Below are 227514 nucleotides of genomic sequence, written 5' to 3'. Positions count from 1 at the left end.
GTGTCGGACGCCTCGTCAAGGCGCACGGACTCAAGGGTGGGCTCAAGCTCGAGCTGTACACGGACAACCCCGAGGGTCGTTTCACCCCCGGTGCCGGATTCACCTTGCAGGTGCCAGAGGCATCTCCGTGGCACGGCAAGCAGATCACGGTGCGCGAGTACCGCGTGATGAACGGCAATCCCGTCGTCTTCTTCGAAGACGTCGACGACCGTGACGCCGCCGACAGCCTCGTCAGGGCGATCCTGTGGATCGACCAGGACGCCGACGAGGTCGAGGACGACGCATGGTTCGACCATCAGCTCGTCGGACTCGATGTCGTCCGAGACGACACGGTCATCGGGCGGGTCATACGGGTTGAGCACTTCCCGGCACAGGATCTCCTCATCGTCAAGGCCGGCGAAGACGAGGTCATGGTTCCGTTCGTCGCCGCCATCGTCCCGACCGTCGATGTGCAGGAGGGCCGCGTCATCGTGACGCCGCCGCCGGGACTCTTCGAAGAGGTCGCAGAGACCGCGGACGCCGAGCCGCAGGTCGCCCCGGACGCCGACGCGTCCGAGTGACCGCTGATACGGTTCCTCCGTGCGCATCGACGTCCTCTCCATCTTCCCGTCCTACTTCGACGGCCTGACGCTGTCCCTGCTCGGCAAGGCGCAGAGCACGGGTCTCATCGACCTGCGTGTGCGAGACCTGCGCGACTGGACCTCGGATCGTCACCGGACGGTGGACGACACGCCGTACGGCGGCGGCGCCGGCATGGTCATGAAGCCGGAGCCCTGGGGGCTCGCGCTCGACGAGATCGCCGGTTCCTCCGACACCGAGGACGGGCAGCGACCGACCATCATCTTCCCGTCGCCGGCGGGGGAGGTCTTCACCCAGAAGACCGCACGTGAGTTGGCGACCCGTGAGCATCTCGTCTTCGGCTGCGGTCGTTACGAGGGCATCGATGAGCGCGTGTTCGAGTTCGCCGCCGATCTCGGCGAGGTCCGGTTGATCAGCCTCGGCGACTACGTCCTCAATGGGGGCGAGGTCGCGACCATGGCGATGATCGAGGCGATCGGCCGACTCATCCCCGGTGTCGTCGGCAACCCCGAGAGCCTCGTCGAGGAGTCGCACGAGGACGGACTGCTGGAGTATCCGTCCTACACGAAGCCCGCGTCATGGCGTGAGCGTGCCGTGCCGGACGTTCTGCTCAGCGGCAATCATGCCGCGATCGCCGCCTGGCGTCGCGAGCAGCAGTTCGTGCGGACCCGAACCCGTCGACCCGACCTGCTTGCGGAGGGCGAAGCCGCGTCCTCGTGATCGACGGGCAGATCTGAATCCCGTCGGGCCCGGCGTCAACGTCCGCCTCAGAGAATCCGCTCGGACCGGCGTTCGATATCGAAGACCACACCGTGCGGATGCCGCAGACCGAGCGCACTCGATGCGTCCAGTCCTCGCAACTCCGCGCGCAGCATGCGTCCGATCATCTCGTGGCTCACGAGCAGGGGGACGCCCTCGGCCGCCCACCCACAGTTGCTGAGCGCCTTCCGCGCCCGAGACCTGGCCTGCGCGTAGCTCTCCCCGCCCGGGAATGCCCAGCCATAGCGGTTGGCGGCACGTTCCTCTCTGGCGGTCGGGTAGACCTCGTCGATCTCTTCCCATGTCATCCCGGCGAGCTCACCGTGGTCGAGCTCTGCGAGCTCCGGCACCTCGATCAGTTCCGCTCCGATCCGATCGGCGATGATGATCGCCGTCCGCATCGCTCTGCCGAGAGGGCTGGTGCACACGGTGAGCACGTGAGCGCCCACGAGTCTGTCCGCGATCGCGTGGGCGTGGGCGACACCGGCCTCTGTCAGTGGAGAGTCGAGCTGGCCTTGGAGTCGGTGCTCGACGTTCCACACGGTCTGCCCGTGCCGAGCGAGGAGCACACGCTCCGGCACATGACGGTCCTGCGGAATCATGGATTCAGAATGGCATACGCCGCAGTTCCCGGACCCGCGGGGTGTGAGATGAGCCTTGGTAACGTCGAGTCATGCCTGAACATGCGCTCGCAAGGTCGTTCGAGATCATCGGTGACGACTACGACAGATACCGCCCCGGATTCCCGGAGGCAGCGGCGGCCATGATCGTTCCGACAACCGTCGACGTCGGGCTGGACCTGGGTGCCGGGACCGGCAAGTTCACCGAACTGCTCGTCGATCGTGCGCGGCGCACGGTGGCCGTGGAGCCGTCGGAGCGCATGCTGCAGGTGCTGCGAGTCAAACTCCCCGACGTGGAAGCTCAGATCGGAGCAGCGGAGCGGATTCCGCTCGGGGATGCGTCAGTGGACGTCGTCACGGTTGCCCAGGCCTTCCACTGGTTCGATCGTGACGCGGCCTGCGACGAGATCGCTCGCGTGCTGGTCCCCCGAGGGGCGCTCGGGCTGCTCTGGAATCGCTCCGATCCGACGTGCACCTGGGACCGGGCTTGTCACCGCATCGCTCATCCGGCGGTGTCCGAGGCCGACGCGACGACCGACGGTGCGGCTGAGGTGCTTCCCCATTTCGAACTCGTCCGCCGGGAGGAGATCCATTGGGCCGAGCGCATCTCGCGCGACCACTATCTTCGTCGATGGGCGACGGTGAGCAGCCTGCTCGTCGCCGAGGAGTCGACGCGTGCGCGGATGCTGGGGGAGATCGGGGCGGTGCTCGACAGTTCAGCGGGCACGCGTGGAAGAGAGATGCTCGACCTTCCGCAGGTCACGGACGTCTACGTCTACCGCCGCGCCTGAGAGACCGGCCGCACTCGATCAGTCGACGCCGAGGAACGACCGGTCCGTGAGGATGAGGGGTCCGTCCTCGGTGATGGCGATCGTGTGCTCCGAGTGCGCGCCGCGGGAGCCGTCGACGCTGCGCAGAGTCCATCCATCCGGGTCCGTGACCAGTTCGTCGGTCGTCGCAAGGAACCAGGGCTCCAGCGCGAGCACCAGGCCCGCACGCAGGGGGAAGCCCCGTCCGGCGCGGCCGTCGTTCGGGACATGCGGATCCCCGTGCATCGTGCGCCCCACGCCGTGTCCGCCGAAGTCGGTGTTGATCGAGTAGCCGTCTCCGTGGGCGACGGCAGCGACAGCTGAGGAGATGTCGCCGATGCGGTTACCGACCGTCGCGGCGTCGATCGCTGCCACCAAGGCGCGCTCGGTGGTGTCGATGAGTCGGAGATCTTCTTCGCGCGCGGTTCCGACGACGAACGAGACTGCGGAGTCCGCGACCCATCCGTCGACGGAGACGGCGAAGTCGAGGGTGACGAGGTCGCCGTCGCGCAGCGTGTAGTCGTGGGGGAGCCCGTGCAGGACGGCGTCGTTGACCGAGGTGCAGATGACCTTGCCGAACGGGCTCGCACCGAACGAGGGGTGGTAGTCGATGTAGCAGGACTCGGCTCCGGCTTTGCGGATCATGTCGTGTGCGCGTCTATCGATCGAGAGGAGATTGGTCCCGACCTTCGTCTCGTCGCGCAGCGTCGCCAGGGTCTCAGCCACGAAACGCCCTGCGGCGCGCATCTCATCGATCTCGGCGGGGGTGCGCAGTTCGATCATCGGGTGTGTCCTCTCGTCGTCTCCATTCTCCCTGATCCCGCACCGGTGGATCCCCGACCGCTCTCAGCGAACACCGGGACGCGCGGGGACGCAGCGACGTACGATCTGAGCATGTGGTTGCGACAGGCCTTCTTCCGCTGGCTCCTTCCGGCGGCGTTCCTGCTGCCGCTCTGGCTGCTGATCGGGTGGGGAGTCTTCCAAGGCGGCTGGTCGATCCTCTGGGTGCTGCTCATTGCGATGCCGTCCGTCTTCCTGGGCCAGCTCCTGCTGACGCTGCTCACGCGTTCACGGCCGTCCGTCCGCATCGAGCGTGCCGTCTCCTGGTGGGACGTGGCGGGGTTCACCGTGTGGAACGGGCTCACGATCGCCGTCGGATTCTTCATCGACGGGGCGTTCCCCTGGTTGCTCACCGGTGCGATCGTGGCGGGGATCGCCCTGATCTGGTTGCAGCTGTGGCAGCTGTGGAACGAGGCGAAGGGAAGCGGTACCCGACTGCGCGAGACCATCACGTGGTCCACGATCCCGACGGTCGATGAGCCGGCACCACCGACGCGCGCGCACGAGGTCATCGTGGTGCGGGAGACCGATTCCCGCGACTGACGTCGTCGTTTTGGCCGGGCGCCGTATCCGTGGCAGAATGAATGTTTGTGCTGTGACCGGCTCTGCCACAGGGGAGCCCGCGGACGCGTCTGCTCCGTACAGCTCACTCCTTTTCTTGTTCCTTTGAATACATGCATGCGACCTGTGGCGGGTGCAGAGAGAGACGATCATGCAGATCCTCGACGCCGTCGACGCGGCTTCCCTCCGTTCGGACATCCCGGACTTCTTCCCCGGTGACACCGTCAAGGTGCACGTCAACATCACCGAGGGCAGCCGCTCTCGTATCCAGGTCTTCCAGGGCGTCGTCATCGGTCGCCAGGGCGACAGCGTGCGCGAGACCTTCACGGTCCGCAAGATCAGCTTCCAGGTCGGCGTCGAGCGTACCTTCCCGGTGCACTCCCCGGTGATCGACCACATCGAGGTCGTCACCCGCGGTGACGTGCGTCGCGCGAAGCTCTACTACCTCCGCCAGCTGCGCGGCAAGAAGGCGAAGATCAAGGAGAAGCGCGACCGCTGAGTCGCAGCATCTCCACAGCACCCCGGGACACGACGTCCCGGGGTGCTTTGTTCTCCCACCGGTGTGCGAACCTAGATACCGTCGCCGCACGACGGTGCATGATCGTGAAGGAACCTGATGACCGAATCCCCGTCCGCGCCCACGTCCAGACGTCGTCGCGGGTTCCTCGTATTCCTTCGCGACGTCCTGGTGATCGTCGTGATCGCCGCGCTGGTCTCGTTCGTGGTGAAGACCTTTGTCGTGCGTTCGTTCTACATCCCCTCCGCATCGATGGAGCGCACCCTGCTGATCAACGACCGCATCCTGGTCGATGAGCTCACGCCGCGATGGACCGATTACGAGCGGGGCGACGTGGTCGTCTTCAAGGATCCGGGCGGGTGGCTCGACGGTCAGCCGCAGACCCCCGCACAGCCGCCGCTCGTCGAGGCCGTCGACTGGGTGCTGAACTTCGTGGGCATCTCCGCGACGGACTCGCAGGACCACCTGGTCAAGCGCGTGATCGGTCTGCCGGGCGATCATGTGGTGTGCTGCAACGCACTCGGCCAGATCACGATCAACGGCGCGCCCATCGACGAGCTCAGCTACCTCAATCTGCCTCCCGGGGACACGGCCGCGTCCAACGAGCCCTTCGATGTCGTGGTCCCGGAGGATTCCGTCTGGCTGCTCGGAGACAACCGCGATCGTTCTCGTGACGCCCGTGCGCACCAGGATCTCCCCAGTGGCGGATTCGTGCCGATGGAGAACATCGTGGGAAAGGCGTTCCTCACGACGTGGCCGTTGAACAGGCTGGGACCGATCGACGGCCACCACGAGATCTTCAACGGCGTCCCGGATCCGGAATGACCGTCGTCGCACCGAAACTCACTCTCGAGAGGCACCTCCTCGGTGAGTGCGGGGTGATCATCTCACTCGACGAGGTCGGCCGAGGGGCACTCGCGGGTCCTGTCGCCGTGGGCGCAGCCGTGATGAATGCCGCAGGCGCGCGTCGGCGCGTGCCGGAGGGCCTCCGCGACTCCAAGCTCGTGACGGAGAAGCGCAGACCTGAGGTCGCAGCACGCGCAGCCGCATGGGTGCAGGCGTCGGCCGTCGGGTGGGCGAGTGCGGAGGAGGTCGATGAGGTCGGCATCATGCGGGCGCTCGGTCTTGCCGCGTCGCGTGCGGTGCAGGCCGTCGCGGATCAAGGGGTCGCACTCGAGGACGCTCTCGTGCTGCTCGACGGCAACCATGACTATGTGTCGAAGGTGCATCCGGTGCCGCTCCACGTGCGCCCGGTGATCAAAGCCGACCGGGACTGCGCCTCCGTCTCCGCGGCGTCCGTGATCGCGAAGGTCGCGCGGGACCAGCACATGGCGGAGCTCCACGAGACGTATCCCGCGTATCAGTGGAACCGCAACAAGGGGTATGCCAGCCTCGAGCATCGCGACGCGATCCGCGCCATCGGGCTCTCCCGCTACCACCGCGCGTCGTGGGCGATCGCCGACGTTCCCACCCTTTTCTGAGTCGACCGCGGCGAGCGTGGCCGACCGCCGGATGACGCACCCCGGTGTCCGCGACTCTAGGATGGACACATCATGGATGAGGAAGCCTTCGACGACTACGACCGCGAGCTCGAGCTGGCACTGTTCCGGGAGTACCGGGATGTGGTGTCGCAGTTCCAGTACGTCGTGGAGACCGAGCGGCGGTTCTATCTGGCGAACGAGGTCAACGTCGTCCGTCGTGACACCGAGCATGATTTCTATTTCGAGATCTCGATGACCGACGTCTGGGTGTGGGACATCTACCGAGCTGACCGCTTCGTGAAGGCCGTGCGAGTGCTGACGTTCAAGGACGTCAACGTCGAGGAGCTGCAGCGCCGGGAGTTCGAGCTCCCTCAGGAGCTCTCGCTCGACGGCGAGTGACGGCGCCTCTCGACGAAGCATCTCGGGGAGCCCCCTCGGGGCGTTGCGGATCTCGGTGTTCCTGCACCCCGCACTGCAAGTTCGAGTTCTCCCCAACCACCGGGGTTGTGCGCCGGCGCCGGCCGCGTGCGATCCGCGTGCGCGTGAAGCTGGCCGTATGGCAGCGAAGGACGAGCTCGGAAGAGCAGGGGAAGAGCGGGCCGCTCAGCATCTGAGGCGTCGCGGGTACACCGTGCTCGCCAGGAACTGGCGATGTGCGCAGGGAGAGATCGATATCGTCGCCGTGCGCGACCACCACCTCGCGGTGGTCGAGGTCAAGACGAGACGGACCGCTGTCTACGGGCACCCGTTCGAGGCCATCGACGCTCGCAAGCGACGTCGGCTCTGGCAGCTCGCTCAGGCATGGGCGACGGAGAATCCGGAGGAGGCGCGAGGGCGCGTGATCCGGCTCGAAGCGATCGGCATCATCGGGTCCGATCCGGCTTCCGGCTCTCTCGAGCACCTCGTGGACATCGCGTGACGACCTCGCGTACCTGGGCGGTCGCGCTCACCGGCGTCGATGGGCATCTCGTCGAGGTCGAAGCCGACATGTCGAACCAGACACCGGAGTTCCGGATCATCGGGCTCCCGGACAAGTCCCTCGGCGAAGCCGTCCAGCGCGTGCACAACGCCTGCAAGAACGCCGGGCTGGATCTTCCACGGCGACGGCTCACGGTGAATCTGTCGCCGGCGAGCCTCCCCAAGCACGGCGCCGGGTTCGACCTGGGGATTGCCATGGCCTGCCTCGCCGCTGGCGGTGTCATCTCACCGCGGTCGATCTCGGCGACGGTCCACATCGGCGAGCTGGGTCTCGACGGCAGGATCCGGCCGGTGCCCGGGGTTCTACCGGCGGTGTTCGCAGCGGCACGCGCCGGATTCGAATCGGTGATCGTGCCACGGGGAAACGAAGCCGAGGCACGTCTGGTACCGGGTGTCGATGTGCGCGCAGCCGCTTCACTCGCAGAGGTCGCGGTCTGGCACGGTGCCGATGTCGAAGTGCCCGATGTGGAGGCGGTCGTGCTGGCATCAGCCCAGAGCGGACCACGTGACACGCTCGACCTCGCCGATGTCGTCGGTCAGGAGGATGCCGTGGAAGCGTTGATCGTCGCCGCTGCCGGGGGTCATCATCTGCTGTTGAGCGGACCTCCAGGCGCGGGGAAGACGATGCTCGCGCGCAGGCTTCCGGGCATCATGCCGTCCCTCACGGAGCAGGAGGCACTCGAGGTCGCGTCGGTGCGATCACTCAGCGGAGAGCCCGTCGCAGCGCTCGATGTGCTCCCGCCGATCGAGGCGCCGCATCACAGCGCGTCTGTCGCATCGCTGGTCGGAGGGGGCTCGCGCACGGCGCGACCGGGAGCGATCGCACGCGCCCACCGCGGTGTGCTGTTCCTGGACGAGGCCGCCGAGTTTTCCCGGGTCGCACTCGATGCGCTCCGACAACCGCTCGAATCCGGGGCGATCGAGGTGCATCGGGCGGGATTCACCGCCACGTTTCCCGCAAGATTCCAGCTGCTGCTCGCTATGAATCCCTGTCCGTGCGGGAACCACGGTGTCCGCGGCGCGGAGTGCATCTGCCCACCCATGTCGATCAGGCGATACTCCACGCGCTTGTCCGGACCGCTTCGCGACCGTATCGACATCGATCTGCAGGTGAGTCGTGTCGCGGCATCGCGAGCGATGAGCGATCATTCCCCGTCGATGACGACGGCGCAGGCTCGAGAACGCGTCGCTGCGGCCCGAGAGCGAGCTGCCCGTCGGTGGATGAGTATGCGGTGGCGGCGCAATGCAGAAGCGCCGGGGACCAGTCTGCGTCAGGGGGCACTCCGACTGGCTCCTGCGGTGCGCGCTCCACTCGATCGAGCCCTCGAGCGCGGCGCCCTCACGCTCCGTGGGTACGATCGCGTTCTGCGTGTGGCTTGGACGATGGCAGATCTGGCGGAGCTCGATCGCCCCGGGATCGACGAGGTCGGACGGGCGCTGCTTCTCCGAAGGGGGCTCCCGCGATGATGGACGTCCTCCTCGCTGATTCCGAGATCCTCGCCTTCACCCGCACCCTCCATCCCGGTGATGAGCTGGCCGACTGCGTCGCGCGTGTCGCCTGGTCTGTGATCGCCGAGCCCGGCGATGCGGTGGCCGGATCGTTGATCGAATCGCTCGGTGCAGCGGATGCGCTTTCTCTTGCTGTGGGAGATTCGTCGTCGCTCCTCCCTCCGGGCGGTGCCAGCGCCACGGCGACGCGCGCGCTGGTCGACGGTCGCGCCCGCTGGCGTCCACGCGCCGATCCTCGGGCGGTCATGGCCGCGCTGCGCGGAGCTGTCGCCGTGCGAGCGCAGCTCGTGATCCCGGGAGACGCCGCATGGCCCCGCGGTCTCACGGATCTCGGCCCCCACGCCCCGAGCGTGCTGTGGGTGCGCGGCCGCGTGGAGTTGCTCGTCCGCGAGCCCCGAGTCTCGATCGTCGGGGCTCGAGCCTGCAGCGGGTACGGCGAGCACGTGGCGACCGAACTGGCGGGTGACCTCGCGGCCGCCGGCGCCGTGATCGTCTCCGGTGGCGCCTACGGGATCGATGGGGCCGCGCATCGTGCCGCACTCGGCGTTCAGGGCGCCACGATCGCGATCCTCGCCGGCGGCGTGGACCGCGCATATCCTGCCGGCCATCAGAGTCTCCTGCGTCAGATCGCGGAACGAGGGGCTCTCGTGAGTGAGCCGCCGTGTGGGACGGCGCCCACCAAGTGGCGGTTCCTCGCTCGAAACCGTTTGATCGCGGCGCTCGGCCATGCGACGGTCGTCGTCGAGGCGGGGTGGAGAAGTGGATCGCTGAACACCGCGGGCCACGCGGCCTCTCTCGGTCGCCCACTCGGCGCCGTGCCCGGTGCAGTGACGTCTGCCTCGTCGGCGGGGTGTCATCGTCTGCTCCGCGAGTACGACGCACACTGTGTGACCTCCGCGCAGGAGGTGAGGGAGTTGTACGGCGCGATCCACGAAAGCGTCGAGGAGGACGGGTCCGGGCGGGACTCGAGCCACAGCCGCGTGCTCGATGCGTTGGGTACCCGGACGCGTCTGTCCATAGAAGAGGTGGCGCGTCGCTCCGGCCTGTCTCCTGATCGGGTTCGGGCCGTACTCGGGCTCCTTCATCTCGAGGGCGACGTCGCGCATGACGACGGAGGGTGGCATCGTCAGCGCCCCGCGAGAGCATCGGCTTCCCGTGCACGATGAACGGCGAGGCTGCCGCGGACAGGGCATGCGCGGGGCAAGCTGGACTCATGGATCTCGCTGCCGCGACGGAGGCGTTCGCCGAACACCTGGAGAAGGTGCGCCGGCTGTCCGCCGCGACCGTCAAGGCCTATCGCTCAGACCTGCGAGACCTCGACGCCGCGGCGGGTGGTGTTCCCCTCGAGTCCGTCGACCTCGAGGTGCTTCGGGACTGGCTGTGGCGCGCCACTCAGCGTGGCGACGCCAGATCGACCCTCGCGCGCCGCGCCGCCACGGCCCGCTCATTCTTCAATTGGGCTCAGGAGCAGGCGCTCGTCACGCATGATCCGAGCCTGCGCCTGGTCGCCCCGAAGAGGGGAAGGACGTTGCCGACGGTCGCCTCGCGGGACGCGATGTCGGCACTTCTGGATTCTCACCGCGACGCCGCCGAAGAGGGCGACCCGATCGCGTTGAGAGACCACGCCATCCTCGAACTGCTGTACGGCTCCGGTATCCGTGTCTCCGAGCTCTGCGGACTGGACATCGACGATCTCGATCTCGACCGCGGTACGGCGCGAGTGCTCGGCAAAGGCGCGAAGGAACGCATCGTGCCCTACGGCACTCCGGCGCGCGACGCATTGTCGGCGTACCTGAGGCGCGGTAGGCCGGTGCTCGTCGCGCGCGCCCGAACCTTCGCCCCTGCCGTGATCCTGGGCAGCCGCGGTGGCAGGGTAGGGCCGCGGGCCGTATACGAACTCGTCGCACGGGTTCTCGCGCCGATCGTGGGCGCCGAGACGATCGGTCCTCACGCTCTGCGGCACACCGCGGCCACTCATCTGCTCGACGGGGGAGCCGATCTGAGGGCGGTCCAGGAAATCCTCGGACACGCCAGCCTCGGTACGACGCAGATATACACCCACGTCTCCACCGAGCGTCTGACGGCGACCTATCGACTGGCCCATCCGCGCGCATGATCTCTCGCTAAGCCCCCGTCGCTCAGCGTGCTTCGCAGCAGGGGAGCAGGACGGCTCTCGGAACGTCGTCGAAGAGCAGCAGGGGATTGATGTAGTCGCCGTCCAGCCGCACGCCGAGGTGGAGGGAACCCGCGGCGGTGTGCCCGCCGATATCCAAGACTCCGAGCGCCTGCCCGGCCGTGACGACATCACCCGCGACGAGCGTCGACCGAACGGGTTCGAGAGTCGTCACGAGGCCGCCGGTGTGCTCGATGGTGAGGAGCGGCCGATCCACCACGGTGCCGCGGAAGGCGACCACACCGTCCGCGGGGGCGGACACCTCTGCTCCCACCACTGCGGCCAGATCGACGCCGCGATGGCCGGCACCGTACTCGTGCGCGGGCGCGCGAAACGGAGCCGCGACAGCGCGAGGCCCGGCCACCGGCCAGCTCCAGCGAGGCCATTCGGTTGTCGAGGGAGCTTCCGCCGCCGCCACGGGAGCCGGCGCGGTGAGAGCGAGCAGCAGAGCGACGACGAGAAGGGAAAGGGCTCGGGGGACTGTGCGCATGGTGCGAGTCTGGTCGGGTGCACTCCGTCGCGGGCACCGGAATCGTCGGCCGCCGCGGGACACCGGCACAAGACCGGCGTGCGGCGTGAGGTGCAGGGTGAGTGCCCGCGCGATCCTGTATGCTGGGGGAGCACCTCGAAATCGAGGTGACTACGCGTGCCCAAAGCGATTCACTTCGCGGCATCCACTCCCACAGGTCCTTCTCCTCGATAAGGCGGGCGTGAGCCGGGCACCAGGAAGTCCGATCATCCGATCGGCTTGCAACCTCAACGGCGCAGAACCGCGCCAGAACCAGGAGACGACCATGGCTGTGGTCACCATCCGCCAGCTGCTCGACAGCGGCGTGCACTTCGGACACCAGACCCGTCGGTGGAACCCGAAGGTCAAGCGCTTCATCCTCACCGAGCGCAGCGGTATCCACATCATCGACCTGCAGCAGTCGCTGGGTTACATCGACAAGGCCTACGACTTCGTCAAGGAGACCGTCGCCCACGGTGGCACGATCCTCTTCGTCGGCACCAAGAAGCAGGCGCAGGAGATCCTCGCCGAGCAGGCGACCCGTGTGGGTCAGCCCTTCGTCAACCAGCGCTGGCTCGGTGGACTCCTCACCAACTTCCAGACGATCTCCAAGCGTCTCGCTCGTATGAAGGAGCTCGAGGAGCTCGACTACGAGGTCCCCGCGAACAGCGGCTTCACCAAGAAGGAGCTCCTGCTCAAGAAGCGCGAGCTCGACAAGCTGCACAAGTCGCTGGGCGGTATCCGCAACCTCACCAAGACGCCCTCGGCCATCTGGGTCGTCGACGCCAAGCGTGAGCACCTCGCGATCGATGAGGCCAAGAAGCTCGGCATCCCCGTGATCGGCATCCTCGACACGAACGCCGACCCGGATGACTTCCAGTACCCGATCCCCGGCAACGACGACGCGATCCGCTCCGTCTCCCTGCTGACGCGTATCATCGCCGACGCCGCGGCCGAGGGCCTGCAGCAGAAGCACAACCCGGAGACCGGCGACGCCGAGCCGCTGGCCGACTGGGAGAAGGAGCTCCTCGAGACTCCCGCACAGGAGGTTCAGGAGTCCGCTGACGCCGCCGAGGTCGCCACGGCAGATGACGCCGCTGCCGTCGTCGAGACGCCCGCCGCCGACGAGACCGCTGCCGACGAGGCCGGTGCTGAGGCGCACGACGAGGCGATCGCCGCCGCTTCCGGTGAGGAGACCGCTGAGGTCGCCGCCGCCGAGGCTGCTGACGCCAAGTAATCCCTCGTACACACACCTAACGAAGCAAGGAGCCACCACACATGGCCAACTTCACCATCGCTGACCTCAAGGCGCTGCGTGAGCAGCTCGGCACCGGAATGGTCGACACCAAGAAGGCGCTCGAGGAGGCTGACGGAGACGTCGCGAAGGCCACCGAGATCCTGCGTCTCAAGGGTGCGAAGGGCAACGCGAAGCGCGCTGACCGTTCCACGAGCGAGGGACTGATCGTCGCTCGCGAGCAGGACGGCGCCGTGACGCTCATCGAGCTCGCCTGCGAGACCGACTTCGTCGCGAAGAACGAGCGCTTCATCGCGCTGGCCGACAAGGTCGCCGACGCTGCAGCAGCGGTCAAGGCCGACTCGGTCGACGCCGCCCTCGCCGCCTCTGCCGGCGACAAGAGCGTCGAGCAGGTCATCTCCGAAGAGGCCGCGATCATCGGCGAGAAGGTCGAGCTGCGCCGCGTGCGCACGATCGCCGGCGACAAGGTCGAGGTCTACCTGCACCGCACGAGCAAGGACCTGCCGCCGCAGATCGGCGTCGTCGTCGCCTACTCGGGTGACGATGCCGAGACCGCGCGCAGCATCGCTCAGCACATCTCGTTCGCCAACCCGTCCTACCTGTCGCGTGAAGACGTGCCGGCTGACGCGGTCGAGAAGGAGCGCGAGATCGTCACTGAGATCTCCCGCAACGAGGGCAAGCCGGAAGCGGCTCTCCCGAAGATCGTCGAAGGCCGCGTCTCTGCGTTCATCAAGCAGGTCGCTCTGCTCGAGCAGGACTATGCCAAGGACAACAAGCTGTCGGTCGCCCAGGTGGCGAAGGACGCCGGTATCACCGTGACGGACTTCGCGCGCTTCAAGGTCGGCGCGTAGCACCGTCGAAGGGGTTCGGATCGCCAAGATCCGAACCCCTTCTTCATGCCCACGAGGCACTATCTTGAATCGGGACGAGAGGACACCCACCCATGACTGAACGCACCGGACGCCGACGCGTCCTTCTCAAGCTCTCCGGAGAGGCATTCGGAGCGGGACAGCTGGGTGTCAGCCCCGACGTGGTCTCGCAGATCGCCCGTGACATCGCCGCGGCGGTGGACCGTGTCGAGGTCGCGATCGTCGTCGGCGGGGGCAACTTCTTCCGCGGCGCAGAACTGAGCCAGCGAGGCATGGACCGCGGTCGCGCCGACTACATGGGCATGCTCGGCACGGTCATGAACGCGCTCGCCCTGCAGGATTTCCTCGAGCAGGCCGGGGCCGCCACCCGTGTGCAGTCCGCCATCTCGATGACCCAGGTCGCCGAGCCGTACATTCCGCGCCGGGCTGAGCGTCATCTCGAGAAGGGGCGGGTCGTCATCTTCGGTGCCGGGGCCGGCCTCCCGTACTTCTCCACTGACACCGTCGCGGCACAGCGTGCGCTCGAGATCGGCGCGGACGAGGTCCTCGTCGCCAAGAACGGCGTCGACGCCATCTACACCGCCGACCCCAACAAGCATGCCGACGCGGAGCGCATCGAGCGCGTCACCTATCGCGATGCGCTCCAGCGTGGTCTCAAGGTCGTCGACTCGACCGCCTTCAGCCTGTGCATGGACAACAGCATGGACATGCGCGTGTTCGGCATGGAGCCCGCCGGGAACGTGACCCGTGCGCTCCTCGGCGAGCCGATCGGAACCCTCGTCACCGCCTGAGTGTGTGACACGGCGGAGACGACTTCGCCCGATAGAATTTGCAGAACACCCCGACGATAGGAGTCACCGTGATCGCGGACGTCCTCGCTGAAACCACCACTCGCATGAACCGGGCGGTCGAAGCTGCCAAGGAGGACTTCTCCACGGTGCGCACCGGTCGTGCGAACCCGCAGATGTTCCAGAAGGTCCTCGTGGACTACTACGGCACTCCCACGCCGATCGCCCAGCTCGCCTCCCTGGCGAACCAGGAAGCTCGCACGCTCATCATCACGCCGTACGACAAGTCGGCGCTGAAGGCGATCGAACAGGCGATCCGTGACATGCCCAACCTCGGAGCCAACCCGACGAACGACGGCAACCTCGTTCGCGTGACGATGCCGGAGCTCACGGCCGAGCGCCGCAAGGAGTATGTCAAGCTCGTCAAGACCAAGGCTGAGGACGCGAAGGTCCACGTCCGTGGTATCCGTCGCAAGGCGAAGGACGAGCTCGATGCCCTCAAGAGCGAGCTCGGTGAGGACGAGATCGCGCGCGGAGAGAAGGAGCTCGACGTCCTGACACGTCAGCACGTCGAGCTCATCGATGACGCGCTGAAGCGCAAAGAGGCAGAACTCCTCGAGGTGTAGTCGGGATGTCTGACGAAACGCGAGATGCCGACGACGATGGGCCGTTCACGCGTCACGGCGGGAACGGGAAGACCCCATCCGACGGCGTCCCGCTCGTTGACGCCGCGTTCCCGTCTTTCGACGCGGCTGCCGTCCCTCCGCGCCCACCGCTTCCCGCAGCTTCGGAGGGCGCGCCCTCGGGCGGCGTCGGTCCGCTGGACACGGCGGATCACAACGCTATCCGGGAACAGTGGCGCGCGGCACGGGATGAACTCGGCAGCCATGTCTCCCATGCACGCGACCAGCTCGACCAGGCGAACGAACGTATCAAAGAGCGCACGGGTCGCGATCTCGTCCTCGCCATCCTGATCGGTCTCGCCTTCGGCGCCGCGCTCCTGGGATCGCTGCTCTTCCTCAAGGTGCTCTTCGTCCCGTTCGCTCTCGCGGCCGCCTTGCTCGGGGTCTACGAGCTCTCCCGAGCTCTGCGGAGCTCGGGTCGCCGCGTCGACGTGGTCCCTCAGCTGATCGCCGCCGCGTTCCTCGTGCTCTCGGCGTACTTCGCCGAGCCGTGGTTGTGCTGGGTGATGCTCTTCGTGTCCGTCGCGTTCGTCATCGTGTGGCGGCTCATCGCGCAGATGGTGGAGAAGGACGGCCGCACCTACGGGGACGTCCTCGCCGACGCCGTCACGAGCGGGTTCGTGCAGGTCTACGTCCCCTTCCTCGCGGGAATCGCGCTCATCCTCCTCAAGCAGGAGGACGGTCAATGGTGGGTCCTCAGCTTCATCGCGATCGCCGTAGCGGCCGACACGGGCGCGTACGCCGCCGGTCTCGCCTTCGGCCGTCACCCGATGGCTCCGAAGATCAGCCCGAAGAAGACCTGGGAGGGCTTCGGCGGCGCCGTCATCGCCTCGCTCGCTGCGGGGGTGCTGCTCGCGATCTTCCTCCTGGAGCTGCCGTGGTGGTGCGGCGTGATCTTCGGCGCGTCGATCCTGCTCTCCGCGACGCTGGGGGACCTCGGTGAATCGATGCTCAAGCGCGACCTCGGCATCAAGGACATGAGTTCCTGGCTCCCCGGTCACGGAGGGCTGCTCGATCGACTCGACAGCATTCTGCCCTCGACGATCCCTGCGCTCTGTCTCTACTTCCTCTTCTCTCCTTGGGTGGTTCTGTGATGAACGAAGATCAGCTCGACGAACAGGCGGAATCGACGCCGCCGGCATTCGCACTCACCTCCGGTCGGGTGCGTGGCTATCACCGGGCAGCCGTCGACACGTTCCTCGCATCTGCCCGCCGCGCGTTCGAGGCGGGCGGCGATGAACTCAGCGCGGACGATGTGCGGACGGCCTCCTTCCCGCTGGTGAAGAACGGATACGTCGTCGCGGATGTCGACGCGGCGCTCGGCCGCGTCGAAGACGCCTTCGCCGCTCGAGAACGCGAACGCGCGGTGCGATCCGCGGGAGCAGGTGCCTGGGTGGAGCAGGCCAGAGCAGACGCGCAGGTCATCCTGGATCATCTGGCGCGACCACGGCGCCACCGCTTCGCCCGTACCGGAGTGCTCACCTTCGGGTACCGTCTCGATGAGGTCGATCATGTGTCGACGCGTATCGTGCGGTATCTCCGTGACGGCGAAGCGCTGACTGCCGAGCAGTTGCGCTCGGCGGCGTTTCGGATGCAGCGTGGGGGATACCGCGAGGAGCAGGTGGATGCCCTTCTGGATGCCACGATCGACGTGATTCTCGCCGTTCGCTGAGGTTCCTGATGGTCGATCCAGGCACTCTTGCGTAGACTGTCCCTCATCGTGAACTCCCGAAACGACATGAATCTCGAAAGAAACGACCTCTCGCCGGTGCCCGCGGTGAAGGCTCGTTCGGCGCGCACGGGCACACGGCGCTGGTCTCGCAGCCGTGGTGTCGTCGGGGTCTTCAGTTCCCTCGCCGTCGTGGGTTTCGCCGGTGCATTGGTCGCACCGACCGGGGTGGCATTGGCCGCACCCGCCCCTGAGGAGTCGCCGGACTCCGCCTATTCGCTTGCGCTCGCGGACACTCAGAACCTCACCGTCACCGTCGAAGGTGCCGAGATTGCACCCGTCGTGCGCGGAGGGTTCGAGGTCTATGTGAAGCCGAAGCCGGCTCCGGTCCCGACCGTGGCTGCGGCACCCCGTGGGGGATCCTCCGGAAAGCCTTCCGGAGGTAGCCTTCCTCCGTACACGGGAGGCGGTGCTCCTGCAGAGTGGATGGCGGCAGCCGGCATCGCGCAGAGCGACTGGCAGTACGTCGACTACGTCGTGTCCCGCGAGAGCGGTTGGAACCCGAACGCCACGAACAAGTCCTCCGGTGCCTGCGGTCTGGTGCAGGCGCTGCCATGCAGCAAGGTGCCCGGCAACGGCTACAACCCGGTCGACAACCTTCGCTGGGCGACCGGATACGCCACCGGCCGCTACGGCAGCTGGGCCGGTGCGTACAACTTCTGGGTCAACAACCACTGGTGGTGAGCAGGCAGTATGCCCCGCTCTCGCAGACGTCCTTCGGAGCGCCCTGACCCCGAGGACTCCTTCGATCGCCTCCTCGCGGGCTGGAAGCGTACCGAGACCCGCCGCGGCGGTGAGTGGACCGTGCAACCGGTTTCCGGGGCGCAGGCGCAGAAGGACTATCTCTGCCCGGGCTGCGGTCGATCGATCGTCGCCGGAACCGCGCATCTCGTCGCCTGGCGCGCGGACGGCGTGCTCGGCGACGCGGCTGACCTCGCCGCACGGCGACACTGGCACACACACTGTTGGAGGCTTGCATGAGCATCGAGATCCGAGGACCACTGGAGCTTCCGGCGCGACGCGAAGACATCGAGCTGAAGACCGCCGACGGTCTCACGTTGGTCGGAGAGCTCGCCGTGCCGGAGACCACGACTCCTGTCGCGACTCTCGTGACGCTTCATCCCCTGCCTACGGCCGGCGGGTTCATGGATTCGCACATCATCCGCAAAGCGGCTGCACGTCTGCCCGCTCTGGCGGATCTGGCCGTGCTGCGATTCAACACGAGGGGGACCGCATCACCTCGTGGGACCAGTGACGGATCCTTCGATGGCGGGGCGTCCGAACAGTTCGACGTCGCCGCGGCGATGGACTTCGTGCGTGAACGCGCTCTGCCTCGCCCCTGGCTGCTGGGATGGTCCTTCGGCACGGAACTCGCGTTGAAGTACGGTCGGCAGCACGACATCGAGGGGATCATCCTCCTTTCGCCGCCTTTGCACCGCGCGACACCGGAAGAGGTCGCCGCGTGGGCGACGGTCGACCGCCCCGTGGTCGTCCTGGTACCGGAGCTGGATGACTACCTGCGCCCCGCCGAGGCCCGCGAGAGGTTCGCTGCGATCCCGCACGCACAACTGATCGCGGTGGACGGGGGGAAGCACCTCTGGGTGGGCGAGACCCAGACGCGACGCGTGCTCACGGAGATCGTGGCCGCGGTCAATCCTGCGGCGCTGCCTCTCGCCACGCACTGGCCGACCGACGACTGACGCGCAGCGGGTTCAGAGCTCGTTCATCCGCGGGATGAGCACCTGCCGGTAGATGATCAGGATGCTCGCGGCGACCGGGATGGCGATCAGCGCGCCCAGCAGACCGAGAAGGCTTCCTCCGGCGAGTGCCGCGACCACGACGACCGCCCCCGGTACCGAGACCGCACGACTCATGATGCGCGGCGAGATGATGTAGGCCTCGATCTGCATGTAGATCAGGTAGTAGATCGCAGCGGCGATCGCGGTCGCCGGAGAGCCCAGTCCGGGGATGAGACACACCAGCACGATGATCGTGGAGCCGGTCAGGGTGCCGACGAGCGGGATCAGGGAGAAGAAGAACGCGATCACCGCGAGGACGGCGGGGAACGGTGCTTGGATGATCGACAGGAAGATCGCGCTGAGCACGCCGTTGATGACACCCTGCGTCACCTGCCCCATGACGTAATAGCCGACCGAATCCGTGATCTGTTCGGACAGGTCGATGAACCTGTCTCGTTTCGACGCCGGAGCCAACTGGTAGACCGCCCGTTTGAGGGACGGCGTGGAAGCCGTGAGATAGATCGTCAGGATGAGGACGATGAACGCACCGAACAGGCCGCTGAGCACGGCGCCACTCGCCACGAGGAACCCTTGGCCGATGGAACCGCCGATCTCGGTCAGGTTCGTGGTGAGCCAGTCCTCGACGTAGGTGAAGACATCATCGACCCTCAGGTTGGGGAACGCGTCCGTCATCCACTGCTTGAGGTCGTCGATCGCGGTACCGCGTTGCACGATCGCCGTGATCTGGGCGATCAGCTGGGAGATCTGGTCGACCAGCACGGGAAGGACGATGAGCACGATGCCGACGAAGATGCCGAGCACCGCGAGGATCGTGACGATGACAGCGAGCCATCGGGGGAGACGCCGGCGCTCCAGGAACGAGACGAGCGGATCGAGTCCGAGACTGAGGAAGAGAGCCGTGCCGAGATAGAGCAGAACCGTGGAGAGGTTCTGCACGCTGTTGATCAGCAGGATGCCCAATCCCACGCCGAGCGTCGCCACCAGGGCGGTGCGGAAGGGATTGTGGATCTTCATTCGGAGGCTCCTCGAGGACGGATCCAGCAAGGCTATCCAGAGCGTCCGGCTGGGCACCGACGACGTGCCGGTCCGGCCCGCACTGAACCTGCTCGTGGGCAACACACAGCTGATTTCGCTAGTCTGAAATGTCGAGTGTTGCGTCGCTGGCAAGTGCCGGCGATGCGTGAGGAGACTATTCGTGCGTTTCGTATGGGCCGTGGTGGCCTTCGTGCTGGCTGCCGTGCTGATCGGCGCGGGGATTGCTCAGCGCACCATCTTCATGGGGCCGGACACTCAGCAGACCCAGGTCGAGATCGATGAACCGGCACCCTTCGTCCTCATCGACGGCGACGTGCTTCGGGCGAATCCAGGCGCGCAGACGCTGATCGTCCGGGGAGAGGGCGAGATCTTCGGCAGCTATGGTCGCACCGCCGACATGGAGGCCTGGCTCGCCGACTCCGACTACAACCAGGTCACGCAGAAGAAGAACGGCGATCTGGCGGTCGAGCACGTCACGGCGCCCTCCGCTGACGGCGAGACCGATGCTCCGAGCGACGGCGCTGAGGGCGACTCCGCCGACGCGGAGTCCGCGGGGCGTGATCCGCGGGGATCCGATCTCTGGCTCGACTCGTTCGTCAAGGACAACCGTCTCACGGCCGAGAACATGCAGTTGCCCGAGGGCACGAGCATGCTCGTCGCCTACGACGGCACAGCCGATGCGCCGGATGACATCGTGGTCTCCTGGCCGCTGGACAACTCGACGCCGTGGGCGGGACCTCTCATGGTCGCCGGGGGAATCGTGCTGCTGCTCGGCCTCATCCTCTACGTGCTCGCGATCCGCCATCAGCGCCGCGGCCGCGGCCCCCGGCGCAAGGGCCCGGGTCCGCTCCCGGCGACCGAACCGATCGACGTCGCGGTTCTTCCGCCGTCTGAGCGCGCGGCGATCGAGGAGTCCGGCGCTCCGCGCAGCGAACCCTCCGCAGGATCGGCGGCGCCGGCCGACGGAGACGTCGAGGAGGCGGAGATCGTGGACGAGAGCAAGGACCCCGACGCGAAGACCTCCATGCGCTCAGCGACGCGGCCTCGCCGGCGTCGCATGCTCGCGCTTCCGGCTCTCGGGCTCACGGCGCTTCTTGCCGCCGGGTGCTCGTCGGACTCGTGGCCGCAGCTGGGCGACGCCTCGCCGACCCCGTCTCCGAGTCCGACGGTGATCGCGCCGGAGAACCAGAAGCCCCCTGCGGTGACCGAAGCGCAGGCCAAGCGCATATTGAAGACGCTCGCCGGCACGGTGAGCGAAGCCGACGCAGCACTCGACCTCGACCTGCTCGCTACCCGCTTCGAGGGGCCCGCTCTCGCAGCGCGGACCACTGAGTATGCTCTGCGCTCGAAGCTCCCGGACACCGTTCCGCCCGCGGCGATCCCGACCGATCAGGTCGAGGTCGTGCTGCCGGAAGCGACAGATCAGTGGCCGCGCACAGTACTGATGCTGTCGAAGACAGGGGATGACACGGTGCCGCCGGTGGTCCTCACGATGACGCAGGCCGACCCCTGGTCGAACTACAAGGTCTCGAACATCGCCGAGATGTCTGCTGACGCCGTCTTTCCCGAGGTCGCTGCATCCTGGCTCGGGACATCGCTCGTTCCGTCCGATTCCGCGTTCCTGACGATCCCGCCTGCGAACCTCGCCTCGACCTTCGCCGATGTGGTGGACCAGGGGGAGCAGAGCGAGTTCTACGACATGTTCGACGATCTGGCGTTGACCTACGCCAAGTCGATCACCGACAGCCGTCAGGCCGTGATCCAGGCTCTCGCCGACAAGGGCGCCGCCGACACGTCGAAGGCCGCCTTCGACATGGCTCCGACGACGGATGCCCCCATCTCGATGACGACTCTGGACAGCGGCGCGATCGTCGCCGTCACCCTCACCGACACCGAGACGGTGACGCCGACGGGAGACGACGTCTCCATCCGTTTCGGCGACAATGCACAAGCCAAGGCCCTCACCGACGCGACCGAGTCCGCGAAGGGCGTCGAGACGACCTACGAGTTCCAGCTGTTCTTCTCGGTCCCGGCAAAGGGCTCGACGGAGCAGATCCGGCTCCTGGCAGCCCACCAGGACCTCCTGTCCGTGAAGGTGATCAAATGAGTGAGATCTCTCCTGCCGCCCTGCGCGGTGCCGTCGACCTGTCGAGTCTCCGCAACCGGCCCGCATCTCCCGCAGAGGGCGCCCCCGGCCCGGGACTGCCCGATGTCGTCGTGGATGCGACCGACGAGACGTTCGGGCAGATCCTCGAGCTCTCGCGCACCGTTCCCGTCGTCGTCGACCTCTGGGCGGAGTGGTGCGGGCCCTGCAAGCAGCTGAGCCCGATCATCGAGAAGGTCACGCGCGAGCTCGGCGGACGCGTGCTGCTCGCCAAGGTCGATGTGGATGCGAATCCGCAGCTCGCGCAGAGCTTCCGTGCCCAGTCCATCCCGATGGTGGTGGCCCTGATCGCCGGTCAGCCGGTGCCGATGTTCACCGGGGCCGTGCCGGAGCAGCAGGTTCGCGACGTCTTCGCGCAGCTGCTGCAGGTGGCGGCGCAGAACGGTGTCACCGGATCGCTCTCGGTCGGCGAGGAGGGCGCGGACCCGGAACCTCCCGTGGAGCCGGAGCTCCCCCCGCTGCACGCTGAGGCGTTCGCGGCGATCGAGGTCGGCGACTACGCGGCAGCGATCACGGCGTACGAGAAGGCGCTCGCGGAGAACCCGCGGGACGCGGACGCGCTCGCGGGTCTCGGCCAGGTGCGGCTGCTCGACCGCGTTCAGGGCCTCGATCTGCAGGCGGCACGGGCCGCAGCGGCCGACGGCCCGCTCGACGTCCAGGCGCAGTTCGATGTGGCCGACCTCGACCTCGCCGGCGGGCATGTCGATGACGCCTTCGGTCGCCTGCTCGATCTGTTCGCGCAGCTCCCGTCCGACCAGCGCACGCCCGTTCGTGAGCGCCTGGTCGAGCTCTTCGGGCTCATCGGTGCGGAGGATCCGCGGGTCGTGTCGGCGCGCAACCGGCTTTCGTCGCTGCTGTTCTAGGGAGGTACGCGCCGAGTCGCCGGCGCGCTCAGCCGTGGTTGACCGTCGGCACGTGAGGGTCGGACTGGTAGCGCAGCCACAGCGTCGAGAGCGCGGGCAACGTCAGGGTCGCGAGCGGTGCTCCTCCTTCTGAGGGTTTCGCATAGACCAACCCGAGGTTGCCCGATCCTCGACCCCCGTAGTCCGCCGCGTCGGTGTTGAGCACTTCCTGCCACACTCCTTCTCGAGGAAGGGTGAGCTGATACCCGGTGCGTTCCACCCCGGCGAAGTTGCTCACGACGACCAGGCGCCCGCCGTGCGCGTCACGCCTCTCGAACGCGATCACCGTAGATTCCCAACTCGGTGCACCGAGGCGGCTGAACGACGAACCGTCGTTGTCGCGTTCCCAGAGAGGGGACTGCGCCCGGTAAGTACGGTTCATCTCGCCGATGAAGTCCTGCAGTTGGGCGTGCGAGGGCTGCTCGAGGAGCCACCAATCCAGCTCGCGCCCTTCCGACCACTCCGCGAGCTGGCCGAACTCCTGCCCCATGAACAGCAGCTTCTTGCCGGGGTGCCCCCACATGTAGGCGAGGTACGCACGCACGTTCGCCAGCTTGTGCCAATGGTCTCCCGGCATCTTTGCGACCAGGCTGCCCTTGCCGTGGACGACTTCGTCGTGGCTGATGGGAAGCAGATAGTTCTCACCGAAGGCGTAGACGAAGGAGAAGGTCATCTCGCCCTCGTGATGCCCGCGGTACATCGGGTCGCGTGAGATGTACTGCAGGGAGTCGTTCATCCAGCCCATGTTCCACTTGAACCCGAAACCCAGGCCTGCGTGGTCGGTGGGAGCGGTGACGCCGGGGAAGCTGGTGGACTCCTCCGCGATCATCAGGATCCCCGGGTGCAGCCGGTAGGCGGTGGCATTCACCTCCTGCAGGAAACGGATCGCCTCGAGGTTCTCGCGCCCGCCATGGATGTTCGGCTCCCATTCGCCCGGTTGACGGGAGTAGTCGAGGTAGAGCATCGAGGCGACGGCGTCGACACGGAGCCCATCGACATGGAACTCCTGGAGCCAGTACAGGGCGTTGGCGACCAGGAATCCGCGGACCTCCGGGCGGCCGTAATCGAAGATGAGCGTTCCCCAGTCCTGATGCTCTCCGCGTCGTGGGTCCGGGTGCTCGTAGAGAGGCTGACCGTCGAAGCGTGCGAGTGCGAAGGCATCCTTGGGGAAGTGGCCCGGAACCCAGTCCATGATCACGCCGATGCCGGCCTGGTGGAGACGGTCGATGAGGTAGCGCAAGTCGTCGGGCGTGCCGAACCTGCTCGTGGGGGCGTAGTATCCGCTGACCTGATAGCCCCACGATCCACCGAACGGATGCTCCGCCAGCGGCATGAACTCGACGTGGGAGAAGCCCGATTCCGTCACATGCTGGATCAGCGGGTCGGCGATCTCGCGGTATCCGAGGCCCGCCCGCCATGAGCCGACGTGGACCTCGTAGATCGACAACGGCTGTGCCACGGCGTGGGTGGCCGCCCGGCGCGTCATCCACGCGCCATCCGACCAGCTGTGCGTCGATGCCGTCACGATCGATGCCGTGTCGGGCGGAACCTCGGCAGCGAGCGCCATCGGGTCGGCCTTGAGGATCCACGCCCCCTCGCGGGTGCGGATCTGGTACTTGTATCTGGTGCCGATCGGCAGCCCTGGAACGAAGAGCTCCCAGACGCCGCTGACGCCCATCGAGCGCATGGCGTGGGCCTCGCCGTTCCAGTCGTTGTGGTCGCCGACCACCCGCACGGCAGTGGCGTTGGGCGCCCAGACCGCGAACGAGACGCCGATCTCTCCGTCGAACGTGCGCACATGAGCACCCAACGCCTCCCAGAGGCGTTCGTGACGCCCCTCGGCGATCAGGTGCAGGTCGAGGTCGCCGAGCGTCGGCGGATGCCGATACGGGTCTCCCGACACTGTCTCATCGTGATCTGCGTACCTCGTGGCGATGCGGTAAGGGACCGGGGGACCGCTGTGCTGGCCTTCCCAGATGCCGTGGGCGACGTGGGCGAGCTCCTGCCTGCTGCCGTCGTCGAAGACGGCTGCGACTGCTTCTGCGAGCGGGCGTCTGGCACGGATCACGGTGACGGTGCGATCGGCCGCATCCTTGTGGGCATGCGCGCCGAGAACGGAGTGAGGATCGTGGTACGTGGCTGATGAGACCGCCTCCCATTCGGTGGATGCGGCGACGTCTTCCGTGTAGCTCATGATCGCTCCCTCACCTTCAGGATGTGCACCGGCTCGGCGAAGGCGTCGAGCCGCACGTAGTTGTGATCGGTCCAGGTCCAGACGGCTCCCGTGAGGAGGTCCTCCACCTCGAAGGCCTCGCCCCGGGGGATGCCCCACTGGGTCGTGTCGAGGTGCACGGTGGTCTCCCGCACCGAGTGCGGGTCGACGTTGGCGACGACGATGACGGTGTCTCCGCGACCGGTGCCGGTGAACGGCGCCGCCAGATGCTTGCTGTAGACGAGCACCGCGTCGTCGTCGCTCCAGTGCGCGCGGAAGTTGCGGAGCTGCTGCAGCGCGGGATGAGCGCCCCGGATCTCGTTGAGTCGGCGCAGCAGGGGAGCGAGCGATTCGCCGCGGGCCTCGGCGCCGACCCAGTCTCGGAACTTGTACTCGTACTTCTCGTTGTCGATGTTCTCTTCGGACCCGGGACGGGCGACGTTCTCGAAGAGTTCGTAGCCCGCGTAAACGCCCCATACGGGACCTGCCGTCGCGGCGATGCAGGCGCGGATCCTGTAGGCCGCTCTGCCACCGAACTGCAGGTACTCGGTGAGGATGTCGTGGGTGTTCACGAAGAGGTTGGGCCTCATGTAGTCGGAGGTCTCGTGGGATACCGAGCCGAGGAACTCCTCGAGCTCGGCCTTCGTGTTGCGCCAGGTGAAGTAGCTGTAGCTCTGCTGGAAACCGACCGCGGCGAGCGCGCGCATGACGGCCGGTCGGGTGAACGCCTCTGCGAGGAAGATCACGTCGGGGTCGACGGCGTTCACCTCTGCGATGAGCCATTCCCAGAACTGGAGCGGTTTCGTGTGCGGGTTGTCGACGCGGAAGATCTTCACGCCCTGCGCCACCCAGTGCTGCACGACCCGCAGCATCTCGGCGTAGATGCCGTCCGGATCGTTGTCGAAGTTCAGAGGGTAGATGTCCTGGTACTTCTTCGGCGGGTTCTCGGCGTAGGCGATCGTGCCGTCCGGGAGGGTCGTGAACCATTCCGGATGCTCGCGCACCCATGGATGGTCGGGCGAGGCCTGGAGTGCGAGGTCGAGCGCGACCTCGAGCCCTTCCCTCCGTGCCGCGCGCACGAACGCCCGGAAATCCTGCGGGGTGCCCAGTTCGGGATGGATCGCATCGTGCCCGCCTTCCGCGGCGCCGATCGCGTACGGCGAACCCGGGTCTCCGGCCTCGGCGGTGAGGGTGTTGTTGCGTCCCTTGCGATTGGTGGAACCGATCGGATGGATCGGCACCAGATACACCACGTCGAAACCCATCGCCGCGACGTCGGGCAGACGCCGCGTCGCGGTGCGGAACGTGCCGCTCTTGACCGTGCCGTCCTTCAGACGCCGCGCGCCTTCGGAGCGGGGGAAGAACTCGTACCAGGCGCCGACACCTGCCGCGCGCCGGTCGGCATGCAGCGTGTGTGTCGGCGTCGCGGAGCGCAGAGTCGTCACGGGACGGTCGCGGAAGATCTGAACCAATCCCGCATCCGTCGCCAGCGCCATGGTCGTCGCGGCATCGCCGTCCTGCAGGGATACCGCGTCTGCGCCGAGCCGTTTCCGCTGCGGTGCCGGGCGCTCCTTCTCCGCGGCGGCCCGCGCCAGCAGATCAGCCCCCAGCGCTGCCATCACCGGGACGTCGACCCCGGCGGCGACCTTCAGCTCCGCGGCGTGCGCCCAGGTCGCGAAGTCGTCGGAGAAGGCCTCGAACCGGAAGAGCCATTCGCCCTGTTCGTCGAGCGCGATCGGCGTCGACCAGGTGTCGGTGCCGTCGTCGCGGGGAGAGAGGCGATGCAGGGTCTCTTCTCCGGAAGGGGACGTGAGCCGGACGTGCACGCCGATGACGTCGTGGCCCTCGCGGAACGCGACCACGCTGAAGGGCACCACTTCGCCGACGAAGGCCTTCGGCCTGAAGCCACCGGGTACCGATGGCGACGGGTCGAGCAGCGGGATGCGGGTCGTCCGCAGTGCACCGGGAGAATCCGCAACGCCCAGGGCGCGCGTCGGGATCTGAGCGGGGCTCCGAAGAGCCGAGGACCGAGTACCAGCACGTGCAGCCACCTCCCGAATGTACCGCGCGGACGTGGCCACGGGTAGCGCGCCGGAGGGTGCGTCGTCGGCCGGCTTCATTCGATGCGGAACAGCCTCATCGACGTGCCCGAGACCGGCAGCACATCGCCAGGCGCGAAGACCTCTTCGTCATCGGAAGGGCGCTCCTGAGCACTCGACCACAGCGAGACGAAGCGGGTCGCGTCTTCGATCTCGACGGGCAGGCGTACATCGATGGGCGACTCGGTACCGTGCACGATCAGCAGGATGCGGTTGTAGGCCTCGGTGTCGGGAGTGGAGGCGGCGACGTACTGCAGCGTCCGGTTCCCTGGGTCGGCCCATTGGTCCTGCTCCATCGTCTCCCCGTTCTGGTCGTACCAGTCCATCACCGAGGCGTTGGGGATGTGCTCGCCGAGTCGCGCGTAGCGGCTCGGTCGCAAGGCGGGGTTCTCCTGGCGCAGCCGAATGAGCCGGGAGACGTGGGCGCGCAGATCGTCCTGCCAGGGCTCGAACTCCCAACCGAGCCAGGTCAGGACGGAGTCCTGGGCATAGGCGTTGTTGTTGCCTCGCTGGGTGCGACCGACCTCGTCGCCGGCGGTGAGCATGGGAATGCCCGCGGACAGCAGGAGCGTTCCGAGCAGGTTGCGCATGGCTTTGCGCCGCGAGGCGAGGATGGTCGGGTCGTCTGTCGGACCCTCGACTCCGTGGTTGAACGCGCGGTTCATGTCCGCACCGTCGCGATTCTGTTCGCCGTTGGCCTCATTGTGCTTGACGTCGTAGGAGACGAGGTCGTGCAGGGTGAAGCCGTCGTGCGCCGTGACGAAGTTCACGCTGGCGAGCGGACCGCGGTCCTCGCTGAAGGTGTTCGACGATCCGGCGAGACGGGTCGCGAATCCACCGATGCCCACCGGGGCAGATGCTCGCCGGGCGTAGTCGATGTCGCTCAGCCAGAAGTTGCGCACCCGATCGCGATAGCGGTCGTTCCACTCATGCCAGCCGGCCGGGAAGTTGCCCGTCTGCCAGCCGCCGAGACCGACGTCCCATGGCTCGGCGATGAGCTTGGTGTCGGCGAGGATCGGATCGTCCGCGATGGCGGTGAGAAGCGGATGCTCCGGGGTGTAGGTGTGGGCGGCGTCGCGGGCGATGGCCGTGGCGAGGTCGAAGCGGAAGCCGTCGATCTGCATCTCCTGCGCCCAGTAGCGCAGGGAGTCCAGAACGAGTCGGGCACCGGCATCGGTCGCCGTGTTCAGGGTGTTGCCGCACCCGGTGGTGTCGACGTAGACGCCGGACTCATCCTGCCGGTAGTAGTTCGCGTTGTCGATGCCGCGCAGGCTCGAGCGCGGACCGCCGATTCCCTCTTCGGACGTGTGGTTGTACACGACGTCGAGGATGACCTCGAGTCCTGCCTCGTGCAGCAGCCGCACCATGCCCTTGAACTCGGCCAGCACCGCCTCCGGCCCCTCCTTGCGGGCCTCCTCGGTGGCGTAGGCGGTGTGCGGGGTGAAGAAGTTCAGCGTGTTGTAGCCCCAGTAGTTGGTGAGACCGCGCTCGAGGAGGCGAGGTTCCGGCACGAAGGCATGAACCGGGAGCAGCTCGATCGACGTGATCCCCAGGGAGTGGAAGTACGCGATCATCGCGGGGTGGGCGAGCCCGGCGTAGGTGCCGTGCAGTGCGGGAGGAACATCGGGATGACGTTTGGTGAGGCCCTTGAGATGCCCCTCGTAGATGACAGTGCGGTCCAACGGCACCCGAGGCTTCTGCGACTCGCCCCAATCGAAGCCGTCGACGATCACCACGGAGCGCCATTCCTCGTACCCGTCTCCCTGCGCGAGGCCGCGGGCGTAGGGGTCGAGGAGCAGCGTCTCCGGGTTGAACGTGTTCCCGGGGCCGTGCGGACCCCCGACACGGATGGCGTACCGCACACCGGGTTGGAGCAGTTCGGTGGTGACCTCCCAGACACCCCCGGCGAGTCGCTCGAGCGGCACTTCGTCCGTCGCCCAATCGAGGTCGGTGGCGTCGAAGACGACCAACTCGATGGAGGAGGCGTTCTGAGACCAGACACGCAGGGTACCGACGCCGTCGTGCAGACGAACGCCGAGATTGTCGAGGGCAGGTCCGCCGGGCACGGTGAGGTCTCGGGACTCGGGCATGAGTACACACTAGGCGCGATGTGTTGCCGTCTCATGTCAGCGCGCACCCGGTACCTGGAGGCAGCACCCTTCCGCCCTCGTTTCGGGAGAGAATCGAAGGATGCGGCACTATCTGGACCACGCGGCGACCACGCCACTGCGCCCCGAAGCACGGGAGGCCTGGCTCGCCGCTTCCCAGATGGTCGGCAATGCGTCGTCGACGCACGGGGCGGGTCAGGATGCGCGTCGGCTGCTCGAGGAGTCGCGCGAACGGGTCGCCGCGGTGCTGGAGGCCGACCCGATCGAGATCGTGTTCACCTCCGGGGGTACGGAGTCCATCAACCTCGCTCTTCAGGGGTTGTGGCACGGCCGCGCGGGCGGAACGTCGGCGATCGTGATGCCCGACGCCGAGCATCACGCGACGATGGACACGGTCGCCGCGCTCGTGGATGAAGGGGCAGCACTGCGACGAGTGCCCGTCGCGCCCGACGCGCGGATCGATCCCGAGCAGTTCGCCGCCGAGCTTCCCGGTGCCGCTCTGGCGACGGCCCTCGCGGCGAACAACGAGGTCGGAACCATCAACGACACCCGCTCCCTTGCAGCCGCGGCGGCGGGAGCGGGAGTTCCCCTGCACATCGACGCCGTCGCGGCTCTCGGGCACGTGCCCCTGTCGTTCCGCACCCTGCGAGGTGATGCCGACGGTGGGGTCGGCCTGGTCGCCATGAGCTTCGCCGGCCACAAGATCGGCGCGCCGGTCGGCGTGGGAGTCCTCGTCACGGCGCGTACGGCCCGCCTCACTGCGCTGCTGCGTGGCGGAGCGCAGCAGCGCGGGTTGCGCGCGGGCACGCAAGACGTCCCCGGAGCTGCCGCTTTCGCGACGGCGCTGGAGCTCGCAGAGCGCGAACGATCGGACGAGACCGCACGACTCAGCGCGCTGCGTGACCGCCTCGTGTCCGGCATCAGGGCGGCCGTGCCGAGAGCAGAACTGCTGGGGGATCCGACCGTGCGCCTCCCGGGGAACGCGCACGTGCTGTTCCCCGGCGCGGTGGGGGAGAGCCTGCTTTTCCTCCTCGATGTCGCCGGCGTCGCCGCCGCGACGGGATCCGCCTGCCAGGCGGGCGTCGCCGAGCCGTCGCACGTCGTGATGGCGATGGGGCGCAGCGAACGGGATGCGCGCAGCGTGCTGCGGTTCTCGCTCGGTCGGACCTCGACCGATACCGACGTCGATGCGGTGCTCGCCACGATCGCTGATGCGTATGCCCGCGCATCCGGCGCCGGCACAGCCGCGCGCTCGTAGACTGGTCTCATGCGGATCCTTGCGGCTATGAGCGGTGGAGTCGACTCCGCCGTCGCGGCCGCCAGGGCCGTGGAGGCGGGGCACGACGTGGTCGGCGTGCATCTGGCACTGTCCCGTGCCGGCGGCACCCTGCGCACCGGCAGCCGCGGCTGCTGCACGATCGAGGATGCCCTCGACGCCCGTCGCGCCGCCGACGTGCTCGGCATCCCGTTCTACGTCTGGGACTTCTCGGAGCGGTTCCGCGACGACGTGATCGCAGATTTCATCTCCGAGTACCAGGCCGGTCGCACCCCCAATCCCTGCATGCGATGCAACGAGAAGATCAAGTTCGCCGCACTGCTGGAGCGAGCGATCGAGCTCGGGTTCGACGCCGTGTGCACGGGGCACTACGCGACGTTGATCCACGGCGACGGGGGTCTCGAGCTGCACCGCGCCTCCGACAACGCCAAAGACCAGTCGTACGTCCTGGGCGTCCTCAACGCCGAGCAGCTCGCGCACACCTACTTCCCGCTCGGCACCACGCCCTCGAAGGCGATCGTGCGTGCAGAAGCCGAGGCACGCGGTCTGAGCGTCGCGCAGAAACCGGACAGCCACGACATCTGCTTCATCCCCGATGGTGACACCCGCGGTTGGCTCGCCGAGAAGGTCGGCACGGCGACCGGCGAGATCGTCGACCGCAGCGGAGAGGTCGTCGGATCCCACGAGGGTGCTCACGCCTTCACCGTCGGGCAGCGCCGCGGTCTCAAGCTCGGTGTGCCCGCCGCCGACGGCAAGCCGAGGTTCGTCCTCGAAGTGCGCCCGGTCTCCAACACCGTCGTCGTCGGCCCGAAGGAGGCCCTCGCCATCGCCGAGATCGCGGGGGAGCGGTTCAGCTGGGCGGGCGCTGCACCGACCGAATCGTCCTTCTCCTGCCATGTGCAGATCCGTGCGCATTCCGAGCCCGTGGCCGCACACGCCGAGGTCTCCGACGGGGGTGTACGCGTCACACCGGAGGTTCCCCTCGACGGCGTCGCACCGGGGCAGACCGCTGTGCTCTACGTCGGAACGCGCGTGCTCGGACAGTTCACGATCGATACGACGGTCTCGGCGGTTCCCGTCGGCGCGTAGACGTTTCCGGTGTCGGTACCCGCTCGTAGACTGGCGGGGTGCCGGAGAACATCTCGCTGGAAGACGCCCGAACCGAAGCTGAAGAGCTGACCACTCGCATCCTCGACGCCAAAGAGGCCTACTACGGCCGCGACACCTCGGTCGTCGATGACTTCACCTATGACGGATGGATGCACCGGCTCGAAGAGCTCGAGCGTCTGCACCCCGAGCTCCAGGGACAGGACTCGCCCACCCAGATGGTCGGCGCGGCCGAGGCGACGGGTCTTGCGACCATCGAGCACGCCGAGCGGATGCTCAGCCTCGACAACGTCTTCTCGGTCGACGAGCTGAAGGAGTGGGCAGCGAAGACGAAGGCCGCAGCGGGCCGCGAGGTCGCCTGGCTCACCGAGCTCAAGATCGACGGACTGGCGATCAACCTCCGCTACGAGAACGGTGTGCTGACCTCCGCGGCCACCAGAGGCGACGGACGCGTCGGAGAGATCGTCACCGAGAACGCTCTGCGTCTCCCCGAGATCCCGTATCGGCTCAGCGGCGACGGGCATCCCCCGATCGTTGAGGTGCGCGGCGAGGTCTTCATCCCCGTGGCGGCGTTCGAACGACTCAATGCGGCGCAGGCGGCCTTCCGCGACCGGGCCTACGCCGACGCGCTCGAGCGGTGGGAATCGCGCGGCGGGGTGAAGAAGCCCTTCGACGAGGAGAAGGCGCGCACCGCGGCCGCCCGGCGATTCCCGGCCTTCGCGAACCCCCGCAATGCGGCGAGCGGTGGACTCCGCCAGCAGATCGACAAGAAGAACGGCCTCGAGCTCGAAGCAGGACTGTTGCGGATCGAGTCGCTCGCGCTGTACGTGCACGGAGTCGGCGCATGGTCGAACCCTCCGGTCGCCGCGCAGAGCGAGGTGTACGACCTGCTCGCGGAGTGGGGGCTGCCCACGAGCCCGCACACGAAGGTCTGCCGCACGATCGACGAGGTCGTCACGTTCGTCGAGTACTTCGGCGAGCATCGGCATGATGTCGAGCATGAGCTCGACGGCATCGTGGTCAAGGTCGACGAGCTCGAGCTGCACGACGAGCTCGGCGCGACGAGCCGGGCCCCGCGCTGGGCGATCGCCTACAAGTACCCGCCGGAAGAGGTGCAGACGAAGCTGCTCGACATCGTCGTGTCGGTCGGTCGCACCGGTCGCGCGACTCCGTTCGCCGTCATGGCCCCCGCACATGTCGCCGGATCGGTGGTCCGCCAGGCGACGCTGCACAACAAGGACGTCGTGAAGGCGAAAGGCGTGCTGATCGGTGACACGGTCGTGCTGCGCAAAGCCGGCGACGTGATCCCCGAGGTCCTCGGGCCGGTCGTCGAGAAGCGCGACGGCACCGAGCGCGAGTTCGTGATGCCCGTCGAGTGCCCGGAGTGCGGCACGCCCCTGCGAGCCATGAAGGAAGGCGATATCGATCTGCGCTGTCCGAACGCACGCTCGTGCCCGGCGCAGGTGCGCGGACGCGTGGAGCACATCGGTTCGCGAGGCGCCCTCGACGTCGAGGCACTGGGCGAGGTCACCGCTGCGGCCCTGACGCAGCCGACGTCTCCTGCAGTGCCACCGCTCGAGACCGAGGCGGGCCTGTTCGCGCTCAGCCTCGAACAGCTGGTCCCCATCGAGCTGTTCGTTCGCGACGCCGAGACGGGTCTCCCCAAGGAAGACGAGGACGGGGTCGTCAAAACTCGCGCTCCTTTCCGACGCAACCCCACTGCGGCTGAGAAGAAGTCCGGTCTCGACGGACCCCAGCCCTCCGCACAGGCGCTCACCCTGCTAGTAGAACTGGAGAAGGCCAAGACGAAGGACCTGTGGCGGCTGCTCGTCTCACTGAACATCCGCCATGTCGGCCCTGTCGCCGCGAGGGCGCTCGCTCAGTGGTTCGGGTCGCTCGACGCGATCCGCGCGGCGTCACGCGACGAGCTCGCCGCGGTCGAGGGCGTCGGTGGCATCATCGCCGATTCGCTTCTCGCCTGGTTCGAGGTGGACTGGCACCAGGAGATCGTTCAGCAGTGGAAGGACGCGGGCGTGCAGTGGGCGACGCCTGGGCATCCCGGTCCCGGCGCGGCTGTGGCCGCGGGCGGAGTCCTGGAGGGGCTGACCGTCGTCGCCACCGGATCCCTCGACGGTTACACACGAGACGGCGCACAGGAGGCCATCATCAACGCGGGCGGCAAGGCCGCGTCGAGCGTGTCGAAGAAGACCGACTTCGTCGCCGCCGGCCCCGGCGCGGGATCCAAGCTGGCGAAGGCGGAGGACCTCGGCCTTCGAATCCTCGACGCGGCGCAGTTCCATATCCTGGTGACCCAGGGGCCGGATGCCCTCCCTCCCACGGGCGAAGGGGTGTGAAGCGCTTCGGGCCACTGATCGTCGTCCCGGAGGCTCTCGCCGTCGGAGATCCCGGTCGCCATCATCTGCGGTTGACCCCTGATGCCGTGATCATTCGCGAGGGCGTCGATAATCGCGGGATCGTGAGCTGGAGCGAGCTCGACACGATCGTCATGGACGTCCCCACGACGAGGTTCCGTCTTCCCGGGCTCGTCAGCACGATTCTGCTCGGCGCTTTGACCGCCGCCATGCTGACCGATCCCGGAGTCGATCCCGACGACGGTTCCGTGACTCTGACGGTCGACGGAGAATCTCGAGTCCTGCCCCTGAGCAGACACCACGTCGGCGGATACTGGGAGCCTGCGGTCATGGGCGCGCATCGGCTGATCGCCCATCTCATCGCGCACCCCGAGCAGCGTGCGCTGCTCACACATCCGGAGCCGCTGATCGATGTCGCCGCGCGACTCGCGCGCGGAACGGGATAGTCCGTTCCGCGCGCGAGGGTGGTCAGCTCTTGTGGCGCGGCTTGCGGTACGGCTTCTCGTCACGCGTGTCGCGCGTCGGCCGATCATCGCGGTCCCGACGCTCGAAACGGTCACCCCGACCGCCGGCCTCTCGAGGGCCACCGGTGCGGCGTGCGCCCCCGGGACCGCGGTCGGGCTTGATCTCGATCAGGCGTCCCGAGATGCGCGTGTCGCGCAGCTTCTCGAGGACAGACGGATCCAGGTTCGATGGCAGCTCGACCGTCGAGAAGTCCGGACGGATGTTGATCGCACCGAAGTCGTCGCGTCCCAGACCGCCCTCGTTGGCGAGGGCCCCGACGATCTGGCGGGGTTCGACACGGTGACGTCGTCCGACCTCGATGCGGTAGGCGGTGTAGTCGCCACGCCCGCGTCGTTCCGTACGCGGCTCACGAGCATCGCGTCCCGTGCGCTCGCGCGGGGGACGGTTGTCTGCTTCGACCGCCTTGGTGAGCGGATCGTTGGCGGGGTCGAGCAGCAGCGGCTTGTCACCCTGCGCCACGACAGCCAGAGCGGCGGCCACATCACCCTCAGGGACATCATGGTGACGCACGTAGTGCGCCACGATGTCGCGGAACGCCTCGATGCGCCCGGTCTCCGACAGCGCCGTGGTGATCGCGTCGTCGAAGCGGTTCAGACGCGTGGTGTTCACATCTTCCGTGCTCGGGAGCTGCATCTGGGCCGGCTGCTGACGCGTCGCCTTCTCGATGTGCTTCAGGAGGTAGCGCTCGCGCGGGGTGATGAAGCTGATCGCGTCGCCCGATCGTCCGGCGCGGCCCGTGCGACCGATGCGGTGCACATAGGACTCGGTGTCGGTGGGGATGTCGAAGTTGACGACGTGACTGATGCGCTCGACGTCGAGTCCTCGCGCGGCCACATCGGTCGCGACCAGGATGTCGAGCTTGCCATCCTTGAGCTGGTTCACGCTGCGCTCACGCTGCACCTGAGGCACGTCGCCGTTGATGGCTGCGGCCGAGTAGCCACGGGCGCGCAGCTTCTCCGCCAGGGTCTCGGTCTCGTTCTTCGTACGGACGAAGACGATCATTCCGTCGAAGTTCTCGACCTCGAGGATCCGGGTGAGCGCATCGACCTTCTGCGCGTACGACACGACGAGGTAGCGCTGCGTGATGTTGGTGCCGGTCGCGGTCTTCGACTTGATGCTGATCTCTTCGGGGTCTCGCAGGTACTTCTGGGCGAGACGGCGGATCTGCGGCGGCATCGTCGCGGAGAACAGCGCGACCTGCTTCTCCTCGGGGGTCTGCGCGAGGATCTGCTCCACGTCTTCGGCGAAGCCCATCTTCAGCATCTCGTCGGCCTCGTCGAGCACGAGGTACTGCAGCTGAGACAGGTCGAGCGTGCCCTTGGCGAGGTGGTCCATGATGCGGCCCGGCGTGCCGACGATCACGTGGACGCCGCGGCGCAGAGCCGACAGCTGCACGCCGTAGCCCTGCCCGCCGTAGACGGGGAGCACGTGCACGCCCTTCATCTTGGAGGCGTAGGACTCGAACGCCTCGCAGACCTGGAGCGCGAGCTCACGGGTGGGTGCGAGCACGAGGGCCTGCGGGGTCTTCTGGGAGACATCGAGGCGTTCGAGAACGGGGAGGGCGAAGGCCGCGGTCTTCCCGGTACCGGTCTGCGCCATGCCGACGACATCGCGCCCAGCCAGGAGCGTCGGGATGGTCGCCGCCTGGATGGGCGACGGCGTCTCATAGCCGAGGTCTTTGATGGCTTTGAGGACGGGCCCGGTGATGCCGAGCTCCTCGAATCCAGGGGTCGCGGGAGATTCGTCGGGGGCGTCGGTCAGCACTGCATCTTCAGGGGTCACTTCCCAAGGGTAGCGCGCTGCGGCGTCCGCCGCCTGTGAGGCGTCCTCAGGCGACGGTGTTCAGCGCCACGAGCTTCTCCTTGACCTGGCGCCGGAGCACTTTACCGATCAGCGACTTCGGGAGTTCGTCCACCACGAAGATGCGGCGGGGGACCTTGTAGGGGGTGAGGATGCTGCGCGCGAACTCGCGAACGGCCTCGACGTCCACGTCGGTTCCCTGATCGATGACGATCGCCGCGACGACCTCTTCACCGGAGTGCTCGCTCGGCAGACCGATGACCGCGGCATCCGCGACCTGCGGGTGCTGGCGCAGGGCGTTCTCCACCTCGGTGGGTGCGACGTTGAAGCCGCCCGTGATGATGAGCTCCTTGATGCGATCGACGATGCGAACGAAGCCGGCCTCGTCGATCGTGACGATGTCGCCGGTGCGGTACCAGCCGTCGACGAAGACCGCCTCCGTCTCCTCCGGCTTGCCGTAGTACCCCGAGAACACCTGCGGCCCGCGCACGACGAGTTCCCCGGCAGAGCCCGCCGGCACGTCCTCACCAGGGTTCTCCGGATCCACCACGCGGCATTCGGTTCCGGGCAGGGGAAGCCCGACGGTTCCGGGAACGCGGTTGTCCGCCACCGGGTTCGCCATCAGGACAGGGGAGCACTCGCTCAGCCCGTAGCCTTCGACGAGATATCCGTGGGTGGCCTCCTCGAAGGGGACGACCAGTTCATGTGGCAGCGCCATCGCGCCGGAGATCGCGACCTCGATGCCCTCGAGCGACACGCCCTTCGCTTTGGCCGCGGCGAGAAGGCGGTCGGCTATGGGCGGTACCAGCGGCAGGAACGTGGCGGGGCGCTTCTTGACGACATCGAGCACGAGGTCCGGATCGAACTTGGGGAAGAGCACGAGTCGAGCCCCCATCGACATCGCGAACGTCAGACAGAGCGTGAGTCCGTATGCGTGGAACATGGGAAGGACGGCGTACACGACGCAACCGTTGCCGCGTCGGATCGACGGCACCCAGGCCTGCGACTGGGCGGCGTTCGCCAGCAGGTTGCGGTGTGTGAGCGCCGCCCCCTTCGGCGTTCCGGTCGTTCCGGAGGTGTATTGGATGATCGCCAGATCGTCGGTTCCCGGCTTCGGGTGCGTCTCCGGCAGAGGGTCGGAAGCGACCAGCGAGTCCCAGACGACCGTGCCGCGCACCTTGGCCGTGAGGGCCGCGCGGGAGTCGCGAGCCTTCGCTACGGGGAGACGCAGGGCGAAGCGCGTGAGGAACGGCATGGCGCGCGTCACGTCGACGGAGATGAGGTTCGTCACGGCGAGGTCCGCCGGGAACTCCTGCACCGTGGAGACGACCTTGTTCCACACGATCGCGTGTTTCGCTCCATGGTCCTCGAACTGCTTGCGCAGCTCACGAGGCGTGTAGAGCGGGTTGTGCTCGACGACGACGGCGCCGAGTCGCAGCACCGCGTAGAAGGCCACGATGTGCTGCGGGCAGTTCGGCAGCACGATGGCCACAGGGTCGCCGGCGCGGACGCCGAGATCCCGCAGCCCCGTCGCCGCGCGGTCGATCGCTGATTGCAGCTGTGCGTATGTCGTCTCACGCCCGAAGAATTGCAGCGCGGGGGCATCGGGGTAGTCCCGCGCCGACGCGGCGACGATGTCGACGAGTGATCCGTCGACCGGGGCGAGGTCTTCCGGGACGCCTGCGGCGTAGCTGGCGACCCACGGGCGAGGGGGCTGGAACGTGCTCACCCGCCCAGCATATGTCGAGCTGCTCGTGGGGCATGGGAGTTCGGAGCGCGCCAACTAGACTGGGGGAGTGTCTGAAATCACCCCTGAACTCGTGCGCCATCTCGGTGTGCTCGCACGCATCCAGCTGAACGACGACGAGGTGTCGCGGCTCACGGGCCAGCTCGACGCCATCGTCGACAACATCGCGAAGGTGTCGGAGGTCGCGACCGCCGACGTCGTGGCGACGAGCCACCCGATCCCACTGAGCAATGTGTTCCGTCCCGATGTGGTCGGCCAGACGCTCACGCACGAGCAGGTGCTTCAGAACGCCCCGGATGCCGCCGACGGCCGCTTCCGCGTGACCGCGATCCTGGGAGAAGAGCAGTGAGCGACATCATCCGACTCGATGCGGCGGATCTGGCAGCGAAGCTGGCCTCTCGCGAGGTCTCCAGCGTCGAGGCGACCCAGGCGCACCTCGATCGCATCGCCGCCGTGGACGGCGACGTCCACGCCTTCCTCCACATCAACGATGGAGCGCTCGAGGCCGCCGCGGCGATCGACGCCCGTCGCGCTGCCGGCGAGGCCCTCGGACCGCTCGCCGGCGTTCCTCTCGCGATCAAGGACGTCCTCGTCACGACCGACCAGCCGACCACCAGCGGCTCGCGCATCCTCGAGGGCTATCGCTCTCCCTACGACGCCACTGTCGTCGCGCGTTCACGCGCCGCGGGACTCGTCCCGCTCGGCAAGACCAACATGGACGAGTTCGCCATGGGGTCCTCCACCGAGCACTCCGCATACGGCCCCACGCACAACCCCTGGGACCTCGACCGCATCCCCGGCGGTTCCGGTGGCGGTTCGGCTGCCGCTGTCGCCGCATTCGAGGCACCGCTCGCTCTCGGCTCCGACACGGGCGGCTCGATCCGTCAGCCCGCGCACGTGACCGGCACGGTCGGCGTCAAGCCGACGTATGGCGGTGTGAGCCGCTACGGCGCGATCGCCCTGGCCTCCAGCCTCGACCAGGTCGGCCCCGTCTCGCGGACGGTCCTCGACTCGGGGCTGCTGCATGACGCGATCGGCGGCCACGACCCGAAGGACTCGACGTCGTTGCGCGACGCGTGGCCCTCGTTCGCCGAGGCGGCTCGCGAGGGTGCGCGCGGAGACGTGCTCAAGGGTCTCAAGGTCGGCGTGATCCGCGAACTGCCCGACAGCGGCTTCCAGCCCGGCGTCGCCGCATCCTTCCGCAATGCTCTCGCGCTCATGGAGGCTCAGGGCGCGGAGATCGTCGAGATCGGTGCTCCCCATTTCGAGTACGGCGTGGCTGCGTACTACCTGATCCTCCCCGCGGAGGCATCGAGCAACCTCGCGAAGTTCGACTCGGTGCGCTTCGGTCTGCGGGTGACGCCCGACGGAAACCCGACGGTCGAGGACGTCATGTCCGCAACCCGTGACGCCGGCTTCGGTGACGAGGTCAAGCGCCGCATCATCCTCGGCACGTACGCACTGTCGGCCGGTTACTACGACGCCTACTATGGCAGCGCGCAGAAGGTCCGCACACTCATCCAGCAGGACTTCGCCAATGCGTTCGCCGAGGTCGATGTCATCGCGACGCCGTCGGCCCCCACCACCGCCTTCAAGCTCGGGGAGAAGATCGACGACCCGCTGCAGATGTATCTCAACGACATCACCACGATTCCGGTGAACCTCGCCGGCGTTCCCGGCATCTCCATCCCCAGCGGTCTGGCCGATGACGACGGACTCCCCGTCGGCATCCAGTTCATCGCCCCGGCACGGGAGGATGCACGTCTCTACAAGGTCGGCGCCGCGCTCGAGACGCTGCTCGTCGACTCCTGGGGTGCGCCGCTGCTCACCCGCGCACCGCAGCTCGCAGGAGGGAAGCGCTGATGGCCGCCGCCAAGCTCATGGACTTCGACAAGGCGCTCGAGCTGTTCGAGCCGGTCCTCGGATTCGAGGTGCACGTCGAGCTCAACACCAACACGAAGATGTTCTCCGATGCGCCGAACCCGGCCAACGAGGCCTTCCACGCCGCGGAGCCGAACACGCTGATCGCGCCCGTCGACCTCGGTCTCCCGGGGTCGCTTCCGGTCGTGAACGAGACGGCGATCCGTTCGTCGATCAGCCTGGGTCTCGCACTCGGTTGCTCGATCGCGGAATCGAGCCGGTTCGCGCGGAAGAACTATTTCTACCCGGATCTCGGCAAGAACTACCAGATCTCGCAGTACGACGAGCCGATCGCCTATGACGGTTCGGTCGAGGTCGAGCTCGAGGACGGGACACTCATCACGATCCCGATCGAGCGCGCTCACATGGAGGAGGACGCCGGAAAGCTCACCCACATGGGTGGGGCGACCGGACGCATCCAGGGTGCCGAGTACTCGCTCGTCGACTACAACCGTGCGGGCGTGCCGCTGGTGGAGATCGTGACGAACATCATCTACGGCACCGAGCACCGCGCACCGGAGGTCGCCAAGGCCTACGTGCAGGCGATCCGTGACATCGTCCGTGGTCTCGGAATCTCCGAGGCCCGGTTGGAACGCGGAAACCTGCGCTGCGACGCCAACGTCTCTCTGCGTCCGCGTGGCACCGACAAGCTCGGCACGCGCACCGAGACGAAGAACGTCAACTCCATGCGTTCGGTCGAGCGGGCCGTGAAGTACGAGATCCAGCGCCAGGCGCAGATCCTCGCCGATGGCGGCACGATCACGCAGGAGACGCGGCACTGGCACGAGGACACCGGTACGACATCGCCGGGTCGTCCGAAGTCGGACGCCGACGACTACCGCTACTTCCCGGAGCCCGACCTGCTGCCCGTGGAGCCGGCCGCCGAGCTGATCGAGGAACTGCGCGCGGCTCTTCCCGAGCAGCCTGTCGCCCGCCGTCGTCGCCTGATGACCGAGTGGGGCTTCACCGACCTGGAGTTCCAGGACGTGCGCAACGGAGGCCTGCTCGAAGTGGTCGAGGCGACCATCGCCGCCGGTGCGGCACCTGCGACCGCTCGCAAGTGGTGGACGGGAGAGATCTCCCGTCTCGCGAACGCGCAGGAGAAGGAAGCCACCGAGCTGATCAGCCCGGAGAACGTCGCCGCACTGCAGCAGCTGGTCGACGCGGGCACGCTCACCGACAAGCTCGCCCGCCAGGTGCTCGAAGGCGTCATCGCGGGGGAAGGCACTCCGCAGGAGGTCGTCGACGCCCGTGGCCTCGCCGTGGTGTCGGACGACGGCGCGCTGATCGCTGCGATCGACGAGGCTCTCGCGGCCCAGCCGGATGTGATGGCGAAGATCAAGGACGGCAAGGTCCAGGCCGCCGGCGCTGTAATCGGCGCCGTCATGAAGGCCATGAAGGGCCAGGCGGACGCGGCACGCGTGCGTGAACTCATCCTCGAGCGCGCTGCCCAGTAGCGCGTGGCCCCGGGCCTCCTGTCGGAGGCCCGGGGGAGAATGGTCGTATGGGACACGGTGACGGCACGGGACGGATCGTCTCCGCCTCCGACGCCGACGACACCGGGACGCGCATCCTCCACGTCGACATGGACGCGTTCTACGCGGCTGTCGAGGTCCTCGACGATCCCGCGCTCCGGGGGCTTCCGCTGATCATCGGCGCACCGGACGGCCGCTCGGTCGTCTCGAGTGCCTCTTACGAGGCCCGCCGATACGGCGTACGCGCAGCGATGCCGGTATCGCAGGCGCTGCGCCTGTGTCCCTCCGCGCGCATCGTGCCGCCGCACTTCCATCGCTATCAGGAGGTCTCCCGGCAGGTGATGGCGATCTTCGAATCGTTCACCCCGCTCGTCGAGCCGTTGTCGGTCGACGAGGCGTTCCTCGATGTGCAGGGCGTGCGACGGCTCTGGGGCAGCCCTGCACACATCGCAGAGCTCATCCGCGGGCGTGTGCACGATGAGGTCGGCATCACCTGCAGTGTCGGAGTCGCGGCCACCAAACACGTCGCCAAGATGGCATCGACGATCTCCAAGCCCAACGGCATGCTCGTCGTCGCCGCAAAGGACACGCTCGAGTTCCTCGCGCCACGTCCGGTCCGCGCGATGTGGGGCGTCGGGCCGAAGGCTGCCGAGGCGCTGGAGGCACGCGGTATCCGTACCGTGAGAGATGTGCGCGAGGCTCCGCGCGAGATGATCGAGCGTGCGGTCGGCCCCGCCCTGGGCGCGCGCCTCGCTCAGCTCGCGATGGGTGAGGATGCACGCGCCGTCGACACGGTGCGCGTGGAGAAGAGCATCGGTCATGAGGAGACCTTCGATACGGACATCCTCGATCGTCCGTTCCTCCGCGCGGAGCTCCTGCGGCTCGCTGACCGTGTCGCCGCACGTCTCCGCCGCGCCGAGTGGGAGACGTCGACCGTCGCCATCAAGATCCGTTTCGACGACTTCCGCACCCTGAGTCGCTCTCAGACGCTGAGCGAGCCCACCGCGGTCGGGCAGCGCATCGGCGAGGCTGCGCAGGCTCTGTTCGAGCAGATCGACCGACGCGATCCCGTGCGTCTGGTCGGCGTCAGAGCCGAGAACCTGCGTCCGGCCGGCGGCGGCGGTCTCGGGCTGTGGGACGACGACGAGGACTGGCGCAGAGTCGAGGGGGCAGTCGACGAGGCCGTGGCCAGGTTCGGCACAGCGACGATCAGCCGCGCGCGACACATCGGCCGCGGGGACGGTCGCGGTGCCGCCCAACATCCGAAGGCCCACGGCCTGGATTGATCGCACGCGCGCGCGGTTCCTCGACTAGCGTGGGGGTATGCCGAACATTGCACTGGAACTCGGAAAGCAAGCTGCGTCCTTCGGCGTGAAGAGCGCGTACGGGGAGCCGCAGGATGTCGACGGTGTGAGCATCACTCCGGTGGCATTCACCTACTCGGGCTTCGGCGGAGGCGGCGGAGACGGTGGCGAGGGTGGTGGCGGTGGCGGTGTCTCCGTCCCGGTCGGGGTCTACGTGCGTCGCGAGGAAGGTCTGCGCTTCGAGCCGAACATCGTCACGTTGCTCGTCGTCGCCGTGCCGTTCGTCTGGGTCGCCGGACGGGCGCTCACTCGCATCATCCGTGCCCTCAAGAAGTGACGATCCGGTCGCTGCCGCGCTGGAGCAGGCCGCGACGCTGATCGAGCGGGATGTCCGTGCCGTCGCCGCCGCGAACCCCGTCGTGCTCATCGATGGCGGCAGCGGTGCGGGAAAGTCGTCCCTCGCCTCCCTGTTGGTGCGTCGCTGGCCCGTGGTCGGTCACGTACAGCTCATCGCGTTGGATTCCATCTACCCGGGCTGGGACGGCCTCGATGAAGGCGCTGAGCGCGCCCTCGACTGGATCCTCCGTCCGCACGGCCGCGGGTATCTCGGCACCTGGCGGCGATGGGACTGGGAGGACCGCACCGAGGCGGAAAGCCACGCCGTCGACCCGGCCCTCGGAGTCATCGTCGAGGGCAGCGGGATCCTCCGCCCCTCGTCCGCCGCCCTCGCCGATGTCAGGGTATGGGTGGAGTCGGCGGAGGCATCGAGGAAGGCGCGTGCCCTGGCACGCGATGGGGACGCCTATCGGCCGCACTGGGACCGTTGGGCGGCACAGGAACGCCGACACATCGAGCGGGACGACCCTCGATCCCTCGCTACGAGAATCGTCGAGGTTCCTTAGACCTTCCGGCCCTCATCCGCTTCGTCTGCAGCCTGGATGAGAAGTTCCAAACGGTATCCGAGCCAGTCGTACACATCGTGACGCCCATCCGTGGCGGTCTGTTCGTCGGTCGTGATCCCGAGCCGCGTGGCTATGACGAGGCGAATGGCCGTGAGCGTTCGGAGCCAGGCGTCGACGTCCTCCACGGGCACGGTCATCTCCCGCGTCCGCAGCGCTTCTGCCTCGGCGAGGTCGTCACCGGTGACGTCTCCGAGAGACCCACGTGTCCGGCGCGCATCGGCGAGCCGTCGATCGAGGAGATCATCCCTCGTGCTTTCGGCGAAATCGGCGGCGGAGTCCGCATCGTCGGGGTAGGGAGTCGGCGTCAATCGGTCGATGGCGGGGTCCCCGACCTCCCGCGAAGTCGCGAGGAGCTCGATGAAATCGTCCACGAGCTTCGCGAGGTGGAGCTCCTCGATCCCGGTGATCGTGACGATGACGGCGTCCCTGGTCACTGTGAGGCCTTCCTGACCGTGGCCCACAGGCCGTAGTCGTGCATGGCCTGCGCGTGGACCTCCATGGTCTCGCGCGGCCCCGTCGCCACGATGGCGTGTCCGTCGTGGTGCACGGCGAGCATCAGCGTCGTCGCGTGGTCGAGCGAGTATCCGAAATACGTGCGGAAGACACGGACCACGTAGCTCATCAGATTGACGGGGTCGTTCCAGACGACCACCTGCCACGGCTCCAGGGGAGCGGCGCTCAGATCGGTCGCCTCATCGAGATCGGGAACCGCGGCGGGGATCGTCATGCCCAACCCATCTCATGCAGCTGCTCGTCGTCGATGCCGTAGAAATGCGCGATCTCATGCACCAACGTGGTGTGGATCTCGTCGCGGAGCTCTTCCTCGTTCTCGCATTGGGCCAGGTGCGGCTCGCGATAGACCACGATGCGATCGGGCAACTCGCCCATCCCGTACTGGGTCCGATCGGTCAGCGCCAGCCCGTCGTAGAGGCCGAGCAGATCGAGGCTGCCGTCCTCCGGCCGATCCTCCACCACGAACACGACGTTCTCCAACCCTTCGACCATGTCGTCGGGCAACTGGTCGAGCTCATCGATCACGAGCTCTTCGAAGGCCGCGGCATCCATGTCCATCCCCCTCAGCCTAGGGCCCGAGGGAGGTCAGTGCAGGAGAACGAGGATCGCGGCCACCACGATGAACAGGACGCCGAACACGGTGTTGAGGATGCGCTGTCCACGTGCGGTTCGCGTGAGTCGACGGAACGGACGTGCGGCTGCAGCGAAGAATCCCCACATCACGATCACGTCGACGACGATCACGGTGACGATGAGCGTGAGGTATTGGGGGAGCGGAGGCTCGTCCAACCTGACGAACTGCGGAATGAACGCGAGGAAGAACACGATCGCCTTCGGGTTCAGGAGATTGACCCAGAAACCGCGGCGGATCATCGACCAGTGGCTCTCGCGGCTGTCTACCGGCAGGGGATCGTCGTCGACCACGACCGCGGGCTTCGCGAGGATGAGGCGGATCCCGAGGAACACCAGGTAGGCGGCCCCGGCATAGCGGATGCCGTTGAACAGCACTTCCGAACGTGACACCAGGAGTCCGACACCGGCAGCCACGATCGCGACGTGGACGATCAACGCGATCTGCTGGCCGATGATGCCCCAGATCGAGCGCCGCCAGCCCTGGTTCATCGCATTCGACATCGTGTTGATCGCCCCGGCCCCAGGCGTGAAGCTGATCACGACGGACGCGGTCAGCAACGAGAACCAGACCGCGAGTGACACGTCGTCAGTCTAGGGCGTCGGGGGAGGGGTACCAGCCGCGCGTAGACGCGAAGAAGGCCCGAATCTCGCGATTCGGGCCTTCTTCAGTGGGGTGAGTAACGGGACTCGAACCCGCGACATCCGGCACCACAAGCCAGCGCTCTACCAGCTGAGCTATACCCACCATGTGCCTGCCGGAGCAGGCAACCCTACGAGTCTATTACATGTTCGGAGTGAACTCGGACACCGTGCGTGCAGCGATCTCGCGAGCTTCGTCGCTGGACGGTCCCGGCTCATCGACGAACACCGCCTCGCGGTAGTACCGGAGCTCTCGGATCGACTCCAGGATGTCGGCGAGGGCGCGGTGCCCTCCGTCCTTGGGCGGAGCCTGGAAGAAGACCCGCGGGTACCAGCGTCGCGACAGTTCCTTGATGCTGGAGACGTCGACATTGCGGTAATGCAGCCACTGATCCACCTGCGGCATGTATTTGGCCAGGAACATGCGGTCCGTTCCGATCGTGTTGCCGGCCAATGGAGCCTTGCGCTCGAGGGGCACGAAGCGCTTGATGTACGCCAGCGTCTGGGACTCCGCCTCCTCCAGCGACACGCCACCGGGGATCTCCTCGATCAGGCCCGATGTCTCATGCATCTTCGTGACGAAATCGTTCATGTGCGCGAGCGCGGCTTCGGTGGGGCGTATCACCACCTGGAATCCGGGGTCGATCGGGTTGAGCTCGAAGTCGGTGATGACGACGGCGATCTCGACGAGTTCGTCGACCGCGAGATCGAGTCCCGTCATCTCGCAGTCGATCCATACGAGACGATCATTCTCGGACGCAGATACCATCTCGCCATACTATCGACGCCCCCGACATCACCGGCCGGAGTGTGACTCGTCAATCGTCTGCGCGACCGCGATACTCTAGAGTCGTGCGCCTCCGTAGCTCAGGGGATAGAGCAGGAGCCTTCTAATCTCTTGGTCGCAGGTTCGAATCCTGCCGGGGGCACTTCACGGGATCGGCATTCGAGAATGTTCGATCCAATGGGTGGTCGATCCGACGGATGATCAATCCGACGAGAGACGATCTCATGGGCAGAGAGCGACCTCTCCCGGATCGACGCCATGCGTCGCGGGCGGCGACCACCGTCAGGAATAGCGAAGCACCGCGACGGCGTCATCGACACGCCAGAACTCGCCGACCACTCGGAACACGCCGGTTGCGAGGTGTAGCCTCTCCGCCCTGTACCGGAGACCGAGCGGGTCCGCGACGATGCGCAGATGTCCGAGAACATGGTCTCTCTGGTCCTGGACCCTCCAGAGATGATCGGCCGCCCGGACGAGATGCTCTCGCGGGGACGAGAGTCGAGGCGTGGCGAAGGGGACTTCGGGAAGAGAGGTGATCATGCTGTCGGACATCGGTGCTCCTTTCGTGATTCGAAGATATGACCGACCACCGACATTCCCTCGAGCGCAGTCCTCTCGTCCTCATCGGGGGTTTCTCTCCACAGAGGGCAATTGCCTCGGTCTCTCCACCGACTTCGCGTTTCGGGCTCCCCGCCTCCGTCGTGGCCGCGCACGCTGGAAAGACCGGAAGGGATCCGGAGACGAGAGGACGAGCAACATGATCGACACGCTGACCATCGTGGGAAGAGTCGCCACCGACCCGACACAGGTGCAGACCGCAGGAGGTGTGGCGGTCACCAACTTCCGTCTCGCCAGCACCCACCGACGTTTCGACCCCGCCGCCCAGGCTTGGACGGACTCGGGGACCAACTGGTACTCGGTGGCGGCGTTCCGGCAGCTCGGCGAGAACGCCAAGGCGTCCCTGCGGACGGGTGACGCGGTGATCGTGACAGGTCGGCTGAAGATCCGGAATTGGGAGAGCAACGGCAAACATGGCACAAGTGTCGATGTCGAAGCGGAGGCGATCGGACACGATCTGCGGTGGGGGACCACGGCGTATCGACCGCAGCCGCGGCCGCAGACCGGGATCGCGGAGGCAAGCTCCGACGCGCCGGGCGCTCACTCTGCAGAGGAAGGAGACCTCTCACCCGCCGCAGAGTCCGAGTCTGCGGCATTCGATCTCCCATGGGCGGATCCGGCGTCGAGGATAGCGGCGAGCGACTGACGCGCACCGGATTCCGAGAGCGTCGGGTGCCGACTGTCGGCCGGTTCACGCGGAGGCGGGAGGAAGGCGACGTAGACTCGGCACGTGCTTCGTCGATCGGTCTCCTCACCGGCGCGTGCAGCCGGCGTCCTGGCGGTCACGGCCGTCTCTGCTCTTCTGCTGTCGGGCTGCGCTCCGGAACCTGCACCGACGGCGTCTCCGTCGAGTTCGGCAACTCCCGATGTGGACTCGACGGCGCCGTCTGCTCCCGTGCTCGTTCCCGACGGCAGCGCAGAGGACAACCTGCCGGTGTTCACCGCGACCGCGGAGGGCATCTGGGCGACAGATCAGCGCGGTTCCGGCCGTGCCTACATCGACGCGCTGATCGGCGCAGGGTTCGATCGCGGGTCGATGCAGGTGACCCAGGATCAGACCACCGTCGGCAACCCGGCGGAGAGCCTGCAGTTCTCGGTGCGGTGGGGTCAAGACGAGTGCTTGGTCGGCCAGGTCGGCCCGTCCACCGGGCAGGTCGTCACCGCGGTCCTCCCGCAACTCGCCGAAGGGCGATGCCTGGTCGGCACCACACGTCCGATCGACTGGTGACACGCCAGGGGGCCGGTAGGCTGGAGTGTCGATCTTCGACGCCAACAGAAGGAGCGGTTTTCGGTGGCTGAGTACATCTACTCGATGGTTCGTGCGCGCAAGGCAGTGGGCGAGAAGCTCATCCTCGACGACGTGACCATGGCGTTCCTCCCCGGGGCCAAGATCGGCATGGTCGGTCCCAACGGCGCGGGCAAGTCGACGATCCTCAAGATCATGGCAGGTCTCGACACTCCGTCGAACGGTGAGGCGAAGCTCTCCCCGGGGTTCACTGTCGGCATCCTGATGCAGGAGCCGGAACTCGACGAGACGAAGACCGTGCTCGAGAACATCCAGGACGGCATCGCGATCAAGGCGAAGCTCGACCGCTTCAACGAGATCTCGGCGCTGATGGCCGATCCCGATGCCGACTTCGACGCGCTCCTCGCCGAGATGGGTTCGCTCCAGGAAGAGATCGACGCGGCCGACGGCTGGGACCTCGACTCGCAGCTCGACCAGGCCATGGATGCGCTCCGCACACCGCCGGGAGACGCCGCGATCGCGCCTCTCTCCGGTGGCGAGAAGCGTCGAGTGGCGCTGGCGAAGCTGCTCCTGCAGAAGCCCGATCTCCTGCTTCTCGACGAGCCGACCAACCACCTCGACGCCGAGAGCGTGCTGTGGCTCGAGCAGCACCTGCAGGCGTACAAGGGTGCCGTCATCGCGATCACCCACGACCGGTACTTCCTCGACCACGTGGCCGAGTGGATCGCCGAGGTCGATCGCGGTCGCCTGATCGGCTACGAGGGCAACTACTCGACGTACCTGGAGAAGAAGGGCGAGCGCCTCGAGATCCAGGGCAAGAAGGACGCCAAACTCGCCAAGCGCCTCAAGGAGGAGCTGGAGTGGGTGCGCTCCAGCGCGAAGGGTCGCCAGACGAAGTCGAAGGCACGTCTCGCCCGCTACGAGGAGATGGCATCCGAGGCCGAGCGCACCAGGAAGCTGGATTTCGAGGAGATCCAGATTCCCGCCGGTCCTCGACTCGGAAGCGTCGTCATCGAGGCCAAGAACCTGAAGAAGGGCTTCGACGGGCGCTCGCTCATCGACGGCCTGAGCTTCAGCCTGCCGCCGAACGGCATCGTCGGCGTCATCGGTCCGAACGGCGTGGGAAAGACGACGTTGTTCAAGACCATCGTGGGCCTCGAGCCGCTGGACGGCGGAGATCTGAAGATCGGTGAGACGGTCAAGATCAGCTACGTCGACCAATCGCGCTCCAACATCGACCCGAACAAGACGCTGTGGGAAGTCGTCTCCGACGGCCTCGACTACATCACCGTCGGCAAGACCGAGATCCCGTCCAGGGCGTACGTCTCGAAGTTCGGCTTCAAGGGGCCGGACCAGCAGAAGAAGGCCGGGGTGCTCTCCGGTGGAGAACGCAACCGCCTGAACCTCGCACTGACGCTCAAGGAGGGCGGTAACCTGCTGCTCCTCGACGAGCCGACGAACGACCTGGATGTCGAAACCCTCAGCTCGCTCGAGAACGCTCTGCTCGAATTCCCCGGATGCGCCGTGGTCATCACCCACGACCGGTGGTTCCTCGACCGCATCGCCACGCACATCCTCGCCTACGAGGGCACCGACGAGAAGCCGGACCAGTGGTACTGGTTCGAGGGCAACTTCGAGGCGTATGAGGAGAACAAGATCGAACGCCTCGGAGCCGATGCGGCCAAGCCGCACCGTTCGACGCACCGCAAGCTGACGCGCGACTGAGCACCTCGTGACTGCGACGCCGGGGCCCCGCCTGCACATCCCGATCCAGCTCCGCTGGGGCGATCTGGATGCGTTCAACCACGTCAACAACACCTCGATGCTGAAGCTGCTCGAGGAAGCTCGTGTGCGAGCATTCTGGCGTGCAGGCCCCGGCGAAGAGGCACCATCCACCGCGGTGCTCGACTCGGGTATCGATGAGGGGATCCTCACCCTCATCGCGCGACAGGAGATCGAGTACCTCGCGCCGGTGCCCTACCAGCGGCGACCGCTCGAAGTGCAGATGTGGTTCGGCAAGCTCGGCGGATCCAGCGTCGAGGTCTGCTACGAGGTGCACAACGATCCCACGGCGGCGCCGCGTCAGATCTACGCCCGCTCCACGGCGATCATCGTGCTCGTCGATGCGAAGACCGGACGTCCCACCCGTCTCACCCAGGAGATGCGCGACGCATGGGATCCGTACGTCGGCGAATCGATCGAGTACAGCCACCGCTGACCGCCACACGTACCGCCGGCGTGCACCAGAGCACGGCCACCCGGGCAGACCCGCAGCACGACGAGCGTCTGAGCGGATAAGTCAGTCCTGGCCGTCGGGAACCCTGATCATGATCTCCTGGGCGACACTCGCCACCAGGGTGCCGTCGCGTGTGAAGATCCGTCCGGTGGCGAGTCCGCGGCCTCCGCGGGCGTTGGGGGACTCCTGTACGTAGAGCAGCCACTCATCCACGCGAGCAGGGCGGTGCCACCACATCGCGTGATCGAGACTCGCGACCTTGAGACCGGGGAGCGCCCAATAGACCCCGTGCGCGCGAAGAATCGACTCCTGGATCGTCATGTCGCTGAGGTAGGCGAGCGCTGCGCGGTGCAGACGCTGGTCATCCGGAAGCGGCGCGCGAAGGCGCATCCACACGGCCTGCTGCGGTGTGCGGGCATCGTCGCTCGGCAGATACATCGGCGAGTCGACATGGCGGACATCGGCCGCTCGGTCGCTCAGCATCCGCGCCGTGCCGCCGGGGAGTCCCTGTACACGGTCCTCGTCCGGCTGGAGGGCCTCAGGCTCGGGGATGCCCTCGGGCATCGACGACGCATGCTCGACGCCGGGATCCGCATCCTGGAACGAGGCGATCATCGAGAAGATGGGTACGCCGTTCTGGTATGCCTGGGCACGGCGTGTCGAGAATGAGCGCCCGTCATGAATACGATCGACCGAGATCGTGATGCCCTGACTCGCATCGCCGGGGCGCAGGAAGTATCCATGCATCGAGTGCACCGCCCGATCTTCGGGAAGAGTGCGTTCCGCAGCGAGGAGCGCCTGGGCGAGAACCTGTCCACCGTAGATCCGCCCGCTGGGCATCGGGTGCGACGAACCGGTGAAGATGTCCTCGGTGGTCCGTGCCTGGGTCGAATCGAGATCGAGGACCTCGAGCAGTCGCTCGACGGTCTGGATGGCGTGTTCTTCCGCGCTCATGGATTCCTCTCCGCGCCCCGGGACGCCGCTCCGTTGGTAGTTTAGAACGCGTGCCGCATCACCTTCTCCTCGCCGACGCCGACACGGCGAAAGACGTTCTGACATTCGTGGGGCGAGCCGCCAGAATCAGCGACGAGGGCGTACGACTGCAGGCGACGGGGGGAGTCCTCGCGCTCACGACGGCGGCCCTGGCACCACACGGTCTGTTCGATCAGACGCCGACGATCCTCGCGATGCGCATCGTCCATGCCGACCCCGAACTCGAGTGCGATGTCGTCGTCGATCAACTCACGCAGACCGACGGACTCGATCGCCTGACCCTCCCGGATACGGGCCTCTCTCCGGCCTGGGCCGGCATCGCTCCGCCTCGCGGTGCATGGGAACGGTCAGCCGTCCTCGACGCCTCGACGCTGGCCCGACGAGCACAGTGGGGCATTTCCGCCGTCGCCCGAGGCGCGACGCCGGGCGCCGGAGAAGAAGCCGTGCGGGCGCTGCGTGCCGCGATCTGGGGTGAGCCGGACGAGGAGCTCGAGGGTCTGCCGAGAGGGGTCGCCTTCGCCGCGGACGCGATGGGTTTCATCTCCGGCGAGGAGCAGGTATCGGTGACTCGATCCGGGCGATGGACGCGACTCGCCTTCCGGCGCGGGCATGTGCTCTCTCGGGGACCGGTCGCCTCTGGCCTCACGAGCGTGCGTCAGACCGGCGTGCTCGACTGACGCGAAGCGCGCAGGCGCCCCCGTAACGCGACCGGCACGACGCGGAGTGCGACGATCCTGCTCACCAGAGCACTGATTCCCCCCAGCACGAGCACGATCCCGAGAACGTCGAGGAGCGGGAACAGCCAGAGGTCGAATACCCAGTACTGCCATTCGACCGATCCTCCGAGCAATGCCGGTGCGAGCGGGACGAACAGGCCCACCACGATGACGAGCGTCAGCGGGATCAGACGAAGCCAGCTGCGTGGTCTTCGCGCTGCGCGTCGCCGCGCCGCCCACCGCGGAGCACGTAGTGCTGTCACCAGGAGAAGGATCAGAGCGAGCACGGCGAGAGCCGACAGGATCCCGTTGACGATGTTCAGCGGATTCTCATACGGCTTCGCCGCCACCCCGTCGGCACCGACGATCAGGTTCTGCACCAGCTCGCCGGGGGAGCCGACGCCGTTCGTCAGCACCACTGCCGCTCGGCCCGTCTCGGGAGCGAATGCCATCGAACCGGTGAACGTGGCCAATGTGCCGCCGTGGGAGACGAAGCCGGGGGCGTCGCCTCCGCCCGGAGCGGCGCGTTGCCAGCCGAGGGCGTAGGACTCCGCGCCCGGCTGAGAGACATGGAGCTCTTCGAGCAGTATGCGATCCAGGACGCCCGCTCCGACCTCGCCCTGCTGGAACCGAAGCCACCGCACCATGTCGGCGAGCGTCGACACCACACCTCCGTTCCCCCCGCAGCGTCCGGGCATCTCCGGCATGACGTAGGCGAGTCCGAGCACGACGGAGAAGCCGGGGGCAAGTCGTTCGACCGCCTGATCGCAGGCATCGACGCTCTGTGTGTCGAGCATGCCGAGCGGGACGAAGAGGCGCTGCCGGAGGAAGTCGTCCAGCGACTCGCCGGAGACGACTTCGACGACGCGCGCCGCGATCGAGTAATTGGTGTTGTGATACTCGAATCGGGCGCCGGGCTCGGCCACCAGCCGCCGATCGCGGAGCTCGGCCACGACCGCCTCGGTCGTCCGTGGTGCGGGGAGCGCAAACTCGGGGTTGGTTCGCAGCGAGAGTCCGGAGGTGTGCGACAGCAGCTGCCGTATCGTGACCTCCTCATAGCGCTCGTCGGCCATGGTGAACTCCGGAAGTGTGTCGATCACCCGGTCGTCGAGCGCGATCTTCCTGTCCTGAACGAGCAGCATGACCGCCGTGGCCGTCATCGACTTGCTCATCGAAGCGATCCGAAACAGCGTGTGCGGGGTGATCGTGCGTCCGTCCCCATCCCGACCGCGCACGATCAGCTCGACGCCTCCGTCGGAGACCACCGCCGCAGCTATGCCCGGTGTGGCGAACGCATCCACGTAGGCCTGCACGGTGGCGTCGGAGGAGAGTGGGGCGGAAGTCGCGGCGGCGGGAACCGCGGTGCCCGGGATCAGAACGGACAGGAGACCGAGAACGGGGAGGAGGCGCACGAGGCCACAGTAGGAACGAACGCCGAGCGATTCGAGTGACGAACACACTTCTTCGGGATAGCCCGAACAGGCAGGAGGGATCCCCGGAACGGCATCATCCGGAAAGCTGGAACCGGCGCTCTCGGAACGTGCCTCAGCCCGCGAGTGCCGCTGCCCGCCCCGCCGTCCGTCCCGAGAACAGGCAACCGCCGAGGAACGTGCCTTCGAGGGCCCGGTAGCCGTGCACGCCCCCGCCACCGAAGCCGCTCGCCTCGCCTGCCGCATAGAGCCCCGGGATCGGCTCTCCGGCTGCGTTCAGAGCGCGGCCCTCGAGGTCGGTGTTGATTCCGCCCAGAGACTTCCGCGTGAGCACGTGAAGCTTCACGGCGACGAGCGGTCCGGCCGCAGGATCCTGGAGACGATGCGGTGCAGCGGTACGGATCAGCTTGTCGCCCCGGTAGCTGCGCATCGATCGGAGCATCCCGATCTGCGCGTCCTTCGTGAAATCGTTCTGCATCTCGCGGTCGCGGGCGAGCACCTCGCGCCGGACGTTGTCGATGTCGAGGAGCTCCCCGCCCGGATGCCGCTGCATCTGTTCGAGCAGCGTTTCCAGGTCGTTCTCCACGATGAAGTCCTCGCCCTCGTCGAGAAACGACTGCACAGGCCCGGTCGGTCCCTTGGCCAGGCGCGATCTCACCAGGAGACCGACGTCCTTGCCGGTGAGATCGGGATTCTGCTCGCTGCCGGAAAGTGCGAATTCCTTCTCGACGATCTGGCGTGACGTGACGAACCAGGAATGGTCGTGACCGGTCGTGCGCAGGTGCTCCAGCGTTCCGAGGGTGTCGAATCCGGGAAACAGGGGGACAGGGAGTCGTTTACCCGTCGCGTCGAGCCAGAGCGAGGAGGGGCCGGGGAGGATACGGATGCCGTGTGACGGCCACACCGGGTCCCAGTTCGTGATGCCTTCGACGTAGTGCCACATCCGGTCGCCGTTGATCAGCCGGGCGCCGGCAGCTTCGCTCACACCGTGCATCGATCCGTCGACGTATGCCGGTACCCCGGTGAGCATGTGCTCCGGCGCGGTACCGAGGCGCGCCGGCCAGGCTGCGCGGACGAGGTCGTGGTTTCCTCCGATGCCGCCCGACGAGACGATGGTCGCCGTCGCCGTGATCTCGAACTCGCCGATGACGTCGCGGGAGGACGGCACACCGCGGCTGGATCCGCTCGTCGCGAGGACGTCGCCTCGCGCTCCGGTGACGGTCCCGTCCACCGCGAGCAGTTCCGTCACGCGGTGTCGGGGGAGGACCGTGAGCCGTCCCTCCCGCTCGCCCTGTTCGACAGCCGCCGCGAAAGGGGCCACGATCCCCGGACCGGTACCCCAGGTGATGTGGAACCGCGGGACGGAGTTGCCGGGACCGATGGCGCCGTAGCCTCCTCGCTCAGCCCAGCCCACCACCGGGAAGAAACCGACGCCGCGCTCTCGCAACCAGGCGCGCTTCTCGCCGGCAGCGAACTGCAGGTAGGCCTCGGCCCAACGGCGAGGCCACTCGTCCTCCGGCCGGTCGAAGCCGGCGTTTCCGAACCAGTCCTGAGTGGCGAGTTCCAGGGAGTCCTTGATGCCGAGACGCCGCTGCTCGGGGGAGTCGATGAAGAAGAGACCGCCGAAGGACCACCACGCCTGTCCACCGAGGTTTGTGCGTGGCTCCTGGTCGACGATGATCACGCGCCGACCGGCGTCGAGCGCCTCTGCGGCGGCCACCAGACCGGCCAACCCCCATCCGATCACCAGGACGTCTGTGGACAGGGGTGTTGTCGTCATGAGTTCTCCGTTGATTCCTGACGTGAGCGGGTCTCGAGCGTGGGACGGCCGCCGGGGCCGGGGCCGATGCCGGAAGGCTCGAGTGTGTTCACCATGGCATAGGCGGCGCGCTCCAGGTAGTCCCACAGCGTCGTTTCGTGCAGAGGAGACAACTGCGCTTCGTCGACGGCCGTTCTCATATGACGAAGCCAACGATCGCGGGCATCGGCATCGATGTGGAAGGGCATGTGTCGCATGCGCAGCCGAGGGTGCCCTCGCGTCTCGCCATAGGTCGTCGGCCCTCCCCAGTACTGCTCGAGGAACATCCGGAGCCGATCCTCCGCCGGTCCGAGATCCTCCTCGGGGTACATCGGCTTCATCACCGGGTCGAGCGCGACCTCGCGGTAGAACACCGAGACGATCTTCCGAAAGGTCTCATGCCCGCCGATCTCGTCGTAGAACGTCACTTCTGAGGGCTCCCGTCATCATTCGGCTTCTTGCGGCGCCAGATCCCACGATCGGGGATGATCGGCACGCCCGTGACCGCGTTCGGACGGGTCCTGGGTGGGTTCGCTCCTCGTACCCGACGGGCGCCGTCGAGCCCCGTCGGCACGACGTCGACCATGCGGGGCACGCCGATCTCCTTCTCGAGCAGTGCGGCGCGCAGGCGACGACGCAGCTCCTGGGCCACGTCGTCCTTCGCATTCGCACGGGCCTTGATGACGATGCGGACGACGAGCGCGTCGCCGTCGATGGATTCGAGCCCCCACAGCTCCGGCTTCTCGATGATGCGGGTGCGCCACTTCGGGTCCTTCGACAAGCCCTGCGCGGTCTCGAGCATGATGTGCTCGACCTGTTCGAGGTCCGAGTCCGCCGGCACCCCGATGTCGATGATGGAGCGTGCCCATCCCTGTGACATGTTGCCGATGCGGGTGACCTCGCCGTTGCGCACGTACCAGAGGGTTCCGTTGACGTCGCGCACCTGCGTGATGCGCACGCTGACGTACTCGACCACACCGCTCGCGAGACCGAGGTCGACCACATCGCCGATACCGATCTGGTCCTCCGCGACGATGAAGATCCCGTTGAGCACATCCTTGACGATGTTCTGGGCGCCGAAACCGAGGCCGGCACCGACGGCGGCGGTGAGGAGGGTGAGCGAACCGAGCAGGCTGTTGTCGATGGCGTTCACGATGAGCACGATCGCGATCACGACCAGCATCACATTGACGATGTTCTGCAGGATCGTACCGAGGGTGCGGGTGCGCTGCACCAGTCGCATGTCGGCAAGTGGCGAGCGCTCGAGCGCCTGTGTGTCGTCGACGGACGCCTTGTTCTTGGCGCTGTCGACGATGCGGTGCACCACGCGCCGGATGACGACGCGAAGCACGAGGCCGATCACCACGCACGACACGATGATGATCGCGACGGCGAGCACCTTCATGCCGGCCGCTCCGAGCCAGCCGAGCAGCGCCGTCACCCAGTCGGGAAGCGGCACGGGGTCGGGGGGAGTGTCTGTCGTGGAGGGGATCATCATCACCACCGATCCTAGCGATCGGGCCTCTGTGCGGGCTGGGTGGTGGATGCCGCACGCGAAAACAGAGACCACCTGCCTCAGCCGGGGCGTGTCGTGGTGTGGACACTCCCAGGGCGAGACAGATGGTCTCCGTTTCGGATGTACTCCGGTATCAGTCCTCGGCGTCGCGCGCCTGCGCAGCGAGCGCCCGTTCGACATCGGCCAGATTCTCGAGCACGAGTCGGCGCAGTGCCGGTGCAGCGTCCTGGTGGGCGGCCAGCCAGCCGCGGGTCGCGTCGCGGAGGGCGATGTCGGCCAGAGCCGTCGGGAAGAGCCCGACGATCAGGTACTGCGCGATCTGATAGGTGCGCGACTCCCAGACGGGGAGCAGCATGTCGAAGTACGCGGGGACGAACTCGCTCAGCGCCGCTGCTCCGGACGGGTGCGTGAAGCCGAGTGCCGCCGAGCGGACGATCGTGTTCGGGGCGTCATCGCGCTCGATGAGCGACGCCCATGCGGCCTTCTTCGACGCCGAGTCCGGGAGAGAGGCGCGGGCCTGTGCCGCGAACTCCCCGCCCTTGGCGGTGTTGTCCGCGGCGAGAGCGGCATCGATGGTCGCGGCATCCGTCGCGCCGATCGTGGCGAGGCCCACGAGGAGCTGCCAGTTCAGGTCGGCATCGATCTCGAGCCCGGGCAGGGTGTCCTCGCCGGAGCGCAGACGCCCGATGATGCCGGCATGCTCCGGGGTGACCAGCGCGTTGGCGAAGGCGGTGACGAACTGCAGCTGGCTGTCGCTGCCCGGCTCGGCGGACTCCGCGAGACTCCACAGGCCGTCGGCGATCTTCAGCCGCGCCGCCTCGCGGTCGGCCGGCGTGACGTACAGCGTCGCCGCAGTGCGCAGCTGGGCGAGCGTGGTGCGCACCGTCGTCGACTCGGTCTCGCGACCGATGTTCCCCAGCACGAGGTCGAGGTACTCCGAGGCGCCGGTCTCGGCGTCGCGGGTCTGATCCCACGCGGCACCCCAGACGAGCGAGCGGGCGAGCGGGTCGTGGATGTCGGCGAGGTGCGCGATCGCGGTGGCGAGCGACTTCTCGTCGAGGCGGATCTTCGCGTAGGCGAGATCGTTGTCGTTGAGCAGCACGAGGTCGGGCCGGGCGAGACCCTGCAGCTCGGGCACCTCGGTGCGGTCGCCGTCGACGTCGACCTCGAGGTAGTGCGTGCGCGTGAGCGAACCGTCGGTCAGCGTGTAGAAGCCGATTCCGAGCCGGTGCGGACGAATCGTCGGGTAGTCCGCCGGCGCGGTCTGCGTGATCGCGAAGCGCGAGATCTTTCCATCGTGGTCCTCTGCGATGACCGGCTCGAGCGTGTTCACGCCGGCGGTCTCCAGCCACTTCTTCGACCAGGAACCGAGGTCGCGGCCGCTGGTGGCTTCCAGCTCCGAGAGCAGGTCGCTCAGCTCGGTGTTGCCCCAGGAGTGCTTCTGGAAGTACTGCGACACGCCCGCGAAGAACGCCTCGATGCCGACCCAGGCGGCGAGCTGCTTCAGGACGGAACCGCCCTTGGCGTATGTGATGCCGTCGAAGTTCACCTGCACGTCTTCGAGGTCGTTGATCTCGGCGACGATCGGGTGAGTGGACGGGAGCTGGTCCTGGCGGTAGGCCCAGGTCTTCTCCATGGCGTTGAACGTGGTCCACGCCTCGGTCCACTCGGTGGCCTCGGCGGTGGCGATGGTCGACGCCCACTCGGCGAACGACTCGTTCAGCCAGAGGTCGTTCCACCACTTCATGGTGACGAGGTCACCGAACCACATGTGGGCGAGCTCGTGCAGGATCGTGACGACGCGGCGCTCCTTGACGGCATCCGTCACCTTGCTGCGGAAGACGTAGGTCTCGGTGAAGGTGACCGCTCCCGCGTTCTCCATGGCGCCGGCGTTGAACTCCGGCACGAAGAGCTGGTCGTACTTGGCGAACGGGTACGGCACGCCGAACTTCGACTCGAAGTAGGCGAAGCCCTCGCGCGTCTTGTCGAAGATGTAGTCGGCGTCGAGGTGCTGCCACAGGCTCTTGCGGCCGTACACGCCCAGCGGGATGACACGGCCGGAGGCGCTCGTCAGCTCCGAGAACGTCGATTCATACGGTCCGGCGACGAGGGCGGTGATGTACGACGAGATGCGCGGGGTCGGCTCGAAGCCCCAGGTGGCGGTGACGTCGTCGTCGTGCACGATGGGCTCGGGCGTGGGGGAGTTGGAGACGACCTTCCACGCGGCCGGTGCCGTCACGGTGAACTGGAACGTCGCCTTGAGGTCGGGCTGCTCGAAGACCGCGAACACGCGGCGCGAGTCGGGCACCTCGAACTGGGAGTAGAGGTAGACCTCGCCGTCGACGGGGTCGACGAAGCGGTGCAGTCCTTCTCCGGTGTTGGTGTATTCGCAGTCGGCGTCCACGACGAGGACATTCTCGGCCTGCAGCCCCGTGAGCGCGATGCGCGAGTCGGCGAAGACCTCATTCGGGTCCAACTGCTCGCCGTTGAGCGAGATCTCGCGCACCTCGCGGGCGATGAGGTCGATGAAGGTGAAGCCCTCCGGTGTCGCGGTGAAGCGCACCACGCTGCGGGAGCCGAACACTTCGGCGCCCTTGGTCAGATCGAGGGCGACTTCATAGGACTGAGTGTCGACGACGTCGCGGCGCTCCTGCGCTTCGATGCGGGTGAGGTTCTCTCCAGGCACAGCTGTACTCCCAGGGGTGAGGGGATGTCACCGGGGCTGGGCGCAGTTGGCGCCGACGGCAACCCTGACAGCCTACGCCAGTGCGACGGATGCCCTCTCGCAGCGGCGCAGGAACGGAAACGGATAGAAACGGTGAATGCGCGCACTCCCGCACTCCGCCGAGGTGGGAGGATGGAGGGGTGACTGCGATCGAGCCGAATGTCGTTCCCTTTGCTTCGCCTGCTGCCTCCGGCGGTGCGCCCTTCGTGACCACGCCGGTCGCCTACGACGCGATCCTTCTCGCCGGATTCGGCGGGCCGGAGGGTCAGGAAGACGTGATCCCGTTCCTCCGGAATGTGACGCGCGGGCGCGGCATCCCCGACGAACGACTCGAAGAGGTTGCACACCACTATCGTCACTTCGGCGGAGTGAGCCCGATCAACGGGCAGAACCGTGTGCTCAAGCAGGCGCTCGAGAACGCCCTGGTCGAGCGAGGCATCACGCTCCCTGTCTACTGGGGGAACCGCAACTGGGCCCCGTACCTGGAAGAGGTCGTCACCGAGGCGTCGGGCAACGGTCACAACACCCTCCTGGCTTTCGCCACCAGTGCATACAGCTCGTTCTCCAGTTGCCGTCAGTATCGCGAGGACTTCGCCCGCATCCTCGAGGAGACGGGCCTGGGCGAGACCGTGACGATCGACAAGATCCGTCCCTTCTACGATCACCCGGGGTTCGTCGAAGCGTTCGAGACCGGCGTGCGGGAGGCTGTCGAAGGCTTCCTCGCCGAGGGTGTCGCCGCAGCCGACATCCAGATCCTCTTCTCGACGCACAGCATCCCGACGGCCGATGCCGAGCGCTCCGGTGCACGGGACATCGACTGGGGCGAAGGCGGTGCGTACGCCGCACAGCATCTCGCCGTCGCCGCCTGGGTGATGGACCGCGTGCGGCAGACCGTTCCGGCATCCGCCGATGTGTCCTGGGAACTCGTCTACCAGTCCCGTTCCGGCCCCGCCTCGCAGCCGTGGCTCGAGCCCGATGTGTGCGACGTGATCGGCGAGCTGCCCGAGCGCGGTCGCAAGGCCGTCGCCGTCGTACCAGTGGGCTTCATGAGCGATCACATGGAGGTCCTGTGGGATCTCGACACCGAGGCGGCGGAGGCGGCGGAGGAAGCAGGTCTCTCCTTCACGCGCACTCCCACCCCGGGCGTGTCGCCCGCGTTCGTGACGGGCATCGTCGACCTGATCGAGGAACGTCTCCAGGGCCGTCCCAACGAGGAGCGCGCGCATGTCACCTCTCTTCCTGGCGGTTTCGACGTGTGCCGTCCCGGGTGCTGCGAGAACATCCGCGCGGGCTTCAAGCCGGCCGCGGCTGGTGTCGCCCCGTGACCTCTCGGTGATGCACGCGCACTTCTAGGATGGGAGTCATGCGCATCCACATCGCCACCGACCACGCGGGCCTCGACTTCTCCACCCAGCTGCAGGGACATCTGCGCGCAGCCGGACACGAGGTCGTCGATCACGGTCCGATCGAGTACGACGCGGTCGACGACTACCCCGCGTTCTGCATCCGCGCGGCTCAGGCGGTCATCGCCGATCAGCGGGCGGGCGTCGAAGCTCTGGGTGTGGTCTTCGGAGGTTCCGGAAACGGCGAGCAGATCGCTGCGAACAAGGTGGAAGGCGTCCGTGCCGCACTCGTGTGGAACCTCTCGACGGCAGAACTGGCCCGCGAGCACAACGACGCCAACGTGATCTCCATCGGCGCACGACAGCACACCTACGACGAGGTCACCTCGTTCATCGACCGTTTCATCGAGACGCCGTTCTCCGGAGACGAGCGCCACGTGCGGCGCATCGGCCAGATCGCGGACTTCGAACGCGACGGCTCCCTGCTCCCGGACCCGCGGGCCTGAGATGCCCGAGGGTCATTCCGTCCACCGGATCGCTCGTCAGTTCGACCGCAACTTCGTCGGCAAGACGCTGAGCGCCTCCAGCCCGCAGGGCCGGTTCGCCGAAGGTGCCGCTGTCCTCGACGGGCGCGCGGCGGTGAGCGTGCAGGCCGTCGGCAAGCAGATGTTCCTCGAGACGGAAGGCGATCTGTGGCTCCGCGTGCACCTCGGTCTGTACGGGGCGTGGGATTTCGCGGGCGAGATCCTCGTCGACCCGACCATCGCCTCGGCGAACGGGCGGATGGGCCAGACCAACCAGCGGGGTACCGTCCTCGACGAGCCGATCCTCGATGATGCGGGGGAGAACTCGCTGGCGTCGATCGGAGCCCCTCGACGCACTCGGGTGCATGTGCGCATGTCGGAGCAGACGAAGGGCCTCGCCGACGAGGGGATGGAGTGGCCTCCTCCTGTCGTCGGGCAGGTGCGCCTTCGCCTGATGACCGACATCACCGCAGCCGACCTCCGAGGACCGACCGCCTGTGTGCTGCAGACGCCCGAAGAGATGCTCGCCACCGTCGCCAAGCTGGGGCCCGATCCGCTCGTCGGCGATCCGGTCGAGAACGAAGAACGGTTCGTCCGGGCGGTCCGGAAGAAGCCGACGGTCATCGCACTCCTGCTCATGGACCAGTCGGTCGTGAGCGGCATCGGGAACGTGTACCGGGCCGAGATGCTGTTCCGGCAGCGGCTGAATCCGCACACACCTGGTCGGGATGTGCCCGAAGACGTCGTGCGTGCGCTCTGGAACGATTGGGTGCGGCTGCTCGCCGTCGGTGTGGAGACCGGGCAGATGATGACGATGGACGGCCTCACAGGTGCGGACTATCGAGCGGCGATGGCAAACCGCGACGACCGCCACTGGGTGTATCACCGCGCGGGGCTTCCGTGCCGCATCTGCGGGACGGAGATCGCCCTCGAGGAGATCGGCGCGCGCAAGCTCTACTGGTGCCCCCGTTGTCAGGCCTGACCACGCACCTGCCACCGCCATCCGTTCTAGGCTGATCGAATGCGACAGAATCCCAGCTTCACGCTGGCCGACGTGACCGAGATCCGCCGAGTGATCGAGGCGAATCCGTGGGCGACGATCATGAGCGCGGGCGATGACGGACTCGTCGCCTCCCACTACGCCGTTCTCCTCGACGAATCGCGCGACGACCTGACCGTCGTCGGGCACGTCGGCCGTCCGGACGATCTCATCCACGGCATGGGCCGGCGAGAGATGCTCGCGGTGTTCCAGGGTCCACACGGTTACGTGTCTCCGGGCTGGTACGGCGATGTCGCCGCCGTGCCGACGTGGAACTACACCGCCGTGCATCTGGCCGGCGTGCCTGAGATCCTCACGGACGAAGAGAACCTCGTCGTCCTCGACCGGCTGGTGGAGCGATTCGAATCGCGGATGCCGGAACCGAGGCGTATGTGGGAGCGTCCGAACGACCCGGGATACATCGAGCGGCTCGCTTCGGGGACTGTCGGCTTCCGGTTGACGCCGACCCGCGTCGTCGCCAAGAGGAAACTCAGTCAGAACAAGCCGCCGGAGACGATCGAGACGGTGATCGCCGCGCTGTCGACCGACGGACCGTATTCCAACCCGGCTCTCGCCGCGGAGATGCGGCGCGCACAGGACGCGCGCCGAGGAGGACCACAGCAGTGACAGAACGCGGAGCGGCGATCGACACCATCACGGCCGTGCGGATCGCGGGCCCCGGGCGCGAATTCCTGATGGATGACGAGCCCGTGGACATCTTCATCGCCGACGGGCGCATCGTCGACATCGCGCCGACCGGTGCATTGCCGGCGCGGGGCGAGGTCATCCGCGGTGATGGCGCCTGGGCCGTTCCGGGGCTCTGGGACAACCACGTGCACACGGTGCAATGGGCTCTGGCATCGGAACGAGCGCCGCTCGGTCACGTGGAATCCGCCGCCGCTGCCGCCGCGGCGATGAGCGGCGTGGCCCCGTTGCCGGATGGACGTCGTGTCGGCACCGGTTTCCGCGACGCCCTGTGGTCGGATCGGCCCTCACTCGACCTCCTGGACGCGGCGACCGGGGACATCCCGACCTACCTCATCAATGCCGACGTCCACAGCGTCTGGCTCAACACCGCGGCGCTCGCTCGTGAGGGGTTCCGGAGCGACGATGGTGTGCTCCGCGAGACCGACGCCTTCGAGATCTCGCGGCGCCTCAACGCGGTCGACGCCGCCCATGGCGACCGCGCCATGATGCGCGCTGGAGAGCAGGCCGCCGCGCGCGGCATCACCGGCCTGGTCGACTTCGACATGGCGTGGAGTGCGGAAGCCTGGCCGCGACGGGTCCAGGCCGGCTTCGTCTGGCACCGTGTCGAGTTCGCGGTCTACCCCTTCGACCTCGACCGTGCGATCGGCGCCGGGTTGCGCACGGGAGAACTCCGCGAGGAGCACGACGTTCCGACACCGGGTAGAGGCCTGGTCCACGTCGGGCCGCTGAAGATCATCACCGACGGTTCGCTGGGCACGCGAACCGCCGCCTGCTCGCACTCCTATCCCGGTGACCCCGACAACTTCGGGATGCTCACCGTGCCTTCCGATGAACTCGTCGCGCTCCTGACCCGGGCGACAGGCGCTGGTCTGGGCGTGGCCGTGCATGCGATCGGCGACCGGGCGATCACCTCGGCGCTCGACGCCTTCACCACCACGGGCGCCGTCGGGTCGATCGAACATGTGCAACTCGTCCGACACAGCGATCTCGCGCGGTTCGCGCGCCTCGGGGTGGTCGCCAGCGTCCAGCCGCAGCACGCCGTGGATGACCGTGATCTGGTGGATCGCCACTGGGCGGAGCAGACCGCGATCGGCTATCCGCTGGCATCGCTGCGCGATGCCGGCGTGCACCTGCGTTTCGGATCCGATGCACCCGTCGCCGAGCTCGACCCCTGGCACGCCATCGCGGCTGCGGTATCGCGCACCGACGACGCGCGGGAACCCTGGCATCCGGAAGAACGGATCACAATCGACCAGGCGCTCGAGGCGAGCGTGCGTTCGTCGGTGCGTCCGGGCGAGCCCGCCGACATCGCCCTCTGCGCTGCAGATCCTCGCACGGCGACAGGGGCGGACCTGCGATCCATGCCCGTTCGCTCCACGATTCTGGCCGGATACGTCACCCACATCGGCTGATCTTCCGCACGCACGAAGCGCGCACGAAGAAGGGGCGATCCTCGGAGAACCGAGGATCGCCCCTTGCCGATCAGATCAGGCGGCGATGTGCGAGACCAGGAACCAGCGGTCCTTCTCGAGGCCGCGCTGGATCTCGATCGCGACGTCCTGGCTGGTGAGGTCGACCTCGTCGAGGCCGTCGACGGCGGCCTTGACGTCGACGAGGATCGCGTCGATGTCAGAGATGACGGCGCGGATCAGTTCGTCCGACTGGGCGAAGCCGGCGGCGACGGAGGTGGTTCCCGCCTTGTCGGCGACTGCGTTGACGCGAGCGTCGATCGGCAGACCGAGCGCGACGATCCGCTCTGCGGCGGTGTCTGCGAAGTCACCGGCGTGGGCGACGATCGTGTCGAGCAACTCGTGGACGCCGATGAAGTTGGCGCCGCGGACATGCCAGTGTGCCTGCTTGCCGTTGATCGTCAGCGCCTGGAGGCCGAGCACGACAGGGGAGAGGAACTGGGCCGCCCCTGCAGCCACGGTCGGGTCGATGGCGGTGGTGGAAACGGTCTGTGCCTTGCTCATCTTGTGCTCCTCTGGAACGGGTTCTCGTATCTGATGAAGACAACGCTACTCAGCCTCATACATTCCGCAAGCAAGCTGAGGCTCGGCTCACTTCCGCGTGATTCCGGGGAAGTGAGGGTAGTCTCGCCTCATGAGCATCGCGTCCGGAGCCTCTGTCCTCGCCCTGCCGAACAGCACACCGTCGATCGACGCGACGGCTTTCGTCGCAGACGGGGCGCGCATCATCGGTGAAGTCTCCCTCGCCGCCGGTTCCAGCGTCTGGTACAACGCCGTGCTTCGTGGCGACTCGGCCGGGATCGTCATCGGTCCCGGCTCGAACGTGCAGGACAACGTCTCGGTGCATGTGGATGCCGGACACCCGGTCGTGATCGGTGCCAAGGTATCGGTCGGACACAATGCGGTCGTCCATGGCTGCACGATCGGCGACGGCACGCTGGTCGGCATGGGATCGGTGATCCTCAGCGGTGCGGTGATCGGTGAAGGCTGCCTCGTCGCCGGAGGCGCCGTCGTACTCGGCGGGACGGAGATCCCCGCCGGTTCCCTCGTCGCCGGTGTTCCCGCGAAGGTGCGTCGGGCACTCAGTGACGAGGAGCGTGCGGGACTCATCGCCAACGCCGACATCTATCTGGGGCACTCGCAGACGCACTCATCGGCTACCTCGGCCTGACGGCCCCGGCCGCTAGGCTGGGAGGAGTACGGGGCGGTGGCCAAGCTGGTTAAGGCAGTGGGCTCATAACCCAACGATCGCGGGTTCAAGTCCCGCCCGCCCTACTCCTCAGCCACGACCGCTCCCGGGTTCCCTCCGCCCGAGCAACAGCCGGCATTGCCGCGGCGAGACGAACGGATCCAACCGCTGCATCTCGAGCGGCCCGTCGCTGAGCTGGAGCACGTCGCGGACGAGCTGGGCGTGAACGTCGCAGACGAGCGCCTGATCTTCCGCCAACAGCCCTTGATAGCGGCACGGAGCCAAGTCGAAGCGCAGCGCCGCTTCATCGACGACGGGGTCCAGACCGGCGTCGTCGAGGTGTTCGTAGAGGACGTCGACCTGACGCAGGGCGTCCTCCTCGAGCGCAGTCGGGGCATCGTCCGTCACGGCTCGGAGCATCCGCCCCCGCTCGCTCGCCCCGTCGACGCGCGAGCGCGTGACGGTGTTCGATGTCACGTCGCGCACAGGATGGAAGACGACGGACGGACGCCCTCGACCGCCGGACCTTCGTGTCTCACTGCGGATCAGCCCCTCGTCCTCCAACACCCGCAGATGATCCCGGACGGTGTTCAGCGGGATGCCGCTCTCCTCGGCGAGCGCGCCGGCGCGCCGGCCGGGCGCCTGTTGTATGGCGTGCAGCAGCTGGAGTCGACGCGGCTGAGTGAGTCCTCGGAAGTCATGGGCGCGACGGGGCATGTGGCGAGGATAGGCGGGCGCGAACAGTCCTGGACTCCTTTCCACCGGAAATAACCCGGTGAAAGACCCGGCGCGTACCCTCGCCGCGGGAAAGGGTGGGAGAACCATGACGATGAAGAGAAGGGAAGTCATGAAACTCTCAACGGAGTCCGAGGCGGTCGTGCGTGCGACCGCGGGAGTCGTCGCGCAGCATGCGGACGAGATCACGACGCTGTTCTACCGCGAGATGTTCGCCGCACATCCGGAACTGCTCCGTGTGTTCAATCCTGCAAACCAGGCGATAGGCGAGCAGCCCAAGGCGCTGGCCGCATCGGTGGTTGCGTTCGCCGTCCACCTCATCGACCCCGAGGCCCCCGATTTCACGCCCGTCATGCGCCGGATCGCTCACAAGCACGTCTCCCTGGGCATACAGGCACGCCAGTACACGATCGTCGGGCACCACCTCCTCGACGCTGTCCAGACGGTCCTGGGCGATGCCGTCACCCCCGAGGTCAGAGCCGCCTGGGACGAGGTCTACTGGCTCTTCGGCTGCTCGCTCATCGCGGAGGAGGCGAAGCTCTATGCGCAGGGCGGAACCGATCCCGAGCAGCCGTGGCGCACACACCGCGTCGTGGAGCGCGTGGTGGAGTCCGACGACGTCATCTCCCTGCTCCTCGCTCCCGTGGAGGGGGCAGTGGCCTCGCACCGTACCGGCCAGTACGTCGCCATCGCCGTCGACCTGCCGGATGGCTCCCGACAGCCGCGCCAATACACGATCTCCTCCGGGCCGCGAGGCGATTCGCTGCGGGTGACGGTGAAGCGGGTACGCGGTGAGGGCGGCCTGCCCGACGGCCTGGTGTCGACCTGGCTGCATGAGCACGCGCATCCCGGAACAGTGCTCGACGTATCGCAGCCGGCAGGCGATGTCGTGCTCGACGACGACGAGCACCCGCTGATCCTGGTGTCGGCGGGTATCGGCATCACTCCGATCGCTGCGATCGTCGAGGACCTGTCGCGACGTTCTCCCGGCCGCACTGTGCGGCTCTTCCATGCGGACCGCGCCCACGACACGCACGCGCTGTATCCCTCACTTCGTCGTCAGGTGCTCGCGATGGACGACGCCAGGGCACAGAACTGGTACGCGAAGGACGCAGACGGGGCCCCGACCCTGCATCCCGCTCTTCCGGGCAGGATGGACCTCACCGATGTGGAGCTGCCGGAAGACGCGGTCGTGTTCATGTGCGGACCCCTCGAGTTCATGCGGAACGCGAGAGCGACCCTTCTGCGCCGAGGAGTGCCCGCTGAGCGGATCGCCTACGAGGTCTTCGGCCCCGATCTCTGGCTGCAGCAGCCCGCGACCGACGCCGCCTGAGGTCTCCGCACACAGGGGAGGAGGGGAACGGGCGCGCGGATGTCAAGCCCCTCCTCGGCGGTGCCGCACCACGCCATGCTTTCGATGTGCGGCACCGCGCCGCAGAACGGGAGGCACCATGAGCATCGGCAGCGGAATCGCGCTCTTCGTGATCGGGGCGATCCTCGTCTTCGCAATCAACGTCGACGTTCCCTGGGTCGACCTCGACATGGTCGGCTACATCCTGATGGGGGCCGGCGTCGTCGTCTTCCTCATCGGCATCGTGCTGCTCGCACGTCGGCGTCGCACCGAGACGGTGTCGCGCACCTTCGTCGATCCCGCCACCGGAGAGCCGACGACGCGTCGCTCCGTGAGCACCAGCGGCGACGAAGCGGTGTGAGCCCAGCCGCTGACGGCGTCCAGCTCGGAGGGTGTCGGGCGCCGTCAGTCGGCGGTGACGCTCTCGAGATGTTCCTCGACGAGCGTGATGCCACCGCTCGAACTCGCGGAATGAGCCAGCTCTTCGATCCACCTTCTGCTCAGCTCCGGCGTCTGTGCGTCCTGGAAGACGAAGCGGAGCGGGATCGAGGGATGCAGCCACAGGGTGGAACGTCCGGGCGCATCGCCGTCCGGGTGCCGCCACGAGAGGGTGAAGCTCTCGTTACGACGGAGCTTGGTGGCGATGACCACTTTGAGATGCGCGAGCGCGCGGTCATCGATGTGGATGGGAGTCTTCGCGTCGCCGTAGTAGAGGCTTCCCATCAGCGTGGGGACGATTCGTGGGGGTGGCGCGCGTGGACCATGGTTCTCCTCGGGGGCGTGCTCGCAGGACCGAGGTCCGGGACACTCGAACTCTAACCGCAGATCGCTCCGACGCCCCGCGCTCGCCCCCGACCCGCCGAGCGACGCGAAGAGAATATTCGTTCCCTGTCAGGTCGATGGCAGTGCGGGCGCCATCCCGTACGCCTCGCGGTAGGCCGAAGCGAACCGCGAGGAGTTGCTGAAGCCCCAGCGTCGAGCGACCTCGCCGACCGAGCGACCCCGACCGTTGCGGAGATCACGATGGGCGCCGTCGAGGCGCGCCCGACGCAGAGCATCCGCAGGCGTGATATCGAGCGCGCGCCGGAACGCGTATTGCAGACCGCGAGTGGAGATGTAGGACGCGGCCGCGACGTCGTCGATGGTGATCGCCAGATGCGCGTTCGCATCGATGTAGGCGAGCGCTCGGCGAACGGCCGCCGGTGCACCGGCGCGCTGCGCCGGGCGCCGCAGCGATTCGGAGAATGTGGTCGGGAACGCCGAAAGCGTGATCATCAGGGCATGGCGTTCGAGCTCGGCGACGAGCAGATCGTCTGCGATCCCGTCCCGCAGGGACTGGTCGAGGTAGGCGAACATCCGCTCCCACCGTTGGGAATCCATGACGGAGTGCGGCGCGAGTCCGGTCGTGCGAAGCTCTCGCCGATCGTCGCCCGTGATCTGCCGCGCTCTGCTCTGCGCGGCCTGATGGTCGAAAACGATGGCGCGAACGCGAGCCGACCGGTCCCATCTGGCCTCGACCTCAGTGCCGTCCGACATCCAGACGGCCTCGGCGTCCAAGGAAGCGCGCCCCGACCAGACGCGCGCGTCCGGGGCGTCCACACGGCACACGAGCAACTGATCCTGCGGCTCGGCCCGCGAATGCACCTGAGCGGAAAGGCGATAGTCGACGAACGACGCGGTCTCGAGTTCCTCGGATCGCCAGTCGAATCGAAAGCTCCGCGGATCAGCATTCTGCAGAGAGGCCGAGGGAACGAACTGCTGCCACGTGGACTCGACCCGTTCGAGATCGACGGACGTGAACTGCATGGGCTGCTCCTCGTGCTTCGCGCCCTGATCCCACTCGAGGGCGCACCATCTGGAGCGTATCCCACGACACCTGATTCCGAGCCGAGGAGCAGCGACGCACGTCACTCCACGATGGGGCCGGCGTGCCGCACCGGCCAGCGTCCATCGAGCATGTCATCGGGTTCCAGACGTCCGATGCTCACGAAGTACTCGGTGAGGTTGGCTGCCTGCGAGCGGGCCCAGCCGATCTGGTGCGTGTGGAGCTGTACCGGATTCTCGGGGAGACGGAACTGACGGGCGAGCGCCTGCGCCACGCGCCCGGCGGCGATCGCATCCGCAGACGCTTCGTGGGCGCCCTCCAACGGGACGGCGTAGTGCGCCGCGACCACCTCGAGCGTGCGTCGACCGCGCCGGTAGCGGTCATACGCCTTGTCGATGACGAGCGGATCGATCACCGGTGCGGGGTCGGTGAGCGGGTCGACCCCGTGCCGAGCGGCTTCGCAGGCGAGCAGCGAGAAGTCGAACGACGCGTTGTATGCGACGACCGGCACACCCTGCCGGAACAGGGACCGCAGGGCAGCAGTCACTTCGGCGACCACCTCAGGGACGGGCCGCCCGTGGGCTCGCGCGTGCGCTGCCGTGATCCCGTGCACCGCGGTTGCGCCGTCGGGGATCGGCACACCGGGGTCCGCAAGCCACGAACGGGCCGCGACCTGTCTGCCATCGGCGTCGAGGATGCCGACGTAGGCGGTCACCACGCGGTCCGACTCGACGTCGACTCCGGTCGTTTCCAGATCGAACACCCCGACACGGGTGAGCCAGGCAGGAAGCGGGGGACCGACTGGCATGGCTTCACGCTATGGTCGGCCGCGGACATTCAGGAGAAGGCGCACGGCGACTCGTAGACTCTGAGGATGACCGTGCCTTCCCCGTATGCGGACCGTCTTCGTCGTCTGCCCGTGCAACGCCACGAGGTCGAGGTGCGCGGGGCGACCACGGCGTACTGGGCGTATGGACCCGAAGACGCCGGGACGACCGTCGTCGCGGTGCACGGCTTCCGGGGCGAGCACCATGGCCTCGAACCGGTGCTCGCATACCTCCCCGAGGTGCGGGTGATCGCGCCCGACCTTCCGGGCTTCGGCGAGTCGGCCCCGCTGCCGGGACGCCGTCACGATCTCGACGAGTACGCCGGATGGCTCACCGACTTCGCCACCGAGGTCGCACCCGGCGCGGTCATCCTCGGCCACTCCTTCGGGTCGATCGTGACGGCCGCGGCGGTGGCCCGCGGATTGCAGACTCCGCGCCTGATCCTCGTGAACCCCATCGGTGCCCCCGCGCTCGAGGGACCCAAGGGGCTCATGACGCGCCTGGCCGTGTTCTACTACGCCCTCGGCGCCCGGCTCCCGGAGAATCTCGGAACCGCGCTGCTGCGCAATCGGATCATCGTGCGGGTCATGAGCATCACGATGGCCAAGACGAAGGACCCCGAGCTCCGGCGGTTCATCCACGACCAGCATGACACCTACTTCTCCCGGTTCTCCGATCGTGATGTGCTCCGCGATGCCTTCGTCGCGAGCGTCTCGCACGACGTCCGCGAGTTCGCGCCCGACATCGACGTTCCGACGCTCTTGGTGGCAGCTGAACGCGACGACATCACGCCGATCGAAGCGGAGCGGAAGCTGGCGACGCTCTTCCCGGACGCCGGGTTGGTCGAGATCGCCCACGTCGGGCATCTGATCCACTACGAGACGCCGGCGGAGGCCGCAGGGGCGATCCGGCGCTTCCTCAGGATTCCCGTCGTGCGAGGCCGATGAGGCCGGCCACACGGAACGGGATCACCTCGCCCATGGCGAGTGAGGTCTCGGTGCGTTCCACTCCCTCGATCGACAGGATGCGCGCGTCGGTGTCGAAGAGGTGACGCGCGTCGCGACAGGCCACGCGTGCGAGCAGATCGATCGATCCGCTGAGCCCATGCGCCTGCACGACTTCGGGAATCCGGGCGAGTTCGTTGATGATGCGAGGAAGCTCCGTCTGGCGGACGCCGATGCTCACGAACGCCTGCAACGGGAATCCGAGCACGTCCGGCGAGAACGACCTCTCGTAGGACAGGAAGATCCCGCTCTGCTCGAGACGTGCCATCCGCGCCTGGATCGTGTTGCGGGACAGGCCCAGGCTCTCCGCGAGCGCGACGATCGTGGTCCTCGGGTCGTCAGCGAGTGCGGCGAGAAGCTCGAGATCGATGCGGTCCAGTCCTGGCATAGTGCCAAACCTTAGCAGGAGCCTTCCGTGCCAAATTGAGCAACATGCTCAAGCCCTTTCAGAATGCTTGAGCGAGGTGTTGAGCAGACGTACTCTCAGACCATGCCGGTGATGACGCTGGCATCAGTGCGCGGAGCCTCACGAGGGCCGCCGAGGACGAGGAGGACGACGATGTCACCGCAGATCACCCCCATCGCAGACACCGCCCAGGATCTGGAGCTCTCGGAGCGCATCCTGAATCCGGACGGCAGTCGCATCGCGAACCCTCGGCTGGATCCTTTCGTCGCCGACATCGACAGTGCGCAACTGCGTTCACTGCTGCGGGACATGGTCATCCTCCGGCGGATCGACGCCGAAGGCGTCGCCCTGCAGCGCCAGGGACAGCTCGGCCTCTGGGCACCCTGCCAGGGGCAGGAGGCGACCCAGATCGGCACGGCACGCGCCATCGCGCCGGAGGACTACGTGTTCCCGAGCTACCGGGAAACCGGGGTCATCTACGCGCGCGGCGCCCAGCCGGGCGACTATGTGCGCATGTGGCGCGGCGAGGAGGGCGCCGCTCACGATCCGGCCGCACTCGGAGTCGCGCCCTTGCAGATCATCATCGGTGCCCAGACACTGCACGCCGTCGGCTATGCCTTGGGCATCCAGCACGATGGCGCCAAGGAAGTCGCGGTCACGTACTTCGGCGACGGTGCCACCAGTCAGGGCGATGTCAACGAGGCGATGATCTTCGCCGCCTCGTACCAGGCCCCCGTGGTCTTCGTCTGCCAGAACAACCACTGGGCGATCTCGGAGCCCGTCTCCGTGCAGTCGCAGTATCCGATCGCCGGGCGGGCTCCGGGGTTCGGTATCCCCAGCGTCCGCGTCGACGGCAACGATGTGCTCGCCTGCATGGCTGCCATGCGCTGGGCCCTCGATCATGCACGTGCCGGCAAGGGGCCCGCCTATATCGAGGCGGTCACGTATCGAATGGGGCCGCACACCACGGCCGATGACCCGACGCGCTACCGTGACCAGGACGAACTCGAATCCTGGCGCCGACGCGATCCGATCGCACGGCTGGAAGCCCATCTGCGCGCCACGGGAGATCTGACCGACGAGCACCTCGCCGAGACCCAGGCGGCAGCAGACGCGGTGGCGAAGGAGATGCGCGCCGCATGCCTCGGCATGGTCACGCGCCCGCCCCTCGCGGTCTTCGACGGCGTCTACGCCGAACCGCACACCGGGCTCGAGCGTCAGCGTGGTGAGTACGCCGCGTACCTCGCCTCCTTCGAGGGCGAGGCCGGCGCATGACCGAACTGACCCTCGGAAAGGCGCTCGGCGCGGGACTGCGTCAGGCGATGCGCGACGACGACAAGGTGGTGCTGCTCGGAGAGGACATCGGGAAACTCGGTGGCGTCTTCCGCATCACCGACGGGCTGCTCGACGAGTTCGGCGCAGCGCGGGTGATCGACACTCCGCTCGCGGAGTCGGGCATCGTCGGAACAGCCGTGGGCCTGGCGTTCCGCGGTTATCGGCCGGTGGTCGAGATCCAGTTCGACGGCTTCGTGTACCCCGCGTTCGACCAGATCGTCGCTCAGGTCGCGAAGCTGCACTACCGCACCCAGGGCCGGGTGAAGATGCCGATCACCATCCGCATCCCGTGGGCAGGAGGCATCGGCGCCGCCGAGCATCACTCGGAGTCCCCGGAGGCCTACTTCGTGCACACGGCCGGTCTGCGCGTGATCGCGGTCTCGAACCCGGAGGACGCGTACCGCAGCCTGCGACAGGCGATCGCCTCCGACGATCCGGTGATCTTCTTCGAACCGAAACGCCTGTACCACCACAAGGGCGATGTCGACCTGGAGGCGCCGCTCGCGGACGCAGCGCCCATGGGACTCGCGCGCGTCGTGCGAACCGGGAACGACGCGACCCTGATCACCTACGGGGCGATGGTCTCCACGGCGCTTCAGGCGGCCGACGCTGCAGCGGACGAGGGCGTCTCTCTCGAGGTCATCGACCTCCGCTCGCTCTCACCGGTGGACTACGACTCGGTCGCCGCCTCGGTGCGCAAGACGGGACGCGTGGTCGTCGCCCACGAGGCCTCTCGCGAGGCCGGCGTCGCAGCCGAGGTGATCGCGAGCATCACGGAGCGCTGCTTCGAGTACCTCGAGTCGGCGCCGTTGCGCGTCACCGGACACGACGTCCCCTACCCGCCCGCAAAGCTCGAGAAGTATCACCTTCCCGATCTCGATCGGCTGCTCGATGCCGTCGACCGGGTGCTGGACCGACCGAACAGTCTGACGGGAGCAGGGGCATGATCGCGGAGTTCCGTCTTCCGGACCTCGGAGAGGGACTGACCGAAGCCGAGGTGGTGACCTGGCTCGTCGCCCCCGGCGACGCGGTCTCGCTCAACCAGACTCTCGCGGAGGTGGAGACGGCGAAAGCGGTCGTCGAGCTGCCCTCGCCCTATGAGGGCACGGTATCGGCCCTGCACGCCGAGGCCGGCCAGACGGTCGCCGTCGGTGCTCCGCTGATCGCCTTCGATGTGGTGGGGGAGGACGAGGATGGGCCCGCGCCCGCGTCGGATTCCGAGGAGAAGGCGCAGCCGAACCTCGTCGGCTACGGTGCCGCCCCCACGACCGCCGACCGCCCTGCGCGACGGGCACGGCGCATCGGAGCCACCCCGGCACCGGTCGACACAGCCGTTCTCGAGGCCGCACCGCATGACGCCACCCCCTCGGCAGCCGTGGATGCGGTCATCGAACGGCCGCGCTCCACCCCGCCCGTGCGCGCTCACGCCAAGCGTCTCGGCATCGATCTCGTGCTGGTCGCCGCCGACGTGGGGGATCGAGTCATCACCCGCCGCGACGTCGACGAATACGCAGAGCGGATCGCCCACCGCACGCCGCGTGCCGACGACCTGTCGTCGACGCCCACCCCGTCGAACGCGTCAGTGCTCACAGACGCGGAGCGAGAGACCCGCATCCCCATCCGCGGCGTGCGCAAGCACACGGCGGCGGCGATGGTGCAGAGCGCGTTCACGGCCCCCCATGTCACGGTCTTCCACACGGTCGACGTGACCGCGACGATGGACCTGTTGTCGAGTCTTCGCGACGATCGCGCCCTCAGCGCACACCGGATCGGCCCGCTCGCGGTGGTCGCGAAGGCCGTCTGTCTCGCTCTGAGCCGCACGCCCGGGCTCAACTCGCGTTGGGACGAGGCCGCCGGGGAGATCGTCCAGCACAACTACGTCGACCTGGGGATCGCCGCCGCGACGGATCGGGGCCTCATCGTCCCGATGATCCGTGATGCGGAGCAGTTGACCCTCGTCGGTCTCGCGGATGCCGTGAAGTCGCTGGCCGAGGTGGCCCGTGCGGGGAAGACCTCGCCGGCGGAACTCGCAGGCGGCACGTTCTCGATCTCGAACATCGGAGTCTTCGGCGTCGATGCCGGCACACCCATCCTGCCCCCGGGGCAATCCGGGATCCTGGCCGTCGGAGCAGTGCGGCGTCAGCCGTGGGAGCACCACGGCGAGATCGCCCTGCGGCAGATGATGACCCTCAGCCTCTCGTTCGATCACCGTCTGGTCGACGGAGCCGAGGGGGCGAGCTTCCTCAAGGATGTCGCCGACATCCTCGAAGAGCCCGGACGGGCGATGCTGCTCAGGTAGTCGCGCGCAGAGCCGCGTCCGCCATCGCGATCAGTACGGTCGCGGTGGCGGAATGCCGCCTGGCGGCGGCACGGGTGCTGTGCGGAGTCGAGTTGATGAGCCCGAAGCATGCCTGCACGCGCAACCGCAGCTCATCCTGATCCGCGCCGCCGCCCGGCGTCCCATGCAACGGCGACAAGGCTGCCATCCACAACTCGATGTACGCGCGCTGGAGGCGGCGGACCTCGGCCCGGTCCGTCTCGGAGAGGAACGCGACATCACGATCCTGCACCTGGATGACCTCGGCATTGCCCAGCGCGAACTCGACATGGAAGCCGATCAGCGCACGCATCCGCTCGTCGGGGGTCGGAGTTTCCTCGGAGACCTGCCGTCCACCGCGGATCAGATCCTGACTCACCTTGACGAGCACGGCCCCGAGCAGTGCCTGCTTGCCGGCGAAGTGACGGTAGACGGCCGGTCCGGATACGCCGACGGCAGCCCCGATGTCCTCCAGGCTCACGCCGCTGTATCCACGCGCGGCGAAGAGACGCGCGGCAGCGTGCAGGATCGCATCCGACCGTTCAGCCTTGGCGCGGTCTCGGGCGGTGACCGGGCTTGTCATCTCAGTTAATCCTCGCTAACCTGAATCAACGGGTTAGTGAACACTAACCGAAAGTGCATGCACCGCGCCAGGGCCCGCCCTCGCGGACGTGGGTCGAGGAGGACATCACGATGCCGGCAACCCAGGAGTCTCTCGCGCAAGACCTGCGAGACCGCCTCGCGACCGCGGCTCGCGGCGGACCGGAGGCGTCCCGCGAACGCCACGTCGCGCGCGGCAAACTGCTCCCGCGGGACCGCGTCGCTCGGGTGCTCGATGAAGGCAGCCCGTTCCTGGAAGTCGCCCCCCTCGCGGCCGACGGCCTGTACGGGGGAGAGGCGCCCGGTGCCGGGGTGATCGCCGGGATCGGACTCGTCCACGGTCGCCACGTCATGGTGGTCTGCAACGACGCGACGGTGAAGGGCGGCACGTACTACCCCCTCACGGTCAAGAAGCATCTGCGTGCGCAGGAGATCGCCCTCGAGAATCGCCTGCCTTGTCTGTACCTGGTCGACTCGGGAGGCGCCTTCCTCCCGAAGCAGGACGAGGTCTTCCCGGATCGGGAGCATTTCGGCCGGATCTTCTTCAACCAGGCGCGTATGTCCGCCGAAGGGATCCCTCAGCTCGCCGCAGTTCTCGGTTCCTGCACGGCGGGTGGCGCCTATGTCCCCGCCATGAGCGACGAGACCGTGATCGTCCGCGGCCAGGGAACGATCTTCCTCGGGGGGCCGCCCCTGGTGAAGGCCGCGATCGGCGAGATCGTGACCGCAGAGGAACTGGGCGGGGGAGAACTGCACGCACGACGCAGCGGTGTGGTCGACCATCTCGCGGAAGACGACGAGCACGCCCTCGAGATCCTGCGCGATATCGTCGCCACGCTCCCCGCACCCGCAGCTCCGGCCTGGGACGTGGCGCCCAGCCGACCGCCGTCCGAGTCCTCCAGCCTCTACGACGCGGTTCCCGTCGACGTGAACGCCGCGTACGACGTGCACGAGGTCATTTCACGCCTCGTCGACGGCGACACATTCCTCGAGTTCAAGCCCGAGTACGGCACGACCCTGGTCACCGGTTTCGCCCGACTCCACGGTCATCCCATCGGCATCGTCGCGAACAACGGCGTGCTGTTCAGCGAGTCCGCGCTCAAGGGCGCCCACTTCATCGAGCTGTGCGATCAGCGCGGGATCCCGTTGTTGTTCCTGCAGAACATCACCGGGTTCATGGTCGGCTCCGACGCCGAGGCCGGAGGCATCGCGAAGGGCGGTGCGAAGATGGTCACTGCGGTCGCAAGCACACGGGTGCCGAAGCTCACGGTCATCATCGGCGGTTCTTTCGGGGCCGGCAACTACTCCATGTGCGGCCGTGCCTACTCGCCCCGCTTCCTGTGGACGTGGCCTGCGAGCCGCATCTCCGTGATGGGCGGCGCGCAGGCGGCGTCGGTGCTCGCCACGGTCAAAGAGGACCAGCTGACCGCGCGCGGCGCTGCCTGGAGCGGCGAGGACCGTGCGGCGTTCGAGGCTCCGATCCGGGAGCAGTACGAACACCAGGGCGAGCCCTATTACGCCACAGCCCGACTCTGGGACGACGGGATCGTCGACCCAGCACAGACCCGCGACCTCCTGGGGCTCTCCCTCGACGTCATCTCCCGCAGCCCGCTGCCCGAACCGCGCTTCGGCGTCTTCCGGATGTGAGTGTCTTGTCCATGACCACGACGTCGTCGTCGAACACCGTCTCCTTCCACACCGTTCTCGTCGCCAACCGCGGGGAGATCGCCCGACGGGTGATCCGCACCCTGCGCACGCTCGGGATCCGCAGCGTCGCCGTCTACAGCGACGCCGACGTCGCGGCACCCCACGTGCGAGAGGCCGATGTCGCCGTGAGAATCGGCCCGGCACCGGCTGCGGAGTCGTACCTCGACATCGATGCCGTCATCGCGGCGGCTCGGCGCAGCGGCGCGCAAGCCATCCACCCCGGCTACGGATTCCTCTCCGAGAGCGTCGGACTCGCCGAGGCCTGCGCCGAGAGCGGCATCGTCTTCATCGGCCCGTCGGTGGAGGCCCTGCAGATCATGGGCGACAAGGCACGCGCTCGCGAGCACGTCCTGCGTTTCGGCGTTCCGGTCGTCCCCGGTTTCGACGCCAAAGGCCTGTCCGACGTCGAGATCGCCGAAGAGGCGGAGAACGTCGGATACCCTCTGCTGGTCAAGCCCAGCGCCGGCGGAGGCGGCAAGGGCATGGAGGTCGTCGCCGACTCGACGGGGCTGCGCTCTGCGCTCGCCTCGGCCCGGCGCGTGGCGGCCGCGGCGTTCGGCGATGATGCGCTCATCCTCGAACGCCTGATCAGACGTCCGCGGCACATCGAGGTGCAGGTCTTCGGAGACGCGCACGGTACGGTCATCGCGCTCGGGGAGCGGGAGTGCACGCTGCAGCGACGGCACCAGAAGGTCGTCGAGGAGGCGCCGTCGGCAGGCATCCCCCCGCACACCCGGGAGCGACTGCTCGCAGCCGCCGTGCTGGCGGCTGAGAGCGTCGAATACATCGGGGCCGGCACGGTCGAGTTCCTCATCGACGCCGATGCGCCGGACGAGGTGTTCTTCATCGAGATGAACACCCGCCTCCAGGTGGAGCATCCGGTCACCGAGGAGGTCACCGGACTCGATCTCGTCGCCCTTCAACTCCGCGCGGCCGATGGGCTTCCGCTGGATGTCTCGCCGCGTCTGCGCGGTCACGCTGTGGAGGCGCGCGTGTATGCGGAATCGCCCGAGCGCGGCTTCCTCCCCTCCACCGGGAAGGTGCTGTTGTTCGAACCGCCCGTCGGTGTGCGCGTCGACGCGGCGATCGAGACCGGAAGCGAGGTGACCGGTTTCTACGATCCGATGATCGCGAAGGTGATCGCCTTCGCGGACGACCGTGCCACGGCACTCGCGCGCCTCGACGAGGCGCTCGCACGCACGGTCGTGCTGGGCGTCGAGACGAACATCGCGTTCCTGCGAACTCTCTGCCGGGACGCGCGCGTGATCGCGGGGGATCTCGACACGGGACTCATCGAGACCCTGCTTCCCCTCGACGCGCAGACGCCGTCGACCGCGCAGCTCGCAGCCGCGAAGGGTGCCTTCTCTGAGCTCCGCGCGCCGGTGCGGACCAGCCCGCTGTGGCGAGAGCTGCCGGGATGGCGCCTGGGGGCGGAGAACACGGTGGTTGTCCCGTTCGTCGCGCTCACGGATGACGACGAAGAGGTCGAGCTCCACGAGGCCCCGTCCCCACGATCTCGAAGCTCCGTGCGTGCCGCTGTCGACAGCGACGGCGCGGTCTGGGTGGCCGAGAACGGACACACGGTCCGCCTGCGTCCCCTCGACAGAAGGCAGCGGATGCGGCGTCGGCTGTCGGCGCGCGAGGCGGGATCCGGGGCGACCGAACCGGAGGGACGGGCCCCGATGCCGGGCAGCGTCGTGGCGGTTCACGCCGCGGACGGGGAGAGGGTCTCCGCCGGCGACCCTCTCGTCTCGATCGAGGCGATGAAGATGGAGCACCCGGTGCTCGCACCGCACGACGGTGTGGTGCACCTGCTGGTCGCGGTGGGCGATCAGGTGCGGCGCGACCAACCGGTCGCCCGTGTGACGACGGAGGAGAGCTGAACATGGAAGATCTGACCGAGGAGGAGCGCGAGCTCGCCGCCATGGTGCGGGAGTTCGCAGACACGGTCGTCGCGCCGCAGGCCTATGAGGCCGACCGCACCCATACGCTCTCGATGGACGTCGTGGCGCAGATGGGCGATCTCGGCCTGTTCGGCCTGCCGTTTCCCGAGGAGTACGGGGGACAGGGCGGCGACTACATGGCGCTCGGCATCGCGATCGAGGCGCTCGGCCGCGTGGATCAGTCCATCGCGATCACGCTCGAAGCAGGGGTCAGCCTCGGCGCCATGCCGATCTTCCGCTTCGGTACCGAGGAGCAGCGCCAGGAGCTGCTGCCCGATCTGCTCGCCGGACGGGCGCTGGCAGGCTTCGGCCTCACCGAGCCGGAGGCGGGCAGCGACGCCGGCGCGACCAGGACCACGGCCCGACTCGACGGCGACGAGTGGGTGATCGACGGCTCCAAGCAGTTCATCACCAACTCCGGTACCCCGATCACGCGCTTCGTCACGGTCACCGCGGTGACCGGGAACGAGGACGGTCGCAAGGAGATCTCGACGATCATCGTGCCCAACGGCACCCCGGGATTCACGGTCGAGGCCCCCTACGACAAGGTGGGCTGGAACGCATCCGACACGCATCCGCTGACTTTCGACGGGGCGCGGGTGCCCGCCTCGAACCTGCTCGGCACACGGGGGAGCGGCTTCCGCAGCTTCCTGAGCATCCTCGACGAAGGCCGCATCGCGATCGCAGCTCTCTCGACGGGGGCGGCGGAGGGCTGCCTGGAGGCGGCGGTGGACTACGCGAAGAGCCGCACGATCTTCGGCGCTGCGTTGAGCACGCGCCAGAATGCCCAGTTCACGCTGGCACGGATGCGCGCGCGGGTTCACACCGCTCGGCTCGCCTGGCATCACGCCGCGCGGTTGCGGGATGCCGGCAAGCCGTTCGCCGAAGCGGCGGCCATCGCGAAACTCGTCGGCGGAGAGGCCGCGATGGACAACGCCAGGGATGCGACGCAGATCTTCGGGGGAAACGGGTTCATGAACGAGTTCCCCGTCGGCCGTCATTACCGTGACTCCAAGATCCTCGAGATCGGCGAGGGCACCACCGAGGTGCAGCTCCTCGTCATCGCACGCGGACTCGGACTCGCCGGGTAGCGTGACGGTATGACCACGCACGACATCCTGCAGCGGGGGCTGTACTACGAGGAGTTCGCGGTCGACGGCCGCTACCTGCATCGCCCTGGGCGCACGGCGACCGAGGCCGACAACGTTCTCTTCACGACGCTCACGATGAATACGCAGGCGCTGCATCTCGACGCGGCCTTCGCCGAGGCCCAGGATCCGTTCCACGCGCGGCTGATGAACTCGATGTGGACGCTGTCGACGATGGTGGGATCATCGGTCGCGCAGCTGACCCAGGGAACTCTCGTCGCGCAGCTCGGTTTCGGCGAAGTGGCTTTCCCGCATCCGCTGTTCGCCGGCGACACGCTCTACACCGAGAGCGTCGTCGTGGAGAAACGGCTCTCCTCGTCCCGACCGGGGCAGGGAATCGTGAAGATCGCACACACCGGACGCAATCAGGACGGAACGGTGGTCGCCACTGCCGTGCGCTCGGTGTTGGTGCACTGCCTTCCGGAGGGTCCCGCCGCATGAGCTTCGACCTCGGCCCTGCTCTGCTGTTCTGCCCCGCCGATCGACCCGAGCGTTTCCAGAAGGCCGCCGAGCGCGCCGATGCGATCATCCTCGACCTCGAGGATGCGGTGCTCCCGGATGCGAAGGACGCCGCGCGCAGGAATGTCGTCGACGCCGATCTCGACCCCGGCCGCGTGATCGTGCGCGTGAATGCCGCGGACAGCGACGCCTTCGCCGCCGACCTCGCGATGCTGGCGAAGACGGACTTCCGCACCGTGATGGTGGCGAAGACGGAGAGCGCGGAGAGCCTCTCAGCGTTCGACGACCGTTACTCGCTGATCGCTCTGTGCGAGACCGCCCGTGGCGTGCACGCCGCAGACCGCATCGCCGCGCACCCACGGGTCACAGCGATGATGTGGGGGGCCGAGGATCTCGTGGCCTCCCTCGGTGGCACGTCGTCCCGGAATGCCGATGGGGGCTATCGCGACATCGCCCGCTATGCCCGCGCGCGCATCCTCCTCGAGGCTGGGGCCCGAGGCAAAGCCGCCATCGATGCCGTGCACATCGCTCTCGACGACGCCGAGGGCCTCGTTCGCGAGGCGCGCGATGCTGCCGCGTCGGGCTTTCGCGCGACGGCGTGCATCCATCCCAACCAGGTGGCGGCGATCCGGGCCGCCTACCGACCGGACGAGACGACCGTGGCATGGGCGCGTGCGGTCCTCCTCGCCGCAGCGGCAGAGCGCGGTGTATTCCGGTTCGAGGGACGGATGATCGACGAACCAGTGCTCCGGCACGCGCGCTCCGTCGTCTCTCGTGCCGGCTGATCGCCGCCTCGGCTGATCAGAGCAGCAGCTGATCAGAGGACCGGAGATTCCTCGAGCAGCCGAAGGTATCCGGGAGCTGCCACGAACCGATGCGCCGAGCCGTTCTGAAGGACCTGGCCGTCCCGGGGGAGGGTTCCGCCGGAGACGTGGTCGATCACGGCCCGGATCACTCCGCCATGGGCGACCACGATGACCGACTCCGCGCGAGGAGCGGACCGCCGGCGTGCGTCTCGGGCGATCTCGTGCAGCGCCGCGATGGCCCGTTCGCCGACCTCGTGCAGGGACTCGGCCCCGGGAACCTCCGCATGCCAATCCCCGTAGGTCCTGATGTAGTCCGGCACGAGCATGCCTTCGCCCTCGCCGAACTCGCGCTCACGGATGTCGGGGACGACTCCGGTGATCTCCAGCCCCAGCCGATCCGCGATGATCTCCGCCGTCTCCCTCGCTCTCAGCAGGGGGCTGGTGTAGACGGCATGATGCGTACCGGCAGCGAGCCTCTCCGCCGCCCACCGCGCGTCGTCGCGCCCCGTCTCGTTCAGCGGGATGTCGGTGGAGCCTTGGATGCGCTTGGCGAGGTTCCAGTCGGTCTGACCGTGGCGGACGAGGGTGAGGTGGGTCACGAGAGGAGTTCCTGGAGTGCGGGGAGCACGTCGCTGGTGCCGGCGGCGATGGTGAGGTGCGCCCAGGCATCCGCGCGCGTCGGCTCACGGTTGACGATGATCAAGGGGATGTTGCGGCGACGGGCGCGCTCGACGAGACGCACGCCGGAGTTGACGACCAGCGAGGAACCCGCGACGATCAGTGCGGTGCTGGAGCGCAGCAGCGACTCGGCGGCACGGAAGCGGTCCTGGGGAACGTATTCGCCGAAGAAGACCACATCCGGCTTGAGCGTCCCTGCGCACACCGTGCACACCGGGACGATGAACCCCTCCGTGCTCTCAGGCAGGACGTCGCCGTCGGGAGCGAGCGCGATGTTCTCCGGCACCGTGATCCAGGGGTTGAGCTCCTCGATCTGCACGGCGACATCGCGGCGGTCGAACACCTGGCCGCACTTGAGGCAGAGCACGCGGCGCATCGTCCCGTGCACCTCGATCACGTGCGAGCTCCCGGCTCGCAGATGCAGACCGTCGACGTTCTGCGTGATGACTCCGGATACGGTGCCCCCGGTTTCGAGTTGCGCCAGCGCGATATGTCCCGGGTTCGGCTCAGCTCGGGCGAACGCGCGCCAACCGAGATGGCTCCCGACCCAGTACCGACGCCGCGCGGCCTCATCGCCCAAGAATGTCTGGATCGTCATGGGATCGCTGCGGGTCCTGGCGCCTTCACCGCGATAGGCGGGGATACCGGAATCGGTCGAGATACCGGCGCCGGTGAGAAGTGCGATGCGCTTCTCGCGCAGCAACTCGGCGGCGTGGGCGATGGTGGCCGACAGCTCGGCGGGATTCGACACGCTCACGGGACCTCCTCGAGCGAGTCTACGGTGCGGGGACGGACACGGCGCCCGCCGACGGGGCGTCAGCGCGCGCCGACGCCGTGCGAGGCCTGCCCACGGACGATGGCAGAGTGGACATCGTGGAACTACTGCCTGTGACCGATGCCGACGACCCGCGTCTCGACGACTACCGCGGACTCACCGACACCGCGCTTCGTGCCCTGTCTGAGCCGTCGGGTGGTCTCTACATCGCGGAATCGACGAAGGTGATCGCCCGCGCGGTGGCGGCTGGACATCGTCCGCGTTCCGTGCTGGTCCAGGAGCGCCGGGTGGAGGACATCCGGAGGATCGTCGGCGATCTCGATGTGCCCGTGTACGTGGTACCGGATGAGATCGCCGAGACGGTGACCGGCTTCGCGGTGCACAGGGGGACGATCGCGTCGATGCACCGCCCCGAGCTGCCGTCGGTTCACGACGTGATCCAGGGCGCGACCCTCGTGCTCATCCTCGAGAACATCGGCGACCACACCAACGTCGGAGCGGCCTTCCGTGCGGCTGCCGGGCTGGGGGCCGACGCGGTGCTGGTGTCGCCAGGGGGCGCCGACCCGCTGTACCGTCGCAGTGTCCGCGTGAGCATGGGGACCGTGTTCCAGGTGCCGTGGACGCGTATCCCCGACTGGGATTCCGCCATCGCAGACCTTCACGCCGCGGGCTTCGACATCGCGGCCCTCGCGCTGCGTGACGACGCGGTGACGCTCGACACCTACGCCGCCGATCGTCCGGAACGCGTCGCGCTCGTCATGGGCTCGGAGGGCGACGGCCTCTCGCGCGAGGCGATGGAGGGTGCAGACACCATCGTCACCATCCCGATGTCCGGCGGGGTCGACTCGCTCAACGTGGCATCCGCCGCCGCGGTCGCGCTCTGGTCGATGAAAGCCTGACCTCTCAGTCCCTCTCCGGAGGGGTCTGCTCGAATCGGAACACCGGCGAGGGCTCCGGACGCTTCGCCGCGAGGTTGTCTCCGGATGACTGGTGCCGCAACCTCCGGAGCACCCATGGCACCAGGTGCTCGCGTGCCCAGCCGAGGTCCTCGGCGCGCGCCTCTCGCCACGTCCGCAGAGGGAACGGCTCGGGCTGCATGGCCTCGAGGTCGTTCGGCACGTTCAGCGCGCGCAGCGCCATCCGTGCCACCTCGTGGTGACCGAGGGCGTTGTAGTGCAGGCGGTCGTCGTCGAAGAACCGCATGTCCTGCACGACCTTGAGCGCCCACTGATCGGCGACGATGCAGTCATGACGCTCGGCGATCGCACGGACGTTCTCGTTGTAGATCGCGACCTTGCCGCGGAACGCCCGGAACACCGGCGTGAAGGCGGTGTCGATCCCGGTGAAGAGGAGCACGGCCGCTCCCGTCGAGGCCAGTCGGGCCACGGCGTCTTCGAGCTGACTCGCGATGGCGTCCGGATCGGTCCCGGGGCGGATCACGTCGTTGCCGCCCGCACAGATCGACACCAGATCAGGGTGGAGCGCCACGGCCGGCTCGATCTGGTCGGCGACGATCTGTGCGATGAGTTTTCCGCGGACGGCGAGGTTCGCGTAGGCGAAATCGTCCACCTGCGAGGCGAGCACCTCCGCGACGCGGTCGGCCCAGCCGCGGTGGCTGCCGGGATGTGCCGGATCCGGGTCGCCGATGCCCTCCGTGAACGAATCGCCGATCGCGACGAAACGCCGCCACGGATGCGCGGTCTCGTTCGGAACGTAGGGGGTTCGAGTCGAATCCTGGTCGGTCATCCCGCTCTCCTTCACGAACATTCTGCCCGGCGGAGGTGACCGCTGCGCAGTGACAGAGCCTACTGCAGGCGCACGTCCGGGGGAGGGGCACGCGCGGGAACGGCGGCGAGTGATCCGGTGTCCCCGGCAGCGATTATCGTGGAGTCGATGCTCTCTCCGTCCTTTCCACAGCGTGCTCCTTGGGGCACCGCGAACAAGCTGCGCGCGTGGCAGCAGGAGGCCCTCGAACAGTACTTCGCCGCGGATCAGCGCGACTTCCTCGTGGCCGCCACCCCCGGTGCAGGGAAGACCACGTTCGCTCTCACCCTGGCGGTCGAACTCATGCGCATGGGCGAGGTCAACCGCATCATCGTGGTGGCTCCGACCGAGCATCTCAAGACGCAGTGGGCCGATGCCGCCGCGCGCGTGCACATCCGCCTCGACCCCCGCTTCCGCAACAGCGACTGGGCACCCGCCCGCCACTATCACGGCGCTGTCGTGACGTACGCGCAGGTCGCGGCGAAGTCCTCCGTGCACCGGCATCTCACGGAAGACGCGAAGACGCTGGTGATCCTCGACGAGGTCCACCACGGCGGTGATGCGCTGAGCTGGGGCGACGCCATCCGCGATGCGTACGGTCCCGCCAAGCGGCGTCTCCTGCTCTCCGGAACCCCGTTCCGCAGCGACACGGCACCGATCCCGTTCGTCGAATACCACCCCGACGAATCCGGCGCGCGCATCTCTCGCACCGACTACAACTACGGCTACGGTCGTGCGCTGGCCGACGGCGTCGTCCGACCTGTCCTGTTCCACATGTATGCGGGCAAGATGCGGTGGCGCACGACGACGGGCGACGAACTCGAGACGCACCTGGGCCAGGACAACACGAAGGACGTGACTTCGCAGGCCTGGCGCACCGCGCTCGACCCCGAGGGCGACTGGATGCCGGCCGTGCTGTCGGCCGCAGACCGCCGCCTCACCGAGATCCGCCACCACGTCCCCGACGCCGGCGGTCTCGTGCTGGCGACCGATCAGACCGTCGCCCGGGCGTACGCCAAGATCCTGCACAGCATCACGGGCCAGCAGGCCACGGTCGTGCTCTCCGACGACGCGACCGCATCGGAACGCATCGAGAGGTTCAGCGCGAACGACTCCCGGTGGATGGTGGCCGTGCGCATGGTGTCGGAGGGTGTCGACGTGCCGCGCCTCGCGGTGGGCGTGTACGCGACCTCCTCGTCGACTCCGCTGTTCTTCGCCCAAGCCATCGGTCGTTTCGTGCGGGCCCGACGCCGCGGTGAGGCCGCCAGCGTGTTCCTTCCGCAGGTCCCCGTGCTCATGGGGCTCGCGAACGAGATGGACAAGCAGCGTGACCACGCACTCGACCGGCAGTCGAAGGAGGACGACGGGCTGGAAGACTCCCTGCTCGAGAGCGCGAATCGCGAGGAGGAGACCTCGGACGCGCTGACGCAGGAGTTCAGCTATCAGGCGCTCTCGTCCGTCGCGCACTTCGATCGCGTGGTGTTCGAAGGTCAGGAGTTCGGACAGCTCGCAGAACCCGGCACACCGGAAGAGGAGGAGTTCATCGGATTCCCCGGTCTCCTCGAACCGGAACACGTCCACGAACTGCTCATGCAGCGTCAGTCCCGTCAATCGCGTCTGCGTGAAGCGCGAGAAGCCTCGACCGCACCGACCGAGACGACGACGCTGCCCCCGCCCCTGCATCGCACGCTCAAAGAGCAGCGACAGCTTCTGAACAGTCTCGTCGGACTCTACGCCCGGCAGAAGGGCGAGCCCCACGGCGCGGTGCATGCCGAGCTCCGACGGATCTGCGGAGGTCCGGCCGTCGCCCAGGCGACGGTGACCCAGCTGCAGTCGCGCATCGAGGTTCTCCGCAAACGCGTGCGTTCCTGAGGACCACAGGACCGCATGACGTCCGGCCGGTGCTTCGGATCCCCGAAATGCTGTCAATCCGCGCCTGAGCAGGGTTCCTGCGCGCCTTCAGAGCTAGCGTTGAACGGTTGCCCGCGCACCGGGCACCGTCTTTCCTGGAGGATCCATGACAGCCCCCGCCGCAGTCGAACCGACGCCAGCCGACCGCCGGCGCTGGGCGCGCTATCTCGTCGAGGAGCGTGCCGAAGGCGCCGTTTATCAGAAGCTCGCTGCACGACGAGAGGGGGAGGAGCGCGACATCCTGCTGAGTCTCGCTGACGCCGAACGCCGCCATGAGCAGCATTGGCTCGATCTTCTCGGCAGCGAGCCGAAGCGACTTCCCCGCGCCGGAGTGCGTTCGCGACTCCTCGGCTGGATGGCCGGTCGTTTCGGGTCCATCTTCGTCCTGGCTCTCGCCCAGAGCGCGGAGGCGCGTTCCCCCTACGATGCGGAGCAGTACGCCACCCCCGCGATGCGGGCCGACGAGAAGGTTCACTACGAGGTCGTGCGCGGGCTCGCGGCACGCGGCCGCAGGCGCCTCTCCGGATCCTTCCGTGCAGCCGTCTTCGGAGCGAACGACGGCCTCGTGAGCAACCTGGCGCTCGTCCTCGGCATCGGCGCGACAGGGGTGAGCTCCGGTTTCGTGCTCTTCAGCGGCATCGCTGGTCTCCTGGCCGGAGCGCTGTCCATGGGGGCGGGGGAGTTCGTCTCCGTACGATCCCAGCGCGAGCTGCTCGCAGCCACCGAGGCGAACGAAGACGCCCATGCGTCGGCCGGCGATCTCGACATCGACGAGAACGAGCTCGCGCTCGTCTACCGCGCACGGGGCATGGAGCAGGAGGAATCGCTGGCGCGCGCCCGGCGCATCGTGAGCGCAGCCCAGGCCGGGGCGCGCCGGGCCGCGACCGGTCCGGTCGACATCCAGGGCGGCGACGCACACGAGATCGTCGGCAGCGATTGGACGGCCGCGATCTCGAGCTTCCTCCTCTTCGCCTCCGGGGCGATCATCCCGGTGCTGCCCTGGATATTCGGCCTGGAGGGAACGACGGCCGTCGTCGTCGCACTCGTGCTCGTCGGCATCGCGCTCCTGAGCACCGGCGCGATGGTGGGCGTGCTCTCGGGCGGCCCGCCCCTGCGCCGCGCCCTGCGCCAACTCGCCATCGGCTTCGGCGCAGCCGCCATCACCTACCTGCTGGGCCTTCTCTTCGGAGTCAGCGCGGCGTGACCGGCAGCGACTCCTGTTCCTGCGATCGCGTGATCGCCGGAACAGGATAGCGGCCCTCGACGACGACGGAGGCGGGCTCGTACATCCGCATCACCGGACGGAGTTCTCCCGATGGAGCGGAGCCCGGTAGCTCCGGATCAAGGCGCGGCGTGTATCTCCGCTCTCCGGTGAGCTGTTCCCCGCGTCGTCGACGCACACGACGTCGGTCGTCCACACGACAACAAAGAAGGCCCCGGATCCAGGGATCCGGGGCCTTCTTCTTCCTGTGCGCGGAGGGGGACTTGAACCCCCACGCCCTTACGGGCACTACGACCTCAACGTAGCGCGTCTACCATTCCGCCACCCGCGCAGGTGTTGGATGATCGTTGCCGACCGAAGAATGACATTACCACGTCCCCAGCGGCCTCTCGAACCGAGGCGCACGCCCGGGCGTGGCGCGCGCTTTCGATAGCCTGGACCCATGACCGATCCGTCTCTTCCGGAGGTCGTCCGCATCGCGAGCGACCTGATCCGCTTCGACACCTCCAACTTCGGCGGGGGCAACGCGAAGGGCGAGCGCGAGGCCGCGCAATATGTCGGTGCCTACCTGGAGGGGCTCGGGCTCGCGGTCGAGTACTACGAGCCGATCCCGCGCCGCACGAACGTGATGGCGAGGGTGCCGGGGCGTGACAGGGACAAGCCCGCGCTCGTCGTGCACGGCCATCTCGACGTCGTTCCCGCCATGGCGGAGGACTGGAGCGTCGACCCGTTCGCCGGCCTCGTGCGGGACGGAATGCTGTGGGGCCGTGGAGCCGTCGACATGAAGAACATGAATGCCATGATCCTCACGTCGGTGGCCGAGATCCTGCGCGCAGGCGAGCAACCGGAACGCGATCTCGTGCTGGCCTTCTTCGCCGACGAGGAGAACGGCGGTGTCGAGGGGTCAGCGCTCGTCGTGCAGAACCGCCCGGAGTGGTTCGAGGGCGCGACGGCCGCCATCAGCGAGGTCGGCGGCTACTCGATCACCGTCGATGACCGACGGGCCTATCTGCTGCAGGTGGGGGAGAAGGCCCTGATCTGGATACGGCTCGTCGCGAAGGGCCGCGCGGGCCACGGAAGCCGCCTGCACGACGACAACGCCGTCACGAAGCTCGCTGAAGCGGTCGCGGCGATCGGGCGCACCCGGTGGCCGATCCGTCTGACGTCGACGACCAGGGCCCTGCTGGAGGGCCTGAGCGACCTGACCGGGCGCAGCGTCGACGACCCCGATGCCCTCGCCGCAGCCGCGGGACCGGCCGAGGCCTTCCTGCGGTCCTCGTTCCGCACGACGACGAACCCGACAGCGCTGGCAGCGGGCTACAAGCACAATGTGATCCCGGAGCGCGCCGAGGCGCTGATCGACGTACGGGTGATCCCCGGGACCGAGGACGACGTCCTCGCCGAGCTGCAGCAGATCGTCGGAGACGAGATCGTCATCGAGACGGTCGTCCGCGACATCGGGATGGAGACGCCGTTCGAGGGCGAGCTCGTGGAGGCGATGGTCGCCAGCATCGGCCGCCACGACCCGGGGGTTCCGGTCATCCCGTATCTGCTCGGTGCCGGCACGGACAACAAGGCACTGGCATACCTGGGCATCACCGGCTACGGCTTCGCGCCGCTCAGGCTGCCTGCCGACCTCGACTTCACAGGCATGTTCCACGGAGTCGATGAGCGAGTACCCGTAGAATCGCTTGTCTTCGGCCAGCAGGTTCTGACCGATCTGCTGCGCACGTACTGAGCGCCGCGCGCTCCGTGCCTCCCTGAACTGAAAGCTCTCCATGCACCTGCTCGAAGCACTGATCCTCGGCATCGTCCAGGGACTCACCGAGTTCCTTCCGATCTCCTCCAGCGCTCACCTGCGCATCCTCGGAACGTTCCTCCCCTCGGGTGAGGACCCGGGGGCCGCGTTCACCGCGATCACACAGATCGGCACCGAGGCCGCCGTCGTGGTGTTCTTCTGGCGCGACATCGTGCGCATCGTCACGCAGTGGTTCCGGTCTCTCGTCGGCAAGGCGCCGCGCAACGATCCGGACGCCAGGATGGGCTGGTTGATCATCATCGGCAGCATCCCGATCGTGGTCCTCGGGCTCCTTTTCCAGGATCAGATCGAGACCGTGCTCCGATCGATGTGGATCGTCGCCGTCATGCTGATCGTGTTCGGCATCCTGCTCGGCGTCGCCGACTACGTGGGAGCGAAGCGCCGAAAGCTCGATGACCTCACCTACCCGCACGGCATCGCCTTCGGTTTCGCGCAGGCGCTGGCACTGATCCCCGGGGTCTCCCGCTCGGGCGGCACGATCACGATGGGCCTGTTCCTCGGATACGAGCGAGCGGCTGCAGCGCGCTACGCCTTCCTGCTGGCGATCCCCGCCGTCTTCGGCAGCGGCTTCTACCAGGTGTTCAAGAGCTGGGACGAGCCGTCGTTCTTCTCGTTCGGCGATACCCTCGCCGCGACGGGAATCGCCTTCGTGGTGGCACTGGGCGTGATCGCGTTCTTCATGAACTGGATCTCGAAGCGCAGCTTCCTGCCGTTCGTCATCTACCGCATCCTGCTCGGCACCGTCCTGCTGGTCCTTCTCGGCACCGGCGTGATCGCCGCCTGACCCGCGCTCAGCGCTTGCGGTCGCCCGGACCGTCGTCGCGGCGGCGCAGGTAGCGCTCGAATGCCTGGGCGATCGCATCGCCCGACGCCTCGGGGGAGTCCCACGTGTCACGAGTGCGCTCGAGCTGGCGGATGTACTCCGCCATTTCCTCGTCCTCCGATGCGGCGGCATCGATCGACGCCTCCCAGGCGGCGGCCTCCGTGCGCAACGCCGTGCGATCCACATCCACTCCGGTGAGCTCCTCGAGACGGTCGAGGAGGGCGAGCGTGACCTTCGGCGAGGGTGTCGCCGAAGCGACGTAGTGCGGCACGCTCGCCCACAGGCTCGCGGTGGGGATGCCGGCGTTCTCCGCGAAGTGCTCGAAGACGGTGAGGATGCCCACGGGGCCCTCGTACAGCGAGCGTTCCAGACCATGTGCCTCGCGCACCTGCTCGTTCTGGCTGGAGGCGAAGATCGAGATCGGCCGTGTGTGCGGAACGTCGGACAGCATGGCGCCGAGGGTGACGAGACCGGTGATGTCGTCGCGCAGAGCGATGTCGATGAACTCGGAGGCGAACGCCTGCCAGGTGCGCGCCGGCTCGGCTCCGGTGAGAAGCCAGAACTCCGGGCCCGGGCCGGGGTTCCGAGGACGCCACAGACCTGCTTCCGGCCAGGTGAGCTGACGACGGCCTTCCGCATCCATCCGCGTCGACGGACGCGTGTACTGGTAGTCGAAGTACAGCTCGGGGTCGACGGAATGCACGAGATCGTATTCCGACGAGGAGCGCAGCGCATCGATGGCACTGCTCGCCGCTTCACCCGCGTCATTCCAGCCGTCGAAGGCGGCGATGACGATGCGCGGACCGAGAACATCCATCGAGGGCTCCCTTCGAGATCGCGGTCGTGATCCTTCCAGGCTAGTCCGCGAAGGCGGGGAGCGGGCGGCACCACGGCTAGCATGGGTTCAGTGAGCAGAAAGCCCAGCGCGGTCCTATGGGACATGGACGGAACACTCGTCGACACCGAACCGTATTGGATGGCGGCCGAGACAGCACTGGTCGAGTCCTTCGGCGGATCCTGGACCCACGAAGACGCTCTGCAGCTCGTCGGCAGCGGATTGATCGACAGCGCGGTGATCCTTCAGAATGCCGGAGTCGCCATGGAAGCCGAGGCGATCGTCTCCCACCTGACCGACGTCGTGCAGGAATCGCTCCGCACGCAGGGCGTCCCGTTCCGTCCCGGCGCGCGCGAACTGCTCCGGGATCTCCGGGCGGCGGGCATCCCGACCGGGCTCGTGACGATGTCGCTGCGTCGGATGGCTCTGAACGTCGTGGATCTGATCGATTTCGAGGCCTTCGACATCGTCGTCGCGGGGGATGACGTCGACAACCCCAAGCCGCACCCCGAGCCGTATCTACAGGCCGCAGCCCTCCTCGATGTCGACATCGCCGAGGTGATCGTCATCGAGGACTCGCCCACCGGTGTCCGTGCCGGCCTCGCCTCCGGAGCGCTGACGCTCGCCGTTCCGCACATCGTCCCGCTGGATCACCTCGGGGCGCACGAACTGTGGCCGACGCTCGCCGGCCGGGGAGCCGCCGACCTCACCGATCTCTATGACAGCAGCACCGCCTCGACAGGAGCGACCCGATGACCGACTCCCGAGCTCCGCGGCCCAGCGGGCCGTTCCGCGCCGGCGATCGCGTGCAGCTGACCGGTCCGAAAGGCCGTCTGCACACCGTGACGCTCCGCGAGGACGGCGAGCTCCACACGCACCAGGGCGTGCTCCGTCATCGCGACCTGATCGGGCTGCCCGACGGCTCCGTCGTCGCCAACAGCTCGGGACACGACTACCTGGCGTTGCGTCCGCTGCTGCGCGACTTCGCGATGTCGATGCCCCGCGGCGCCGCGATCGTATACCCCAAGGACGCGGCGCAGATCGTGATGCAGGCAGACATCTTCCCTGGGTCGGTGGTCGTAGAGGCCGGGGTCGGTTCCGGCGCGCTCTCGCTCTCGCTCCTGCGTGCGGTGGGTCCGGCGGGAAGGCTCATCTCGTTCGAGCGCCGTGAAGATTTCGCCGATGTGGCGCGCGGCAACGTCGAGACGTTCTTCGGCGAGCACCCGGACACCTGGCGGGTCGTCGTCGGCGATCTCGTCGAGGCGTTGCCGACGGAGACCGCTCCGGCCTCCGTCGACCGCGTCGTGCTCGACATGCTGGCGCCGTGGGAGTGCATGGATGCCGTCGCTGAGGCCCTCACCCCTGGCGGGGTCGTGCTCTGCTACGTGGCGACCGCGACGCAGCTCTCCCGGGTGGCCGAGTACATCCGTGGCACGGGGCTCTTCACCGATCCCGATGCCTCCGAAACGATGGTCCGCGGCTGGCACGTCGAGGGTCTCGCCGTGCGGCCGGATCACCGGATGGTCGCGCACACGGGATTCCTCCTCACCGCACGGCGACTCGCACCGGGCGCCATCGCGCCCTCGGTGAAGCGGCGGGCATCCAAGAGCAGCTACGGCGACGAAGACGTGGAGGCGTGGACCCCCGGCGCTGTCGGCGACCGCGAGATCAGCGACAAGAACCTGCGCAAGCGCGCGCGGGAAGCGGAGAAGGCCGCCGAGGGGGCGCGCCTGGCCGCCGCATCGCGCGATTCCGGGTACGCGACGGAATAGACTGGAGCGCGTGCGTAAAACGTCCGCCGTTCTGGCCTCTCTCAGCCTTGCCGTCCTCGCCCTCACAGGATGCACCGCGACCGCATCCGACGGTGTCGCCGCTTGCGATCGCGGGGGCAACGACAAGATCCTGAACGTCGCCGACGTGAGTGGCGACCTCGGCTCTGTCCCGGACGTCACCGTCTTCGGGCCGGTGAAGAGCGACAAGACCTCGTTCGCCGACGTCACCGTCGGCGACGGGCTCGCCCTGGGATCGGATTTCCAGCCCGTGGTGCTGGACATCGCCTTCTACGGCGGCGACAGCGGCAAGAAGCTCTATCAGTCGGAGTTCAACGGCGACCAGAGCCGCGTCCACAGCATCGACTACTGGGCGCAGCGTTCCGCGGGGCTCTCGGACGTGCTCGAGTGCGCGACCGAGGGCAGCCGCGTCCTCGCCGTCCTGACCCCCGAGGACTTCGGCGAGCAGAACGTCCAGGCGTTCGGCCTCGACAAGGGCGAGAGCATCGTGGCCGTGATCGATGTGCTCGACGTCATGCCGTCGAAGGCCACGGGAGCGCTCCAGTTCAACGACGCCCGCGGCATGCCGACGGTGGTGCGCGCTCCTGACGGAACTCCCGGCATCATCATCCCCGACGTTCCGGCGCCCACCGAGATCACCACCCAGACGCTCATCAAGGGGGACGGCCCGAAGGTGAAGAAGGGCGACATCGTCGTCTCGAACGTCATGGGTGTCGGCTGGGACGACAAGAAGGTCACGACGAGTTCCTGGGGCAAGGATGCCAGCGTCAGCGTTGCTGCAGAGCAACTCGTCGGCGCCACTGTCGGCTCTCAGCTCCTCGTCGTGTTCCCCGCGGCCGAGAACACTCCCGCGACCGCGATCGTCGTCGACATCCTGGGCGCAGTGACGGCGCCTGCGCCGTGATGGCCGCCCGGATCCCCGCGGAGGAGCGCCTGACGAATCTCGTCGTGGCGTTGATGGCCACGGAGATCGGGTTGACCAAGCAGCAGATCCTCGACAACGTCTCCGGCTATCGGCAACGCGCCGAAGCGGGCACCCGCTCGGACGCCCTGGAGAAGATGTTCGAGCGCGACAAGGACGAGCTGCGCTCGCTCGGCGTGCCCATCGAGACCATCGGGGACGCCGCGGACCCGAACGATCTCCGCGAAGCGCGGTACCGCATTCCGCAGGCGGAATACGATCTCCCCAGCGACATCGAGTTCTCGCCCGCCGAGCTGGCGGTGCTGCAACTCGCCGGCAGCGTGTGGAGTGCGGAGTCGGTCTCGGGCGACGCGCAGTCCGGCGTCCGCAAGATCCGAGCCCTCGGCATCGACGGCGATGAACCGATCATCGGGTTCGCGCCGCGCATCACCGCGCGAGACGCCGCCTTCTCACCGCTGCAGGATGCGATCGAGCGGTGCAAGGTGGTGACGTTCGAGTATCTGAAGCCCGGCGAGGACACGCCTCGTCGTCGGCGTATCCGCCCCTTGGCGCTGGTCGACTACGAGGCACGCTGGCATGTCTTCGGCATCGACGTCGACGTCGAAGAAGATCGCACTTTCCTCCTCAGCCGGGTCGTCGGCGACGTGCGCGTGAGCACGCAGAGCTTCGACCCCGCGCTGCGTGACGGGGCGGGGGACCGCGCCCTCGCCGGGTTGGAACGCGTCGCATCCGAGAACTCCGCGCTCCTGGAGGTCACGCCAGGGACGGAGGCCGCACTGCGCCTGGGACGACGGGCCACATCCGCCGCACAGGGGATCAACGTCCCCTTCGTCGACCTGCACATCCTCGCGGATGAACTCGCCTCGTACGGTCCGGAAGTCAGAGTGGTCGAACCCGCCCTGCTCCGGGAAGCGGTGATCTCGCGCCTTCGTGCCGTCGTGCGAGCCCACACCGACGTCGAGGAGGCGAAATGAGCGCGAAGGCGAAGCCCCTGCTCGCGGCTGATCGCGTGCGGGTCTATCTGACCCTCGTCCCCTACCTCCTCGAGCACGGGCAGGTCTCTCTCCAGGAGGCGGCGTCAGAGTTCGGCGTGACTCCGCAGGAGATGCGGAGCATGGTCGAGAAGCTCACCGTCATCGGTCTGCCCGGGGAATCGGGCTACTGGCAGCAACCTCAGGAGATGTTCGACATCAACTGGGACCTGCTCGATCTGGACGACGTCATCGAGATCACCAACGACGTCGCTCTGCGTCGCGTCCCACGGTTCACCGCGCGTGAGGCCGCCGCGCTCCTGGCGGGTCTGCAGATGGTGGCTGCGGTGCCCGCCGTCTCCGATTCGGGCCTCGTCGCCGGCCTGATCTCCAAACTCTCTCGAGGCGCCGCGGATGCGCCCGCCGATGTAGTCGTCGCTCCGAGCGCCGTCGACGAGGTTCGCGAGGCGGTCGCCCGCGGGCTTCATGAGGGGGTCGCGATCTCCTTCACCTATCAGGCTCCCGACGCAGCCCCGACGACGCGCACGGTCGATCCGATGCAGATCCTCATCACCAACGGACAGTGGTACCTGCAGGGGTGGTGTCACCTCCGACAGGCGATGCGCACCTTCCATCTCGATCGGGTGAGCGCCCCGACGCTGACCGACATCCCGATCACCCATGCGGGCGATCAGGTTCCCGAGGCATTCGCAGGACTCGACGATGAGCGCGAGGTCACGGTTCGCGTCGCCGCGCGGTTGGCTCCGCTCCTGAACGGATTCCTTCCCCCCGGTGAGACCGAGGTGATCGACGGAGCCGTGACAGCGCGCCTCCATCTCGCCGACCCACGGGGCATCAAGCGGCTGGCTGCGCGCTTCGGCGGAGCGATGGAAGTCCTGGAACCCGGTGTCGCCCGCGCAGCGGCGAGGGACTGGGCTGCCTCGGGACTCGCCCTGTATCGCCAACCCGAAGCAAAGGTTTGATCTGTAGACTGGAGCGAACGCTCACCGACGACGGGAATCCTGACATGTTCGCTGGAATGCAAGGCTGGCACCTGCTTATCGTGCTCGCCGTGATCCTCCTCCTGTTCGGTGCTGCCAAGTTGCCGGCTCTCGCGAAGAGCATGGGACAGTCCGCGCGCGTGTTCAAGGGCGAGATGAAGGCGATGAAGGACGACGACGCCGCTCGCACCGATTCCGCAGCCGCCGAGCCGACCACGGTGAAGGACTCGGGCATCGACCCTGAGACCCCGCCCCGCGCCTGACCGGCCGTGGCAGCCATCGAACCGACCGTGATGCCGAAGGCGGATCGGGATCGACGGATGTCGCTGGGCGCGCATCTCGTCGAACTGCGCAAGCGCCTGATGTTCGCTGCGCTTGCGCTGCTGGTCGGCATGGTCGTCGCGTTCCTCATCGCCGACCCGATCATCAACTTCATCACCGAGCCGGTACGGATCATCGCCGAGAAGCGCGGAGACGACTTCAGCGCACTCAATTTCGGCACGGTCACGGCCGCGTTCGACATGCGCATGCGCATCGCCTTCTCCATCGGCATCTTCCTGTCGGCTCCGGTATGGCTGTGGCAGATCTGGGCGTTCATCATGCCCGGTCTCACCCGCAAGGAGGTCAGGTACACGATCGGTTTCGTCGTGGCCGCCGTTCCGCTGTTCTTCGCCGGCTGCTACCTCGGCGTGATGATCATGCCCCACATCATCGAACTGATGTGGAGCTTCACGCCCGCCGGGGCGACGAACCTCTACTCCGCCCAGGAGTACTACGACTTCATCTTCAAACTGATGATCGTGATCGGCATCTCGTTCGTATTGCCCGTGTTCCTGGTGGCACTCAACCTCGCAGGCGTCATGTCCGGACGGGCGATCCTCAAGGGATGGCGTGTCGCGATCATCATCGCCACGGTGTTCGCCGCGCTCGCGACGCCGGCGGCTGACGTCGTCAGCATGCTGATGCTCGCGGGCATCCTGATCGTCCTCTTCTTCGCCGCCGCAGGTCTCTCACTGATCTTCGACCGACGAAAGCGCAAACGCGACGAGGCATCAGGGCTTCTGCCGGATCCGGCATGAGTTCGCCTTCCGAGAGGTACGCCCGCGCGCAGGAAGCAGTGGAGCACCCGCAGTCGACGGCGTTCGCCGCACTGCAGAAGTTCCAGCTCGACCCCTTCCAGGTCGCCGGCTGTCACGCGCTCGAGAGCGGCCGGAGCGTGTTGGTCGCGGCGCCGACGGGCGCCGGGAAGACGATCGTCGGCGAATTCGCTATCCACCTCGCGATGCAGACCCCGAGTGACAAGGCGTTCTACACGACGCCGATGAAGGCCCTCTCGAACCAGAAGTTCCGAGAACTGGTCGACGTCTATGGTGCCGACGACGTGGGACTCCTTACGGGCGACACGAACATCAACGGCAACGCACGGATCGTCGTGATGACGACCGAGGTCCTTCGCAACATGATCTACGCCGATTCCTCGGCCCTCCGCGACCTCCGCTACGTCATCATGGACGAAGTCCACTACCTCGCCGATCGGTTCCGGGGCGCGGTGTGGGAGGAGGTCATCATCCACCTCCCCGCCCGTGTCCGCCTCGTGTCGTTGAGTGCCACGGTGTCGAACGCGGAGGAGTTCGGCGACTGGCTCGACACCGTGCGCGGCGACACCGAGGTGATCGTCTCCGAGGTCCGTCCCGTGCCGCTCGAGCAGCACGTGCTCGTACGCGACGACCTCCTGCCGCTGTTCGACGACCGCGCTGGTCTCGCCACGGCGCAGGTGAACCAGGAGTTGATGCGGATCCGCTCGTCGACGGGCACGACCTACGAGAACAACCGCCAGGCGCAGTCCTATCGCAGCGACCGTCATGCCGGCCGTCAGGCGAAGCGGCCTCCGCGGGGAGGGCGTCGTCCGGTGCGTGCCGCCAATGCCCGCCGGATCGAGCGGATGGACCGCCCCGACGTCGTGCGGCTTCTGGAGCGGGCGAATCTGCTGCCGGCGATCTTCTTCATCTTCAGCCGCGTGGGGTGTGATGCCGCGGTGCAACAGGTGCGCCGCTCGGGGATCCGGCTCACCTCGAATGAGGAACGTGCCGAGATCCGGGCCATCGTCGAAGAGCGCACGCGTACGCTCCAGGAGGAGGACCTCGGCGTCCTCGGCTACTGGGAATGGCTCGACAATCTGGAGCGCGGCGTGGCGTCGCATCACGCGGGGCTGCTGCCTGCTTTCAAAGAGGTCGTCGAAGAGCTCTATCAGCGCAAGCTGGTCAAGGTCGTCTTCGCCACCGAGACGCTCGCGCTCGGGATCAACATGCCGGCACGCACCGTTGTGCTCGAGAAGATGGAGAAGTTCAACGGCGAGGCCCGGGTGGCCATCACCTCGGGGGAGTACACCCAGCTCACCGGGCGCGCAGGACGCCGAGGGATCGATGTCGAGGGTCACGCCGTCGTGCAGTGGACCGAGGGCATGGATCCACAGGCGGTCGCTGCACTCGCCTCCCGCCGCACCTACCCGTTGAACTCCAGCTTCCGGCCGACGTACAACATGGCCGTCAACCTGATCGACCTGTTCGGCAAGCCCAGGGCCCGTGAGATCCTGGAATCGTCGTTCGCCCAGTTCCAGGCCGACCGTGCCGTCGTCGGGCTGGCGCGGCAGGTGCGTGAGGCCGAGGAATCGCTGGCCGGCTATCAGAGCGCAATGGCGTGCGAACACGGCGACTTCCCCGAGTACGCGGCGATCCGACGCGAGCTGAGCGACCTCGAGAAGAAGAACCGTCAGGACTCGAACGCCCCGCGCGCGTCGCGCGACAAGCGCATGAAGCGCATCCAGACCCTGCGGACGCAGATGCAGCGTCACCCGTGCCATCGCTGTCCCGACCGCGAAGCGCACGCACGCTGGGCGGAGCGCTACTGGAAGTTGAAGCGTCAGACGGATCGCATCCGTCGCCAGATCGAGACACGCACCGGGACCGTCGCGCGGGTCTTCGACCGCGTCGTCGAGGTCCTGGAGACGCTCGATTATCTACGTGATGAGGACGGGGAGACCACGCTGACCGAGGCCGGACGGACCATGCGTCGCATCTACGGCGAACGTGACCTGCTCGTCGCGGAGTCCTTGCGTCAAGGCCTCTGGGCCGGCCTCGATGCTCCGTCCCTTGCAGCCATGGCGTGCTGTCTGGTGTACGAACCCCGCCGCGACGAGGCGAACACGGGGGAGAGGGGTCTACCGCGAGGGCCCTTCCGCGCGGCGTATGAGAAGACGACCACGCTCTGGGCCGAGCTCGACGACCTCGAGCAGGACCATCACCTCCCCGGAAGCGAGCCCCTGGCCGCAGGCCTGGCCGGCGCGATGCACTCCTGGGCGCGGGGCGGGATGCTCGACCGAGTGCTGGTCGATGCGGATATGGCGGCCGGGGACTTCGTGCGCTGGGCCAAGCAGACGATCGACCTGCTCGACCAGCTGTCGATCGTGGCCGAGGATGCGGCTCTCGCGCGTACGGCTCGTGCCGCGCTCGACGGGGTGCGTCGCGGCATCGTCGCCTACTCGTCGATGTGAGATGGACGGAATGACCGAGAAACCAGCGCCGCAGCGCGCCCTCCTGCCACTTTGGGCCGCTGTGCTCGCTGCCGCACTCGCCGCCCTGGTGATGGACCTGGCCTATCCTGAGGCCGCGATCTGGATTCTCGCCTTCCCCGCGACCGCGCTTCTGCTCGTCGCGCTGATCGGGCGCCGGTTCGGTGGGGCTCTGCTCGTCGGTCTCGTCTACGGCATCCTGTTCTTCGCGCTTCTCGTCTCCTGGACGTCGCGATACCTGGGACCTGTTCCCTGGGCCGCCCTCAGCGTGGTGGAAGGCGTACTGACCGCCGTCGCCCTGGTTCCGATCGCCCTCGCGTACCGTTGGATGCCGAAGGCCTTCCCCGGGACCGCAGGACGTCTCCTGGGGCTTCCCACGGTCATCGCCGCCCTTTGGGTCGCTCGGGAGCTGTTCATCGGCTCCTGGCCCTACGGGGGCTTCCCTTGGGCACGGATCGGCATGAGTCAGGCGGAGAGCCCTCTGGCATCCGTCACATCATGGGTCGGCGTCAGCGGTCTCAGTTTCCTGATGGTGCTCGTCGTCGCGATGCTGATCGAAGTCTTCCGACTGCGTGCATGGCGTGGTCCGCTCCTTCTGATCGCGCCCGCCGCCGTCCTCGCGGTGCTGCTGTTCACCCCGCTCTTCCCGACGTCCCCGAGCGGTTCCCTGCGCATCGCGGCGGTGCAGGGGAACGGTCCCACCGGGTACTTCGATGACCGCGAAGCGTTCGCCGTCATCCAGGCGCAGACCGAAGCCACGGCGCCTCTCTACGGCGAGGACGTCGATCTCCTCGTCTGGCCCGAAGGCTCACTGGACGGCGACCCCTTCCAGATCGACGCCCTCGCTCGACGGATGACGCTCGTCGCCAATCGGATCGATGCCCCGTTGCTGGCGAATGCGGCCACCGGGCGCGACGACCGCTTCTTCAACACCTCCATGCTCTGGAACGCCGATGGCACCGCGACGCAGCTGCACGACAAGCGTCACCCTGTCCCTTTCGGGGAGTACGTGCCCGACCGTGCCTTCTTCAACGCGCTCGCGCCCGATCTCATCGGGCTCATCCAGAGGGAGTACACGCCGGGGTCGAACCCCCCGATTATGGATGTCGGCGATGTGCGCGTCGGTCTCGCCATCTGTTTCGACGTGATCTACGACGACGTGATCTGGCAGGGACTGAACTCCGGTGCCGAGGTGCTGGTGTTCCAGACCAACAACGCCGACTTCCGCGGTACGGACGAGAACCTCCAGCAGCTCGCCTTCGCGCGGATGCGGGCGATCGAGACGGGCCGCAGCGTGGTGAACGTCTCCACGGTCGGCACCAGCCAGGTCATCCGCGCGGACGGCTCGACGGTCACCAGCCTGGACGCAGATGAGGCCGGAGCGATGCTCGAAGATGTCGAGCTACGGTCCGGCCTCACGGCGGGTGTCGTACTGGGCCCCTGGGTGCAGGCGATTCTGCTGTGGGGCGGTCTCGGCGCGCTCCTCGTCGGGTGGTGGCGCGCCAGGAGGCGCTAGGCGCCGATCTTCTCGCGGGTCGGGTCTTCGCCGGCACCGCGCCGGGCGCGGATGAAGGCGAGGCGCTCTTCGAGGAGCTCTTCGAGCTCGGCGCGGGTACGGCGCTCCAGGAGCATGTCCCAATGGGTGCGGGCGGCCTTCTCATCGCTGGCCTCGAGCGTGACGGCCTGACCGTCGACGTTCAAGCGCGCCTCGGCGCCGCACGCGCGGCACTCCCAGGTCTGGGGCGGCTCTGCATCCGCCGCGAACATCAGGTTCGTGACGTGGCCGCAAGTGTCACAGGTGTAGGTGGTCTCACGGCGCTCCATGAAAACGACGCCCTCTTCGCTCTGTAGGCTCTGGGCGCCGAGTCGGATGCCGCGCAGGCTGCGATCTGCCATTGTGTGGTCCTCTCGTCGCTGTCAGGTATAACGCTCCAGCCTGTGCGCTTCATCCACGCGCCCGCCTTCTCGGCGGAACTCACAGGTTAATCCCAGCGCCGGAGGTTATGGGGCGAGTCGGGAGTCAGCGGGGAGAGAGCGTCTTGAGAGCGAGATCCGCGCGATCGGAGACGATGCCGTCAGCCCCGAGGCCGACGAGTCGCCGCATGTCCTCGGGGTCGTTGACGGTCCACACATGGACCTCGACGCCGTGCCGGTGCGCCGCACCCAGGAGCGCGGGGGTCAGGACCTTCAGCGCGCCGTAGCGCTCGGGAATCTGCAACACGTCGATCTCGCGGAGCAGGCGGGCGGGGGAGAGGTGGAGTGCCGAGGCTCCCCGCAGGGAGGCGATCGTCCGGCTCCCTCCCGACGTCGCGGGACGGAGAGCGGCGCCGGCTCGCAGCACCGAGGCGAGGGCGGCACGGCGGTTCGCGTCGGAGAAGCTGGTCAGGAGGACGCGGTGGGTGTGATCGACCAGGATCGGGCCGAGGGGCTCGACGGCTGCGGCCGTCTTCACATCGATGTTGAAACGCACGTCCGGGAACGAAGCCAGCGCCTCCGACACCGTCAGGAGTCCGCCGTGGTCGGAGAAGAGCGTCCGCAGTTCGCGTGTGCGCACATCCTGGACCCTTCGGCTGTCGCCGCTCAGGCGGGTCAGAGTCGTGTCGTGGAACAGCACCACATCGCCGTCCGCGGTGACCTGGCAGTCGGTCTCGATATAGTCGACGCCCGCCGCGTGCGCGGCGGCGAAAGCCGCGGCAGAGTTCTCCCAGACGCCGGAGTCCTCGCCTGCCGCGGTGATCAGACCGCGGTGGGCGAGGACTCGGGGATGCCGCGTCTTCGAGAAGTACGGGTGCGTCACGCGCCCGGAAGCGTGTTCGTCGGGCCCTGGCCCGCCTTCGGGGTGAACGCACTGCCGATGCCCTTGAGCGCCTCGGTGAGTTCGCTCGGGATGATCCACAGCTTGTTGGACTGCCCCTCGCTGATCTTCGGCAGCATCTGCAGGTACTGGTAGGCGAGCAGCTTGTCATCCGGCTCGCCCTGGTGGATGGCGCTGAAGACGTTCTGAATCGCCTCGGCCTCACCCTGTGCGCGGAGCACAGCCGCCTGCTTGTCACCCTCTGCCCGGAGGATCTCGGCCTGACGGGCACCCTCGGCCTCGAGGATCGCCGACTGCTTGGTTCCCTCGGCCGTGAGGATCGCGGCGCGTCGGTCACGCTCGGCGCGCATCTGCTTCTCCATCGAGTCCTGGATCGAGATGGGCGGGTCGATCGCCTTCAGCTCGACGCGGCCGACGCGGATTCCCCATTTGCCGGTGGCCTCGTCGAGCACGACGCGCAGCTGCCCATTGATGTTGTCGCGGCTCGTGAGTGCCTCTTCGAGGTTGAGGCCACCGACGACGTTGCGAAGAGTGGTGGTGGTCAGCTGTTCGACCGCACCGAGGTAGTTCGCGATCTCGTAGGTGGCTGCGCGCGCGTCGGTGACCTGGAAGTAGACGACCGTGTCGATCGACACGACGAGGTTGTCCTCGGTGATGACCGGCTGCGGCGGGAAGGAGACGACCTGCTCGCGCATGTCGATCAGGGGGCGCAGGCGATCGATGAACGGGACGAGGACGTTCAGACCGGGGGTCAACGTCTTGTGATAGCGCCCGAGGCGCTCGACGACCCCGGCCGTCGCCTGGGGGATGATGCGGATCGCACGGGCGACGGTGACCACCACGAAGATGATCACCGCGATCACGAGGATCCACAGGATCGCTGTGGGGATGAACGATGCGTCGTTCACGGGTTCTCCTAGTCGTTGACGGGACGGACGATGGCGGTCGCACCGTTGATCGCGGTCACGGCGATCGGAGCGCCCTGCGGGATCGGCACGGGCGTGGCGGTGCGAGCGGTCCAGGTGTCGCCGTTGGCGAGCTTGACCTGGCCGGAGATCTGAGTGATGTCATGCAGCGCGATACCGCGCAGGTCGACGAGGGCGTCGACGTTCGACTTGGTCGGATCTTCTCCGCGGCGCAGTCGCTTGAGGAGCGGGGGACGCAGGAAGAGGATGAACAGCGCGGCGGCGGCCGCGGCGATGATGACCTGCAGCCAGACCGGAACACCAATCAGATCCGTGACCAGCCCCACGACGCTGCCGAAGCTCAGCATCAGGAAGGTGAAGTCCAGCGACAGCATCTCGATGACGAGGAAGACGGCGATCAGGACCAGCCAGCCGATCCACGCCCATTGGTCGATGAACGTGACGAATGTCGTGAAGTTGTCCATGCGGCCTCCTTTGTGGTCAACGTATCACGCGGGCACCGACGGATCAGGGTGCCACAGCGCGCGCTTGATAGTGTGAGAGGGCCGTGCGATCACGGCTTTTTCACGCATCATGAGGAGTCACCGTGACCGACGTTCTTCCCGCAGGATCCCTTGACGGCAAGGTCGCTCTTGTCACCGGTTCATCGCGGGGCATCGGCGCCGACACCGTGCGCTACCTCGCCGAGGCAGGCGCCGACGTCGTCATCAACTTCCGCAACAAGGCACCCCGTGCAGAGAAGCTCGCCGCCCAGCTCCGCGAGCTCGGCCGTCGCGCTCTCGTCGTCGGCGCGGACCTGACCGACCAGGCATCCGTCGCCGAGATGTTCGAGGCGATCCGCGCCGAATACGGGCGGCTCGACGTCCTCGTGCTCAACGCCTCCGGCGGCATGGAATCCGGCATGGCCGAGGACTACGCCCTCGCGCTGAACCGTGACGCGCAGCTCAACGTCCTGAACGCGGCGACGCCCCTGCTCGGAGACGGCGCGCGCGTCGTGTTCGTCACCAGCCACCAGGCGCACTTCATCCGGACCACGCCGACCATGCCGGAGTACGAACCGGTGGCACTCTCGAAGCGGGCGGGGGAAGACGCGCTCCGCGAGCTCATCCCCGGACTGGCCGAGAAGGGGATCGGCTTCACCGTCGTCTCGGGCGACATGATCGAAGGAACGATCACGGCGACTCTGCTCGAGCGCGCGAACCCGGGCGCCATCGCCGAGCGCCGGGAATCGGCCGGCAGGCTCTACAACGTCTCGGAGTTCGCAGCCGAGGTCGCCAAGGCCGTCATCGACCCGGTACCGGCGGACAACACGCGCCTCGTCGGTGATGTGAGCGCCTTCGCCGCCGAGTAGCCAGGGCGCACAGATCGGCCCCGTCCTGCACGCTGCGGGACGGGGCCGATCTGTTTTCAGACCGACAGGATCAGCTCGTCGCTCCACCCTGCACGGCGGAGACGTATTCCTTCTCGTCTCGACCGAGCGTGATGGCGCGCACGATCTGGATGATTCCGAGCACGACCAGCGAGATGCCCAGCAGCAGCCAGAACGCGAAGCCGGCGATGAGCGGCGAGAACAACACGATGATTCCCGCGACGATGCTCAGGATCGCGTAGAGGACGGTCCAGACGCGCGAGCCGTCGCTGCCCAGCAGTGTGAGCGCGACGATCCCATCGACGATCCAGCTGACGCCGATGAAGATCACGACCACGAAGGCGAGCGTGGCGGCGGCGGCATTCAGGTTGAAGTACGCGATGACACCGGCAGCGATGTAGAGCAGGCCGAGGACGATGTGACCGACGCGCGCCCACCCGCCCTTCGCGCTCGAGAAGATGCCGAGTCCGACGTAGACGAGACCGGCGATGATGAGGTAGGTGGCGAAGATCGCCGTCACGATGACCGCGGACTTCACCGGCCAGACGAGGAGGACGATTCCGGCGAGCAGCGCCAGCACACCGGCGACGGCCAGCGTGACGCGGATCGACTTGAACAACGACTTGGCCTCCGTGAGTGGTTCAGACATGGTGGGGACCCCTTTCTGAGAAGATCCTGTGAGGATGCGCCCTCAGGATAGCGCTCCGCCGGGCCGGAGCGGGGGAGAAGCCGTCTTCCGCGTTTCGTTCCGTCATGCCGCGACTTCCGGGGACATGGCAAGATCAAGTCGTGACCGACGTCGACGAAGTTCGCCTCCGCGAACTCACCGTGATGAGGAGAGTCCGAGACCGCATCGACCGGGAGTACGCACGACCACTCGATGTCGAGGCGCTCGCCCGCGGTGTGCATATGTCGGCGGGGCACCTGAGCCGGCAGTTCAGAGAGGCCTACGGCGAGTCTCCCTACTCGTATCTGATGACCCGACGTATCGAGCGGGCGATGGCACTCCTGCGACGCGGAGACCTGACGGTGACGGAGGTGTGCTTCGAAGTGGGCTGCTCCTCGCTCGGCACATTCAGCACGAGATTCTCCGAGCTGGTCGGTGTCGCACCCAGCGTGTACCGTGAACGCGCTGCCAGCGTCGAGGGAATCCCCTCGTTCCAGGCCAAGCACGTGACCAGACCGATCAGGAATCGAGAAGCGCCGCGCACCGATGCGCACCTAACGTGAACACCATGAACATCAGCATCCACTACGCATTCCTCCCGCACACCGATGCCGAAGCGGCCCTCGCGTTCTATCGCGACGCCCTCGGCTTCGAGGTGCGCAACGATGTCGGGTACGACGGCCTGCGGTGGCTCACCGTCGGGCCCGAGGGTCAGCCGCAGACATCGATCGTGCTGCACCCGCCGGCAACCGATCCGGGCATCACGGACGCCGAGCGTCAGACGATCCTCGAGCTGATCGCCAAGGGCAGCTACGCGGCCCTCACGCTGGCCAGCGACGACGTCGACGCCCTCTTCGAGCGTCTCGTCGAACGTGGAGCCGATGTCGTGCAGGAGCCCATCGATCAGCCCTACGGTGTGCGCGACTGCGCGTTCCGCGATCCTGCAGGCAACCTGCTGCGTATCAACCAGGCCGCCTGACCTTCTCCACCGATCCCACGAAAGACGCCGATGACCACGGACGAGCACCCCGCAGACACCCACGACCTGATCCGCGTACAGGGTGCGCGCGAGAACAATCTCAAGGACGTCAGCGTCGATATCCCGAAGCGCCGTCTGACCGTGTTCACCGGCGTGTCTGGTTCGGGGAAGAGCTCGCTCGTCTTCGACACGATCGCGGCGGAGTCGCGGCGCATGATCGACGAGACCTACAGCGCCTTCGTCCAGGGGTTCATGCCGTCGGTGCCCCGTCCAGATGTCGACATCCTCGAGGGTCTGACCACGGCGATCATCGTCGACCAGGAGCGTCTGGGAGCGAACCCCCGATCGACCGTCGGCACCGTCACCGACGCCAACGCGATGCTCCGCATCCTGTTCAGCAAGCTGGGGCAGCCCTATATCGGCGGACCGACCGCCTTCTCGTTCAACATCCCGACGCAGAAGGCCAGCGGTGTCATGACAGGCCCGGGTGGAGAGAAGAAGATCGTGAAGGATGCGATCTACCTCGGCGGCATGTGTCCGCGATGCGAGGGCAGGGGAGCGGTGTCCGACCTCGATCTCGCCCAGATCGTCGACGAGTCGAAGCCTCTCGACGACGGTGCCATCATGGTGCCCGGCTACACGGCCGACGGATGGATGGTGAAGGGGTTCTCCCAGTCGGGCTTCTATCCCGCGGATAAGCCGATCTCCCAGTTCACCGACAAGCAGCGACACCTCTTCCTCTACGGCGAGGTCACGAAGGTGAAGATCTCCGGGATCAACATGACGTACGAGGGTCTCATCCCGAAGATCACGAAGTCGATGCTCTCGAAGGACCTCGACGCGCTGCAGCCGCACATCCGGGCCTTCGTGGAGCGCGTGGCCACGTTCGCCGTCTGCCCGGAGTGCGATGGGACGCGGCTCACCGAGGGGGCGCGGTCATCGAAGATCGAGGGTGTGAGCATCGCCGATGCGTGCCGCATGCAGGTGACAGACCTGGCCGATTGGGTCCGGGGACTCGATCTCCCTGGAGCCGGTCCGCTGCTGCAGGCGCTCAGCGCCAATCTCGACGCCTTCGTGACGCTCGGCCTCGGATACCTCAGTCTGGAGCGTCCGTCGGGCACGTTGTCCGGGGGAGAGGCGCAGCGCATCAAGATGCTGCGGCACCTCGGCTCATCCCTCACCGACATCACCTACGTGTTCGACGAGCCGACGATCGGTCTGCACCCGCACGACATCCAGCGCATGAACGGCCTGCTGCTGAAGCTGCGGGACAAAGGCAACACCGTGCTGGTCGTCGAGCACAAACCCGAGACCATCGCGATCGGCGACCACGTCGTCGACCTGGGGCCTGGTGCGGGCAGCGCCGGTGGTGAGATCTGCTTCGAGGGCACGGTCGAGGGGCTGAAGGCCAGTGGTACCAAGACCGGTGACCACCTCGAGGATCGGGCCCAGCTCAAGGAGGCAGTGCGCTCCGGAACCGGATCGATCGAAGTGCGCGGGGCCACGGCGAACAACCTCCAGGACGTCGATGTCGACATCCCGACGGGGGTCCTCACCGTCGTGACGGGCGTGGCGGGCTCGGGCAAGAGCTCGCTCATCCACGGGTCGGTGTCCAAGCGCGACGGAGTCGTGGCGATCGACCAGGCCGCGATCAAGGGCTCCCGGCGAAGCAACCCGGCGACGTACACGGGACTCCTCGAGCCGATCCGCAAGGCTTTCGCGAAGGCGAACGGCGTGAAGCCGGCTCTGTTCAGCGCGAACTCCGAAGGCGCCTGCCCCTCGTGCAAGGGCGCGGGTGTGATCATCACGGAGCTCGGCTTCATGGACACGATCGAGACTCCCTGCGAGGACTGCGGAGGCAAGCGCTTCCAGGCCGGGGTACTGGAGTACAAGCTCGCAGGCAAGGACATCACCGAGGTGCTCGATCTGCCGGTCTCCGAGGCCCGGGTGTTCTTCAGCGACGGGGAGGCCAAGCTGCCCGCCGCCACGGCGATCCTCGGGCGGATGGAAGACGTGGGACTCGGCTACCTGTCACTCGGGCAGCCGCTGTCGACGCTGTCCGGTGGCGAACGCCAACGCATCAAGCTCGCGATCCAGATGGGGGAGAAGGGCGACGTCTATGTGCTGGACGAGCCCACGACCGGCCTTCACCTCGCCGATGTGGACAAGATCCTGGGACTGCTGGATCGACTCGTGGATGCCGGCAAGACCGTGATCGTGATCGAGCACCATCAGGCAGTCATGGCGCACGCGGACTGGATCATCGACATCGGGCCGGGAGCCGGACACGACGGTGGCAGGATCGTCTTCGAGGGGACGCCGAGGGATTTGGTATCCCAAAAATCGACACTCACGGGGGAGCACCTCGCGCAGTACGTCGGAGCGTGAGAATGGTCGGAGCGCGTGCCCGCGCCCGCACTCCGACCATCACGCGTCTCCGGCGGCTCCGCCTTCGTCGACGCGCGCGATGATCGTGTACGTGCAGGGGATCAGATCCCGCTCGGCTTCGGGCCAGGCGTAGCCGCCGGACACCTCGACCATGCGATCGCTGAATCGCCACGGCAGCGTACGACCTTCATCGAAGTGGACGAGCCTGAGCCCTGCACGCAGCAGCGCACCGAGGATCTCGGACAACGGGTGCGGCCACTCGTAAGTGCGGGCGTGGTCGATACGACCGTCGCCGGCATATGTGCTGTCGTCGTCCCATTGCTGCGCGCGACCGGTCGCGAAGTAGGAATAGCGCGTGGTCAAGGTGTCCGCGTCCTCATCCAGCGCGTACAGGGCGGGATGACCGTCGCGGATGAAGAACATCCCGCCCGGACGCAGCAGCTGCACGATCTGCGCCGCCCACCGATCCAGGTCGTCGAGCCAGCTGATCGTCCCGATACTCGTGTACACGACATCGAAGTCACCGGTGACTGCAGCCCGTGCATCGAGCACATCGGTCTGCACCCACGTCGCATCGATACCCAGACGCGCGGCGAGGTCGGTCGCCGCACGGAGCGCAGACGGCGAGAAATCGACGCCGGTCACCGTCGCACCGGCGCGAGCCAGGGAGACCGTGTCGGTGCCGATGTGGCATTGCAGGTGACAGAGATCGAGGCCGGACAGACCGTCCGCAGGAAGGAACGAGGTCATCGTCGCGAGGTCGTCGCGAACGACGTCGCTGAGATGCGCGGGATCGTCGAACGCAGCGAGCCCATAGGCTTCCGTGTGCACCGGGACGCGATCCTCCCAGTTCTCCTGATTCGCGCGTCGCGCAGATTCCCAGTCGATGTCGACGTTGCTTCCGTTCACGAGGCGAGCCTATCGATCACCGCTCTCGGATCGTGAAAGATAGCCGATAATGCACATTATGTCAGCTGAGAAGATCGTCAGCGCCACCGGTGACAGATGCAGCTCCCGGTACCAGCACTCCCCCGTGCGATGATCGGTGCGTGCATCCAGCCACCCACGAGCCGCCCGGATATGCGTGTCCGTTCTGCAAATTCCAACAGGGTCTGTACGACCAACTCAGCATGCCGTCCGACGTGGTCGCCGTCACCGACCGTGCATTCGCTCGGATCGCGCCGAAGTGGTGGCCGGGGAACTCCGGAGCGGTCCTCGTCATCCCGCGGACGCACGTGGAGAACATCTACGACCTGTCACCGGAGGACGGCTTCGCGGTGTGGGATCTGACGCAGAGGGTGGCGATCGGCATCCGGTCATCCTACGGATGCGAGGGAACCTCCATCCGGCAGCACAATGAGCCCGCAGGAGACCAGGACGTCTGGCACCTGCATGTGCATGTGTTCCCCCGCTTTCCGGACGATCGGCTGTACCAACGACACGGAGACGCGGAGTGGGTGGATCCCGGCCGTCGCGAGACATTCGCGTCGAGACTCAGGGCCGTGCTGGGAATGCCGTTCGCGCTCGATTGATCGCCGGACTCGACCCGCCTGGCGGGCGCTGCAAGGATGGTTCGATGACTCTCACGGGCAGTGGCTCCACGCGTCTCGTCATCCTGCGCGGCGATGCCGCATCGGGGAAGACGACGACTGCGAGGGCACTGCGACCGGCACTAGGTCAACGGGTCGCCATCATTTCTCAAGACCACTTCCGCCGTGAGCTGCTGCACGACCCCAACCGGTTGAGACGCTCTCGAGCGGCGAGCATCCTGATCGTCGGCGCCGCCCGGCAGGCGCTGGACCTCGGTTACGACGTCATCCTCGACGGGATCTTCAATCTGCGCGACTACGCCGAAGCCTTCGAGAGCTTGTACCTCGACCATCGCGGAACGACAGGAATCTATCAGTTCGACGTCGGCCTCGAAGAGACGATTCGGCGCCATGCCGGAAGGCCTCTCGCGAACACTTTCGGGGAGGACGAGATCCGCCGATGGCACGACGGGTGGCAACCACTCCCCTGGTTCGATGAGCGACGGGTCGGCCCGGAGACGACCACCGATCAACTCGTGACGATGATCCTCGAAGATCTCGGCCACCGCATCGTCGACTAAGCCGGTTCCTCAGCCGCCGGATCAGCAATCGGCCACGGTGACCGGAGTCGGCTGTACACGAGCATGTCCCGGCGCTCATCGCCGATCTTCTGCCACGAATGAAGCAACCCTTCGCGCGCATAGCCCGCCTTCTCAGCAGTCCGGAGTGAGGGCCCGTTCGTCGGATCGATGTGCAGCTGCAGACGATGCAGATCGGCGAGGTGCCACGCCCATTCCGTGAGGGTTTGCAGCGCGCTGTAGGCGTATCCCTCGCCGCGTCGCGTGGGTCGGATCCAGTAGCCGACGGTCGCTCGACCCTGGTCCCGGTCACGAAGCCACAGCCCGATCTGCCCCACGCATTCTTCGTTCGCCTCGATCGCGAACGAGTAGCCGATACCCTTCGCTGCCCGCTCGTGCTGCCGGACCAGCCACGCGCCGGCGAGCCCGGGATCAGCGACGATGGGAACGGTGGTGACGTCGGTGATCGAACGATCGAAGGACGCCTCCAACACGGCATCGATGTCAGATTCCTCGAAAGGTCGGAGAACGATCTCGGGACCCTGTACCCGCGGAACGCTGAGTCCTGAGGTACCCGCGATCGCTCCGCTGTGCGGATCGACGAGATCACGGCGATAGGTGATCATGGGCTCGCCGCCGAGCGGGTGCGGGACAGGCTCCGAGACCGCCGCGAAGCCCTCCGATTCGTAGAGCGGGATGGCGGCGTTCCCTCGCCGCACCGCGAGTTCGAGGCTGAAGAAGCCGGCACCCGTCGAATACTGAATCGCATCGCGCAGCAGGGCACGACCACGTCCCTGCCCGGCGGATGACGGCATCACGGCGATCCGCTCCAACGCGGCCGTCGTCTCGTCGTGTGTCTTCGGCGTGGTGAGAGCGAAACCCACCAGAGGCTCCCCGGTGAGCGCGAATCGGAGGACATGGCCATCGAACAGCTTTCGCATGCGATCGGCGATCGAGCGCGAGTCGACATCCCCGTCACGGTGCCGGAGCGCGTGAATCCAGACGTCCACGCATCTCTCGATGTCCTCGGGGATGTCGCCCGCCACGATGTCCGTCATACCGGCAATCGTCGCACGCGCGACACCGGCGAAGCCACGGCTGACTCCTACTGCGTCGACCAGACTCCGAGCTCCGTGCCCGTCGGGTCGGCGAAGTGCAGGCGTCGCCCGCCGGGGAACGCGTACGGCTCTTGGAGGATCGTTCCGCCCGCCTTCTCGATAGCCGCCTTCGTGGCGTCGAGGTCTTCCGAATAGAGCAGTACGAGCGGACCTCCGACGGGACGCGGCTCGTCGGCCAGCATCAGACCGCCGGCTTCGTTGCCGTCGACTCGTGGCGACACGATCCCGGCGTATCCGGGGCCGTAGTCGTTGAAGCTCCAGCCGAAGGCGTCACCGAAAAAGCTCTTCGACGCCTCCAGATCGGTGACGACGAGCTCGACGTAGTCGAGTGAGTGGTGCAAAGGGGAACTGGTCATGGCGCCACCGTAGCGACCCCGACCGACATCGAGCGGAGGTCGCCGAATGCGCGCCGTCGGAGGAGTAGCGTTGAGGCGTGCCGCAGGTCTCCCCCTCCCCCGTCTCGACACCGGGGTGGAGAGCCTGGGTGATCTGGTCGGTCGGAGTCGCCGCTTACGTGTTGGCCATCACGAACCGCACATCGCTCGGCGCTGTCGGCGTCGAAGCGGCCGACCGCTTCCAGGCGGATGCATCGACGCTCGCTCTTTTCGCCGTGGTCCAGCTCGCCGTGTACGGCGGAATGCAGATCCCGATCGGAGTGCTCCTCGATCGCTTCGGCTCGCGCCCGATCATGACCGTCGGCATGCTGCTGATGGCCGCGGGCCAGCTGACCATGGCCCTCTCCCCCAGCATCGGCATCGCGATCTTCGCGCGTGTCCTGCTCGGTGCCGGTGATGCCGCTATCTTCCCCGCGGTGCTACGACTCGTCGCGACCTGGTTTCCCGCCCAACGCGGGCCGCTCATGGTCCAGTTCACCGGCATCATCGGTCAAGCCGGCCAGCTGATCGCCCTGGTCCCGCTGGCCGCACTCCTGCACGCCACCAACTGGACCATCACCTTCGGCAGCATCGCGGGCCTCGGTGTGCTGTTCACCATCCTCGTGGCGCTGGTGATTCGCAACCATCCCGCAGAGCGCGGCGCCGACGTCACGGTGAACACCGATACCGGTGTCGTCCGCGTCGTCACCTCCGCCATAGATACCGGTGTCGGCATACGTGCCGCCTGGGCACACCCGGGCACGCGGCTGGCCTTCTGGTCGCACTTCACGACCCCGTTCGCGGGTACCGCGTTCGTGCTGCTCTGGGGAATGCCCTTCCTCACCGCGGCGGAAGGGCTCGACACGGCCCACGCCGCGGGAATCATCTCCGTATATGTCGTGGCCGGCATGCTTCTGGGACCCCTCATCGGCGACCTCTCCCGGCGGCTTCCGAATCACCGGTCGCTCGCGCTGGTGCTCCCCGCCGTCGGGGTGCAGATGGCAGCGTGGGTCGCTGTCATCGCTGTGCCCGACACCGCGCCCATCTGGCTCCTCTATGTGCTGGCGATCGCCCTCGCGACCGGAGGGCCCGCCTCCATGATCGCGTTCGACCATGCGCGGACGCACAACCCCACCCACCGTCTGAGCACCGCCACCGGTGTGACGAACGCGGGAGGGTTCATCGCCGCGCTCATCGCCATCTTCCTCATCGGCCTCGCACTCGACCTGCAGGGCGCCGGCACTCCCGAGACATACTCGCTCGGGGCCTTCCGGATCGCGTTCCTGATGCCGATCCCCCTTTGGATCATCGGCACGGTGTTCATCCTCATCGAACGCAAGCGGACGCGCATCCGGATGGGCCTCGATCCGGAACGTCGGCACTGAGCGCACCCTATCGGAGCAGGTGCTGCAGCGTCTCCACGATGAGCTCGACGCTGACGCGCTCCGGCACCTCATCGTCGCCCGCTTCGAACTCCGCGAGTTCGATCCCCCGGACCGAGTCGGACGGCAGCGCCGCGAAAATCGCCGCCACGTGGTGAGGCAGCAAGCCGCCTCCGACCCGGTAGGCGGCGGGGATGTACCCGGGTTCGAGCACGTCCCAATCGACGTGGATCCACACGGGACGTCCGGCGACGAGTTCGAGGACGCGCTCCGGCGTGCTCTCGGAAGGAGCGAGAACGGTGACCCCCGCTTCGGCGAGCAACTCACCCTCAGCGACGTCGATGTCGCGACCGCCGACCACGATCACCTGCTTCGGATCGATGCCGTCGCCGTGCCCACTGTCCCAGAGTCCGCACGCCGCGGCCAGGACCATACCGCCGAGATAGCCCGAATCCGTCGTATCCGGAGTGTTGAAGTCGCCGTGTGCGTCGATCCAGAGCACGACGGCGTCGGGATGATGCTCGGCAGCAGTGGGAAGAGTGCCGAGGCTCGCCGCGCAGGTGTTCGTGATCAGGAGGGGTGTCGCGCCCGTAGAGATGGCGTCGTGCACCGCTGCGCGCAATCCGCTCAGAGTCGCCTCCGCTTCGGGAAGAGCGACGGACCAGTCATCGACCAGGCCCGGTGTCGGGGTGCCGACGACGTGCGGTTCGATCTCCAGCAATGCCGAGACCGCGTCACCCACGCGTCGTGCCCCCACGAGCGCTCCGTCGGTGCGATCGGCCACTCGGCCTTGGGAGACGATGAGCGCGTAGGAAGGTGCCATGTCCCCAGCTTTCCATCCGCGGGATGTCAGGACAAAACGTGGACTGATGCGGACACCGAGGCCGCGCGGTACCGGCGTCTCAGCTCCGACGAGGCGTCCATCCGGAAGGCAACGGTCCATTCCGGACAGCACGTTCGCGGTCCGCGCGCGCGGACCAGCCCTGTGCACCGTCGACCGTGTCGAACGCACCCCGCGCCAGTCGGAGCCCGACATCCTCGTGATGCATGCGCGGCGCGCCCCCGCGACGCACCGATGCCCGCACGCTCCACGCGTCGTCGGCGAACCCGCCGCCGCGGAAGACACGGTAGTCGTCATAACGGGCGGGATCCAACAGGTCCCAGCACCACTCCCAGACGTTGCCGAGCGTGTCGAAGAGACCGTTGAGGTTCGGCAGCTTGCCGCCGATGTCCTGCGGAGAGGACACCCCGTCCGCACTCGTCCATGCCGCATCGGCAAGAGGCGCATAGTGCGGACCTGTCGACCCGGCGCGGCAGGCGAACTCCCACTCCGCTTCTGTGGGGAGCCGGTACCCGTCGGCGGTCGTGTCCCAGGTCACCTCCTCGCCATCGAACAGATAGACCCGATCCAGGCCCTCCCATTCGGATGCGGCGTTGCAGAAGTGGACCGCGCGCAACCAACTGAGGTCGGCGGCGGGGCGACGCGGGTGGCGCACCGGGATGCCCAGCACCTCGGTGAGCTGCTCCTCCGTCACCGGATACACACCGATCCGGAACGGCTCGAGTGTCACATCACGCCGCTCGTCACGACGCGCATCGTGCAGCGTCAGAACACCGGCGGGTATACGCGCCAATTCGAAGTCGCTCACCGATCCCCCGCAACCGAGGAACCGCTACGCATCACGAGGGCACTCGTTCGACCCAGGACGGGTACTTCGCCGTGCGGCCATCGCCCGACGAGGTGCGCGTCACGCGTCGGCGGACCCAGGGACCGACGAACTCCCGGTAGTAGGCGAGCCCCGATGGCCCGGTACCCAGTCGATCATTCGGGGCCCACCATGTCGCCGGGGGCTCGAAACCGAGCGCGTGCAGCACGCGGGCAGCGACACGGTGGTGACCCGCCGCGTTCATGTGCAGACGGTCATCCGCCCAGTACGCACCGCGCGAGAGCTCACGATCCGGCCAATTGAGTGCTCGGACCACGTCGGGGCGCTCTTCGATCCGCCGGAGCACCGCGTCGGAGAGCAGATCGCCGCGCCGCTGGACGAGGGAGCCCATCGGGAGCTGCCCGCTGGGATTGGCACCCGAGAGCAGGATCATGGTCACGCCCTCCTCATCGCACCGACGCAGCACTCGGCTGAAGGCATCGGCGATGTGCTCGACATCGGTGCGCGGGCGCAGCATGTCGTTGCCACCGCCGTTGAAGGAGAGATGCGTCGGGCGCAGGGCGAGCGCGGGTTCGAGCTGCTGCTCGACGATCGGCCAGGCGAGCTTGCCCCTGATCGCGAGGTTCGCGTACTGGATGGAGTCGCCCGCCGCGTCCGCCCAGCCTTGGGCCGCGAGATCGGCCCAGCCGCGCTCCCGCCCATCCGGAAGAACGTCACCGACCCCCTCGGTGAACGAGTCGCCGATCGCCACGAACCGCACATCTGCCATCGTCCCAGCCTATTGCGGCTCACGACGCGCGGCGTCAACGGTCGTCGAGAGCCTGACCACCCCGATCGACGAGCCCCCATGCCGCGGCGGCCGCACCGAGGAAGCACACGCCGAACACGGCGAACAGCAGCGGAGCCCCACCGGCGATCAGAAGGACCGGTACGGAAAGCGGCGCCACGATCGATGCGATGCGGCCGACCCCGGCGGCCCAGCCCGTGCCCGTTCCCCGCAACGACGTCGGATAGATCTCGGGCGTGACGGCGTACAGCGCGCCCCAGGCACCGAGGTTGAAGAAAGACAGAGCCATGCCCGCAGCGATGATCGCCCCCTCGGTCGTGGCCGTGCCGAAGATCACAGCCGAGACGGCCGACCCCAGAAGGAACACCGACAGGGTCAGCCGTCGCCCCCAGGCCTCGATCAGCCACGCGGCGACCGCGTATCCCGGAAGCTGCGCGAGCGTGATGATCAGTGTGAATCCGAACGAGCGGACGAGATCGAACCCGGCGTCCACGAGGATGCTCGGAATCCAGATGAACGCGCCGTAGTAGGCGAAGTTCACGCCCAGCCACACCACCCAGAGGCAGAGGGTGCGCAGGCGGAACTCGGGGTTCCAGAGCGTGGCGAGGCGGGCCCGAGCCGTGACCGCGATCGCGCGGGACGCCGGCTCCTTCCGAATGGCCGGGGCCGTCCCCACACCGGCATCAGCCTCGAAGGCCGAGACGATGCGATCAGCTTCCGCGATGCGTCCACGCGAGGCGAGCCATCGTGGAGACTCGGGCATCCGCCACCGCACGAACAGTGCATACACGGCAGGAATCGCGCCGAGCGCGAAGGCCCAGCGCCAACCGTCGTCGGACGCCGGGATGACCAGGAACCCGATGACTGCGGCTGCCGTCCATCCGAGCGCCCAGAAGGCCTCCAACACGACGATCAGACGACCGCGGATTCGGGCCGGTGCGAACTCGCTCACGTACGTCGACGCGACCGGGAGCTCGGCACCGAGACCGAGCCCGACGAGGAATCGCAGCACGAGGAGTGCCGCGATTCCGCCGACGAGCGCGCTGGCCCCGGTCGCGATGCCGTACACGAGCAGGGTGAGGGCGAACACCTGGCGGCGACCGAAGCGATCGGCCAGCAGACCGCCGAGCGTCGCACCGATGGCCATCCCGATGAAACCGACCGAGGCGATCCACCCCGCCTCGCCCTTGGTCAGTCCCCACTGCTGCGTGAGGGCCGCGAGGATGAAGGAGATCAGACCGACATCCATCGCGTCCAGCGCCCATCCGAGCCCGGATCCGGTGAGCAGCCGGAGGTGTCGACGCGTGAACGGCAGGACGTCCAGGCGCTCGGCCAGCGATGAGCGGCTCGGCAGGGCGGTGTTGGCCATGCTCCTCATCGTAGAGCCGAGCGCCGGACGCCCCGCACGCGATATCGTCAGTCCTGCGCGCTGAGGATCCGCTTCACCCGAGGGATCACTTCCGTGCCGTACAGCTCGATGCTGCGCATCATCGACTCGTGCGACAGTGTGCCTGTGGCGTACTTCAGGTCGAAGCGGCCGAGACCCAAGGTCGTGATCGTGTCGGCGATCTTCGCGGCGACTCGATCCGGTGAGCCCGCGTAGATCGCCCCTTCCGGACCGACATCGTTCTGGAAACGCGCGCGGCTGTATGCCGGCCAGCCGCGCTCGCGGCCAATGGTGTTGTTCATCGCCTCGAATCCGGAGTACGCCGCGTCCCAGGCCTCCGCGTCGGTTTCGGCGATGTGGCCCGGCGAATGAACGGAAACGGGGTGCGAGGTCGTGCCGAACGACGCCACCGAGCGGTGGTAGAGGTCGACGAACGGCTTGAACCGATGGGCCGGTCCCCCGATGATCGCCAGCATGAGCCCGAGCCCGTGACGAGCGACCCGCACGACGGATTCCGGGCTGCCGCCCACGCCAACCCACGTGCGAAGACCCTTCTCGGTCTTGGGGAACACGTTCGCGTTGTCGAGCGACGCCCGCATCGTGCCCGACCACGTCACGGGCTCTTCCTTGAGCAGCTCGACGAACAGCTCCAGCTTCTGCTCGAACAGTGCGTCGTAGTCGCGGAGGTCGTAGCCGAACAGGGGGAAGGACTCGATGAAGGATCCGCGCCCGAGAACGACCTCGGCGCGACCGTCCGAAAGCGCGTCCAGCGTCGAGAAGCGTTCGAACACGCGTACCGGATCGTCGGAGGACAACACGGTCACCGCGGTGCCCAGTCGGATGTGTTCCGTGCGAGCCGCGATCGCGGCCAGCACCATCTCCGGCGCGGACACCGCGAACTCGGCGCGGTGGTGCTCCCCCACCCCGAAGAAGTCCACGCCCACAGTGTCAGCGAGCTCTGCCTGCTCCACGACGTTGCGGATGGTCTGCGCTCCGGTGAGGAGCTCTCCGGCTGTGTCCCTCGTGATGTCCCCGAAGGTGTCCAGCCCGAATTCGATGCCCATGTCATCCCTCTCTATTCAGGTGAATGAACACGCGGCGATCGAATCGCATTCCCGTCAGCGCGGAAGCAGCGCGCTGCGCAGCGTGTCGAGGCCGACCCCACCCATGTCGAGCGCGCGCTTGTGGAAGCCCTTGAAGGAGAAGGCGTCGCCCTCCGCCGCACGGACGCCGTCACGCACCTGCTCCCAGATGCGCTGACCGACCTTGTACGACGGAGCCTGCCCCGGCCAGCCGAGGTAGCGGTTCACCTCGAACTGCACGAACTGATCCGACATGTTCACGTTCTGGCGCATGAAGTCGAGCGCATACTCCGCATCCCACACTCCCGTGCCATCGAGACGTGGCTTGCCCAGGTGTACGCCGATGTCGAGCACCACACGGGCCGCCCGCATACGCTGCCCGTCGAGCATGCCGAGTCGATCGGCGGGATCGTCGAGGTAGCCGAGCTGCTCCATCAGACGCTCGGCGTACAGGGCCCACCCCTCGGCGTGGCCCGAGGTGCCGGCCAACAGCCGGCGCCAGGAGTTGAGCTCGGCCCGGTTGTACACGGCCTGGGCGATCTGCAGGTGGTGGCCCGGCACGCCCTCATGAAAGACGGTGGTGAGCTCTCGCCAGGTGTCGAACTCCGTGACGCCCTCGGGAACGGACCACCACATACGACCGGGACGCGAGAAGTCGTCGGTCGGGCCCGTGTAGTAGATGCCACCTTCCTGGGTGGGCGCGATCATGCACTCGAGCGTGCGGATCGCCTCGGGGATGTCGAAGTGGGAGGCTCCGAGTTCGGCGACCGCGCGATCGCTCGTCTCCTGCATCCACTTCTGGAGAGCGTCGGTGCCCACGAGCTTGCGGGCGGGGTCGGCTTCGAGGTGGGCCACGGCCTCTTCGACGGAGGCCCCCGGCAGGATCTCATTCGCGATCGCGGTCTGCTCCGCCACCATGCGCGCGAGCTCTTCGCGGCCCCACTCGTAAGTTTCGTCGAGGTCGATCGTCGCCCCGAGGAAGCGACGGGAGTTGAGCGCGTACAGGTCGCGTCCGACGGCGTCGACCTCTCCGGCGGCAGGCGCGAGTTCCTCCGCGAGGAAGCGGCGCAGCTCGTCGTACGCGACGCGTGCGGCGGCGGAGTTGTCGGCGAGAGTACGCGCGAGCGAGGCGGGCAGCTGGCCTTCTTCGGGGTCGGCCTCCGCGACGAACGCGGCGAAGAATCCGTCATCCGCGGTGTAACGGTCGATCTGCGTCGCGACCTCGATCACTTGACGACGTGCCGGCGTCACCCCCTCGGCGATACCGGTGCGCAGCGTCTCGACGTAGCCACGGAGGGCGTCGGGAACAGCGGCGAGCCTCGTCGCGATCACGTCCCAGTTCTCGACGGTCGCGGTCGGCATCAGATCGAAGGCCGCGCGCACATCCTGCGCCGCCGAGGCGATGACGTTGAGATCGCGCAGATGCCACTTCGCGTCGTGCAACTCGAGATCGAGACGCAGCTCCGCGCCCAGGTCGGTCTTGGTCACCTCGTCGATCGCGTCGACGGGCTCGAGGGCCGAGAGCCTGTCGAGTGTCGCGCGAGTCGCAGCGGCGATCTCTTCCTGCCCCGCGGGACTCAGGTCACCGAAGCGATCGTTCACCTCGTCGCGGCCGATGTAGGTCCCGAGAGTGGGCGCCAGTACCGCGATCGTGTCGACCCATTCATCGGCGACGGCGTCGATGGCGGAGGGAGTGCGGGGAGCTGAAGTCATAGTTGTCAGCCTAATCCCCGACCCCCTCTCGCCGCCGGGTCTCAGTGCGCTGCTTCGTTCCAGTCGCGGCCGCGTCCGACCTGCACGTCGAGCGGCACCGAGAGCTCGGCCGCATCCCCCATCCGGGCGCGCACGATCCGCTCCGTGGCATCCCACTCCCCCGGAGCGACCTCGACCACGAGTTCGTCGTGGATCTGCAGCAGCACGCGAGAGGAGAGCTGCTCGGACCGGAGATCGTCGTGGATGTGCAGGAGCGCGATCTTCATGATGTCGGCCGCACTGCCCTGGATCGGAGCGTTGAGCGCCGCACGCTCGGCGTTCTCGCGCAGCACCCGGTTCGGACTCGCCAGGTCAGGGAACGGGCGACGGCGACCGAAGATCGTCTCGGTGTAACCGACCTCCTTCGCCTTCATCACCGAGGCCCGCAGATAGTCGCGCACGGCGCCGAAACGTGCGAAGTACTCGACCATGAGCTGCTTGGCCTCGGACTGCTCGATACGCAGCTGCTTGGAGAGACCGAAGGCGGAGAGGCCATAGACGAGACCGTACGACATGGCCTTCACCTTGGTGCGCATGGCCGCAGTGACGTCGCTCGGCTCGACGCCGAACACCCGCGCGCCGACGAAACGGTGAAGGTCTTCTCCGCTGTTGAACGCCTCGATCAATCCTTCGTCACCGGACAGGTGCGCCATGATGCGCATCTCGATCTGCGAGTAGTCAGCCGTGAGCAGAGACTCGTACCCCTCGCCGACTTCGAAAGCACTGCGGATGCGGCGAGATTCCTCGGTGCGCACCGGGATGTTCTGCAGGTTCGGATCGGTGCTGGAGAGACGACCGGTCTGGCTTCCGGTCTGCACATAGGTCGTGTGCACACGGTGGTCGTCGCCGATGGCCGTGTCGAGCGACTCGATGATCTGGCGCAGCTTTGTGGCTTCGCGATGCTGCAGCAGAAGGCTCAGGAAGGGATGGGGATTGCTCTCCTGCAGGTCGGCCAGGACCGCGGCATCCGTCGAGTAGCCGGTCTTGGTCTTGCGGGTCTTGGGGAGCTGGAGGTCTTCGAACAGGACCTCTTGGAGCTGCTTGGGCGAGCCGAGGTTGAACTCCCGTCCCACGACGGAGAACGCCTCCTGCGCGAGCCCTTCGGCTCGGGTGGCGAGCTCACCGGAGAATGTCGACAGCACGTCGTGAGAAACCGCCACGCCCGCGACCTCCATATCGGCGAGGGTGAGCAGTGTCGGGAGCTCGATGTCGACCAGGACCGCGGCGACCGGCTCGGGGATGTCTTCGCGAAGCGCATCGGCGACGCGAAGCGCGAACCATGCCTCCTGCGACGGGGTGGCCCCCTCCGTCTCGGGGACGAGCTGCGTCGGATCGGCCTCGGGAAGCTTCTCGCCGAGGTAGCGCTCGACCAGATCGGAGAGCGTCTTGTCGGGGAAGCTGGGGCGCAGCAGCCAGCCAGCCAGGCTCGTGTCGTAGGCGAGCCCGCCGAGGCGGATGCCCTGGCGGATCAGCGCCTTCACCTGCGGCTTCGCGTCGTGGAGCACCTTCGGCGCGTCGGACTCGATCCATCCGCGCAACGCTTCGGCGGCGGCGTCTGCCCAGTCGGTCTCGCGGAGCTCGGTCAGCGTGGCGGCACCGATGCGCACGGGGACCCCGCCTTGGGTCGTGATGCGCAGAGAGACGTCGCCTTCCTGGGCCGCGGCCCACGTGGCGAGATCGGTCGGCGTCACCTCAACGGGGACGGGAAGGACGACGACGGATGCGGGGTCGTCGGCGACCTCGCCTGCGCCCACGGCCTCGAACACGCGAGGCAACAGGGTGCGGAACTCGAGGCGCGCGAAGATGTCACGCACAGCCTGCGGATCGATCGGTGCCACCGCGAGATCGGCGGGGCCGACCGGAAGCTCGACGTCGGTGAGCAGGCGGTTGAGCTTGCGGTTGCGACGGACGTCTTCGATGTGGTCGCGGAGGTTGCCGCCGACCACACCCTTGATCTCATCGGCACGGGCGATCAGCTCATCGAGCGAGCCGAACTGCGTGAGCCACTTGACCGCGGTCTTCTCGCCGACCTTCGGCACGCCGGGGAGGTTGTCGCTCGTCTCCCCGACGAGTGCCGCGATGTCGGGGTACTGCTCTGGTCGCACCCCGTAGCGCTCCTGAACGGTGGACGGGTCGTAGCGCTTGAGCTGGGAGACACCCTGCACCGACGGGTACAGCAGGGTGACATCGTCGTTGACGAGCTGGATCGTGTCGCGGTCGCCGGAGACGACGAGCACTTCGAAGCCCTGCTCCGCGCCCTGCGACGCGAGGGTCGCGAGGATGTCATCGGCCTCGATCCCCTCTTTCGTCAGGACCGGGATGGACATGGCGGCGAGGCAATCCTGAAGGAGAGGGATCTGACCCTTGAACTCCTGCGGCGACTCCGACCGCGTCGCCTTGTATTCCGGGTACTCATCCGTGCGGAACGAATGACGCGAGGTGTCGAAGGCGATCGCCAGATGCGTCGGCTGCTCGGCCTTGATGAGGTTCACCAGCATCGACAGGAAGCCGTAGATGCCGTTGGTGTGCTGATTGTCCTTGGTCGTGAAGTTGTCGACCGGGAGGGCGAAGAAGGCACGATAGGCGAGCGAGTGGCCGTCGACGACCATGAGGGTAGGCTTTGCGGAGTCCGTCACCCTGTCAGCCTAACGAGGACGACAGACACCCGCTGAGGAGGATGCATGAGCGACGTCGCGATGAGCGAGGGACTCGACTGGGCCACGGCCCGTGGAATGGGTGCTCTGGCCGAGAAGATGGGCATGGAGTTCGTCGAGTTCAGCGTCGAGCGCTGCGTCGCGACCATGCCCGTCGAAGGCAACACCCAGCCGGTGGGACTCATGCACGGCGGCGCCTACGTGGTGCTCGGGGAATCCCTCGGATCGATGGCGGCGAACCTGCACGCCGGTGCCGGCCGACTCGCCGTCGGTGTCGACATCAACGCGACGCACACGCGTTCGGCGACCTCGGGTGTCGTCACAGGAGTGTGCACGCCCGTGCACCTGGGCAGGAGCATCACCGTTCACGAGATCGTGGTCACGGACGATCAGGGGCGCCGCTGCTCGACGATCCGCATCACCAACATGATCAAGGACCTTCCCGCCGAGCGCTGAGCGGTTCCTCCAGCAGTCGCTGGAACAGCAGGTGGTCCTGCCACTCCCCCGCGATGCGGAGGTAGTTCGGCGCCATACCGATGCGCTCGAAGCCGTTTCCGAGCAGCACCCGTTGTGACCCGAGATTGTGCAGCAGCGTCGCCGCCTGCAGCCGATGGAGGCGCAGTTCCGCGCGCGAGTACTCGATGATCTGCGCGACCCCGCGGCTCGCGAGCCCACGGTGCAGCCTCGACCTGTCGACCCAGTATCCGAGGTCGGCGCTCCAGAACGCGCCACGGACGATGTTGTTGATGTTCATCCGTCCGCGGATCTCTCCGTCATCGGATTCGATGACGAAGCGGATGCTGCGGCCACTGGCCGCATCATCCACGCATTGCTGCACATGCTGCTCTTGCGAGTCGACGGAGAAGAACGCCTCGCTGCGGGTGGGTTCCCACGGTGCGAGATGCTCGCGGTTCGCGAGATAAGCGCGTGAGAGCGCAGCGCCATCGCCCCGCCGTACGGGCCGCAGGATGTGCTCGGTATCGAGCCGGAGGAACCCGGCGTCCACCGCTACTTCTTGGGAGCGAGCTGTTCGATGATCGCCTTGGCGACGTCCTGCATCGTCAGACGGCGGTCCATGGACGCCTTCTGGATCCATCGGAACGCCTCGGGCTCGCTCAGGCCCATCTTCTCGTTGAGGAGGCCCTTGGCACGGTCGACGAGCTTGCGAGTCTCGAAGCGCTCCACCATGTCGGCGACCTCGGCCTCGAGCGTGATGATCTGCTCGTGGCGGGCCAGCGCGATCTCGATCGCGGGCAGGAGGTCGTTCGGGGTGAACGGCTTCACGACGTACGCGAGAGCACCCGCCTCGCTGGCGCGCTCGACGAGCTCCTTCTGGCTGAATGCCGTGAGGAGGACGACGGGGGCGATGTTGCCCTTGTGCAGCTTCTCGGCGGCACTGATGCCATCGAGCTGAGGCATCTTGACGTCCATGATGACCAGGTCGGGACGCAGCTCGGTCGCCAGAGCGACCGCGGTCTCTCCGTCACCGGCCTCACCGACCACATCGAAGCCGTTGTCGCGGAGGATCTCGACGATGTCGAGACGGATCAGCGACTCATCTTCGGCGACGACGACGCGTCGGGGTGCGGATGACGTGGGCTGCTCAGCCTGCTCTTCTTGCTCTGTCACACAACCATCCTAGTGGAGTGCCCCTGTCCACAGGCCGTAACCACCCTGCGCGGAGGATCACTCCCCCTCCCCTGCGCTAAAGTCGTAGACGCGACACACGAGCCGGCGTGGCGGAATGGCAGACGCGGAGCACTCAAAATGCTTTGTCCGAAAGGGCGTGTGGGTTCGAGTCCCACCGCCGGCACCCTCGATGGGACTCCCTCCGTCGTCTCCTCCGCGCCCACCAGCCCCCTCCCTCGAAACGGCCCCGTGCGCTAGAAAGTCCTTATGCACGAAGGCGACGACCTGCCTGCCGCACACGCTGCGCGTCCGCGACGTCGTCGCCGTGCCCTCATCGTCATCGGCGCCGTCCTCGCCGTGGCTCTCATGCTCCTCGCCGCCGAGGTGACACGGAGAACCTTCGCCGAGCAGGACGAAGCCCGAGCGGATCCCGCGTTCTACACCCTCCCCTCTCCCCCACCCCGGGGAGATCCGGGCGAGATCATCCGCATCGAGTCGATCGAGAGCGCACCCGTGGGCGCCGTCGCGTGGCGCGTGATCTACCACTCCCGCGATCTCGTGGGGGCGGACATCCCTGTCTCCGGCGTGGTGATCGTCCCGGACGGGCCTGCTCCCGAGGGCGGACGCACCGTGATCTCCTGGGGCCATCCCACCACCGGTGCGGCATCGACGTGTGCGCCTTCACGCGGCCTGGATCCGTTCCAGTACATCGAGGGGATGCATGAGCTGCTCGCCGAGGGCTACGCGGTCGTGGCCACCGACTATCCGGGGCTCGGCGTCGAAGGCGCGTCGTCGTATCTGCTCGGCGTGCCCGAGTCCAACAGTGTGCTCGACATCGTCCGGGCGGCGCGACGGATCGACGACGCACACGTGAGCGACCGGGTCGTGCTGTGGGGACACTCGCAGGGCGGGCAGGCTGTGCTCTTCGCTGCGGAACGTGCAGCGGAGTACGCGCACGAGCTCACGATCGAAGGGGTCGCTGTGGCGGCCCCGGCGGCGAATCTGAACGCCCTGATGACCGACGACATCGTGAACCTCTCCGGCGTCACGATCGCTTCCCTCGCCGTTCCGGCCTACGAGGCCGCCTACGCCGAGCAGTACGGCGCCACGGAGATCACCGGCATCCTCACCCCCGCCGGGCTGAAGGCGACACCGGCGATGGCCGCCCTGTGCCTGCTCACCCAGAACGATGAGATCCACGCGATCGCCGATCCCCTGGTCGGCGGATACGTCCGGAGCGATCCCGCCACGACGGAACCGTGGCAGACGATGTTGCAGGAGAACAGTGCGGGGAACAGTCCCGTCAGAGTGCCCGTCTTCGTCGGCCAGGGAGAAGCCGACGAACTCGTGCTGCCGAGCGCGACCGAGGACTACGTGAAGCTGCTGTGCACGCAGAACGCCGAGGTGACGTTCCACCGCTACCCCGGCGTCACCCACGGCCTCGCCGCCTATGCCTCCCTGCCGGACCTGCTGCTGTGGCTCCCGACGCTGGACGGAGACCGCGCAGAGGCTGACGGCTGCCGGTGACCTTCTGATCCTCGGCGACGAACTATTCCGCGAGGACCGCGAGTTCCGCCAGGACCCGAGGATTCGCGAGGATCCGGAAGTGCCCGCCCGTGTCGAGGCGGACGTTCTTGGCTCCGGCGAGTTCGCTCCCCTCCGGGATATGGGGGTCGAACGTCGCATAGACCGACACGATCCGCCCGTTCACCGTGAGCTGCTGCGCGAGGCTCACGATCGACGGGTCTTCCGGTGAGAACTCCCGCAGAGTGCGCGACAGCATGAGCCGGGCATAGCGCGAACCCCCGAACGGGGTCGCGATCGCGAGCATCGAACGCACTCGCTCGCCCGCGGGACCCGTCATCACGACCTTTCCTGCGAGACCCCCTTTGCTGTGGGCGACGAGGATCACATCGTCGAGCCCGTTCTCCGTCAGGAACGCCTCCACGGCTCGCGCCATGTCCGCCACCGGTCGCTGATTCCGGTGAAGCGTATCGACGATGTGGACCGGATGCCCGCGGTCGTGCATGGCGGCGACGAGCGGCTGCAGGAACCGCCACGTCTCATAGACGCCCGGGAGGACGACGATGTGCGCCGCACTCCCGGATGCGAAGGATGCCGGATCGGTGCGGTCGAACATCGCGCGCACCTGCCAGTACCCGGCGTACACGTAGTCGGCGATCCACCACCCCGCGTTCTTCAGCACGCCGATGACGGGCTCCTCCGACGACACCACGGCTCCATGAGTGAAAACTACCCGATGCGCATGACAGAGGGGGCGGGACCGAAGTCCCGCCCCCTCTGGATGCTGTGCGTCAGACGCCGGCCTTGTAGATCGGAGCTGCACCGCGGATCGCATCGCCGACCTTGTGCACACGAAGGTCGTTCGTCGATCCGACGATTCCGGGAGGGGAGCCGGAGATCACGACGACCTTGTCCCCTTCCTCGGCGAGACCGTTGCCGAGCAGATACTCGTCGACCTGGTGATACATCAGGTCGGTGTGCTGCACCATGTCGACCAGGGTCGAACGGATGCCCCAGGTCAGCGCCATTCGGCGACGGATGCCCGGCTCGGGCGTGAACGCGATCATCGGGATGCGCGAGCGCAGGCGCGACAGACGACGCGCGGAGTCGCCCGACTGGGTGAACACGCAGAGGAACTTCGCGTCGACGAACTCGGCGACCTCGAGAGCAGCAAGCGTGATGGCACCACCCTGGGTGCGGGGCTTGGTCGTGAGGGGCGCGATGCGCTCCAAGCCGTGCTCTTCCGTGGACGCGATGATCCGCGCCATGGTCTCGACGACGACCACCGGGTAGTCGCCGACGCTGGTCTCACCCGACAGCATGACCGCGTCCGCGCCGTCGAGCACGGCGTTCGCGACATCCGAGGTCTCGGCGCGGGTCGGCACCGGGCTGCTGATCATCGACTCGAGCATCTGCGTCGCGACGATGACCGGCTTGGCCATACGACGCGCGATCTCGACGGCGCGCTTCTGCACAATCGGCACGGCCTCGAGCGGAAGTTCCACACCGAGGTCGCCACGAGCGACCATGATCGCGTCGAACGCGTCGACGATCTCTTCGAGCGCGTCGACGGCCTGCGGCTTCTCGACCTTAGCGATGACAGGGACGCGGACGCCCTCTTCCGCCATGATCTCGTGCACACGCTCGACGTCGGCGGCGTTGCGCACGAACGACAGGGCGATCAGGTCGGCACCGATGCGCAGACCCCAGCGCAGGTCGTCTTCGTCCTTCTCGCTCAGCGCGGGGACGTTGACGGCGACGCCGGGCAGGTTGATGCCCTTGTTGTTGGACACGGCACCGGCGACGATGACCTTGGTCGTGACGGTGACGCCGTCGGTCTCGACGACCTCGACCCGGACCTTGCCGTCGTCGATCAGGAGGAAGTCTCCCGGCTTGACGTCATGCGGCAGACCCTTGAAGGTCGTCCCGCTGATGTCCTTGTTGCCGATGATGTCCTCGGTGGTGATCTTGAAGATGTCGCCCTTGGCGAGTTCGTAGGGGCCGTTCTCGAACTTGCCGAGACGGATCTTCGGGCCCTGCAGGTCGACGAGGATGGCGACGGCACGGCCGGCGTCTTCTGCGGCACGACGCACGTTGGCGTAGTTGTTCTCGTGCACGGAGTAGTCGCCGTGGCTGAGGTTCAGTCGAGCGACATCCACCCCCGCATCGATCAGTGCGCGCACCGTCTCATAGGTGGAGGTGGCGGGGCCCAGGGTGGCGACGATTTTCGCGCGTCTCAAAGATTTCTCCAGGGTAGAAGTGGGGGAAGGTAAATCAGGCGACGGTGCCGGCCTCAGCCTACGCGGGCTGGAGACCGATCGCGACATCACTCGGGTGCACCGGCTCGGGCAGCACGGTGGTGCCCATCAGGAACCGGTCGACGTTCGCCGCCGCCGCACGCCCTTCGGCGATGGCCCAGACGATGAGCGACTGACCGCGTCCGGCGTCGCCGGCCACGAACACGCCGGGAACCGTCGACTCGTACGAGGAGTCGCGACGGAACGCACCCCGGTCGGTCACCTGCGGAAGCGTGTCCTCGGTGTATCCGCCCTGCTCGGGACCGGTGAATCCCATCGCGATCAGGATGAGGTCGGCCGGGATCTCCCTCTCGGTGCCGCTCTTGGGCACACGGCGTCCATCGACGTACTCGGTCTCGGCGACACGCAGGGCTCGGACCTCGCCGACCTCGTTTCCGAGGAACTCGACGGTCGACGCGAGGAACACCCGCTCGCCGCCCTCCTCGTGCGCAGACGAGACCTCGAACACGGTCGGCATCATCGGCCACGGCTGGTGGTCGGGACGCGTGTCACCCGGCTGCTTGCCGATCGCGAGGTTGGTGACGCTGAGTGCGCCCTGACGGTGAGCGGTGCCGATGCAGTCCGCTCCGGTGTCACCGCCGCCGATCACGATGACGTGCTTGCCCTCGGCGCTGATCTGATCGGCGACCTTGTCGCCCGCGACCGCGTGGTTCGACTCCACGAGGTACTCCATGGCGAAATGCACCCCGTCGAGGTCACGGCCGGGGATCGCGAGATCGCGAGGAACCGTGGATCCGGTGGCGATGACGACCGCGTCGTACCGCGCGCGCAGATCGGGCCAGGAGATGTCCTTGCCGATCTCGACACCGGCACGGAAGCGGGTGCCCTCCTCCTGCATCTGACGAAGACGCGACTCGAGCTGGGTCTTCTCCATCTTGAAGTCGGGGATGCCGTAGCGGAGCAGACCTCCGATGCGGTCGTCACGCTCGAAGACCGCGACGGTGTGCCCGGCGCGGGTGAGCTGCTGCGCGGCGGCGAGACCCGCCGGTCCCGATCCGACGACAGCGACGGTCTTGCCCGTCAGGCGCTCCGGCGGCTCGGGTTCGACCCAGCCCTTCGCGAACGCCTCGTCGATGATCGAGACCTCGATCTGCTTGATGGTCACGGCCGGCTGGTTGATGCCGAGCACGCACGAGCTCTCGCACGGCGCAGGGCACAGCCGTCCCGTGAACTCAGGGAAGTTGTTGGTGGCGTGCAGACGCTCGATCGCCGCGCGACCCTCACCGCGCCACGTCAGGTCGTTCCACTCGGGGATCAGGTTGCCGAGCGGGCACCCCTGGTGGCAGAACGGCACACCGCAGTCCATGCAACGGCCGGCCTGACGACGGAGCACCTGCTTGTCACCGGGCTCGTAGACCTCTTTCCAGTCCATGATGCGCACCGGCACCGGACGTCGTGCGGGGAGTTCCCGCTCGGTCACCTTCAGAAAGCCTTTGGGATCAGCCACCGGTCACCTCCAGGATGCGGTTCCACACGATGTCGCCGTCGGGGTCGATCCCCTCGGCCAGCGCCTCCTCGCGCATGCTCCGCACAGCGGCGAAGTCACGAGGCAGCACCTTCACGAACTCTGCAGCGGTCTCCTCGAAGCTCTCGAGGAAGGACGAGGCCAACGGCGACGCCGTGCGCTCGACATGCGCGACCAGCAGGCTGCGCAGCACCTCGAGGTCCGCTCGATCGAGCGGTTCGAGCAGCAGCTCTCCACTCCCGAGGGATTGCGCGTTCACCTTGCTCGTGTCGAGCGCGTGCACATACGCCACTCCCCCGGACATGCCGGCGCCGAAGTTGCGCCCGGTCGACCCGAGGATCACGGCCAGACCACCCGTCATGTACTCCAGAGCGTGGTCACCCACGCCCTCGACGACAGCGGTCGCACCGGAGTTGCGCACGAGGAAGCGCTCGCCGACGACGCCCGAGATGAACATCGTCCCCGAGGTCGCGCCGTAGCCGATCACGTTGCCGGCGATCACGTTCTCGTGCGGAGCGATCGCGGAGCCGCGCGGCGGGCGGATCGTGATGTCGCCGCCGGAGAGCCCCTTGCCGACGTAGTCGTTCGCATCGCCCTCGAGGCGGAGCACGATCCCCGGCGGCAGGAACGCGCCGAGCGACTGTCCGGCGGTGCCGTGCAGCGTGACGTCGATCGTGCCCTGCGGCAGACCCGCCGCCCCGTGCCGCGAGGTCACCTGGTGACCCAGCATCGTGCCCACGGCGCGCTCGGTGTTGGCGATGGGCAGCTCCACCACGACGGGTTCGCCGTTGAGGAGCGCCCCCTTCGCGATGTCGATGAGCTGCACGTCGAAGTGCTTCTCGAGCTCGTGATCCTGTGTGCGCCCGCTGCGACGCGGCTCACCCGCAGGGAACACCGGTCCTTCGAGCACCGGAGTGAGGTCGAGCCCCTCGGCCTTCCAGTGCTCGACAGCGGCGTTCACCTCGATGAGGTCGGCACGGCCGACGATCTCGTCGATCGAGCGGTATCCGAGTTCGGCGAGGAGCTCGCGCACCTCCTCCGCGATGAACTCCATGAAGTTCACGACGAACTCGGGCTTGCCCGTGAACCGCTCGCGCAGCACCGGGTTCTGGGTCGCGACGCCCACCGGGCAGGTGTCGAGGTGGCATACGCGCATCATGATGCAGCCGCTGACCACGAGCGGAGCCGTGGCGAAGCCGAACTCCTCGGCTCCCAGCAGGGCTCCGATGATCACATCGCGACCGGTCTTGAGCTGCCCGTCGACCTGCACGACCACACGGTCGCGCATGCCGTTGAGCATGAGCGTCTGCTGCGTCTCGGCGAGACCGAGCTCCCACGGCGTACCCGCGTGCTTGAGCGAGTTCAGCGGGCTGGCACCCGTTCCCCCGTCGTGACCGGAGACCAGGATGACGTCGCTCAGTGCCTTCGCGACACCCGCCGACACCGCACCGATGCCCGACTGGCTCACCAGCTTGGTGTGGATGCGTGCCTCGGGATTCGCCCTCTTCAGGTCGAAGATCAACTGCTTGAGGTCTTCGATCGAGTAGATGTCGTGATGCGGCGGCGGCGAGATCAGGCCCACCCCGGCGGTCGCGTGACGCGTGCGTGCCACCCAGGGGTACACCTTGGTCGGGGGCAGCTGACCTCCCTCGCCGGGCTTGGCACCCTGCGCGAGCTTGATCTGGATGTCGTCCGCCTCGGTGAGGTAGAGGCTCGTGACGCCGAAGCGTCCGGAGGCGACCTGCTTGATCGAGCTGCGGCGCTCGGGGTCGACCAGCCGATCGGGGTCCTCGCCGCCCTCGCCCGTGTTCGACTTGGCCCCGATGCTGTTCATCGCGATCGCGAGGGTCTCGTGCGCTTCCCGGGAGATCGAGCCGTAGCTCATCGCCCCCGTGGAGAACCGCTTGACGATCGCGGAGACCGGTTCGACCTCGTCGAGCGGCACGGGCTTGCGTGTGCCGGTGCGCAGGGTGAAGAGTCCGCGCAGGGTCTTCAGCTCTGCGGCCTGCTCGTCGACGAGCTTCGTGTACTCGCGGAAGATGTCGTACCGCCGTGTGCGGGTCGAGTGCTGCAGCTTGAACACCGTCTCCGGATTGAACAGGTGCGGAGAACCGTCCCGACGCCACTGGTACTCGCCGCCGGTCCACAGACGCTCGTGCGCACGTGCGGCCGCATCCTCGGGATACGCGTAGTCGTGGCGTGCCTGGTTCTCGGCGAAGATCTCCTCGATGCCGATACCGCCGAGCTTGGACTCGGTGCGCGTGAAGTACGCGTCGATGAACTCCTGGCTGAGGCCGACCGCCTCGAACACCTGAGCGCCCGCGTACGACGACACCGTGGAGATGCCCATCTTCGACATGATCTTGAGCACGCCCTTGCCGAGCGCGTAGATCAGGTTCTTGACCGCCTTCTCGGGCGTGATGCCGTTGATGTAGCCGGTGCGCACGAGGTGCTCGACCGTCTCCATAGCGAGGTACGGGTTGACGGCGGAGGCGCCGTAGCCGATCAGCGTCGCGACGTGGTGCACCTCGCGGACGTCACCCGCTTCGACGATGAGACCGACCTTCATGCGGTTCTCGCGCCGGATGAGATGGTGATGGATCGCCGACACCATGAGGAGAGACGGGATCGGGGTGAGGTCCTTGTTGGAGTCGCGGTCCGACAGGATGATGAACTCGGCGCCGTTCTCGATCGCCTCGTCCACCTCTGCGCACATCTCGGAGAGCCGGTCCTGCAGCGTCTGGGGCCCGGCATCGAAGTGGTACAGACCCCGGATGGTCGCGCTCGACCGGCCGGGCATGGCCTTGTCGATGTGGCGAATCTTCGCGAGCTCGTCGTTGTCGATCACCGGGAAGTCGAGCGAGACCGTGCGGGTGTGCTCCGGCCCCCACGACAGCAGGTTGCTCTCCGGGCCGAGGCCCAGCTTGAGGCTCGTCACGACCTCTTCGCGGATCGAGTCGAGAGGCGGGTTGGTCACCTGCGCGAACTGCTGCGTGAAGTAGTCGAACAACAGCCGGGGACGCTTGCTCAGCACAGCGATCGGCGTGTCCGATCCCATGGCGCCGAGCGGCTCGACGCCGGTCTGCCCCATGGGGGTGAGGAGGATGCGGACCTCTTCCTCGGTGTAGCCGAAGGTGCGCTGACGGCGAGTGATCGATGCCGGCGGGTGCACGATGTGCTCGCGCTCCGGCAGCTCGGCAAGACGCACGGCACCGGCGTCCAGCCACTCCTGCCACGGGTGCATCGTGGCGAGGTCGTGCTTGATCTCGCTGTCCTCGACGATGCGGCGCTGCGCGGTGTCGACGAGGAACATCTTCCCGGGCTGCAGGCGACCACGGCGCTTGATGCGCTCCGGCTCGAACTGCAGCACGCCGGTCTCGGAGCCGATGACCACGAGCCCGTCGGTCGTCTCGGTCCAGCGTCCGGGACGCAGGCCGTTGCGGTCGAGCGTGGCACCGACGAGCGTGCCGTCGGTGAAGATCAGAGCGGCAGGACCGTCCCACGGTTCCATCTGGTTGGAGTGGTACTCGTAGAACGAGCGCAGCTCCGGCGTGATGTCGGCCTGCTTCTCGTAGGCCTCAGGAACCATCATCATGATGGCGTGCGGCAGGCTGCGGCCGGTGAGGGTCAGCAGCTCTAGCACCTCGTCGAACGAGGCCGAGTCGCTGGCACCGTCGGTGCAGATGGGCAGGAGCGGGGTGATGTCGCCCAGCAGTTCGGATTCGAGCTGAGACTGGCGGGCGCGCATCCAGTTGCGGTTGCCTCCGACCGTGTTGATCTCACCGTTGTGGGCGAGCATGCGCAGCGGCTGCGCGAGCGGCCACGAGGGGAACGTGTTCGTGGAGTACCGGGAGTGCACCACGGCGAGTTCGGACGCGAAGCGCTCATCCTGCAGGTCGGGGTAGAACGGCTCGAGCTGCAGCGTCGTGACCATGCCCTTGTAGCCGAGCGTGCGCGCCGAGAGCGAGACGAAGTAGGCGCCGAGTTCGTGACCGGCGCGCTTGCGCAGACGGTAGGCGACGCGGTCGAGGGCGATGCCCGTGAGCGGCGCATCGGTGTGGGTCGCCCCGCCGGCGCTCACGAAGAGCTGCTCGAAGGCAGGACGGGCCTCATCGGCGAGCTTGCCGAGGTTCTCGTTGGCGGTGGGGACGTCGCGCCAGCCGAGGACCCGGAGGCCCTCGGAGCGGGCGATCTTCTCGATCCCGGCCTTCTGCTGGCGGCGCTCGCTCGAATCGCGGGGCAGGAACGCCAGTCCGGCCGCGTACTCCCCCACGGGCGGCAGTTCGAAGCCGACGACGGCGCGGAGGAACGCATCGGGCATCTGCGTCAGGATGCCGGCGCCGTCCCCGGTGCCCGCATCCGAGCCGATGGCTCCGCGGTGCTCGAGGTTGCGCAGGGCCTCGAGGGCCAACGCGATGATGTCGTGCCCGGCTTCGCCGCGCAGGGTCGCGACCATGGCGAGGCCGCAGGCGTCCTTCTCGAACGCCGGGTTGTACATGCCCTGCTTCGGGGGGTATGCGCCGGAGGCGCCGTAAGGGGGCTGGAAGTACACCAGTTACCGTCCTCAGATCTTCGAGTGAAACCCGGGGACGACGTCGGCCCGCTCGTTCAGTGCAATGGTTCTCCCGCCACGAGGCGGCGTTATCGAGAGCCGTCCTCGCTCGTGGGAGCAGTGCTTGTGGCGGTGGCTCCTGCGGTGACTTCTTCGGTCGGAGGCTCGCTCACGTCCACGAAGTCAGAGGGATTGTTCTGCGATTGTACATCAGCGTCCACGTCCGTCCGTTCGCGGCCCGGCTGGTACGGCGAAGGCTCGAGTCCGGGGTGTCGACGTGTCTGGACGATGAGGATCGCGAGACCGACGAGGACGCCGATGATCGCGGCAAGGACGTTGCTGCGCAGGCCGAGGATGATCTCGCTCGGATCGATGCGGATCGACTCCCAGACGATGCGGCCTGCGCTGTACCAGATCAGGTAGATGGCGAACAGACGGCCCCACTGGAAGAAGAGCTTGCGGCCGAGCCAGAGCAGGACGATGACTCCCAGTCCGTTCCAGAGAACCTCGTAGAGGAAGGTCGGGTGGAACAGCGTGCCCTCGGGCAGCCCCGGGGGGAAGGCCGAGTTCGTGGACGGGATCTCCAGCCCCCAGGGCAGGTCCGTGGGAAGACCGAAGAGCTCGTTGTTGAACCAGTTGCCGAAGCGGCCCATGGCCTGCGCCAACAGCAGGCCGGGGGCCAGGGCGTCGGCGAACGTCCAGAAGCGGATACCGGTCCAACGGCACCCGAGGTACGCACCGATCGCACCGCCGATGAGGGCACCGAAGATCGCGATTCCGCCCTCCCAGATCGCCCACACCGAGCCGGGCTGGAAGGGGTTCCAGGTGTTGATCCCCTCCCCGAAGTAGTCGTTCGGGTGGGTCAGGACGTGGAAGATGCGCGCACCGATGATCGCCAGGGGCACGGCCAGGATCGAGATGTCGATGACGACCCACGGCTCCGCGCCGCGCTTGGTGAGACGGTGATTCGTCAGGAAGGTCGCCACGATGATGCCGGCGATGATGCACAGCGCGTAGAAGTGGATCCGAATGGGCCCGAGGTCGAAGTACGAGACCGTGGGGCTCGGGATGCTGGCGAGCACGTTCGTGAAGGTGCTGTGGAGCGCGAGTGACATGAGTGCGATTCTAGTTCTCGTGATCGGGGCGTGCCGACGAGGTGCCGGAGGCCAGGTTTCGGGTGACTTCCGCAAGGGCGGGCACGCCGCCGTCACGCAGGGCGCGGACGAGCGCGGTGCCGACGATCGCGCCGTCGGCATACTCCGACACCCCGGCGATCTGCTCGGCGGTGGAGATGCCGATGCCGACGCATGCACGGTGAGCGCCGTGCGCGCGAAGACGCCCGACCAGGGTGCGGGCGGCGCGATCGAGCTCAGCGCGCTCCCCGGTGATGCCCATGGTCGAGACCGTGTAGACGAACCCGGTGGACGACTTCACCACAAGGTCGAGACGCTCGTCGGAAGAGGTCGGAGCGGCGAGGAATACCCGGTCCAGGCCCGTCCGCTCGCTCGCGGCGATCCACTCCCCTGCCGCGTCGGGTGTGATGTCGGGCGTGATCAATCCGGCGCCGCCCGCAGCGAGCAGGTCGTCCGCGTAGCGGTCGATGCCGTACTGCATGACCGGGTTCCAGTACGTCATCACGAGGACGGGCACATCGGTCGCCGCCGTGATCGCGCGGATCGCCGTGAAGAGGTCGGCCATCCGGAAACCCGCCGCCAGGGCCTTGGTGGTCGCCTCCTGGATGATCGCGCCGTCCATCACCGGGTCGCTATACGGCGGGCCCAGCTCGATGATGTCGACACCGTTCTCGGCGAGGGCGATGGCCGCCTGGATGCTCGTCTCGAGGTCGGGGAAGCCCACGGGCAGATAGCCGACGAAGGCACTGCGCCCGGCGTCCTGTGCGCGCTGGATCGCCTGTTCGACGCGGCTCATAGCTGCGGCTCCCCCTTCGCGGCCAGTTCTTCCTCTTCGCTCTCCGCGGCGACATCGTGGGCCAGAGCGGCCTCGTCGTAGAGCTCGAAGTAGCGCGCCGCGGTGTCCATGTCCTTGTCGCCGCGGCCGGACAGACACACGGCGATCAGTCCGTCGGGGCCGAGCTCGCGGCCGATGCGCAGGGCACCGGCGAGAGCGTGCGCCGACTCGATGGCGGGGATGATCCCCTCTGTCCGGCTGAGCAGACGCAGCGCCTGCATCGCCTCGTCGTCGGTGGCCGGGATGTACTCGGCACGACCGATGTCGGCGAGCCACGAGTGCTCCGGACCGACGCCCGGGTAGTCGAGTCCGGCGGAGATCGAGTGCGACTCGACGGTCTGACCGTCGGCGTCCTGGAGGACGTAGGTCTTCGCACCGTGCAGCACACCGGGGCGGCCCCGCTCGATCGACGCCGCGTGCTTCTCGGTGTCGACGCCGTCGCCCGCCGCCTCGACGCCGTAGAGCTTGACGCCCTCGTCATCGAGGAACGCGTCGAACATGCCGATCGCGTTGGATCCGCCGCCGACGCACGCCATGACGGCGTCCGGCAGACGACCGACCTCGTCGAGCAGCTGGGCACGCGCCTCTTCGCCGATGATCTTCTGGAAATCACGGACCATCGCGGGGAACGGGTGCGGTCCCGCCGCGGTACCGAAGATGTAGTTGGTGGTCTCGACCGACGCCACCCAGTCGCGGTAGGCGTCGTTGATCGCGTCCTTGAGCGTTCGCGAACCCGAGGTGACCGGAACGACCTCCGCGCCCAGAAGGCGCATGCGGGCGACGTTGAGCGCCTGACGCTCGGTATCGACCTCGCCCATGTAGATGGTGCACTCCAGACCGAACAGCGCCGCTGCGGTCGCCGTCGCGACGCCGTGCTGACCGGCACCGGTCTCGGCGATCACGCGGGTCTTGCCCAGACGCTTGGTCAGCAGCGCCTGACCGAGCACGTTGTTGATCTTGTGCGAGCCGGTGTGGTTGAGGTCTTCGCGCTTGAGGAAGATGCGCGCACCCCCGGCGTGCTCGGCGAACCGCGGTACCTCGGTGATGGCGGAAGGGCGGCCGGCGTACGAGCTGAGCAGGTGCGCGAGCTCGGCTCGGAACTCCGGATCGACGATCGCCGCCTCATAGGCCACCGTCAGCTCATCGATCGCGGCGATGAGCGACTCAGGCATGTAGCGCCCGCCGAACTCGCCGAAGAACGGGCCGTGCTGGTCGCGCAGGCTCATCATGCCTCCAGGAAACTCTTGAGGGTGGCCACCGGGTCGCCGGTCACGAGCGCCTCGCCGATCAAGACGACATCGGCGCCGGCGGAGCGGTAGTGCACGACATCGGCGGGCGTCAGCACCGCGGACTCCGCGATCTTCACCGCCGTGTCGGGGATTCGATCGACCAGGCGCCCGAAGAGGTCGCGGTCGAGTTCGAGGGTCTTGAGGTCTCGCGCGTTCACGCCGATCAGCGGCGCGCCGAGATCGATCGCGGCCTCGAGCTCATCCGCGGAATGCGTCTCCACGAGAGGGGTCATGCCCAGCTCGCCGATGAAGCCGAAGAGATCACGGAGCACCGCGGGCTCGAGGCCCGCGACGATCAGCAGAACGAGGTCGGCACCCGCCGCACGGGCTTCGAGCACCTGGTAGCGGGTGGCGATGAAGTCCTTGCGCAGCACCGGCAGCGACACCCGGGCCGTGACGGCCTCGAGGTCGGCGAGGCTTCCGCCGAAACGACGCTCCTCCGTGAGGACGCTGATCGCGGAGGCGCCGCCCGCCTCGTACAGGGAAGCCTGCAGCGCGGGATCGGGGATGTCGGCGAGAGCTCCTCGCGAGGGGCTCGCGCGTTTGACCTCCGCGATGATCTTCACCCGATCCGACGGTGCGAGGAACGACAGCGCGTCCTTGGCCGCGGGGCGTGCGAGAGCGTCTCGCTCGACAGTGGCCAGCGGGCGCGACAGGGAGCGACGCTCAGCGTCTGCGACAGCGCCGGCCGTCAGGTCGGCGAGCACCATTAGTGCGCCTTCGGAGCGTACTTCGGACCCTTCACGCCGTAACCGGCCTTCGCGAGCGCCCAGCCGACGATCGCACCGATCGGGATGAGCGCGACCGAGGCCACGACGAGGGCGGGCTGCTCGAAGCAGAAGGCGACGGTGCCGGCGGCGACGCCGACCAGCATGATCACGACGGCGGTCCAGGCGGCAGGCGAGTGTCCGTGGCCGGGGTCGGCGATCGGGTTGGTCATGTTCTCCTCCGGGGGGACGACGTGCGGTTCGGAATCAGTCTATCGGGGTCAGCGCGTCGGATCGGTGCCCCGGGACAGCTCGTCCCAGGAATCCACGGCGTCGACGGGACCGTCATGCGCGACCTCGACGTGTTCGGTCCGGTAGCGCCGCCCTCCGGCCTTCCATCCCCGCCACGTGATCAGGACGACCAGGGACGCGACGAGCAGGATCGCCCAGCCCACGAGGGCGATGTACGGCCAGGCGGACGGCACGATGCTCGCCACGACCTCGTGGACGGCGAGTCCCCCGGCGAGACCGGTGACCTCGGTCACCGTCGCCGCGACCGCGTCGAAGGGTTCGGCGATCAGCAGCTGGAGAGTCGACCAGCCGAGGAACAGCGCCGTCGCCGCCGCGAGGACACCGAAGATCAGGCGCACGACCTTGCCGGAGATCGACAGCGCCGCGCCGAGGGCCAGAACCGCGAGACTGAGCGGAGCGAGCAGCACCATGGCGGAGGCACCGGGGACCAGGATCGCCTCGCCCGCATCCGCGCGCTCGACCGTCAGCCAGGTCTGGGTCGACGAGATGATGCCGATCGCACCGGCGAGAAGGAATCCGGAGACGGAGAGGGCGCGACCGCGCTGCGCGAAGCTCACGACTGGTCCGTCCCGACGATCGCCTCGAGATCGTTCGTGTCGAAGCACGTGCGCGTGCCGGTGTGACAGGCCGGTCCCGTCTGCGCGACGAGGAGAAGGATCGCGTCCCCGTCGCAGTCCAGACGCGCCTCGTGCACGACCTGGATGTTCCCTGACGTGTCCCCCTTGCGCCAGTACTCCTGGCGGGAGCGCGACCAGTACGTCGCCCGCCCTGATGTCAAGGTGCGTCGAAGCGCCTCCGCATCGACCCAGGCGAGCATGAGCACCTCGCGCGTGTCCCACTGCTGCACGATCACGGGGGCCAGGCCGTCGGCGTTGAAGACGACCTGTGCGATGCGCTCCTCCACCGAAGCCGCCTGCCCGTCTGCATCGCTCATCGTACGAGCACTCCTTCCGCGCGAAGCGCGTCCTTGACATCTCCGACCGTGAGCGCGCCGGTGTGGAACACGCTCGCCGCCAGGACGGCATCCGCGCCCGCTTTGATCGCGGGAGCGAAGTCGGAAGCCCGCCCCGCCCCGCCCGAAGCGATGACCGGTACGGAGGCCGCCTCGCGCATCAGGCGGACGAGCTCCAGGTCGAAGCCGTCACGCGTGCCGTCGGCGTCGATCGAGTTCACCAGCAGCTCACCCGCGCCGCGTTCCGCAGCCTCCCGCGCCCAGTCGAGCGCATCGAGGGTGGTCTGGGTCCGGCCGCCGTGTGTCGTCACGACGAAGCCCGAGCGCGTTGTCGGAGCACGCTTCACGTCCAGCGACAGCACGAGCACCTGGGCACCGAACCGGTCAGCGATCTCGCCGATGAGCTCAGGGCGCGCGATCGCAGCGGAGTTGACCCCCACCTTGTCCGCGCCCACCGCGAGGAGACGTGCGACATCGTCGACGCTGCGCACGCCCCCGCCCACGGTCAGCGGGACGAACACCTGCTCGGCGGTGCGCTGCACGACATCGTAGGTCGTCGCACGGGCGTCGACCGTGGCGGTGACGTCGAGGAAAGTGATTTCGTCCGCGCCCTGGGCGGCGTAATGCCGGGCGAGCTCGACCGGGTCGCCCATGTCGCGCAGGTTCTCGAAGTTGACTCCCTTGACGACGCGGCCATCGGCCACGTCGAGGCACGGGATCACCCGACTGGCGAGCGTCATCAGAGTCTCGCGTTGTGGATCGCGGTGACCAGGATGGCCCGCGCACCCAGCGCGTACAGCGCATCCATCACGGGGTTCACGCGGGAGCGCGCCACCATGACCCGCACCGCCACCCACTCGGGGTCGCGCAGCGGAGAGACGGTCGGCGATTCGACGCCGCCGGCGATCTTCACGGCGTCATCGAGGAGGGCGACCGGCAGGTCGTAGTCGATCATCACGAAGCGACGTGCGACCATCACGCCGCGGAGGCGACGAAGAAGCGTGTCCGCGCCCTCGGCATCCACCGGTCCCGCGATGAGTACCGCCTCGGATTCCAGGATGACCGGACCGAAGACCTCGAGCCCGGCCTGGCGCAGGGTCGTCCCGGTCTCGACGACATCGGCGACCGCGTCGGCGACGCCGAGGCGGACCGCGGACTCCACGGCTCCGTCGAGCGGCACCAGATCGACGGCGATGTCGCGTTCGTCGAGGAAGGCGTCCACCAGGCCGGGATACGAGGTGGCGATGCGCAGACCGTCGAGCTCGCTCACGTCGGTGTAGCGTCCGGTCGGAGCGGCGAAGCGGAACGTCGAGCCGGCGAAACCGAGCGCCTCGATCTCCCGCGCACCCGGCATGCGGGCGTCGAGCAGCAGATCACGTCCGGTGATGCCGACATCGATCGCGCCGGAGCCGACATAAGTGGCGATGTCCTTGGGGCGGAGGAAGAAGAACTCGACGTCGTTCTCGGCGTCGATGACGTGCAGGGTCTTGGGGTCGCGGCGACCGGCGTAGCCCGCCTCGGCGAGCATGTCGGCGGCGGTCTCGGAGAGCGAGCCCTTGTTGGGAACAGCGATGCGCAGCATGGATGGCTTTCAGTTCGAGGAGATCGGAACGGAGCGCATCACAGATGTCGGTAGACGTCCTGCAGGCTGAGGCCCTTCGCGAGCATCATCACCTGGACGTGGTACAGCAGCTGGGAGATCTCCTCGGCGGCGGCTTCGTCGGACTCGTACTCCGACGCCATCCACACCTCGGCGGCCTCTTCCACGATCTTCTTGCCGATCGTGTGCACGCCGCCGTCGAGTTCGGCGACCGTCCCCGATCCCTCAGGACGGGTCTCGGCCTTGACGCTGAGCTCGGCGAACAGCTCGTCGAAAGTCTTCACGGTTCCAGGCTAGCGGCTCTGGCGAGGTCTCTCAGCCGGGTGACGGCCGCCTCGATGTCATCGGCGCCGTATACGGCCGAGCCCGCGACGAACGTGTCGGCGCCCGCATCGGCGGCGATCTCGATCGTGCGGTCGGAGATACCGCCGTCGACCTGGAGCCAGACGCGGGATCCTCGCCGACGCGCCTCGTCTGCGAGGGCACGGAGCTTCGGCATCGTCTCGGGCATGAAGCCCTGTCCCCCGAAGCCGGGCTCGACCGTCATCACGAGGATCTGATCGAACTCGTCGAGCACGTCGTACAGCGATTCCACGGGAGTCGCCGGCTTGACCGCGACCCCCGCCCGCGAGCCGATGTCACGCAACCGGCGTGCGAGGGCCACGGGATCGCTCGACGCTTCGAGATGGAAGGTCACGCTCGCCGCGCCGATCTCGGCGTATCCGGGAGCCCAGCGCTCCGGGTCGGTGATCATCAGATGCACGTCGAGCGGAATCGGACTGGTCGCCTGGATGCGTTCCACCATCTGCGGGCCGAACGTCAGGTTGGGGACGAAGTGGTTGTCCATGACATCCACGTGCGCGAAGTCGGCTGTCGCGATCCGGGCGAGGTCCGCCTGCATGTTCACGAAATCGGCAGCGAGGATACTCGGGTTGATGCGCGGGGCGCGGGGCAGTTCCACGGTCCTAGTCTTCCTTCCCAGATGAGTGGTTCCCGGTCGATGAGCGTTGCAGGAGTGCGAGGAACATCGCGTCCGTCCCGTGTCGGTGCGGCCACAGCTGGGCGCTACCCGACCCCTCCCGCCCCTCCTCGGCCAGATCGATCGGTGAGCGAGCGACATCGGCGATGGCCGCGCGCGCATCGAGTTCGACGACGTCGGTGCGGTCGCGCAGGACCTCCTTGACGACGCCCGTCGTCTCGGCGAGGTGAGGAGAGCACGTGACGTACGCGACGATCCCGCCCGGGGCCAGAGCATCGACGGCGGAGGAGAGCAGCTCCACCTGGAGCGGAACGAGCTCGGCGACGTCGGCCGGAGACTTGCGCCACCGTGCTTCCGGACGGCGGCGCAGCGCACCGAGGCCCGTGCAGGGGGCGTCCACGAGGATGCGGTCGAACTCGCCCGGCCGCGATGCGGCGAGGGTGCGCCCGTCCTGCTCGTGCACCACGACGTCACCGGGAACCGCCCTGAGCGCCTTGCGGACGAGTCGCGCGCGGACCGGGACGATCTCGTTCGCCTCCAGCGTCGCCTCGTGCTGACGCGCGATCGCGGCGAGGAGTGCCGTCTTGCCGCCGGGACCGGCGCACAGGTCGAGCCAGCGCTCCCCCGTCTTGATGGGCGCGGCGCCCGCGAGCGCGAGCGCGACGAGCTGGGACCCCTCGTCCTGCACGCGCACGGTACCGCCCGTGGCTTCCACCGGCCGACGCGGATCGCCTCCGGGAGACGCGAAGGCGGTCGGCGCGTAGGGAAGTCGGGGCTCATCGGGCTCCGCCAGGCCGGGGAGGGCGACGAGGGTGACCTCGGGCGAGGCGTTGTCGGCATCGAGAAGAGCGTCCAGTTCCTCTCCGCGCCCCTCGGCCGCCAGAGCGCGACGCAAGGCGCGGATCACCCAGACCGGGTGTGCGGAACGCAGAGCGAGGCGCTCGTCGTCGGAGCGTGCCCCGCTCTCGATGCGTTCCTGCCAGTCCTCGCTCGATTCGCGCGTGATACGTCGGAGCACCGCGTTCGCGAAGCTCGATGCGCCGCGGCCGGACTCTGTGGCCACGAGGTTCACCGACTCGTTGACAGCCGCATGCGAGGCGACGTGGGTGGCGAGCAGCTGGTGCACCGCGAGGCGCAGCGCATCGAGCACGGCCGGATCGATGCTGTCGGTCGAACGATCCGCCGCAGCGGCGATGATCGCATCATACGTGCCGAGTCGTCGCAGCGTGCCGTAGGTCAGCTCGGTCGCGAGGGCCGCGTCCTGCGGAGAGAGCCGCGCATCGGCGATCGCCGGAGGAAGGACGAGGTTCGCATAGGCATCCGTCTCGGACACCGCGCGCAGCACGTCGTAAGCCACCCGTCGCGCGGGTTGCACGGCACGGACGGGGCCACGCTGAACGTCGCGACGAGCCTCTGTCGCTCCCCGCCCGCCACGCGGCCGTCCGTTCGACGGCTGCGGCCGCCGGGGTCGTCCGTCTTCGCTCATGATCCCGCCACCAATTCATCGACCCCGCGCACACCGCGCCACCAGTCGACGGCATTCATCGCTCCCTTGCCCGCGGGCTGAACCCTGGTGACGGCCAGCGGTCCGGTGGACGTGCCGATGTGGAGCGCCGTCTTGGCTCCACGAAGACGTCCTGGGGCCAGCGCTTCGGCCTCCGGCGCAGGGACCGCTTCCAGCACCTTCAGCGGCTGCCCGGCGACGGTGGTGTGCGCGCCCGGTTCCGGGGTCACCCCACGGAACCGGGCGAACACGACATCGAGCGGCTGGTTCCAGTCGAGCAGTCCGTCGGCGAGCGTCAGCTTGGCGGCGAAGGTCGGCTCGCCCTGCTGAGGCACCGCTACCGCTGTACCGTCCGCGATCCCCGAGACCACGTCGGCCGTGAGTTCGGCGCCGTCCAGCGCGAGCGCCTCGAGCGCCTCTCCCGCCGTCGCCGTCGCGGGAAGGTCGACCGTGCGGCTCGCGAAGACGTCGCCGGCATCCAGCTCCGCGACGAGCTGGAAGACGCTGGCACCGAGAACCTCGTCGCCGGCGATCAGTGCGCGCTGCACCGGAGCCGCGCCCCGCCAGGCGGGCAGCACGGAGAAGTGCAGGTTGATCCAGCCCGCGGTCGGCGCCGAGAGCAGCGGCTCGCGCACGAGCCCGCCGTAGGCCACGATCACACCGAGGTCCGCCCGCAGGGCCGAGATCGCTTCGGTCGCGGCGTCATCGAGCCGAGCGGCCTTGATCACGGGGAGGCCCAGTTCGACGGCCGCTTGAGCCACGGGCGACGGAGTCAGCACCCGACGACGCCCGAGAGGTGCGTCCGGTCGGGTGACGACCGCTGCGATGTCGTGGGACACCGCGAGGCGACGAAGGGTGGGCACGGCCGCAGCGGGGGTGCCGGCGAAGACGAGGCGCATGAAGGTTCTCCGGAAGGGTCAGAGCTCTGGTTCGAGGATATCGAGGCGGACGGAGAGCGTGCTCTTGGTCGCACGTCCCTTTCGGCGACGCCCGCTCACTGCTTCGGCCACGACCGCGGCGCGCAGTGCGGTCGCCACCCGCGCTCCGGCGCCGTAGTCGAACCGAACGAGCGCCCGCACCCGTGGAGGGACGTCGTCGGATTCGACCGGGACGGGCCCGAGCACCGCGTCGGGAGGCAGCGCGAGCTCGGTCAGCGCGGCGAGAGCGCCGGAGACCGCGGGAGCCGACCCCTGGACCAGGGCCACCCGGGTCGTCGGCGGCATGTGCAGAGGTGCCCTGCTGTCGAGCTCCATGCGGGCGTGGCCCGCCTGATTCCAGGTCGCGAGCGCCTTCGCGGCCGCGCCGTTCACTCCGACCAGATGGATCGGTGCGCCGGGTGCGGCGAGGGCCGCCGCGTTCGACCACCAGCGCAGGCAGGACTCGGCGACGCGCAGATCGGGTGCCTGGAGCATCCGTGGGCCGTCGAGCAGGACGACGGCACGATATCCGCCGTCGGCGATCGGCTCGGCACCACGGGTCGCCACCACGAGCGCGGGCTTGGAGGGAACCCGCTCCACCGGGTGCGCACTGTCGGCGACGATCACACGCACGCCCGGGAACGCCCGACCCAGTTCGTCGGCGGTGCGCTCGCTCCCGGATGAGGCCAACCGCAGCTTGGTGGAGGAGCACGTCGGGCACGACCATGCGCTGGCCGATCGACCGCACCAGGCGCACACCGGCACGGCACCGCGATGCTTCGCCCCGAGCGGACCGCCGCAGTGCGCGCATCGAGCCGGAGCCCGGCATTCCGCACACACCAGCGACGGCGAGAAACCCGGTCGCGAGACCTGCACGAGCACCGGTCCCTCTGCTGCGGCGGAACGGGCGGCGAGAAACGCGGAAGACGGCATCCGCTGGGCGGTGGGCTGTTCCATCTCCTGGGGCGTGCTGAGCACGACGCGGGGCAGCACGCGGCGCGTTGCTCTGACGTCCTGCAACCAGCCGAGGGCGACCAGACGTTCCACATCGGTCGTCCGGGTGTGCCCGGCGAAGAGCAGCGCCGATCCCTCGAGCTCCTGACGCAGCAGCGCAGCATCACGCGCATTGACGTACGGGGCCAGCGGCTCCCCCAGGAGAGGATCGCCGTCGTCCCAGATCGCCACCATGCCGGCGACGACCGGCGAGTAGACCGCCGAACGGTTTCCCACCACGACGCACGGCGCGTCCTCGAGCGTGCGCAGGAAGCCGCGATAGCGATCGGGGTTGGTCTGACGGGAGTCATGGCGCACGATCGCTGCGACGGGCACGAGGACCTCGAGCGCGGCGAGAAGTCGATCGAGGTCACGGCTGTCGGGGACCACGATGATCGACGACTTCCCCGCGGCGAGCATCCGCGCCGCCGAGGCCGCCAGCAACCGGGACCATCCCTGAACCCCGTCGACGAGTTGCGGAATCGCCTCGACGGCCGCCCGTCCACCCGCATCGAGCACGACATCGAGGCCCTCGTAGAGACCGACGGTCTCTTCTGCCGCGATGAGCGCATCCGCCGTCGGCGCCTCGGCCGGCGTGTCGGCGGTCCAGGCCTTCTCGACGCGCACCTGGCGCTTGGGGATGACGAGCCGAAGCACATCGGAGGCCGAACCCGCGGCGCGATCCGCCACGCGGCGTGCGAGCGTGTGCAGGCGCTCCGGAAGCACCGGCACCAGCGACACCACGCTCTCGACTTCCGAGAGCGCCCGGTCGGCGTCGTCCTCGGTGTCGACGTCGACGACATAGCCGTCGATCACACGCCCGGCGGAGCGCAGCGGGACCTGCACGCGAACACCACGCGGCACCTCGCCCCACTCGGGAGGCAACGCGTAGTCGAAGAGCCGATCGAGCTGCGGCAGGGGCGAATCGAGGAGCACGCGCGCGATGCGCCGGCTCTCCGGAGGCATCAGGACCGCGGTCCCATCAGAGCCCGGCAGCGCGACGCAGCTCTTCGGCGCGGTCGGTGCGCTCCCAGGTGAAGTCGGGGAGCTCGCGGCCGAAGTGCCCGTAGGCGGCCGTCTGGGCGTAGATCGGACGCAGCAGGTCGAGCTGCTCGATGATCGCCTGCGGGCGCAGGTCGAACACCTCGTTGATCGCCCGCGTGATGACTTCATCCGACACCGTGCCGGTCCCGAAGGACTCGACGTAGAGACCGACGGGACGGGCGACGCCGATGGCATAGGCGACCTGTACCTCGAGACGCTCCGCCAAGCCTGCGGCGACGGCGTTCTTCGCCACCCAGCGCGTGGCGTATGCACCGGAACGGTCGACCTTGGACGGGTCTTTGCCGCTGAACGCCCCACCGCCGTGACGCGATGCTCCGCCGTAGGTGTCGATGATGATCTTGCGACCGGTCAGACCCGCGTCGCCCTTGGGGCCACCGGTGACGAAGGGACCCGCGGGGTTGATGTAGAGGGTGACGTCGTCGAGATCGAGACCTGTCGTCGCGAGCACCGGGTCGATCACGTGCGCACGGACCTGAGCCTGAAGCTCTTCCTGCGAGATGTCGGGGTGGTGCTGCGTGGAGACCACGACGGCATCGACGGTCTTCGGAGTGAAGCCGTCGTACCCGAGGGTGACCTGGGTCTTGCCGTCGGGGCGCAGGAAGGGCAGCTCCCCGCTGCGACGCACCTCGGCGAGACGCTCCGACAGACGGTGAGCGGTCCACGCGGCCATCGGCATGAGCTGAGGCGTCTCGTTGGTCGCGAAGCCGAACATGATGCCCTGATCGCCGGCACCGAGGCCGTCGAGCGGGTCCACCGAGGACCCGTCGCGGTGCTCCTGCGCGCTGTCGACGCCATGGGCGATGTCGGTCGACTGCTCGCCGACCGAGATGCTGACGCCGCACGAGGAGCCGTCGAAGCCGGTGTCGCTCGAGGTGTATCCGATGCCGTTCACGACCTGACGGACGATCGTGGGGATGTCGACGTATGCCTCGGTCCGGATCTCACCTGCCACATGGACGAGGCCCGTCGTGACGAGCGTCTCGACTGCGACGCGCGAGCCCGTGTCCTTCGCGATGAGGCCGTCGAGGATGCTGTCCGAGATCTGGTCGCAGATCTTGTCCGGGTGCCCTTCGGTGACGGACTCGGACGTGAACAGACGCAGGGCGCTCATCGGTACTCCAGAACGGGACGGACGGAAGGAGGGTGTTGCACCCATTCTGGACCGCGCCTCCGACAGACGGGAGGCGCGGTCTCGAATATCACTCTGCGTGACGCAGACGGAGCTTGTCCTCGTTGATCTCGTGCAGGGCGATCGTGAGCGGCTTGTCCTCGACGGACGAGTCCACGAGCGGGCCGACGTTGTCGAAGAGGTTTCCCTCGTGCAGGTCGGAGTAGTAGTCGTTGATCTGACGCGCACGCTTGGCGGCGTAGATGACGAGCTCGTACTTCGAGTCGACGCGGTCGAGCAGGTTGTCGATGGGGGGATCGATGATTCCGTTGTTGTGTCCGGCCATGGTGAGACCTCCTGATCAGGCGACGGGATCGTCGCGAAGACGGTGCGAAAGGCGCGCGAAGACGCTCAGCGCGCAGAGCTTGTGGACAATTCTACGACCTCGCGAGCCGCGGTGGCGACGTCCTCGTTCACGACGAGGTGGTCGAACTCGTTCTGGGCGGCGAGTTCGACCTTCGCGGTGCGCAGTCGTCTGGCCCGTTCCTCGGCGTCTTCCGTGCCTCGCCCGACCAGTCGATGCACCAGTTCATCCCAACTCGGGGGCAGCAGGAATATCAGCGTCGCCGACGGCTCTGCACGACGCACCTGACGGGCGCCCTGGAGGTCGATCTCGAGGAGCACGGTCTTGCCCTCGGCCAGTGCGGCGTCGATCGGCGCGCGTGGCGTGCCGTAGCGGGAGCGGTTGTGCACCACGGCGTACTCGAGCAGCTCGTCGTCGGCGATCAGCCGGTCGAACTCGGCGTCGTCCACGAAGTAGTAGTGCACGCCGTCGATCTCACCGGGGCGGGGCGGCCGGGTCGTGGCCGATACCGACAGGTGGATCTCCGGGTTGTGCTCGCGGATATGCGCGGCGACGGTCCCCTTCCCCACAGCGGTGGGGCCGGCGAGCACCAACAGGCGGCTCCGTGCGTCGCGCGGGGTCGGCACCGGGAAGCGCGAATCGAGCCAGGCCTCCAGCACCCGGCGCTGGCGCGCGCCGAGACCGCCGAGACGCTTGACCGGGGAGATGTGCAGCTCATCGAGCACGCGGTCGCGCTTGCCCGCACCGATCGCGGGGAGCGCCAGCAGGAAGTCGGTGATGCGCATCGACCCCTCCACCGAGTCGGCATCGGCCGTCGCGCGGTGCAGGACGGTCTGCGGGGTCACCACGCGCATCGTCAGGTCGCGTTTGACCGATGCCCTGGCGCGGCGCCGTTCCACGGCACGGCGGGCGGCCGCGGCCCTGTCGACCTCGGGAACCGTACGCTGCGCGTCAGGCACGCGCCACCTCCAAGTACTCGGCCGCACGCGCGGTGATGGCGGTCGCCAGGTCGGCGGGACCGGCGGAGAGGATGCTGCGGCTCTCGCTCGCGATCACGGCATCCGCCATCGAGCCGAAGCGAAGGCGGAGATCAGCGGCAGTCGCGCCCTGCGCGCCGAACCCCGGAGCGAGGATGGGGGCGACCGGGCCGAACGGCGAAAGGCCTGCGGCCGCCCAGTCCACGGTCGCGCCGACGACGAAGCCGAAGCTCCCCCACTCGCCTGCGCCCGAGGCTGCGGCATTGCGTGCGGAGACCTCCCCGATGATCGCGGCAGACACCGTCTCATCGCTCGCAGTGATCGAACGCTGGATGCCCGCTGCCTCGGGGTTGCTGGTGGCGGCGAGCACGAACACGCCCTTGCCGTGCTCTTCGGCGAGGGCGAAGGACCCGTCGAGGGCACCGACGCCGAGGAAGGGATTCACCGTGAGCGCGTCGGCTTCGAGCGAGGATCCCGGCGTCAACCACGCCTTCGCGTAGTCGTCCATGGTCGATCCGATGTCGCCACGCTTCGCATCGGCGATCACGAGCAGATCTGCGGCACGTGCCGCCGCGAGCACCTCTTCGAGAGCTGCGAAGCCTGCGGAACCGAAGCGCTCGAAGAACGACACCTGAGGCTTCACGAAGCCCACCCGACCGGCCGCCGCCTCGACGGTGCGGAGGCCGAACTCACGGACACCGTGCGCGTCGTCGGTCAGCCCCCACGCGGCGAGCAGCGCCGCGTGGGGGTCGACGCCGACGCAGAGCGGCCCCCGCGCACTCAGCGCGGACCGTGTGCGTTCGCCGAAGCGTTCGCTCACAGTGCCGCCTTCCGGTCCAGCGCGTACTCCTGCAGGCTCTTGACCTGGAAGCCCTCGTGGGCCGCGTCCATCCCGCTCACGGCCGCGCCGAGCACAGCCATCGTGGTGAACAGCGCCTTGTCGGCGGCGACGGCGGCAGCGCGGATCTCGTAGCCGTCCGCCCGCGCGGCACCACCGGACGGAGTGTTCACGACGATGTCGATCGAGCCCTCGTTGATGAGATCCACGATGTTCTTCGCGCCCGACTCCTGCGTCTCGCTGTACTTCTCGACGACCGTGACGGCGATGCCGTTGCGCGAGAGGATCTCGGCGGTGCCCTCCGTCGCGACGATCGTGAAGCCGAGCTGCTGCAGACGGTGGGCGGGGAGGATGACGGCGCGCTTGTCCGAGTCGGCCACCGAGATGAACACGGTTCCCGAGGTGGGCATGCCGCCGTAGGCCGCGGCCTGGCTCTTGGCGAACGCGGTCGGGAAGTCGCGGTCGATGCCCATGACCTCACCCGTGGAACGCATCTCCGGGCCGAGCACGGAATCGACGGTCTTGCCGTCGGCGGTGCGGAAGCGCTTGAACGGGAGCACGGCCTCCTTGACCGACACGGGTGCGTCGAGCGGAACGCGCGAACCGTCCTGCTCGGGAAGCATCCCTTCGGCGCGCAGCTCGGCGACCGTCGAGCCCGTCATGATGCGGCTCGCAGCCTTGGCCATCGGGATGCCGAGTGCCTTCGACACGAACGGCACGGTGCGGCTGGCGCGCGGGTTGGCCTCGATCACGTAGAGCACGCCGGCGCTGATGGCGAACTGCACGTTCAGGAGTCCGCGCACGCCCACGCCCTCGGCGATGGCCAGCGTGGCCTCGCGCACGCGGTCGACATCGGTCCGGCCGAGCGATACCGGCGGCAACGTGCAGCTGGAGTCGCCGGAGTGGATGCCGGCCTCTTCGAGGTGCTCCATGACGCCACCGATGTACAGGTCGGTGCCGTCGTAGAGCGCATCGACGTCGAGCTCGATCGCGTCGTCGAGGAAGCGGTCGACCAGGAGGGGCTTGCCCTCCTCGATGACGACCTCGCCCGCGGTGCGCACGAAGTAGTCGCGCAGCGACGCGGTGTCGTACACGATCTCCATGCCGCGTCCGCCGAGCACGAAGCTCGGACGCACCAGCACCGGGTACCCGATCTCCTCGGCGATGCGCACGGCACCCTCGACGTCGATCGCGGTGCCGTTGCGCGGTGCGACGAGACCGGCCTCGTCGAGCAGCCGCGAGAAGAGCTCGCGCTCCTCCGCGAGGTCGATCGCCTCGGGGCTCGTGCCGAGCACCGTGTAGCCGGCGGCCTCGATGCCCTTCGCGAGTCCCAGGGGGGTCTGACCGCCGAGCTGACAGACGACACCGAGGATGGTGCCGCTCGCGGCCTCCGCATCGAGCACCTCCAGCACGTCTTCGAGCGTGAGCGGCTCGAAGTACAGGCGGTCGGAGGTGTCGTAGTCGGTCGAGACCGTCTCCGGGTTGCAGTTGACCATGACGGTCTCGAAGCCGGCATCGGACAGCGCGAAAGAGGCGTGCACGCACGAGTAGTCGAACTCGACGCCCTGCCCGATGCGGTTCGGGCCCGATCCGATGATGACGACCTTGGTGCGTTCGGACGGCTCGACCTCGGTCTCGAAGTCGTAGCTCGAGTAGTGGTACGGCGTGAGAGCCGGGAACTCGCCGGCGCAGGTGTCGACCGTCTTGTACACCGGGCGGATGCCGAGACCGTGGCGCACGCCGCGGACCTCGGCCTCAGAGGTTCCGCGGAGCTCGGCGAGCTGTGCGTCGGAGAAGCCGTGTTCCTTGGCGTAGCGGAGCGTCGCCGCATCCAGTTCGGATGCCTGGCGCACGACCTCGGCGACCTCGTTGATCAGCACGATCTGGTCGAGGAACCACGGGTCGATCGCCGTCGCATCGAAGGCCTGCTCCACGGTCGCACCCTTGCGCAGCGCCTGCTGCAGGGTGACGATCCGACCGTCGGTGGGGATCTTCGAGATCTCGAGCAGCTCCTCGACGGAGCGGTTCTCCACGCCCCAGTGGAAGCTCGATCCGCGCTTCTCGAGCGAGCGGAGCGCCTTCTGCAGCGCGGTCGCGTAGTTGCGGCCGATGGCCATGGCCTCGCCTACCGACTTCATGGTCGTGGTCAGCGTCGCGTCGGCGGCCGGGAACTTCTCGAAGGCGAACCGCGGCACCTTGACGACCACATAGTCGAGCGTGGGCTCGAAGCTCGCCGGCGTCACGCCCGTGATGTCGTTCGGGATCTCGTCGAGGCGGTAGCCGAGCGCGAGCTTGGCTGCGAGCTTCGCGATCGGGAATCCGGTGGCCTTCGAGGCGAGGGCACTGGATCGCGAGACGCGCGGGTTCATCTCGATCACGATGATGCGGCCGTTCGTCGGGTCGACCGCGAACTGGATGTTGCAGCCTCCGGTGTCGACGCCGACGGCGCGGATGATGTCGATCCCGATGTCACGCATCTTCTGGTACTCGCGGTCGGTGAGGGTGAGCGCCGGGGCGACCGTGATCGAGTCGCCCGTGTGCACGCCGACCGGGTCGACGTTCTCGATGGAGCAGACGACGACCGTGTTGTCGGCCGTGTCGCGCATGAGCTCGAGCTCGTACTCCTTCCAGCCGAGGATGGACTCCTCCAGGAGCACCTCGGTGGTCGGCGAGTCTCGCAGACCGGCGCCGGCGATGCGGCGCAGGTCTTCCTCGTCGTAGGCGAAGCCCGACCCCAGGCCCCCCATCGTGAAGCTCGGGCGGACCACCATCGGGTAGCCCAGCTCGTCGGCAGCCGCCAGCACTTCGTCCATGGTGTGCGCGATGCGGGAGTCCGCCACGTCGGCACCGGCGTCGAGCACCAGCTGCTTGAAGATCTGGCGGTCCTCGCCCTTGTTGATCGCCTCGAAGTTGGCGCCGATCAGCTCGACGTCGTACTTCTCGAGGATGCCGTGGTTGTGCAGCTCGATCGCCGCGTTCAGCGCGGTCTGACCACCCAGTGTGGGCAGGATCGCGTCAGGACGCTCCTTCGCGATGATCGTCTCGATGACCTGCCAGGTGATCGGCTCGATGTACGTCGCGTCGGCGAAGTCGGGATCGGTCATGATGGTCGCCGGGTTGGAGTTGACCAGGATGACCCGGACGCCCTCCTCGCGCAGCACACGGCACGCCTGGGTGCCGGAATAGTCGAACTCGCAGGCCTGACCGATGACGATCGGGCCGGAGCCGATGACGAGGACGGAGTTGATGTCGTCGCGCTTGGGCATTACTTGGAGTCCTTCTGGCTTGCGATGACCAGGTCGCGGAACCTGTCGAAGAGGTAGTTGGCGTCGTGGGGGCCGGCCGCCGCCTCGGGGTGGTACTGCACCGAGAATGCCGGGATGTCGAGGGCGCGAAGCCCCTCGACGACGTTGTCGTTGAGGCCGACGTGGCTGACCTCGACCTTGCCGTAGCCGTTCGGGCTGTCGAAGGTGCCCTCGATCGGAGCCTCGACCGCGAAACCGTGGTTGTGCGCGGTGATCTCGACCTTGCCGGTCTGCTTGTCCAGCACCGGCTGGTTGATGCCGCGGTGACCGAACGGCAGCTTGTAGGTGCCGAGGCCCAGCGCACGACCGAGGAGCTGGTTGCCGAAGCAGATCCCGAAGAACGGCAGCCCGTCATCGAGCACCGCACGCAGCAGCTCGACATGGTCGCCGGAGGCCGCGGGGTCTCCGGGGCCGTTCGAGTAGAAGACGGCGACCGGGTCGACCGCACGGATCTCGTCGATCGTCACGTCCTGCGGAAGGACGTGCACCTCGAAACCGCGGGCGGCGAGGTTGTCGATCGTCGCCTGCTTCACACCGAGGTCGAGCACGGCGAGGTTTCCGATCCGCTCCCCCATCGCCGTCGTCACGGTGGCCACGTCGACCGAGACCTCGGCGGACAGGTTGCGCCCGGCCATCTCCGGTGCTTCGCGGACGATGCGCACCTGCTCCTCGGCATCGAGCGCCGCATCGGCACCGGAGAAGATCCCGCCGCGCATGGAGCCGGCCGACCGGATGTGGCGGGTGATCGATCGGGTGTCGATACCGCTGATCCCCACGACGCCGTCTTCGACGAGCACGTCGTCGAGCGAGGCGTTCGCGCGCCAGTTCGACACGACGCGGGAGGGGTCACGCACGATGTAGCCGGCGACCCAGATGCGACGTGATTCGGCGTCTTCGTCGTTCATGCCCGTGTTGCCGATGTGCGGCGCCGTCTGCAGGACGATCTGGCCCGCGTAGGACGGATCGGTGATCGTCTCCTGGTATCCGGACATGCCGGTCGCGAAGACGACCTCGCCGAGGGTGCGGCCGCGGGCGCCGTAGGCGCGTCCGATGTGACGTGTGCCGTCTTCCAGGACGAGGACGGCGGGATCGGGAAGCGAGGCCGCGGGGGCCTGCCCGGAGGTTGTCGAGAGTGTCATGACTGTGCTCCTGTGTCGGGGGCGGCGGGGACGAGCCGCTGCAGGTCGGAGATGAGGTTCTGGGGATCGCCGGTGGCGAGGCGCAGGTAGCTGTCGACGATGGTGTCGTCGTCGATGTTCCAGGCGATGCGCACGAGGCCGCCGGGCTCCACGACGCGGTCGATGGTGACCGTAGCGCGGTCGACGGCGACGAGCCGGTCGTTCGCGAGGAAGACCGTCGGGGTACCGTCGAGGCAGAGGGCGATGCCGCGATCCGTGAGCGCGAGCTCGCCGCGGGCCCGGTACGCGAGAGGTGACACCGCGAGACGCTCGAGCGGCTGCTCGTGCCGTGTCGTCGACACGTACAGCACCTCGTCGCGGCGGGCGACCTCCGCGTGCTCAGGCACACCCAGCGGGGCCGTGAACACGGAATCGCGGCGGACTCGTCGTCGCCAGGCGAGAAGCATCACCAGCAGCACCAGGAGCGCGACGGCGATCGTGATCGCGACGGCGAGGTCCCGAGCGCTCATGCGCGGAGCTCCTCGACGACGCTGCCGCCGTCGACCGTGAGCACGCCGCCGTGGATCGTGTACTCCACTCGTCCGGGAAGCGCGCGGCCGAGGTACGGCGAGTTCACGCTCCGGCCGTGGAGGTCGGCCTCCGTGAAGACACCGTCGACCGCGGCGTCGTACAGCGTGAGCTGTGCCGGCTGTCCGACTTCGAGCGGCGTGCCGTGTCCGGAGAGACGTCCGATGCGAGCGGGCGCCGCGCTCATCACACGCGCGATGTCGGCCCAGTCGAGCAGGCCGGTCTGCACCATCGACTGGTGCACGACGCGCAGCGCGCTCTCGAGACCCACCATGCCGTTCGCCGCTGCCTGCCACTCGCAGGCCTTGTGCTCGCTGGGATGCGGGGCATGATCGGTCGCGACGATGTCGATGGTTCCGTCGGCGAGACCCTCGCGCACCGCGAGCACATCCTCTTCGCGACGCAGCGGAGGATTGACCTTGTAGCGCGCGTCGTACCCGCGCACGAGTTCGTCGGTCAGCAGGAGGTGGTGAGGGGTGACCTCGGCCGTGACGTCGATGCCGCGCTTCTTGGCCCAGCGGATGATGTCCACCGAGCCCGCGGTCGAGAGATGGCACACGTGCAGTCGCGAGCCGACGTGCTCGGCCAGCAGCACGTCGCGGGCGATGATCGACTCCTCGGCGACCGCGGGCCAGCCGGCGAGACCCAGCTCGGCCGACACCGTGCCCTCGTTCATCTGCGCGCCCTCCGTGAGGCGAGGGTCCTGCGCATGCTGGGCGATCACGCCGCCGAACGACTTCACGTATTCCAGCGCGCGACGCATGATGAGCGGGTCGAACACGCAGAAGCCGTCGTCGCTGAAGACACGGACCTGCGCGCGGGAGGTGGCCATCGCGCCCAGCTCGGCGAGCCGCTCGCCCTTCTGCCCGACGGTGACGGCGCCGATGGGCTGCACCGTGGCGTAGCCCGCCGCTTCACCGAGCGCGAGCTCCTGCTCCACGACACCAGCGGTGTCGGCGACCGGCGAGGTGTTGGGCATCGCGAAGACAGCGGTGAAACCGCCGGCCGCGGCGGCGCGCGTTCCGGTGAGGATCGTCTCGGACGCTTCGTAGCCGGGCTCGCGCAGATGCGTGTGCAGGTCGACCAGTCCGGGCAGGGCGACGAGACCCGCTGCGTCGATGACCCGAGCACCCGAGCGCTGCAGTCCGCTCCCGATCTCGGCGATCCGGCCGTCCTCGATGATGATGTCGGCGCTCTCGGCACCGAGCAGTCGTGCACCGGTGATGACGAGGGTCTCGCTCACAGGTCTCCCCCTCGTTCGTCGTCTCGTTCTCCTGCCAGCAGCAGGTACAGCACCGCCATGCGGACGGATACCCCGTTCGTGACCTGTTCCAGCACCGTCGAGCGGGGGGAATCGGCAGCTTCCGAGGAGATCTCCAGTCCCCGGTTCATGGGTCCGGGGTGCATGACAATGCTACCTGTCGGAAGACCGGCCACACGCCGTGCGTCCAGGCCCCAGCGTCGGGAATACTCCCGCTCAGTTGGGAAATACGCGGCATTCATCCGTTCCAGCTGGATGCGCAGCATCATCACCGCGTCCGGCTCTTCCGCCAACGCCTCATCGAGGTCGTAGACGACCCGCACCGGCCAGAGCGACACGTTCTGCGGAACCAGCGTGGGCGGCGAGACGAGCGTGACATCGGCGCCGAGCGTGGTGAGCAGCCAGACGTTGGAGCGCGCGACCCGAGAGTGCAGCACGTCACCGACGATCACCACGCGCAGACCGCTCAGGTCACGACCGCGACTGTCGGCGCCGAACCGGCGCTTGCGGATCGTGAAGGCGTCGAGCAGCGCCTGCGTCGGGTGCTCGTGGGTGCCGTCGCCGGCGTTCACGACACCGGCCGAGATCCAACCGCTGGTGGCGAGCGTCTGCGGCGCGCCGGAACCCGGGTGCCGGACCACGACCGCGTCAGCACCGATCGCCTCCAGGGTCTGCGCCGTGTCCTTCAGGCTCTCGCCCTTGGAGACGCTGGATCCCTTCGCCGCGAAGTTGATCACATCGGCGGAGAGGCGTTTGGCGGCCGCCTCGAACGAGATGCGCGTGCGCGTCGAATCCTCGAAGAAGAGGTTCACGACGGTCTTGCCACGCAGCGTCGGAAGCTTCTTGACCTCACGCGACTGCGTGTCGGACATGTCTTCGGCGACGTCGAGGATGCGCAGGGCGGTGGCCCTGTCGAGGGTGCGGGTGTCGAGGAGGTGTCTCATTCGCCGATCGTCACCTCCTCCGCGCCGTCGTTCTCGAAGAGGCGCACGTTGACCCGCTCGGTGCGGGCGGAGGGGATGTTCTTGCCGACGAAATCGGGACGGATCGGGAGGTCACGGTGCCCGCGGTCGACGAGGATCGCGAGGCGCACGACCGAGGGGCGCCCGATCGACTGGATCGCGTCCAACGCTGCCCGGATGCTGCGACCGGAGAAGAGCACATCGTCGACGAGCACGACGGTCTTGCCGTCGATGCCGCCGACCGGGATCTCGGTGGGTTGCGGGGAGCGTGTCGGGTGCTGGGCGAGGTCGTCGCGGAAGAGCGTGACGTCGAGAGCGCCGACCGGGACGGACTGCTGCGCGATCTCGCTGATCAGCAGCCCGAGGCGATGGGCGAGGGTGACACCGCGGGTCGGGATGCCCAGCAGGACCAGATTCTCGGCTCCTCGATTGGACTCGAGGATCTCGTGCGCGATACGGGTCAGCGCTCGTGAGATGTCGGCTTCGTGCAGCACGGTGCGCATGCTCATCGGCCGCTCCCTTCTCCGCCTCACAGGACGGTGTTAAAGGTTGCTTGTGATGTCAGTCTATCGGAGCGCGGGGACTCCGGCGGATCAGCTGGCCTCCTGCAGCACGGGGTCGGTGACCTCATCGATCTTGGAGGAACGGATCGGGTGACCGGCGGTCGACAGACAGCGCCCCGTCTTCAGGTCCCACTTCCAGTCGTGCATGCTGCACGTGAGGATGCCGTCCTCGTCGACCGTGCCCGTGCGGGTGAGGTCGGCACGCAGGTGCGGGCACCGGCGCTGCACGACCCAGTCGCCGATCTCGGCATCCTCGGTCTGGTCGGTCTGCTCCTGGTACCAGTTCTCGACGTACTCGATCCGATCCACGGAGAGGCACTTGAGGAACGTGGTGAGGAACTCGTTGAACTTGCCGCTGCGCCCCACGGAGAACTGCATCGAGAGGAAGATCGAGTTCGACCAGTCGATCTCGTGATCGACGATGTTCGTCGAGACCAGGTCTGCGGGGATGGTGTACCAGTAGATGCACTCCTCCCCGGCGTACTCCCGGACCTTCGCGCGGGGGAAATCGACCACCATGTCGAGCTCGCCGATGCGGAAGCGCACGCACCCGCCGACGCCGAGTCGGATCGTGCGGGACTTCTTCAGCAGCGGCTCCCACCAGTTCTTGATCGCCTCGAGCATTTCGGCGGGCGGGATGATCGCGGCACGAGAAGCCTCCTCGTCGCGGATCTCCTGCTGTCGACTCGCCCGCTGCTCCTCGAGGTAGTCCCACTTCTCGTCGAAGATGTGGGAGATCTCGGCCTCGGTGTAGAGCGTCTGCTCGCTCGTGACGGATCCGTCCTCGACCGTGACGACCGTGCCGGGGATGAAGAGCTGCCCGTCGTACTGCGGCGCCAGCTCCTTCATGTGCGCGAGGAACTGCTTCTGGTCGGTGAAGATCGACTCGCCGTTCTTACCGAGGCCGTTGAAGTCGAACAGGTCGTCACGCAGGAACATGGGCGGGCCCGCCATCGGGAAGACGTGCGGAGCGTCGACCTTCTCGATGTAGTACATGGCGCGCTTGTTCTGCGCTTCGCGCTTGAGACGGGCGAAGTTCTGCTTGGCATCGAGAGGCAGGTCGTAGACCATGGGCCACCAGATCGCGCCGGACACCTGAGTGAAGTACGCGTCGGGCTTGCCGAAATCGAGCAGCTTCTCGAGATCGAGCGGGTGGGAGTCGTTCTGGTTCAGCATCGAGCCGGTGCCGTCGTCGACGCTCAGCGAGGAGTCGCCGATCGGACCGTCGCTGGGGGCTCGCAGCGGCGTGATCATCATCTTGAGCTCGCCGCGCTGGATCACCTGCCCGGCCGGGGCGTACGTGATGTTCGTGTAGCCGAGTGCCCGGATGTCCTTCTCGAGGTCATCGGTCGGGTACTCCGGAAGCAGCACCTCGATGTCCTTGCGGATGTAGCGTTCGAGGAGCCGCGGGTCGAAGTGGTCGCGGTGCCGGTGCGAGATCCAGAGGAAATCGGCTTCACGCCCGAAACGCTCCCAGTCCAGGCCTCGGTTGTCGGGGAACGGGAACCAGGATCCGTAGAACGAGGGTCCGAGGACCGGGTCGCAGATGATGTTCCCGCCGACCGTCTCGATGAACATCCCGGCGTGGCCGAGTCCCGTGATCCGCATTGCATTCCTCCCGAAAGTGAACCGTTCGATTGTACCGACGGCTCCCTGAACGCCCGGTCGACCGGGCCGTGAGTATTCCGGTCAGCCCTCGAACAGCCCGCGGATGTCGTCGGCGGAGAGCGATTGCGCGAACAGCGCCTCGTCGTCGAGCACGGCGGTGAACAGCCGGGCCTTGCGGCGTTGCAGGTCGAGCACCTTCTCCTCGATCGTGCCGGTGGAGATCATGCGATACACGAACACCTGGCTGTCCTGACCGATGCGGTGTGTGCGATCGACGGCCTGCGCCTCGGCTGCGGGGTTCCACCACGGATCGAGCAGGAAGACGTAATCGGCCTCGGTCAACGTGAGGCCGAAGCCGCCGGCCTTCAGACTGATGAGGAACACCGGCTGCTCCCCCGAGGTGAAGCTCTCGACGACCTTCTGCCGGTGACGTGTCGACCCGTCGAGATGCGCATAAGGAATGCCGGCGGCATCGAGGCGCGCCGCGGCCAGATCGAGGAACGAGGTGAACTGGCTGAACACGAGCGCCCGATGGCCCTCCGCCTGGAGCTCGATCACCCGCTCGATCAGCACGTCGAGCTTGCGCGAGCCGATCTTGGCGTCTTCCGGATCGATGAGCCCGGGGGCCAGGCTGAGCATGCGCATCAGTGTGAGCGAGCGGAAGACGATGAAGCGGTTGCGATCGAGGTCTTCCAGCAGTCCGAGCACCTTCTGCCGTTCGCGCTGCAGGACCACGTCGTAGAGCGCGCGATGAGACGAGCTGAGCTCGACCTCGAGGATCTGCTCCTGCTTCGCCGGGAGGTCGGGGGCCACGAGCTCTTTCGTCCGTCGCAGCAGCAGGGGACGGATGCGCCGCCGCAGCTGCTCGAGGCGTCGCTGCCGATAGGTGCCCCCCTCCTCGTTCTCCGGGACCTTTCCCTGCTCGATCGGCTGGATGTAGTGTTCGCGGAACTTCCGCGCAGAGGCGAACAGGCCGGGAGCGGTGAGCTTCAGCAGCGCCCACAGCTCGCTGAGGCTGTTCTCCATCGGGGTGCCGGTGACCGCGAACGTCACGTCCGCACGGAACGAGGCCACAGCACGATGCAGCTTGGTCGCCGGGTTCTTCACGAACTGCGCCTCGTCGAGGATGAGTCCCGCCCACTCGACACGGGCGTACTCGGCCTCGTCGAGACGGGCGACCACGTAGGTCGTGATGACGAGATCGGCGTCACCGATGCTGTCATCGAGCGAGCGACCCTGTGTGCTCCCCCGGAGCAGCACCCGGAGCGCAGGCGCGAAGCGCTCGGCCTCGCTCCGCCAGGTGGCGAGCACCGACGTCGGGACGACCACGAGGAACGGCCGCTGCTCCCCCGTCTCTCGGGCATGCGCGATGAGAGCCAGAAGCTGGAGCGTCTTTCCGAGCCCCATGTCGTCGGCGAGGATACCGCCCAGACGATGACTCCACAGGAAGGCGAGCCAGTCCAGGCCCTCCTTCTGGTACGGCCGGAGCGTGGCGCTGATGCCCGACGGCATCGACACCGCAGGCACGGAGGTGGCTGTGCGCAGGCCGTCGGCGGTCGCGCGCCACGTGACCGCGGGAACCGCCTCATCAGCGAGATCCTCGAACTCCTCCCAGAGATCGGTCTGGTAGCGGCTGATCCGCGCGCCGGTCTCCCATTCTTCGAGCTCGCCGGACTCGTCGATCAGCTCCCGGAGACGATCGAGCGCTCGATGGCTCAGGGAGAAGTAGCTGCCATCCACGAGGAGGAGCTTCTTGCGGCCCTTGCTGAGCGCCGTGAACAGCGGTTCGAACGGGATGGTGCGCCCGTCGATCTTTACCAGGACTCCCAGGTCGAACCAGTCGGGGTCGCTGCTCTCGACGGTGGATACGGTGATCTGCGGCTCGCCCGTGAGCTCGTGATAGCTCTTGCGACGACCGGATACGGAGACCATGACGCCCTCTGCCTCGAGCGCCGGCACCATGCGAGTGACGAACTCGGCGGCGGCGACGTCCTGGAAGGAACCCGCCGAAGTGAGTTCTTCGCCCAGCTGCTCCATCCAAACGGCCTGGAGCGCGTCTCGGAGCATCTCCTCCGCGACCGCGTCGCGCACGGCGTCTCCTCCGGGAGCGAACGGGACGCGCCCGAACCCGCGATAGTCCCATTCGAACGTGTACTTCACCGTGTCGCCGCGCAGGAACGACAGTTCGAGCACCGGTCGGGGTGCGGGCAGCACCGGCAGCTCGACGCGACCGACCGGACGCACCTCGACCCGCCGGGCAAGCAGCGGGTAGGCGTCACGGAAGAACGCGGCTTCGTCACGCGCGGGCACCTCGAGCCCCGTCCTTGCGGCGAGCAGTGCGTGCACCGGCTCGGCGATCGGTGCTTCGGCGAGCGTCACGCGCAGCTTCGTGCCGTGTTGAGCGACCTCGTAGAGCCCTCTGTGCCCGATCGTCTGCACGTCGGCGGGGTCTGCATCGCGGCCGTCGATCGTGATGTCAGGGCGCACGAGGAGTCCGCCCGCGTCGTCACGGCCGACCGTCGCGCCGATCGTGGCGCGATCAGCGAGAACGACGGTCGTGCTCTTCTGCGTGGCGATCAGCGGGACGTCGACGTCGGCCGCCGCGCGCAGATGCCCCCACAGCAGGCCGGACTCGATCAGATCGGCGACCAGCCAGTCGCCCGCCGTGCCGGACAGCAGCGTGTCGCGCGCGATGCTGAGCAGATCGGCGAACCATCGGGAGCGGTCGCGTCCGTACTGCGTCGGGGAACGTCTCACCGCGTCCCAGGTTGCCGCACCCTGCACCCAGGCACCGGTCGCCGCGCTCTTCTCGAGCGGACGGATGCCGAGCAGGATCTCCCCCGTGCGCTTGGCGACGTCGCGCGCAGTAGCGGTCCGCTGCGGGCGGGAGGCCCAGGGGTTCGCTCCGCGACCGTCGCGCACGCGGAGCTCGACCCCGAGCGCGAGCTGCGTCACCGCATCTTCGCGCGGCGCTCCGAGCATCGAGCGCCAGTCCGCGGATGACGCGCCATCGGGACGGGACGGGTCGTTCGGCAGGGGCATGCCCCCATCCTCTCCGACACCGCCGACAGTGCCTCCCCGTCGGACGGATCAGGCGGCGCGGGCGACTCGCGCGAGGACGCCGTGCACGAAGGCGCCGGAGTCATCGGTCGAGAACTCCTTGGCGAGTTCCACGGCCTCATCGATCGCGACAGCCGTCGGAACGTCGTCGTTGTAGAGGATCTCCCACACGCCGATCCGGAGCAGCGCGCGGTCGACCGCGGGCATCCGCTCCAGCTTCCAGTCGCGGCTGTGCGTCGTGATCTGCTCGTCGATCTCATCGCGCGAGTCGATGATGCCGTCGACGATCTCGCGGGCGTAGAGCCAGGACGCCTCGCGGGCGGGCTCGCTCGCGGCGCGCTTCGCCTCGGCGGCCAGCGTGACCGCGAGGTCGTCCCCGCGCACATCGGCGGAGAACAGGATGTCGAGAGCGCGCTTGCGCGCCTTCGTCCGGGCGCTCACGCCTTACTTCTCGCGGCCGAGGTAGTCACCCGTGCGGGTGTCGACCTTGACCTTGGTGCCGGCCTCGACGAAGAGCGGCACCTGGATCTCATAGCCGGTCTCGAGCGTGGCGGGCTTGGTGCCGGCCGACGAGCGGTCGCCCTGCAGGCCGGGCTCCGTGTAGGTGATCTCGAGGACCACGGACGCCGGGAGGTCGATGTAGAGCGGGTTGCCGTTGTTCAGCGCGATCGTGACGGCCTGGTTCTCGAGCAGGAAGTTCTTCGCGTCGCCGACCGTCGCGGCGCCGACCGTGATCTGGTCGAAGTCTGTCTGGTCCATGAAGACGTAACCGTCGCCGTCGGTGTACAGGTACGTGTAGTCGCGGCGGTCGACGTTCTCGATCTCGATCTTGGCGCCGGCGTTGTACGTACGGTCGACGACCTTGCCCGAGACGACGTTCTTCAGCTTGGTGCGTACGAAGGCGCCACCCTTGCCGGGCTTGACGTGCTGGAACTCGATGACGCTCCAGAGCTGCCCGTCGATGCTGAGGACGACGCCGTTCTTGATGTCTGCGGTAGATGCCATGCGCTGCGAGTTCCGTTCGTGAGTCTGCGGGGTCGGACGAGACCGACAGTCGATTCTAAGGGATGAGTGCTGCGAGCTGCCGCACGGCATCCGCGTAGCCGTCGACACCGCGTCCGACGACGCGCACGGCCGCGACGTCGTCGAGGTAGGAGTGGTGCCGGAATTCCTCCCGGGCGTACACATCGGAGATGTGCACCTCGGCGAACGGCAGCGAGACTCCGGTGAGAGCGTCGCGCAGCACCACCGACGTGTGCGTGAGTCCGCCGGGATTGATCACGATCGCGGCGCAGTCCTCACGGGCGGCGTGGATCGCGTCGATCAGCACCCCCTCGTGGTTGCTCTGCACCGCACGCACCTCGAAGCCGTGTTCTGCGGCGGCGGCGATGGTGATGCGCTCCACGTCGGCGAGCGTGGCCGTGCCGTACACCTCTGGTTCGCGCGAACCGAGCAGGTTCAGGTTGGGTCCGTTGACCAGGAGGATGCGTCGGCTCACGCGCCGACCTCCTGGTAGGCGGCGAACATCAGCGATTCGTCCGGGGCCTGCAGCACCGTCGGCTTCGCGATGTCGTCGAGAAGGATGAAGCGCAGCATTCCGCCGCGGCTCTTCTTGTCGCGCTGCATCGTGGCGAGCAGCTGCGGCCATGCTCCTGCGCGGTACGAGGTCGGAAGCCCCAGCGACTCGAGGATGGTGCGGTGACGCTCCGCCGCGGCGTCGGAGAGGCGTCCGGCGAGACGCGAGAGCTCGGCCGCGTACAGCATGCCGACCGAGATCGCGGCGCCGTGACGCCAGCGGTATCGCTCTGCGTGCTCGATGGCGTGCCCGAGGGTGTGGCCGTAGTTGAGGATCTCCCGCAGGCCCGCCTCCCGGAAGTCGTCCGAGACGACCTCGGCTTTCATCGCGATCGCAAGTTCGATGGCACGCCGGAACTCGTCCGTCGTGGGGTCAACGGCACGAGCGGGATCCGCCTCGACGATGTCGAGGATCTCCGGCGCCCAGATGAATCCGGCCTTCACCACCTCGGCGAAACCGGCGGTCGCCTCGTTCGGGCTGAGGCTCGCGAGCTCGTCGAGGTCGCCCACGACGGCGCGCGGCGCCCAGAACGCACCGACGAGGTTCTTGCCCTCCGCGGTGTTCACCCCGGTCTTGCCGCCGACCGCCGCGTCGACGAGGCCGAGGACCGTGGTCGGCACCTGGATCAGCTGCACACCGCGCAGCCACGTCGCCGCCACGAAGCCGGCGAGATCGGTGACCGAGCCGCCGCCGTAGCCGATGACGGCGTCACTGCGCGTGAAGTCGGCCTGCCCCATCACCTGCCAGCAGAAGGCCGCGACCTCGATGCGCTTGCCCTGCTCCGCATCCGGGATCTCGGCGAGCAGCACCTCACGCGGCCCGTCCGAGGTGTCGGCGAGCAGGCGATCGCGCAGCTCGGCGGCCCGGGCGGCCAGCGTCGGGGGGTGCACGACCAGGATCTTGCGCACCCCCGGAGCCAGCGCAGCCGAGACCCGTTCGAGGATCCCCCGCCCGATCGTGATGTCGTAGGCGTCGCTACCGGTGACGCTGATGGTCGTCGTGCTCATCGCTGCTCTCTCCTCCATGCCACGATCTCGTCCGCGATCTTCTGCATCGGACGACGTGAGGTGTCGAAGGTCGCCGATGACACCTCGGCGTACCACCCCCGACGTTCCTCGAAGATCTTCTTCCAGCGCTCCAGGGGGTCCTCCCCCGCCAGCAGCGGACGATTGCTCCCACGGAGCCGATCGGCCACCGCGTCGGGGCTCACGGTCAGGAACACGACCGGGTACTCTGCCAGCAGCTCCCGGGTCGCCGCTTCCGTCACCGCCCCGCCACCGAGGGAGATCACCCCGCCCTCGGCGAAGGCCTCTGCCACCGCGGCCCGCTCGAGGGCACGGAAGTGCGCCTCGCCGTGGGCCTCGAAGATGCCGGCGATGGGTCCGTGGGCGGCCACGATGCGCTTGTCGGTGTCGATGAACGCGACGCCGAGCCGACGAGCGACGCGTCTGCCGACGCTGGTCTTGCCGGCGGCCATCGGGCCGACCAGCACCAGCGTCAGCGGATCAGCCGCGCTCGTCATGCGCAATGAGCGCCGCCTCGGACGCGGGGGTCGTGCGCAGCTCGGCAGGGATGCCCGCCAGGTACCCGTCGAGGTTCCGTCGCGTCTCCCGGATGCTGTCGCCGCCGAACTTCTCCAGCACGGCGTTCGCGAGCTCGACCGCGACCATCGCCTCGGCAACCACACCGGCGGCTGGTACCGCGCACACGTCGGAGCGCTGGTGGTGGGCGGTGGCGTCGTCTCCTGTCGCGATGTCGATCGTCCGCAGCGCGTGCGGCACCGTCGCGATCGGCTTCATGCCGGCACGCACGCGCAGGACGGTGCCCGTCGACATGCCGCCCTCGGTGCCGCCGGCACGGTCGGATCCGCGCGTGATGCCGTCGGCGGTCGCGAAGAGCTCGTCGTGCGCGGCCGAGCCGCGACGACGGGTGGTCTCGAAGCCGTCGCCGACCTCGACACCCTTGATCGCCTGGATGCTCATCAGGGCCTGGGCCAGACGCGCGTCGAGGCGCCGGTCCCAGTGCACGTGGGAGCCGAGTCCCGGAGGCAGCCCGTACGCGAGGACCTCGACGATCCCGCCGAGCGTGTCGCCGTCCTTCTTGGCGTCGTCGACCTCGGCCACCATCAGCGCGGAGGTCGCCGCGTCGAAGCACCGGAGCGGATCGGCGTCCAGCGCCTCGACGTCATCCGGCGTGGGCAGCGCAGAACCCTCGGGTACGCGCACCGGGCCGATCGACAACGTGTGGCTGACGAGACGGATCCCGAGCTCACCGAGGAAGGAGCGGGCGATCGCTCCCAACGCGACACGAGCGGCCGTCTCGCGGGCGCTCGCACGCTCGAGGATCGGACGCGCCTCGTCGAAGTCGTATTTCTGCATGCCCACCAGATCGGCGTGCCCTGGACGCGGACGGGTGAGAGGCGCGCTGCGTCCGCGAGACTTGTCCGTGAGCTCGACGGGCTCGGGGTTCATGACCTCGATCCACTTGGGCCATTCGGTGTTGCCGATGCGCAGCGCGATCGGACTGCCGAGGCTCCGGCCGTGGCGCACACCGCCGGAGATCGTCAGCTCATCCTGCTCGAACTTCATCCGCGAGCCGCGGCCATAGCCCAACTTGCGACGGGCGAGGTCGGCCTGGATGGCCTCGGAGGACACAGGGACGCCGGAGGGAAGACCCTCCATGACGGCGATGAGTTCTGGGCCGTGCGATTCGCCGGCCGTGAGCACGCGGAGCATTGCTCCAGTCTCCCACGGGTTCGCACCCCCGCAGCGCCGCGTTTCGTCGAGCGAGCGGTTCGGTCAGAGCGCGGCGCGCATCGCGGTGATCACCGCGGCCTCGTCGCGGAGCTCCATCGTCGGATCGCCGTGCCGGAAGATACGGATCTGGCGCACGGCCTGATGCAGCAGCATGCCGAGTCCGGAGATGGCCGGACCATCGCTCCAGGTCATCGCGAGAGCTGACGGCCACGGGGCGTAGGCGGCGTCGAAGAGCGACCCGCCACTCGACGACAGCACCGAGGCGATCTCCGCGGGGAGAGCGGTGCCGCTGGGCAGCGTGGCCACGGTCAGCTCGACGGCCGGAGCAGGCGCATCGAACGCGCGTACTTCCACGACGAGGCCGAGCCGCTCCCCGAGATCCACCAGCGCCGCCGCGGCAGCAGCGCGCCGAGCACGCACGTCGACGCGCGCGGCCCCGATCTCGGCTGCGGCGACGAGAGCCGACGCCGCCGTGGCCCCGGCCCCGAGTATCCGGACCCGTTCGACCTCGGCGATGTGCGCCTCGGCGAGGGCATCGACGATCCCTCCGACATCGGTGTTGAACCCGGCCGGCTCGTCTCCCAGGAGGAGCGTGTTGACGGCGCCCGTGAGCTGCGCGTGACGATCCCGTGTCGCCGCCGCGCGGAACGCCTCTTCCTTCAACGGCATCGTGAGGGAGAGACCACGCCAGGTGTCGTCCAGTTCGGCGATCGCCGAGGCGAATCCCTCCGCCGAGACCCGACGCCGTCCGTACTCCCAGTCCAGGCCGAGCACACGATAGGCGGCCGCATGCAGCTCCGGGGACTTGGAGTGCGCGATCGGATCGCCCCAGACCGCCAACCGTGAGCGCGTCACCGTCTCAGCAGCCGCCGTCGGGGTTCGCACGGCACCACTCACGCCACTTCTCGATTCCCTGCTCGTGCTCCGCCATGGTCTCGGAGAACTGCGTCTCCCCCGTGGCGAGGTTGATCGTGACGAAGTACAGCCACGGGCCGTCAGCAGGCTGCATCGCCGCCTTGATGGCCGCGTCGCTCGGGCTGGCGATCGGTGTCGCCGGCAGGCCGGTGCGCACGTAGGTGTTCCACTCGTTGTCGTCCTCGAGCGCTTCCTTCGAGCTCGACACGACGCCTTCGTGCAGCGACCCGTAGCCGTACTGGGCGGTCGAATCCATCTGCAGCTTCATGTCGATGTCGAGGCGGTTCTGAATGACGCGGGACACCTTCGCGAAGTCGTCGAGACGGCCCTCGCGCTGGATGATCGAGGCGATCGTCAGGATCCGTTCGGCATCAGCCGCCGGCACACCTGCCGCGTCGAGCGACTCTCTGGTGCGGTCGACCATCCGCTGGATCACCTGAGGTGCGGTGACCCCGGGATCGAATTCGTACACTGCGGGGAACAGCCAGCCCTCCAGGCTCGGCGCGTCCACGCCGTAGGCCGAGGGGTCCTGGACCGCAGCCTCGAAGTCGGCGAGCGGAAGCCCGAGAGTCTCGGCCATGCCGGGCAACGAGGAGACGATCGTGCCTCCCTCGGAGACCGAGACGGCATTCGCCATCTTGTTCGCGTCGTCCTTGAGCGCGGCGAGGGCGGCCTCTGCCGTCATCTTCTTCTGCAGGCGGTAGACGCCCGGATAGAACGTGACCGCGAGGTTCTCTTCGACGATGTAGTCGTAGAACACGTCCTCGGTCTTCGTGACGCCGGCCTCATAGAGCGCCGTCGACACCGGCCCCCCGGTGTCGCCCTGCTTGATCGTGACGAGGGCTTCGCCGTTCGCGAGACCGGGCTCCCAGTCCTTCGACTCGCCCCAGCCCATGGCATCGCTGATCTTGTCGCCGTAGGTGTTCCAGGCCCAGGCGCCACCCGCCGCGATGCCGCCGAGCACGGCGAGCACGATGATCAGCGCGATCAGGCAGCCCTTGCGGCGCTTCTTCTTCGGCGCCGCGGGAACATGGTCGTCGTGCGGGGCGAACAGATCGTCGAGCCCGCCTCCGATCACCGGTTCGGGCGTTTCGGCCGCTGCCGAGGTGCGACCGGTGCCCGCCGCGGGCACCGCCTGCGGGAGAGCACGCGTGGGAGTCTCTGCGGCGTCGGCCGAAGCGCGAACGGGCGTCGGCGACGGCGCCGCATCCGCGGTGACGGCATCGTCCGCGGACCCACGTACCGGCACAGGGGACGGCTCGGCCGGCGTGCGGGCCGTGCCTCCCACCGGAGTCGCGGTTCCCTCTCCGGCTGCTGCCTCTCGGGCGGCGCGGCGCGAACCGGGCGCCGGAGCACTGTTGTCGACGGTCGGGATCTGCTGCGTCGGGTCCGGCAGATTCTCGAACAGATCCCCCAGGCGGGAATCAGGATCGTGCCGGGGGGTGGCGCTGTCACGTTCAGACATCGTCAGGCGTGCTCCTCGTCAGGCGAGATGGTGGCGCCGGCCGGGTTTCCGGTGCTCTTCTCCATGTCGATCGCCTGCTGCAGAAGCACCACGGCGGCGACCTGATCCACAATGCTACGAGAGTTCTTCTGAGATCTCCCGGAACTGCGCAAAGCGGCGTGCGCGCTCACGGTGCTGAGGCGCTCGTCCACGAGGCGCACGGGGATCCCGCTGCGCACCTGAAGCGCAGCGGCGAACTCTCGCGCATCCGTGGTCGACTGTGTGTCGGCACCCTGCATGTTCACCGGGAGGCCGACCACGAACTCCAACGGGTCGTACTCCCCTGCGATCTGCACGAGGCGGTCGATCGATGCGTCGTCCCGAGGGACCGTCTCGACCGGGACGGCGAGCATGCCATCGGGATCGCAGCGCGCGACACCGACCCTCGCCCTGCCGACGTCGATGCCGAGTCGCACGCCGCGGCGGAACCCGCTCACGCGGCGTGCAGCTCCTGTGAGATGGCCTCGAGCGCCGCGGGAAGAGCCGCGGCATCCGCGCCACCGCCCTGCGCGACGTCGTCACGACCGCCGCCGCCGCCGCCGAGCACACCGGCAGCGCGTTTCGCCAACGCGCCGGCCTTCGCGCCCGCAGACCGAGCGGCATCGTTGGTGGCGACGACCACGACCGGACGACCGTTGACCACAGCTCCCAATGCCACGACCGCGGCATCGGAACCGAGCCGATCGCGCACGCCGTTCACGAGATCGCGCACATCGTCCGCGGACGCCACCTCGCCCAGGTTCTGGGCAGCCAGGCGGAACGCTCCAGCGCGGGTCGCGGCCTCGACGATGGCGGGAACCTGACCCGCCCTCTCCTTGGCCTCGAACTGCGCGATGCGCTTCTCCGCCGCCTTCAGACTCGCGGCGAGGTCGGCGATCCGCTCCGGAAGCTGTTCGCGCGGCGTCTTCAGGGAACTGGTCAGCTGCGAGACGATCGCCCGCTCCGCGGCGAGCTCCCGGAAGGCATCGGCACCGACGAGCGCCTCGATGCGACGATTGGATGCGCCGACGGAAGACTCTCCGACCAGGCTCACCAGACCGATCTCCGCGCTCGTGCTGACGTGCGTGCCCGCACACAGCTCACGCGACCAGGGGCCGCCGATGTCGACCATTCGCACGACGTCGCCGTACTTCTCGCCGAACAGAGCCATGGCTCCGGCTTCCTTCGCCTCGTCGAGGGAGACGATGCGCGTGGTCACCTCGAGGGAGTCCTGCACCGCGCGGTTGGTGATCTCCTCGATCTCGCTCCGCGTATCCGTCGAGAGCGCCTGCGACCAGGCGAAGTCGAAGCGCATGTAGCCGGCACGGTTCAACGAGCCCGCCTGCGTCGCGGTCGGACCGAGCGTGTCGCGCAGAGCGGCATGCACGAGGTGGGTGGCCGAGTGCGCCTGGCGGGCGGCACGACGGTTTGCCGCGTCCACCACCGTGGTCGCGATGTCGTCGACGGCGACGCTGCCGCGCGTGACCTCGACGGTGTGACTGATCAGACCGGGAACCGGCTTCTGCACATCGAGCACCTCGAGCGTGTATCCCGGGCCCACGATCGTGCCCTTGTCGGCCACCTGTCCACCCGACTCCGCGTAGAGCGTCGTCTCGGCGAGCACGACCTCGGCGATCTGGCCCTCGGCGGCGCTGCGCACGGGGACACCGTCGACGAGGAGACCGAGCACACGGGATTCGACCTCGAGCGCGGTGTAACCGTCGAATCCGGTCTCTCCCAGCGCGCGCAGATCGCGATAGACGGACACGTCGGCGAGCTGACGCTTGCGGTTGCGGGCGTCGTCCTTCGCGCGCTGGCGCTGCTCCTGCATGAGGGTGTCGAAAGCGGCACGATCGACGTCGAGCCCTGCTTCCTCGGCGACCTCGAGCGTGAGGTCGATCGGGAAGCCGTAGGTGTCGTGCAGCAGGAAGGCCTCGGGACCGCTCAGGGTCTTCCCGCCGCCCTTCCTGGTCTCGTCCAGAGCCAGGTCGAGGATCGTCGACCCGGCGACGAGGGTGCGACGGAAGGTCTCCTCCTCGGCGAACGCCGATGCCGAGAGCACAGACCAGTCCCTCTCGAGTTCCGGATAGGTGGTCTTCATCACATCGCGGGATGCGGCGAACAGCTCGGGGAACACCGGCTCGTCGACACCGAGCAGGCGCATCGAGCGGACCGTGCGACGCATCAGACGGCGCAGGATGTACCCGCGTCCCTCGTTGGACGGACGCACGCCGTCGGAGAGGAGCATGAGCGAGGAGCGCACGTGGTCCGCGACGACACGGAACCGCACGTCGTCCTCGTGCTGCGCGCCGTAGGGCCGTCCGGAGAGCTCGACCGCACGGTCCAGCACCGGCCGCACCTGATCGGACTCGTACATGTTGTCGACACCCTGCTTGAGGAAGGCGACGCGTTCGAGGCCCATGCCGGTGTCGATGTTCTTCATCGGCAGCTCGCCGACGATGTCGAACTCCGTCTTGCTGCGGATGTTCTCGATGAAGTCCTGCATGAACACGAGGTTCCAGATCTCCAGGAACCGCGAGTCGTCGACAGCCGGGCCGCCGTCCTTGCCGTAGGCGGGACCGCGATCGAAGAAGATCTCCGAGTCGGGACCACCCGGTCCGGGCTGGCCGGTGTTCCAGTAGTTGTCCGCCCGGCCCAGGCGCTGGATGCGCTCCGGCTTGAGCCCGATGATGTCGCGCCAGATCGCCTCGGCCTCGTCGTCGGTCTCGTAGACGGTGACCCACAGGTCCTTCTCGTCGAAGCCGAGACCGCCGTCGGACTCGGAGCTCGTCAACAGCTCCCAGGCATAGCGGATCGCGCCTTCCTTGAAGTAGTCGCCGAACGACCAGTTGCCGAGCATCTGGAAGAACGTGCCATGACGGGCAGTGCGGCCGACCTCTTCGATGTCGTTCGTGCGGATGCACTTCTGCACGTCGGCGATACGCGAGTGCGGAGCAGGGACGACACCTGTGAGGTACGGGATCATCGGCACCATTCCGGCGACCGTGAACAGCAGGGACGGGTCGTCACTGACCAGGGAGGCCGAGGGGACGATGAGGTGGTCGTTCTTCTCGAAGAAGTCGAGATAGCGCTGCGCGATTTCCGCAGTTTTCATAAGGTTCCGGGTGTCCTTGCGTGAAGATGCCGCGCCGAGGCGCCGCTGCGGTGGTTCAGTTGTCGCCCGGCTCCGTGAGCCGTGCCTCCTGCTCGCGGTAGGCGTCGCTGAGGATCGCGGTGAACCCGTTGATCCGGGCGTCGACCTCGGCGAGGATGTCATGACCGCGCGGGTCCTTGTTCATGAAGTGAGCCGCGACGAAGCCGCCGATCACACCGATCAGGAACCACAGCACGTTCTTCATGTCGTCATCCTTGCCCTTGACCCGCGAAGGCGCGGTGTCACCATCGTATGCGGAAACGACAGGAGGCGTCGGGAATCCCGACGCCTCCTGCCTGATTGCTCGATCGCTGGATCAGCGAGCCGCGTAGTACTCGACGACGAGCTGCACTTCACAGGTCACGGGGACCTCGGCGCGCTTCGGACGACGAACCAGACGCGACTGGAGCTTGTCGAGCTCGACCTCGAGGTAGCCCGGAACGGGGGGCAGGACCTCGGCGTGACCGCCGGCTGCCGCCACCTGGAAGGGCTCGGTGCCCTCGCTCTTGGCCTTGACGTGGATGAGCTGACCCGGCTTCACGCGGAACGACGGGCGGTCGACGAGCTGGCCGTCGACCAGGATGTGGCGGTGCACGACGAGCTGGCGAGCCTGTGCGGTGGTGCGGGCGAAGCCCGAACGCACGACGAGAGCGTCGAGACGCATCTCGAGGAGCTCGACCAGGTTCTCACCGGTCAGGCCGTCCTGACGACGAGCCTCGTTGAAGGTGTTGCGCATCTGCTTCTCGCGGATGCCGTACTGCTCGCGAAGACGCTGCTTCTCACGCAGACGGACGGCGTAGTCGCTGTCTGCCTTGCGCTTGGTGCGGCCGTGCTCACCCGGAGCGTACGGACGCTTCTCGAGGTAGCGGGCGGCCTTCGGGGTGAGAGCGACGCCGAGGGCGCGGCTGAGACGCACCTTGCGGCGGTCCTGGGACTTCGTGGTCACGAAGTTTTCCTTCCGATGACGTGGTCGCGTCTTTCACGACTCACGGACGTATCGTCCGCGTTCTGCCTTGGAGCGCACGCCGAGGCGCCAGCAAGGTGTGGTGTGAACGAGGAGATGCCCGAAAACTCGGTTTCGAGCCGCTCAAGTCTAACAGATCGCTTTTCCGCGCCGGATCCGCAGGGTCAGCGGTCTCCGAGGATGCGGCGGATCCGCTCGAGGCGCGCACCGATGTCGCGCTCCGCACCGAGGTTCTTGGGCTCGTAGTAGTGCCGACCGTCGAGTTCGTCCGGCAGATACTGCTGGGGCACGACGCCGAACTCACTATCGTGCGAATAGACGTAGCCGCGGCCGTGGCCCAGACGTTTGGCGCCCGGGTAGTGCGCATCACGGAGATGCAGCGGAACCCGACCGAAACCGCCGGCGCGGATGTCGGCGATCGCCGCGTCGATCCCGACGTACGCGGCGTTCGATTTGGCGGTGGTGGCCAGGTAGACGGTCGCTTCTGCAAGGGGGATGCGACCTTCCGGCATGCCGATGAACGCCACGGCATCTGCAGCCGCCACGGCGATGGCCAGGGCCTGCGGGTCGGCGAGACCGACGTCTTCCGATGCCGAGATCACCAGGCGCCGGGCGATGAAGCGCGGGTCCTCCCCTGCCTCGATCATGCGGGCGAGGTAGTGCAACGCGGCATCGGGGTCGGACCCTCTGATCGACTTGATGAAGGCGCTGATGACGTCGTAATGCTCGTCGCCTTGCCGGTCGTAACGCAGCAGGGCCTTGTCGACCGCCTGGGAGATGTCATCGGCCGAGACCTCGGGCACGGACGCACCGGGCACCGACGCACCGGGCGCCGACGCATCGTTCCCCTCGTCGTCCGCGTCCGCGGCCGTCGCGTGGGACAGTGCGACCGCGGCGCCGGCCTCCAGCCCGGTCAGGGCGCGCCGCGCGTCACCCGAGGCCAGCCGCACCAGAGCCGACCTCGCTTCGTCGCTGAGAGCGACGGATGCGTTCAGACCGCGGGGGTCGGTGACCGCACGATCGACGAGGAGGCCGATGTCGTCGTCGGTGAGCGGCTGCAGCGTCAACAGCAGCGAACGCGAGAGCAGCGGTGAGATGACGGAGAACGACGGGTTCTCTGTCGTCGCGGCGATCAGGATCACCCAGCCGTTCTCGACTCCGGGGAGAAGGGCATCCTGCTGCGCCTTGGTGAAGCGGTGGATCTCGTCGAGGAAGAGGATGGTCGTCTGCCCGTAGAGGTCGCGCTGCGTGACGGCTTCCTGCATGACCTCGCGCACGTCTTTCACCCCCGCCGTGATGGCGGAGAGTTCGACGAATCGCCGACCGGACGATCGTGCGATGGCCTGAGCGAGAGTCGTCTTCCCGGTTCCCGGCGGTCCCCACAGGATGATCGACACGGCCCCGGGGGCTGTCGCTTCGGGGTCGGCGAGTGCGACGATCGGCGATCCCGCACGCAGCAGATGACGCTGGCCCGCGACCTCCGCGAGGGACACCGGACGCATGCGCACGGCGAGGGGCGTCTGCCCGGAGAGCAGCGCAGCAGGGGACGTCATCCCTCCAGGCTAACGTCGGCCCCCGACACTTCGGTGAACCTCCGCATCCGGGTAGGCTCTCAGGCGACGTCGTGGAGCGGCGTTCGGATGGGAGAGCAGGGCATGGCCGCACGCGGTTCCAAGAACGCACAGGCGCGCACATCGGCGGAGCGCGCACGACTGCACACCGCACGCACCCAGTGGCACGAAGGGCAGATCCGCCGCCGTGTCCGTGACAACACGATCGCCGCCGTCGTCGGCAGCCTCATCGTCGTCGCAGCGATCGGCAGCCAGGTCGTGCACGCCCAGGTCACCGCGCCCGAACCGGAGCCCACCCCCACTCCCTCCGTCGAGCCGACCACCGCTCCGACCGAGACACCCGCGGAGACGCCGGCCCCCGTCCCCTCGGACGCACCGGCGGAGTGACCGCCGACGCGGTTGATCGCCCCTACCACCGATGCCCTCGGCTCACGGCTCCGATACGGCGAGGCGATAGCCCCGCTTGACGACGGTCTGGACCAGGTCGACGCCACCCAACGACTCCCGCAACCGGGCGACGGCCACCTCCACCGCCCGTCCGCTGCGCTCGCCGCCGGGAAGCTCACGACCGAGCTCCCTTCGCGAGAGCACGCGTCCGCGGGCGAGGAACAGGGCCTCGATCAGGTCCGCTGCGCCACGGGACAGCGGAAGGAAGCGCCCGTCCAGCACGACGCCCCCGCTGCGCACCTCGAGGCTTCCGGCATCGGTGCGCACCGATCCTGCACCGCTTCCGTAGTGTGCGACGACGCATCCGACGAGACCCGTCGGTCTCTCCCGCTCGACGTATCGTGCGTTCAGGCCGGCGTCCTGAAGGCGGCGAGCCTCGCGCTCGTCATCCGAGACCAGGAGCAACCGGCCCGCTTCGGCACGACGGCGATGCGCTTCGAGCGCGCCGCTCCTCGTCGCCGCGTCGATCCATGACGCGGACGACGCGGTGAAGATCACGGCGTCGGCGCCCCCGGACCCCACGCGATGCACCGCACGGTGCAGCACGCCCGTCGGGGTGGTCACCGGACGGGATGTCACGACGCGCATCACGTCGGCGCCCTCTGCTCCGAGTGCGCGGTCGAGTTCATCCGCTCCGGCGGAACGATTCCCGGCCGCAGATGCTCCTGCCGCCCTCGCCTGGGCCGAGATGATGATCCTGCATCCTGCGAGCACCGGGCGTGCCCCCGAACGCCCGGTCATCACGCGGGATTCTCGGCGCGAACGGAGACGCCCCGCCGCGGATCGGCGCTCCGACCCCGATCCCTCCAGCCGATCGCGACCGTCGTGCCGTCACCGCGATGCGGGGACTCGGATGAACTCGGATCCGCCGATACCGCGCCGTGTGCGCGCCGCGTCGGTGACGCGGAGTTCGGGTCGGCTCCGGCCGGCAGAGGGGGTGAGGACGCGAGGCCCGCGGCGGTGAGGCCATGCCGCAACCGCGCCTGCTGGTCGTGGGAGACGCCCTGCAGTTCGATCCGGGAGTCGACGATCTGCAACGTCAGGCCCAGGTCCTGCGCAAGACGCCCGATGTCGACGAGATGCCCCGGCGTGAGCTCCGTCCCCGTCACCGTCGACAGCCGCACTCGGCTCCCCTCCGATCGGACGGGGCCCGTGTGCGAATCGAGCCCCTCCTGTGCGCCGCGCGTGCTGAGCGGAGAGCGCTCCGTCGCCAGTTCCGCGAGCGCGCGTGCCACAGCCAGGGTGCAGCGCTCGCACTCCGGGTCCCGCCCGAAGCGGGTTCCGACCGCGCTGAACGTGAACACCTCGTCCGCGCGGAGCACTGCCAGGAGCTCCTGCGACGACATGCCGATGTGCACGCAGACCGCACGGGAGTCGTCGGGATGCGCTGCCCGGCGCAGTTCGGCAGCGAGCTCGCCACGCGCCGGTCCACCGACGAGCCGACGAAGAACGCCAAGACCGCTCGTATCGCCCATGAGAATTCCGCCGAGGAGCGTCTGCGCATCGTCGGTGAGCACGAGCTTTCGGTAGACACCGGTGCCTCGCGAGCGATGCGTGACGACCTCGACGGCGTCGGGATCGGCGTCGCGCGTCGCCGGCTCGCCGAAGCACGCGAGATCGACGCCCGCGATGGTGCGGTGCACGTCTCGTCGGTGCCCGCCGAAGCGCTCCCCTCCCCCGAGCAGACGCGCGGCCGCCACCTCCGCCATGGCATATGCGGAAGCGGCGGCGTCGACGCAGCGTCCGTCGACGCAGGCCGCCTCACCGATCGCGAGGATGCGCGGATCCGATGTCGTGCAGTGATCGTCGACGATCACTCCTCCCTGCGGGTGCACGTCGAGTCCGGCATTGCGCGCGAGTTCGTCCCGAGGTCGCACGCCGACGGTGAAGACGACGAGGTCGGCGCGTTGGAAGGTACCGTCCTGGAACTCGAGCGCCGTGACGGCTCCCGAGTCGTCCGGATCGAGCCGCGTCGTCCTGGTTCGAGTGCGGACAGCGATGCCCCGTTCTTCGAGGGCGCCGCGCAGGACGTCTGCTGCAGCTTCGTCCAGCAGCGAGGGAAGGAGACGATCCGCGTACTGCACGATCGTCGCGCCGACTCCGGCGTCGTCGAGCGCTGCAGCGGTCTCGATTCCGTGCTGCCCGCCACCGATGACGACGCCTCGCAGCGGACGGCCGAGAGCACGCGATCGCGAATCGACGAAATCCCGCACCGACTCCGCGTCCTCGATGGTGCGCAGGACGAAGCAGCCGGGGAGGCGAGCCCCTGACACCGCCACCCGCCCCGCGAACGACCCGGTGGCCAGCACGAGCACGTCGTAGGAGTAGGAGCGTCGGGATCGTGTGCGCACCACCCGCGCCGACCGGTCGATGCGGAGCACGCGGTCGTCACGGATCAACCGCACACGGTCGTCGCGGAACACCGTTCGGTCGAGCTGGAGATCCTCGACCTCCCGGCCGGTGAGGACACCCACGAGAGCGGATCGGTCGTACGGGCCATGCCCCTCATCGCCGATGACCGTGACCCGCACCGCCGCACCCGGGTCGCGAAGCAGGCGCTCCACGAAACGGTGCGCCGCCATCCCCGCGCCGACGACCAGGATCTCGTGCGGCGGGGAAGTCGTGTCCTTCATACTGCTCCTGTCGACCGGAAGACTGTCGTGCTCGCGACGATAGGAGCATCGTGTTTCCCGGAGATGACGGAGAATGTGTCCTGCGTCGAAAGTTCTCCTCACAGAACGGTAACGATCATCGAAGTCCTGGGACCTCACCCGCGACGCTCCGGCGTACTAGGCTGAGCCTCGTCCTTTCCGCCTCCCGCGGCCCGACCGCGCAAGGAGAATCACGTGTCTGCCAACGAGCCCACGAAGCCGACTCCCCCCGTCCCCGGCCCCCCTGCCGTACCGATGCCGCGCAAGGCGCCGACGCCGGCCGCCGTCGCGCCCGTCGCCCCGGTGCCTGCGGCATCCTCGACATCAGCGGAATGGGGTCGCGTATCCGAAGACGGGACCGTCGAGGTCAAGGAGGGCGAGGCCTGGCGCGTCGTCGGCCAGTACCCCGATGGGACTCCCGACGAGGCCCTCGCCTACTTCGTCCGCAAGTTCGATGACATCGCCTTCAAGGTGCACGCTCTCGAACAGCGTCATCAGGCCGGCGGAGCGTCGGCGAGCGATCTCGCCAAGCAGGCCTCGCACCTGATCGACGAAGCGACCGATGCCGCGGCCGTCGGCGACCTCGCCGGCCTGCGCGATCGACTCAACGCCTTGACCTCGTCCCTCTCCGAGGCGACCGAGCAGGAGGCACAGCACGCCAAGGAGCTCGTCGACAAGGCGATCGCCGAGCGCACGGTCCTCGTCGAACGTGCCGAGGCCATCGCCGCCCGCGATCTCAGCAAGGTGCAGTGGAAGCAGGTCACGGCCGAGCTCGGCGAACTGTTCGATGCCTGGCAGGCGCAGCAGCAGAACGGGCCGCGCCTGTCGAAGGGCATCTCCCAGCAGCTCTGGAAGCGATTCCGCGACGCTCGCGCCGTCGTCGACAAGCAGCGCCGCGCGTTCTACTCCGAGCTCGACGACGCGCACAAGGTCGCCCGCGACGCGAAGACCCGTCTGGTCGAGCGTGCCGAGGCACTCGCCCCGCGTGGCACGGACGGCATTCCCGCGTACCGGAACCTGCTCGACGAGTGGAAGGCATCGGGCCGCGCCGGCCGCAAGGCCGACGACGCTCTCTGGGCGCGCTTCAAGGCTGCCGGCGACGCGCTCTACGCCGCCCGCGCCGAGCAGGCCGCCGCAGAGGAAGCGGATTCCGCCCCGAAGATCGAAGCCCGCGAGGCGCTCCTCGAAGAGGCGAAGGCCGTGGCCGACGAGTCGAACATCAAGCGTGCCCGCGCTCTCCTCACCCGCATCCAGCGGCAGTGGGACGAGATCGGTCGCATCTTCCCTCGGGAGAAGGAACGTGCGCTCGACGACAAGCTCCGCGCCATCGAACAGGGGCTCAAGGGCCGCGAAGACGTGGACTGGAAGAAGAACAACCCCGAGACCAAGGCTCGCGCGAACGACATGAGCTCGCAGCTGCTCGAGGCCATCGAGAAGCTCGAGGCCGAAGTCGCCGCGGCAGAGAAGTCGGGCGACAAGAAGGCGGCCAAGGCGGCAACGGATGCCCTCGAGGCACGCCGCGCGTGGCTCAGCGCCCTCGGGAGCTGACCCGTTCTCCACAGGTCGCTCAGCACTGCTGAAGAGACGGGGTGCACTACGTCAGACTGACGTGATGCACCCCGTCTTCCTGTATGTCCCCGGCGATCGGCTGAGCCTGTCCGAACTCAGCGCCGCGCGGATCGACGGCCATGTGGTCGAGGTCGGCGAGGTCTACGTCCCGGCTGACCTCATCGAAGGACCGGATGTCAGGGCAGGTGCAGTCGGGTCCCTCGTGCAACCGGGAACCGCAGCCGCGGGTCCGACTGCTGCCTGGATCCACGGCGCCGGTGACACCCCGCCCGTCGTGCACCATGTGCGACGCTGCGTCGAGAGACGGATCCGCGCGACCACCAGCGCACGCCTCGTGTTCCACGACACCGTGCTCCCGGCGTCTGACGTGCAGGTGCTCGGCGGAGTCCGAGTGGCGCGGCCGGAACGGACGATGCTCGATCTCGCAACGGCTCTCCATCGCGACCCCCGAATGCTGACCTGGATGGAACGACTCGCGCTGGTGTTCCCCGATGCCCCGGCGGCCGCAGCCGACGTACTGCGCGGCATGAGCCGCGTTCCGGGAAGCAGAGCGGGATCGGCGGTGCTCGAGAGACTCGCCCTCAGGAGGAGGTGACGCGGTAGACGTCGTACACGGCGTCGATCCTGCGTACGGCGTTGAGCACACGGTCGAGGTGCACGGCATCGCCCATCTCGAACACGAACCGACTCAGTGCCAGACGCTCGTCGGTCGTCGTGACCGTCGCCGACAGGATGTTGACGTGGTGCTCGCTCAGCACGCGGGTGACGTCGGAGAGCAGCCCGGAGCGGTCGAGCGCCTCGACCTGGATCTGCACCCGGAACACGCTCTTGGTGGTGGGCGCCCACGACACCTCGACGAAGCGGTCCTGCTCCGCACCGAGGGCCTTCACGTTCACGCAGTCCGCTCTGTGCACGGAGACACCACTGCCGCGGGTCACGAATCCGACGATCTGGTCCCCGGGGACCGGGGTACAGCACTTGGCGAGCTTCACGAGGATGTCGTTGGCTCCGCGCACGAGCACGCCCGAGTCACCGGATCGCGGCTCCCGGGTCTGGACGCTGCCGGGAAGGTCGATGGCACCGGTGGTCGGATCGTTCGCCGCGACGAGAGCGGTGACCTTCTCCAGCACCGACTGCGTGGACACGTGGCCTTCACCGACAGCGGCGTAGAGCGCCGAGACGTCTTCGTAGTGCATGCCCCGCGCCACCTCGGTGAACGAGTCATGGCTCATCAGGCGCTGCAACGGCAGGTTCTGTCGGCGCATCGCGCGCGCGATGGCCTCCTTGCCCTGCTCGATCGCCTCTTCGCGGCGCTCCTTCGTGAACCACCCGCGGATCTTGTTGCGGGCGCGGGTGCTCGCGACGAAGCCGAGCCAGTCCTGGCTGGGACCGGCATCGGGGTTCTTCGAGGTGAAGACCTCGACGACGTCACCGCTCTTGAGCTCGGACTCCAACGGCACCAGGCGTCCGTTGACCTTCGCGCCCATCGTGCGGTGCCCGATCTCGGTGTGCACGGCATACGCGAAGTCCACGGGAGTGGCGCCGGCGGGGAGTCCGATCACCCGCCCCTTCGGCGTGAAGACGTAGACCTCCTTCGCGCCGATCTCGAACCGGAGCGATTCGAGGAACTCGCCCGGATCGGCGGTCTCCGCCTGCCAGTCGGAGATGTGCGCGAGCCACGCCATGTCGGTGTCGGAGGCACGGACCTCGGTCTTGCCACCGCCGTTCATCCGCTCCTTGTACATCCAATGCGCCGCCACACCGTACTCGGCCTGCTGGTGCATCTCGTGGGTGCGGATCTGGATCTCGACGGTGCGGCCGGCGGGGCCGATGACGGTGGTGTGCAGCGACTGGTAGAGGTTGAACTTCGGCGTCGCGATGTAGTCCTTGAAGCGGCCGGGCAACGGGGTCCAGCGCGCGTGGATGGCGCCCAGCACCGCGTAGCAGTCGCGCACGGAGGCGACCAGGACGCGGATGCCGATCAGGTCGTAGATGTCGTCGAACTCACGCCCGCGGATGACCATCTTCTGGTACACCGAGTAGAGCTGCTTCGGACGCCCGACGACCTTGCCGCGGATGCGGAGGTCGCGCAGATCCTCGTCGATCTCCTCGACGACCTGGTTCAGGTACTTCTCGCGCTGCGGAGTGCGCTGCGCGATGAGACTGTGGATCTCGTTGTAGATCTTGGGATGCAGCACCGCGAAGGAGAGATCCTCGAGCTCCGACTTGATCGCCTGAATACCGAGACGATTCGCCAGCGGAGCATAGATCTCCAGAGTCTCCTTGGCCTTCTTCGCCGCCTTCTCGGGGGGGACGAAGCCCCAGGTCCGCGCGTTGTGGAGGCGGTCGGCGAGCTTGATCAGCAGCACCCGGATGTCCTTCGACATCGCCACGATCATCTTGCGCACGGTCTCGGCTTGGGCGCTCTCGCCGTACTTGACCTTGTCGAGCTTGGTGACGCCGTCGACGAGCATCGCCACCTCGTCGCCGAACTCGGCGGTGAGGTCCGTCAGGGCATATCCCGTGTCCTCGACGGTATCGTGCAGCAGTGCGGCCGCGATCGCCCGTGGGCCGAGTCCGAGCTCCGCGAGGATCTGCGCGACAGCGAGCGGATGCGTGATGTACGGCTCGCCGCTCTGCCGCTTCTGCCCCTCGTGCTTCTCCTTCGCGACGGCGTAGGCCCGTTCGATGACAGAGAAATCACCCTTCGGGTGATTCGCGCGGACGGTGCGGATCAGGTTGTCGAGATCGTTGATCCTCGACGCGCGGGAGAAGATGCGGGGAACCAGCCGTCGCAGACTCGAGCCCTGCGATGACGTCTGCGGTTCCGCCATCTACTCACCTCCTGATCGATCAATCCTACGCGTGCTGTGCGGGACCGGGCCCGCTGAGGAGCCCGATCAGACCTCGACGGCCGCCCTGCTGCGAGCCTCGCGGATGCGGGCGTCGCGGGCTTTCAGCTGCGGCTCGTTCTCGCGGAACAGCGAGTAGAGCGGAGCAGCCACGAAGAGCGTCGAGTAGGTCGCCACCAGGATGCCGACGAAGATCGACAGCGAGATGTCGGTGAGCGACTCCGCACCGAGCCAGAAGGCGCCGATGAAGAGCACAGCGCCGACCGGCAGCGCTGCGACCACAGAGGTGTTGATGGAACGCACGAGCGTCTGGTTGACCGCGAGGTTCACCGACTCCCCGAACAGCCGGGCGGACTTCTCCCCGTCTTCCGTGGTGTTCTCCCGGATCTTGTCGAACACGACCGTGGTGTCGTACAGCGAGTACGCCAGGATCGTCAGGAAGCCGATCACCGCCGCGGGCGAGATCTCGAAGCCGGCCAGCGCATAAACGCCCACCGTGATCACCAGCACGTCGAGAAGACCGATGATGGCGGCGGCCGACATCTTCCACGTGCGGAAGTAGATCGCGAGGATCAGGAACGTGAGGGCCAGGAAGATCGCGAGGCCCCACAGGGACTGCTTCGTGACGTTCTCACCCCACGCGGGTCCGATGAACGACGACGTGACGTCGGAAGGATCCACACCATAGGCCTCTGCCAGAGCTTCGCCGACCTGCTGGGTCTCGGCCGCACTCATCTGGTCGGTCTGGACGCGCACGTCCTTGCCGCTGACGACGACGACCTTGGTGGCGGCCCCCGGTACGACCGACTGCACGGCGGTGGTGGCGGTCTCCTGGTCGAGGCTGTCCGGTGCCTGCACCGTGAACTGCGATCCGCCGGTGAACTCGATCGAGAACTGGATCGGACGAATGAGCGGTACGAGTGCCGAACCGACGACGAGGGCGATCGCAATGATGAACCACAGCCGGCGCTTGCCGACGAACGGGAAAGACGTCTTGCCCGAATAGAGGTTGTTGCCGAACTCATTCATGGAAGGCATCAGGCGTCTCCCTCACTTCCGGCGTTGGTGGGTTTGTCGCCCGCGAGGGCCTCGGCACGTTTACGTTCGGCGATGGTCTGTCGACGATCCGCCTCACCGCGCGAGCGGGCGTTCTTCGCACCCCGACCTGCGGATGCAGTGGTGACCTCGCGGTACTGCGACCGGCTGCGGTACACGGCACCGAGCGCTTCGGGGTCGAGACCGGAGAGCTTGTGTCCGCCGCCGAAGAAACGCGTGCGAGCGAGCAGCTGCATGACCGGGTGCGTGAAGATCACGAAGATGAACACGTCGATGAGCGTCGTGAGTCCGAGCGTGAACGCGAAACCCTTCACCGTGGCGTCGGCAAGGATGTAGAGCACGAGCGCGGCCAGGATGTTGATCGACTTGGAGATGTAGATCGTCCGCTTCGCGCGGCCCCAGCCGTCCTCCACCGCGGCGGTGATGGACTTGCCGTCACGGAGCTCGTCTCGTATTCGCTCGAAGTACACGATGAACGAGTCGGCCGTGAAGCCGATGGAGACGATCAGACCGGCGACTCCCGCGAGCGAGAGCCGGAAGCCGATGCGCCACGCCAGGATGCAGATGATGATGTAGGTCAGGATCGCCATCACCGCGATCGACGCGATGATCACCGACCCGAGCGCTCGATAGACGATCAGGGAGTAGATCGCCACCAGCGCGAGACCGATGAGCCCGGCGATCAGACCGATCTGCAGCTGCTGGGTGCCCAGCGTCGCCGAGATCGTGTCCGAGCTCTGGACCGTGAAGCTGAGCGGAAGGGCACCGAACTTGAGCTGGTCGGCCAGGGTGGTCGCCGACTCCTGCGTGAAGCTGCCCGAGATGCTGGGGCGCCCGTCGAGGATCTGCCCGTTCATGCGCGGGGCGCTGATCACGTTGCCGTCGAGCACGAACGCGAACTGGTCACGCGGGGTGAGACCGTCGATGCGGTTCTGGTTCAGCCGCGTGCTCACCTTGCCGAACGCATCGGCACCATCGGCGTTCATCGTGAGCTGGACGAGCCATGCACCCGACTTCGGGTCGCGGCCGGCTGCGGCATCGGTGATCGCGGTGCCGTCGAGCTCGGCCGGTCCGAGGAGGTACTTCGCTGACCCATCGGCCGAGCACGCGATGAGCGGCTCGTCCTTCGGCGCCTTCGCGGCGTCGTTGTCCGGGTTCGCGCAGTCGTACGCCTGGAACTCCGCTGCCAGCTTGTCCGTCACCCAGGAGAGGTCGCTCGCGTCGGTCGGCTCGGCCGTCGGCGTCGAGTTGAGTCCCGGGTCCGGGCTGGGGTACGGCGTGGAGTTCCCGTCCTCGCCGACGAACTCGTTGGTCGCCGCCGTCGTGTACAGCACGGGCCGGAACTCGAGCTGCGCACTGGACTGGATCCGCTCCCGGGTCTGCGCGTCCGCCTCGCCAGGGATCTGGACGACGATGTTCTGGCCGCCCTCGGTGGTGATGTCCGCCTCGGCGACACCGGAAGCGTCGACGCGCTGACGGATGATCGCCGCCGCCTGGTCGAGCTGCTCGGAGGACGGCGCCGCGCCGTCCTCGGTCTCCGCGCTCAGAACGATCTGCGTGCCGCCCTGCAGGTCGAGGGCGAGCTCAGGCGACCACGAGCTCGCAGCCTCCCCGTTGCTGTCCTTGAAGACGTAGACGCCCAGCGCATTGATGCCGAAGAGCACGCCCGTCACGAGGAGCAGGCCGAGAAGGACCCGCCAGGCGTGACGGACGGGAGAGGATGAAGCCACGTGTGTTCAGCTTTCTGGAAGGACGGAGATCCGAGCGGCCGTGTCGGCCTCGGGCTTACTTGTCGTCGGCGTCGCGCTCGAGGCGGGCGCGGGTCTCCTCGGGGGTCTCGACGGCCGGAGCGATCGACTCGTCGGCGACCGACGGGTCGACGACCTCATCGGCCGGAGCGTCGACGATGGCGTCCTTGGGCTCGACGACGCGCAGGATGGCCTGGCTGTGGACGTCGATGATGGTGCCGGGAGCGATCTCGACGAGTGCCGGCGTGTCGAGGTCCTCGGGGTCGTAGGAGACGATCGTCCCGTAGATGCCTCCCTGAAGGAGCACCTTGGCGCCCGGAACGGTCTTGGTGGCCTTCTCCTCCTGCTCGGCCTTCATCTGCTTCGTGCGCTTGCGCGTGTTGAAGATCATGAAGACGAGGAGGACGGCGAGAAGGCCGAAGAGCAGGAATTCCATGGGCATGGGGGAAGCGCCTTTCTCAGGTGCACGCTCCAGCCTTTGGGCGCGCGAAGGTAACCGGGAAGTCTTCAGTGATTATAGGTCATCCAACTTAAGCATCCCGTCCGGATGCGGGACGCCCAGATGCGAGTACGCCTCGGGCATAGCCACGCGGCCCCGAGGAGTGCGCCCGAGGAAGCCGATCCGCACGAGATACGGCTCCACCACGCTCTCCACGGTCTCCGCCTCCTCGCCGACGGCCACCGCGAGCGTGCTGAGCCCGACCGGGCCGCCACGGAACCGCCGGACGAGCGCTTCCAGGACCGCGCGGTCCAGGCGGTCCAGACCGATCGGGTCGACGTCGTACAGCTCCAGAGCCGCGCGCACCTCGCGGATCGTGGCCACTCCCCCCGTGTGCACCAGGGCGTAGTCGCGCACGCGGCGGAGCAGGCGGTTCGCGATGCGTGGTGTGCCCCGCGAACGCCGGGCGATCTCGGAGAGCGAGTCGGTCGGCAGATCCACACCGAGGACCGCAGCCGACCGGGCGATCACCTGCTCCAGCTCCGACTCCTCGTAGAACTCGAGGTGCCCGGTGAATCCGAAGCGGTCGCGGAGCGGGTTGGGCAGCAGCCCGGAGCGCGTCGTCGCGCCGACCAGGGTGAACGGCGAGAGCTCGAGCGGGATACTCGTGGCCCCCGCGCCCTTTCCCACCATGATGTCGATGCGGTAATCCTCCATCGCGAGGTAGAGCATCTCTTCTGCGGAGCGCGCCATGCGGTGGATCTCATCGATGAAGAGGACCTCGCCGGGGACCAGGCTCGACAGCAGGGCGGCGAGGTCACCGGCATGCTGGATCGCCGGGCCGCTCGAGAGACGCAGCGGACGCTCGCTCTCGTGCGCCACGATCATCGCGAGCGTCGTCTTGCCGAGTCCCGGGGGGCCCGCCAGGAGGATGTGATCAGCGGGACGGCTCTGGATGCGGGCCGCTTCCAGGAGCAGCTGCAGCTGACCGCGGACCTTCTGCTGTCCGACGAACTCCCCCAGGCTCGTCGGGCGCAGGGCGCCCTCGATCGCGAGTTCGGTCTCGTCGGACGGCTCACTGGCGTCGAACGGATCAGACACGCGCCTGGCCTCCCTGAGCCGGCCCGAGAAGGGCGAGAGTGCGTCGGAGCAGCGCGGCGACCGATGCACTCTCCGCCTCGGTAGCCTCTGCCGCGGTCTGGGCTGCGGCTTCCGCGGCCACCTTCTCCGACCAGCCGAGGCCGACGAGCGCTGCGGCCACCTGCGTCACGACGTCCGTGCCTCCCGTGGCGGCCGGCCTCGACGGCGCGGCGAAGGCCTGCACCTTGCCGGCGAGCTGCAGCACGATGAGCTTGGCGGTCTTGGGACCGATCCCGGACACCCGCCGGAACGGGGCGTCGTCTTCGGCCGTGACGGCTTCGGCGATCTGATCACCCGTGAGGTGCGAGAGCACACCGAGCGCCGACTTCGGACCGACACCGGTCACACCGATCAGCAGACCGAAGATCTCCAGCTCACCCCGGTCGGCGAAGCCGAACAGCGACAGCGAGTCCTCGCGGACGATGAGACTGGTGTGCAGCAGGAGCTTCTCCCCCACCACGGCCGTGTGCGCCACATCAGTGGGGACGGCGACGGCGAATCCGACTCCGCCCACGTCGATGACGACCTGATCGGATGTCGCGTGCAGGACGACACCGTGCAGAGAGGAGATCATTCTCTCAGCCTACGGCGTCGCTCGTAGGTATGTTCGACCGACACGCTTCTCGGCATCGGCCCAGGCCTGTTGCGCCGGAGTCAGCGCTCCCTGGCCGGGGGATGCAACGCCTCCGCGTCGCCAGGCGTGGCACAGGGCGATCGCCAGGGCGTCGGCCGCGTCGGCCGGCTGCGGGAGCGCGTCCAGCCGCAGGATGCGGGCGATCATCGTCTGCACCTGCCGCTTGTCCGCCGCGCCGTATCCGGTGACGGCCGCCTTCACCTCGCTGGGGGTGTGCGTCGCCGCGGGGAGCCCGGACTCGGAGGCGATCAGCAGCGCGACGCCGCTGGCCTGCGCCGTGCCCATCACCGAGTGCGTGTTCTGCTGAGCGAACACACGCTCGACGGCCACCGCATCCGGGCGATGCTCGGCGATCACGGCACGGATCCCGGCGGCGACGATCGCGAGGCGATCGCCGGGCTCGGCATCCGGGGACGAGCGGATCACCCCCACGTGCACCAGCGTTCCTCGACGCGAGGTGTCGACGTCGACGACGCCGACACCGCACCGGGTGAGCCCGGGGTCGATGCCGAGCACGCGCAGAGAGGAGGTCACTTCCCCAGGCTAGGCCGCGGCACCGACATGGACCGTCCGGCGCGCCTACGCCTCGTCGTTCTCCAGCTCGGCCTGCACCTCGGGGGTGAGGTCGAAGTTCGTGAACACGTTCTGCACGTCTTCGCTGTCTTCCAGAGCGTCGATCAGACGGAAGATCTTGCGAGCAGTGTCGGCGTCGATCTCGACCTTGAGGTTCGGAACGAACTCGACGTCGGCGGATTCGTAGTCGATACCCGCCTCCTGGAGCGCGGTGCGCACGGCCACCAGGTCGGTGGCTTCGGTGATGACCTCGAAACCCTCGGCATGCGGCTCGATCTCCTCGGCGCCGGCCTCGAGTGCCGCCATCATGACGTCATCCTCGGTGGTGCCCTCGGAGCCGACGACGATGACGCCCTTGCGGCTGAAGTTGTAGGCGACGCTGCCCGGGTCCGCCAGCGTGCCGCCGTTGCGGCTGAGAGCCGTGCGCACCTCTGCGGCCGCGCGGTTCTTGTTGTCGGTCAGACACTCGATCATGAGAGCGACACCGTTGGGTCCGTAGCCTTCATACATGATCGAGAGGTACTCGACGGCCTCGCCGCCGATGCCCGCACCGCGCTTCACCGCGCGGTCGATGTTGTCCTTGGGGACGGAGGTCTTCTTGGCCTTCTGCACCGCGTCGAAGAGCGTCGGGTTGCCCGCAAGGTCGGGCCCGCCGAGCTTCGCGGCGACCTCGATGTTCTTGATGAGCTTGGCCCAGGACTTCGCGCGCCTGGAGTCGATGATGGCCTTCTTGTGCTTCGTGGTCGCCCACTTGGAATGCCCGGACATAAGTCTCCGCTCGTCGTATCCGCGTGAGCTCGCACTCAGCGCGTCGTCCAGTCTAACGAACCGCGCAAGTGGAGCAGGATGGATGCATGCGCCGATCGCGACACATCACCCCTGCATCCCATTCGTCGGACGTGCATGACGGCGAGCCGTCACCGGCCGACTCCTTGCGGTATCTGGTGCATCTGCCGAACGACTACGAAACGGATCCGGACAGGCTCTGGCCCCTCGTGCTGTTCCTGCACGGTGCGGGCGAACGAGGATCCGACGTCGATCTCGCCGCGGTGCACGGGCCGCCGAGGCTGGCAGATGCCGGCCACGAGTTCCCCTTCATCCTCGTCACACCGCAGTGCCCCGAATCGAGTCAGTGGGTCGCCGAGCTCACGACGTTGTCCGTGCTGCTCGACGAGGTCGCCGCGGCGCACCGCATCGATCCCGCCCGCGTAGCCGTGACCGGACTCAGCATGGGCGGGTTCGGGACCTGGAGCCTCGCCGTGCGCTACCCCGATCGGTTCGCGGCGATCGCCCCGATCTGCGGAGGACTGTGGATGCAGAGCGCTGCCCCTATCCGCGCCCTGCCCACGTGGGCGTTCCACGGCGACGCCGACGACGTCGTGCCGATCTCCGCGACGGAGCAGATCGTGGCGGAGCTCAGATCGCTCGACGCCGACGTGCGGTTCACGCGCTATGCGGGCGTCGGTCACGATTCCTGGACCGAGACGTACGCGAACCCCGAGCTCTACAGCTGGCTGCTCTCCCACCGGCAGAACGATCACGACACGGAGCGAGCGGCACCATGAAACCGGGAGCGGACCGCCTCCGACCAGCCTGGAGTGCCCTCCCCGCTTCGCTGCGCACGCAGATCGTCGGCGTGATCGGTGGCGACTTCGTGGGGGACGAACCCGCTCATGGCGGCTTCAGCGCGTCCTATGCGGGCGTCGTGACGACCACCGCCGGTCACGCTTTCGTCAAGGCCTGCGGCGCAGACTGGCACGCGGACTCTCTGCACTTCCTTCGCGAGGAGATGCGCACGCTCGCACATCTGCCGCCATCTGTCGCCCCGCGTCTCCGTGGCGCCATCGACGACGCCGTCGGTACCGCGCTCGTGATCGAGGCCATCGACGGACGCCATCCCGGCCGACCCTGGACGACCGAGGACCTGCATTCCGTGGCACGATCCCTTCGCACCCTGTCGACCACCCCCGCGCCATCGGCGATGCCCCGCGCGGAGGACGGCATGATCCCGGGTTTCACACGATGGCGCGAGATCGCAGCGGATCCACCGCTCCTGGAGGCTCTCCCCCACGGCCTGTCCAGCCGCGTGCGCGCGCTCCTCTCGATGGAGGACTGCTTCCAGGACGCGCTGCACGGCGACGTCATCGTGCACGACGACGTGCGATCAGACAACATCCTGATCAGCGACGGGCGCGCCCATCTCCTGGACTGGCCACACGCGCGACGAGGTGCCGCGTGGATCGATCTCCCCTGTCTGCTGCCGAGCGTCGAGGCGTCCGGAGGGCCGTCCTGCGAAGAGGCCTGGGCCATCTTCGAAGAGCACGGCGCGCCACCTCAGGCTGCACTGCTCCCCGTCATCTCGGCGTTCGCTTCGTTCCTCTGGTATCAACAGGCGCAGCCCGAGATCTCTCAGCTTCCGGGCCTCCGAGAGTTTCAGCGTGCACAGGCGGATCCGGCTCTGCGCTGGCTCGCCACACTGATCTGATCACACCTGCGGCGGTGCCGTCACTCCTCGACGTGCTTCCACCCGTGCGAGGAAGCGCTGGTGAAAGCGCCTCTCCCCCGTGATCTCGGGGTGGAAGCTCAGCCCGAGCAGATTTCCCTGCTCCACCGCGACCACGCGGCCGTCGTCCAGCGCAGCCAGCACCTCTGCACCCGGGCCGACCGATTCGACCACGGGACCGCGGATGAATGCCGCGGAAACGGGTTCGCCCTCGAAGGCGGGAACATCGAGCACAGCCTCGAACGACTCGACCTGACGGCCGAAGGCGTTCCGGCGCACGACGACGTCGAGTCCGCCGAATGACTCCTGGCCGTCGATCGCGTCGACGACGTCATCGGCGAGCATGATCAGTCCCGCGCATGTTCCCAACACCGGCATCCCCGCCGCGATCGCGTCACGGATCGGTTGCTGCATGCCGAAGATGCGGGAGAGCTTGTCGATCACGCTCGACTCGCCGCCCGGGATCACGAGTCCGTCGACGGAGGAGAGCTCGTCGGGTCGACGGACCAGGACCGCATCGGCACCCAACTGCGCGAGCAGGGCGGCGTGCTCTCGCACGTCGCCCTGCAGCGCGAGGACGCCGACGCGGGTCTTACCAGCCACGCTCGGCGAGGCGGTGCGGGGCCGGGAGATCGCTGACGTTGATGCCGACCATGGCCTCGCCCAGTCCGCGCGAGACTTCGGCGATGACCTTGGCGTCGTCGAAGAAGGTCGTCGCCTTGACGATCGCCTTCGCGCGCTCAGCCGGGTTGCCCGACTTGAAGATGCCCGATCCGACGAACACGCCGTCGGCACCGAGCTGCATCATCATCGCGGCATCCGCCGGGGTCGCGACCCCGCCGGCGACGAACAGCACGACGGGGAGCTTGCCCGTCTCGGCGATCTCCGCCACGAGCTCGTACGGCGCCTGCAGCTCCTTCGCGGCGACGAAGAGCTCGTCCTTGGGCAGCGCCGTGAGCGCGGCGATCTCGCCGCGGATCTTGCGGATGTGCTTCATCGCCTCGGAGACGTCGCCGGTGCCGGCCTCGCCCTTGGAGCGGATCATCGCCGCCCCCTCGTTGATGCGACGCAATGCCTCGCCGAGGTTGGTCGCTCCGCACACGAACGGAACCGTGAAGCCGTACTTGTCGATGTGGTTCACGTAGTCGGCCGGCGAGAGCACCTCGGACTCGTCGATGTAGTCGACACCGAGCTCCTGCAGCACCTGCGCCTCGACGAAATGACCGATGCGCGCCTTCGCCATCACGGGGATGGAGACGGCATCGATGATGCTGTCGATCATGTCGGGGTCGCTCATGCGGGAGACCCCACCCTGCGCGCGGATGTCGGCCGGGACGCGCTCGAGGGCCATCACGGCGACCGCGCCGGCGTCTTCGGCGATCTTCGCCTGCTCTGCCGTGACGACGTCCATGATGACGCCGCCCTTGAGCATCTCGGCGAGGCCGCGCTTGACGCGCGCGGATCCGGTGGTTGTCTGCTCTGCCATGGGGAACTCCTGTCGGATGCACCGAAGTCGGTTTTGATCTAGATCAAACATAGCACTGTCCGATTCGACCTAGAATCGCTGAGGAGGACCATGAGCGACCAGATCACAGGCAGCACCGCATCGGACATCGCCGACAGCGTGCGTTCCCTGCGCGACCGCGGAATCCTCCAGGCCGGTGCAGTGCTCCCCCCGGTGCGGGAGCTGGCTGCCACCCTCGGCGTCAATCGGAATACTGCCGTCGCCGCCTATCGACAGCTCGCGCAGGCGGGCCTCGTGATCTCCCGTGGGCGCGCCGGAACCGTCGTCGCCGGGATCGAGGCCGTGGCCCAGGAGGGCTATGCCCCCGACACCGTGCTCCGCGACATCGGCACGGGGAACCCCGATCCGCGCCTCATCCCCGACCCGGCGCCGGCGCTCATGACCATCGCGTCCCGTCCCGTCCTCTACGGCGAGCCCGTGATCGACCGCGGTCTCGAAGAGTGGTCCCGGCACTGGATCTCGACCGACCTCGACGACGTCGACTTCCGCATCACCGTGACCAGCGGCGCCGTCGACGCTGTCGAGAGGCTGCTCGCCCAGGCGCTCATGCGTGACGACGCGGTGGCTCTGGAAGACCCGTGCTTCCTGGCGAGCATCCACACCGTGCGCCTGGGCGGATACCGGGCCGTCCCCGTGCCTGTCGATGCCGAGGGGATGACGGTCGACGGCCTGCGTTCCGCGCTGGAGGCCGGCGTCCGCGCCATCATCTGCACCCCACGCGCTCAGAATCCGACCGGCGCGAGCCTCACCGCCTCGCGTGCCGCCGACCTTCGTGCCGTGCTCGCCGACCACCCGTACGTGCTGATCATCGAGGACGACCATTTCTCGATGCTGTCGCAGCGCCCCTACGAGTCCCTCATCGGCCCCGACCACCGCCGTTTCGCCCTCGTGCGCTCCGTGTCGAAGTTCCTGGGACCGGACATGTGCCTCGCCATCGCCGCCACCGATCCGGAGACCGCGGAACGCCTCGCGATGCGGCTGAGCCCCGGCACCACCTGGGTGAGCCATCTCCTTCAGCGACTCGCCCTCACGCAGTTGACCGACGATGCGGTGATGGCCGAGGTCGCCGCCGCCGCCGCGCACTACGCGCAGCGCAACGCGGCGTTCGCCGCGCGACTGCGTGAGAGCGGCGTCGATGCGACGGTGTCCGACGGCATGAGCCTGTGGATCGAGTTCCCCCGGCCCGCGCGGACCGTCGCCGACCGGCTCATGCGCCGCGGTTGGCTCGCCCGCACCGGAGACGACTTCGCGCTCGATGAGAAGGCCGGGCCGTCGCATCACCTGCGCCTGACGGTGCACGACCTCTCGGACGACGAGGCCGAATCACTGGTCGCAGACCTCGTCGCCGCCGGGCGATGACCATCCGTCGCGGGCACCGGCCCGCCCTGAACGAAAGAGTCGGAGAATGAAGATCCTCTCCATCCAGTCAGCCGTGGCCTTCGGACACGTGGGGAACTCCGCCGCCGTGTTCCCTCTGCAGCGCATCGGCGTCGAAGTTCTCCCGGTCTACACCGTGAACTTCTCGAATCACACCGGCTACGGCGCCTGGCGCGGACCGATGATCGCTCCCGACGATGTGCGCGAGGTCATCACGGGCATCGAGCAACGCGGCGTCTTCGGCCAGATCGACGCCGTCCTCAGCGGCTACCAGGGCGGAGAGGGCATCGGCGACGTGATCATCGACGCCGTCGCGCGCGTCAAGTCCGCGAACCCGAACGCCGTGTACGCCTGCGACCCGGTCATGGGCAACGCGAAGTCGGGTTGCTTCGTGGCGCCGGCCATCCCGGTGCTGCTGCGCGAGCGCGTCGTTCCGGTCGCCGACATCATCACGCCGAACCAGTTCGAGCTCGGCTTCCTCACCGACACCGAGCCCGACACGCTCGAGTCCACGCTCGCCTCGGTCGATCTCGCGCACGCGATGGGTCCGCGCACCGTGCTCGTGACGAGTGTCGAGCGCCCCGACCGCGAAGAGGGCACGATCGAGATGCTCGCCGCCGACGGGAAGGGCGCCTGGCTCGTGCAGACCCCGCACCTGCCGATGAAGGCGAACGGCTCAGGAGACGTGACCGCGGCACTGTTCACCGCCCACTACGTCGAGACGGGCAGCGCGAGGATCGCGCTCGAGCGCACGGCATCGAGCGTGTACGACCTGCTCAAGGCCACGCTCGAATCCGGTGAGCGCGAGCTGCAGCTCGTCGAGGCACAGGAGTTCTACGCGAACCCGCAGATGCAGTTCACCGCCCGCCAGGTGCGCTGAGGCCCGTACTCGCTCTCGCCGCTCCCCCGCTCGACGGATGCCCGCCGGACGGGTGGGCGGTGAGGGACGAAGCCGTCGGCCTCAGTGGTCGGATTCCGGCCAGGCCGCTGCCACGGCCTCGCGCACCTCTCCGAGGAGCTGGGGAAGCGCCTTGGTCTTCGCGATGATCGGGAAGAAGTTCGCGTCCGACGTCCAACGCGGCACCACATGCTGGTGCAGGTGGGCGTCGACGCCGGCGCCGGCGACCGCGCCCTGGTTCATGCCCAGGTTGAAGCCGTCGCATCGGGACACCTCACGGAGAACCCGCATGGCCGTCTGCGTCAGCGCTCCGATCTCGGCGACCTCTTCCGGCGTCGCCTGGTCGTAGGTGCCGATGTGGCGGTACGGGCAGACCAGGAGATGTCCCGAGTTGTAGGGGAAGAGGTTCAGCAGCACGTAGGCCGTCTCGCCCCGGGCGACGACCAACCGCTCGGCATCCGGGAACTTCGGGGCCTCGCAGAACGGGCACTCCTCGCGCAGCGGCTCCGGCCCCGCCTGGATGTACGCCATCCGGTGCGGGGTCCACAGCCGCTGGAACTCGTCCGGTACGCCGGCGAGGCGACCGGCGTCCTCCAGCGGCTGCTCCCCTTCGGTCACGCCAGATCCCCTGCCTTCAGCACGAGCGCGTGCGAAGCGATGGCGGCGTTGATCCGGCGCACGGCGTCCGCGACCGGGACGCCGTTCTCCTGCGTGCCGTCGCGGAAACGGAACGACACCGTACCCGCGGCACGATCCTGCTCACCGACGATGAGGATGACGGGCACCTTCGCCGTCGTGTGGGTGCGGATCTTCTTCTGCATGCGGTCATCCGAGTGGTCGACGTCGGCCCGGACGCCCGCAGCGCGCAACTGCCCGATGACGTCGTCCAGGTAGTCGCCGTACTGCTCGGCGACCGGGACGCCGACCACCTGGCTGGGTGCGAGCCAGAGCGGGAAGTCGCCGGCATAGTGCTCGAGGAGGATCGCGAAGAAGCGCTCGACGGAGCCGAGGAGCGCGCGGTGGATCATCACCGGCCGGTGCTTCTGCCCGTCGGGTCCGGTGTACTCCAGCTCGAAGCGCTCCGGCTGGTTGAAGTCGAGCTGGATGGTCGACATCTGCCAGGTGCGCCCGATCGCGTCACGTGCCTGTACGGAGATCTTCGGTCCGTAGAAGGCCGCGCCGCCGGGGTCGGCGACCAATTCGAGGCCGGACTCGATCGCGACCTCACGCAGCGTGTCGATCGCCGTCGACCACTGCTCCGGCTCGCCGAGGAACTTCGGGTTCCCCTCCTCGTTCGTCGACAGTTCGAGATAGAAGTCGTTGAGGCCGTAGTCGCGGAGCAGGTCGAGGACGAGGTTCAAGTTGGTGGTGAGTTCTTCCTTGACCTGGTCCTGCGCGACGTAGATGTGGGCGTCGTCCTGCGTCAGACCGCGCACTCGGGTCAGTCCCGACAGCGTGCCGCTCTTCTCGTAGCGGTAGACCGTCCCGAACTCGGCCAGACGCAGCGGCAGCTCGCGGTAGGAGCGCCCGCGCGAACGGAAGATGAGGTTGTGGAACGGGCAGTTCATCGGCTTCAGGTAGTAGTCCTGACCCTGGCGGGTGATGTTCCCCTCCTCGTCGACGATCTCGTCGAGGTGCATAGGCGGGAACATGCCGTCGGCATAGGTCTGCAGGTGACCCGACGTCATGAAGAGATCCTTCTTCGTGATGTGCGGGCTGTTCACGAGGTCGTACCCGTTGCGCAGCAGGTGCTTGCGCAGATTCTCCTCGATCTCGTAGCGGATGATGCCGCCCTTGGGATGGAACACCGCGAGTCCCGAGCCGATCTCGTCGGGGAAGGAGAACAGGTCCATCTCCGCACCGAGCTTGCGGTGGTCGCGGCGCTCCGCCTCGGCGATGCGCTCCTGATAGGCACGCAGCTCGTCCTTGGTCGGCCATGCCGTGCCGTAGATGCGCTGCAGCTGCGGGTTCTTCTCGCTGCCGCGCCAATACGCGGCGGCGATGCGCGTCAGGTCCCAACCGTTACCGATCATGCGCGTGTTGGGCAGGTGCGGGCCGCGGCAGAGGTCCTTCCAGACGACCTCGCCATCACGGGTGGTGTTGTCGTAGATCGTCAGCTCGCCTTCGCCGACCTCGACGGAGGCGCCCTCTGCGGCTTCCTTCCCGCCCTTCAGACCGATGAGCTCGAGCTTGAACGGCTCGTCCGCGAGCTCGGCCCTGGCCTCGTCGTCGGTCACGACACGGCGGACGAAGCGCTGTCCCTCGCGGACGATGCGCTGCATCTCCTTGGAGATCGCCTTGATGTCCTCCGGCGTGAACGGGGTCTCGACCCCGAAGTCGTAGTAGAAGCCGTCGGTGACGGGCGGGCCGATGCCGAGGTTCGCCTGCGGGTTGATGCGCTGCACCGCCTGCGCCAGCACATGGGCTGCCGAGTGACGGAGGATGTTCAGCCCGTCCGCACTGTCGATCGTGACCGCTTCGACCACATCGGTGTCGGTCACGGTCGTGGCGAGATCCTTGAGGTCGCCGTTGACGCGCATCGCGACGACGTTTCGGTCAGTGAACAGGGCGAAGCCGTCATTCGGCCGGGCGTTTTCAGGCACAGAAACTCTCCATCTGGGTCGATACCCAGGTTACTCGCATGACCCGGTCCTCCTGACCGTCCTCGTCCGCGCCGCACGACGTCCACGCCGCCTCGCGAGCATCACGTAACGTGAACGGATGGACAGAGCAGTCGCACGATGGATCCTCGCGATCGCGCTCGGCGCGATCGGGGTCGGCCACTTCCTCAGCACCCGCGGATTCCGGGTGGTGGTGCCGGACTGGGCGACCCGCCTGACCAAGCTGGACAAGGACACGATCGTGATCGCCTCCGGTGCCACGGAGGTCGCTCTCGCCACCGGCCTGCTCACGCTGCCGAAAGAGCGGCGCCGCATCGGCTGGGCGACCGCCGCGTTCTTCGTCGCCGTGCTGCCCGGGAACATCCACCAGTGGCGCACGAAGCGCTCGACCCCGGGACTCGACACGGATACTCGCCGATTCGGCAGGCTCTTCCTGCAGCCGCTTCTCGTTCTGTGGGCGCTGTGGGCGACCGGAGACGAGAACCCGCGCCGCCGCGACCGCCGTCGTCGTTGAACGACCGAGCCCGACCTCCAGGAGAATGGTCCCCATGACGTCCCCCTCCATCGTCTGGTTCCGCGATGATCTCCGACTCGCCGACAACCCTGCGCTGCGGGCCGCGATCGAACGAGGCGAAGCGGTCATCGCGCTGTATGTGCTCGACGAGGAGTCACCGGGCATCCGTGCGCTCGGTGGCGCTGCGCGCTGGTGGCTGCACCACTCTCTGGCGTCGCTGGACGAGCGGCTCCGCGAGCGCGGTGGCGCACTCGTGCTCCGTCGCGGCCCGGCCGAGCGCATCGTGCGTGAGATGGTGACGGAAGTCGGAGCGGGTGCCGTCTATTGGAATCGCCGTTACGGAGGTGCCGAGCGCGCGATCGACTCCGCGCTGAAGGCGTCCCTCCGGGCCGAGGGACTCGAGGTCGCCTCCTTCGCCGGCTCTCTGCTGCATGAGCCGTGGACGGTCACGACGGGCAGCGGCACGCACTACTCCGTCTTCACTCCCTTCTGGCGGGCGTGCCTTGCGCTCCCCACGCCCCGTGCTCCACTCCCGGAGCCCCGAACCGTCTCGAGCCCGGACCGCGCTCCTGCATCCGACGCCCTCGACGAGTGGAGCCTTCTGCCCACCGGTCCCGACTGGGCCGACGGCCTGCGCGAGACCTGGGAGCCCGGCGAACCCGCCGCGCGACGGCGCCTGCGCCACTTCCTCGACGAAGACCTGGGGCACTACGATCGCGCACGCGATGAGCCCGCCTCCGGTGCCACGTCGCGGTTGTCACCGCACCTCCGCTGGGGCGAGATCAGCCCGTTCACGGTCTGGCACGAGGCGGTGGGTGTGGACGGTGCGGGAGGTTTCCTCTCCGAGCTGGGCTGGCGCGAGTTCGCCTGGCATACGTTCTACCACTCCCCCGATCTCGCCTCGGAGAACCTGCGACCGGAGTTCGACGCCTTCCCCTGGCCGCCGCTGGACCCCACCCACCTCGATGCCTGGCAGCACGGCGAGACGGGCGTGCCGATCGTGGACGCCGGGATGCGAGAGCTCTGGCACACCGGCTATATGCACAACCGGGTGCGGATGGTCGTGGCATCCTTCCTCGTAAAGAACCTGCTCATCGACTGGCGCCGGGGTGAAGAGTGGTTCTGGGACACGCTCGTCGACGCTGATGAAGCCAACAATCCCTTCAATTGGCAGTGGGTCGCCGGATCCGGCGCCGACGCCGCTCCGTACTTCCGTGTGTTCAACCCCGAACTCCAGGCGAAGAAGTTCGACCCACAGAACCTCTACATCTCGCGCTGGGCCGCAGACGCCCCCGCCGAGCCGATCGTCGACCTGGGTGACACACGCAAGGCGGCACTCGCCGCGTACGACGTCGTCAAGCGCACCCCACGCACTCGCCGCGAGTGACCGGAGGGCCTGTCACCTGATGGTCGGAGAAGGACGCGCGCGCCGTCCATGCCAGACTGGAGCCGTGACCGAGTCCAGGAAGCCAGCCGTCATCCGCGGCTTCGCTGCCTCGTCGCTGGCGATCTTCGTCGCACTCGCAGGGCACGTGTCGGGTGGCGGACAGATGCCCGGTGCGCTCGGCATCGTGGTGCCGTGGGTGTTCTCCTTCATGATCTGCGTGCTGCTCGCCGGCCGCTCACTGTCGCTCATCCGCTTGACGTTCTCGGTCGCGGTGAGCCAGTTCCTGTTCCACACCCTCTTCGTGCTCGGAACCGTCACGCCCTCCGGTGTCTCCGTCCCGCACGTGCACGGTGCGCCTCTCGTGATCCCCGCGACGCCCGGCCTCCCTGAGGCTGTCACCGCCGACGCATCGATGTGGCTGGGCCACGCGCTCGCGGCGCTGCTGACAGTGTCCGCGCTGTATCGAGGCGAGCGGTTGATCATCGCCGCACGCAACCTCGCCGTGCAGCTGGGGCGATGGCTGCGCCGCCGGGTCGATCACGTGCTGGTCCTCCCGGCTCTCCGCCTCCCGCGCGCTCTCCGCGGCATCTTCGACGTCGCACGCACGGGCGATCTCGTTCTCCTCGCGACCCTCAGAGGCCGCGCTCCTCCCCTCTCCGCAGCGATCTGATTCGCGCCCTGGGCTTTCACCGGTCCTGTGGTGCGTCACCTCCGTGCGCCGTTCCTCGCGCACGGGTTCTGAACGCATGCATGCACGTCGCTCACGCGACGTCTGATGAGAGGCCATTCCCATGTCCCCTGTCCGCAGGATTGCGGCCGGGCTGGCGTTGGCGACGGTCGCGACCCTCGCGATCGCCACGCCCGCGTCCGCCCACGACCAACTGATCACCAGCTCCCCGGCCGCCGACGAGCAGTTGGCGGCCGCGCCGGAGAGCATCACGATGACCTTCTCCGGTGAGCTCCTGGTGCTCGACGAGTCACTGACCGGGGCTGTCGTCCTGGTCGTCGACGCCTCGGGGAAGGACTGGGTCTCCGGTGACGTCACGGTCGCCGGCCGCACGGTGACAGCCCCGCTCGAGCCGGGCATGCCTACCGCCGGCTACCAGGTGCGGTGGCAGGTCGTGTCGGAAGACGGCCATCCGATCGCCGGCGTCGTCCCGTTCACCGTGGGCGATGCCGAGCCGATGGCGGCCCCCGCGCCCGGCGGCGCGGCGGAGACCCCGTCGGCATCCGCAGAACAGCCGGATCAGAACGCAGCAGATTCCAGCGGCATCGTCAGGGTGCTGCTCATCGGCGCAGGCGGGGCGGCAGCAGCCGTCCTCGTCCTCGTCCTCATCCGATTCCTCCGCCGTCCTCGGACGGCAGCCGCTCCGCCGGAAGACGGCGGCTCCGCGGCAGATGACCTGTGAAAGGCACCATTGTGAACACCAGCAAGAACCTTCCCCGCCTCGCGGCCGTGATCGCGGTCTCCCTCCTCGCTCTCACCGGGTGCACCCCGGAGAGCTCCCCGACCGAATCCGCATCCCGCCCCGCGGGTGACGCCGTCACGATCGAGGATGCGTGGGTGAAGTCCGCGGAAGAGGGCATGTCCGCCGGTTTCGGCACCCTCGTCAACAGCGGTGACGACGACGTGACCGTCGTCTCCGTCACATCCGAGGCGTCGGACATGCTCGAGCTGCACGAGACGGTCGAGAACGAGGCCGGTGAGATGGTGATGCGCGAGAAGGACGGCGGGTTCGTCATTCCCGCCGGCGGGAAGCTCGCCCTGGAGCCGGGAGGCAACCACATCATGATGATGGACCTGACCGGTCCTCTCACGGCAGGCAGCGACGTCACCTTCACCCTCACGTTCTCCGACGACTCCACGTATGAGTTCACCGCTCCCGTCAAGGACTACTCCGGCGCGAACGAGAACTACGAGGGCGGCGAAGAGCAAGACGGCTCGGGGCAGTGATGTCGGCGCCCGCCGAGGGCGCCCGCTCCCGCCGCGCCGGGTCGACCCGGCGACAGTTCCTCCTCGGAGGAGCCGTCGCCGGCGTCGGCGCGGTCGCGGCTGTCGGAGTGGATCTCGCCCTCAACAGTCAGGAGAACGGTGCGAAGCCGGTCTCCACGCCGATGAACGGTGAGCAGACCGTTCCGTTCTTCGGCGCCCACCAAGCCGGTGTCGACACCGCGGCGCAAGCCCACGGTGTCTTCCTCGGGCTCGATCTCCGCGAGGATGTGGACCGCGACGGGCTCACTCGCCTGATGCGGATCCTGACGGACGACGCAGCTCGTCTGACGCAGGGGCTCCCCGCCCTCGCCGATTCCGAGCCGGAGCTCGCGCTCTCGCCGGCGCGGCTCACGATCACCTTCGGCTTCGGACCCGGTCTCGTCGCCCGCGCCGCGGGCTCCGGCCCTGCGTGGCTCGCACCGCTCCCGGCTTTCGGGGTGGATCAACTGCGACCGGAATTCTCGGATGGAGACCTGCTGTTGCAGATCGCCGGGGACGACCCGTTGACGGTTGCCCACGCGACACGGATGCTCCTGAAGGACGCCCGCGGCTTCGCGAGCATCCGATGGACGCAGCAGGGGTTCCGCCGCGCCTACGGCACGGAACGCCCCGGGACGACGATGCGCAACCTCTTCGGACAGGTGGACGGCACGACCAACCCCGAACCGGGCACACCGGACTTCGACGAGGTCGTGTGGAGTGCGGACGGCTGGCTGGCAGGCGGCACCGGCATGGTGATCCGCCGCATCCGCATGGACCTCGACAAGTGGGACCGCCTGGACCGCGGCGGCCGCGATGCCTCTGTGGGGCGAACACTCGCCAACGGGGCACCGTTGACGGGGACGGACGAGTTCGACGAACCCGATTTCGAGGCGACGACGTCGATAGGGTTCCCCGTGATCCCGCAGTTCGCACATATCCGGCGGGCCCGCGGCGACGGGGAGGAGCGCATCTTCCGGCGCGCGTACAACTACGACGAGCGTCCGATCGGCGCCGAGGTCTCCGAGTCGGGGCTGATCTTCGTCTCGTTCCAAGCCGACGTCGAGCGGCAGTTCATCCCGATGCAGCGCCGGCTGGACGAGCTCGACCTGCTCAACGAGTGGACGGTCCCGATCGGCTCAGCCGTGTTCGCGATCCCGCCGGGATGCGCGGAAGACGGATTCGTCGGCGACACGCTTCTGGCGTGACCGGCCGCGGGCGTGCCCGGGCCCATCCGGGCACGCCCGCAGCGGCGGGCGGCACTTCCCCGACGAGGAACGGCTGCTTCGGAAACCGATGGGCGCGACATCCTCGGAGTACGAGAGACTTTCGAGACACGAAAAAACCCCCGGAGATCCGGGGGTTTCAGTGTGCGCGATACTGGGATCGAACCAGTGACCTCTTCCGTGTCAGGGAAGCGCGCTACCGCTGCGCCAATCGCGCCCGTTGGGGCTTTTCAGTTTTCCGTGAGGTGGCGACGGGATTCGAACCCGTGTAAACGGCTTTGCAGGCCGGTGCCTAGCCGCTCGGCCACGCCACCGTGTGGATTGACCCCACGTGCGGCAGGCCTTCCGAAGAAGCCCTACTGCACTCGAGCGGATGACGAGACTCGAACTCGCGACCCCAACCTTGGCAAGGTTGTGCGCTACCAACTGCGCTACATCCGCATTTCGTTCCCGGTTGTCCCGGGCACTCATGAAACATTAGCCGAAGATCCGCACTCCGCCAAACCGGCAGCGAATCTCGCGCGTGTCTCGCCGAGTGGTCCGCGAGGCCTCCGAGCGTCCGGTAGTATCGGTTGACGTACCCCACGGGTATGGGCGATTGGCGCAGTTGGTAGCGCGCTTCCTTCACACGGAAGAGGTCATCGGTTCGAGTCCGGTATCGCCCACCACATCGCCCCCGGTTCTCCCGGGGGCTTTTTCGTCCCCTGCCCGCTCCCCCGACGGCGTTCCTGGGAACTTGCTATGGTCGAGAGACGCTCTCACCCCCTGAGCGATGGTCGTGGCTCCGCCGCGATCTCACGCGTCAGACGCCGACCGGCGACCACGCGATCACCGAATCCCGTTCGAGGATGCACCGCTGTTCGGTGCGCCCGGAAACGGACGTCCTCGAAAGGAGCCGCACCCCGGGCTACTCGTCTGTGTGCTGTGATGCGCCTCAGTGGTCCAGGTTCGTTCTCGCCATGCCGACCCTTCTCCACTCCCCGCAGAACCCTCAACACCAGACGACGCATTACTCCCCCACTTAGCGGGACTCCTTCTCCATCGACAGGCGGCATCGCCGCACCAAGACGAGAAAGCGAGTACCCGGTGGAAGACTTCCACACACTGTCAGGACCGGTCGTGATCCTGCTCATGCTGCTGTTCTTCGGCGGCAGCCTCTACATGTCCATCCGCATCTCCCGCAGAAAGGAGAACGCCGACGGATACATGACCGGTGGCGGCAAGATCGGGTTCGGCATCTCCGCCGCCTCGATGACCGCTACCTGGATCTGGGCATCCTCGATGTACGCCTCCGCGACATCCGGATACACCTACGGCATCTCCGGCCCCATTCACTACGGCCTCTGGGGTGCACTGATGATCCTCCTCATCTATCCGTTCGGGCGCCGCATCCGCACGGTCGCACCCCACGCGCACACCATCGCCGAGGTCATGTTCGCCCGCCACGGACGTTCGAGTCAGCTCATGCTCGCCGGCTCCAATGTGCTCGGCAGCCTGATCAGCCTCACGTCGAATCTGATCGCCGGAGGCGCGCTCGTCTCGATGCTGTCGCCGTTCACCTTCACACAGGGCATCGTCGCCATCGCGATCGGCGTGCTCGCCTACACGGTGTGGTCGGGCTTCAGGGCGTCGGTGCTCACCGACTTCGCGCAGGTCATCGCCATGCTGGGGGCCGTCGCGATCATCGTTCCGGTGATCTTCTTCGCCGCGGGTGGCCCCGAGCTGTTCGTCACCGGCGCAGCGAACCTCACCCCGCAGCAGGGCGACTTCTTCTCTTCCGACGCGTTCTTCAACCAGGGCGCTCCCTACATCGCCGCGGTGCTCGCCTACGCGATCGGCAACCAGACCATCGCGCAACGACTGTTCGCCGTGCGAGAGGACCTGATCAAGAAGACATTCGTCACCGCGACATTCGGGTACGGCGCGTCTATCATCGGGATCGGCATGCTGGGAGTGCTCGCCCTGTACGCAGGGATCCAGCCGATGGACGGCGACGTCAACAATCTGATCCCGCAGATGGCGTCGACATACCTGCCCCCGCTGCTGATCTGCGTGTTCTTCGTCATGATCATCGGCTCGTTGTCGTCGACCGCGGATGCCGACATGACGGCTCTCTCGTCGATCATGATGGCTGACATCTACGGGCAGAACATCGCGGGCAAGAAGAACGCCAATCCGAAGACGATGCTGCTCATCGGCAGACTCACCATGATCGGCGCAACCGCCGCGGCACTCGGCTTCGCATCGATGCAGTTCAACATCCTCGACCTCCTGGTGTTCGTCGGTGCACTGTGGGGAGCGCTCGTGTTCCCGGTCATCGCGAGCTTCTACTGGGACCGCGTGACGAACGCCGCGTTCAGCATCGCCGTGATCGCCGCGCTCGCCGCGTTCCTGCCCGTGCGTTTCGAGTGGATCTCCCTGTCGGGGGGCTGGGGTCTCGCGAGTGACGTCCTCTCCGTCGTCGGGATCGGGGTGGTCCTGGCCCTGATGTCGTTCGGCTTCTTCGGTCTGCGGGTGGCGCTTGTGGTCGGGACGCTGGCCACGCTGGTGTCGGCGCCGTTCGCGATCGGCTTCCTGCACCAGTACCCGGTGTTGTCGGGGTCGCTGGTCGCATACGCGGTGAGCACGTTGGTCTGCGTCGCCCTCACGATGATGAACAGGACGCGGAGATTCGACTTCGACCTGATCAAGGAGCGCACCGGCAGCTTCGACACCGGGGATATCACACGAAGCGCCGATGTGAAGGGCGACGCCACGCTCGCCGGGAAGGACGCCTGATGGAGACCATTCTGTTGACCGCGTACGTACTGGTGTGGCCGATCATCGTCGTCGGGGTGCTCACCGTCGTGATTCGGGCTTTCGTGAAGGACGCCAAGGAGGCGAAACGCGAAGGGCGCGACATCATCTGATCATCGATGGCTCCGCACAGATGTCGACAAGGCGTGTGCGGAGCCATCGGCGCACTGCCCCCGCGCCTGCACCTCTCCCGCTCGGACGAAGCGGATTGCCCCGATGCCGCCCGTCGTCGCGCGTCGCCGCCCTCCGTGGCCCTACTCGATCGGAATACGCAGGACCCGGTCGTCGCGCTCGCGGGGATCGCCCCGCCCGTCCGTGTTGTTCGTGAGAACCCAGAGTGCCCCGTCTGGCGCGACCACGACGTCGCGAAGCCTCCCGAGCGATTCGACGAAGTATTCCCCGGCGGTGCGCACGTCGGAGAGCGGCACCTCCCTGAGCCGCTCTCCGCGGAGATTCGCGATGAAGATCGATCCCGATGCGATCGTGATGCCGCTCGGACTCGCGGTGTCCGGCGACCACTGCTGGACCGGATCGACGAACCCTTCATGATCGGCGATCCCCTCGACCGTCGGCCACCCGTAGTTCCCACCGGCCTCGATCACGTTCAGTTCGTCCCAGGTGTCCTGGCCGAACTCGCTCGCGTAGAGCGTGCCCTCGTCGTCCCACGCCAGGCCCTGAGGATTGCGGTGGCCCAGGCTGTAGACGGGTGATCCCGGGAAGGGGTTGTCCTCCGGCACGTCCCCGTCCGGTGTGATGCGGAGGATCTTCCCGGCCAGCGAGTCCCGATCCTGAGCCCCCTCACGGTCGCCCGCGTCGCCGACCGTCACGTAGAGCATGTCGTCGGGGCCGAACGCGATGCGTCCGCCGTTGTGATTCCCGGCGGCGGGGATCCCGGAGAGGATCGTCTCGGATTCGCCGAGCTCGAACGAACCCGGCGCCCCCGACAACGCGAAGCGCTGCACCCTGTTCTCGCCGACAGCCGTCGAGTACGCGTACAGCCAATCGTCCCGCAGCGCGATACCGAGCAGTCCCCCCTCTCCTCGAGGCGCGACGCCGTCGATCATCCCGAGCTCGCGAAGCCTCCCGTCGCCGGAAACCTCGACGATGCGGGCGGTGTCCCGTTCGCTGATCAGCGCCGTGCTCCCGAAGAAGGCGATGGACCATGGGGCCTCCAGTCCAGCCGCGACCGTAGACGCGCGCCCCGGAACGATGCTTCCCGATCCGGCGGACGGCGAGGGTGCGAGCGGCGCGGGAGAGGACGAGGCGGGGGACGTAGGAGCGCACGCGGCGAGAGCGATCGCGATGAGAGCAGTCGAGACGAGAGCAGTCGAGACGAGAGCGCCCGCCCCGCGAGCGACCGCGGCGACACGCGGATCGGCCGGCGTCCTCTGCGCCCTCCGCGTCGTCGTCATCGCCGATCCCTTCATCCTCCGTTCGAGAGTAGGCGAGCGGCGCGCACCGCAGAAGAGGCAGGTGTCCGAGGGGGCGCGTAGCCTGCCACGGTGTCGAAGGAACAAGCTCTCCCGGGCCCGTGCACCCTCTGCGGAGGAACGGTCGGTGCCCGCGGTGAAGACTCCTGGCGCTGCGCCTCCTGCGGATGGCGTTACGGGGACGTCCCCGACGCCGATCTCCCGCTCCCCCGTATCGACATCGTCTACTACATCCGTTTCGACCGTCGGGTGAAGATCGGCACGAGCCGACGACCGCGACAACGGCTGGCGAGCATCCGACACGACGAGCTCCTCGCCTTCGAGCGAGGCGGACGCCCGGTCGAGCAGCAGCGACACCGCGAGTTCGCCTCGGTCCGCGAAGGCGGAGAGTGGTTCACGTTGACGGACGATCTGCGGACGCACGTCGACGCCCTCCGCCGCGAGGGTGAGCCGTGGCTGCTCTACGGGCGATGGCTGAGCAACGCGCTCCGCGGTCTCGATGCCTCGTGACCTGCGCCAGGACATAACGATGCCGGGCGACCGCTTCGGGAAGTCCAGTCGCCCGGCACCGCGTCTCTGCGGGGATCAGGCCGTGGCCGCATGCCCCCTGGTGGTCGCCGGCTGCGGCTGCGAGAACAGCACCACGACGATCACGGCGACGCCGACGACGACGTGCGGGAGCCAGACGTTCAGCGCCTCGCCCGCGAACCCGAAGATCCACGGCGAGAGGGCGAGGAAGAGGCTGGCGACGATGTCGAACACCAGGTGGACGGGCATCGGGATGAAACCGAAGGGACCCCATTCGTACTTCGTGAAGAGGCTGTACACGATCAGCCCGACACCGAGGACGATCGGGATGATGACCGCCGCTCCGCCCACGTTCGCGAAGCCGAACAGCCAGGGAGCGGCGATCAACGCGACGCCGACGATGTAGTCGAGAATTCCGTGGACCTTGGTGGGGATGAAACGCATGATTCCTCCTTGTGTGGCGCCGCTTCCGCGACTCACCACTGGTTCGAAGCCCGCCACGGATCGGATTGCCTCCCCGCCTCGAGGACGAACGACCTGCGGGCCGGGGAGCTCGACTCGAGTCTCTCGACGGCGCACTCGCGGCCCGGTCCCAGGCAGCCCTGCTACGTTGAGCATGCCGGTATCTCGCCGGCATCAGGGAAGACTTCTCGTCGACCAACGGGCCTCCTGGGTCATTTCGTTCTCCGTCGCCTCCTCTGTGTGAGCCCGAGGAGCATCATGCCCACCCCGTCAGTCCCCTCTTTTCTCGACCCTGCGCACGCCTGGGCGGCGCCCACCGCCCTCCCCGTCGGCACCACGGCCATCGTGTATTGCGAGGGCCAGTTCGGCGAGCAGGACGGCAAGACCGCGAACGGTCTGGTCCGACACTCGGAGAAGTACGAGATCCTCAGCGTCATCGACAGCACCCACGCGGGTGCGGACGCCGGGGTGCTCCTGGACGGTCTCGCGAACGACATCCCGATCCTCGACGGACTCCCGACGGCGATCGCTCATGCAGGTCACGTGCCGGACTACCTGATCTGCGGTGTCGCACCGGCTGATGGGCTGCTCTCCGCCGACCAGCGCACCGTGCTGCTGGACGGCATCGCCCGCGGGATGCACATCATCAACGGCCTGCACGAGTTCCTCACCGACGATGCCGAGTTCGTCGCGGCTGCCCTTCTCGCCCAGGTCACGATCACCGATATCCGTCGCCCCCGGGACAAGAAGGATCTCCATCTGTTCTCCGGCCGCATCTTCGACGTGACCTGTCCGCGGATCACCATCCTCGGGACCGACGGCGCGATCGGCAAGCGCACCACCGCGACGATCCTCGTGAAGGCCCTCAACGATCGTGGCGTCCACGCCGTGATGGTCGGCACCGGACAGACCACGATCATCCAGGGCGGCCGCTACGGCGTCGCGCTCGACGCCCTCGTGCCCCAGTTCTGCTCGGGTGAGGTCGAGAACCAGGTGGTCGCGGCATTCGAAGGCGAAGACCCGGACGTCATCATCGTGGAGGGCCAGGGCGCGCTCAGCCACCCCGCATACATCACCTCGGCGCACATCCTCCGCGGCAGTCAGCCTGCGGGGGTCATCGTGCAGCACGCCCCGGGCCGGACGGTCCTGGGCGACTTCCCGATGGTCGCTATGCCGACGGTCACGAGTGAGATCGCCCTGATCGAGGCTTTCGCCGACACGAAGGTCATCGGCGTCACGGTGAACCATGAGAACCTCAAGGCGGAGCAGCTCGCCGCCGCCATCGACGAGATCGAGCTCGACACCGGACTCCCCGCCACCGACCCGCTGACCCGACCGCTGGCGGAGCTCGTGGAGATGGTGCTGCAGGCGTTCCCGACGCTCAGCCCGCGACGGACCACCCGTAGCGCCGCGTGAGAGCCGCTCCGACCCGGTCATAGCGCCCCCGATCGAGAACGGCGGCCTCTCGCCGCAACCCGCGCTCGTGCACGCTGTACAGCTGCTCGACATCCACCCAGGACTCTCGACCCTGAGAGTCCCAGTCGCCCGTACCGATCGACAGGTAGTCGCGGTCACCGTCATGGGGCTTGCTCGTCATCCGCACCGCGTACACGCGCTCTGCGGACTCCCGTCCGATGACGAGCACGGGACGATCCTTCCCGCGACCGTCGTTCTCCTCGTAGGGAACCCAGGTCCAGACGATCTCTCCCGCGTCCGGTGCGCCGTCCCGCTGCGGTGCGTAACCGACCTGCAGGTGCGTGATCCGATCCGGATCGATGCGGACGGTGTCGGTGCCGCGCGCCCGTCCCGGGTCGGTGCCGCCACCCGCGGGCGTCGGGCGCTCCTGCGGGGTCCGTAGACGCGCGTCCGGGCGTCTCGGATCTGATGTCCGAGACGCCCGGCCGGAGCCCACTGCCTTGAGCAGGATCTCCGCGAGTGTTGCCAGGATGCCGTTGGTCTTGCTCACACGGTCACCCTAACCGCTGATCACGCGTCTGCGAGTGCGTAGCCCTCCTCGCCGTGCACGACCTGGTCGACACCGGCGATCTCGTCTTCGTTCGTGACGCGGAAGCCGATGGTCTTCTCGATCGCGAAGCCGATGATGAACGCGACGATGAAGGAGTAGATCAGCACTCCGAGCGCCGCGATCAGCTGCACGGCGAGCTGGCGGGCGTCGCCGCCGACGAACAGTCCCGTCTCGGTGGCGAAGAAGCCGAGGTACAGCGTTCCGATGAGACCGCCGACGAGGTGGATGCCGACCACGTCGAGCGAGTCGTCGAATCCGAGGCGGAACTTCAACTCGATCGCGAGGGCGCACACGACACCGGCGAGTGCGCCGAGAAGCAGAGCCCAACCCGGCGTCAGGTTGGCGCAGGCCGGGGTGATCGCGACCAGACCGGCGACGGCACCGGACGCTGCACCGACCGAGGTGGGCTTGCCGTCCTTGATCTTCTCGACGAGGATCCAGCCGAGGATGGCGGCCGCCGTGGCGCCCAGGGTGTTCAGACCGATGAGTCCGACGCCGCCCATGTCTTCGGCCAGCCATTCCGCTCCCGCGTTGAAACCGAACCAGCCGAACCACAGCAGGGCGGCCCCGAGGAGCGTGAGCGGCACGTTGTGCGGCTTCAGGATGCCCTTCTGGAACCCGATGCGCTTGCCGAGGACCAGGGCGAGTGCCAGAGCCGCGGCGCCCGCGTTGATGTGCACGGCGGTACCGCCGGCGTAGTCGATCACGCCGATGCCGCTGTCCTCGCCGAAAAGCGTGGTGCCGAGGTTCATGATCCAGCCACCGCCCCAGACCCACGCGGCGACCGGGAAGTAGCCGACGGTCGCGAAGATGCCGGCGAAGATGAGCCAGCTGCCGAACTTCGCACGATCCGCGATCGCTCCGGAGATCAGCGCGACCGTGATGATCGCGAATGTGGCACCGTAGGCCACCCCCAGGAGCGCGACGTTCGAGCCCTCACCGGCCGCCAGGCTCGACAGCCCGAAGTCCGCGAAGGGGTTGCCAGCGAACGCGGTCGGGCTGTCGACCGCGCTCATCGAGAAACCGAAGAGAATCCAGAGCACGGCGACGAGTCCGATGGAGCCGAAGCTCATCATCATCATGCTGACGACGCTCTTCGCCTTGACGAGACCGCCATAGAAGAAGGCGACGCCGGGCGTCATGAGCAGCACCAGCGCTGTCGCGGTGATCGCCCACGAGATGTTGCCGGGAGCATCCATAGGAAAACCTCACATCCGAAGTAATTGAGAGCTTCAGTGTGACGACCTGCGGTTTCGTCAATGCGTGAGGTTTGTTTCCCCGCTGTTACAGCGCGGCTCCGCCCGTGAACATCGCGTTACGCGCGCCTGCAGGCTTACGCAGAATGTGTCAGGGCATTGAGTCGGGAGATGGCGCGGAGGTACTTCTTGCGGTACCCGCCGGCGAGCATCTCGTCGGAGAAGACCGCGTCGAGGCCGAGCCCGGTGGCCACGATCGGGATCTGCGCGTCGTACACACGATCGACGAACGCGACGAAGCGCAGCGCCTCCGACTGATCGGTGAGCTGGCGCACGCCGCGCAGGCCCACGCTTCCCAGTCCGTCGATCAGCCTGATGTAGCGCGAGGGGTGCACCTGCGCGAGATGACGGATCAGGTCGTCGAACCGGTCGTCGGACGCTGCGCCCGCGGCGCCGGCCTTTTCGATCGCCGTCTCGTACGCGTCGTCGTCGAGCACCACCGCGTGTCCGTCGAGGGCGCGCTGGCGGAAGTCGACGCCGTCGATGCGCAGCGTCTGGAAGCTGTCGGACATCGCATGGATCTCGCGCAGGAAGTCCTGTGCGGCGAATCGTCCCTCGCCGAGCGCGTTCGGCGGGGTGTTCGAGGTCGCGGCGAGCCGGGTGCCCGTCGGCACGAGCTCCCCCAGAAGGCGGGTCATCACCATCGTGTCGCCCGGGTCGTCGAGCTCGAACTCGTCGATGCACAGCAGGTCGGCGCCTTTGAGCAGATCGACGGTGTTCTTGTAGCCGAGTGCGCCGACCAGGGCGGTGTACTCGATGAACGAGCCGAAGTACTTCCGGCGGGCGGGCATCGCGTGATAGATCGAGGCGAGCAGGTGCGTCTTCCCGACGCCGAAACCACCGTCGAGGTAGACGCCGGGCTTCAGCTCGGGCTCCTTCTTCGCCCGGCTGAACAGCCCTCCGCGCTTCGCGGGGGTGCCGCGCCCGGCGAAGCGCATCAGCGTCTCCTTCGCCTCCTCCTGCGAGGGATATGCGGGATCGGCGCGATAGCTGTCGAACGTCGCGGTGTCGAACTGCGGCGGCGGCACCAGGCTCGCCAGCATCTCGGGTCCGCTGACGGTCGGCTGGCGCTCGGTGAGGTGCACGATTCCCGTGCGGCTGGTCGGGTCGGTCATCACGGTCCTGAATCAGGTGCTCACCTGTGTCGAAGTCTTACGAATCGGGCGCAGGGTGCTCGGCGGGGATCTATCGTCGAAGGGACGGATCAACACTACGCCGTCTGCAGCCGCACCCTCGTCCGCTCAAACGCTTCGGAGATCCCATGGCCATCGAGTTCGATTCCTCCTCCCCCAAGTTCGCCGAGTACGCCGAACCCGGCCGGCTCGTCACCACCGAGTGGCTCGCGGAACGGCTGGGGACTCCTGGACTCGTTGTCGTCGAGTCCGACGAAGACGTGCTCCTCTACGAAACCGGCCACATCCCGGGCGCGGTGAAGGTCGACTGGCACACCGAACTCAACGACCCGGTCGTGCGCGACTACGTCGACGGCGAGGGCTTCGCCGAGCTGCTCAGCCGCAAGGGCATCGCACGCGACGACACGGTCGTCATCTACGGCGACAAGAACAACTGGTGGGCCGCCTACGCCCTCTGGGTGTTCTCGCTGTTCGGCCACGAAGACGTGCGTCTGCTCGACGGCGGACGCGATCGGTGGATCGCCGAGGGGCGCGAGCTCACGCGTGAGGCAACGAACCGGCCGCCCACGGAGTACCCCGTCGTCGAGCGCGACGACTCGATCATCCGTGCATACAAGGAAGACGTCCTGGCCCACATCGGCAGCCCGCTGATCGATGTGCGCTCCCCAGAGGAGTACAGCGGAGAGCGCACGACGGCGCCCGCGTATCCCGAGGAGGGAACCCTCCGCGCCGGTCACATCCCGACCGCGCAGAGCGTGCCGTGGGCGAAGGCGGTGGCCGAGGACGGCGGCTTCCGCAGCCGTGCGGAGCTCGACGCGATCTACCGCGACGGCGCAGGGCTCCGCGACGGGGATGATGTCGTCGCCTACTGCCGGATCGGCGAGCGGTCGAGCCACACCTGGTTCGTGCTCAAGCACCTCCTCGGCTTCGAGAACGTGCGCAACTACGACGGATCCTGGACAGAGTGGGGCAGCGCGGTACGCGTGCCCATCGTCACCGGTTCCGAGCCCGGCACACTCTGAACATGTGACAATGACAGGGATGAGCACAAGCGACGTTCCTGACACTCTCGCCGAGATCCGCGACGGCTTCCTGGAGACCCCGGAGCCCGATCGCCTCCTGCTGCTGCTCGAGTTCTCGGACGAGCTTCCCGACGTCTCCGACGAGGTCGCGGCCCACCCGGAGATGTACGAGCGCGTCGCGGAGTGCCAGTCGCCGGTGTACATCCATGTCGAGGTGAACGATGACATCGTCACGATGCACGCGACAGCCCCACCCGAAGCTCCGACGACCCGCGGGTTCGCAAGCATCCTGGTGCAGGGTCTCACCGGCCTCACCGCAGACGAGGTGCTCGCGATTCCCAATGACTACCCGCAGTCGATCGGTCTCACGAAGGCCGTTTCCCCTCTGCGCATCGGGGGCATGACCGGGATGCTGATGCGGGCGAAGAACCAGGTCAGCCAGAAGCGCTGAGAGCCTGTGATTCCAGCCAGTCCGTGATCGCGGTCGTCCAGCCGGTCTGGTCGTAGTTCCACAGCTTCGTGTGGCGTGCCACCGTGAACTTCGGCATCGTCACGAGATCCGGACGTGCCTCCTGCAGCGCGTGCGATGAATCCGCCGGCACGAAGCCGTCGTCGTCGCTGTGCAGGATCAGCACCGGCGCGGTCAGTTCGTCCGCACGAGCGACCATGTCCAGACGATCGAAGTGGATCGGTTCGTCCGCTCCGCTCAGGCGCGCGGTCAGAGGCATCTGGAGTGCCCCCATCGCGAGTTCCGGCAGCGGCGCACGCACGCCGGCCAGCTTCGCCTGGAACCGCAGCACCGTGCGCCAGTCGACCACGGGAGACTCGAGGATGATCCCGGCGATGCGCTCCCGGTGGCCGGACGTCACTGCGGCCTGCAGCGATACGGCGCCCCCCATGGACCAGCCCATCAGGATCACCCGCTCGGCGCCGTGTCGGAGCGCATAGGCGATGGCGGCGTCGACGTCACGCCACTCCGAGGCTCCGAGGGCGTAGGCACCCGCCCTCGTGCGCGGGGCCTCGCCGTCGTTGCGGTACGACACGACGAGGTTCGGCAACCCCGCGGCGTGCAGCACCGGCACCGCCCGCAGGCACTCGGCGCGGGTCGCTCCGCGTCCGTGAACCTGGATCACCCAGGTCGACGACGACGCCGGGAAGTACCAGGCAGGGCATGGCCCTGCGGGAGAGCCGATCAGCAGGTTCTCCCAGCGCAGATGGAGCTCGCTCGGAGACGAGTAGTAGTAGCCGCTGAAGGCCGCGGCACGATCGACACGTGCGCCGGGTTCGATCTGGGTGAGGAGCTTGCGCCGCACGGCCGAACCATCGGCGCTGAGCACCGCCCCGAGTTTGACGTAGCCGTAGGTGCCCGTCGTGAACAGGCCGTAGCGACCGGGAAGCTCGGTGTCGGGTGTGCGCTTCAGCTCGATGGTCTGGGCGCCCGTGTCGACCGAGAGGATCTCCGTATCGGTCGCGCGGCGCATGGGCGTGACGACCCGACGGGCCACGGCGAACACGACGAGAGCGAGCGCTGCTCCGAACGCGAACAGGGCAGGGACAAGGAGCGTAACGGCGTGCCTGAGACTCTTCATCGCTTCCTGACTCTAGCCTGTTGCCGTGACCGCACACCCCGAGGCCGGGACGCCTTTCGAGAGCGCCGTGGCCGAACTGCGCGAGACCGAGTTCCGCGATGACATCACGGTGCGCGAGATCGCCACGCCACAGGGCCTCGCGCCTTTCGCCATCGCCCTCGCCGCCGACGTGCGCCCGGAGGGTGACGGCGAGTCCGTGTACGGCACCGGCCGGTTCGTCCTGCTGCACGATCCGGACGAGCCGGGAGCCTGGGGAGGCTCGTGGCGCATCGTCATCTTCGCGCAGGCGCCGCTCGAGACCGAGATCGGCACCGATCCGCTTCTCGCCGACGTGACGTGGTCATGGCTGGTCGATGCTCTCGACTCGCGCCAAGCGGTCTATCACTCGGAATCGGGCACGTCGACGAAGACGCTGTCGAAGGGATTCGGCGGGCTCGCCGTCGAAGGAGACGGCGCCCAGATAGAATTGCGGGCGTCCTGGACTCCGGAGGGCCCGTTCCGACCGCACGTCGAAGCATGGGCCGAGCTGGTCGGAATGCTGGCGGGGCTTCCGCCCGGCTCCGAGGGCATCGCCGTGATCGGCGCGCGAAAGGCTGTACGTGACTGAATACTCCGTGATCTCGGATGCCGAGGAGTTCCGCGCAGCCTGCGCCGTGCTCGCCGCCGGTACCGGACCCGTCGCCGTGGACGTCGAGCGGGCGTCCGGCTTCCGCTATTCGCAGCGCGCCTATCTGGTGCAGGTGTTCCGTCGCGAGGCCGGCGTCTTCCTCTTCGACCCGCCGGCGATCGGCGATTTCGCACCTCTCCAGGAGGCGATCGGTGACGTGGAGTGGGTGCTCCACGCGGCGAGCCAGGACCTGCCGTCCCTTCGCGAACTGCGCCTCGAACCGCCGGTGATCTTCGACACCGAGCTCGCCTCGCGCCTGCTCGGCCACGAGCGTGTCGGCCTCGGTGCCGTCGTCGAGGACACGCTGGGCATCATGCTCAAGAAGGAGCACTCCGCCGCCGACTGGTCGACACGCCCGCTCCCCGATTCCTGGCTCGAGTACGCCGCCCTCGACGTGCTGCACCTGATCGACGTCCGCGACGTCCTCGTTCTCGAGCTCGAAGAGCAGGGCAAGACCGAGTTCGCCGCCGAGGAGTTCGCCGCCACCCTCGCCCGCGCTCCCAAACCGCCGCGCGAAGATCCCTGGCGCCGCCTCAGCGGCCTGCACCAAGTGCGTGGAGCCCGGAACCTCGCCGTCGCCCGTGCCCTCTGGCAGGCACGCGAAGCGTACGCGCAGGAGCAGGATGTCTCCCCCGGACGACTCGTGCCCGACCGCTCCCTGGTGGCGGCGGTGCTGGCGAACCCGCAGTCGAAGCAGGCGCTGGCCGGCCTCAAGGAGTTCCAGGGCCGCGCGAGCCGCACGCAGCTCGACCGCTGGTGGCAGGCGATCGTCGAAGGCAGGGCGTCGGAAGAGCTTCCCCGCGAACGCGTTCCGAGCGACACCCTTCCGCCCCCTCGCGCGTGGGCTGACCGGAATCCCGAGGCGGATGCACGACTCAAGGCCGCCCGTCCGGTCGTGGAGGCCGTCGCCGAGGAGCTGGGCATGCCCACCGAGAACCTCCTCACTCCGGAGCACCTGCGCCGCGTGGCCTGGGACCTGCCCGGTGAAACCCCCGAGGCGATCGCGGACGCGTTGGCAGCGCTGGGTGCCCGACCCTGGCAGATTGCACAGACCGCACAGAAGATCGCTGCCGCCTTTGTAGAGGCGGCGCAAACGCCCGACACGACGCCCGCACCGGCTTCGTAGGTTCGACCCAACCGATTCCTCCCCGTTTCGCGGGCTTCATAGACTGAGGCCACGCACTAACTTGGAGGCAGAGTGGCCGAGATCTCGGACGTCTTCTTCGTCGATGGAGTACGCACCCCCTTCGGGCGCGCCGGCGAAAAAGGCATGTACTGGAACACCCGCGCAGATGACCTCGCCGTGAAGGCGACCATCGGCCTGATGGAGCGCAACGCCGCCGTCCCGGCAGACCGCATCGATGACGTCGCGATCGCCGCGACGAGCCAGACCGGCGACCAGGGGCTGACGCTCGGACGCTCGGTGGCGATCCTCGCCGGGCTTCCGCAGACCGTGCCCGGCCTCGCGGTCGAGCGCATGTGCGCCGGCGCCATGACGAGCGTCACGACCATGGGAGCCTCGATCGGCGTCGGCATGTACGACTTCGCCCTCGCTGGCGGTGTCGAGCACATGGGTCATCACCCGATCGGTGGCAACGCGGATCCGAACCCGCGCTTCGTCGCCGAGAAGATGGTCGACCCCGGTGCACTCAACATGGGCGTCACCGCCGAGCGCATCTTCGACCGGTTCCCGCACCTGACCAAGGAGCGCTCCGACCGGTTCGGCATGCTGAGCCAGCACAAGGTGCAGGCGGCGTACGACGCCGGCAAGATCCAGCCCGACCTCGTGTCGGTCGCCACCAGGGGTGCCGACGGCGCCTGGGGTCTCGCGACCGAAGACGAGGGCCGTCGCCCGCAGACGACGATGGAAGACCTCGCGGCCCTCAAGACTCCCTTCCGTCCGCACGGGCGTGTCACGGCCGGCACCTCCTCCCCCCTCACCGACGGCGCCACGATGTCGCTGCTCGCCGGAGGTGGCGCGGTGAAGGAGTTCGGACTCGCGCCGAAGATGCGGATGGTCTCGTTCGCGTTCGCCGGCGTGCAGCCGGAGATCATGGGCATCGGACCGATTCCGTCGACCGAGAAGGCGCTCAAGAAGGCCGGACTGACGATCGCCGACATCGGGCTGTTCGAACTCAACGAGGCGTTCGCCATCCAGGTGATCTCGCTGCTCGACCACTTCGGCATCGCCGATGACGATCCCCGCGTCAACCAGTGGGGTGGCGCGATCGCGCTCGGACACCCGCTCGCGGCATCCGGTGTGCGTCTGATGATCCAGCTCGCCGCGCAGTTCGCCGAGCGTCCGGACGTCCGCTACGGTCTGACCGCCATGTGCGTCGGTCTCGGTCAGGGCGGTTCGGTCATCTGGGAGAACCCGCACTACGACGGCAAGAAGAAGAAGTGAGCGCGAACGTGACCAACTACGACGAGATCGACTTCTCCCCCATCCAGGCACTCACCGAGGGCGAGGTCATCACGCAGTCGCCGGTGCGCGACATCCGTCTCGCGTCCGGCAAGGTGCTCGCCCTGATCACGCTCGACAACGGCCGTGACCACACGCGACCGAACACGCTCGGTCCCGCGACGCTGACGCAGCTGGGCGAGACGCTCGACGGCCTCAAGGCGCGAGCCGCGGCCGGCGAGATCCAGGCTGTCGGCATCACCGGCAAGCAGTACATCCTCGCGGCCGGCGCCGACCTGTCCGACATCAGCAAGGTCGGATCGCGCGACAACGCCCGCCTGATCGCGCAGCTCGGACACAAGGTCCTCGGCACGCTCAGCGACCTCGGCGTGCCGTCGTTCGCCTTCGTGAACGGCCTCGCCCTGGGCGGCGGCCTGGAGATCGCGCTGAACTCCAGCTACCGCACCGTCGACTCCTCTGCTGCGGCGGTGGCACTGCCCGAGGTCTTCCTCGGCATCATCCCCGGTTGGGGCGGCGCCTACCTGCTGCCGAACCTGATCGGCATCGAGAACGCCCTCGAGGTCGTCATCTCCAACCCGCTCAAGCAGAACCGGATGCTGAAGCCGCAGCAGGCGTTCGACCTGGGCATCTTCGACGCGATCTTCCCCGCGGCGAACTACCTCGAGAACTCGCTGGCCTGGGCGGATGCCGTCCTGGGTGGCAAGAAGGTCGAGCGCAAGAACGAGCCCGGCAAGATCGAGCGTCTCACCAAGTGGCCGATCGCCATCAAGATGGCGCGCGGGATGCTGGAGTCGAAGATCGGCACCATGCCGAAGTCGCCGTATGCGGCCCTCGACCTGCTCGACAAGGCCAAGGGCGGCACCAAGGCCGAAGGCTTCGCCCGCGAGGACGAGGCACTCGCCGAACTCGTCACGGGCGACCAGTTCGCAGCATCCATGTACGCCTTCGACCTCGTGCAGAAGCGCGCGAAGCGACCGGTCGGAGCTCCCGACAAGGCGCTCGCGAAGAAGGTCACCAAGGTCGGCATCATCGGCGCCGGTCTCATGGCGAGCCAGTTCGCACTGCTCTTCGTGCGCAAGCTCCAGGTGCCCGTGCTCATCACCGACCTGGATCAGGCACGCGTCGACAAGGGCGTCGCCTACATCCACGAGGAGATCGGCAAGCTCGAAGCGAAGGGACGCCTGGACTCCGATTCGGCGAACAAGCTGCGCGCGCTCGTCACCGGCACCACCGACAAGAGCCTGTACGCGGACTGCGACTTCGTGATCGAGGCCGTGTTCGAAGAGGTCGGGGTCAAGCAGCAGGTGTTCGGCGAGATCGAGAAGATCATCGCCGAGGACGCGATCCTCGCGACCAACACGTCGTCGCTCTCCGTCGAGGAGATCGGATCGAAGCTCGCTCACCCCGAGCGCCTGGTCGGCTTCCACTTCTTCAACCCTGTCGCGGTGATGCCGCTGATCGAGATCGTGAAGACACCGGCGACGGACGATGCCGCTCTGTCGACGGCGTTCGTGGTCGCGAAGAACCTCGGAAAGAACGCGGTCCTCACCGCCGACGCCCCCGGCTTCGTCGTGAACCGACTGCTCGCCAAGGTCATGGGCGAGGCGGCTCGCGCCGTCTACGAGGGCACCCCCATCGCCGATGTCGAGAAGGCCTTCGGCCCGCTCGGCCTGCCGATGGGCCCGTTCCAGCTGATCGACCTCGTCGGCTGGAAGGTCGCCGCCCACGTGCAGGACACGATGGTGAAGGCCTTCCCCGACCGCTTCTACGCCAACGAGAACTTCCATGCGCTCGCGGAGCTCGACACCGTCGTGGAGAAGGACAAGGGCGGGCGCGTCATCGGCTGGAGCAAGCAGGCGGAGAAGGTTCTGAAGCCCGCCGTCGGCAAGAACCCCGCAACGGCGGCGACGATCCTCCAGCGGGTGCAGGACGGTCTGGCGCAGGAGATCAAGCTGATGCTCGACGAGGGCGTCGTGCCCGAGGTCGAGGACATCGACCTGTGCCTGATCCTCGGCGCCGGCTGGCCGTTCATCGACGGTGGTGCTTCACCGTACCTCGACCGTGAGGGAGCCTCGGAGCGGGCCTTCGGCGGCTCGTTCCACACCCCGCAGATCCGCGGCGTCGAGAGCCGCTGATCGTCGGACGCCATCCCGCGAAGCGCTCCACAGGATTCCTGGCGAATCCGGTGGAGCGCTTCGTCGTCCGCCGCATAAGCACGCACACCTCCGAGCCGCACATCGCGCTGCCGCTCCCTGGCGTGAGCCCCGTCGGCGTGGCCCACTGCCGGCGCTGGCCGGCGTCGTGGGCCCTGCATGATGCCCCTGCGCCGCAGGCCCCGATCGCCGAGACTCAGCTCGCGGGCTGAGCCGGTCGGGGGTCTTCGTCACCACGTCGAGGCCAGTACGACAGCGCCCGTTCGGCCAGCGCGGTGATCGTGAGCGAGGGGTTCACGCCGGGATTCGCGGGAACGGCAGCCCCGTCGACGACGTGCAGGCCGGGGTGTCCCCAGACCCGGTGATATGTGTCGACGACCCCTTCCGCGGGCGACGCCGAGATCACCGCACCGCCGAGGAAGTGCGCCGTGAGCGGGATGCCGAACACCTCCGGCCCGGATCCGCGTGCGGCCGCAGACACCCCGCCGTCCGCCTCGACCCGCGCGGCGATCGCCGCAGCAGCCGTATGGGCTTGGGGCAGATAGCTCGGGTTCGGCTCCCCGTGTCCCTGCGCACTCGTCATCACGAGGCGACCGAAGCGGCGGCGCAGCGAGAGGGTGAGCGAATTGTCCGCCGTCTGCATCACCAGCGCGATGATTCCACGCTCGCTCCAACGGCGGAGACTCCCGAGCCGCCACTGTCTCACCGGTGAGCGGAGCACCTGCGCGACCAGACGGCGCAGCCGCACCCCGAGCGGCCGACCGCCGGGGACGATGACGGTCGCGAGCGCGCCCATCAGGTTCGATCCCGGACCGTAGCGGACGTTCTCGACGTGCGTGCGATCGTCTATGTGGAACGAGGTCGTGATCGCGACGCCCCGGGCGAGCTCGAGCGATTCCGGGACGCTCGTGGCGACCGCGCCGTCCAGCGCCTCGGAGTTGGTTCGGGTCAGCTGCCCCACGGCGTCGGAGACCTGCGGCAGCGCCCCGGACGCCTTCATACGGTGCAGCAGCTGCTGCGTACCCCAGGTGCCGGCGGCCAGCACCACCTGCCGGGCGGTCACGGTTCTCCGCTCATGCCGGAACCAGGCTCCGCTGCGCTGCGTCGTCACCGCGAACCCACCCCCGGGGAGCTCCCGCACCTCGCTCACCGTTCGCAGCGCCTCGATCGCGACCCCTCGGCGCTCCGCGAGAGCCAGGTAGTTCTTCATGAGCGTGTTCTTCGCGCCGACGCGGCAGCCCACCATGCAGTTGCCGCAGAGGGTGCAACCGGTGCGATCAGGGCCCTCACCGCCGAAGAACGGATCCGGCGTGCGCTCCCCCGGCTTCCCGAACCAGACCCCGACGGGCGCGTGGCGGAACGTCGCACCGACGCCGAGGTCGTCCGCGGCGCCGGCCATGATCCGCTCCACCGGACCCGTGTGCGGGTAGCGCTCCACGACGCCGAGCATCCGCTTCGCCGTGGCATAGTGGGGTGCCAACTCGGACTCCCAGTCCGCGATGCCCTGCCACTGGGGGTCCGCGAAGAAGGCCGCCCCCGGCTGGTACAGCGTGTTCGCGTAGTTGAGTGATCCGCCACCCACCCCGGCGCCCGCCAGAATCATCACGTGCGGCAGTCGGTGGATGCGCTGCACACCGTAACAGCCGAGCACTGGTGCCCACAGGTACCGGCGGACGTTCCAGTTGGTCTTCGCGAAGTCATCGTCCTCGAAGCGGCGACCCGCCTCGTAGACGCGGACGCGGTAGCCCTTCTCCGCAAGTCGCAGAGCGGCCACGGAACCTCCGAATCCGGAACCCACGACCACGACATCCTCGTCGAACTCAGTCATCGCTCCCCTTCGGCACCATCATCGTGAGCGCGCCCGGCAGCACCGCGATGGTGCACTCATCCTCGCCGATCCGCTCGCCGTCGGCATAGACCACCAGGCCGGTGGCCGACACCGTGACGGACCGTGCACGACGATGCGCCACCTCGTCGCGCGCGAGATGCGTCCCGCGGAGCAGCAGGGGGAAGAGACGAAGCAGGCGCAGCCGGCCCAACGGGGCGACATGGACGATGTCGAGGAGCCCGTCGTCGGGGACGGCCCCGGCGCAGATCGGCATCCCGCCGCCGTAGCTGGAGGTGCTGCCGGCCGCGATCAGCGTACCCGGCTCGCTTCTCGGCGGCTCGCCATCGATGGCGAGGGTGAACTCCATGGGACGCAGCCGCACGAGTTCGATCAGCAGGGCGAGGTAATAGCGAGGCGCACCGTGCGGCCAGCGGAGCCGGTTGGTGCGATCGCTGACCTTCGCGTCGAAACCCAGCGCCGCGATGGTCAGGAATTTCCTGCTGCCCTTCCCGGTGCGGACCACGCCGACGTCGATCGACCGGGGCACGCCCGTGAGAGCGAGTTCGGCGGCAGCCCGTGCGTCCCTGCGTGGGAGTCCGAGAGCGCGGGCGAGGTCGTTCCCGGTCCCGGCCGCGACCAGCACCACGGGGACCGATGCCGCACATACCGTGTCGAGCACACCGGACAGTGTGCCATCACCACCGACGACGACCAGCGCTCGCGGATCGTCTGCCACGGCCGCGACCGCGAGCCGTGCGGTGTCTTCTGCGGATCCTCCCGCATAGGCCCGCACCTCGACACCACGATCACGAAGATGCAGAACAGCAGCTTCCGCCGCTCGCCCGCCCCGCCCTTTGCCGGAGAACGGATTCGCGAGCACGGCGATGTGCTCGGCCATGTCAGAGCGTCCGCTCGATGGGGATCACAGCACCCGGGTTGAGGATGCCCGACGGATCGAGTTCGCGCTTGATCGCACGGAGGATACGGACGCCCGTCTCGCCGATCTCCGCACGGAGCCAGGGCGCATGATCCCTGCCGACCGCGTGGTGATGGCTGATGGTCCCCCCCGACGCGACGATCGCATCGTTGACGCGCGCCTTCACGACTTCCCACACACCGAGCGGGTCCGAACGGATGCCGGCGAGCACGGTGAAGTACAGGGAAGCCCCGGTCGGGTAGATGTGGGAGACGTGGCACATGATGTACGACTTCGCCCCGGCGTCGGCGAAGCCGTCTTTGAGTGCAGAGTCGACCGCCGAACGCAGTGTCTGCAGGTTCGACCATGTGGTCGCGGTCTCGAGCGTCTCGCAGAAGACACCGGCGTCGAGCAGCGAATCCCGCAGGTAGGGGCCGTCGAACCGACCTTTCAGCCAGTCCTCCGCTGCCCCTTCACCTGCCGAGACTCCGCCGGCCGCAGCGAGCTGGATGCTGGCGCGGGCACGCCGCTCGGCGATACCGTCACCTTCGTACACGGTCACCACGCTGGCGCCCTTCGCGAGAGCCCTGCCGATCTTGCCGACCTGCGCGAGACTCACCGCCGTCTCCGCTTCGTCGGAGAGCCGGATGACGGTGGGGCCGTCGCCCTGCTGCGCGACCCGCCGCAGCCCCTCGGCGCCGCTGGTGAAGTCGGGGAAGGACCAGGATTCGAACACGCGGTCGCGCGGGATCCGATGCACCCGCACCCGTACCTCGGTGATCACGCCGAAGATGCCCTCGGAGCCGAGGAACACCCTGATCAGGTCTGGCCCTGCGGCGGAACCGGGCGAGCGCCCGAGCTCGATGTCGCCGGTCGGCGTCGCCACTCTGATCCCGGTCACCATCGTGTCGAAGCGCCCGTTGCCCGCCGAGTTCTGTCCCGAAGACCGGGCCGCCGCGAATCCGCCGATCGTGGCGTAGCGGAAGCTCTGAGGGAAGTGGCCGAGTTCGAAGCCGTGCGCGGACAGCGCTGCTTCCGCCTCCGGGCCTGTCGTCCCCGCCGCGAACAGGGCTTCGCCGCTGAACTCATCCAGCCGGATCAGACCGCTGAGACGTCGCAGGTCGAGGCTCACGACCGCGTGATGCGCGCCCCGGTCGGGGTCCAGTGCGCCGACGACACTAGTGCCGCCCCCGAAGGGGATCACCGCGATCCCTCGCGCGACCGCGATGTCGAGGCACGCGCGCACCTCGTCGTGATCGGCAGGACGGAGGACGGCATCCGGCGCCTCCTGACGCACCTCGCGACGACGGAGGAGGTCGGGTGTCGAACGCCCACCTGCGTGGCGGATGCGTGCCTCGGCGGCATCATCGATGTTCGTCGGGCCGAGCGCGGCGCTGAATGCCGCATGATCCTCAGCGGTCAAGCGCGGCGGATCGAGCTGCACGTGCCCGAGCTCGATCGCCGGTCCGGGCTTGCGCACTCGCCCCAGCAGCATCGGCAGCAGCGCGCGCACCGCCAGGGGCAGGTCCTTCGCCTTGGCCGGATCACCCCAGCCGTTCCATCTCATCGACGGGTCCGCATCGACCCTGCCACTGTCTTGGCCCATGCGTTACAGTGTGACACATCATGGAAGAACGTCAACCACAATGGGATGCGACACAGACGCGGATCCTCGACGCGGCCGACGCGCTGATCGAGCGTCGCGGCGTGCACGGCGTCACCATCGCCGAGCTCGCCCGTCGCGCCGATCTCAGTCGCCCCACGATCTACCGCAACTGGAGCGATGCCGATGATGTCGTCCGCGCCGCGCTGCTGCGGCGCGTCGACGGCATCCTGGGCACCTTCCCCGCGGAAGCGCGCACCCGGACGGTCCTCGTCGACGACGTCCTCCATTTCACGACGCTCTTCCGCAATGACACCCTCTACGGGCGTCTGCTCGCCGATGAACCCGAAGCCTTCACCCGCTACACGCTGCAGCGGGTGGGATCGAGTCAGCGCTTGATCCTCGACTGGCTCGCCACGGCGATCGGCACCGCACAGGCCGACGGCTCGGTCAGATCGGGACCACCGCAGGAGATCGCGGTCATGCTGCTGCTCATCGCACAGTCCGCGGTCCTCTCCCACGGCACCGTGGCAGACCTCATCTCGGAGAACGCGTGGGAGCGCGAACTGCGGGCCGCACTCGACGGGCTGCTCCGCCCATGACCCGGGAGTCATCCGCGCTCAACGTCGCGCGACGGAGGATCGAACTCGCACGCGCAGCCGACGAGACGGTCGACGTCCTCGTCGTCGGGGGCGGTATCACGGGCGTGGGTGTCGCTCTGGACGCCGTCTCGCGCGGGCTTCGTGTGACGCTGATAGAAGCCGAGGATCTCGCCTTCGGGACCAGCCGATTCAGCTCGAAGCTCGTGCACGGCGGCCTGCGCTACCTCGCGACCGGTGACATCGCGACCGCGCGAGAGAGCGCACACGAGCGACATCTCCTGATGACCACGATCGCCCCGCATCTGATCCGCCCGCTCGGACAGCTCCTGCCCTTCTCCCGCGGAGTCACGCTCCGCCAGCGCACTGCGGGCGCCGTCGGGATGGGGCTGGGAGATCTGCTCCGCATGCGCGCGCACACCACCCGTACGACGCTGCCTGCCCCCGCTCTCGTGTCCGCGCGCTCCGCCACCCGCCTGGTGCCTGCGCTCGACCCTCACGGCCTCCGCGGCGGAATGCTGTCCTTCGACGGCCAGCTGGTCGACGACGCGCGGCTCGTGGCGACCGTCGCCCGCACGGCGGCATCTCTTGGCGCTCGCATCCTCACCCGCGCCCGCGCGGTCGTGTTGCGGGAAGACGGCGCATCGGTCGAGGAGACGTCCACGGGCGAGCGGTTCGAGGTCAGAGCCCGCGCCGTCATCAACGCGACCGGCGTCTGGGCCGGTGCGCTCGATCAGACGATCCACGTGCGCCCGAGCCGAGGGACGCACATCGTCCTCGCCGCCGCCGACCTGGGTTCGCCGTCGGCCGCGCTCACCATCCCGCACGAGGGATCGATCAGTCGCTACGTCTTCGCGCTGCCGCAGGCCTTCGGCCGCGTGATCGTCGGCCTCACCGACGAAGACTCCCCCGGTGCCGTGCCGCGTGTCGCCCAACCGACGGAGCCGGAGATCGATTTCCTGCTGCAGAACCTCAATCGCGTGATCGCTGCTCCCCTCGGCCGCGATCGGGTGCGGGGCGCGTTCGCCGGCCTGCGTCCGCTGGTCGACAGCGGGACCGACTCCACCGCCGATATCTCTCGCCGGCATCTGGTGACGGTATCCACCGCCGGATTCGTCACGGTGCTCGGGGGAAAGCTCACCACCTACCGCCGGATGGCCGAGGATGCCGTGGACCTTGCGGGACGCACCCGCGGACTGCAGTCGGGGCCGAGCCGCACGGCGTCGTTGCGCCTCGTCGATCGGTCGGTGCCCGCCTCGGATGACGTGCTCGACGACGCCACGGGCTTGACCGCCGCGGAGGTCGAGTTCGCCGTTCGCACGGAGGGCGCGATGACCGTCGATGACGTCCTCGACAGGCGCACCCGTGTCGGACTCGTGGATGCCGATCGCGCACGCTGCCACGCGGCGGTCGAGAACGTCGTCGCCCGCACTCTCGCCGACCTCGCCTGACCCGCCGCGGCGAATCCTGGCCCGCCGCGGCGAATCCTGAGCGGTGCGTATCCAGCGCACAGCGCCGCGGGTAACGTGCGCGGAACAGCGCATGAACTCCCCCGCCCGACCCGTCCCGAAGGCACCCCGGACCCCGGCGACCCTGCACAGTGGTGACATGGACATGCTCTTCACGATGCTGGGCGGCAAGGGGATGTCGGGTCTGCTGAAGACCGGAACGGCGATCCTCACCACGCTTCTGGTCCTCCCCGCCCTCCTCAAGCTCTTCATCGTCACCGTCGACGAGGGGTGGGCGGCGATCCGGACGCGCAACGGCAAGCCGATCATCCGCAACCGCCCGCAGCGTCGTCCGTGGAACCGCGGCGGGGCCGTCGGAGAAGTCGTCGTTCTGGACCCGGGCTCGCACGGAGCATTCCCGCTGTTCTACTGGTACAAGCTCATCGACGTCCGTTGCCGCGCGACCGATCTGCCCGCGCGAGAGATGAGCGGCGCGAGCGGACACCAGCACCGCGTGCATGCCTCGTTCGAGTGGCGTCCGATACCGACGGGAAGCGATCTTCGGGTGTTCGAGCTCGACGTCGTGAACGTCAAGGAGCGAGCCTCGAACATCGTCGGCGCCGCGCTGAGAGACGTGATCCGTGGGCTCGAGGGAGCCGAGCTGCCGCACAACGACGAGATCAACACCCGAGTGATCGCGGCCAGCGCCGCGGAGGTGCGTCGCGCCTGCGGCGTCGAGCTGGTGCGGGTCATGGTCACCGGCGACGCCCTCACCGACGGTTACCTGCTGTCGACCGCACTCCGAGACGTCGATCGCGGAGCACAGGCCGTCGCCGCGTTGCACGCTCTGAACTGACGCCTGCGCGCAGGGCGTTCCGAAGGGTCGGAGCGAGCGTCAGTGCCGTTCGTGCAGCGGAAGATCGATGGTTCCTGTCTCTCCCGCGTCACGCGCCTTCGGGATTCGCGTCCCGAGCACCTGCGACACGATGTCCTGTGCGATCTTCGGCGCTGTGAG

General features: G+C 67.7%; 220 protein-coding genes and 9 tRNA genes (2 of these 229 only partly in view). 108 read left to right on the top strand and 121 right to left on the bottom strand.

Annotated features, from left to right (window positions below; all coding sequences use genetic code 11):
* Positions 1–560, top strand: partial view of a ribosome maturation factor RimM gene (rimM, locus tag GLO27_RS07235; protein ID WP_136024839.1) — the 3' portion only. The gene continues 58 nt to the left of window position 1, outside the view; only the last 560 of its 618 coding nucleotides appear in the window; the start codon falls outside the window, past its left edge; the stop codon is at positions 558–560.
* Between the two features lie 19 nt (positions 561–579).
* A complete protein-coding gene (gene trmD / locus GLO27_RS07230) occupies positions 580–1299 on the top strand; it encodes a tRNA (guanosine(37)-N1)-methyltransferase TrmD (RefSeq protein WP_021200462.1) in 720 nt (239 codons plus the stop codon).
* Positions 1300–1346: 47 nt separating this feature from the next.
* Here trmD and GLO27_RS07225 read toward each other — a convergent pair whose 3' ends face one another.
* Entirely contained in the window at positions 1347–1940 is a 594-nt protein-coding gene (locus GLO27_RS07225; RefSeq protein ID WP_021200463.1) for a histidine phosphatase family protein, read from the bottom strand.
* Between the two features lie 71 nt (positions 1941–2011).
* Between GLO27_RS07225 and GLO27_RS07220 the strand changes: the two genes are divergently transcribed.
* The gene (locus tag GLO27_RS07220) at positions 2012–2749 is read left to right on the top strand and encodes a class I SAM-dependent methyltransferase (RefSeq protein ID WP_167254213.1); all 738 of its coding nucleotides are present in this window, start codon (positions 2012–2014) and stop codon (positions 2747–2749) included.
* 18 nt (positions 2750–2767) lie between these two features.
* Here GLO27_RS07220 and map read toward each other — a convergent pair whose 3' ends face one another.
* Complete coding sequence (gene map, locus GLO27_RS07215; protein ID WP_021200465.1) at positions 2768–3550, bottom strand: type I methionyl aminopeptidase; 783 nt, start codon at positions 3548–3550, stop codon at positions 2768–2770.
* 111 nt (positions 3551–3661) lie between these two features.
* Here map and GLO27_RS07210 point away from each other — a divergent pair, with 111 nt between their 5' ends.
* The 9 genes from GLO27_RS07210 (at position 3662) to GLO27_RS07170 (ending at position 10769) form a co-directional block, all read left to right on the top strand.
* Positions 3662–4150: an MFS transporter permease gene (locus GLO27_RS07210; RefSeq protein WP_167254211.1), complete on the top strand. Its 489-nt coding sequence runs from the start codon at positions 3662–3664 to the stop codon at positions 4148–4150.
* Between the two features lie 169 nt (positions 4151–4319).
* A complete protein-coding gene (gene rplS / locus GLO27_RS07205) occupies positions 4320–4667 on the top strand; it encodes a 50S ribosomal protein L19 (protein ID WP_017830722.1) in 348 nt (115 codons plus the stop codon).
* 117 nt (positions 4668–4784) lie between these two features.
* Positions 4785–5510: a signal peptidase I gene (gene lepB, locus GLO27_RS07200; RefSeq protein ID WP_021200473.1), complete on the top strand. Its 726-nt coding sequence runs from the start codon at positions 4785–4787 to the stop codon at positions 5508–5510.
* Positions 5507–6166: a ribonuclease HII gene (locus GLO27_RS07195; RefSeq protein WP_167254209.1), complete on the top strand. Its 660-nt coding sequence runs from the start codon at positions 5507–5509 to the stop codon at positions 6164–6166. Before lepB ends, GLO27_RS07195 begins: the two co-directional genes overlap by 4 nt.
* Before the next feature lie 72 nt (positions 6167–6238).
* A complete protein-coding gene (locus GLO27_RS07190; RefSeq protein WP_017830719.1) occupies positions 6239–6565 on the top strand; it encodes a DUF2469 family protein in 327 nt (108 codons plus the stop codon).
* A 157-nt stretch (positions 6566–6722) separates the two neighbouring features.
* Complete coding sequence (locus GLO27_RS07185) at positions 6723–7085, top strand: YraN family protein (RefSeq protein WP_167254207.1); 363 nt, start codon at positions 6723–6725, stop codon at positions 7083–7085.
* On the top strand, positions 7082–8611 hold the full coding sequence (locus GLO27_RS07180) for a YifB family Mg chelatase-like AAA ATPase (protein WP_167254205.1): 1530 nt from the start codon (positions 7082–7084) through the stop codon (positions 8609–8611). Before GLO27_RS07185 ends, GLO27_RS07180 begins: the two co-directional genes overlap by 4 nt.
* A complete protein-coding gene (dprA, locus tag GLO27_RS07175) occupies positions 8608–9819 on the top strand; it encodes a DNA-processing protein DprA (RefSeq protein ID WP_167254203.1) in 1212 nt (403 codons plus the stop codon). Before GLO27_RS07180 ends, dprA begins: the two co-directional genes overlap by 4 nt.
* Before the next feature lie 47 nt (positions 9820–9866).
* Positions 9867–10769, top strand: coding sequence for a tyrosine recombinase XerC (locus GLO27_RS07170; RefSeq protein WP_167254201.1), 903 nt, complete (start codon positions 9867–9869; stop codon positions 10767–10769).
* 22 nt (positions 10770–10791) lie between these two features.
* On the opposite strand, the gene GLO27_RS07165 is transcribed toward GLO27_RS07170, so the two are convergent.
* Positions 10792–11316, bottom strand: coding sequence for a M23 family metallopeptidase (locus GLO27_RS07165; RefSeq protein WP_021200479.1), 525 nt, complete (start codon positions 11314–11316; stop codon positions 10792–10794).
* A 304-nt stretch (positions 11317–11620) separates the two neighbouring features.
* Between GLO27_RS07165 and rpsB the strand changes: the two genes are divergently transcribed.
* The 9 genes from rpsB to GLO27_RS07120 all read left to right on the top strand — a co-directional run bounded on the left by rpsB (position 11621) and on the right by GLO27_RS07120 (position 18358).
* Positions 11621–12571 (top strand): 30S ribosomal protein S2, encoded by a 951-nt coding sequence (rpsB, locus tag GLO27_RS07160; RefSeq protein WP_021200480.1) that lies wholly within the window; start codon positions 11621–11623, stop codon positions 12569–12571.
* Between the two features lie 41 nt (positions 12572–12612).
* A complete protein-coding gene (tsf, locus tag GLO27_RS07155) occupies positions 12613–13440 on the top strand; it encodes a translation elongation factor Ts (protein ID WP_021200481.1) in 828 nt (275 codons plus the stop codon).
* Between the two features lie 92 nt (positions 13441–13532).
* Positions 13533–14249, top strand: coding sequence for a UMP kinase (pyrH, locus tag GLO27_RS07150; RefSeq protein ID WP_017830711.1), 717 nt, complete (start codon positions 13533–13535; stop codon positions 14247–14249).
* Positions 14250–14317: 68 nt separating this feature from the next.
* The gene (gene frr / locus GLO27_RS07145; RefSeq protein WP_021200482.1) at positions 14318–14872 is read left to right on the top strand and encodes a ribosome recycling factor; all 555 of its coding nucleotides are present in this window, start codon (positions 14318–14320) and stop codon (positions 14870–14872) included.
* 5 nt (positions 14873–14877) lie between these two features.
* Entirely contained in the window at positions 14878–16023 is a 1146-nt protein-coding gene (locus GLO27_RS07140; RefSeq protein ID WP_167254199.1) for a phosphatidate cytidylyltransferase, read from the top strand.
* Positions 16023–16601 carry a DivIVA domain-containing protein gene (locus tag GLO27_RS07135; RefSeq protein ID WP_021200484.1) on the top strand — a complete coding sequence of 193 codons (579 nt, stop codon included), beginning with the start codon at positions 16023–16025 and terminating at the stop codon, positions 16599–16601. Before GLO27_RS07140 ends, GLO27_RS07135 begins: the two co-directional genes overlap by 1 nt.
* 66 nt (positions 16602–16667) lie before the next feature.
* Positions 16668–17342: a transglycosylase SLT domain-containing protein gene (locus GLO27_RS07130; RefSeq protein ID WP_021200485.1), complete on the top strand. Its 675-nt coding sequence runs from the start codon at positions 16668–16670 to the stop codon at positions 17340–17342.
* Positions 17343–17351: 9 nt separating this feature from the next.
* Entirely contained in the window at positions 17352–17639 is a 288-nt protein-coding gene (locus GLO27_RS19750) for a hypothetical protein (RefSeq protein ID WP_084487375.1), read from the top strand.
* On the top strand, positions 17636–18358 hold the full coding sequence (locus tag GLO27_RS07120; RefSeq protein ID WP_021200486.1) for an alpha/beta fold hydrolase: 723 nt from the start codon (positions 17636–17638) through the stop codon (positions 18356–18358). Before GLO27_RS19750 ends, GLO27_RS07120 begins: the two co-directional genes overlap by 4 nt.
* Positions 18359–18370: 12 nt before the next feature.
* Here GLO27_RS07120 and GLO27_RS07115 read toward each other — a convergent pair whose 3' ends face one another.
* Positions 18371–19432: an AI-2E family transporter gene (locus tag GLO27_RS07115; RefSeq protein ID WP_021200487.1), complete on the bottom strand. Its 1062-nt coding sequence runs from the start codon at positions 19430–19432 to the stop codon at positions 18371–18373.
* Between the two features lie 181 nt (positions 19433–19613).
* Between GLO27_RS07115 and GLO27_RS07110 the strand changes: the two genes are divergently transcribed.
* Together GLO27_RS07110 and GLO27_RS07105 are read left to right on the top strand one after the other, a co-directional pair.
* The gene (locus GLO27_RS07110) at positions 19614–21560 is read left to right on the top strand and encodes a glycosyl transferase (protein ID WP_167254197.1); all 1947 of its coding nucleotides are present in this window, start codon (positions 19614–19616) and stop codon (positions 21558–21560) included.
* A complete protein-coding gene (locus tag GLO27_RS07105) occupies positions 21557–22480 on the top strand; it encodes a tetratricopeptide repeat protein (RefSeq protein WP_167254195.1) in 924 nt (307 codons plus the stop codon). The genes GLO27_RS07110 and GLO27_RS07105 overlap by 4 nt, the downstream gene beginning before the upstream one ends.
* A gap of 28 nt (positions 22481–22508) precedes the next feature.
* On the opposite strand, the gene glgB is transcribed toward GLO27_RS07105, so the two are convergent.
* The 3 genes from glgB to glgX all read right to left on the bottom strand — a co-directional run bounded on the left by glgB (position 22509) and on the right by glgX (position 28920).
* Complete coding sequence (gene glgB / locus GLO27_RS07100) at positions 22509–24713, bottom strand: 1,4-alpha-glucan branching protein GlgB (RefSeq protein WP_167254193.1); 2205 nt, start codon at positions 24711–24713, stop codon at positions 22509–22511.
* On the bottom strand, positions 24710–26668 hold the full coding sequence (locus GLO27_RS07095) for an alpha-1,4-glucan--maltose-1-phosphate maltosyltransferase (protein WP_167254755.1): 1959 nt from the start codon (positions 26666–26668) through the stop codon (positions 24710–24712). Before GLO27_RS07095 ends, glgB begins: the two co-directional genes overlap by 4 nt.
* 179 nt (positions 26669–26847) lie before the next feature.
* The gene (gene glgX / locus GLO27_RS07090; RefSeq protein ID WP_021200493.1) at positions 26848–28920 is read right to left on the bottom strand and encodes a glycogen debranching protein GlgX; all 2073 of its coding nucleotides are present in this window, start codon (positions 28918–28920) and stop codon (positions 26848–26850) included.
* Between the two features lie 100 nt (positions 28921–29020).
* Here glgX and GLO27_RS07085 point away from each other — a divergent pair, with 100 nt between their 5' ends.
* Genes GLO27_RS07085 through GLO27_RS07070 form a run of 4 tightly spaced genes read left to right on the top strand, consistent with a single transcriptional unit; the run spans position 29021 to position 34139 of the window.
* Positions 29021–30196: a cysteine desulfurase family protein gene (locus GLO27_RS07085; protein ID WP_167254191.1), complete on the top strand. Its 1176-nt coding sequence runs from the start codon at positions 29021–29023 to the stop codon at positions 30194–30196.
* A 9-nt stretch (positions 30197–30205) separates the two neighbouring features.
* Positions 30206–31303, top strand: a complete 1098-nt coding sequence (gene mnmA / locus GLO27_RS07080) for a tRNA 2-thiouridine(34) synthase MnmA (RefSeq protein WP_167254189.1) — start codon at positions 30206–30208, stop codon at positions 31301–31303.
* Between the two features lie 38 nt (positions 31304–31341).
* Positions 31342–33675, top strand: a complete 2334-nt coding sequence (gene ligA / locus GLO27_RS07075; protein WP_167254187.1) for an NAD-dependent DNA ligase LigA — start codon at positions 31342–31344, stop codon at positions 33673–33675.
* Positions 33672–34139 carry a hypothetical protein gene (locus GLO27_RS07070; protein WP_167254185.1) on the top strand — a complete coding sequence of 156 codons (468 nt, stop codon included), beginning with the start codon at positions 33672–33674 and terminating at the stop codon, positions 34137–34139. Before ligA ends, GLO27_RS07070 begins: the two co-directional genes overlap by 4 nt.
* 22 nt (positions 34140–34161) lie before the next feature.
* On the opposite strand, the gene GLO27_RS07065 is transcribed toward GLO27_RS07070, so the two are convergent.
* Together GLO27_RS07065 and GLO27_RS07060 are read right to left on the bottom strand one after the other, a co-directional pair.
* The gene (locus GLO27_RS07065; RefSeq protein WP_167254753.1) at positions 34162–35982 is read right to left on the bottom strand and encodes a DEAD/DEAH box helicase; all 1821 of its coding nucleotides are present in this window, start codon (positions 35980–35982) and stop codon (positions 34162–34164) included.
* A gap of 64 nt (positions 35983–36046) precedes the next feature.
* On the bottom strand, positions 36047–37747 hold the full coding sequence (locus tag GLO27_RS07060; protein WP_167254183.1) for a long-chain-fatty-acid--CoA ligase: 1701 nt from the start codon (positions 37745–37747) through the stop codon (positions 36047–36049).
* 67 nt (positions 37748–37814) lie between these two features.
* On the opposite strand from GLO27_RS07060, the gene gatC reads away from it, so the two are divergent.
* From gatC to GLO27_RS07030, 6 genes are read left to right on the top strand one after another with little or no spacing between them, the layout of a single operon-like run.
* Positions 37815–38114 (top strand): Asp-tRNA(Asn)/Glu-tRNA(Gln) amidotransferase subunit GatC, encoded by a 300-nt coding sequence (gatC, locus tag GLO27_RS07055; RefSeq protein WP_029259178.1) that lies wholly within the window; start codon positions 37815–37817, stop codon positions 38112–38114.
* Positions 38111–39628: an Asp-tRNA(Asn)/Glu-tRNA(Gln) amidotransferase subunit GatA gene (gene gatA / locus GLO27_RS07050; RefSeq protein WP_167254181.1), complete on the top strand. Its 1518-nt coding sequence runs from the start codon at positions 38111–38113 to the stop codon at positions 39626–39628. Before gatC ends, gatA begins: the two co-directional genes overlap by 4 nt.
* Positions 39628–41142 (top strand): Asp-tRNA(Asn)/Glu-tRNA(Gln) amidotransferase subunit GatB, encoded by a 1515-nt coding sequence (gene gatB, locus GLO27_RS07045; RefSeq protein ID WP_167254179.1) that lies wholly within the window; start codon positions 39628–39630, stop codon positions 41140–41142. The genes gatA and gatB overlap by 1 nt, the downstream gene beginning before the upstream one ends.
* 47 nt (positions 41143–41189) lie before the next feature.
* The gene (gene dinB, locus GLO27_RS07040) at positions 41190–42446 is read left to right on the top strand and encodes a DNA polymerase IV (protein WP_167254177.1); all 1257 of its coding nucleotides are present in this window, start codon (positions 41190–41192) and stop codon (positions 42444–42446) included.
* A gap of 37 nt (positions 42447–42483) precedes the next feature.
* Positions 42484–42801, top strand: coding sequence for a hypothetical protein (locus GLO27_RS07035; RefSeq protein WP_167254169.1), 318 nt, complete (start codon positions 42484–42486; stop codon positions 42799–42801).
* Positions 42785–43366 carry a hypothetical protein gene (locus tag GLO27_RS07030; protein ID WP_021200505.1) on the top strand — a complete coding sequence of 194 codons (582 nt, stop codon included), beginning with the start codon at positions 42785–42787 and terminating at the stop codon, positions 43364–43366. Before GLO27_RS07035 ends, GLO27_RS07030 begins: the two co-directional genes overlap by 17 nt.
* Here GLO27_RS07030 and GLO27_RS07025 read toward each other — a convergent pair.
* From GLO27_RS07025 to orn, 6 genes are all read right to left on the bottom strand, one after another.
* A complete protein-coding gene (locus tag GLO27_RS07025) occupies positions 43363–43860 on the bottom strand; it encodes a DUF2017 family protein (protein WP_167254167.1) in 498 nt (165 codons plus the stop codon). The genes GLO27_RS07030 and GLO27_RS07025 overlap by 4 nt on opposite strands.
* Entirely contained in the window at positions 43857–44153 is a 297-nt protein-coding gene (clpS, locus tag GLO27_RS07020; protein ID WP_021200507.1) for an ATP-dependent Clp protease adapter ClpS, read from the bottom strand. Before clpS ends, GLO27_RS07025 begins: the two co-directional genes overlap by 4 nt.
* Positions 44150–44497, bottom strand: a complete 348-nt coding sequence (locus GLO27_RS07015; RefSeq protein ID WP_021200508.1) for a metallopeptidase family protein — start codon at positions 44495–44497, stop codon at positions 44150–44152. Before GLO27_RS07015 ends, clpS begins: the two co-directional genes overlap by 4 nt.
* Positions 44498–44524: 27 nt before the next feature.
* Positions 44525–45154 (bottom strand): LysE family transporter, encoded by a 630-nt coding sequence (locus GLO27_RS07010; RefSeq protein WP_021200509.1) that lies wholly within the window; start codon positions 45152–45154, stop codon positions 44525–44527.
* A gap of 87 nt (positions 45155–45241) precedes the next feature.
* Positions 45242–45317 (bottom strand) — tRNA-His (locus GLO27_RS07005).
* A 36-nt stretch (positions 45318–45353) separates the two neighbouring features.
* Entirely contained in the window at positions 45354–45980 is a 627-nt protein-coding gene (orn, locus tag GLO27_RS07000) for an oligoribonuclease (RefSeq protein ID WP_021200510.1), read from the bottom strand.
* 87 nt (positions 45981–46067) lie between these two features.
* On the opposite strand from orn, the gene GLO27_RS06995 reads away from it, so the two are divergent.
* Positions 46068–46140: transfer RNA gene (locus GLO27_RS06995), tRNA-Arg, on the top strand.
* Positions 46141–46280: 140 nt separating this feature from the next.
* Here the strand turns inward: GLO27_RS06995 and GLO27_RS06990 are convergent.
* Positions 46281–46550 carry a hypothetical protein gene (locus tag GLO27_RS06990; RefSeq protein WP_021200511.1) on the bottom strand — a complete coding sequence of 90 codons (270 nt, stop codon included), beginning with the start codon at positions 46548–46550 and terminating at the stop codon, positions 46281–46283.
* Positions 46551–46755: 205 nt separating this feature from the next.
* Between GLO27_RS06990 and GLO27_RS06985 the strand changes: the two genes are divergently transcribed.
* The 4 genes from GLO27_RS06985 to GLO27_RS06970 all read left to right on the top strand — a co-directional run bounded on the left by GLO27_RS06985 (position 46756) and on the right by GLO27_RS06970 (position 50080).
* The gene (locus GLO27_RS06985) at positions 46756–47262 is read left to right on the top strand and encodes a single-stranded DNA-binding protein (RefSeq protein ID WP_021200512.1); all 507 of its coding nucleotides are present in this window, start codon (positions 46756–46758) and stop codon (positions 47260–47262) included.
* Between the two features lie 84 nt (positions 47263–47346).
* On the top strand, positions 47347–47844 hold the full coding sequence (locus GLO27_RS06980) for a hypothetical protein (protein WP_031207630.1): 498 nt from the start codon (positions 47347–47349) through the stop codon (positions 47842–47844).
* Positions 47845–47907: 63 nt separating this feature from the next.
* Positions 47908–49587, top strand: coding sequence for an energy-dependent translational throttle protein EttA (gene ettA, locus GLO27_RS06975; protein ID WP_017830677.1), 1680 nt, complete (start codon positions 47908–47910; stop codon positions 49585–49587).
* 7 nt (positions 49588–49594) lie between these two features.
* A complete protein-coding gene (locus tag GLO27_RS06970) occupies positions 49595–50080 on the top strand; it encodes a thioesterase family protein (protein ID WP_021200514.1) in 486 nt (161 codons plus the stop codon).
* A gap of 81 nt (positions 50081–50161) precedes the next feature.
* On the opposite strand, the gene GLO27_RS06965 is transcribed toward GLO27_RS06970, so the two are convergent.
* Positions 50162–51052, bottom strand: a complete 891-nt coding sequence (locus GLO27_RS06965) for an acyl-CoA thioesterase II (RefSeq protein WP_021200515.1) — start codon at positions 51050–51052, stop codon at positions 50162–50164.
* A 50-nt stretch (positions 51053–51102) separates the two neighbouring features.
* Between GLO27_RS06965 and GLO27_RS06960 the strand changes: the two genes are divergently transcribed.
* Positions 51103–51768 (top strand): hypothetical protein, encoded by a 666-nt coding sequence (locus GLO27_RS06960; protein WP_021200516.1) that lies wholly within the window; start codon positions 51103–51105, stop codon positions 51766–51768.
* Here the strand turns inward: GLO27_RS06960 and GLO27_RS06955 are convergent.
* The 5 genes from GLO27_RS06955 to pepN all read right to left on the bottom strand — a co-directional run bounded on the left by GLO27_RS06955 (position 51747) and on the right by pepN (position 59237).
* Complete coding sequence (locus GLO27_RS06955) at positions 51747–53219, bottom strand: serine hydrolase domain-containing protein (RefSeq protein ID WP_208323565.1); 1473 nt, start codon at positions 53217–53219, stop codon at positions 51747–51749. The two genes, GLO27_RS06960 and GLO27_RS06955, sit on opposite strands and share 22 nt — an antisense overlap.
* 133 nt (positions 53220–53352) lie before the next feature.
* Entirely contained in the window at positions 53353–55017 is a 1665-nt protein-coding gene (locus GLO27_RS06950; protein WP_167254165.1) for an FAD-binding dehydrogenase, read from the bottom strand.
* Complete coding sequence (locus tag GLO27_RS06945) at positions 55014–55463, bottom strand: globin (RefSeq protein ID WP_167254164.1); 450 nt, start codon at positions 55461–55463, stop codon at positions 55014–55016. The genes GLO27_RS06950 and GLO27_RS06945 overlap by 4 nt, the downstream gene beginning before the upstream one ends.
* Positions 55460–56533: a mechanosensitive ion channel domain-containing protein gene (locus GLO27_RS06940; protein ID WP_167254162.1), complete on the bottom strand. Its 1074-nt coding sequence runs from the start codon at positions 56531–56533 to the stop codon at positions 55460–55462. The genes GLO27_RS06945 and GLO27_RS06940 overlap by 4 nt, the downstream gene beginning before the upstream one ends.
* A gap of 151 nt (positions 56534–56684) precedes the next feature.
* Positions 56685–59237 carry an aminopeptidase N gene (gene pepN, locus GLO27_RS06935; protein WP_021200521.1) on the bottom strand — a complete coding sequence of 851 codons (2553 nt, stop codon included), beginning with the start codon at positions 59235–59237 and terminating at the stop codon, positions 56685–56687.
* 179 nt (positions 59238–59416) lie between these two features.
* On the opposite strand from pepN, the gene GLO27_RS06930 reads away from it, so the two are divergent.
* Genes GLO27_RS06930 through GLO27_RS06910 form a run of 5 tightly spaced genes read left to right on the top strand, consistent with a single transcriptional unit; the run spans position 59417 to position 64302 of the window.
* On the top strand, positions 59417–60601 hold the full coding sequence (locus GLO27_RS06930; protein WP_021200522.1) for a ferrochelatase: 1185 nt from the start codon (positions 59417–59419) through the stop codon (positions 60599–60601).
* A 38-nt stretch (positions 60602–60639) separates the two neighbouring features.
* The gene (locus GLO27_RS06925) at positions 60640–61125 is read left to right on the top strand and encodes a ribose-5-phosphate isomerase (RefSeq protein ID WP_021200523.1); all 486 of its coding nucleotides are present in this window, start codon (positions 60640–60642) and stop codon (positions 61123–61125) included.
* 1 nt (position 61126) lies between these two features.
* The gene (locus GLO27_RS06920; RefSeq protein ID WP_021200524.1) at positions 61127–62125 is read left to right on the top strand and encodes a DNA-formamidopyrimidine glycosylase family protein; all 999 of its coding nucleotides are present in this window, start codon (positions 61127–61129) and stop codon (positions 62123–62125) included.
* A 39-nt stretch (positions 62126–62164) separates the two neighbouring features.
* On the top strand, positions 62165–62809 hold the full coding sequence (locus tag GLO27_RS06915) for an FMN-binding negative transcriptional regulator (protein WP_021200525.1): 645 nt from the start codon (positions 62165–62167) through the stop codon (positions 62807–62809).
* Positions 62806–64302: an amidohydrolase family protein gene (locus tag GLO27_RS06910; protein WP_021200526.1), complete on the top strand. Its 1497-nt coding sequence runs from the start codon at positions 62806–62808 to the stop codon at positions 64300–64302. The genes GLO27_RS06915 and GLO27_RS06910 overlap by 4 nt, the downstream gene beginning before the upstream one ends.
* 75 nt (positions 64303–64377) lie before the next feature.
* Here the strand turns inward: GLO27_RS06910 and GLO27_RS06905 are convergent, their stop codons facing one another.
* Positions 64378–64863, bottom strand: coding sequence for a DNA starvation/stationary phase protection protein (locus GLO27_RS06905; RefSeq protein ID WP_021200527.1), 486 nt, complete (start codon positions 64861–64863; stop codon positions 64378–64380).
* 130 nt (positions 64864–64993) lie between these two features.
* Here GLO27_RS06905 and GLO27_RS06900 point away from each other — a divergent pair, with 130 nt between their 5' ends.
* Positions 64994–65530 carry a gamma carbonic anhydrase family protein gene (locus GLO27_RS06900; RefSeq protein ID WP_021200528.1) on the top strand — a complete coding sequence of 179 codons (537 nt, stop codon included), beginning with the start codon at positions 64994–64996 and terminating at the stop codon, positions 65528–65530.
* Between the two features lie 30 nt (positions 65531–65560).
* Positions 65561–65634 (top strand) — tRNA-Ile (locus GLO27_RS06895).
* Positions 65635–65638: 4 nt separating this feature from the next.
* Here GLO27_RS06895 and GLO27_RS06890 read toward each other — a convergent pair.
* A complete protein-coding gene (locus tag GLO27_RS06890) occupies positions 65639–66265 on the bottom strand; it encodes a helix-turn-helix domain-containing protein (protein ID WP_021200529.1) in 627 nt (208 codons plus the stop codon).
* Positions 66266–66371: 106 nt separating this feature from the next.
* Here GLO27_RS06890 and GLO27_RS06885 point away from each other — a divergent pair, with 106 nt between their 5' ends.
* Both GLO27_RS06885 and GLO27_RS06880 read left to right on the top strand, forming a co-directional pair.
* Complete coding sequence (locus GLO27_RS06885) at positions 66372–67616, top strand: globin domain-containing protein (RefSeq protein ID WP_318387260.1); 1245 nt, start codon at positions 66372–66374, stop codon at positions 67614–67616.
* 118 nt (positions 67617–67734) lie between these two features.
* A complete protein-coding gene (locus GLO27_RS06880; protein WP_021200531.1) occupies positions 67735–67995 on the top strand; it encodes a DUF6458 family protein in 261 nt (86 codons plus the stop codon).
* A gap of 44 nt (positions 67996–68039) precedes the next feature.
* On the opposite strand, the gene GLO27_RS06875 is transcribed toward GLO27_RS06880, so the two are convergent.
* The 3 genes from GLO27_RS06875 to GLO27_RS06865 all read right to left on the bottom strand — a co-directional run bounded on the left by GLO27_RS06875 (position 68040) and on the right by GLO27_RS06865 (position 70267).
* A complete protein-coding gene (locus tag GLO27_RS06875; RefSeq protein ID WP_021200532.1) occupies positions 68040–68357 on the bottom strand; it encodes a hypothetical protein in 318 nt (105 codons plus the stop codon).
* Positions 68358–68525: 168 nt separating this feature from the next.
* Complete coding sequence (locus GLO27_RS06870; protein ID WP_021200533.1) at positions 68526–69440, bottom strand: helix-turn-helix domain-containing protein; 915 nt, start codon at positions 69438–69440, stop codon at positions 68526–68528.
* Positions 69441–69541: 101 nt separating this feature from the next.
* Positions 69542–70267, bottom strand: a complete 726-nt coding sequence (locus tag GLO27_RS06865; RefSeq protein WP_167254158.1) for an exonuclease domain-containing protein — start codon at positions 70265–70267, stop codon at positions 69542–69544.
* A gap of 66 nt (positions 70268–70333) precedes the next feature.
* Between GLO27_RS06865 and GLO27_RS06860 the strand changes: the two genes are divergently transcribed.
* On the top strand, positions 70334–71233 hold the full coding sequence (locus tag GLO27_RS06860) for an alpha/beta hydrolase (RefSeq protein WP_021200535.1): 900 nt from the start codon (positions 70334–70336) through the stop codon (positions 71231–71233).
* On the opposite strand, the gene GLO27_RS06855 is transcribed toward GLO27_RS06860, so the two are convergent.
* Positions 71205–71678, bottom strand: coding sequence for an Lrp/AsnC family transcriptional regulator (locus GLO27_RS06855; RefSeq protein WP_021200536.1), 474 nt, complete (start codon positions 71676–71678; stop codon positions 71205–71207). The two genes, GLO27_RS06860 and GLO27_RS06855, sit on opposite strands and share 29 nt — an antisense overlap.
* A 171-nt stretch (positions 71679–71849) precedes the next feature.
* Here GLO27_RS06855 and pdhA point away from each other — a divergent pair, with 171 nt between their 5' ends.
* From pdhA to GLO27_RS06840, 3 genes are read left to right on the top strand one after another with little or no spacing between them, the layout of a single operon-like run.
* On the top strand, positions 71850–72971 hold the full coding sequence (gene pdhA, locus GLO27_RS06850) for a pyruvate dehydrogenase (acetyl-transferring) E1 component subunit alpha (protein ID WP_167254156.1): 1122 nt from the start codon (positions 71850–71852) through the stop codon (positions 72969–72971).
* Positions 72968–73978 (top strand): alpha-ketoacid dehydrogenase subunit beta, encoded by a 1011-nt coding sequence (locus GLO27_RS06845; protein ID WP_021200538.1) that lies wholly within the window; start codon positions 72968–72970, stop codon positions 73976–73978. Before pdhA ends, GLO27_RS06845 begins: the two co-directional genes overlap by 4 nt.
* Positions 73975–75330, top strand: a complete 1356-nt coding sequence (locus GLO27_RS06840; protein ID WP_167254154.1) for a dihydrolipoamide acetyltransferase family protein — start codon at positions 73975–73977, stop codon at positions 75328–75330. The genes GLO27_RS06845 and GLO27_RS06840 overlap by 4 nt, the downstream gene beginning before the upstream one ends.
* Here GLO27_RS06840 and GLO27_RS06835 read toward each other — a convergent pair.
* On the bottom strand, positions 75323–75931 hold the full coding sequence (locus GLO27_RS06835) for a TetR/AcrR family transcriptional regulator (RefSeq protein ID WP_021200540.1): 609 nt from the start codon (positions 75929–75931) through the stop codon (positions 75323–75325). The genes GLO27_RS06840 and GLO27_RS06835 overlap by 8 nt on opposite strands.
* A gap of 110 nt (positions 75932–76041) precedes the next feature.
* On the opposite strand from GLO27_RS06835, the gene GLO27_RS06830 reads away from it, so the two are divergent.
* The 5 genes from GLO27_RS06830 to GLO27_RS06810 are packed head-to-tail and all read left to right on the top strand — an operon-like array spanning position 76042 to position 81990.
* Positions 76042–77595: a carboxyl transferase domain-containing protein gene (locus GLO27_RS06830; RefSeq protein ID WP_167254152.1), complete on the top strand. Its 1554-nt coding sequence runs from the start codon at positions 76042–76044 to the stop codon at positions 77593–77595.
* A gap of 11 nt (positions 77596–77606) precedes the next feature.
* Positions 77607–79538, top strand: a complete 1932-nt coding sequence (locus GLO27_RS06825) for a biotin carboxylase N-terminal domain-containing protein (protein WP_167254134.1) — start codon at positions 77607–77609, stop codon at positions 79536–79538.
* 2 nt (positions 79539–79540) lie between these two features.
* The gene (locus GLO27_RS06820; protein WP_136024879.1) at positions 79541–80689 is read left to right on the top strand and encodes an acyl-CoA dehydrogenase family protein; all 1149 of its coding nucleotides are present in this window, start codon (positions 79541–79543) and stop codon (positions 80687–80689) included.
* A gap of 9 nt (positions 80690–80698) precedes the next feature.
* Positions 80699–81187, top strand: a complete 489-nt coding sequence (locus tag GLO27_RS06815; RefSeq protein ID WP_136024880.1) for a MaoC family dehydratase — start codon at positions 80699–80701, stop codon at positions 81185–81187.
* A complete protein-coding gene (locus tag GLO27_RS06810; RefSeq protein ID WP_167254132.1) occupies positions 81184–81990 on the top strand; it encodes a CoA ester lyase in 807 nt (268 codons plus the stop codon). Before GLO27_RS06815 ends, GLO27_RS06810 begins: the two co-directional genes overlap by 4 nt.
* Positions 81991–82022: 32 nt before the next feature.
* On the opposite strand, the gene GLO27_RS06805 is transcribed toward GLO27_RS06810, so the two are convergent.
* Positions 82023–82610 (bottom strand): histidine phosphatase family protein, encoded by a 588-nt coding sequence (locus GLO27_RS06805; protein WP_021200546.1) that lies wholly within the window; start codon positions 82608–82610, stop codon positions 82023–82025.
* Positions 82607–83446, bottom strand: coding sequence for a Sir2 family NAD-dependent protein deacetylase (locus GLO27_RS06800; protein ID WP_021200547.1), 840 nt, complete (start codon positions 83444–83446; stop codon positions 82607–82609). Before GLO27_RS06800 ends, GLO27_RS06805 begins: the two co-directional genes overlap by 4 nt.
* Positions 83447–83562: 116 nt before the next feature.
* On the opposite strand from GLO27_RS06800, the gene GLO27_RS06795 reads away from it, so the two are divergent.
* Entirely contained in the window at positions 83563–84363 is an 801-nt protein-coding gene (locus tag GLO27_RS06795) for an RNA methyltransferase (protein WP_029259212.1), read from the top strand.
* Between the two features lie 4 nt (positions 84364–84367).
* Here GLO27_RS06795 and GLO27_RS06790 read toward each other — a convergent pair whose 3' ends face one another.
* Positions 84368–85210 (bottom strand): SGNH/GDSL hydrolase family protein, encoded by an 843-nt coding sequence (locus tag GLO27_RS06790; protein WP_021200549.1) that lies wholly within the window; start codon positions 85208–85210, stop codon positions 84368–84370.
* 147 nt (positions 85211–85357) lie between these two features.
* Here GLO27_RS06790 and GLO27_RS06785 point away from each other — a divergent pair, with 147 nt between their 5' ends.
* Complete coding sequence (locus GLO27_RS06785; protein ID WP_167254130.1) at positions 85358–87100, top strand: DEAD/DEAH box helicase; 1743 nt, start codon at positions 85358–85360, stop codon at positions 87098–87100.
* A gap of 145 nt (positions 87101–87245) precedes the next feature.
* Complete coding sequence (locus tag GLO27_RS06780) at positions 87246–88343, top strand: VIT1/CCC1 family protein (RefSeq protein WP_021200551.1); 1098 nt, start codon at positions 87246–87248, stop codon at positions 88341–88343.
* A gap of 266 nt (positions 88344–88609) precedes the next feature.
* Here GLO27_RS06780 and GLO27_RS06770 read toward each other — a convergent pair.
* Positions 88610–88692 (bottom strand) — tRNA-Leu (locus tag GLO27_RS06770).
* A gap of 111 nt (positions 88693–88803) precedes the next feature.
* On the opposite strand from GLO27_RS06770, the gene GLO27_RS06765 reads away from it, so the two are divergent.
* Both GLO27_RS06765 and GLO27_RS06760 read left to right on the top strand, forming a co-directional pair.
* The gene (locus GLO27_RS06765) at positions 88804–90099 is read left to right on the top strand and encodes a M20/M25/M40 family metallo-hydrolase (protein ID WP_029259215.1); all 1296 of its coding nucleotides are present in this window, start codon (positions 88804–88806) and stop codon (positions 90097–90099) included.
* A 40-nt stretch (positions 90100–90139) separates the two neighbouring features.
* Positions 90140–90964, top strand: a complete 825-nt coding sequence (locus GLO27_RS06760) for an undecaprenyl-diphosphate phosphatase (protein WP_021200554.1) — start codon at positions 90140–90142, stop codon at positions 90962–90964.
* A 7-nt stretch (positions 90965–90971) separates the two neighbouring features.
* On the opposite strand, the gene GLO27_RS06755 is transcribed toward GLO27_RS06760, so the two are convergent.
* Positions 90972–91820: a PAC2 family protein gene (locus GLO27_RS06755; RefSeq protein ID WP_167254128.1), complete on the bottom strand. Its 849-nt coding sequence runs from the start codon at positions 91818–91820 to the stop codon at positions 90972–90974.
* 90 nt (positions 91821–91910) lie between these two features.
* Here GLO27_RS06755 and GLO27_RS06750 point away from each other — a divergent pair, with 90 nt between their 5' ends.
* Genes GLO27_RS06750 through lnt form a run of 9 tightly spaced genes read left to right on the top strand, consistent with a single transcriptional unit; the run spans position 91911 to position 101606 of the window.
* Positions 91911–92594: an HAD family phosphatase gene (locus tag GLO27_RS06750; protein ID WP_268741826.1), complete on the top strand. Its 684-nt coding sequence runs from the start codon at positions 91911–91913 to the stop codon at positions 92592–92594.
* Positions 92591–93610 (top strand): tRNA (adenine-N1)-methyltransferase, encoded by a 1020-nt coding sequence (locus GLO27_RS06745; RefSeq protein WP_021200557.1) that lies wholly within the window; start codon positions 92591–92593, stop codon positions 93608–93610. Before GLO27_RS06750 ends, GLO27_RS06745 begins: the two co-directional genes overlap by 4 nt.
* Positions 93611–93620: 10 nt before the next feature.
* The gene (locus GLO27_RS06740) at positions 93621–94532 is read left to right on the top strand and encodes a hypothetical protein (protein WP_021200558.1); all 912 of its coding nucleotides are present in this window, start codon (positions 93621–93623) and stop codon (positions 94530–94532) included.
* Positions 94532–95524 carry a WYL domain-containing protein gene (locus GLO27_RS06735; protein ID WP_136024886.1) on the top strand — a complete coding sequence of 331 codons (993 nt, stop codon included), beginning with the start codon at positions 94532–94534 and terminating at the stop codon, positions 95522–95524. The genes GLO27_RS06740 and GLO27_RS06735 overlap by 1 nt, the downstream gene beginning before the upstream one ends.
* Positions 95521–96504 carry a WYL domain-containing protein gene (locus GLO27_RS06730; RefSeq protein ID WP_167254126.1) on the top strand — a complete coding sequence of 328 codons (984 nt, stop codon included), beginning with the start codon at positions 95521–95523 and terminating at the stop codon, positions 96502–96504. Before GLO27_RS06735 ends, GLO27_RS06730 begins: the two co-directional genes overlap by 4 nt.
* A 44-nt stretch (positions 96505–96548) precedes the next feature.
* Entirely contained in the window at positions 96549–96785 is a 237-nt protein-coding gene (tatA, locus tag GLO27_RS06725) for a Sec-independent protein translocase subunit TatA (RefSeq protein WP_021200561.1), read from the top strand.
* Positions 96786–96842: 57 nt separating this feature from the next.
* Positions 96843–97601: a twin-arginine translocase subunit TatC gene (tatC, locus tag GLO27_RS06720; protein ID WP_029259222.1), complete on the top strand. Its 759-nt coding sequence runs from the start codon at positions 96843–96845 to the stop codon at positions 97599–97601.
* On the top strand, positions 97598–100072 hold the full coding sequence (locus GLO27_RS06715; protein WP_167254124.1) for a DEAD/DEAH box helicase: 2475 nt from the start codon (positions 97598–97600) through the stop codon (positions 100070–100072). The genes tatC and GLO27_RS06715 overlap by 4 nt, the downstream gene beginning before the upstream one ends.
* A 10-nt stretch (positions 100073–100082) precedes the next feature.
* On the top strand, positions 100083–101606 hold the full coding sequence (lnt, locus tag GLO27_RS06710) for an apolipoprotein N-acyltransferase (RefSeq protein WP_243844750.1): 1524 nt from the start codon (positions 100083–100085) through the stop codon (positions 101604–101606).
* Here the strand turns inward: lnt and GLO27_RS06705 are convergent.
* The 4 genes from GLO27_RS06705 to GLO27_RS06690 form a co-directional block, all read right to left on the bottom strand.
* Positions 101603–101986, bottom strand: a complete 384-nt coding sequence (locus GLO27_RS06705; RefSeq protein ID WP_021200565.1) for an RNA polymerase-binding protein RbpA — start codon at positions 101984–101986, stop codon at positions 101603–101605. The genes lnt and GLO27_RS06705 overlap by 4 nt on opposite strands.
* A gap of 124 nt (positions 101987–102110) precedes the next feature.
* On the bottom strand, positions 102111–102887 hold the full coding sequence (locus GLO27_RS06700; RefSeq protein ID WP_167254120.1) for a glycerophosphodiester phosphodiesterase family protein: 777 nt from the start codon (positions 102885–102887) through the stop codon (positions 102111–102113).
* Positions 102884–103813 (bottom strand): SPFH domain-containing protein, encoded by a 930-nt coding sequence (locus GLO27_RS06695; RefSeq protein ID WP_029265385.1) that lies wholly within the window; start codon positions 103811–103813, stop codon positions 102884–102886. The genes GLO27_RS06700 and GLO27_RS06695 overlap by 4 nt, the downstream gene beginning before the upstream one ends.
* A gap of 8 nt (positions 103814–103821) precedes the next feature.
* On the bottom strand, positions 103822–104295 hold the full coding sequence (locus GLO27_RS06690) for an NfeD family protein (protein ID WP_021200568.1): 474 nt from the start codon (positions 104293–104295) through the stop codon (positions 103822–103824).
* Between the two features lie 122 nt (positions 104296–104417).
* Here GLO27_RS06690 and GLO27_RS06685 point away from each other — a divergent pair, with 122 nt between their 5' ends.
* Positions 104418–105182 carry an SDR family oxidoreductase gene (locus tag GLO27_RS06685; RefSeq protein WP_167254118.1) on the top strand — a complete coding sequence of 255 codons (765 nt, stop codon included), beginning with the start codon at positions 104418–104420 and terminating at the stop codon, positions 105180–105182.
* Positions 105183–105252: 70 nt separating this feature from the next.
* Here the strand turns inward: GLO27_RS06685 and GLO27_RS06680 are convergent, their stop codons facing one another.
* The gene (locus GLO27_RS06680) at positions 105253–105849 is read right to left on the bottom strand and encodes a DUF308 domain-containing protein (protein WP_021200570.1); all 597 of its coding nucleotides are present in this window, start codon (positions 105847–105849) and stop codon (positions 105253–105255) included.
* A 182-nt stretch (positions 105850–106031) separates the two neighbouring features.
* Here GLO27_RS06680 and GLO27_RS06675 point away from each other — a divergent pair, with 182 nt between their 5' ends.
* From GLO27_RS06675 to GLO27_RS06665, 3 genes are read left to right on the top strand one after another with little or no spacing between them, the layout of a single operon-like run.
* Positions 106032–106430, top strand: coding sequence for a helix-turn-helix transcriptional regulator (locus tag GLO27_RS06675; protein ID WP_231924918.1), 399 nt, complete (start codon positions 106032–106034; stop codon positions 106428–106430).
* Positions 106431–106435: 5 nt separating this feature from the next.
* Positions 106436–106846, top strand: coding sequence for a VOC family protein (locus GLO27_RS06670; RefSeq protein WP_029259226.1), 411 nt, complete (start codon positions 106436–106438; stop codon positions 106844–106846).
* Between the two features lie 30 nt (positions 106847–106876).
* Entirely contained in the window at positions 106877–109234 is a 2358-nt protein-coding gene (locus GLO27_RS06665; protein WP_167254116.1) for an excinuclease ABC subunit UvrA, read from the top strand.
* A gap of 39 nt (positions 109235–109273) precedes the next feature.
* Here the strand turns inward: GLO27_RS06665 and GLO27_RS06660 are convergent, their stop codons facing one another.
* Positions 109274–110143, bottom strand: coding sequence for a class I SAM-dependent methyltransferase (locus GLO27_RS06660; RefSeq protein WP_021200574.1), 870 nt, complete (start codon positions 110141–110143; stop codon positions 109274–109276).
* 221 nt (positions 110144–110364) lie between these two features.
* On the opposite strand from GLO27_RS06660, the gene GLO27_RS06655 reads away from it, so the two are divergent.
* Positions 110365–110766 (top strand): HIT domain-containing protein, encoded by a 402-nt coding sequence (locus GLO27_RS06655; protein WP_021200575.1) that lies wholly within the window; start codon positions 110365–110367, stop codon positions 110764–110766.
* 44 nt (positions 110767–110810) lie between these two features.
* Positions 110811–111344: an AAA family ATPase gene (locus GLO27_RS06650; protein WP_021200576.1), complete on the top strand. Its 534-nt coding sequence runs from the start codon at positions 110811–110813 to the stop codon at positions 111342–111344.
* Here the strand turns inward: GLO27_RS06650 and GLO27_RS06645 are convergent.
* Both GLO27_RS06645 and GLO27_RS06640 read right to left on the bottom strand, forming a co-directional pair.
* Positions 111341–112399 carry a GNAT family N-acetyltransferase gene (locus GLO27_RS06645; RefSeq protein ID WP_167254114.1) on the bottom strand — a complete coding sequence of 353 codons (1059 nt, stop codon included), beginning with the start codon at positions 112397–112399 and terminating at the stop codon, positions 111341–111343. The two genes, GLO27_RS06650 and GLO27_RS06645, sit on opposite strands and share 4 nt — an antisense overlap.
* Before the next feature lie 47 nt (positions 112400–112446).
* Complete coding sequence (locus GLO27_RS06640; RefSeq protein ID WP_167254112.1) at positions 112447–112815, bottom strand: VOC family protein; 369 nt, start codon at positions 112813–112815, stop codon at positions 112447–112449.
* Positions 112816–112892: 77 nt separating this feature from the next.
* Between GLO27_RS06640 and GLO27_RS06635 the strand changes: the two genes are divergently transcribed.
* Positions 112893–114218, top strand: a complete 1326-nt coding sequence (locus GLO27_RS06635; RefSeq protein ID WP_167254110.1) for an MFS transporter — start codon at positions 112893–112895, stop codon at positions 114216–114218.
* Positions 114219–114225: 7 nt separating this feature from the next.
* Here GLO27_RS06635 and GLO27_RS06630 read toward each other — a convergent pair whose 3' ends face one another.
* The 7 genes from GLO27_RS06630 to polA form a co-directional block, all read right to left on the bottom strand.
* Positions 114226–115038, bottom strand: coding sequence for an arginase family protein (locus GLO27_RS06630; protein WP_021200580.1), 813 nt, complete (start codon positions 115036–115038; stop codon positions 114226–114228).
* A gap of 79 nt (positions 115039–115117) precedes the next feature.
* Positions 115118–115864 carry an SUMF1/EgtB/PvdO family nonheme iron enzyme gene (locus GLO27_RS06625; RefSeq protein WP_167254108.1) on the bottom strand — a complete coding sequence of 249 codons (747 nt, stop codon included), beginning with the start codon at positions 115862–115864 and terminating at the stop codon, positions 115118–115120.
* A gap of 31 nt (positions 115865–115895) precedes the next feature.
* Positions 115896–116651: an SGNH/GDSL hydrolase family protein gene (locus tag GLO27_RS06620; RefSeq protein ID WP_208323564.1), complete on the bottom strand. Its 756-nt coding sequence runs from the start codon at positions 116649–116651 to the stop codon at positions 115896–115898.
* A gap of 34 nt (positions 116652–116685) precedes the next feature.
* Positions 116686–118038, bottom strand: coding sequence for an MFS transporter (locus GLO27_RS06615; RefSeq protein WP_167254105.1), 1353 nt, complete (start codon positions 118036–118038; stop codon positions 116686–116688).
* Between the two features lie 47 nt (positions 118039–118085).
* The gene (locus GLO27_RS06610) at positions 118086–119120 is read right to left on the bottom strand and encodes an LLM class flavin-dependent oxidoreductase (RefSeq protein WP_167254103.1); all 1035 of its coding nucleotides are present in this window, start codon (positions 119118–119120) and stop codon (positions 118086–118088) included.
* 54 nt (positions 119121–119174) lie between these two features.
* Positions 119175–120851, bottom strand: coding sequence for a DUF885 domain-containing protein (locus GLO27_RS06605; protein ID WP_021200585.1), 1677 nt, complete (start codon positions 120849–120851; stop codon positions 119175–119177).
* Positions 120852–120892: 41 nt separating this feature from the next.
* Positions 120893–123526 carry a DNA polymerase I gene (polA, locus tag GLO27_RS06600; RefSeq protein WP_292774864.1) on the bottom strand — a complete coding sequence of 878 codons (2634 nt, stop codon included), beginning with the start codon at positions 123524–123526 and terminating at the stop codon, positions 120893–120895.
* Positions 123527–123571: 45 nt separating this feature from the next.
* On the opposite strand from polA, the gene GLO27_RS06595 reads away from it, so the two are divergent.
* Positions 123572–124000, top strand: coding sequence for a hotdog fold thioesterase (locus GLO27_RS06595; RefSeq protein WP_021200587.1), 429 nt, complete (start codon positions 123572–123574; stop codon positions 123998–124000).
* Here the strand turns inward: GLO27_RS06595 and GLO27_RS06590 are convergent.
* Entirely contained in the window at positions 123975–124550 is a 576-nt protein-coding gene (locus tag GLO27_RS06590; protein ID WP_021200588.1) for a GNAT family N-acetyltransferase, read from the bottom strand. The genes GLO27_RS06595 and GLO27_RS06590 overlap by 26 nt on opposite strands.
* A gap of 2 nt (positions 124551–124552) precedes the next feature.
* The gene (locus GLO27_RS06585; protein WP_017830602.1) at positions 124553–125173 is read right to left on the bottom strand and encodes a response regulator; all 621 of its coding nucleotides are present in this window, start codon (positions 125171–125173) and stop codon (positions 124553–124555) included.
* A gap of 101 nt (positions 125174–125274) precedes the next feature.
* On the opposite strand from GLO27_RS06585, the gene GLO27_RS06580 reads away from it, so the two are divergent.
* Positions 125275–125357, top strand: a tRNA-Leu gene (locus GLO27_RS06580).
* 83 nt (positions 125358–125440) lie between these two features.
* Positions 125441–126700 carry an alpha/beta fold hydrolase gene (locus GLO27_RS06575; RefSeq protein ID WP_167254101.1) on the top strand — a complete coding sequence of 420 codons (1260 nt, stop codon included), beginning with the start codon at positions 125441–125443 and terminating at the stop codon, positions 126698–126700.
* A 22-nt stretch (positions 126701–126722) separates the two neighbouring features.
* On the opposite strand, the gene GLO27_RS06570 is transcribed toward GLO27_RS06575, so the two are convergent.
* The 43 genes from GLO27_RS06570 to GLO27_RS06360 all read right to left on the bottom strand — a co-directional run bounded on the left by GLO27_RS06570 (position 126723) and on the right by GLO27_RS06360 (position 175471).
* On the bottom strand, positions 126723–127409 hold the full coding sequence (locus GLO27_RS06570; protein WP_167254099.1) for an alpha/beta hydrolase: 687 nt from the start codon (positions 127407–127409) through the stop codon (positions 126723–126725).
* A gap of 79 nt (positions 127410–127488) precedes the next feature.
* Positions 127489–128937, bottom strand: coding sequence for a pyruvate kinase (pyk, locus tag GLO27_RS06565; RefSeq protein ID WP_021200591.1), 1449 nt, complete (start codon positions 128935–128937; stop codon positions 127489–127491).
* Between the two features lie 58 nt (positions 128938–128995).
* Positions 128996–130462 (bottom strand): glutamate synthase subunit beta, encoded by a 1467-nt coding sequence (locus GLO27_RS06560; RefSeq protein WP_167254097.1) that lies wholly within the window; start codon positions 130460–130462, stop codon positions 128996–128998.
* Complete coding sequence (gene gltB / locus GLO27_RS06555) at positions 130455–134978, bottom strand: glutamate synthase large subunit (RefSeq protein WP_096359530.1); 4524 nt, start codon at positions 134976–134978, stop codon at positions 130455–130457. Before gltB ends, GLO27_RS06560 begins: the two co-directional genes overlap by 8 nt.
* A 143-nt stretch (positions 134979–135121) precedes the next feature.
* Positions 135122–136147, bottom strand: a complete 1026-nt coding sequence (lgt, locus tag GLO27_RS06550; RefSeq protein WP_021200594.1) for a prolipoprotein diacylglyceryl transferase — start codon at positions 136145–136147, stop codon at positions 135122–135124.
* A gap of 10 nt (positions 136148–136157) precedes the next feature.
* Complete coding sequence (trpA, locus tag GLO27_RS06545) at positions 136158–136961, bottom strand: tryptophan synthase subunit alpha (RefSeq protein WP_029259243.1); 804 nt, start codon at positions 136959–136961, stop codon at positions 136158–136160.
* Positions 136958–138226: a tryptophan synthase subunit beta gene (trpB, locus tag GLO27_RS06540; RefSeq protein ID WP_167254745.1), complete on the bottom strand. Its 1269-nt coding sequence runs from the start codon at positions 138224–138226 to the stop codon at positions 136958–136960. Before trpB ends, trpA begins: the two co-directional genes overlap by 4 nt.
* Entirely contained in the window at positions 138226–138996 is a 771-nt protein-coding gene (gene trpC, locus GLO27_RS06535; protein ID WP_029259244.1) for an indole-3-glycerol phosphate synthase TrpC, read from the bottom strand. Before trpC ends, trpB begins: the two co-directional genes overlap by 1 nt.
* 2 nt (positions 138997–138998) lie before the next feature.
* Complete coding sequence (locus GLO27_RS06530; protein ID WP_021200598.1) at positions 138999–139229, bottom strand: HGxxPAAW family protein; 231 nt, start codon at positions 139227–139229, stop codon at positions 138999–139001.
* Positions 139230–139277: 48 nt separating this feature from the next.
* Positions 139278–139865, bottom strand: coding sequence for a Trp biosynthesis-associated membrane protein (locus GLO27_RS06525; RefSeq protein ID WP_021200599.1), 588 nt, complete (start codon positions 139863–139865; stop codon positions 139278–139280).
* Entirely contained in the window at positions 139862–140242 is a 381-nt protein-coding gene (gene hisI / locus GLO27_RS06520) for a phosphoribosyl-AMP cyclohydrolase (protein ID WP_021200600.1), read from the bottom strand. The genes GLO27_RS06525 and hisI overlap by 4 nt, the downstream gene beginning before the upstream one ends.
* Complete coding sequence (hisF, locus tag GLO27_RS06515) at positions 140239–141000, bottom strand: imidazole glycerol phosphate synthase subunit HisF (protein ID WP_021200601.1); 762 nt, start codon at positions 140998–141000, stop codon at positions 140239–140241. The genes hisI and hisF overlap by 4 nt, the downstream gene beginning before the upstream one ends.
* Entirely contained in the window at positions 141000–141842 is an 843-nt protein-coding gene (gene hisG, locus GLO27_RS06510) for an ATP phosphoribosyltransferase (RefSeq protein ID WP_021200602.1), read from the bottom strand. The genes hisF and hisG overlap by 1 nt, the downstream gene beginning before the upstream one ends.
* 38 nt (positions 141843–141880) lie before the next feature.
* Complete coding sequence (locus GLO27_RS06505) at positions 141881–142144, bottom strand: phosphoribosyl-ATP diphosphatase (RefSeq protein ID WP_017202142.1); 264 nt, start codon at positions 142142–142144, stop codon at positions 141881–141883.
* Positions 142141–142821, bottom strand: a complete 681-nt coding sequence (gene rpe, locus GLO27_RS06500) for a ribulose-phosphate 3-epimerase (RefSeq protein WP_021200603.1) — start codon at positions 142819–142821, stop codon at positions 142141–142143. The genes GLO27_RS06505 and rpe overlap by 4 nt, the downstream gene beginning before the upstream one ends.
* A gap of 4 nt (positions 142822–142825) precedes the next feature.
* Positions 142826–144325: a transcription antitermination factor NusB gene (locus tag GLO27_RS06495; protein ID WP_208323563.1), complete on the bottom strand. Its 1500-nt coding sequence runs from the start codon at positions 144323–144325 to the stop codon at positions 142826–142828.
* Positions 144322–145242 carry a methionyl-tRNA formyltransferase gene (locus tag GLO27_RS06490; RefSeq protein WP_167254094.1) on the bottom strand — a complete coding sequence of 307 codons (921 nt, stop codon included), beginning with the start codon at positions 145240–145242 and terminating at the stop codon, positions 144322–144324. The genes GLO27_RS06495 and GLO27_RS06490 overlap by 4 nt, the downstream gene beginning before the upstream one ends.
* Positions 145243–145260: 18 nt before the next feature.
* Positions 145261–147219 (bottom strand): hypothetical protein, encoded by a 1959-nt coding sequence (locus GLO27_RS06485; RefSeq protein WP_029265354.1) that lies wholly within the window; start codon positions 147217–147219, stop codon positions 145261–145263.
* A 16-nt stretch (positions 147220–147235) separates the two neighbouring features.
* Positions 147236–148429, bottom strand: coding sequence for a methionine adenosyltransferase (gene metK / locus GLO27_RS06480; RefSeq protein ID WP_029259250.1), 1194 nt, complete (start codon positions 148427–148429; stop codon positions 147236–147238).
* Positions 148430–148517: 88 nt separating this feature from the next.
* On the bottom strand, positions 148518–148772 hold the full coding sequence (gene rpoZ, locus GLO27_RS06475; RefSeq protein WP_017204385.1) for a DNA-directed RNA polymerase subunit omega: 255 nt from the start codon (positions 148770–148772) through the stop codon (positions 148518–148520).
* A gap of 65 nt (positions 148773–148837) precedes the next feature.
* A complete protein-coding gene (gmk, locus tag GLO27_RS06470) occupies positions 148838–149749 on the bottom strand; it encodes a guanylate kinase (protein ID WP_021200608.1) in 912 nt (303 codons plus the stop codon).
* Positions 149742–150587: an orotidine-5'-phosphate decarboxylase gene (gene pyrF, locus GLO27_RS06465; protein ID WP_167254092.1), complete on the bottom strand. Its 846-nt coding sequence runs from the start codon at positions 150585–150587 to the stop codon at positions 149742–149744. The genes gmk and pyrF overlap by 8 nt, the downstream gene beginning before the upstream one ends.
* Complete coding sequence (gene carB / locus GLO27_RS06460; RefSeq protein WP_167254090.1) at positions 150584–153871, bottom strand: carbamoyl-phosphate synthase large subunit; 3288 nt, start codon at positions 153869–153871, stop codon at positions 150584–150586. The genes pyrF and carB overlap by 4 nt, the downstream gene beginning before the upstream one ends.
* Positions 153871–155049, bottom strand: a complete 1179-nt coding sequence (gene carA, locus GLO27_RS06455) for a glutamine-hydrolyzing carbamoyl-phosphate synthase small subunit (protein ID WP_021200611.1) — start codon at positions 155047–155049, stop codon at positions 153871–153873. Before carA ends, carB begins: the two co-directional genes overlap by 1 nt.
* Positions 155046–155558: a hypothetical protein gene (locus GLO27_RS06450; RefSeq protein WP_021200612.1), complete on the bottom strand. Its 513-nt coding sequence runs from the start codon at positions 155556–155558 to the stop codon at positions 155046–155048. The genes carA and GLO27_RS06450 overlap by 4 nt, the downstream gene beginning before the upstream one ends.
* A complete protein-coding gene (locus tag GLO27_RS06445; RefSeq protein WP_029259254.1) occupies positions 155555–156859 on the bottom strand; it encodes a dihydroorotase in 1305 nt (434 codons plus the stop codon). The genes GLO27_RS06450 and GLO27_RS06445 overlap by 4 nt, the downstream gene beginning before the upstream one ends.
* Positions 156856–157821 carry an aspartate carbamoyltransferase catalytic subunit gene (locus tag GLO27_RS06440; protein WP_136024904.1) on the bottom strand — a complete coding sequence of 322 codons (966 nt, stop codon included), beginning with the start codon at positions 157819–157821 and terminating at the stop codon, positions 156856–156858. Before GLO27_RS06440 ends, GLO27_RS06445 begins: the two co-directional genes overlap by 4 nt.
* Entirely contained in the window at positions 157818–158348 is a 531-nt protein-coding gene (gene pyrR, locus GLO27_RS06435; protein WP_167254082.1) for a bifunctional pyr operon transcriptional regulator/uracil phosphoribosyltransferase PyrR, read from the bottom strand. The genes GLO27_RS06440 and pyrR overlap by 4 nt, the downstream gene beginning before the upstream one ends.
* 84 nt (positions 158349–158432) lie before the next feature.
* The gene (locus GLO27_RS06430; RefSeq protein ID WP_021200616.1) at positions 158433–160010 is read right to left on the bottom strand and encodes a Rieske 2Fe-2S domain-containing protein; all 1578 of its coding nucleotides are present in this window, start codon (positions 160008–160010) and stop codon (positions 158433–158435) included.
* A gap of 81 nt (positions 160011–160091) precedes the next feature.
* Positions 160092–163052: a DEAD/DEAH box helicase gene (locus GLO27_RS06425; protein WP_167254080.1), complete on the bottom strand. Its 2961-nt coding sequence runs from the start codon at positions 163050–163052 to the stop codon at positions 160092–160094.
* Between the two features lie 48 nt (positions 163053–163100).
* Positions 163101–163511 carry a transcription antitermination factor NusB gene (gene nusB, locus GLO27_RS06420; protein ID WP_021200618.1) on the bottom strand — a complete coding sequence of 137 codons (411 nt, stop codon included), beginning with the start codon at positions 163509–163511 and terminating at the stop codon, positions 163101–163103.
* A gap of 3 nt (positions 163512–163514) precedes the next feature.
* The gene (gene efp, locus GLO27_RS06415) at positions 163515–164075 is read right to left on the bottom strand and encodes an elongation factor P (protein ID WP_021200619.1); all 561 of its coding nucleotides are present in this window, start codon (positions 164073–164075) and stop codon (positions 163515–163517) included.
* Positions 164076–164130: 55 nt separating this feature from the next.
* Positions 164131–164568, bottom strand: coding sequence for a type II 3-dehydroquinate dehydratase (gene aroQ, locus GLO27_RS06410; RefSeq protein WP_029259258.1), 438 nt, complete (start codon positions 164566–164568; stop codon positions 164131–164133).
* On the bottom strand, positions 164565–165653 hold the full coding sequence (aroB, locus tag GLO27_RS06405) for a 3-dehydroquinate synthase (RefSeq protein WP_021200621.1): 1089 nt from the start codon (positions 165651–165653) through the stop codon (positions 164565–164567). Before aroB ends, aroQ begins: the two co-directional genes overlap by 4 nt.
* The gene (locus GLO27_RS06400) at positions 165650–166168 is read right to left on the bottom strand and encodes a shikimate kinase (RefSeq protein WP_167254078.1); all 519 of its coding nucleotides are present in this window, start codon (positions 166166–166168) and stop codon (positions 165650–165652) included. The genes aroB and GLO27_RS06400 overlap by 4 nt, the downstream gene beginning before the upstream one ends.
* Positions 166152–167381 (bottom strand): chorismate synthase, encoded by a 1230-nt coding sequence (aroC, locus tag GLO27_RS06395; protein WP_021200623.1) that lies wholly within the window; start codon positions 167379–167381, stop codon positions 166152–166154. The genes GLO27_RS06400 and aroC overlap by 17 nt, the downstream gene beginning before the upstream one ends.
* A gap of 63 nt (positions 167382–167444) precedes the next feature.
* Positions 167445–168299, bottom strand: a complete 855-nt coding sequence (locus GLO27_RS06390) for a shikimate dehydrogenase (RefSeq protein ID WP_347878397.1) — start codon at positions 168297–168299, stop codon at positions 167445–167447.
* Entirely contained in the window at positions 168262–169782 is a 1521-nt protein-coding gene (mltG, locus tag GLO27_RS06385; RefSeq protein ID WP_136024910.1) for an endolytic transglycosylase MltG, read from the bottom strand. Before mltG ends, GLO27_RS06390 begins: the two co-directional genes overlap by 38 nt.
* Before the next feature lie 2 nt (positions 169783–169784).
* On the bottom strand, positions 169785–170258 hold the full coding sequence (gene ruvX / locus GLO27_RS06380; RefSeq protein ID WP_167254074.1) for a Holliday junction resolvase RuvX: 474 nt from the start codon (positions 170256–170258) through the stop codon (positions 169785–169787).
* Complete coding sequence (gene alaS, locus GLO27_RS06375; RefSeq protein WP_021200627.1) at positions 170255–172915, bottom strand: alanine--tRNA ligase; 2661 nt, start codon at positions 172913–172915, stop codon at positions 170255–170257. The genes ruvX and alaS overlap by 4 nt, the downstream gene beginning before the upstream one ends.
* A gap of 55 nt (positions 172916–172970) precedes the next feature.
* The gene (locus GLO27_RS06370) at positions 172971–173159 is read right to left on the bottom strand and encodes a hypothetical protein (protein ID WP_021200628.1); all 189 of its coding nucleotides are present in this window, start codon (positions 173157–173159) and stop codon (positions 172971–172973) included.
* 111 nt (positions 173160–173270) lie between these two features.
* Positions 173271–173900, bottom strand: a complete 630-nt coding sequence (gene rpsD, locus GLO27_RS06365; protein WP_017830546.1) for a 30S ribosomal protein S4 — start codon at positions 173898–173900, stop codon at positions 173271–173273.
* 182 nt (positions 173901–174082) lie between these two features.
* Positions 174083–175471: a replication-associated recombination protein A gene (locus GLO27_RS06360; protein ID WP_029265345.1), complete on the bottom strand. Its 1389-nt coding sequence runs from the start codon at positions 175469–175471 to the stop codon at positions 174083–174085.
* A 102-nt stretch (positions 175472–175573) separates the two neighbouring features.
* Between GLO27_RS06360 and GLO27_RS06355 the strand changes: the two genes are divergently transcribed.
* Positions 175574–175876 (top strand): hypothetical protein, encoded by a 303-nt coding sequence (locus GLO27_RS06355; protein ID WP_029259264.1) that lies wholly within the window; start codon positions 175574–175576, stop codon positions 175874–175876.
* A 42-nt stretch (positions 175877–175918) separates the two neighbouring features.
* Here GLO27_RS06355 and GLO27_RS06350 read toward each other — a convergent pair whose 3' ends face one another.
* Together GLO27_RS06350 and GLO27_RS06345 are read right to left on the bottom strand one after the other, a co-directional pair.
* A complete protein-coding gene (locus GLO27_RS06350; RefSeq protein WP_051667852.1) occupies positions 175919–176677 on the bottom strand; it encodes a winged helix-turn-helix domain-containing protein in 759 nt (252 codons plus the stop codon).
* Positions 176677–178569: an FAD-dependent oxidoreductase gene (locus tag GLO27_RS06345; RefSeq protein ID WP_167254072.1), complete on the bottom strand. Its 1893-nt coding sequence runs from the start codon at positions 178567–178569 to the stop codon at positions 176677–176679. The genes GLO27_RS06350 and GLO27_RS06345 overlap by 1 nt, the downstream gene beginning before the upstream one ends.
* Positions 178570–178782: 213 nt before the next feature.
* Here GLO27_RS06345 and GLO27_RS06340 point away from each other — a divergent pair, with 213 nt between their 5' ends.
* Both GLO27_RS06340 and GLO27_RS06335 read left to right on the top strand, forming a co-directional pair.
* Positions 178783–180135 carry a DUF349 domain-containing protein gene (locus GLO27_RS06340; protein WP_021200632.1) on the top strand — a complete coding sequence of 451 codons (1353 nt, stop codon included), beginning with the start codon at positions 178783–178785 and terminating at the stop codon, positions 180133–180135.
* A 64-nt stretch (positions 180136–180199) separates the two neighbouring features.
* Positions 180200–180751 carry a type IV toxin-antitoxin system AbiEi family antitoxin gene (locus GLO27_RS06335; RefSeq protein ID WP_167254070.1) on the top strand — a complete coding sequence of 184 codons (552 nt, stop codon included), beginning with the start codon at positions 180200–180202 and terminating at the stop codon, positions 180749–180751.
* On the opposite strand, the gene GLO27_RS06330 is transcribed toward GLO27_RS06335, so the two are convergent.
* The 8 genes from GLO27_RS06330 to GLO27_RS06295 all read right to left on the bottom strand — a co-directional run bounded on the left by GLO27_RS06330 (position 180738) and on the right by GLO27_RS06295 (position 189366).
* Entirely contained in the window at positions 180738–182990 is a 2253-nt protein-coding gene (locus tag GLO27_RS06330; RefSeq protein WP_029259269.1) for a bifunctional (p)ppGpp synthetase/guanosine-3',5'-bis(diphosphate) 3'-pyrophosphohydrolase, read from the bottom strand. The genes GLO27_RS06335 and GLO27_RS06330 overlap by 14 nt on opposite strands.
* Positions 182991–183056: 66 nt before the next feature.
* Positions 183057–184046 carry a protein translocase subunit SecF gene (gene secF / locus GLO27_RS06325; RefSeq protein WP_021200635.1) on the bottom strand — a complete coding sequence of 330 codons (990 nt, stop codon included), beginning with the start codon at positions 184044–184046 and terminating at the stop codon, positions 183057–183059.
* Positions 184046–185794: a protein translocase subunit SecD gene (gene secD / locus GLO27_RS06320; protein WP_021200636.1), complete on the bottom strand. Its 1749-nt coding sequence runs from the start codon at positions 185792–185794 to the stop codon at positions 184046–184048. The genes secF and secD overlap by 1 nt, the downstream gene beginning before the upstream one ends.
* Positions 185795–185849: 55 nt before the next feature.
* Positions 185850–186248, bottom strand: a complete 399-nt coding sequence (locus GLO27_RS06315) for a preprotein translocase subunit YajC (RefSeq protein ID WP_021200637.1) — start codon at positions 186246–186248, stop codon at positions 185850–185852.
* Between the two features lie 78 nt (positions 186249–186326).
* Positions 186327–187352 (bottom strand): Holliday junction branch migration DNA helicase RuvB, encoded by a 1026-nt coding sequence (gene ruvB / locus GLO27_RS06310; RefSeq protein ID WP_021200638.1) that lies wholly within the window; start codon positions 187350–187352, stop codon positions 186327–186329.
* Positions 187345–187965 carry a Holliday junction branch migration protein RuvA gene (ruvA, locus tag GLO27_RS06305; protein ID WP_029259270.1) on the bottom strand — a complete coding sequence of 207 codons (621 nt, stop codon included), beginning with the start codon at positions 187963–187965 and terminating at the stop codon, positions 187345–187347. The genes ruvB and ruvA overlap by 8 nt, the downstream gene beginning before the upstream one ends.
* 9 nt (positions 187966–187974) lie before the next feature.
* Positions 187975–188559 carry a crossover junction endodeoxyribonuclease RuvC gene (ruvC, locus tag GLO27_RS06300; protein ID WP_167254068.1) on the bottom strand — a complete coding sequence of 195 codons (585 nt, stop codon included), beginning with the start codon at positions 188557–188559 and terminating at the stop codon, positions 187975–187977.
* A gap of 45 nt (positions 188560–188604) precedes the next feature.
* Entirely contained in the window at positions 188605–189366 is a 762-nt protein-coding gene (locus GLO27_RS06295) for a YebC/PmpR family DNA-binding transcriptional regulator (protein ID WP_021200641.1), read from the bottom strand.
* Between the two features lie 86 nt (positions 189367–189452).
* Here GLO27_RS06295 and GLO27_RS06290 point away from each other — a divergent pair, with 86 nt between their 5' ends.
* On the top strand, positions 189453–190163 hold the full coding sequence (locus tag GLO27_RS06290; RefSeq protein WP_029259271.1) for a PHB depolymerase family esterase: 711 nt from the start codon (positions 189453–189455) through the stop codon (positions 190161–190163).
* Positions 190160–191083, top strand: coding sequence for an aminoglycoside phosphotransferase family protein (locus GLO27_RS06285; RefSeq protein ID WP_021200643.1), 924 nt, complete (start codon positions 190160–190162; stop codon positions 191081–191083). The genes GLO27_RS06290 and GLO27_RS06285 overlap by 4 nt, the downstream gene beginning before the upstream one ends.
* On the opposite strand, the gene pdxT is transcribed toward GLO27_RS06285, so the two are convergent.
* Together pdxT and pdxS are read right to left on the bottom strand one after the other, a co-directional pair.
* Entirely contained in the window at positions 191084–191704 is a 621-nt protein-coding gene (gene pdxT / locus GLO27_RS06280; protein WP_021200644.1) for a pyridoxal 5'-phosphate synthase glutaminase subunit PdxT, read from the bottom strand.
* Positions 191694–192587, bottom strand: a complete 894-nt coding sequence (gene pdxS, locus GLO27_RS06275; RefSeq protein WP_021200645.1) for a pyridoxal 5'-phosphate synthase lyase subunit PdxS — start codon at positions 192585–192587, stop codon at positions 191694–191696. The genes pdxT and pdxS overlap by 11 nt, the downstream gene beginning before the upstream one ends.
* 90 nt (positions 192588–192677) lie before the next feature.
* On the opposite strand from pdxS, the gene GLO27_RS06270 reads away from it, so the two are divergent.
* Complete coding sequence (locus GLO27_RS06270) at positions 192678–193985, top strand: aminotransferase class I/II-fold pyridoxal phosphate-dependent enzyme (protein ID WP_167254066.1); 1308 nt, start codon at positions 192678–192680, stop codon at positions 193983–193985.
* A gap of 46 nt (positions 193986–194031) precedes the next feature.
* Positions 194032–194883 carry a pyridoxal kinase PdxY gene (gene pdxY, locus GLO27_RS06265; RefSeq protein WP_167254064.1) on the top strand — a complete coding sequence of 284 codons (852 nt, stop codon included), beginning with the start codon at positions 194032–194034 and terminating at the stop codon, positions 194881–194883.
* 81 nt (positions 194884–194964) lie between these two features.
* On the opposite strand, the gene GLO27_RS06260 is transcribed toward pdxY, so the two are convergent.
* Together GLO27_RS06260 and thrS are read right to left on the bottom strand one after the other, a co-directional pair.
* Positions 194965–195519, bottom strand: a complete 555-nt coding sequence (locus GLO27_RS06260; RefSeq protein ID WP_021200648.1) for an HIT domain-containing protein — start codon at positions 195517–195519, stop codon at positions 194965–194967.
* Positions 195516–197441 (bottom strand): threonine--tRNA ligase, encoded by a 1926-nt coding sequence (gene thrS, locus GLO27_RS06255; protein ID WP_243844780.1) that lies wholly within the window; start codon positions 197439–197441, stop codon positions 195516–195518. Before thrS ends, GLO27_RS06260 begins: the two co-directional genes overlap by 4 nt.
* Positions 197442–197622: 181 nt before the next feature.
* On the opposite strand from thrS, the gene GLO27_RS06250 reads away from it, so the two are divergent.
* From GLO27_RS06250 to GLO27_RS06225, 6 genes are all read left to right on the top strand, one after another.
* Complete coding sequence (locus GLO27_RS06250) at positions 197623–198036, top strand: hypothetical protein (protein ID WP_167254060.1); 414 nt, start codon at positions 197623–197625, stop codon at positions 198034–198036.
* Positions 198037–198070: 34 nt separating this feature from the next.
* A complete protein-coding gene (locus GLO27_RS06245; protein WP_167254058.1) occupies positions 198071–199423 on the top strand; it encodes a deoxyribodipyrimidine photo-lyase in 1353 nt (450 codons plus the stop codon).
* Between the two features lie 64 nt (positions 199424–199487).
* Positions 199488–200093, top strand: coding sequence for a hypothetical protein (locus tag GLO27_RS06240; RefSeq protein WP_051667849.1), 606 nt, complete (start codon positions 199488–199490; stop codon positions 200091–200093).
* Positions 200094–200214: 121 nt separating this feature from the next.
* On the top strand, positions 200215–200832 hold the full coding sequence (locus GLO27_RS06235; protein WP_167254056.1) for a copper resistance CopC family protein: 618 nt from the start codon (positions 200215–200217) through the stop codon (positions 200830–200832).
* An 11-nt stretch (positions 200833–200843) separates the two neighbouring features.
* Positions 200844–201377 (top strand): copper chaperone PCu(A)C, encoded by a 534-nt coding sequence (locus tag GLO27_RS06230; protein WP_031207674.1) that lies wholly within the window; start codon positions 200844–200846, stop codon positions 201375–201377.
* Positions 201377–202603 (top strand): Dyp-type peroxidase, encoded by a 1227-nt coding sequence (locus tag GLO27_RS06225; protein WP_167254054.1) that lies wholly within the window; start codon positions 201377–201379, stop codon positions 202601–202603. Before GLO27_RS06230 ends, GLO27_RS06225 begins: the two co-directional genes overlap by 1 nt.
* Before the next feature lie 163 nt (positions 202604–202766).
* Here the strand turns inward: GLO27_RS06225 and GLO27_RS06220 are convergent.
* The 3 genes from GLO27_RS06220 to GLO27_RS06210 form a co-directional block, all read right to left on the bottom strand.
* Positions 202767–202838: transfer RNA gene (locus tag GLO27_RS06220), tRNA-Val, on the bottom strand.
* Positions 202839–202864: 26 nt separating this feature from the next.
* Positions 202865–202935 (bottom strand) — tRNA-Cys (locus GLO27_RS06215).
* 54 nt (positions 202936–202989) lie between these two features.
* Positions 202990–203062: transfer RNA gene (locus tag GLO27_RS06210), tRNA-Gly, on the bottom strand.
* Between the two features lie 151 nt (positions 203063–203213).
* On the opposite strand from GLO27_RS06210, the gene GLO27_RS06205 reads away from it, so the two are divergent.
* The 3 genes from GLO27_RS06205 (at position 203214) to GLO27_RS19745 (ending at position 205530) form a co-directional block, all read left to right on the top strand.
* Positions 203214–203289 (top strand) — tRNA-Val (locus GLO27_RS06205).
* A gap of 463 nt (positions 203290–203752) precedes the next feature.
* On the top strand, positions 203753–205399 hold the full coding sequence (locus GLO27_RS06200) for a sodium:solute symporter family protein (protein WP_167254743.1): 1647 nt from the start codon (positions 203753–203755) through the stop codon (positions 205397–205399).
* Positions 205399–205530, top strand: a complete 132-nt coding sequence (locus GLO27_RS19745; protein ID WP_029259283.1) for a putative transporter small subunit — start codon at positions 205399–205401, stop codon at positions 205528–205530. Before GLO27_RS06200 ends, GLO27_RS19745 begins: the two co-directional genes overlap by 1 nt.
* Positions 205531–205671: 141 nt before the next feature.
* Here the strand turns inward: GLO27_RS19745 and GLO27_RS06195 are convergent, their stop codons facing one another.
* Positions 205672–206829: a PQQ-dependent sugar dehydrogenase gene (locus GLO27_RS06195; RefSeq protein WP_243844749.1), complete on the bottom strand. Its 1158-nt coding sequence runs from the start codon at positions 206827–206829 to the stop codon at positions 205672–205674.
* Between the two features lie 90 nt (positions 206830–206919).
* On the opposite strand from GLO27_RS06195, the gene GLO27_RS06190 reads away from it, so the two are divergent.
* The gene (locus GLO27_RS06190; protein ID WP_167254052.1) at positions 206920–207357 is read left to right on the top strand and encodes a GIY-YIG nuclease family protein; all 438 of its coding nucleotides are present in this window, start codon (positions 206920–206922) and stop codon (positions 207355–207357) included.
* A 75-nt stretch (positions 207358–207432) separates the two neighbouring features.
* Here GLO27_RS06190 and GLO27_RS06185 read toward each other — a convergent pair whose 3' ends face one another.
* On the bottom strand, positions 207433–207819 hold the full coding sequence (locus tag GLO27_RS06185; protein WP_021200660.1) for an SPW repeat protein: 387 nt from the start codon (positions 207817–207819) through the stop codon (positions 207433–207435).
* 276 nt (positions 207820–208095) lie between these two features.
* Here GLO27_RS06185 and GLO27_RS06180 point away from each other — a divergent pair, with 276 nt between their 5' ends.
* Positions 208096–209253 carry a DUF1611 domain-containing protein gene (locus GLO27_RS06180; protein WP_208323562.1) on the top strand — a complete coding sequence of 386 codons (1158 nt, stop codon included), beginning with the start codon at positions 208096–208098 and terminating at the stop codon, positions 209251–209253.
* On the opposite strand, the gene GLO27_RS06175 is transcribed toward GLO27_RS06180, so the two are convergent.
* The 3 genes from GLO27_RS06175 to zapE all read right to left on the bottom strand — a co-directional run bounded on the left by GLO27_RS06175 (position 209219) and on the right by zapE (position 212234).
* Positions 209219–209803 (bottom strand): type II toxin-antitoxin system PemK/MazF family toxin, encoded by a 585-nt coding sequence (locus GLO27_RS06175; RefSeq protein WP_021200662.1) that lies wholly within the window; start codon positions 209801–209803, stop codon positions 209219–209221. The two genes, GLO27_RS06180 and GLO27_RS06175, sit on opposite strands and share 35 nt — an antisense overlap.
* Positions 209804–209823: 20 nt before the next feature.
* Positions 209824–211062: an ammonium transporter gene (locus GLO27_RS06170; protein WP_021200663.1), complete on the bottom strand. Its 1239-nt coding sequence runs from the start codon at positions 211060–211062 to the stop codon at positions 209824–209826.
* Positions 211063–211196: 134 nt separating this feature from the next.
* A complete protein-coding gene (gene zapE, locus GLO27_RS06165; protein ID WP_021200664.1) occupies positions 211197–212234 on the bottom strand; it encodes a cell division protein ZapE in 1038 nt (345 codons plus the stop codon).
* Between the two features lie 146 nt (positions 212235–212380).
* On the opposite strand from zapE, the gene GLO27_RS06160 reads away from it, so the two are divergent.
* On the top strand, positions 212381–213274 hold the full coding sequence (locus GLO27_RS06160) for a sulfurtransferase (protein ID WP_021200665.1): 894 nt from the start codon (positions 212381–212383) through the stop codon (positions 213272–213274).
* A 19-nt stretch (positions 213275–213293) separates the two neighbouring features.
* On the top strand, positions 213294–213725 hold the full coding sequence (locus GLO27_RS06155) for a SufE family protein (protein ID WP_021200666.1): 432 nt from the start codon (positions 213294–213296) through the stop codon (positions 213723–213725).
* Here the strand turns inward: GLO27_RS06155 and GLO27_RS06150 are convergent.
* A complete protein-coding gene (locus GLO27_RS06150; protein WP_167254050.1) occupies positions 213709–214863 on the bottom strand; it encodes an alpha/beta fold hydrolase in 1155 nt (384 codons plus the stop codon). The two genes, GLO27_RS06155 and GLO27_RS06150, sit on opposite strands and share 17 nt — an antisense overlap.
* Before the next feature lie 25 nt (positions 214864–214888).
* On the opposite strand from GLO27_RS06150, the gene GLO27_RS06145 reads away from it, so the two are divergent.
* The 4 genes from GLO27_RS06145 to GLO27_RS06130 all read left to right on the top strand — a co-directional run bounded on the left by GLO27_RS06145 (position 214889) and on the right by GLO27_RS06130 (position 220087).
* A complete protein-coding gene (locus GLO27_RS06145) occupies positions 214889–215470 on the top strand; it encodes a DUF3000 domain-containing protein (RefSeq protein WP_021200668.1) in 582 nt (193 codons plus the stop codon).
* Positions 215463–216656, top strand: a complete 1194-nt coding sequence (locus GLO27_RS06140; RefSeq protein ID WP_031207679.1) for an HRDC domain-containing protein — start codon at positions 215463–215465, stop codon at positions 216654–216656. Before GLO27_RS06145 ends, GLO27_RS06140 begins: the two co-directional genes overlap by 8 nt.
* A gap of 72 nt (positions 216657–216728) precedes the next feature.
* Positions 216729–217934: a thiolase family protein gene (locus GLO27_RS06135; RefSeq protein ID WP_167254048.1), complete on the top strand. Its 1206-nt coding sequence runs from the start codon at positions 216729–216731 to the stop codon at positions 217932–217934.
* Positions 217935–217942: 8 nt separating this feature from the next.
* Complete coding sequence (locus GLO27_RS06130; RefSeq protein WP_031207681.1) at positions 217943–220087, top strand: 3-hydroxyacyl-CoA dehydrogenase NAD-binding domain-containing protein; 2145 nt, start codon at positions 217943–217945, stop codon at positions 220085–220087.
* A gap of 214 nt (positions 220088–220301) precedes the next feature.
* On the opposite strand, the gene GLO27_RS06125 is transcribed toward GLO27_RS06130, so the two are convergent.
* Genes GLO27_RS06125 through GLO27_RS06115 form a run of 3 tightly spaced genes read right to left on the bottom strand, consistent with a single transcriptional unit; the run spans position 220302 to position 224455 of the window.
* Positions 220302–221933: a GMC family oxidoreductase gene (locus tag GLO27_RS06125; protein WP_167254045.1), complete on the bottom strand. Its 1632-nt coding sequence runs from the start codon at positions 221931–221933 to the stop codon at positions 220302–220304.
* Positions 221926–222831 carry a YegS/Rv2252/BmrU family lipid kinase gene (locus GLO27_RS06120; protein ID WP_167254043.1) on the bottom strand — a complete coding sequence of 302 codons (906 nt, stop codon included), beginning with the start codon at positions 222829–222831 and terminating at the stop codon, positions 221926–221928. Before GLO27_RS06120 ends, GLO27_RS06125 begins: the two co-directional genes overlap by 8 nt.
* 1 nt (position 222832) lies before the next feature.
* A complete protein-coding gene (locus GLO27_RS06115) occupies positions 222833–224455 on the bottom strand; it encodes an FAD-binding oxidoreductase (RefSeq protein ID WP_235045239.1) in 1623 nt (540 codons plus the stop codon).
* A gap of 20 nt (positions 224456–224475) precedes the next feature.
* Between GLO27_RS06115 and GLO27_RS06110 the strand changes: the two genes are divergently transcribed.
* The 3 genes from GLO27_RS06110 (at position 224476) to GLO27_RS06100 (ending at position 227355) form a co-directional block, all read left to right on the top strand.
* Positions 224476–225054, top strand: a complete 579-nt coding sequence (locus GLO27_RS06110; RefSeq protein WP_029265312.1) for a TetR/AcrR family transcriptional regulator — start codon at positions 224476–224478, stop codon at positions 225052–225054.
* Positions 225051–226502 carry a glycerol-3-phosphate dehydrogenase/oxidase gene (locus GLO27_RS06105; protein WP_167254041.1) on the top strand — a complete coding sequence of 484 codons (1452 nt, stop codon included), beginning with the start codon at positions 225051–225053 and terminating at the stop codon, positions 226500–226502. Before GLO27_RS06110 ends, GLO27_RS06105 begins: the two co-directional genes overlap by 4 nt.
* Before the next feature lie 157 nt (positions 226503–226659).
* Positions 226660–227355 carry an SPFH domain-containing protein gene (locus GLO27_RS06100; RefSeq protein WP_167254039.1) on the top strand — a complete coding sequence of 232 codons (696 nt, stop codon included), beginning with the start codon at positions 226660–226662 and terminating at the stop codon, positions 227353–227355.
* Positions 227356–227394: 39 nt separating this feature from the next.
* On the opposite strand, the gene dxs is transcribed toward GLO27_RS06100, so the two are convergent.
* Positions 227395–227514, bottom strand: the final stretch of a protein-coding gene (dxs, locus tag GLO27_RS06095) for a 1-deoxy-D-xylulose-5-phosphate synthase (protein ID WP_021200679.1). 1821 nt of this gene lie beyond the right edge of the window; only the last 120 of its 1941 coding nucleotides appear in the window; the start codon falls outside the window, past its right edge; the stop codon is at positions 227395–227397.

Source organism: Microbacterium sp. Be9 (assembly GCF_011754135.1).
GTDB classification, from domain to species: Bacteria; Actinomycetota; Actinomycetes; order Actinomycetales; family Microbacteriaceae; genus Microbacterium; species Microbacterium maritypicum_A.
Note: the sequence above shows the minus strand (reverse complement) of the source record. Positions and strands in the feature narration are given on the sequence as shown.

Excerpts from the sequence above, each read along its gene's own strand:
- GLO27_RS19745 (WP_029259283.1), top strand. The coding sequence starts at position 205,399 with ATGGAGACCATTCTGTTGACCGCGTACGTACTGGTGTGGCCGATCATC.
- GLO27_RS06985 (WP_021200512.1), top strand. The coding sequence starts at position 46,756 with ATGATCGACACGCTGACCATCGTGGGAAGAGTCGCCACCGACCCGACA.
- GLO27_RS06810 (WP_167254132.1), top strand. The coding sequence starts at position 81,184 with ATGAGCTTCGACCTCGGCCCTGCTCTGCTGTTCTGCCCCGCCGATCGA.
- metK (WP_029259250.1), bottom strand. The coding sequence starts at position 148,429 with ATGAGCGCCCTGCGTCTGTTCACGTCCGAGTCCGTCACCGAAGGGCAC.
- GLO27_RS06115 (WP_235045239.1), bottom strand. The coding sequence starts at position 224,455 with ATGGGCCAAGACAGTGGCAGGGTCGATGCGGACCCGTCGATGAGATGG.
- GLO27_RS06105 (WP_167254041.1), top strand. The coding sequence starts at position 225,051 with ATGACCCGGGAGTCATCCGCGCTCAACGTCGCGCGACGGAGGATCGAA.
- GLO27_RS06615 (WP_167254105.1), bottom strand. The coding sequence starts at position 118,038 with ATGGCCAACACCGCCCTGCCGAGCCGCTCATCGCTGGCCGAGCGCCTG.
- GLO27_RS06360 (WP_029265345.1), bottom strand. The coding sequence starts at position 175,471 with ATGACGTCCCCTGCTGCGCTGCTCTCCGGGCAGACGCCCCTCGCCGTG.
- GLO27_RS06780 (WP_021200551.1), top strand. The coding sequence starts at position 87,246 with ATGACAGCCCCCGCCGCAGTCGAACCGACGCCAGCCGACCGCCGGCGC.
- GLO27_RS06830 (WP_167254152.1), top strand. The coding sequence starts at position 76,042 with ATGCCGGCAACCCAGGAGTCTCTCGCGCAAGACCTGCGAGACCGCCTC.
- GLO27_RS07120 (WP_021200486.1), top strand. The coding sequence starts at position 17,636 with ATGAGCATCGAGATCCGAGGACCACTGGAGCTTCCGGCGCGACGCGAA.
- tatC (WP_029259222.1), top strand. The coding sequence starts at position 96,843 with ATGTCGCTGGGCGCGCATCTCGTCGAACTGCGCAAGCGCCTGATGTTC.
- gatB (WP_167254179.1), top strand. The coding sequence starts at position 39,628 with ATGGCCGCCGCCAAGCTCATGGACTTCGACAAGGCGCTCGAGCTGTTC.
- pyrH (WP_017830711.1), top strand. The coding sequence starts at position 13,533 with ATGACTGAACGCACCGGACGCCGACGCGTCCTTCTCAAGCTCTCCGGA.
- rplS (WP_017830722.1), top strand. The coding sequence starts at position 4,320 with ATGCAGATCCTCGACGCCGTCGACGCGGCTTCCCTCCGTTCGGACATC.
- GLO27_RS06355 (WP_029259264.1), top strand. The coding sequence starts at position 175,574 with ATGGCCGCACGCGGTTCCAAGAACGCACAGGCGCGCACATCGGCGGAG.
- GLO27_RS06665 (WP_167254116.1), top strand. The coding sequence starts at position 106,877 with ATGACCACGGACGAGCACCCCGCAGACACCCACGACCTGATCCGCGTA.
- GLO27_RS06270 (WP_167254066.1), top strand. The coding sequence starts at position 192,678 with ATGAGCGACCAGATCACAGGCAGCACCGCATCGGACATCGCCGACAGC.
- efp (WP_021200619.1), bottom strand. The coding sequence starts at position 164,075 with ATGGCATCTACCGCAGACATCAAGAACGGCGTCGTCCTCAGCATCGAC.
- GLO27_RS06195 (WP_243844749.1), bottom strand. The coding sequence starts at position 206,829 with ATGACGACGACGCGGAGGGCGCAGAGGACGCCGGCCGATCCGCGTGTC.
- GLO27_RS06200 (WP_167254743.1), top strand. The coding sequence starts at position 203,753 with ATGCTGCTGTTCTTCGGCGGCAGCCTCTACATGTCCATCCGCATCTCC.
- aroC (WP_021200623.1), bottom strand. The coding sequence starts at position 167,381 with ATGCTCCGCGTGCTCACGGCCGGCGAATCGCACGGCCCAGAACTCATC.
- GLO27_RS06820 (WP_136024879.1), top strand. The coding sequence starts at position 79,541 with ATGGAAGATCTGACCGAGGAGGAGCGCGAGCTCGCCGCCATGGTGCGG.
- GLO27_RS07105 (WP_167254195.1), top strand. The coding sequence starts at position 21,557 with ATGAGTGAGATCTCTCCTGCCGCCCTGCGCGGTGCCGTCGACCTGTCG.
- GLO27_RS06755 (WP_167254128.1), bottom strand. The coding sequence starts at position 91,820 with ATGGATGTTCTCGGTCCGCGCATCGTCATCGCCGCCTTCGACGGCTGG.
- ruvA (WP_029259270.1), bottom strand. The coding sequence starts at position 187,965 with ATGATCTCCTCTCTGCACGGTGTCGTCCTGCACGCGACATCCGATCAG.
- GLO27_RS06440 (WP_136024904.1), bottom strand. The coding sequence starts at position 157,821 with ATGAGACACCTCCTCGACACCCGCACCCTCGACAGGGCCACCGCCCTG.
- GLO27_RS06620 (WP_208323564.1), bottom strand. The coding sequence starts at position 116,651 with ATGGCAGATGTGCGGTTCGTGGCGATCGGCGACTCGTTCACCGAGGGG.
- GLO27_RS06855 (WP_021200536.1), bottom strand. The coding sequence starts at position 71,678 with ATGCCAGGACTGGACCGCATCGATCTCGAGCTTCTCGCCGCACTCGCT.
- map (WP_021200465.1), bottom strand. The coding sequence starts at position 3,550 with ATGATCGAACTGCGCACCCCCGCCGAGATCGATGAGATGCGCGCCGCA.
- GLO27_RS19750 (WP_084487375.1), top strand. The coding sequence starts at position 17,352 with ATGCCCCGCTCTCGCAGACGTCCTTCGGAGCGCCCTGACCCCGAGGAC.
- pdxS (WP_021200645.1), bottom strand. The coding sequence starts at position 192,587 with ATGGCAGAGCAGACAACCACCGGATCCGCGCGCGTCAAGCGCGGCCTC.
- tsf (WP_021200481.1), top strand. The coding sequence starts at position 12,613 with ATGGCCAACTTCACCATCGCTGACCTCAAGGCGCTGCGTGAGCAGCTC.
- mnmA (WP_167254189.1), top strand. The coding sequence starts at position 30,206 with ATGCGGATCCTTGCGGCTATGAGCGGTGGAGTCGACTCCGCCGTCGCG.
- tatA (WP_021200561.1), top strand. The coding sequence starts at position 96,549 with ATGTTCGCTGGAATGCAAGGCTGGCACCTGCTTATCGTGCTCGCCGTG.
- GLO27_RS06155 (WP_021200666.1), top strand. The coding sequence starts at position 213,294 with ATGAGCACAAGCGACGTTCCTGACACTCTCGCCGAGATCCGCGACGGC.
- GLO27_RS06840 (WP_167254154.1), top strand. The coding sequence starts at position 73,975 with ATGATCGCGGAGTTCCGTCTTCCGGACCTCGGAGAGGGACTGACCGAA.
- GLO27_RS07140 (WP_167254199.1), top strand. The coding sequence starts at position 14,878 with ATGTCTGACGAAACGCGAGATGCCGACGACGATGGGCCGTTCACGCGT.
- GLO27_RS06120 (WP_167254043.1), bottom strand. The coding sequence starts at position 222,831 with ATGGCCGAGCACATCGCCGTGCTCGCGAATCCGTTCTCCGGCAAAGGG.
- GLO27_RS06900 (WP_021200528.1), top strand. The coding sequence starts at position 64,994 with ATGAGCATCGCGTCCGGAGCCTCTGTCCTCGCCCTGCCGAACAGCACA.
- GLO27_RS06865 (WP_167254158.1), bottom strand. The coding sequence starts at position 70,267 with ATGCCAGTCGGTCCCCCGCTTCCTGCCTGGCTCACCCGTGTCGGGGTG.
- zapE (WP_021200664.1), bottom strand. The coding sequence starts at position 212,234 with ATGACCGACCCGACCAGCCGCACGGGAATCGTGCACCTCACCGAGCGC.
- carB (WP_167254090.1), bottom strand. The coding sequence starts at position 153,871 with ATGCCCAAGCGCGACGACATCAACTCCGTCCTCGTCATCGGCTCCGGC.
- GLO27_RS06160 (WP_021200665.1), top strand. The coding sequence starts at position 212,381 with ATGGCCATCGAGTTCGATTCCTCCTCCCCCAAGTTCGCCGAGTACGCC.
- GLO27_RS06735 (WP_136024886.1), top strand. The coding sequence starts at position 94,532 with ATGGCCGCCCGGATCCCCGCGGAGGAGCGCCTGACGAATCTCGTCGTG.
- GLO27_RS06530 (WP_021200598.1), bottom strand. The coding sequence starts at position 139,229 with ATGACCAACCCGATCGCCGACCCCGGCCACGGACACTCGCCTGCCGCC.
- clpS (WP_021200507.1), bottom strand. The coding sequence starts at position 44,153 with ATGACGATCCCCGCCGCGGTTCCCGATCTCGATGAGGCGACCGATCTG.
- GLO27_RS06170 (WP_021200663.1), bottom strand. The coding sequence starts at position 211,062 with ATGGATGCTCCCGGCAACATCTCGTGGGCGATCACCGCGACAGCGCTG.
- GLO27_RS06790 (WP_021200549.1), bottom strand. The coding sequence starts at position 85,210 with ATGACCGACCAGGATTCGACTCGAACCCCCTACGTTCCGAACGAGACC.
- GLO27_RS06575 (WP_167254101.1), top strand. The coding sequence starts at position 125,441 with ATGCACGAAGGCGACGACCTGCCTGCCGCACACGCTGCGCGTCCGCGA.
- dprA (WP_167254203.1), top strand. The coding sequence starts at position 8,608 with ATGATGGACGTCCTCCTCGCTGATTCCGAGATCCTCGCCTTCACCCGC.
- hisF (WP_021200601.1), bottom strand. The coding sequence starts at position 141,000 with ATGACGCTCGCCAGTCGGGTGATCCCGTGCCTCGACGTGGCCGATGGC.
- hisG (WP_021200602.1), bottom strand. The coding sequence starts at position 141,842 with ATGCTGCGCATCGCTGTTCCCAACAAGGGCTCGCTCTCCGAGACCGCC.
- GLO27_RS06785 (WP_167254130.1), top strand. The coding sequence starts at position 85,358 with ATGCTCTCTCCGTCCTTTCCACAGCGTGCTCCTTGGGGCACCGCGAAC.
- GLO27_RS06485 (WP_029265354.1), bottom strand. The coding sequence starts at position 147,219 with ATGCCTCCGGAGAGCCGGCGCATCGCGCGCGTGCTCCTCGATTCGCCC.
- GLO27_RS06905 (WP_021200527.1), bottom strand. The coding sequence starts at position 64,863 with ATGAGCAAGGCACAGACCGTTTCCACCACCGCCATCGACCCGACCGTG.
- GLO27_RS07015 (WP_021200508.1), bottom strand. The coding sequence starts at position 44,497 with ATGGACATGGATGCCGCGGCCTTCGAAGAGCTCGTGATCGATGAGCTC.
- secF (WP_021200635.1), bottom strand. The coding sequence starts at position 184,046 with ATGCCTTCCATGAATGAGTTCGGCAACAACCTCTATTCGGGCAAGACG.
- GLO27_RS07210 (WP_167254211.1), top strand. The coding sequence starts at position 3,662 with ATGTGGTTGCGACAGGCCTTCTTCCGCTGGCTCCTTCCGGCGGCGTTC.
- GLO27_RS07185 (WP_167254207.1), top strand. The coding sequence starts at position 6,723 with ATGGCAGCGAAGGACGAGCTCGGAAGAGCAGGGGAAGAGCGGGCCGCT.
- alaS (WP_021200627.1), bottom strand. The coding sequence starts at position 172,915 with ATGAAAACTGCGGAAATCGCGCAGCGCTATCTCGACTTCTTCGAGAAG.
- glgX (WP_021200493.1), bottom strand. The coding sequence starts at position 28,920 with ATGCCCGAGTCCCGAGACCTCACCGTGCCCGGCGGACCTGCCCTCGAC.
- GLO27_RS07130 (WP_021200485.1), top strand. The coding sequence starts at position 16,668 with ATGAATCTCGAAAGAAACGACCTCTCGCCGGTGCCCGCGGTGAAGGCT.
- GLO27_RS06150 (WP_167254050.1), bottom strand. The coding sequence starts at position 214,863 with ATGAAGAGTCTCAGGCACGCCGTTACGCTCCTTGTCCCTGCCCTGTTC.
- GLO27_RS06705 (WP_021200565.1), bottom strand. The coding sequence starts at position 101,986 with ATGGCAGATCGCAGCCTGCGCGGCATCCGACTCGGCGCCCAGAGCCTA.
- GLO27_RS06330 (WP_029259269.1), bottom strand. The coding sequence starts at position 182,990 with ATGGCGGAACCGCAGACGTCATCGCAGGGCTCGAGTCTGCGACGGCTG.
- GLO27_RS07195 (WP_167254209.1), top strand. The coding sequence starts at position 5,507 with ATGACCGTCGTCGCACCGAAACTCACTCTCGAGAGGCACCTCCTCGGT.
- trpA (WP_029259243.1), bottom strand. The coding sequence starts at position 136,961 with ATGAGCCGCGTCGAACAGGCGATCCAGCGCGCACAGGACGCCGGGCGC.
- GLO27_RS06690 (WP_021200568.1), bottom strand. The coding sequence starts at position 104,295 with ATGGACAACTTCACGACATTCGTCACGTTCATCGACCAATGGGCGTGG.
- GLO27_RS06285 (WP_021200643.1), top strand. The coding sequence starts at position 190,160 with ATGAAACCGGGAGCGGACCGCCTCCGACCAGCCTGGAGTGCCCTCCCC.
- GLO27_RS06245 (WP_167254058.1), top strand. The coding sequence starts at position 198,071 with ATGACGTCCCCCTCCATCGTCTGGTTCCGCGATGATCTCCGACTCGCC.
- GLO27_RS06875 (WP_021200532.1), bottom strand. The coding sequence starts at position 68,357 with ATGGGAAGCCTCTACTACGGCGACGCGAAGACTCCCATCCACATCGAT.
- GLO27_RS06925 (WP_021200523.1), top strand. The coding sequence starts at position 60,640 with ATGCGCATCCACATCGCCACCGACCACGCGGGCCTCGACTTCTCCACC.
- GLO27_RS06295 (WP_021200641.1), bottom strand. The coding sequence starts at position 189,366 with ATGTCCGGGCATTCCAAGTGGGCGACCACGAAGCACAAGAAGGCCATC.
- GLO27_RS06760 (WP_021200554.1), top strand. The coding sequence starts at position 90,140 with ATGCACCTGCTCGAAGCACTGATCCTCGGCATCGTCCAGGGACTCACC.
- GLO27_RS07165 (WP_021200479.1), bottom strand. The coding sequence starts at position 11,316 with ATGCGCACAGTCCCCCGAGCCCTTTCCCTTCTCGTCGTCGCTCTGCTG.
- GLO27_RS06110 (WP_029265312.1), top strand. The coding sequence starts at position 224,476 with ATGGAAGAACGTCAACCACAATGGGATGCGACACAGACGCGGATCCTC.
- GLO27_RS06650 (WP_021200576.1), top strand. The coding sequence starts at position 110,811 with ATGACTCTCACGGGCAGTGGCTCCACGCGTCTCGTCATCCTGCGCGGC.
- GLO27_RS06715 (WP_167254124.1), top strand. The coding sequence starts at position 97,598 with ATGAGTTCGCCTTCCGAGAGGTACGCCCGCGCGCAGGAAGCAGTGGAG.
- GLO27_RS07225 (WP_021200463.1), bottom strand. The coding sequence starts at position 1,940 with ATGATTCCGCAGGACCGTCATGTGCCGGAGCGTGTGCTCCTCGCTCGG.
- GLO27_RS06250 (WP_167254060.1), top strand. The coding sequence starts at position 197,623 with ATGGACAGAGCAGTCGCACGATGGATCCTCGCGATCGCGCTCGGCGCG.
- GLO27_RS06950 (WP_167254165.1), bottom strand. The coding sequence starts at position 55,017 with ATGACGACAACACCCCTGTCCACAGACGTCCTGGTGATCGGATGGGGG.
- GLO27_RS06940 (WP_167254162.1), bottom strand. The coding sequence starts at position 56,533 with ATGATGATCCCCTCCACGACAGACACTCCCCCCGACCCCGTGCCGCTT.
- glgB (WP_167254193.1), bottom strand. The coding sequence starts at position 24,713 with ATGAGCTACACGGAAGACGTCGCCGCATCCACCGAATGGGAGGCGGTC.
- GLO27_RS07220 (WP_167254213.1), top strand. The coding sequence starts at position 2,012 with ATGCCTGAACATGCGCTCGCAAGGTCGTTCGAGATCATCGGTGACGAC.
- GLO27_RS07135 (WP_021200484.1), top strand. The coding sequence starts at position 16,023 with ATGAACGAAGATCAGCTCGACGAACAGGCGGAATCGACGCCGCCGGCA.
- GLO27_RS06870 (WP_021200533.1), bottom strand. The coding sequence starts at position 69,440 with ATGCAGTTCACGTCCGTCGATCTCGAACGGGTCGAGTCCACGTGGCAG.
- GLO27_RS06860 (WP_021200535.1), top strand. The coding sequence starts at position 70,334 with ATGACCGTGCCTTCCCCGTATGCGGACCGTCTTCGTCGTCTGCCCGTG.
- GLO27_RS06345 (WP_167254072.1), bottom strand. The coding sequence starts at position 178,569 with ATGAAGGACACGACTTCCCCGCCGCACGAGATCCTGGTCGTCGGCGCG.
- GLO27_RS06495 (WP_208323563.1), bottom strand. The coding sequence starts at position 144,325 with ATGAGCGAAGACGGACGACCCCGGCGGCCGCAGCCGTCGAACGGACGG.
- GLO27_RS06630 (WP_021200580.1), bottom strand. The coding sequence starts at position 115,038 with ATGGCACCTTCCTACGCGCTCATCGTCTCCCAAGGCCGAGTGGCCGAT.
- dinB (WP_167254177.1), top strand. The coding sequence starts at position 41,190 with ATGGGACACGGTGACGGCACGGGACGGATCGTCTCCGCCTCCGACGCC.
- GLO27_RS06185 (WP_021200660.1), bottom strand. The coding sequence starts at position 207,819 with ATGCGTTTCATCCCCACCAAGGTCCACGGAATTCTCGACTACATCGTC.
- rpoZ (WP_017204385.1), bottom strand. The coding sequence starts at position 148,772 with ATGGCCGGACACAACAACGGAATCATCGATCCCCCCATCGACAACCTG.
- GLO27_RS06675 (WP_231924918.1), top strand. The coding sequence starts at position 106,032 with ATGAGGAGAGTCCGAGACCGCATCGACCGGGAGTACGCACGACCACTC.
- GLO27_RS06880 (WP_021200531.1), top strand. The coding sequence starts at position 67,735 with ATGAGCATCGGCAGCGGAATCGCGCTCTTCGTGATCGGGGCGATCCTC.
- GLO27_RS06180 (WP_208323562.1), top strand. The coding sequence starts at position 208,096 with ATGCCCACCCCGTCAGTCCCCTCTTTTCTCGACCCTGCGCACGCCTGG.
- GLO27_RS06430 (WP_021200616.1), bottom strand. The coding sequence starts at position 160,010 with ATGCGGATCACGGGACTCGGCCACGCCGGGATGTTCATCGAGACGGTC.
- GLO27_RS06655 (WP_021200575.1), top strand. The coding sequence starts at position 110,365 with ATGCCGTCCGACGTGGTCGCCGTCACCGACCGTGCATTCGCTCGGATC.
- GLO27_RS06990 (WP_021200511.1), bottom strand. The coding sequence starts at position 46,550 with ATGTCCGACAGCATGATCACCTCTCTTCCCGAAGTCCCCTTCGCCACG.
- GLO27_RS06595 (WP_021200587.1), top strand. The coding sequence starts at position 123,572 with ATGAGCGACGTCGCGATGAGCGAGGGACTCGACTGGGCCACGGCCCGT.
- GLO27_RS06100 (WP_167254039.1), top strand. The coding sequence starts at position 226,660 with ATGGACATGCTCTTCACGATGCTGGGCGGCAAGGGGATGTCGGGTCTG.
- GLO27_RS06965 (WP_021200515.1), bottom strand. The coding sequence starts at position 51,052 with ATGAGCGCGGAAGAACACGCCATCCAGACCGTCGAGCGACTGCTCGAG.
- GLO27_RS06730 (WP_167254126.1), top strand. The coding sequence starts at position 95,521 with ATGAGCGCGAAGGCGAAGCCCCTGCTCGCGGCTGATCGCGTGCGGGTC.
- gltB (WP_096359530.1), bottom strand. The coding sequence starts at position 134,978 with ATGTACAACCCGGCGTTCGAGAAGGACGCCTGCGGCCTCGCCATGGTC.
- orn (WP_021200510.1), bottom strand. The coding sequence starts at position 45,980 with ATGGTATCTGCGTCCGAGAATGATCGTCTCGTATGGATCGACTGCGAG.
- GLO27_RS06400 (WP_167254078.1), bottom strand. The coding sequence starts at position 166,168 with ATGACGAGCGCGGCTGATCCGCTGACGCTGGTGCTGGTCGGCCCGATG.
- GLO27_RS06915 (WP_021200525.1), top strand. The coding sequence starts at position 62,165 with ATGCGACAGAATCCCAGCTTCACGCTGGCCGACGTGACCGAGATCCGC.
- GLO27_RS06125 (WP_167254045.1), bottom strand. The coding sequence starts at position 221,933 with ATGACTGAGTTCGACGAGGATGTCGTGGTCGTGGGTTCCGGATTCGGA.
- pyrR (WP_167254082.1), bottom strand. The coding sequence starts at position 158,348 with ATGAGCATGCGCACCGTGCTGCACGAAGCCGACATCTCACGAGCGCTG.
- GLO27_RS06610 (WP_167254103.1), bottom strand. The coding sequence starts at position 119,120 with ATGGGCATCGAATTCGGGCTGGACACCTTCGGGGACATCACGAGGGAC.
- GLO27_RS06645 (WP_167254114.1), bottom strand. The coding sequence starts at position 112,399 with ATGACGGACATCGTGGCGGGCGACATCCCCGAGGACATCGAGAGATGC.
- GLO27_RS06885 (WP_318387260.1), top strand. The coding sequence starts at position 66,372 with ATGACGATGAAGAGAAGGGAAGTCATGAAACTCTCAACGGAGTCCGAG.
- GLO27_RS06225 (WP_167254054.1), top strand. The coding sequence starts at position 201,377 with ATGTCGGCGCCCGCCGAGGGCGCCCGCTCCCGCCGCGCCGGGTCGACC.
- GLO27_RS06350 (WP_051667852.1), bottom strand. The coding sequence starts at position 176,677 with ATGACCGGGCGTTCGGGGGCACGCCCGGTGCTCGCAGGATGCAGGATC.
- GLO27_RS06335 (WP_167254070.1), top strand. The coding sequence starts at position 180,200 with ATGCACCCCGTCTTCCTGTATGTCCCCGGCGATCGGCTGAGCCTGTCC.
- lepB (WP_021200473.1), top strand. The coding sequence starts at position 4,785 with ATGACCGAATCCCCGTCCGCGCCCACGTCCAGACGTCGTCGCGGGTTC.
- GLO27_RS07035 (WP_167254169.1), top strand. The coding sequence starts at position 42,484 with ATGCCGAACATTGCACTGGAACTCGGAAAGCAAGCTGCGTCCTTCGGC.
- GLO27_RS06290 (WP_029259271.1), top strand. The coding sequence starts at position 189,453 with ATGCGCCGATCGCGACACATCACCCCTGCATCCCATTCGTCGGACGTG.
- trpB (WP_167254745.1), bottom strand. The coding sequence starts at position 138,226 with ATGAGCCTGCGCGACCAGCACGGCCCGTTCTTCGGCGAGTTCGGCGGG.
- GLO27_RS06640 (WP_167254112.1), bottom strand. The coding sequence starts at position 112,815 with ATGACCAGTTCCCCTTTGCACCACTCACTCGACTACGTCGAGCTCGTC.
- GLO27_RS06745 (WP_021200557.1), top strand. The coding sequence starts at position 92,591 with ATGACCGACTCCCGAGCTCCGCGGCCCAGCGGGCCGTTCCGCGCCGGC.
- GLO27_RS06425 (WP_167254080.1), bottom strand. The coding sequence starts at position 163,052 with ATGCCCCTGCCGAACGACCCGTCCCGTCCCGATGGCGCGTCATCCGCG.
- hisI (WP_021200600.1), bottom strand. The coding sequence starts at position 140,242 with ATGAGCGATGCAGACGGGCAGGCGGCTTCGGTGGAGGAGCGCATCGCA.
- GLO27_RS06835 (WP_021200540.1), bottom strand. The coding sequence starts at position 75,931 with ATGACAAGCCCGGTCACCGCCCGAGACCGCGCCAAGGCTGAACGGTCG.
- GLO27_RS06815 (WP_136024880.1), top strand. The coding sequence starts at position 80,699 with ATGACCACGCACGACATCCTGCAGCGGGGGCTGTACTACGAGGAGTTC.
- GLO27_RS06825 (WP_167254134.1), top strand. The coding sequence starts at position 77,607 with ATGACCACGACGTCGTCGTCGAACACCGTCTCCTTCCACACCGTTCTC.
- carA (WP_021200611.1), bottom strand. The coding sequence starts at position 155,049 with ATGACACTCTCGACAACCTCCGGGCAGGCCCCCGCGGCCTCGCTTCCC.
- GLO27_RS06680 (WP_021200570.1), bottom strand. The coding sequence starts at position 105,849 with ATGTCTGAACCACTCACGGAGGCCAAGTCGTTGTTCAAGTCGATCCGC.
- lnt (WP_243844750.1), top strand. The coding sequence starts at position 100,083 with ATGACCGAGAAACCAGCGCCGCAGCGCGCCCTCCTGCCACTTTGGGCC.
- GLO27_RS07170 (WP_167254201.1), top strand. The coding sequence starts at position 9,867 with ATGGATCTCGCTGCCGCGACGGAGGCGTTCGCCGAACACCTGGAGAAG.
- GLO27_RS06450 (WP_021200612.1), bottom strand. The coding sequence starts at position 155,558 with ATGAGCGCTCGGGACCTCGCCGTCGCGATCACGATCGCCGTCGCGCTC.
- GLO27_RS06370 (WP_021200628.1), bottom strand. The coding sequence starts at position 173,159 with ATGAAGAACGTGCTGTGGTTCCTGATCGGTGTGATCGGCGGCTTCGTC.
- aroB (WP_021200621.1), bottom strand. The coding sequence starts at position 165,653 with ATGAGCACGACGACCATCAGCGTCACCGGTAGCGACGCCTACGACATC.
- pdhA (WP_167254156.1), top strand. The coding sequence starts at position 71,850 with ATGTCACCGCAGATCACCCCCATCGCAGACACCGCCCAGGATCTGGAG.
- GLO27_RS06235 (WP_167254056.1), top strand. The coding sequence starts at position 200,215 with ATGTCCCCTGTCCGCAGGATTGCGGCCGGGCTGGCGTTGGCGACGGTC.
- GLO27_RS07115 (WP_021200487.1), bottom strand. The coding sequence starts at position 19,432 with ATGAAGATCCACAATCCCTTCCGCACCGCCCTGGTGGCGACGCTCGGC.
- mltG (WP_136024910.1), bottom strand. The coding sequence starts at position 169,782 with ATGTCTGAACGTGACAGCGCCACCCCCCGGCACGATCCTGATTCCCGC.
- lgt (WP_021200594.1), bottom strand. The coding sequence starts at position 136,147 with ATGTCACTCGCGCTCCACAGCACCTTCACGAACGTGCTCGCCAGCATC.
- GLO27_RS06670 (WP_029259226.1), top strand. The coding sequence starts at position 106,436 with ATGAACATCAGCATCCACTACGCATTCCTCCCGCACACCGATGCCGAA.
- pdxY (WP_167254064.1), top strand. The coding sequence starts at position 194,032 with ATGAAGATCCTCTCCATCCAGTCAGCCGTGGCCTTCGGACACGTGGGG.
- GLO27_RS06890 (WP_021200529.1), bottom strand. The coding sequence starts at position 66,265 with ATGCCCCGTCGCGCCCATGACTTCCGAGGACTCACTCAGCCGCGTCGA.
- thrS (WP_243844780.1), bottom strand. The coding sequence starts at position 197,441 with ATGCGCGTCAACGGCGACCTCAAGGATCTCGCCACGACCGTGACCGAC.
- GLO27_RS06490 (WP_167254094.1), bottom strand. The coding sequence starts at position 145,242 with ATGCGCCTCGTCTTCGCCGGCACCCCCGCTGCGGCCGTGCCCACCCTT.
- GLO27_RS07190 (WP_017830719.1), top strand. The coding sequence starts at position 6,239 with ATGGATGAGGAAGCCTTCGACGACTACGACCGCGAGCTCGAGCTGGCA.
- GLO27_RS06920 (WP_021200524.1), top strand. The coding sequence starts at position 61,127 with ATGCCCGAGGGTCATTCCGTCCACCGGATCGCTCGTCAGTTCGACCGC.
- GLO27_RS06845 (WP_021200538.1), top strand. The coding sequence starts at position 72,968 with ATGACCGAACTGACCCTCGGAAAGGCGCTCGGCGCGGGACTGCGTCAG.
- rpsB (WP_021200480.1), top strand. The coding sequence starts at position 11,621 with ATGGCTGTGGTCACCATCCGCCAGCTGCTCGACAGCGGCGTGCACTTC.
- GLO27_RS07085 (WP_167254191.1), top strand. The coding sequence starts at position 29,021 with ATGCGGCACTATCTGGACCACGCGGCGACCACGCCACTGCGCCCCGAA.
- GLO27_RS06605 (WP_021200585.1), bottom strand. The coding sequence starts at position 120,851 with ATGACTTCAGCTCCCCGCACTCCCTCCGCCATCGACGCCGTCGCCGAT.
- GLO27_RS06315 (WP_021200637.1), bottom strand. The coding sequence starts at position 186,248 with ATGGAATTCCTGCTCTTCGGCCTTCTCGCCGTCCTCCTCGTCTTCATG.
- GLO27_RS06765 (WP_029259215.1), top strand. The coding sequence starts at position 88,804 with ATGACCGATCCGTCTCTTCCGGAGGTCGTCCGCATCGCGAGCGACCTG.